Here is a 230,686-nt window from a genome sequence, read left to right as displayed (position 1 = left end):
TTCTTCTTTCCATTGATACAGATAGAGACCGTGCTGGACATTGTTCAGTTTTGGCCGACGGGCAAGTCCTAGCGTAAAAGCATGTTCCAGTCGCTGATCACCCTCGCCATCTTTCGGGTTTTCCAGCCGGAACTGTTCACGGATCAGGCCAGCCCAGTCACGATTTAACCGTCGCGCAATGGCACCATCCAGTCCGTAATAATCCTGCAGCTGTCCGTAGCGATACTCTATTCGCCCCGTAGCCCGCTGATTACCATGGCGCTTGTCGTCAATACCCACAGAGATGGCCAGGCCGTCATTGCTGCTGTCGCCACTGAGGGTGTTAATCCACTCGACACTGGGGGAGAGTGACAAGCCTTCGGTCACTTCCAACCGGGTATCCGCACCGTTGACCCACTCCAGCTGGTTACCATCGGTAGCCCCCTGCATACGGTATTCGGAATAGGTGTCGGTATTGGGCAACCAGTCACTTTTGACCCCGAAGGAGAACTCATTGCGATCGCTGTCACCAGACACCGGACCCAGGTGGTGATCCCGTTCAAACCGACCATACACGGAGACTTTTTCAGCAACCTGCCAGTCACTTTCCACCGCAGCCCGCCAACGACTGTCGGTAAATGCCTGTTCATATTCTGCAGAGAGGGAGGCGTCCTTATCCAGCAGGGTGAAACGTTTTTCAACACCCGCCTGAACGGTCAGGTATTCATTATGGTCCTCATCACTGCGCTGACGAATGTACCGGCTACCGGCGGTTAACTGCCAGCCGTTGCCTACTCGTTTATCCAGATAAACACCGGCGTTGTCGCCGGAACCGTTGCTATTGTCTTCCGAGCGGCTGACTTCCGCTTCGGCTCTCAGGTCGAGGCTGTCAGTCAGTGACTGTTTGTGCTTAACACTGCTCTCTTCCCGGCCGACAGATACTCCGCCGCTGCTGTTGGTAAAGTGTTGATCCGCTTTCGCCCAGGTGATCTCGGTTTCTCCTTTACCTGACCATTGTAGTTTAATCTTGATACGGGTGGCGTTGCCGGTCTGCTCATTAATCAGCGAGGGGTTGTTATCGTCCACCGTTTTACCGGTCATCCTGGCACTGGAAATGGCGACTGTGGTTTTCTCCGTTGGCTGGTATTCAACCCAGACACCGGCAATCTCACTGCCTTCGGTACTGTGCTGATCCAGGGTGTAACTGATGCCTGCGGTGACCTGATCCCCCAGTTTCTGCTGCACACGACCACCGGCCACGGTATAGGCTTCGCCATCGTCCTCCACCTCGTAGCTCACCCGGATTTTCTGTGGGTTGCCCTCGTCATCCCGACGGTTGACCGGAGCAGTGAATTTCAGATAGCCACTGAATTCATCCAGGGTGTAGTCGCTGCCCCGGCCCAGGGTGGTGGAGCTGAGCATCAGGCCCGGATTATCCCTGCTCCACACTTCCAGAGTGATGGTTTCGCTGTGGCGGACAATGGGTGCACCTGCCAGCCGGTAGTTCATCGCTGTACCATTGGGTTCGATGATCTCGCTGCGCAAGCTGTTTTCCGGCCGGGCGGCAAAGGTCTGAATACGGGTGCTGCCATTGTCATAGATGGCGTTGATGCCAGTGAGATTGCGCTGGGTTTTGGCCAGATCGTATTCCGCACTTTGGCTGTTGGTCTGGTAATCCCCCCACATAATGCTATTCAGGCCGCGCTCAATTTTTGCATAGAGCTTGCTGCGGCTCTGGGCTTCGTATCCTTTCTCGCTGGCATCGCCGGTGATGGGGTAGTAATCATCCGGATCCACATCACGGAACAGTTCGGCATCGTCGTTTTTATCACTGTCGTAGGAGAGGGTCAGTTGGGTGTCTTTGGCGATATCCCCTTTGACAAACATCGCTGCACGGGTGCGGGTCACCTTTTCATCTTCCGTGGCCGAGAGCAGGTCAGGCATGGTGCCGCTGTTGATATCTACCAGGCCCACCGCCATTAACGGCCGGGAAGGGGCTACCTGGGTGATGGTCGCCTCACCGGACAGCTGCCCTGTGGTTGCCCTGAGGGTAACCGGGCCAGTCTCGTTTCCGGAGCGCAGGTTTACCGTGGCTGCACCGTGATCAATACGAATCTGATGCCCGGGTTCCTGATCCTGAATATCGGTTTCATGCCAGCGACCAGCGGTGCTTTCCAGGGTGATAAAGTAGATACCCCGGGCAGGCAGGCCGTGGTTATCCAGCAATTTGACCGTTACTGGCAGCAGGGTTTGACCATCGTCCGCTGGCAATACATTGGCAGAAGGCACCAGTTGTATAGAAGCAGCCGAACCGGCGTAGCTAAAGGTGTTACCCGCCAACAGTCGTTCATTGCCGAACATATCGGTGGCTTTTATCTCCACCCGGTTCTCACCTTCTTGCAGGGAGACACCGTACCAGGCCAGCAGCTGGGCCTGCTCACGGTTATTGAGCAGCTGCTCACCCAGGCGGTCATTCGCTACGGCTGCACCGTTGATATACAACGTTGGTTGTACTCCGGCACGCACTACCGCCATAAAGCGACCATCGGCCGTTTGTTGCAGCGGCCAGAGGAAGGTACCTTTTTCGGCCTGCTGGCGGGTGACGGTTTTTATGGCTTCTTTGGGTAGAGGAATTTTTGCGCTTGCTGTTTCCTTTTTTTTGCTGTCCGCAGGCAGTGCTTCGGTTGTCTGCTTTTGTTCAGCCTGCTGGTTGGCTTCGGGGGCGCGAATCACACCATTGGACAGGTCGCCACTGGCGTCGGCGGTTTCTGACGGTTTGCTGCGGTTATATTTTGCCGCATCGTCCAGCAGCCAGTCGCCGCTGATGCTTTCGTTGCGGGCTTTGATCTGTTCAACAATTGCGTCGGTGGCAGGGCATTGTGCGGCAAAGTCAGCCCGGTGCATTTCGCCGGGTGTCAGATCGACAAAACGACTGTTGCCGTCGGTACCGTGGCGGTTATCCAGCGGTTTCAGGGTCAGCCCGTCAGGCAGGGTGACCGGGTCTACCTTAAGTACATGGTTGCCGGGCTTCAGGCCCATCAGGCTGTACTGGCCGTATTCATCGGTAATGACCCAGGTGCCGTCTTCCATATAAAGGCGTACACCACCCACAGGCCAATCGTTACTGTCTTGCACCCCGTAGCCGGATTCTCCTGCACACTGGCTATCAAGAAACACTTTACCGAACAGAATGGCTTTATCGGAGAGCACGCCGGTCATGCGAACCGTCACCTCCGCTTTCCCTTCGTTGGAACTGATCCGCTGTCCGGTCACACCCTTGCTGGCGGTGGCCGTGGCACGGTTGATGCCATCGCTGTCGATGGCCCCGGCACCGGCCTGGAGAATATAGGTAATAAGCAGTTCATCATCGCTGGCGAGTGCCGCCTGAGGGCTAAAGCGCAATTGAGGCCCTGGTGCTCCCACCGGGTCTGATGCCGTAATACCATCGATCTTTGTGGTGCCAGCCACGTACTTAAAACCGTGGGGAAGGGTATCCACAACTGACAGGTTAAACAGATCATTGTTACCGGGGTTGTGCAACTTCAGCTCATAGCGGATCCGCTCTCCGGGGGCGATCTCATCCCGATCGGCATTTTTTTGCAGGGTCAGACTGCCGCCCGGGGCGACCATGGCATCCACGGGTACATCAAATACCTCAACACCGGCACTGCTCACCTCAAAAGTGCCCTGTGTATTGATGCCCCCCCGTGCTAAAGCAAAAGGCTGTGGTGCATTATCATCCTCAGGTATGCCACTGCGCCCATAAGAGGCATCATGAATCTTTTTCCCGGGCATCATGGCGGGTGCCATTTTCGACGGAAAAGCATAATTAACCGGAGGAGTGACCTGAATAAAGTAGCGCCCCTCGGGTAACCGGGGATAGATAAAATGACCATTGTACCGAAGCCACCAGCTGGTCATTGATCTGCGAGGCCAGATAACAGTTGCTGCCCGGCTGGCTGTAATCCGGTTGGGCCGCCAGGGCGATTTTGCTATTGGCTTTGGCAGAAAGGCACAGCCCATTATTGTCCTGCTGGTCGGTGGCTAATCGCAGTGGCGATACACTGCGAAACACACCGCTGTTGATGGCCGTTTCCTGCAACTTTACCCGAAGCGAATCACCACGGTTGGAGCGAACTATGACCGACTCAATGACATCTATAGTTTCTCTGGATTGGGCAAAGTTTCCCCCTTCCAGCTCCAGATAAACGTCACTGTTTGTTGTCGGGTTGTTGTTCAGGTAGTAAACAAAAGAAGAAGCAAATTCACCATAAAAGTCCGGAGCCCTGTTGGCACCGGAGGGCTCAATAAAACGGAGGATTGGTTCCGGGTTAATGGTTTCTGCGGCCTCTGTAACCAGGGTGTACGTCGGGTTACTGACAACCAGAGCCTTACGACCCTCAACGGTTTCGTAATCCAGTTTGTTATATAGGTGTGCCCGGTTTTCAATCAGCGTATCGTTGCTGATATTCGGGTTGATGCGTACGGCAAAACTTAACCGACCCGTCTGGCCGGGCTGCAGCTGGGCAGCGGGCACCATAAGGCCAATACGGGTGGGTTTCAGGCGGTGATTCCAGTTTTCGAATCTCTGCCAGTTGCCGTCTTCCATCCGCACCACCACCATGGCCTGGTAGGGGGCAAATTCCGGAAAGGTGTAATCCAGAGAGGTTTGTGGCGGCAGAATATCTTCCAGCAGAACACCATGGAACGGTTTGCTATCGATGGTGGTGGTGCCGTAGGGCAATGGCTTGTTGCCCAGGTTCTGATACCGGATCTCATAGTGCAGAGTATCTTTCGGCTCCGCCGTGTCTTTGCTGACGGTTTTATTCAGCCGAACCGCCACGTCGCTGATGGTTACCTGATCCGTGGCTTGTTGCTTAACTGTGTTGTCCTGTTCTGAGCGGGCTTCCAGAGTGATAAAAAGACGTTCGTCGTTGGCCGCGTCGGCTGGAATGGTGGCGAGGATGACCAGCTGCATGCTCTCACCGGGTTGCAGGGTACGGGTACGGGCCAGCGGTGGCGTGCCCGGTGCCGGTAAGGCACCCCGATATTCAAATACCTGCAGATTGGTCAGGCCGCTCGCCCTGGCTGAAATAAACGACAACTGATAACGGTCGGCGGTATTACCCAGATTGGTCAGCCTGTGCACAAAATAGACTTGCTGCCCGGCAATACCAGACCGGTTCTGGTCGTGTTTCAGTTCAAAGGCATGCACTGCCCCGACCATGACCCAGGACTGATTGGAAATAGCGATGGCCGGTGTGCCGTTCTGGGTATCAAAATAGCTGGCATTGGCCTGGGTAAGAATCATAGTGTCCGCCGGGGTAATCGCCCACGCCCCAAAGCCTGCCAGCAGGCAGAGCAGGGTGAGCAGGGCGATGGTCAGAAGGCGCTTCAACATGAATAACTGCGTAATATCCGGGTTGTTGTTTTTCTTGGGCTTTCGCTGGGCTCTGTTGGCAAAGCGCAGGGAGAGCCCTTCTGCGCGTGGGGAGCGCAGAAGAGAGTTAGAGCGGTTATGGATTTGATTGATCCAGAGTCACTTCAAAGGTCACGGTAACGTGTTGACCAGGACTCAGAGTACCGCCGGAAGTCGCTGTTGCTCCTTTACCCACGTAGAAGGTGATGCTGTTGTTTTCGTTAACAACTGCAACCCCTTCGCCCTCAGTAATTGTTGGGTTACCTGCTTTAGCTGATTTGCTGGTAGCTGAAGTCAGTTGGGTAAATGGAGGGGCAGCATCAGTGATCACCACATTGTGAGCATCTGCAGAACCTTGGACGACAGCGTTTACTTGCCAGATAACGGTTTCGCCAGGTTTAACATCTTTCAGTTGGGTCTGAAAGTCTGAGGAACCCTTTTTGGCTACCTTTTTGGTCAGTACAACCTGGCCCTTGATAACGGTGGTGGAGTTGGTCAGGAATACCTTTTCCATAACAGTTTCCCCTGATTTGCCCTCAGCACCCAAGGTCAGGTTGAAGACATAACCAGCCGGGGCGTTGGCAGGAGCAAACACTTTTACGGCAATGTTTTTTGTTTCACCAGGTGTCAATGTCATGGGTCCTGACACAGGTGCAGCGCTGAGTTCGTTGGTAGCATCCCGCGTGTAGATCAGGTAGATCCAGCCAGAGGGTGGAGTGACAGCAGGGAATCTGACCTCCAGATTGGTGTTACTCAGGTTTTTCAGCACATGGTCATAGAACGTAATACCGCCCGCTTCGACCTGATTGGCACCGCCAGGGCCGAATTCCAGCAACAGATCTTTTTTGATGGTGATCTTGTTGGTGGTGCTGTTGCTCAGACTGTGAATGTTGGAGTTTATGGTGAAAGTGATGTTGTAATCACCTGCTTTCGCGTTACTCACATCCGCCGGAATCTCAACCTGGGCAATGACCTTCATGAATGAATTGCCGGGCAGGCTGGGTGTTGAGGTGATTGGCCGATCAGTGGCGCGAATCAGTTCCTTGCCATCATCGGTGTTATTGTTCTCAAAAATACCTTTATGGATATAGGTCACTTTCCAGCCAGGATTCTTGTCAATCTCTGAGGAGAGACTGAAGCTGCTGGCCGTTGCCGACTCATTGGCAATATAGAGACCAAATTTGGCGACTTTGCCTGGCTTCAGGGAGATTGTGGATATAGCACCAGCAGTCGTAGGGTGTGCGTCGTCTATACCAAATAGTTTCTCAATCGTAATTTCAGATCCAGCAGGGAAATTAATCTCTACATCGCTCCCGTCCTGTTCGACTTTATAGTTAGCCAGATCGATCCTTTCTTTTGTGATTTTTTCCAGCGTATTGATCACAGAGTCAGAAAAAGTAGCATCACCGGCAGAGGTCACAGTGAGTGTGACAGTTGATGGTGTGTCTTTGCCACCCACAGGCAGCTGGGCCTTGACCATAATCGTGATTTTGCCGTCCTTACCCAGTGTGCCCGTATCTACAGTGCCATCACCATTGGTGTCGTTCAGAGGGGTTTTACCGGTTGAGTCCCAGAGGCTGAGTACTGTGCCCTCTGGGAACGAGTGGTTACTGAAAGTCAGGTTGAATGTATCTGCACCATTACCCAGGTTTACGATAGTGTTGGTAAACTCGGCAATGCCACCGGCCGGTTCTTCAGGCAAAGTCTTATTTTCACCAGCCTCGACGCCGTAGAACTGGGGCAGTGTTGTGGAGACAAGATTGGTTTCTGACACTTTGTCACCGAAAGTGACAAACGCTTTGTTCTGCAGTAAAGCGTTGGCATAAAACGTTAAGCTATTACCGTCTACATCCTTGTCTGGGTAAGTAGCAGTAAACTCAAAGGCAACTGTAGCCCCGGTATCCAGGTTTTTCAGATCCATGTATAAGGCTTTTGCATGGTGAGGAAAATAGGGAATTTCAATGTTGGCAGGCTTGTCTATGTTTGTGACAAAACCACTCAGACGCGCATCCTGGCCCTCTGGGTTTTCAATACTGCTCAAATCAAGCAGGTGGGGCAGGAAGTCATAAATGCCACCTTCATCCAACAGAGAACCATTATTGGTAATCTTAATGCGGTAGGTGACAGAACCTGTATTTGCTTTTGGGTTTCCGTCCGAGCCAAACTCAGCAGGAATATGTTTAACCACCTGCTTGCTTGCAACAATTACCGGGCCTGTGGTTACGGTGATGGTATTAGTGTTTGTTGCCTGATTTGCACCACCAAAAGAAGAGTTGTTTGGTGCTGCAACGTTCATAAGCAATGTATATTTATCATTGGTCTGAGCAGTGCCAGGCACCCGAGCAGACACCACCAGATTGGCTGTGGTACCAGCAGCGACTTTAAGATATTCATCCAGTTTGATCTCGGGTTCATTGTCATCGGGCTGACCGTTGCCGTTGGTATCCAGATAGACTTTTACTTCACTTAGGTCATGGCTGTTTGTTGCCTCCAGCTGGAAACGGTCTTGAGTATTACCATCGTTGATCAGCTGGTGCGGGAAGTAAACGATTTGCCCGGGAGCACCATCTTTAGTTTGCCCGTCTTTTTCCAGCCTGGCTGAAAAAACTTCCGCCACGGTAACAGAAGATTCGTTGGATTGCGCCGTATAACTGTTACCCAGACTATCTTGATAGGTCACCGTCGCCAGGTTCTTAATCACCGTCCCTGCCGGAGTAAAAGCATAAGCCGATGCCCCCCAAAGCATCGAAATGGCTAACAGGGCAAGGGTCCAGAACGCCATAATGGGCTGTCGATTACTGCTGTACATTGTCTTTATTTTGACCCCTCGACCAAGCATTGCTCTGTGCATCATTGTTGAATTGAAATTATTTTTGCTTTACCACTCTCTGTACGTTTGTTGATGACTTGCCTTTTTCTGTGGACAAAGCCGTCATCTCCCGGCACCAGGCCAAGGTGTCAAACAAGCGTTTCAAGAATTCCCCGGTGGGTGCACCCCGTGGAGAGGCTGCGCTGTTCTTCTTCTGATGGCAGTGGGCTGGTTGCGTAGAATCAGATCACTTGAATCCGATATGTAAACTGCTGAACCTCGCCCCCTTTCAATGGACGCTGAACCAGCCAGCGCAGGTTGGTGTATTCCGTGGCCGGAATCACCACCTCTTTCAGCTGGCCATTATTATCTTTACGCAGTCGTTTAACCGGTTCACCTTCCCAGGTTTTTCCGCCATCAATGCTTACTTCAAAGCGGCTGGGCACTACGGTAATGGCGGTTTTGTCCAGATAACGGGTGTTGGCCGGTACCGGCACCGCCACATTCAGGCCCGACATGGCCTCGGCTGAGGTGTTGGTATAGGCCAGCTGATACTCCAGTACGTTGCCCGGCTCGGCAGTGGCGGCTTTCTTCAGGGTCTCTTTACCATTCTCACTGGTGACCACATAGGCCAGCATCTGGGAGCGGACTTTTTCTGCAGCCTGTGCAGTAGACATCATAAACGAGGCCGCAAGCACAACGGCCATGAATACACTTATCATTCGGTTCACAAAAAATACCCTCACGGTATTCATTGATACTGCTTTAAACCGCTTAACTGTCGTTATGGGCAGCGGGCTCAAAACGTCTCAAGTTAAAGAAATTTTTCAAAAAAGAGCCGCAAGATATTAGTTGATGCAACAAGGTGCTTGTGGAATTCACTCTTGTTGAGGCTTTGCACTGCTTGTTTGAAGTGTAAATGCTCGGTATGCCGATGGCGGCTTGCGTAAAATACATACAGAGTCACATGTGTGGTAATTGACTTATATCAATGAAGTAACCTCTTTTCTTATTGTGTTTTTGAATCACATTTTGACACAGTTCTGAAATCAACGAATTTCATGAATTGGTCCATGTATATCTTTCCGGGCAATAGCAGACACCTGAAAAGTGATGTTAATGGATAAGGTGACATGAGAGTTTAATGGCGGTGTTGAATTTGCGGAGAGGTTTGGTATGTATTCCTACAGGGAAGAAGTTGTCGTAAAAGACAGATCAAAAAGCGTTTTCAGGAACCGCAAAGAGCACTAAGCCTATATAAATATACTTGGTGGTCTTTGTGGTTTCAGTGCTTGTGCAACTTTCGTGACAGCCCCGGAACACCGGGAACGACTCCGAAAGAGTATCACTCGGCATTAATTGCCCGAAGAAGGTGACCAAAGTAGCCGCCGGTATCACCGCCTGCCCAGCATTCAGTGTTCTCATCTTGGCAGGAGGGTATGTACTCCTGGCATATAGTGCTGGGTGTTGTATATACAGGGCTGATATCCATATCTAAATACCCTTCGGGATGAAAAATGCGTCCTTTGTACTGCCCCCCTTCCATAGAGACAAAGCCTTTTACGTAAATGTCTTCTTCTACGGGGTAAGATGGCATTTCCATGTCATGTGAATAACAGGCAATAAAGCCATTGATGTCTCCTTCTTCTGCCTGGATTACTGGTATTAGCAAGCCATACAACTTTATGTTCCCCGTTTTCCATGGTTGAGCAGGTTCCGCAAAGCTGAAAAAGCTAATACAGAGCAGTGTTGCAAAGAATATGCTTAAGTGTGTTTTTCCTGTCATGGGTATGATCCTCAATAGTTTGTTCAAAGAATTTGATAGGAAGATCGTACCTTTAGTTCCCTGCAAAGGTGATAACAGGCCGGTCAGTGGTGCTGACACAATCATGTCGGTTTGCAGTGATTTCCATGGTTATTTCAAATATGCTGCATTCACATAATTTTGTGATGGACAGGCAGTACATTGATGATAAGAACCGCCAAACCAGATGATTGTGCCCAGATAGCGGATATCTACAACACCTATGTTTTGCACAGTACGGTTACTTTTGAAGTTAATCCTGTGACCCCTGAAGAGATCGGGAAAAGGCTGGAGAAAGCACACTGTTTTCTGGTCTATGAACAAGAGGGTGAGGTGCTCGGCTATGCCTATGCTGCCCATTATCATGCTCGGGCCGCCTATCGGTATACGGCGGAAGGTTCCATATATTTGCGCGATGGTGCTGGTGGACGTGGCATCGGTACCTTGTTGTATCAGGCGTTATTCAGTGCGGCAAAAGCGTTGGGGATTCGGGAAATGATTGGTGTGATTGCCCTGCCCAATCAGCGCAGCGAGGCATTGCATCAGAAACTGGGGTATAGAAAGGTGGGAGTGATGGAGCGCTGTGGTGTTAAGTTTGATCAGGTTATTGATACATCCATCTGGCAGCGTTCATTAATAGAAGAGCATGGATAGGTGGTTGTGCAGCAGATAAATACCTGTTGCACCGTGTTATTCTCAGGCTGCTTCAATCCGTGGAAATGGTCAAGTGTGACAGAGAATTATCGTCCCCTCCCTGATGACCATGCATCTTTATGAGCAGGCGCATGTTATTGGAGGAGTCAGCATGCTGGATAGCTTGCTGGGCGGTGATTTTTCCAGCCTCAAACAGCTTGAAAATGGATTGGTCAATGGTTTGCATACCCGAGTCTTTGGAGCGCTCCATCAGGTCATGGATTTCATCCACTTTGCCTTTTTTGATGAGATCGGCCAGCGCCGGTGTATTTAACAGGATTTCATGGGAAGGATAGGCGGCCGTACCATCTTCAGAGCTGAGCAGCTGTTGCCCGAGGATTCCCTGCAAGCTCAGTGATAAATCCAGAAGAACCTCTTCATGTTGCTCCCGGGGGAAGAAGTGAATGATGCGTTCCAGCGCCTGATAGGCCGTGTTGGCATGCAGGGTTGCAATACAGAGGTGACCCGTTTGCACAAACTCAATGGTATGCCTCATCACCTCGGGGGTGCGGATCTCACCAATAACCACCAGGTCGGGTGCCTGACGCAGGGCGTTCGACAGACCTTCTTCATAAGATTGGGTGTCCAGTCCAACTTCTCGCTGGGTGACGATGCATTGCCTATGGCTGTGGATAAATTCAACAGGGTCTTCAATGGTGATGATATGCCCTTTACCCGTAGTGTTGCGATGGTTCACCAGGGATGCCATCGCGGTTGTTTTACCGGCACCTGCTGGCCCGGTAATCAGGATCAAACCTCTTTCCTGAAGAATCAGGTCGCAGAAAATCTCCGGCAGGTCAAGCTCCCGGGGGGACGGAATATGGTGGTGAATGCGCCGGATCACCATTCCGGGTTCCCCTCTTTGGAAGAACGCACTGATACGAAAACGACCGGACTCCGGGTTCTGTATCGCGTAATTGCTTTCACGGGTCTCACAGAATTCTTTAAAGCGCTCTTCGCCCATCATGTTGGCAAAAATATGGTGGGCCTGCTCGCTGGTCAGCGAGGTGTTGGCTATTGGTACCAATTGGTCATTGATTTTCAAACAGGGGGGGTAGCCGACCGTCAGAAACAGTTCTGAACCGTTGCGATCAGCCAGCAGGGAGAGTGCTTTGTTAATATCCACGGTATAAGAGTGTCAGGTTGTTGAGACTCTTAGTTTGTCGGCTCGCTCAGCTCTCTCTTAATGCTTTGCAGATGTCTTCTTCGATATCTTCCGGCTTGGTGGTGGGGGCATAGCGGTCAATGATCTCGCCCTTACGACCGACCAGGAACTTGGTAAAGTTCCATTTTATCTTCTGAGTACCCAGCAGTCCGGGCGCTTCGGATTTTAAATCTTTATAGAGTGGCGCGGCATGATCACCATTCACCTCAATTTTCTCAAACATCGGGAAGGTAACCCCGTAGTTCTTCTGACAGAAAGCACCAATCTCTTCACTGCCCCCGGGTTCCTGACGACCAAATTGATTACAGGGGAAGCCCAGGATGACCAGCCCCTGGTCCTTGTATTTGTTGTATAGCTCTTCAAGGGTTTGGTACTGGGGAGTGAAGCCACATTTACTGGCAGTATTGACGATTAAAATGACCTTGTTCTCATAGTCAGCGAGTTCTTTCATTTCCCCGCCAAGCAAGGGCATTTTGTACTTCTGTAGTTCCATCGGTAGCGGCTCTTTTTCTGATTAGACCAATGCAGCAGGGTTACCATCCGAAAGGTGCTTGATAGCCAATATCTTGCTGCACACGTAACATGCAATTTTTCAGCTTATCAATAATGGACAGGATCGGATCAGGAAACAACAAAAAAAAGGCCTGAAATTCAGGCCCTAAAGATGAGGATTTGCGAATCACTGGCATTTGCCAGTTAGTCAGGTCTGAAATTTCGTTCGATGGCAGTCCCTCCATAAGTCAACAGGTTAAGTGCTTGGGTGGCTCAACAAAGGCTTGGGGAGAGTCAGGTTGAGCCTGATATGAAACATCTTTAATCTTAATGATAACGATTCTCATTATAATGTTGGGTGTGTGGATAACGCAAGTTCTGGATGAAAAAAAATTTAATTATTTGTTCAAGCTTGTTATGGCCTCGGCGTGGGGGCAACTGATATCAGCTTTGTGATGTTGTAGAGGCAACCATGGTTTGTATAGCAGGCTCTGGGAGGTATGTTTGCTTTGTGTCCGCAATGGGCTTCTTGTCGATATAGACTGTACTAATGCAGAAGACAGGTTTCGGGGAAGCTGGCATTGAACAGACGACTGGGTATTTTATTGTGCGATGAACATCATCCAGACTCTATTAAGCGTTTTGGCACCTTTGATAATGATTACAAAATGATGGTTGACCGGGTGATGCCAGGTCAGTGGCAGTATTCTGTCTGGCGCTGTTATCAAGGCCGCTTTCCATCCTCCGTTGACCAATGTGACGCTTGGATTATCAGTGGCAGCAAGTCTTCTGCTTATGATTCAGAGCCGTGGATCCTGAAACTCAGGCTGTTGATTATCGACCTTGTCAGGTGTGATGCATTGCTGGTGGGCATCTGTTTTGGTCATCAGATTATTCATCAGTCCCTGGGAGGCAGTGTTCGTAAGTTTCCCGGAGGATGGGGGTTAGGTGCTTATCCGGTGAAAGCGCTGTGTGATTTCGGGTGTTTTAAGTCCGGTAGCATGATTCGCGTTCTGGCGGTACATCAGGATCAGGTGGATCAAGTGGCTCCGGGCTTTGCCGTGCTGGCAACCTCGGATTTCTGCGAGAACGCCATTACTCGACGGGGGTCTTCCATCCTGACCTGGCAGGCGCATCCTGAATTTGTCGACGGATTTTTTATGGATGTGTGCGATAGGCTGCGCACCATGGTGGGTGATCGATTAATTGATAAGGCGTTGGGAGCGGTTGGATTGCCTGATGACCGGGCTCAAGCAGGCGAGGCTATCGTTCATTTTCTTGCGGGAAATGGGCTTAACAATTCAAGCAGAGTCAGTTTACCGTAAGGGTCTTGGTAAAGTTCCGCTTGCCACTGTGTACCACTGCTCATTTGAAAAGCAAGCAGATAACAGGTGCCAAGGATATTCTGGCGTTTTGCTTCTGTTACTTTCAGTACCGAGTCGTTTTGTAAGTCCCTGGCCGCAAATTTTGCCATGTTCAGCATCTCAGGGTTTGGTGGTATTTCCAGCCAGCCGCTGACGCTCTTTTTGTCAGCATATTTATTGCCATGTACCGGACTTTCTGTGATGCAGGCAGATAATAAGGTAACCAATAACAGAGTAATAACGGGGAGCTTGCACATCGCTATTCAAACCGTGCAGTGCTGTTTACCTGACAAAATTTTAGTTTATCTTTATTGCCTCAGCTGGAACTTTTTATTTTTTTCCCGGCTCTCTGGCAGAGCGTATCCAGCAATAATCCACAGTTGCCTTCTGTAACCTGATCCCGGGGGATCATCTCCAGCCAGCCGCTTTTTCCTGCGATGACAATAATATTGTCTTCTACCGTGATCATCTTTACCTGCTTGTAGGGTCGAAAAGCCGGTTTCAGTAATGATGAATGGATGCTGATGCCATGTTCCTCAAGGCACAGAGTGCGGGTTTCCAGGTCAAGGTCCGGCTGGTAATGAAGACCAAAGCGTTTATGCACGGCATACCTGAGGCCAAGGTTCAGTATCAGGAAAGTAATTAAGGCAGAGCCAAAGAGTCCGGAAAGCAGAATGTTGCTCAGGCTGTTCCGAAAGACCAGCATCGGCATCAGTAAACAGGCCAGTGAGGCAACCCAGATGACCAGCGTATGCTTCGGACTGTATTTAATCATCAACGGATTGATGCGGTTCTGGGTTTGCCCGGTTATGTGATAAGTGACGTGCATCAGAGCGCTTCGGCCTTGCGGTATTTGCCATCGTAGTCGAACAGCTTATCAATGATTTTCCAGTAATGCTTTTCCTTCTGCGCTATCACAAAGTCAGGTTTGCGAAATTTCTTGCGGCTGTGGATAACATTATCCACCGTTGACGCCCGGAATGGCTCAGCACGATTAATCAGGGCATGCTTGCCAAAATGATGATAGAACGCACCTTGCTGTGAAGGGGTATCCAGCCTGAAGAACTCATTGACTTCGGCACCGTCTTCATCGTGGTAGGTGATCCGGATGCGCTGTTTGCCCTGAGTGTCTTTATCCGCATTCATTTCCATGCCAGAGCAGCGGATCACCAGGCAGTTTTTCAGGTTGAGAGCCTCTCGAAGTTTTTTATCCGGGTCAACCAGTCCGTGCTGGCAACTGTGACACTTTCTGGCGGCTATATCGTTTTCAGCACCGCACTGGTCACATTCCTTAAAGCGGTAGCGGAACTCACATTGTTCTTTCACTTCGCTGCCGTTGTCCGCCAAAAACGTTGCAAAGCCCTGACAGCGTCGACCGTAGTGTTCCACCAGATCGCCATCGCCATCGACCACTCCCCAGAAATGGTTCTCATGGCCACAGGCAGGACAGGGCACCGTGACGGGCACCGCTTTGGAATCCGGTTTGGGTTCGCCCACTTCCGGACTGTATAAATTGAAGCGGTTGCCCGCGTAATCAATAATCAGGCACTCTTTTTTGTCCGGTGCCAGGCGCAGCCCCCGGCCAGCGATCTGCTGATAAAGGCTGACGGACTCTGTTGGCCGCAGTATGGCGATCAGGTCTACATGGGGGGCATCAAAACCGGTGGTGAGCACTGACACATTCACCAGGAATTTAAGCTGCTGCTGTTTGAACGCGGCAATCAGACGGTCCCGCTCTTTTGCGGGCGTATCGCCAATAATCAGGGCGCTCTCATCGTCTGGCAGGTAACCCATAATCTCACGGGCATGGTCTACTGTTGAGGCAAACACCATGACACCTTTACGGGTAGCGGCTTCTTTTTTCACCTGATTGATGATTTCCCGGGTGGCCCGGGTTTTCCCTTTCAATAGCTGATTCAGTTCCTGCTCGCCATAACGTCCAAAGCTATCCCGGGATAGTTGGCTGAAGTCGTAGAACACAATGGGGGCATCAACCACCTCGGGTGTCGTGAGATAACCATTATCAACCATGTAAGACAGTGGCAGCTCAAACAGGCACTCTTGGAAAAAGCGAGGCTCTTCAGTTCTGACCGTCCCCTTATTTTCAGCGCTTTGATAATACTGGTACAGCCAGCCCATCCCCAGGCGATAGGGGGTTGCTGTCAGACCGAGAACCTTAAGGTTTGGATTCAGGCGTTTAAAGTGGTCAATGGCCTTGTGGTAACTGGAGGTTTTCTCCATGGATACCCGGTGACACTCATCAATAACCAGCAGGGTAAATGCTTTCTGGTCCGGTGCGTTCTGGAACTGTTCAAGATTTCTGATAACACTTTGCACACTGCCAAATATCACCTGTTCAGAGGCTTCTTTCTGCCCAAGTCCGGCACTGAAGATGGAGGCTTGCAATCCATAGCTTTGGTATTTGCCGTGGTTCTGTTCCACCAATTCTTTCACATGGGCCAGAACCAGAACGCGGCCACGGGCAATGCGGGCCAGCTCGGAGATAACCAGACTCTTGCCAGCACCTGTGGGCAGCACCAGCAGGGCCGGGTCATTGGATTTGCGGAAATGCCGTATCACACTGTGAACGGCATCTTTTTGATAGGGGCGGAGCTGGTAGACCATTTCGGGATTAGCCAAAGCTCTTTTGCAGATATTGGATAATATCGCCGGACTCATACATCCAGATATCGTCTTTGCCCGTTTCCTGAATACGTAAGCAAGGCACCTGAACCTTGCCGCCCATCTGTTGCAGCGCATTACGGGCCTGAGTATCGTTCATGGCATCCAGGGTCTGGATATTCAGGCCCAGTATGTGAATGGCCCTGCGGGTTTTGATACAGAAAGGGCAGGCCGTGAACTGGTAGAGCGTCATATCGGCTGTTTGTGCATCCACCCGGGCCTGCTGCTCCGGTGAACGTGCCATCGCTTTCGGGCGGGTCAGCTTATCCGCTGCCGCAATACCGTAGCCTAATACATTACGAATAATTTTTAATAACATAGGTTTGAGTACCAGTGAAAAGTCCCATTGTATCAGTTAAGCCAAAGCCTTTGACTGATGGCCATGGATTTATACGAAATCAAGTGCCCGATGTATGATGTGCCATGGATAAGAAATGACAATTATATTTTGCATGGTTTCAATGAGTGGTTATCGTGCCTCCGCACTCCGTTCGTCCTGAAGCCTGTCGAAGGACCCATAGGGCTTAAAGGCGGAAACTCCGGACTCTGATAGATCGTGCCAAGCACCCTTCGACTCCGCTCAGTGTGAACGGAGACTGTACACGTCAAACTCATTGAAACCATGAACTAGTTATAAACCTTATCCGGCAACCAGGTTGCCAGTTCTGGCCATATTGCTAACGCACACAATACCATCAGTTGAATGATGATGAAGGGAATCACCCCTTTGTAGATATCGGCTGTCGCCAATTCTGGCGGTGCAACCCCCCGTAAATAGAAAAGGGCAAAACCAAAAGGTGGGGTCAGGAATGAGGTTTGCAGATTGACTGCAATCATAATCCCCAACCAAACCGGATCCAGCCCCATTGCCAGCAGCACCGGGGCAACCATGGGCACGACGACAAAGGTAATCTCGATAAAATCGAGAATAAAGCCCAGCAGAAACATCACCAGCATGACAATCAGTACGGCAGTAAACACCCCGCCGGGCATGGCTTCAAAATAGCTGTGAATCAACTCTTCACCATTGAAGCCACGAAATACCAGGGAAAAAATGGAAGCTCCAATCAGAATCATGAACACCATGCAGGTGACCTGTGTCGTTGAGCGAACCACTTCTCTCAGCGTTTTGATACTGAGTTGTCGGCGCAGAATCGCCAGCAGGATCGCACCAACCGCACCGACACTGGCCGCTTCGGTTGGTGTTGCGGCACCCGCCAGGATCGAGCCCAGAACCGCGACAATTAACACCAGCGGTGGCAACAGGCAGGATAACAGGGAACGGTTGCTGCCCATGGACGCCAGATCGTCGTCGGTCAGTGCCGGTGCAGCATCCGGTTTAACGCGGGCAACCACCACCAGATAGACGACATAACAGAAAACCAGCAGCAAGCCGGGAATGATGGCACCCACAAACAGATCGCCAACCGACACCGTATCCGGTGAGAAGACACCCATCTTTATCTGTGACTGCTGGTAGGCACTGGATAACACATCGCCCAGCAGCACCAGGGCAATGGAGGGGGGAATAATCTGCCCAAGGCTCCCCGTGGCACAGATCGTACCGGTTGCCAGTGCCGGGGAATAGCCCCGACGCAGCATGGTGGGCAGGGATAACAAACCCATAGTGACCACCGTGGCACCGACAATGCCAGTGCTGGCGGCCAGCAGCATGCCAACCACAATCACCGAGAGACCAAGGCCGCCCCGGGTTTTGCCAAACAGTCGGGCCATACTTTCCAGCAGGCTTTCTGCCACTTTGGATTTTTCCAGCATCACGCCCATAAAGACAAACAGCGGCACAGCAATCAGGGTCTGGTTGGTGATAACACCAAACAGTCGGCTGGGCAGGGCGTTCATCAGCGAGAAATCAAATACGCCAAACAGTGATCCGGCTCCGGCAAACAGCAAGGCGGTACCTGCCAGGGAAAACGCTACGGGATAACCAGCCAGCAGCACCAGGCAGACGGTGGCAAACATCAGAAAAGGAATGGCGTCCATCATGATCTGCCCTCCTGGCGGCTTGCACCGGTAAGGATCATCAGAGAACGCATCAGTTCGGCAACGCCCTGAAGCAGAAGGGTAACCACCATCACCAGGAGCAGGCTTTTCAGCAGATAGATAAAAGGCAGCCCTCCGGGATCCTGGGACTGTTCCAGAATGTGCCAGGAACGTGCGATGTAATCCCAGCTCATCACACCAATAAACAGACAGACCGGTAGCAACAGGAACACGGTGCCCAGACTGTTGACCAGTGCCTGCTTCCGTGGGCTCATGGTTCGATAGAAGACATCCACCCGGACATGGCCATTGTGCTTGAGTGTGTAGGCGCTGGCACCCAGGAAGACCATGGCGTGCAGATACATGGCCGATTCCTGCATGGCGATGGAGCCGATATTGAGCAAGTAGCGCAAAACCACCACGGTACAGACGACGAATACCAGCAGTAATGTCAGCCAGCTGATCAATCTTCCGGTGTGTTCTGTGAATTGGTCGATGGCGGCCACCACCGACCTGGCAAGTTTCCAGGTGGGATTCATACTGTCTTTCCCCCGACAGCCAACGCATTCAATGCTTGGCTGCTTGTTATTATCATTATTTTTCAGTGTTCCATTACCAGACCCTGAAAGGGGCATTTTTGATGCTTGATTAAAAAAGTGCAGTAAACAGAACACGTTAAGCGAGGCCATTATAGGCTTTCCCATGAGGGTTGAGCAATTTCACTATCTCACGACCGCTCATGAGCTTTGTGAAGGTTGATGTTTTCCATGCCGCGAAAGGTGTCCGGTGATGATTACCGGTATTGTGTTGGCAGAGGGGGGAGGGGGCGTCCTTTGGGGGCAGTCTATACTTGGTTGTTTATTGGATGACAGGTCAAGAAATTATGTCGGAATTTGGATTTTTGGGAGAACGTATAGAGTTTTATCTTGGGGCTGAATGGGACGAGGAACCAGTCACAGAAGAAGAAATGAAAACCGAGTTTGAATATATTAATGAACTTGAAGACTGGATAGAAGAAGCAATCAAATATGGCCGCACAAATGGATATGGCTATGATTTTACAGAAACGGAATACATGGTAAGAAAGGATAGATATGAGAAACTTTTCCCTGTAACAAAGAAGGCATGGAGAGACAGAGTTATAAAAGGTAAGGAGGAAGGTGTGGATATACTTGATTTTCCCAAATGGCATGAAAACATGATTAAAAAAGTCCGTCAGCGACAACACAGAGATACAAGAACAAACACAATGATCGCTATAAAAAAAAGGCTCGAAGGCCGGTGATAGGGCGTGGTTTCTGGGCGATGGTTATGTTGCTTATGCGAAATGAGTTTGCATAAGCAGAGTGTTATGTTCACCCGCGCAGGCCGCATTGTGCAACTGGTTCTTTGATACTGTTCTTTAATCTTGTTTGTATCAACTGGTTGATATTGAAATTCGCTCAATTTCGGTGGGGCTATCGACGGGTTGATAGGCTGGCACTCACTGCCCGATTGGGTGATGCTTTACGCAGATTTGCGTATAAGATAAAAAATTTATAAAAAAATCAATATTTTTTGTCTTTTATTGAGGCTCAACTATATTTGCTGCGCATAAGAAAAAACCCGGTCACAGGAGTTGGTCCTCCTACCGGGTTTTCCTCTCAAAATATGAGCTGTTGCTCGCGGAGCAGTATAGCATGGTTTCCTTTGCTTACGGGATTGGTTTGTTAAAAATGATTCGGGTCAAACTTAAAAATAAAGGGATGGAGGCGCTGACACCGACGCAAAGATACTTGCTGGTCGTACTGGTAACGTTTGCCAATACTGAAGGCGAATGCTGGCCAAGCCAGAAACTGTTGGCAGATATGGTCGGCACCAGTCAACCCACCATCAGCGCCGGATTAAAAAAGCTGGAAGAAGAAGGCTTTATAGAAAGTTGTTACCGTACTAACCAGAAAGGGGGCAACATCTCCAAGCTGTATCGAATGTTGTTCGAGCCGTTCGTGTTCAAGCAGATAAAAGAGGATCATTACAACTGCTTCGGCCAGCGAATCGACGATCCGAGAATAACCGATACGTCATGGGCAGAAAACCTGGAGTAAAGCAAACATAACAACAGCACCCAGCGGACGGCGCTAGACGCGCCGCCCCTTACGCAAGAGGTTATGAGCTTTTTCCGAGCCACCTTGATGGAACCGGGCGCAGTGGCCCGAAATATCGCTATGGACTGAATTCAACGTGCATAGTGTCGTCCAGAGACATGCCAGCAGCGACAAGACGCCAGATTTCCACGGTGTACTTGCCACTTAAGGTCACCACCTGCCTGCTATCAGCACTGAAGTCGGCGCACTGAACCGGGTCGGCATGCTTCAGAACAGTCTTCTTCTCCCAGTCGCCTTCGGGATTCCGGCCCAGGATGATTGCAGTGCCATCCGCGCTTGCGGTCACTAAAAGGCTGGCATTGGCGTTGAAGCGTGCGGAGTTGATCGGGCCGTTATGGGTGACAGTGGCTCTTGGTCGCCAATTGCCATGCTCATCGCGACCGTAGATTTCTGCCTCATATTCGGTATTCAAGTTCTCTTCGTAGCAACAGAAAGAGACAATATGACAGCTATCAGCACTGAAACTGGCCTCAATTTTTGGCAATTCCGAGTCATGGACATGTTTAGGGCTAATGGTGGCTTTTTTTATCCAGCTCGCGGCTCCGTCATAACCGTATATGCAGCAGCAGGCACCATAATCCGGCATGGTGACTGCCACATGGCTGCTGTCGGGACTGAAAAAAGCTTTTTTCATTTTTTGCTGCAAGAGAATAGATTTCTTTATCCAGTTGCCGTGTTCGTCATAGCTGAGGATGTCCAGGCTACGAAGATCTTCGGTAGCCATCACATGGCAGCTATCGGGGCTGAATTGGGGGGATAGGTCAGGATGATTGTCTTCAAAAATGGGAATATGGTCAGTTTTCCCAGTCCAGTTGTCGATGCCGTCATGACTGAAGATGGTTAGGGTTTTGCTCCTGGTTCCGGGTTTTTGGTTGACGGTAAAGACATGGCGACCATCGGGGCTGGCTGTAGCATGCATGATACTGTAGTCATTGTTATTGAGTCTGATGCTCTCCATCGTGTTGCCATCTTTTTTGTTCAGGCGAAGGATTTTTGCCATCTCCCTGGACCCAAACATCAGTAACGGGTTGCCATTGGGGTTAAACCTGACGCGTTTGGCACTGGGGTCGCCAATGGTTTCTGATGTCCAGCCACCCTCATCATTCTGACTGAGGATTTTGGCGCTCGGGCCGGGGGTCCAGGGGGACAATGGACGGGCCAGTACCTGGCTGCCATCGGAGTTGAAGCAGGCCTTCCAGCACATGCCATCGGCCATGTCCGCTGTTAACGTCCAGTGACCCGCGCCGTCCCAGCTGTGGATTTTGATACTGCCATCATCACAGGTAATGACTGCCTGATGACCATCGTAACTCAGGTCAGCTGATATGATCCTGTCTTCATAGACTGTAGTGAGTTGCTCTGTGCAGCTGTGATCGGGGTTGTAGGCAAAGATTTTCGCAGTATGGCCGTCATCCCAGGTCAATACATGACGGCCACGGGCGATGAAGCTGGTCATGAGGGTGGTTGAAGCCGGTTCTTCGGGGTTGCGCCAGGAGTGATAGCTGAAGCCAGCTTGTTCATGCCATTGGCCGTTACCTGTGCAGCCAAGGATTGTTGCGGTATTGCTGCTTCTGAAGATCACTAAATGGTTGCCATGGGTGCTAAAGCTGACGTCATTGACTTCCGGTTTTTCAAAAATGCGCTTTTCCAGCACCGGTTCGAATTGTTGACAGCCAGCCATGAGTTGACCCACCTTGTAAAACAGGGCATGGGGGAAGTATTTCTTTTTTTGTGGTTCACTGGTTTTAAGACCATCGTCTTTTATTTGCTCTGGAAGGAATTGGCTGAGGAGTTCATCGGCGACTGTTGTATTCGTGGTAAATTGTTCCAGCCAGTTCAGCAGGTCATGATCACTGATGCCCCGGGCGATCTCTTTGAACTGGTTTTGCTGGTGTTCTGCCAATGTTGCAAACCACCTTATGGCCAGCACATGTTCCCTGGTGATTACCTGATGAAAAAACTTACACGTTTTTGCGATGGCGATTATATCCCGGGAAGGCAAGCAGCGCAGCAGCGTGCACATGGGAATCTGTGGCAATTTCAGCAATGCACTCTGGTCTTCGTCGGGAACAATCGAGATACCGCTGCTGCTCCACACACAGCGGGACGCCTCAGGTGTTACTCCGGCACATTCCGGACTGCTGCCATAACGGCCGTTGTTGTTCTCGGTAATGGAAAGTGCCATGGTGAGTTGCCCTCGTCTGGTGATTGCCGGTCCGTTACCTTGGATGGAAAAGTTGGTCAAAAGTTCAAAAATTCAAGGTATTTGGAATGATCGTTTAGACAAGATCTGTTTGCTATCGTCACTGAAGAAGGCGGGATGGAGTTTCGGCTGGATTGTCCAGAACCATGCCAGCAGCAAAAAGGCACCAGATTTTCACATTGTTCGAGCCAGTTACGATCGCCACCTGTCTGCTATCGACACTGAAGAAGGCAGAATTGATCGGGTAGCCATGTCTCAGAATGACCTTATTCACCCAGCTGCCGTTGGCACAGCGGCCAGAGACTACTGCAGTACCATCCTGGCTTGCGGTTACCAGATGGGTGCTATCGGCGTTGAAACGTGCGGAATAGATCGGGCCGGCATGTCTTATAAGAGCTTTTGGCAGCCACTTGCCGTGCCCATCGTAACTGTAGATTTTTACCTTGAATTTGCCAGGAATGTTGTCGTTCCAAAGGCAAACCGGGTGCCAACAGAAAGTGGCAATATGTCTGCTATCAGGGCTGAAGCTGGCGTTATTGTCTGGCCCTTGAAAGTCATGGGGAATGGTGCCGCTTTCTGTCCAGCCTCTGGCTTCATCATAACTGTATATTCTGGTAGTGAGATAATCAGTGCTAATGATCGCCGCATGTCTGCTATCGGGACTGAAGAAGCCTCTTTTTCTCTCTTCCAGACAGGAAATAGAGGTTGGTATCCAGTTGCCGCGTTTGTCACAACTGAGGATTTCAAGGTTAGATGTATTTTTGCTAACCATCACATGACGGCTATCGGGGCTGAATTTGGGCCAATACCGGGCACCATTGTGGATAATAATCGGGATATTGCCGGTTTTCTCTGTCCAGTCGCTGTTGCTGTCACGACTGAGGATTTTCATGGTTATGCTGTCAGTTTCACCGTCTTTCCGGTTGAAGGTAATGACATGGCGACCATCGGGGCTGGCGATAACCCGTATGACCGAGCCTCCGTTGTCAGTGAGGGGTGCACTCTCCAGCCAGCCGCCATCTTTGTTCAGGCTGAGGATTTTTGCGATCTTTGCGTTGATCCCCTCATAATCACTGTACATCAGCACATGGCTGCCATCGGGACTGAAGGTGACTGATTCGGCATAGAAGTCACTGGTGGCCTCTAATGTCCAGCCACCCTCCTCGTTCCGCCTGTGGATTTTTGTGCACGAGTTTGAGTGGGTCAGTACCCGGCTGCCATCCGGGCTGAAGCGAGCCTTCAAGGGCCGCCTGAAATCGGTAATATCCGCTGCCAGCGTCCAGTGACCAGTGTCGTTCCAGCTGTGAATTCTGGCGCTGCCATCATCACAGATAATGACGGCATGATGACCATCGTAACTTAAATCAGCTGAGCAGATCCTGCCTCCATGGCAAATGTTGAGTTGCTCAGTACAGCTCTTGTCGGCGTTATATGCGAAGATTTTTGCGGTATGTTTTCTACAGGCGAGCACATGACGGCTGTTGCTCTCAAAGTTGTAGAGAGGACGATGTGTTTTGCGCTCGTAATCGAAGCTAAATCTGGCTTGTTTATGCCATGAGCTGTTCGCTGTGTAGCCAAAAATTAGCCCGGTACGGAAGTTTTTCAAGATCACTAACTGGTCGCCATGGGTGTTCAAGCTGAGGGTATTACCATCAACACCAAGAATTTTCGTTGCCAGAACCGGTTCGAATTGTCGACAGTCAGCCATCAGTTTGCTCACCGTGTAAAACAGGACCTGGGGGAAGTATTTCCTTCTTTGTGCTTTACATGTTTTAAGACCATCGTTTGTTGTCTGCTCTTCAGGGCATTGGCTGTAAAGTTTACCGACTACCGCTGTATCGGTGGTAAATTGCCTCAGCCAGTGCTGCAGGTCACGATCACTGATGGCACGGGCAATCTCCTTGAACTGGTTCTGCTGGTGTGTTGCCAATTTTGCAAACCACGATCTGGCCAGCAGATGTTCATCGGTGATTACCTGGTTTAAATACGTACACGTTTTTGCGGTGGCGAGTATCTCCCGGAAAGATAAATAGCCCAACAACCTGAGCAAGGGAGGCTCAGGCAAATGCAGTAATGAACATTGGTCCTGGCAGGGCACAACCGACATACCGTTGCTGTTCCACACATAACGGGATATCTCAGGTGTTACTCCGGCGCAGTCCGGGTTATCGCCATAATTGCCGCTGGTGTTCACGGTAACGGGAGGTTCCATTGTGAATTGTGATCTTCAGGTGGTTGCAAGTCAGGCATCTTGGATAGCATTGTCGGGCAAAAGTTCACAGCAATCGGAATGATCGTCTAGAGCTCAAGCTGGAAGCTTTGTCTGCAAAAACGACACAGGAAGCGCAGTATGTCTGAAGGTACTTTCCCGTTTTTCACAACTCCATCTATGGTACCAGCGAAGCCCTGATAGGGTTTCCCATGAGGGTTGGGCAATTTCACTATCTCTCACAACCGCTCATGATCTTTCTTGATGGAACCGGGCGCAGATTCCGGCCCGAAATATCGCTATGGACTGAATTCGGTTTGCATAGTTTCGTTCAAAGACCTGCCCGCATTGACAAGACGCCAGATATTCACAATGTGTTTGCCACTTACGGTGACCACATGCCTGCTATCAACACTGAAGATGGCAGATCGGACCGCAAAGCTATGCTTCAGAATGGACTTATTCACCCAGCTGCCGTCGGCATACCGGCCCAGGATTACTGCAGTACCATCCGCGCTTGCGGTTACTATATGGCTACCATCGGCGTTGAAGCGTGCTGAACGGATCGGGCCAGTATGGGTGATAATGGCTCTTTCTCGCCAATTACCGTTCCCAGTACGACCATAGATTTTTGCGTGATATTTGGCACTGCCATGGGCTCGGCAAGAACAGCCACAACAGAAAGTGACAATATGACGCCCATCAGCACTGAAGCTGGCGTCAATTTGTGGCCTGTTGTGGTCATGGAGAATGATGTTTTTTTCAATCCAGCCTCTGGCTGCGTTAAAGCCGTATATGCTGGCGGAGCGATGACCTGGGACGATTACCACCGCATGGCTGCTGTCGGGACTGAAGAAGGCTCTTTTAATTTTTCCCCTCAAGGGAATAGAGTTCTGCATCCAGTTGCCGTGTTTGTCACAGCTGAGGATTTCAAGGTTAGAAAGATCTTTGGCTGCCATCACATGGCAGCCATCGGGGCTGAACTTGGGGGGCAGGTCAGGGTCAAGGGGGTTAATAATGGGGATATTGCCGGTTTTCTCTGTCCAGTTGCGGTTGCTGTCACGACTGAAGATTTTTAGGGTTATGCTGTCAGTTTTAGCGTTTTGGTGGTTAACGGTAATGACATGGCAACCATCGGGGCTGATTGTAGCCCGTATGATCCAGTTTTTGTTGTTACCGAGGGTAGAGCTATCGAGCCTGCAGCCATTTTTGTTCAGGCTGAGGATTTTTGCCATCCCCCTGACACCGAACATCAGAACCTGGTTACCATCTGGGCTGAAGGTGACAGATTTGGCATCGAAGTTACTAGTGGCCTCCAATGTCCAGCCACCTTCCCCGTTCCGCCTGTGGATTTTTGTGCATGAGTCTGAGTGGGTCAGTACCCGACTGCCATCGGGACTGAAGCAAGCCTTCAAGCCCCGCCCGCCATCAGCGATGTCCGCAGCTAACGTCCAGCGACCAGCGACGTTCCAGCTGTGGATTTTGGCACTGCCATCATAACAGGCAATAACTACCTGATGACCATCGTCACTTAAGTCAGCTGATATGATCCTGTCTTTATGGACAATGGAGAGTTGTTCTGTGCAGCTGTTATCGGCGTTATAGCCGAAGATTTTTGCGACATGGTATCCATCCCAGGCCAAGACATGATGGCCGCTGGTCATGAAGCTGGTCTCGACGGTGGGGGAAGGAGGGTTGACCCAGGAATGATAGCTGAAACCCGCTTGTTCATTCCATTGGCAGTACGCTGTGAAGCCAAATATTGTCCAGGTATGATTGTTTCTGAAGATCACTAAATGGTCGCCATGGGTGCTAAAGCTGACGGTATTGACATCAGGGTTATTAAGAATGCTCTTTGTCAGAATCGGTTTGAATTGTCGACAGTTAGCCATCAGTTGACCCACCGTGTAAAACAGGACCTGGGGGAAGTATTTCCTTTTTTGTGCTTCACAGGTTTTAAGATCGTCGTCTGTTGTTTGCTTTCCAGGGCATTGGCTACAAAGCTTATCGGCTATCGTTGTATCCATGGTAAATTGTCCCAGCCAGTACTGCAGGTCAGGATCACTGATGTCCCGGGCAATCTCTTTGAACTGGTTTTGCTGGTGTGCTGCCAATGTTGCAAACCACCTTCTGGCCAGCAGATTTGCATTGGTGATTACCTGGTTTAAATACGTACACGTTTTTGCGGTGGCGAGTATCTCCCGGAAAGATAAGTAGCCCAGCAGCTTGAGTATGGGAAGCTGTGGCAAGTTCAGTAATGAGCATTGGTCTTTGGGCACAACCGACATACCGTTACTGCTCCGCGCACTCCCCACACAATGGGGTGCCTCAGGTGTAACTCCCACGCAGTCCTGGCTGCTGACATAACTGCCGCTGGTGTTCACGGTAACGGGAGGTTTCATTGTTAATTGTCATTGTCAGGTGACTGCCAATCAGATGTCTTGGATGGGGTTGCCGGGTAAAAGTTCAAGGCATTCGAATAAACCTGATTAATCTTCCCGTGGGTTCTGTGAATGGGTCGATAGAACGACCTGGCATGTTTCTCAATTCTGACTGTTTGCTTCCGGCTTTTGGTTGCCAGCATGCAGAACAACACCCTGGCCAGTTGCAGCCTGTGGAGTTCCGGGCGGATTGTCCAGAACCATGCCAGCAGCGACAAGACGCCAGATTTTTACGTTTTGCGAGGCACTTACGGTCACCACCTGTCTGCTATCGACACTGAAGAAGGCAGAATTGACCCGGTAGTTATGTTCCAGAATGACCTTAGTCACCCAGCTGCCGTCGGCACAGCGACCAAGGATTACTGCAGTACCATCCTCGCTTGCGGTTACCAGATGGGTACCATCGGCGTTGAAGCGTGCGGTATAGATCGGGCCGTTATGGCTGATAACGGCCTTTGGCAGCCACTTGCCGTTCCCATCGTGACCGTAGATTTTTGCCTGAAATTCGTTACTGGCGTTGCCTGGGGGCCAACAGTAAGCTGCGTGCCAACAGAAAGTGACAATATGGCTGCTATCAGCACTGAAGCTGGCGTCAATGTATGGCCCCTCACGGTTATGGGGAATGATGCCGCTTTTTATCCAGCCTCTGGCGGCGTTATAACTGTATATACTGGCGATGCTATAACCAGCGCCGATGATCGCCGCATGGTTGCTATTGGGACTGAAGACGGCTCTTTTGCCTTTTCTAAATAAGGGAATAGGGCTCTGCATCCAGTTGCCGCGTTTGTCACAGCTGAGGATTTCAAGGTTAGAATCACTCTTGCTAATCATTACATGACAGCCATCGGGGCTGAATTTGGGCCATAGTCGGGTATCATTGGGGAGAATAATTGGGATATTGTCAGTTGTCTCTGTCCAGTCGCTGTTGCTGTCACGACTGAGGATTTTCATGGTTATGCTGTTAGTTTCACGGTCTTTCTGGTTGATGGTAATGACATGGCGACCATCGGGGCTGGCGATAACCCGTATGACCGAGCCTTCCTTGTGAGTGAGGGGTGCACTCTCCAGCCAGCCGCCATCTTTGTTCAGGCTGAGGATTTTTGCGATCTTTGCGTTGATCCCCCGATAACAACTGTACATCAACACATGGCTGCCATCGGGACTGAAGGTGACTGATCGGGCATAGAAGTCACTGGTGACCTCTAATGTCCAGCCACCCTCCTCGTTCCGTCTGTGGATTTTTGTGCACGAGTTTGAGTGGGTCAGTACCCGGCTGCCATCCGGGCTGAAGCGAGCCTTCAAGTGCCGCCTGAAATCGGTAATATCCGCTGCCAGCGTCCAGTGACCAGTGTCGTTCCAGCTGTGGATTCTGGCGCTGCCATCATCACAGATAATGACTGCATGATGACCATCGTAACTTAAATCAGCTGAGCTGATCCTGCCTCCATGGAAAATGTCGAGCTGCTCCGTACAGCTCTTGTCGGCGTTATATGCGAAGATTTTTGCGGTACGTCCTCTACAGGCCAGCACATGATGGCCGTGGGTCTCAAAGTTGGCGAGAGGAAGACCTGTGCAGAGCTCGTCATCGAAGCTAAAACTGGCTTGTTTATGCCATGGGCGGTTCGCTGTGTAGCCAAAGATTGTCCCTCTATGATGGTTTCCCAAGATCATTAAATGGTCGCCATGGGTGTTCAGGCTGATAGTAGCGTCAGGAGCATCATTAATTTTCTTTGCCAGAACCGGTTTGAATTGTCGACAGTCAGCCATCAGTTTACTCACCGTGTAAAACAGTACCTGGGGGAAGTATTTCCTTTTTTGTGTTTCACCGGTTTTACGACCTTCGTCTGTTGTTTGTTCTGCAAGGTATTGGCCGCAAAGTTTACCGACTACCGTTGTATCCGTGGTAAATTGCCCCAGCCAGTGCTGCAGGTCACGATCACTGATGTCACGGGCAATCTCTTTGAACTGGTTCTGTTGGTGCGTTGCCAATTTTGCAAACCACGATCTGGCCAGCAGATGTTCATCGGTGATTATCTGGTTTAAATAAGTACACGTTTTTGCGGTGGCGAGTATCTCCCGGAAAGATAAATAGCCCAACAGCCTGAGCATGGGAGGCTCAGGCAAATACAGTAATGAACATTGGTCTTGGCAGGGCACAACCGACATACCGTTGCTGTTCCACACATAACGGGATACCTCAGGTGTTACTCCGGCGCAGTCCGGGTCATCGCCATAATTGCCGCTGGTGTTTACAGTAACGGGAGGTTCCATTGTGAATTGTGATCTTCAGATGGTTGCCATTCAGATATCTTGGATGGGGTTGCCGGGCAAAAGTTCACAGCAATCGGAATGTTCGTCTGGGAGGCTGACCGAAAACCGCTTTGGCAGTCTAGGAGCCTGTCCGAGAATAGACTGCCCTACTGCGGTTGCGATAAATTGGTCTAAAAATTCCTGCTTCTTCGTCAAATAGCCCCGCTATTCTCCTCAGAATCAGAAATTTTTATCCTCAATTTCTCGCAATCCTCGCTACGGGCGCTATTCTCGGACAGGCTCCTAGCCACAACCTTTCTTGCCCTGTGTACAACCTTTGCCTACGATAGTATTACTATTTCAATATAGTAATACAGAAAGAGGTGTGACGTGCATAAATTAACGACCAAAAGACAAGTGACTATTCCTCAAAGTATCTGCCAAAAGCTCGGGCTAAAACCAGGCGACTTTATACAGGTTTTCGAGCGCGATGGTGTGGCACATTTGGTAAAGATGACCTCCGACGACCTTTCTGGCACCATCAAATTACCTGGTGATACCCATCAACACATAACGCGAGAGGACACCAGGAAGGCCATCAAAAACAAAACCGCCAGAAAATTCGCGGGCGAATCATGATTGCTGTTGATACAAATGTGCTGTTGCGTTATCTGATAGCGCCAGTCGATGCCCGTAACCCGCCCTGGCAAGCGAGAGTGGCGGCTGAAACCATTAATTCTGCTGACTCCGTTTACCTCTCAGACATTGTCCTGGCCGAAACCGAGTGGGTGCTGGAAACCGTCTTTGAATTAACCAAAGCAGAAATACACTCCGTTCTCAAACAGCTCGCCAGTAACACCCGGTTCATTTTTGAAGACTGGAGTGCCCTGCAGAGCGCGCTTATGGATTACAGCGAAACTCCAAAAGTGGATTTCTCTGATTGTCTGATTGCCCGACGTGCCACCAGCAAAGGCTCCCAAACGCTCTACAGCTTTGAAAGCCGCAAAAAGCTGGGGGCTTTATCCATCGTCACCACGCTGGTAAAGGAGCAAGTTGGGAGTGACTGATGAACGCCTCCTGCTCCCCGTAAAGCCACCCTTTAAAAATGAAAGACCCGGCCACGGTTTGCTTCCTTTTTCTTTTCACAGAATTGTCATATTCAAGCTCTATATTTGATTCCCGGAAGTCAAGCAAGGAGGCTCACGCCTCAGATCAACCTTTGATAGCCCTTAAAGATGAGAAGGCGCTGTTATTCGAACAGGGCGCGTAAATCCTGGAGAGCAAATGATGAAAATAACAACACACGTAACGGCATTTAAGCGAGTCCTGGCTGTGTCTGCTACCGCAGCGCTGGCGTTGGCCAGTGGTGCTGCCATGGCCAGCCAGCTGGATCCATCCCTGCCAAAGTACAGTAAGTCCAGTGGCGTGTCCGGTAACCTGTCCTCCGTGGGTTCAGACACGCTGGCAAATCTGATGACGCTCTGGGCCGAAGATTTCAAGCGCATTTATCCCAATGTGAATGTTCAGATTCAGGCGGCGGGTTCTTCTACTGCACCTCCCGCTCTGACCGAAAGTACCTCAAACTTCGGCCCCATGAGCCGGAAAATGAAGGACAAGGAGCTGGAAGCATTTGAGAAAAGGCATGGTTACAAGCCAACGGCGATTCCTGTGGCGATTGATGCGCTGGCGGTCTTTGTTAACAAAGATAATCCCATCAAAGGCCTGACCATGGCCGAAGTGGATGCGATTTTCTCGTCAACCCGCAAGTGTGGCGCAGACAGTGAAGTGAAGACCTGGGGTGATATTGGCCTGAGTGGATCCTGGCAGAACCGCTCTGTGCAGCTGTATGGACGTAACTCGGTATCCGGCACTTATGGCTACTTCAAGAAGAAGGCCCTGTGTAAGGGGGATTTTAAAAACAGTGTGAATGAGCAGCCAGGTTCCGCCTCGGTGGTTCAGTCGGTTTCTGCATCGCTGAACGGTATTGGCTATTCTGGTATTGGTTACAAAACCTCCAGTGTGAGAACCGTTGCACTGGCGAAGAAAGAAGGCCAGTCCTTTGTCGAGGCGACGCCGCTGAATGCGGTTGATGGCAGCTATCCTCTGTCACGTTTTCTGTACGTGTATGTGAACAAGCAGCCTAACAAGCCACTGTCTCCCCTTGAGCGCGAATTTGTTAAGTTGCTGCTCTCGAAACAGGGGCAGGAAGTGGTTGTGAAGGATGGCTATATCCCACTGCCAGGCAAGGTGGTTGATAAATACCTGGCTAAGCTCGGACTGGATAATACGACGATTGCCAGCAAGTAATGTGATTGCTGAGTGGAGATAAAGCCACTGTCTTCAGTGGCTTTATTTTTTGGTTAGCCCTTCAAAGGATACGCATTAATTACAGAATCATTGCCGCGATCCAGGCAAACAGGATCATGGGAATGTTGTAGTGCATAAACGTTGGAATAACGGTGTCACGGATATGGTCGTGCTGGCCATCCACATCCAGCCCGGCGGTTGGGCCAATGGTGGAGTCGGAGGCTGGAGAGCCTGCATCACCCAGCGCGCCGGATGCACCAACAAGCGCTGCGGTTGCCAGAGGTGAAAAGCCGAGGGCCAGCGCCAGTGGGACATAGAGCGTGGCAATAATGGGAATGGTTGAGAAGGAAGAACCAATGCCCATGGTGATCATCAATCCAACAAGCAGCATCAGCAATGCGGCCAGTGCCTTGCTGCCATAAACCAGCTCTTCAACCATGGCCACCAGGGCAGGAATATCCCCGGTTGTCCTGAGTACTTCGGCAAAGCCAGAGGCAGAGATCATGATAAATCCACACAGGGCCATCATTCTTACACCCCGGGCAAAGACATCATCCGCTTCCCGCCAGTGCACAATGCCGCCGAGGATCATCATCATAAAGCCTGTGGCTGCACCCATGGCCATGGAGTCGGTGAACAGTTGCACGCCGAGTGCCGCCGCAATGGATACCAGGGTAATCAGCACGGCCTTTGGCTCCATGGATGGCTGCTCTTCCTTAGCGGTTTTCAGGGCGCTCTCTGCAATGTGGTAGTGGCGGGGTTTACGGTAAGTCCAGAACACAGCCACAAGCAGACCAATAAACATGCCGAGTACCGGTAGAGCCATGGCCGATGGCATCAGGTCAGGGTCAATGTTCAAGCCATTATCGTTGAGGTTGCCCGCCAGGATCTGGGTCAGGTAGATATTGCCGAAACCAATGGGAACCAGCATATAGGTGGCGATCAGACCAAACGACAGGGTGCTTGCTACCGCCCTGCGGTCCAGCTGTAAGGAGCTGAAAACACCCAGTAGCGGTGGGATCAGAATAGGAATAAAGGCGATATGCACAGGGACCACATTCTGGGAGGCAAAGGCCATCAGCAGAATGCTTCCCAGGATTGAGATCCTCAGGCCAGCTGTTTTGTGGGTCTTGGCTACCCTCTGAATAATTCGATCGGCCAGCCACTGGGGAATCCCGGATGCGGATATAGCCATGGCGAAGGCACCCAGCATACCGTAGCTGATGGCGATACTGGCACCACCCCCCAACCCTTCGGCAAAAGCGGACAGTGTGGCATCAAACCCCAGTCCACCGGCAAGACCTCCACCAATAGCCCCGAAAAAAAGGGCAAGTACAACGTTTACACGCAAGACACTCAAGGTCAGCATGATGGCAACAGCCAAAATGACAGCGTTCATAGTAATCCAGTTTTGTGTTCTTTTGAGTTATAAGCGGTTTGCGATACTTCAATCCACAGCATTATCCACAGCACGATCTATAACAGATCAGTCTATAGCAGATCAGTGCAGAGCTCGTCAGGAGCTGTCGCATTCCTTGATTGGTTGTGCCTTGAGCTCTTTTTTCTAGTTGTAAATTAATATATTACACATTGAGGCTAGAAGCTCAGGCGATAAAAGTAAATGTATTCGATCAGGGTCGAATCAGCCGTTCAATGGTGATGATGGTGTCGGTGGGCATGCAGGGAAGGGATCATGGAAAGGGCAGAGCTACACTGTTCTGATTGGGTGTCAATACCGGGTATTGTTAGCAGATTTCTGGGTAACATCGTTATTTTCTCTGATCATGATGCACTTTCAACAGGTCTGTAGGCTCGGTAATTCAGGCTTACAGCCGTTATTGGCAGCCACTAAATTACATTGATCTGTTGGCCCGGGCAATGATTTTTTCCCGGTGTCACATTACTGTCATATTGATTCTGTAAGTTACGGGCATGATTTAATCAGACTTGCGCCATGTATCAAAATTCGATGGATAACAGCCCGGGTATTGATTTCAATACACCGGCACTAAAAAAATATCGTTCCCTGCGCTTCTTGAAAGACCGTCTTGCCCGCTGGGGGGTTGCCTCCGGTGGTCTTGGCGTGATTGTGGCGATTCTCCTGATTTTCTTTTACCTCCTCTATGAGGTCCTGCCGCTATTTAACCGCGCTGAGATTACCCGGGTTGCTTCATACCCATCGGCCCTGACTTTTGTTGATGAGCCAGTTGCTACAAAAAAAGCGCCGATATTTCTCGCTGTTGAAGAGCAGGCCGAAGTGGCCATGCAAGCAGAGGCTTCCGGTAATCTGCGTTTTTTCTCCTCCCAGACCGGTGAATGGCTACAGAATGAGTTGCTGCCAATACCTGCGGGCAGTGAGGTGGTCAGGGTGGTCAGGGATGCTGCTGGTTCCAATCTGATGGCGGCCGGTCTTACCAAAGGTGAGGTCATACTGTTTGATCAGGGCTACAGGATTACCTGGCCAGATGACCGCCGGAAGATCACACCGGAAGTCAGCTACCCTTATGAGCGGCAGCCTTTTGCCATCAAGGACTTTTCGGCTCCGGTTGCACAACTGGCCATCAGTGACGGTGAGGAAAAGCTGTTGATGGCCGCCAGCAGCAATAACCAGCTGGTGATGGAGGTTGTCCATAAGGAAGCGGATTTTTTAACCGAGTCCATCACTGTTGAGCAGCAGTCCGTCGCCCTGCCGGTGATCAGCGGACTTTCTGCGCAGGGTGGCCTGGATATCCGCCAGTTGCTGATTGATCCGGAACAAACCTGGCTTTATGTCCTCAGCGGCAGCAATCAACTGACGGTGATCAATATCAGCGATATTGACCGTCCCTATATCCATGAGACGCTCAACCTGACCGCTAAGGGAGTGGAAGTTACCGCGATGACGTTTCTGTTGGGCGGGGTGTCCCTGCTGGTGGGTGACTCAGAAGGCAATATCGCCCAGTGGTTTATGGTTCGTGAAGATGGCCGTCTGAATTTGCACAATATTCGTTCTTTCAGCCTCGGCAGTGACCCCATCGACAAGATTGTTCCGGAGCATCGGCGCAAGGGCTTTCTGGCGTCGGATGTGAAGGGTCAGGTTGGTCTGTATTACACCACGGCAAACCGTTCTCTGCTGGTGGAGCCATTGGCTGCGGGTCGAATAGATCAAATGGCCGTAGCGCCAAGAGGCAATTATCTCATTCTGGCCAGCCAGGGTGAGACGCAATTCCTGAAAATCGACAATGAGCACCCGGAAATATCCTGGTCTGCCCTGTGGGGTAAAGTCTGGTATGAGTCTTACAATCAGCCGGATTACATCTGGCAGTCCTCGGCATCAAACAATGATTTCGAGCCCAAGCTGAGCCTGATGCCACTGTCGTTCGGGACGCTCAAGGCGGCGTTTTATGCCATGTTGCTGGCAGCGCCACTGGCCATTTGTGCGGCTATTTACACCGCCTACTTTATGGCTCCGGGCATGCGCAGAAAGGTAAAGCCGGTGATCGAGCTGATGGAGGCCCTGCCTACGGTCATTCTTGGTTTTCTTGCCGGGCTCTGGCTGGCCCCGCTGATTGAAAATCAGCTGGTGGGTATTTTTGCCCTGTTGCTCTTTGTGCCAGCGGGCATCCTGATGTTTGCTTTTGCCTGGGATGGCTTGCCTGCAACGATACGTCACCGGATTCCTGACGGTATGCAGGCCGGATTGCTGGTGCCCGTGGTATTACTCAGTGGTGCCCTGGCCATGTCGCTCAGTTCCAGTCTGGAACTCTGGCTGTTTGACGGTGATATGCGTACCTGGCTGACCACCGAGCTGGGCATTCCCTACGACCAGCGTAATGCCCTGGTGGTAGGACTGGCCATGGGTTTTGCCGTTATTCCAACCATATTTTCCATTGCGGAGGATGCGATATTCAGCGTACCCAGGCACCTGACCTATGGTTCCCTGGCGTTGGGAGCCACACCCTGGCAGACCCTGACCCGGGTGGTTCTTCTGACCGCCAGTCCGGGTATTTTCTCTGCGCTGATGATCGGTATGGGAAGGGCTGTGGGTGAAACCATGATCGTGCTGATGGCCACAGGGAATACGCCCATTATGGATGCCAATATCTTTGAGGGCATGCGGACGCTGGCGGCCAATATTGCGGTTGAGATGCCAGAGTCTGAAGTGGGCAGTAGCCATTACCGAATTCTCTTTCTGGCCGCACTGGTGCTGTTCCTGTTTACCTTTGTGGTGAACACGGCGGCGGAGATGGTGCGTCATCGACTTCGTAAGAAATACAGCTCGCTCTAAGAAGGGAAAGAGGATAAGAAATGACTATGAATAATTCCCTTCAAAGCCCCGGAAAACGCTCTGTTGGTGCATGGATTAACAGCGGTGCTCCCTGGGTCTGGCTAAATGCCGGTGCGGTTGCCATCAGTCTGGTTCTGGTGATCGGGCTGCTGGGGTTGATCGCTGTGCGCGGGCTGGGGCACTTCTGGCCGGGCCAGATTATGGTGGCTGATTACCAGCCTCCGGGGCAGGCCGTCCGAATGGTTGCCGGAGAGATTACTGACAGTGAAGAAGTCCCCGCAGCCCGTTTGGAGTCGTCCGGCCTTGAGGTGGTCAACGGCCAGGAGCTATATACCCGTGTTCTGTTGAAGCAGGGCAATCGGGACCTGAGTGGTGCTGACTTTGTCTGGATCGTCGATGAGTGGCTGAGTAATCGCCAGTACCCTGAAGACATCATGGTGCTTGAACGTCGTGAATGGGGCAATTTCTACGGCTTTCTGGAGTCTGTTCAGGAAGATGGTGTCACCGTTGCCAGTGGTGAATCGGCCTGGACCGTTTTCAATAAGCGTTTGGATCGGGCGCTCACGATTTATCAGGCAATCTACCAGATTGAAAAGCACGACATTGGCTCAATAAACGCCGCAATAGAACAGCTGCGTCTGGCCGAGCGTCGTCTGGAGCTGAGCGGTGATAGGGACCCTGTCCGTCAGGCAGAGATTCAGGCTGAGCGAAAACAGCTGAATCAGGAATATCAGCAACTGGAAAACCAGCTGGGCGATCTTTACCGGGCGTTCAACCGTGACAGCTTTGTGGCCAGAACCGTTGCTGGTCAAACCCTGGAACAGCCAATCAGTAAGGTGGTGCGTGCCTATCAGCCCAATGCCCTGTCACTGACCGATAAAATAGGTTTTTATTTTGACAAGGTCAGTGAGTTCATTCTTGATGATCCCAGGGAGGCCAATACCGAAGGCGGTGTCTTCCCCGCCATCTTTGGCACAGTGATGATGGTGATTCTGATGTCCATTATGGTGACCCCTTTCGGTGTTATCGCTGCCGTCTATCTGCGAGAGTACGCCAGTCAGGGCTGGATGACCCGGGCCATCCGGGTGGCAGTTAATAACCTGGCGGGGGTTCCCTCCATCGTTTACGGTGTGTTTGGTCTTGGTTTTTTCATCTACTTTGCCGGGGCAAAAATCGATAATCTGTTTTTTGCTGAGGCCCTGCCATCCCCCACCTTTGGTACTCCGGGGCTGCTGTGGGCATCCATCACTCTGGCTCTGTTGACCCTGCCGGTGGTGATTGTCGCCACGGAAGAGGGGCTGTCCCGTATTCCCCGCTCCGTTCGGGAAGGGAGTCTGGCCCTCGGTGCCACCAAGGCAGAAACGTTGTGGCGGGTTGTGCTGCCCATGGCCAGCCCGGCCATGATGACCGGTTTGATTCTGGCGGTTGCCCGTGCGGCAGGGGAAGTAGCACCACTGATGCTGGTGGGGGTTGTTAAGCTGGCTCCCAGCTTGCCGCTGGATGGCAACTACCCCTATCTGCATCTTGATCAGAAGTTCATGCATCTGGGCTTTCATATTTTTGATGTGGGTTTCCAGAGCCCGAACGTGGAAGCCGCCAGGCCGCTGGTGTATGCCACTGCGTTGCTGCTGGTGATGGTTATTGCCGTGCTGAATCTGTCCGCCGTTGCGATTCGCAACCGGTTACGTGAAAAATACAAGAGCCTTGAGGACTGAACACGATGTCTGCGGAAGAGCTTTATAACGTCATCGATAGAAAGCCGGAAGGGGATGAAAAAAAGGATGAAAGCCTGAACAAGACTTTGAGTGAGGCTCTTACTGTGAAAACCGCCATAACGTATCCTGAAAACAGCCCTGAGAAGTACGCCAGTGTTACCGCTGATGGTCGTGCTGAACCACCTTCCGCACTTCCCGGAGCTGTTAATCCTGAGTCTCTTGGGCGTGGTCGTTCTGTACTGAACCTTGAGCTTGAACCGACCAGTATGGAGGTGTCTGGCCTGAACTTGTTCTATGGCGAGAAACAGGCGCTGTTTGATGTCTCCATGAAGATACCGCAAAAGCGTGTAACGGCGTTTATCGGACCTTCGGGCTGTGGTAAGTCCACGCTGCTGCGCAGTATGAACCGGATGAATGATCTGGTGGATGGCTGTCGTGTGGATGGGCAGATACGGCTCACCAATGCTTCCGGTGGGCAGCAAAATATCTACGAGAAATCCGTCAATGTGGCTGATCTTCGTCGTCGGGTGGGGATGGTGTTCCAAAAGCCCAACCCATTCCCAAAAAGTATTTATGAAAATGTTGCCTATGGCCTGAGAATTCAGGGCATCAATAAAAAGCGGGTACTGGATGACGTTGTGGAGTGGGCGCTGAAAGGGGCTGCGCTCTGGAATGAAGTGAAGGATCGCCTCCATGAAAGCGCACTGGGCCTATCCGGTGGGCAGCAGCAGCGTCTGGTTATTGCCCGGACCATTGCGGTGGAACCCGAAGTATTGCTTCTGGATGAGCCTGCATCTGCACTCGACCCTATCTCCACTTTGAAGATTGAAGAGTTGATCAATGAGTTGAAGTCCAGATTTACCATTGTGATTGTCACCCATAACATGCAGCAGGCGGCCCGGGTGTCGGATTACACCGCATTTATGTATATGGGGCGGATGATTGAGTATGGCGACACCGACAGGCTGTTCACCAACCCCCGCAAGAAACAGACTGAAGACTACATTACTGGCCGTTATGGCTGAAGAGCTTTCCTGAATCTCAACAGTTTCTGGCAGCCTCCAAGGATTATCCATGCCTAACCAAAGCGATTTGCTGACCCACCACATTTCCCAGCAGTTCAACCATGAACTGGAAGAGCTGCGCAATAACCTGTTGTCCATGGGCGGCACGGTTGAGAAGCAGGTCAGTGATGCCATTGAGTCACTGATCAATGCCGACAGTGACCTGGCCATCGTTGTTTGTGAAAAAGACACCGACATCAACTTTATGGAAACGTCCATTGATCAGGAGTGTTCCAGAATTCTGGCCCGCCGCCAGCCTGCAGCCAGCGACTTACGCCTGGTTCTGGCATGCACCAAAGTGGCCACGGACCTGGAGCGCATTGGTGATGAAGCGGCCAAAATTGCCCGATTTGCCATAAAATTGTCAGAACAGGGGGAAGCACCCAAAGGCTATATTGAAACCCGTCATATTGGCAGTCATGTCCGCCAGATGACTCAGGATGCCCTGAATGCCTTTGCCCGGTTTGATGCAGAGCAGGCCCTTGCGGTGGCTAAAGAGGATAAAGCGGTGGATCGGGAATACAAAAGTGCCACCCGTGAACTGGTGACTTATATGATGGAAGATCCCCGCTCCATTACCCGGGTGTTGAATATTATGTGGGTATTACGCTCTCTGGAGCGGATTGGGGATCATGCCAGAAATATTGCCGAGCACGTTATTTACCTGGTCAAGGGTAAGGATGTCAGACACATTGGTCTTAAACGGATGCAGGAAGAGGTGTTTGATCAGCAGCTGGATGATTGAAGCAGTACTGTCTTTTAATTTAATTGAAATGGTTTTAGGGGAATTAAATTCCCCGGTTTTTTATTTCTGATATGAACACCATTTAAAAATGTGTTTTTCAATTTTTTATTTTTCAATTTTTTATTTTTCAATTAGCTGTTTGGTATTTTGCGCTAATCTTTAGTTATTAATACCTTTCAGGCAATCATGCTGTTTGTTTCTGAATCAATCTTTTGTAAAAAAACACGGATGAAACAATCAGCAGGTAGCTATGAATTACTCCAGTACCCTTCATGACGGCTGGGATATCCCTGATGAACACCCCGTCAGCAGCGATGACCTTCTTGAATGCCTCGCCTTGTTAACCCGCCATTATGGTAATCCGTATTCACGGGAATCTTTAAAAGCTGGAATGCCCCTTGAGAAAGGCAAATTTACTGCAGAAGTATTTATTCGATCGTCTGAAAGAGCGGGTCTGGCCTGTAAAGTTCATAAGCGGGAGATTGCCGAAATATCTTCACTGGTTGTTCCTGCCGTGTTGTTACTGAATAAACGCAAAGCCTGCATTTTGTCGGATATTGATCATGCAAAAGGCACTGCCCGGATTATTATGCCGGAAACCGGTGAGGGCACGACAACAATCAGTATTGAAGAATTAAATGAATTTTACAGTGGCTATGTTATCTATGTCCGTGAAAAGCATCGTTATGATCGTCGGACCCCGCAGAAATTAACGGTTAAATCCAGACATTGGTTCTGGGGAACTATTCTCGGTTCATGGAGAATTTACCGTGATGTTTTACTGGCATCACTGTTGATCAATATTTTTGTGGTTGCCAGCCCGCTGTTTGTGATGAATGTGTATGACCGGGTGGTTCCCAACCAGGCATTTGATACACTCTGGGTTCTGGCCGTTGGTGCGTTAATTGTTTTCAGTTTTGATTTTATTCTGAAAATGGTGCGCAGCTATTTTATTGATCTGGCCGGTAAAAAGTCCGATATTCTGCTCTCTTCTGCCATCATGGAGCAGGTTCTGGGGTTGAGCATGAAGGCCAGGCCCGCTTCAGTGGGTTCCTTCGCGAAAAACCTTCAGGACTTCGAAAGTATTCGGGAATTTATTACCTCTTCAACGGTCACTGCGCTGGTTGACCTGCCGTTCACCTGTATCATTCTTTTCGTGATATTTATGCTCGGTGGGCCTACGGCAGTTGTACCTCTGGTCGCCATGCTCATCATTGGCCTCTACAGTTTCTTTATTCAGGAGCCTCTCAAAAATTCCGTTGAAAAAACACTCCGTTCCAGTCAGCAGAAAAATGCCACATTGATTGAAAGCCTCTCAGGCATGGAAGCCCTGAAAATTGCCCAGGCCGAGAGTGATATTCAGTACCGTTGGGAAAAAGCCGTTAGCCATATTGCCACCTGGAGCATTAAAACCAAACTGCTCACTTCTTCTGCCACCAGTTTCAGTGCCTATGTTCAACAAATGGCCAATATAGGCATGGTTATTCTTGGGGTTTATCTGATCTCTGAAGGTGAGTTGAGCATGGGGGGACTGATTGCCTCGGTCATGCTGTCTGGCCGTTGTCTGGCACCCATGGCTCAGATTGCCGGGCTGGCAACCCGCTATAACCAGGCCAAATCGGCTCTGGATGGCCTGAATCAGATCATGGACATGCCAACCGAACGTCATGAAGACAGGGATTACGTTAATCGTCCGGACCTGAAAGGCAGTATTGACTTTGATGGGGTTAACTTTTCCTATCCCGAGCAGGAAATTCAGGCCTTAAGAGATGTCAGCCTGAGCATTAAAGCCGGTGAAAAGGTTGGGATTATCGGGCGAATTGGTTCCGGCAAGACAACCATCGAAAAGCTGATACTGGGACTTTATGAACCGGGAGAAGGCGCAGTTCGGGTTGACGGTGTTGATTTACGACAGATCAATCCCACTGACCTGCGCTCCAGTATTGGCTGCGTTAGCCAGGATATCACACTGTTTTACGGCTCCATTAAAGACAATATCACCCTGGGGGCAAACCATGTTGACGACAGCCAGTTGCTTGAGGCTGCTGAGATTGCCGGAGTAACGGAGTTTGCCAATAAGCACCCTAACGGGCTGGATATGATCGTGGGTGAGCGCGGGCAAAACCTGTCCGGAGGGCAGCGACAAAGTATTGCCCTGGCCCGTGCCCTGCTGATGAATCCACCGATTCTGGTGATGGATGAGCCATCCAGTTCTATGGACAACACCACAGAGCTGCGAATGAAGGAACAGCTAAAGACCCGGTGCAGCGGCAAGACGTTGATATTGGTTACCCATAAGGCCTCAATGCTGGATCTGGTGGACCGACTGATCGTAATGGACAGTGGACGTATTGTTGCGGATGGACCCAAGGATCAGGTACATGCGGCGTTAAGGCAGGGCAAACTCAAAATAGGATAGGCTGGAATGAGTAGCAGCGATGATAAGGACGTAATAAAGGGCTCGACAGAGGCACCTGTGAATCAGACTGAACCGTCAGAAGGCCACATTACCAAGTCGGCTGAGTCAGAACAGTTGATGCCAAGCCTGGCATTTAGTGTTGCTGATGGCCAAGAGCAGAGTGCTTCTGAGGATGGCAAAGGAGAGGGTTCTTCGGAGAACTCTTTAGAGACTTCTTCAGAGAACGCTTCAGAGTCGGCTGAGTCAGAACAGGAAGTATCAGGCCAGGCAATTAATGTTGCTGATGGCCAGGAGCAGAGTACTTCTGAGGAGGGCAAAGGAGAGGATTCTTCGGAGAACTCCTTAGAGACTTCTTCAGAGAACTCTTTAGAAAAGATAGAAGACACAGTGCTACCAGATGATATGGAATATATCTCTGATACCAATGTCGCCATGCTGATAAGAACGCCAAAAGGTGGCCGTTTACTGATATACACTATGCTGCTGGCGCTGTTCTCCTCCATCGTCTGGGCCAGTGTTGCCCGGCTGGATGAAATTACCAGGGGCCTGGGGATCGTCATTCCATCCTCGCGGTTGCAGGTGGTGCAAAATCTGGAAGGTGGGATTCTGGAGCAGATTTTTGTTGCAGAAGGGCAACAGGTGCACTCAGGGCAACCGTTGATGCAGCTGGATGACACCCGTTTCTCTTCCACCTTTCGGGAAAGTGCCATTGAGTATTACAGCGAGCTTGCCAAAGCGGCCAGACTGAGAGCCGAGTTGTCGGGTGAAACATTGAACTTCCCGGCTGAGTTGGACGACTATCCGGCTTATATGGAGCGAGAGCGGGAAATTTTTTATCAGCGTGCCGACCGCTTCATTGCAGAGCTCAATGTTGCCCGGGAGCAGGCGGTCCAGGCTGAGCATGAGTTAGCCACCACAGAGGATCAGCTGATATTTTTGACCACCAGCTTTGAACTGGGACAGGATGAACTTGAATTGACCGTTCCTCTGGCAGAGCAGGGTGTTGTCTCCAGGGTTGAGCTGATTCAGTTAAGACAGCGGGTGAATGACCTTGAGTCACAAATGCGAAGAACTGAGCTGAGTATTCCAAAGTTACAGGCGGCCTATCAGGAGGCGCTGTCCCGTAAAGAAGAGGTTTTTCAGGACTACCGTGCTGATATTGTTCAGGAACTCAAGGAAACGGAAGTTCATCTGGATCAGTTAGGTGAGTCTAATCATGCCCTTGAAGACCAGGTAGACCGGACTCTGATCAAATCACCCATGGATGGCATTGTTAAGAAAATCCATGTCACTACGCTGGGTGGGGTCGTTCAGCCCGGCATGAGTCTGCTGGAGATTGTGCCACTGGAAGATAACCTGATGATTGAGGCACAAATTCAGCCCAAAGACATCGGTTTTCTGCGCCTGGGGATGAAAGCAGTGGTTAAGCTGACGGCCTATGACTTTGCGATTTATGGTGGGCTTGAAGGCGAGGTTGAGCACATCAGTGCTGATACCATCAAGGATGAGAAAGGCGAGAGCTTTTATATTGTCCGAATCCGGACCAAAAATAACTTCGTCGGCTCAGAAGATAAACCGCTTATGATTATTCCCGGTATGAGAACCAATGTGGACATTATCACCGGAGATAAGACATTGATGGCCTACCTGCTTAAGCCTATTCTCAGGGCCAAACAGAATGCGTTGACAGAAAGATAAACAGGATGAGGCTGGTTTCCGGTGTGATCATAGCCACTGAAGCAGCAGTATTTCCAGCCTTACTCAATCATTGTATCCGGTGCGATTCGGGTATTGTGCAGTTGCCACTGATCAATATCTGAGTCTTTGATAATGGTTCCGACAAAACAACTCTGGCTGAAGTGTGCATCGGTCAGGTCGGTATGCTCGATCAATAAATGATTCAGATGGCAGTGGGTAAAGGATGGCGCTTTTTCCACACTGAAGCAGTCGGTGAACACGCCTTCATTGAAGCTGACCTTGTTGAATACGGCATTATCCAATTGGGCGCTGGTTAAGCTGACACGTTCCCAGACACACTGAGATATTTCGGTATTGGCCAGACTGACAGACTGCAGTTCACAGTCAGCCATGGTCACTTCACTCATTGTTGCCCCGGAAAAAGAGGGGCCTTCATCAAAACTTTCACACCCTTTGAATGATGCGTTTTGGATCGCCGCATTGTTGAATGACGTTTTGGTCAGGGTACAGTGACGAAACTCCATATCCTGAATCTCTGCCTGTGAAAAATCGGTATTATCAAAGAATCCGTGGATGATATGACTGTTGTATAAACGTATTTTCCGGCAGGAGCTGTTGTGGAAGGTTTGTGCGGTCATATCACAGTTTTCAATCACCGCCTTATCCAGCACGGCATGATCAAAATTCGCTGCTGAGAGGTCGGAATCAATAACCCTGGCATTGGCCAGGTTGGCGTGACGAAGGTCGGCTCCATTCAAATTACAGCCATCCAGAATGCAGTCCCGCAGATCGGTATGGCGAAAATCGGCACCACGCAGGTCACAGTTTTTCCAATAAACGCCTCGCAGTTTGCCGGACCGGAATTTACAGCGCTGCATCAGGCTGTTTTTAAAACGCATGCGCTCCAGATCCCGATGGTTCAGAGATAGCCCGGTAAAGTCGGATTGATCCGGGGCGGTCCATCCGGGGTGGAGACTTTCCAGCAATGCCCGTTGCCGCGCAGCTTTCTCTTTTTCCTGCTCAAATTGAGAAGCCAGCCCTGATGTCTGTTGGACCTGATACTTGCCAACCTCTTTGTTGACCAGAATGCTGTTATTGGCTCTTAAGCCAGAGGTTTTGAGCCCATCGGTATCCAGAATGTTGTGGTTACCCGACGTTGTTGAAACTTTCTTTTTTGGTGAAGACTTCTGTTCTGAAGACTTCGATGATGGGCGTTGTTTCTGTGGCACAGGTGGAAATCTCCGGACAAACTCGTTTCATTCTGAGTCGCCCGGATAGGTTAAAGGTTTAGCCCGGATATTTCATATTAACAGGAGGTATAAATTACCTCCTTTATTTTCAATAAGTTATATATTTATCAAGTGGTTATAAATGCACTTTCGTTCAACCATTGATGGTTATTAATGGTTGTAGGCAGTTTTTTTCGACACCTGTCCACGCTAAAAGCGTCAGGAGTCATGCTCTTTCAAAGAATTTCTTGGCATTCCTTGAAGCAGAGGATAGTTTGTGTACCCACGCAAATTGGCAGCTATCCACTGCTTCTCAGAAATACCGTTTCTTCGGCTTGGATTCTTGCTTTACCTGAAGGTTCTGCCTGCAACGTCGAAAGTTACTACAGCCCCAAAACTGCGAACCGATTTTAGCGCCTTTCTTACTGGTACGCAGAACCATTTTTATATCGCAGGATGGACAGGTGGGTGTTTTATAATCACCGGCAATAGCGATTCTGGTTAACGATTCCTGCTGTTCTTTTGGGAGTTTAGAAATCGCGTAGATCAATTGTGCTCCAGAAATAAGCTTCAGCTTTTTTCCAGAAGCGAAGCTCTCAGCTTCTGTGGTAAAACTACTGGAAGGTAAGCGTTCAAGCAGGGAGCAGACTCCCCCTACTTGTCGAGATCGGCTTTTAATGGATTGGCCCCGAATTTCTCTTTCCAGAGTCGCGGTATCAGTTCCCTGATATCACGGGCCGGGTGGAGGCTGATGCGTTGGAGAACATCAACCAGGTATTTGTAGGGATCGATGCCCGCCAGCTGGCAGCTGGTGATCAGCGTCTGGAACACGGCAACATTGTCTGCGCCTTCTTCCGTCCAGCAGAACATCCAGTTCTTTCTTCCCATCGGGATGCAACGAAGGCCACGTTCAAGATGATTGGTGTCTATCGCTACCGTTGGATCGTTCAGGTAAACCTGAAGCTCTTTTTCCCGCTTGTGAACATAGCCCAGTGCCTTGCTCAGAGGGTTGCTGGGAACCAGGTCAAGCCGTCTCAGCTGCTCCCGGTTCCATTCAAAGAACTGGTCAACCAGGGGTTTGGCTTTTTGTTGGCGATAATCACGCAGTACGTCGCCTTCCAACCCCTGACGACGGATGTCATCTTCAACCTTGTACAGTGCGCCGATCTGTTTCAGGGCTTCTTTGGTCGCTTCGGGTTCCGCTTTTTCTGACTTGACGAAATAACGTCGGCTGTGTGTCCAGCACTCGGCATGAGTGATCTTTGGGTATTTCGAGCAAAGGCTAGCGTAGCCGGGGTAGCCATCTGTGAGTAATACCCCTTCAAATTCTTTCAGGTAAGGCTCAACCACATCACAGGAGCGGCTGTCGGAGTAGATAAAGGCTATTTCTTCGTGGTCGCCATAAAAGCACCAGAAGTAGCCTTTTTTCATTTTACCCTTACATTTCAGCCCAGCTTTTGAGGGTGTTTCATCCAGTGCCAGGGTGTGACTTTCAAGGCAGCTGTTCAGTACTTCATGGGCGACAGGTTGTAACAACTGGCCAGCACGCTGCTCCAGATTGGTCAGCGTGCCACGACTGACGGTGATACCGCTGGCTTCCAGTCTCTGATGTTGACGGTAAAGCGGCAGGTGGTAGCGGTATTTCTCAACCAGCAGGCCAGCTATAAAGCTCACATCGGCAAAGCTGCGGTCAAACAGGCCGGAGGGGGCTGCCGCCGTGCTCAGGGTTTGGTCTGCCTTATGGCGAACGACGTCCCTCTGGTATTTCAGAATAACGTAACTGCCCGGTCGCTGCGCCAGACGATGGGTATATTTATGATCAATGATTTCATACTGGTCGGCGTCTTCACCCTGCATTTCAGGAGCCGGAATATGAATCAGCTCAACAGGTACACCTTCCGTGAAGCGCAATCCCTGATCGGTAACACAGTCATCCGGCCTGTGCTTCTTTCTGCGCTCATAGGTGATGGTTTCTGTTTCCGGAACTTCTGGAGACTCAATGTTCTTGAGGATCTCCCCGAGAGCCAGCTGGTCCGGGTTTTCTATCAGTCTCTTTTCCGATTTTTCACCAAACAGCTGTTGTTTAAACCAGGCCAGCTGATGTTTGTAGTGGTCAAGTAAAAATGGACACCTGATTAAGCCGCTTTCCTGAATTCCTGTTGCTCAAAGTCCACAGGGCTCACGTAATCAAGATAGGAGTGAAGTCTGTGGTTGTTGTAGAACAAAATGTAATCAACAACCGCTGCTTCAACATCTGCTCTTGTTTCGAAAATATAATGGTCAGTCCTTTCCCTTTTCAGACTTCCAAAGAAACGTTCGGTCACCGCATTATCCCAGCAGTTTCCCTTACGGCTCATACTGCAGATCATGCCGTACTCTCTGAGCTGAGCCTGATAGTCCAGAGAAGCATACTGACTCCCCTGATCTGAATGGTGGAGTACTCCCGAGCCAGGCTTACGACTCCACCACGCCATTCTCAATGCCTCTAACGGCAGTTCTGTAGACATGCGACTGTTCATTGACCAGCCCACGATTTTCCTTGAATAGAGGTCCATAACCACTGCCAGATACAACCATCCCTCGCGAGTCCATAAATAAGTAATATCTGTCGTATAGACCTTATTCGCCTCCGTTACTGCAAACTCCCTGTTCAGGAGGTTTTCTGCAACTGGAAACTTGTGCCTGCTATTCGTCGTCACCTTGAATTTTTTCGCATACTTCACGACCAGCCCCAACCGCTTCATCAGTGTTGTTGCCTGATGACGACCTATGCTGTAACCCTTACTACGCAGTGCTTTTGCCATTCTTCGGCTGCCATATGAGCGATCAGAGTCGACAAAAATCTGCTGTGCATCAGCCTCCAGGCGGAACTGTTCAGCCCTGGAGTTCTCCTGCTGAGTCTGTTGTTTCTGCCAGCGGTAAAATCCGCTGCGCCCAACTTGCATTATTTTGCAGAGTACCTGCACCGGATAGGCCACCTTCTCCTGTTGTATGAATGCAAACCTTACAACAGTTCTTTCGCGAAGAAGGCCGTCGCTTTTTTTAGGATTTCCTGCTCCATTTTTAACTGGCGATTTTCAGCTTCCAGTTCTTTTATTCGCTGTTGATCAGGCGTCAGAGCTTGCTGCCCTTTGCCAGGAAAAGACCTTTCCTTTTTTTCATTCTGCTCCCGTATCCAGCGTCTCAGGTTGCCATCATGGATACCAAGACTTCTGGCCACTTCTGAAGCAGCCTGCCCCTGTTCAACTACCATAGCAATGGCTTTACGCTTAAATTCTGGAGAATAATTCTTACGCTGCTTTGTCACTTTCTACCTCGTCATCAACTGCACTATTGTGCTTAACGAGGTGTCCTAAGTCATTAAACCACTTCAATGTAGTCATGGCAGTTGTTTGTAACAAAGTTATAACCCTCTTTCCAATCGTTGGCTTTATTCGCCTCAGCCTGCCACATTATCTTGTCGTCATATCTTGTGTTACCACATTGATATTTATTGATGTTTTTTCGGTCATCAAATAACCCGGTTTTAGTAAAGCCGGTATTATCTCCCGTACCGTCCTCATAGAACGCATGCTCATGGAAAATGCCAAGATTTGTTCCAGTTGCCCCTGAACTCATATAATCACCAGCAAAAGACAGCGGGCGGCGACACACTTTTAGCAACCCCAACGGGTCAGTATCTATTATCGGGTTATCTCTTCTTCCAAATGCCATAAATAAGCATACAGCCATACATCAATATTCCTAACTCTATAACTATTAATACAGGATCCATTCTTTTCATCTTCTATTCATTTGGCAAGAGGCAACAACTCAGCAGGGAATGATACAAAGCGAAAATATAGAAGTAATGACCCTGCACCAATATATACAACAATAGATTGATAATAGTCGCTTTTTTCTTCTTTGACATTCCTTGTATACCAACGCCCAAACAAATATATTCGTCCTTTGATGATCCCGTAGCCGATCATAGTAAAATAAAGCACTATCCCCATATCCACTACAAAGACAACAAAATTAATTAATTCAGCTTTGCTCATAGCAACTATTTAACCCTGCAAAATTTACTTTCTGCAACACTCATTGCAGCCTTAGAAGAAAGCATAGCTGCATACATTATTACTATCGCTATTAAGGGGCCAGAAAAGAAAGCTAAAAGGCCTAACACTGTTACTAGAATAGACAAAGCTATCAAATAATTTAAACCCTCACACTTATGGTCAATTTTTGCGTAATCCATGATCATTTTCACATTCAGACCTAAAGCAATTATCGCAGAGAGACCTGTAAGAAGCGTTATTTTTAAAAATGGTAATGCAAAACCAATAAATCCAAGAATATCATCATAACCTTTTTTTTCGGGGTCAATAAAACCACCGTTACTACCACCACTTATTTTATAAGCTCCAGCTCCAGTTTCTGGATCTATGATCAAATACCCTGCACCAACCCAACCATTTAAGACAATATTTTCCTCATGTGCTGTCACCACTTTACCAGCTTCTACACTCTGACGAATTTCTTGCCTGATTCCTAAATCCAACTTTATGTTAGAGATTACTTCATCCAAATTACTGTTTGTGATGGTAAATATTTTCTGCCCTGCACCAGCAGCTACAGCTAGAGCTTTGACTGCACTGATTCCTTCAACAGGGGAATCACTTGAAGAAACAAGCTGTTCTGGCACAAGATGCTCCATTGCAGAAGTGCGTGAACCACTTGTTTGATTATTTTGCACCCAAGCTGCTAGGTCATTTCTTTTATGAATACTCATGGATGAATAATTATCCACATCCATAACTAAACCATTAGTTTGGACATCTCGTGCTATACCATACCAATACATAGGTATAACATTAGTCATAAACAAACCAAAACTTGGAGCCCGGTATTGCACAACATCATTACTTTCTGCGGCAATTTGATCCTGCAGATCATTTAATCCAAAGTAGCTAAAGATAGTGGAATACACGATATCTCCAAGCAAATCATGCTTGGACATGTCAGATATATCTGAAGACTCAATCTTGGATTTTGTATTTTCCATTCTTTGCTGCATTTGTTCTGCCTGTTTCGCAGATACCCCCTGCAAATCCAACCCAATAGCACGGTATTCACCCGCTACTGGTTTATTATTTGCCTGAGTCCAGCCATGGGTTGGAGAGTACAGACCAATAGTACTATACAGTTCCGTTCCCATAGTGCCTGCATCCTGAGCCAGCTGTACTTCGCCATCTACTGTAAACTCCGCGGTCATATTAATAAGGTAACCGGGTAATGTATCGGGCAGTTGGGACGGATCAATTGGGCTGCCATCTTCATTGGGTTGTGGCAAATAGCTTGCGATGATCTGTTCATCATCTTCAGTACTGGGCCGGAAGGACAGTGCGAGTTTCTTGCCAGCCACTTCAACGGTGGGCTGCTCAAAGGTAAAGAGGGTTGTACCTGGCTGACCATAAAGCTGGGCTTGCAGCTGGTATTTAAACTTATGACGCAATTTCTCAGGCACTTCTGCAAACCGTTCACTGGTAGCCAATACCCGGTAAGGCAGTCCTGCTGCCAGTGGCGCTGCAGGCTTGACCTTGACTTCCTGCAGTCCCAGCACTTCACCTACTGTGGCATCAGGGTTCTGATTAGCAATGTAGTCTTCCAGTTGCTGTTGGTATGCCTGTAATTGCTGTTCGATAGACTGCTGTGGCAGATTCTGTACCCAGCCCTGCTCTTCATTAATAGTTGCATTGGCCTGGATATCATCTACCAGAGCCTGGGCATCAAAAGGCACTTGTTCCTGCAGTGCCATACCATCGGTGAATTCATACTGTTTAAAGCTGGCATCCATTGGAATCCAGTTATCACCTGTACGGTTTTTGACACCCCGACTAGGCTCAAAATCTACCCAGGCTTCAGCCCAGGTGTGTTCCATTCGTATCTGAGTTACTTTACCGCCATAAAGTAAACCAGTATTGGGTATACCTCCTTGCCCCATTAAGTTCTGAGCGGCTGCAGGCACTTCCACACCACCTACCCAGTTCATCACTTTCTCTACGGGCACTTCTACCGTGCCATAAGCATAACGGGCAGGAATATTGGAGGCTCGTAACAAGCCAATCAACAAACTGGCTGTGTCGGTGGCATTACCCCGGCGAGTATCCAGGGTCATGGCAGCCCCCTGAATGGAGCCATAGCTGGGAATAAAACGGATGTTATTGTGTACCCAAGAATAGATTTCGGTTGGGTTATAGTTCAACTCAGCAGCCAGTGTTCGCATCTCATCTGTGATCACTATATCAGGTGTTTCCTGCAAAAAAGTATCGGCAGGCTGCCCTGAGTTTTTGGCGCTAAATAGTGCTGCAGTCACTGATGATGGCAAAGGCCCATTGCTGGCAACCTGTACACCTTTATAGGAATCAAGACCCAGAGCACTCTGCAAGTCAAAGTTTGTCACCTTGGGTTCCCGAACTTTGCTATTCGGATTACTAAAGGGGAGTTTATTGGGATCAAAGGGGCTGTGGGAACGTTTGAACTGCTGATTTTCCAGAACAGCCTTCAATTGTTGCCAGAGCTCATTGGCACGATCCAGGTCCTTCGTAGTTAACAGTTCTTTCAAAACGGCTTTAGTTTCAGAAAACTGTTGTTTGAAAGTGGCCATTGCTGCAGCCTGCCGTTTGGCAGCTACGGCTGGAAGCTTTTTATCAGAAATATGAGTCTGTATCTGATAAAAACCACCCATAGCATCAGCTTCTATTGCCAGAAGGTCTGTCAACAACCCTTGCAGTTGTTCTCGCTTATCAGAACTGAGTGGATCATCATCTTGCCAGAAAGCCAGGGTGGAAAATAAGCCCGGCTTTTCTCCACCCATAGACTGATTTACTACAGCATCCTGTAAGGATTGCAGGCGACGGGAAAGCTTCTGCTCAGGGGTCTTCTCACGAGCCACTGTAATCTGCGCCTGTCGTTGCTGTTCTTTTTCAATATTATCTGCAACAGCCTTACCACTGGGGGAAATATAAAACACAAAGGTAAACAGGCTCATACTGATTATCGATGTCAACTTACCTACGCAACCGCTTCTGAGCGATTCCATCCCTAGCCCTGTCATACCTAATTCCAACCACTTGTATTTATCTGTCTTGTGAAGGTTGACCCGCCATCAGGTCGGGTCAGTCCAGCGATTTCATTATTGTTTTTTCAACCTGCTCTTCAGGAACTTCCCTCAGAGACACTGCAGGGGAGGTTCAACTTTCAGAGTAAAGTACTGAATCGCAGTATCTCCACAACCGTCTGAAACTCGCACAATTACAGGGTATTCTCCGGGTATTGGGTAATCCCAGCTGAGCACGCCCTCATCACTGATACTCATCCCTTCGGGATATTGATCCAACTCAAAAACAGGCACTGCCTTTTTATCGTGGATCACATCGATCTTGTACTGGTAAGGTTCAATTTCCAGCACGCTGGTAACAGGATTAGAAGTAATCGTTAACTTAACGGGGTTCCTGACAAGACTGACTTCAATCAAGCCAATCGATCTGCCTGACTGATCGACAGCCTTAAAACCAAGTTCGGTACTATCACTGGAAGCAGTCACCTGATAGCGTTTGGTGACCCAGCCTTTGTCAGAGCCGTCCAGCGTAGCCAGTCGTTTTCCATCCCACCATACTTCAACCTGGTTCGTATCAGCCGTTTCACATTGCCCCCACATACATTTCTCCTTGTGATAAGGAGCCACCTTTGGTGTGTAGCTGAACTCAAGGGTATAACTGTCTCCTGCGTCCGTCTTAACAACATGTGTTAACTCAGAGTTCTCACGAGCGTCCAGAACCAGTCTTGCCCAGCCTTCTCTGGTGTACGTTCCTGCCTCTTTGTCAGACTGGGTTTCAAAGGGATTCTTACCATAACTCTTCCAGTCAGGCGTTTTATCAAAGAAATCAAAAAAGCCGTTTCGACTGGATGAATGATCCTCAAACGGTTCACTCGTAATCAGGTTTTCATTAGCACTGTCATCAAATGAACAGCTCAGGCTCACATTATCAATGAGTCCGCCCATAGCATCTGATGTACCTGCGGCTTTTAGGGTCAGTGCTGTTTTCGCATCGCTGGCTGTAACCTCATAATGTTTGCCCGTCCAGTGGTGATGCTCACCTGAAATCGTATCGATGTGTTCATTACCCCACCAAACTTCAATATCATTGGTATCATCTGGCCAGTGAACACTGGGTACGTAGCCAAGAGTCAGATTGTACTTCTGCCCAACCCGGGTCGTGATATCCTGGCTAATTGAACTGTTTTCATAACCATCCAGCTTCAGCGCCGCATCACCATGAACAGCCCAGCTCTTGTCAAAGAAGGTTTTGAGATCGTAGTCCTTATCCCAAATATAATTTTCAAAATATCTGTCTGTGTGCTTACGACCCCAAGCCTCATAGTCTATATGGTGGCTCTTTTCATTGATCCAATCTCTATGCTTCCATAGTTTATAATCACTCTCCGCAGACCATCCTTTACGTTTCCATGCGTTATATCTCCAGCCTGTCCGGGTTTCGAGGATCTTGAACTGCTCATGTCCGGTCGCTCTCCAACCGGGTATGCTTGAAAAGAGCCCCCAGTAAAACTGTTCGAGTACGCCGTGTTGCTCAAAGGAGCCATTTTTCACGAGGTTATTAAAACGGAATGAAGTGCATTTTAATTGAACATTATCAATCAACCCGCCTACACTGTCGCTTTCACCAACGGCATGGAAAGCCAATTTCGACAGATTATATTTCGCTGACAGTTCGAATTGCAGTGTTTTCCAGCCTACCTTATCGCCCTCAAGGGTCGTGATTTTTTCATGACCCCAATAAACGTCAATATTGTTAGTTGTTGGCTTACTATCGACTTCCACACGAGGAGAGTAATCAAGAATCAACAAGTACTGATCACCGGGTACTGTTTCAACCCATTGAGCAATCAACGCCTTACGATGAGCATCAAGCTCCAGTACAGCCTTACCATCCGTGGCCGCCTGGGAAACTCCGGAGGTTTGAATTTCAAATTTGTTCTTCAGAGCTACCCAGCCAGGTATGTGTCTGAAGACACCCCAGTCGCCATACTTGAGATATCCGTGGCGTTCAAATGAACCATTGACCAGTAAATTAGTACTGTATTGAGATGTTTTTACTTCTGCTACGGGCACCTTGGCAGGACAAGCAAGCGTATAACCTGCACTAGCCAAGGCAACTTGCTCACCATCAATCTCTGTTTGTAGTACGCAGGCATGTCCACCAGGGTTGAGGTTGCCGGTATCTATCAGATGAGTATATTCAGTTGCAGCCCCAGGGTTTAGAGTCACTGAAGATTCACCTAGTATGCCAGAACTTTGCCCTCCAACATCGACCATTGAACGACTCATCAGCAGATCATCAGAGGTTTTAGTACCACTGTTTTCAACAGTGAAATGGCAGATTTGAGGCTCACCTATCACCAGTTTACTTTCATCAGCCGTCACTTTTCCCTTAAGCGCAGCAAGTGCATTTTCCTGAACCAGGAATTCGGCCTGGGAAATGACAATTTCACCCCCCTCCTTGTTCACCAGCCTTGCTACAATTTGATAGTTGCCTTCCAAAGCCCCCTTGAGATCAATAGCACTGAATCTTTGCTGCAGACCACCAGACGCCAGTTCAAGTATATCCATTACTTCACTGAAAATGATGGTTCCATCCGGCGAAATGAATGTGACGTAAAGTTCAGAAGCTTCAGCTACAGCATTGACGGACAAGTTTTGAACCAGGTTTTCAGCCTTGACGTTATCGGTCGTGTGGTAGACCTGTCTGTCGGTTGTCGTTCGAATATTGATAACCGTGACATCTTCTCCACCTGAACCAGAAGCACTGATGGTAAATTTCTTGTTGGCAGTGGCTATTTGGCCAGTGAGATCGTCTTTAACATTTATACGGGCAATATATTGGCCATTCGCCGTATCTGAAGTGTTCCATAGACTTTGAAAGCTGACCGAGTCACCCGGCCCCATTCCGGATAACTTTTCACCTGAAACCTTCGCAACCTTACTTCCTTCAGAATCGAATATTGAAACATCCGCTACAGCTGTGCCAATGGTTGTACCCGTATTTTGAACGACTGCGGTGAGCATTACATCGGTATCCGCAGGATACTGGTTACTGTTCGTACCGATCGATGGCACATAACGTGATGACAGTACATCAATGACCTGTTGCCCCAGTGACTGATAAACATCATTACCGTTGATATCCCGGTAATATAAATCGAGCGCTTGTGTCACCACTCTTTTTTCGCCTGGCACAGGGTTCTTGAAAGTAATGTCGTAGCTCAGGTCCTCAATCTGATCAATCGTGATATCGTCAAATCGCCATTCAATAAGTGTACTTCCATCTTTTTGGCTGACGTTATCGGGTTGAATTGAAAAAGAACTACTGGCCAGATCGATATCTGCATTAGACAATTGACTGATGACCTGAACATTGGTCAGTCTTTTCTTGTTATCAAGACTGATCGCCCTCTTTACCTTGTTCCCAGCCCCATCGCTGATAACCAGCACACCTTTGCCCGGTAAGTCTTTATTAATGACATCAATATTGAACTGCACCTTTAACGCGCCAGGAACAAAGCTTTTAGTCTTGAGTGTCAGGTTTTCAGCGCCTTCTTCAAGCTCGACCCTGAAAATACCGGTATCGCGATCAATCACGCCATCGTCATTCAGGTCTTCGCCTTCATCGAGCTGGTTGTTTTCATTGATGTCTTCTGTACGTCTATCGAGTCTATTGTTTTTATTCAGATCTTCGCCTTCATCAATCAATGAGTTCAGGTTCAGATCTTCAAAATCACCTGCGATACCTTCGATGCTTCCATCAAGCTCAATGAGTTTAACGAATGGCGCAAAACTGTCACCTGTGGAGTTAATCAAATCAAAGTTCATCCCGCCCGGGTATCCGTATGAGTCATAACTGCCAAAACCATATACATAGATACCAAAGGGATTAGGGCTGGAAATGGTATGAGAGCCTTCAGACACCTTGATCTGTGCCCCACTGAATCCGCTATTACCAATGTCTTCAAACTGATCTGACGAGATGATCTCTCCATCAAGCACAATGGAATTTATATTATCTTTTGGAACGACAACATTGACATAGTTATTAACAAAACCAAGGCTCTCTTCGAGCGACGCAAATGTATAACTCTTTAAAAATTGCTCAGCAGGGGGTACCAACATCATAAAGGGGTCGGATATAATCCCGTCACTATTTTGCCCTTGAGAGTATTGAGCGACAAGAACAGGCTCGTTACTTTCTATTACAGAACGGGTCTTTAATATTTTTTCAACATACTTCCCTTTACTCAAGGTCTCAACAACTTCTCCGTTAATTTTAACCTCAGTATCATCAGAAAAAGCTAATATACGAAATACATCCCCACTTCGCCGAGTAGCCAGAGGAACCGTCACAAATGATCGACCCCACGTTGAAACAGGGGGCAGCATTTCGCTCAGGTGATCACACGCTCTTACTCCAACGGGTACGTTCGCACACTCAACACCACTGAAAACAGAAACAGGAGCAGAAGAGTTGATTAACGTACCTGTTAGATCACCACTACTGCAGTAATTCCCGATGAATCCTGAAGCACTACAGCCACGAGAGATACAGAAGAGGTAAAAAAATCATGCCCGCACAATTCTTCGACTAAAATTGCATATTACTCAATCATTGTCGTCGAGTCAGTCATGGGTACGGCTATTCAGAAAAATGTCAGGCAATTCAGTGCTTCTTACTTGATAAAAAAGGTATCAGAATGCTTCGACAGCATTCCAGATCATCGTCCAAATAAATGCGTGATACCCTTTCCTAACTTTCTGAAATCTGCTTTTGCGATGATGCATCAAAAGTTCGATTCACTATTAGGGTTTGATGAAGAGCGGCTTGATGAAATCTGCTGTCATAATCTTGAAAAGCTCTATCACGTAAAAGATGGCAAAGTTCCCTCCGATACCAGAATGAGAGAGGTTGTTGACCCGGTTAATCCACTCGGGTTGAAGACGCCGTTTAAAGAATTGTTTTCTGTCGTTCAGCGCAATGGTGCTCTGCAAGCTTATGCATTCGAATGTGGCAAGTTGAAAGATCTTTATCTGCTTCCTATTGATGGTACGGGTCTCTTTTATTCGGGAACCTGCCGCTGTGATGACTGCTGCATTAAAAACGAGGGCAAAAAAAGTGAAACCTTTTACCACAATATTATGGGGGGCTGTATTGTCCACCCTTCCAGAAAAACCGTCATTCCTTTAGCGCCGGAAGCAATTTGCCGACAGGATGGTTCCACAAAAAATGATTGTGAAAAAGCGGCAATAAGACGTTTTCTGGCGCAGACAAAACATGACCATCCACGCCTGAAACTGGTGATTCTTCTGGATGGTCTATATGCGGACAACCCTACCATTGCTCTGATCAGAGAGCATGGCTGGCACTATATTATCGTGGCCAAAGATGGTAACCATGTGTCGCTTATTGAGGCCATGAATGCCCTTTATGACGAAGGCCAGGTTCATCACCACAAAATCGTTGATGAGAAAAATAACACGACTCATAAATTCCGCTACGCCAATAACGTCCCCCTCAATCTTCAGGATGAAACAGAGCGGGTTAATGTTCTGGATTACATTGAAATCGACAAAAAAGGGATCCAGCATGTCTGGTGCTGGGTAACTGATCTTGAATTAACCGATGATACCGTTGAATCCGTGATGCGAGGAGGCCGTTGTAGATGGCGCATTGAAAATGAAACGTTTAATACCCTGAAAAATCAAGGCTATCAACTTGAACACAATTACGGTCATGGCGAAAAACATCTGGCTACGAATTTCGCCTACCTTACTTTTCTCGCATTCCTGGTTGATCAGATTCAGGAATTTTCTTGTCCAAAATTTCAGCAGGCTTTAAATAAACCAAAGAAGCCTACACGAAAGCGATTATGGAGGAAAATCACCAGCTTCTTTCTCACGTTAATGATTGATAGCTGGGACAGTTTGTTTAAAGCCATTGCCCATGGTGCTAAAGCACAAAAGATAGCTTTTGACACATCATGATTTGGCAAGATAGCCAGAATTTTTCAGGGTGATGATAGTTATTTTTCTTAGCAGCGAAAGTTGAGGGTTCTCTTGTGTTTTCAGAAATTATGAGTATGTCAGTTTTCTGGTTGTGGCAGCTGACGTGTATTCATCGGGAGTAGCTGCCACTACTGGGATCATTGAACAAAAAAACTTCATTAGCGTCCAACGTAACCGTAAACGGCTCTCCTTCTTGCCTGCCATGTGCGCTTAAAATAGGTGTAATGGTAACATCGGTACCATCGTAAACCCCGGTTACTGAAAACTCAGAGGGCAAGCTTCCTGAGAGCCCCTTGTAACCAAGTATCGAATATTCAGTCCCCAAAGTATCAACGGACAATCCATAAAAAGCATCTGTTGTATGTTGTTCTTGGCTTAAACCATACACAGCCACTTTAACGTCGCTTGTTACACGTATCCCAAGATTTGAAATACTATTTACGCTTGGCTCATCTGTTTTGGATGGAATTTCTATACGAGCAATAGAGTTTGGTTCAATCGAAAAATCTTTTACAAAATTAAGTCCTGGTATGAGTACAGTGCCACTTGCGCTCTGTTCACTGGATATAATGACAGATAAGCGAGCACTACCACTATGATTTGGCATAAATGACAGCACATAATTTTTACCACTATTGCCATTTGCATAAGCATTAGCAGCGACCAATGCAGTTATTAATATAAGGGCGAGAGCCATCACCAATGTAGAGGTGTCATTTTCCTTGATTCTCATTGCTCAACTCCCTTGATCTTTACTTCAATGGTGATTTTTCTATCCCCATCAGGAGTAATAACCTTCTCAGATATGCTTTGCTCAGCTTCAACTCGAACAGTAGGGGCAACCTCTACAGAGATTTCCTGAATTTCGGGCGATAACTGCGAATCACTCAATTCAACAGTAAACGGGTAGCGCCCGCTTTCTTTGAAGGAGTATTCCATATCCAGCAAATCGATTGATTTTTCTGTATCACTGCCAAGCAAGCTCAGCACTGTATCTGACTCTTTTATAATGTCAGTGCCAGCATCACGCCAAATCGTTTTAAAGGTGAAATCAGATGGCTGGTTTGAGCGATTAATTACATCAGCCATTAACAACACTCGCTCTGTTGCGCCAACATGAGTAAATGCTTTGTTTAACCTGAGATTGACCTGAGCCAATGCGCTAGTCTCAACAATCGTAATAGTGGAGTATTTCTCAGAAAGTAGTTGCTTTGTAAATTTGTCATAAGCAGACAGCTTAATGCGATATCTACCCGCCGGTTTATTCGCGGTAAACCAGTTAGCGTCTACAGAAACAGATTTTTCAGGTAGAATCACAATCGGATCGCCGGGTCCAATCCCCCCCGCCATACTACCAACAGGTGTTGCAAAGAGAACCCTGTCAGCACTATCCAGAACTTCTATATACAGTTGCGCAGTCTTCGGAACATCGCCTGCATTCTTAATAGTCGCTGTAATTGAAATGGGCTCATATGCTGAAAAGTCAGAACTTCCTGCCCCTAGCTCAGTAACGCTAAGACCACCCAAATCTGAGGGAGACAAAGAGACGTTGAACTGTAATCTTCCATGCGCATCCATATCGACTTCTGGCAGTTGACTCCAATACCCTGACGCACTTACCAACAATTTGAATTTCAGATCTTTTACTTCATCAAGAGTGTATGTTCCGTCAGACAGTGTTTTTGTTGATTGATCCGAACCATCAACTGCTATCGTAGCATTTTGAATCGGAAGTCCGCTGACAGCATCAATCACTTTACCAAACAAGGAACTATTGTCGTCTACCCCTTCAGACTTTTTAACAAGCAGCACATTCCCTACATTAACCTTATTTCCTGCACTTGCTATAAACTCAAGCGACCTTTCCTGATACCCCCCTTTTGACACAACCAGAGTGATCTTTCCAGCTTCCAGATCATCAAGAGCAAAACGGCCATCGCCATCAGTTAACACCGAGGCAGTAGAACTCTGTACTTCAACTCTGACACCCTCAATGACTTGACCTGAGTCTGAATCAACAACCACTCCTGCAACTGAAAGTTTTATGTCCTCAGGCTCCCCTTGTTTAACAAGAGATGGGGAAAAGAGCATTTTCTTTCCTGCTTCCAAATCTGCATCCACAAAAACTTCTCTATACCCAGGCACTGTCACTTTGATCTTGTATTTTCCCGGTTCTAATTCAGCTTGATACTGCCCTGAACTGTCGCTAATTATTGTGTATTTAACTTCACCTTTCTCGTCTACAAGCGATAGCGTAGCGCCACTTATGGGCACTTCAGAATTTGTTATGAGTATTTCACCGGTGATTACTACTACATTGGGGGCAGCTTGAAGCCTGACGAAGCCAAGGTTTACAACCTGGCTTTTTGTTACTTCAGCTGTCTGCTTAACTGCTTGGTAACCTGCAGTTGAATAGACTATTTCATGTTTTCCGGGCTCAACATTTTTAACAACAAAATAACCTTTGTCATCGGTTCTGGAGGCTCTATCCTCTTGACCCTTAACGCTAACAACAACATCACTCAACGGGAGGTTTTGGTTGACAGAGAACACCCTGCCACTGAATGTCCCAGCCGTTGGCTCTTCAGGGAAGGTGATATTACTCGCAAGATGAAGAGCCCGGAGAGATAAGGCTGTTACAAAAACATCTCCACCCCAAGATCCATCAGACAGCTGACTAGCTTTCAACTCATTTACCTGGGTGCTATACAGGCGGGAATCCCGAATCTCAGGAATGATTGCAAGCAAAGCAATGGATTTTTTCCAAACCCCATCCAAACCAGAATCAACCGGTGGATTTTCTAACAGGTAGTACCCTATTTCACGTAAAGCATCGGGAATATCTTTATATTTAAACCTGTAGGGTTGAAGCGCTGTATAGACAAGAGAAGTTACGGGAATGGAAGACTCATTAGAATCATAGACAGAATAAGCTCCGCTTTTATCCTGCCTGTCTAACAAGTACTGAATAGCGGCTGCTTCAGCCATTTGATCTTGTGAAACTTGTGATATCGCATAAAGCGCTACAGCCGTATCGAATACACTACTATCATATCCCTCATGGCTACCAAACCCGCCATCCTGATTTTGACGACTCAGGATCTCATCAAGTTCAGTAGCAACAGGAACGCCTTGTCTGATTTTATGAAATGTAATGGCTGACAGAGATTCAGTTTCAAGACTCTCCAGCTTAAAACTCTCCAAATATTTTAGCGCATTAGCCTGAATAGAGGGATCTACATTTCCCAGAAGCCTCAAAGTAAAGACAGCCTCAACCGTAGATCTTGAAACGCTGGTTAGATCAGAGTCACTAAAAATACTTCCATTGTCTGCTACATTTTTCTCAAGAAATTTCGTATTAAGAGCCCACAGACTTCCAATTTTTAGAAGACAAAACAGATTGATAGCAAAAATCAAACAACATGAATACTTGCTTTTCTTATGCACTCTACTATCCCTTGCATATTTTTATTATGTTGAATGAGCCGAGCTTCGCTTCAACTACATCTAGCCAACTATTACTACAAGTCGTGTAACCCATAATCACAACAAAGAATATTGACGCAATAGTATACGACATATGTTGTATAAATTATCCTGAGCAATACTACAGCACTTGTTTTAAAGCCTCAAGTAACACGGCAAAAACAGGCCCTTTCGCAGGTTGGCTGATCATTTTACTCGACTCTCAAGTTTCTAATGCACGAGTGTTTGATATTCAGGCAAACGATACTTGAGTGAAGCAGTTGGCATCATTCTCCCCAGCTCCCTGCCCGCCATATGCTTGCTGGATATTCTCACTGGCCGGTAGTCTTCCAGAGACTCCGTCAGCTTCTTGAACTGCTCCTGAGGATTTTCTGACTCCACAACTGTCCGGATGATATCCAGCAACGCATCGATTCTGAGCTTCTCGACCAGACAGCCAACGGTAAGCGCAGGCTGCTTGTGTTCCAGGCGGGCAGATTGTTCAGGATGAAGGAGCAACATATGGTCACACAGCACGCTCAGGATCACGCCACGCTCAGACCCTTCAATGCCTTGCTGCAAGGCTCTGTTGCACCAGCCTTCATGAAGTTTCCAGTCCTCAAAGAACACCTCGATCAACCACCTCAGCGTGTGAAGCCGGGCAATATCATCATGACGCCAGGAAACATCCGTGGCGGCCAGATAGCGATAGTCGTCCTCTCCCTCGTATTTCAAAGCAATAATAAATCGCTTCTGCCCATGGGCTTTGACCTTGAGACGGGCAGACAATACCGTCACCTTTTGCTCCTTTCCTCCTCGTATGACCAGCGTTTTTTTAACGCCAGGCCCGAGATAACTGTCAAAATAGGTCTTCAAATTAACTTCTTTGTTTTTGTAGATCACCGTCTGGTTCCAACGGAGCTGGCTAACCACCTGTGTTCCCGAGAAGACTGAGGAAGCTCCATCCATAAAATGGGCATCACCATAGAGAGCATCCGCCAGGATGCCGGTGACGTTTATATCAGGAAAGTGCCGTTGGAAAGCCTGAATCATATCCAGTGCCAGTAGCTGTTTTGTTGGGTACTCACTGTTGGGCTTTGGCTTGGGAGGCCGATCCTTTGGAGGAACTCCCTGTTTTTTCAACAAGTCTCTTTTCTTCCGCCATTCGGTCATCTTCGGGTCGGGCATGTAGAACCGGAAGTCAATGGGAATGGTCACCAGCGGAGTTTGTAAAACCAGAAAGACCAGCTCCTGACCGTTGACATAACCACTGGTCTTCTTCTCCCTGATCTTGTGGGTCTTGCCTATCTTTTTGGTTCGTTTGCATCGTGAGCGCCCGGTGTCGTCAATGAGAAGATTTCCCTCTGATAAACCATAGCGGTCAATAATGACGAGAACACTAATGCGTAGCAGTAGATGCCAGACAATTTCGGATCGGTAAAACATCCACCATAAGGCGGCTGATGTGTATTGGCCAAGGCTTCGACGTTCCATGGTTGCCCAACAGAGCTTCTGCGTCAGAATCATTGCCGAAATGACAAATGCTAGAAAATAGCGTTGCTTGATAGTCAGTCGCTGAGCTTGCGGATCACGACGTAAAGCTTGATCGAGATGATCAATAAATTGGGTAGCGCAGGGAAGAATACGTATGAGCATGGTTACATGAATGTTGCCAATACATTACTTTGCAACCAAGCTTGGTACAGTAGGCCTCCTGTTGCCACGATGAAGACTCTGCGCAGCTAAAGTCCGAGTAGCAGCAGTGAGACCTGCTCAAATTTGACCCAATAATCAGACTAAAACTTTAGAGTCGAGTGAAAGACATCGAATATGACTTGCCGCTCCTGCCAGAACCTGTCGAAAGCATTGCCATAGGTCTGGATGGAACCTGCATGTTGCTCTGTGAAAACGGCTGGAGAGAAGCGATGTGTGGAACCCTGAGTCTTTAATCGGCCAATGGTGATGATCGATTGCACACTATTTATACCGCCAGCTCACCTGAATATGGCAAGCATAGCTTTATGGGCAAACTGGACGAGGAGATTGCAAAACTAAAACGCCTTTACCCGCAAGCGACTTATGTGGGGGTCGCTGATGGTGCTAAAGAAAACTGGCGCTATCTGACGGAGCACACCTCGGCTCAGATACTCAATTTTTATCATGCCTCGGAATACTTGGCCGGGGCAGCAGAAGCATTATTTCCAGACAGTAAAGCCAGGAGAAAGCTCTGGTTAGAAGATAGGCTCCATAACCTGAAACACACGTTCGGTGCGGCCAGGAAAATACTTACTGATTTCCAACCATTATAGGTAACACTGCCTGCAAGCATATCTGGTGTCATGCAACCTGAAAAAACCTTTCACCACTTCAGGCATTTTTTGTAGTGCTCGCATCTTGCTACGAACAAAACTTGTGAACTCATCTTTGGTCTTCAAAGCGACTTTTCCCAGCTTTTCTTTGAGCTGATTCCAGACCTGTTCATCAGGATTTAACTCCGGAGAATAGCTTGGCAGTATGTGCAGCCCAAGCAGCTTCGGCTCTTGTTCTACATAAGCTTTCGTATATTTTGCCCGGTGTGCAGGATGACCATCTGTGATTATGATCACTGGCTTGTCAACACTTCGGACCAATGACTTCAGATAGTCAACAAACATAAAGCGATCCATTTTCCCGGTAAATGTCCGGTATCTCAGGATACCTTCTGAACTCACTACAGAAACAATGTTCAACCTGTGTCTGGAGCCTGTTGTTTTTACAACTGGAGTTAGTCCTTTTACGCCCCATGTCCTGCCACGATGGCACTCAGATTTTGCTGTAGATTCATCCAGAAAGAAGATGATTGCATCTTGTTCTTCTGCTTGCCGAAGTATCGCGGGATAACGCTCATCAAGCCATTCTTCTATTTTTTTTTATCCTGTTCCCAAGCCCCCCAGCGAGGCTTTTGGGGCGAGAAACCCAAGCGTTTTAACAGTTTGCGAACACCGCCAGGTACATACTTGACCTGAAAAGTCTTTTCAATGAGTGCTGCTATGATCTGGCATGTCCACAATGTAGTTTGGTAGCCATAATCAATAGGTGTTCGGGTTCTCAGAAGTAGCTTTAGCTGTTGCTCCTGAACGGCTGACAGTCTTGGCTTGGGGCCAGTTTTACCTGTACGGGTTTTCAGGCCGTCCCAGCCACGCTGTTTGTATCGGTCTATCCATTGATAGACTATTTTTCTTGAGGTTCCATACTTGTGAGCAAGATTTGTAGGACTCATACCTGCATTCCAGTCCTTTATTGCTTTGAATCGAATTTCTTCCCTGATGGAGTCTGAAAGCCTGCGACCGTCAATATTATTCATTACTGCCTCATTTATGGAGGTATGAAGGTATGAAGGCGAGAATAATATCATACGACGGTCGTTACCTATAATAGGTACAAATCAATAAGGAAATTGAATCAGCAGAACTCCCAAAAAAGACGACGGCACTGATAGAAAAGCGTTACAAAGCAGTGACCTACTTTACCAACAATCATCACTTAATGAAGTATCAAGAGGCTCTGGAGCAAAACTGGCCGATCGGTTCCGGAGTCACAGAAGCAGCATGTAAGACATTGGTCAAACAACGGCTATGCGGTTCACGAATGAGGTGGAAATTAGCCGGGGCAGAAGTACTTCTGGAAACAAGATCTCTTATCCATAGCAAGGGGCGCGGGGAACAACTGTGGTCTAACGTTATGTCAGGCAAAGTTCTATTTGATTGCTGAGTCAGCTATTAACCCGAGAGAGCACCCTTTCATTGTGCATGGGCTTAAATGAGTTCCTGAGCTAAGAGTACTGATGATAAAAAGTGTTTTAGTGGTTTTCAACAAAATGCAATCTATTTCCTTGAAGTTTAAAGTCATGGCCGTTCTTTTATTTATTAGCTTTAATAGCTGGTCAGTGAATATCAATAAACATGATGTTTACTATCAGGTTCGTTAATAGCTATGAAAATAACAAGATTGACTACAATGCAGTTTGCTCTAATTACAAGAGAGGTTCCGTAGAGAATCGTGGATGTCGCCGCCAGGCACAGCATTATTTCAGGGATCAATGTCATAAATATGGTTCATTTGACATAGAGAAGACTCGACATAATCTCACTAAAAAGAAAATGTACTGTTTAGCCAATAGCCAGTTTAATCCTATCAGATAGTGAAAAATCAGTGTCATGTGGTGCCTCGCTTCAGTTGGGCACCAATACCAAATTTGAACGAAGGTTCTGTGTAGCCAGAATGATGGTGATCTCTCACTCTCTCCCCCACCTATAAACTCTCCCTATAATATCACTCACTTATGAACTAACCATTCATCCAGACCGACAGAGTTTTGTCGTATATTTTATTCTCAGGTGTCGAAAAAAGCTGTCTGTAACCACTAACAACCATTAATGGTTGTACTAAAGTGCATTCTTAACCTATTGATATACATATAACTCATTGAAAGCAAAGGGGGTATCCTTACCCCGTTGTTAATATGAAATATCCGGGCTCGCTTTTTTATTTCGCAATAGCCTGAGGGCATTGGTGGTGACCAGGGCTGTGGCACCGGTGTCGGCAAGGACAGCAACCCAGAGTCCGGTTATGCCCAGCAGGGTGGTGACCAGGAAGAAGGCTTTACTGCCCACGGCCAGAAAAATGTTCTGGCGGATAATGGACATGGTGGCGCGGGAAAGGCCAATAAGGTCCGCAAGTTCTGCCACACGGTTATGGGTCAGCGCACAGTCTGCGGTTTCAAGAGCAACGTCGGCACCCGATCCCATGGCAATGCCGATATCTGCCGTCTTCAGTGCAGGGGCATCGTTGATGCCGTCACCGATCATGGCAACCCGGCCTTGTTTGCGTAGCGACTCTATTTCAGCAGATTTATCTCCGGGCAGGAGATCCGCACGATAGGCCATTCCCAATTGGCTGGCGACGGCTTTCGCAGCCCGTGGGTTGTCACCAGTGAGCATGATACTGTTGATACCCATGGCTTTAAGGGCTGCGATGGCATTCGGAGCCTCGGCTTTTGGTTCATCCCGCAGGGCAATAAAGCCCACCAAATGCCCTTCAACCGTCACCACCGCAATGGTATTACCCTGCTCTTCTAGCTGTTGGAGCTTCTGTTGAGCACCTGTGATCAGATCAATACTGTCCTGTAAGTGTCGTGGTGAGCCAACGACCACTGCTTTGCCTTCCACCTGACCCTGCACACCCAGTCCGGCTTTGGCCACAATGTCCGTGGCCGCAGGGATCCTCATATTCATCTCATCAGCTTTGACGACGATGGCTTTGGCCAGTGGATGTGTTGAACCTGACTCGACGGCTGCAGCCAGTCGCAGGATTTCCTGCTCTGGGTTGGGTTCTTGGTTGAATGTTGAGCGGTCAAACGATGCTATGTGAGTAACGGCAGGCTTTCCTTCCGTCAGTGTGCCGGTTTTATCAAAGGCGACCGTTGTGACCGAACCCAATAGTTCAAGGGCTGCACCACCCTTGACCAGTGCACCGTTGCGAGACGCTCTGGCCAGGGCCGAGGTAACAGCAGCAGGCGTTGAAATCACCAGAGCACATGGGCAGGCGATCAGTAACAGTGCCAGTGCCTTGTAGATCCATTCGACCCAGGACCCGGCAAACACCAGCGGAGGAACAACAGCCACCAGTGCCGCCAGAAACATCATTAATGGTGTGTACCAGCGGCTAAATGCATCAATAAAACGTTCCACTGGCGCTTTTCGCTCTTCTGCTTCTTCGATCAGACGGATGATACGGTCAACCGCACTCTCTCCGGGCTTTGAAATTACCCTGAGTCGGGCAACCCGATCCACAGATAACGAGCCAGCCATCACACTCTCACCGGGGTTATGTTCAACAGGGACGGATTCGCCGGTCAGTGCGCTTTCATCAAAGCTAACGTTAGGCGTTAAGAGTTCACCATCAACGGGCAGACGGCTGCCCGGTAATATTTCGATGATGTCTCCGGGCGTCAGCGTATGGGCAGAAACCTCTGTTTTATGCCCATCGCGGTCAATACGGTAAGCCGTTTCTGGTGTCAGCGCCATCAGTTTCTGGACACCCTGTCGAGCCCGCCCTGCCGCAAATGCCTCCAGATGCTCACCGATCATAAACAGCAGAAGCACCATGGCGGCTTCAACGGTTTCACCCAGAAACAGGGCACCAATGGCCGCGATGCTCATCAGGGTTTCGATGGAAAAGGGAGAGCCACTTCTGGCTAATTGCCATGCTTTGGTCGCAACAGGGTAGAGCCCCCAGAGTGTCGCCAGGTAAAAAAACACGTTGCCAGCAACGGGAAAGGTGCCCTGAATCAATACCGCGAACAGCATAAACGTAGCCAGTGACATAATGCGCCAGTATTTTTTCAGGACACTGCCAGCTGCCGTTTCTGAAGCGGCGTCGTCCTTAACTGAAAAGCCCAGTTCTTTGAGAGTTCTAAGGATGTCGTCATTGATGCCTGCTCGATTTTCAACCTCTACCAGCAGGCGCTCTGTTGCAAAGGTGACCCGAGCCTGAGTCACACCGTTCAGCCCCTTTACGGCATTCTCAATTTTGGCGGCACAGCCCGGGCAGTCCATGCCAGTGATGATCCAGCTTAGCTGCATACTGCCGGATACCGAAGAAGTCTGACTTTCTATTGAAGAAGCTTCTGATTGAGTGTTATTGCCGCAGCATGAAGATGCAGCACAGCTACTTTTCATTGTGTCACTCTGTGGGCTGTCACTGTCGGTTGCGGAGCAGGATGACATAGCTTCACTCGTCATAATATAAAAATATGTTTATATAAAAATAATTTTATATTTGTGGTGCGTCAAGCCATCAAAATGAATATTGTTAAGTGCATTGTGCAATTATCAAGCGTCTGTTCGATTAATACTTTCTTATTATGGACCGGAGCCTGCACCCGTGATCGATTTGCCAAGAGTATTGCTGTAACCACTCTGCGGAGAAATCCACTGCTAAGCTGAATGTCAGAAATAATGGATTTTTGAATCAGGCTGAATGGTTATCAGGAGAAAGAATAATGAGCGCTATCCCCGCAAGTCCTTCATCATCGCAACCAACTATTCCAAATAATGACATTGTGTCCGATTCCCCGGGTAAAACCGCTGACAATAAACAGGTGACTACCACTGAGGCCATCAAGCAGATACCTGAAGCCCCGGGGGATAACTCCAAACCATCAATCTCACTGGCGGAGCGAAAGATAGAGCATAGTGCAGACATTGCCACAGCGGATGATTTTCAGGCCAGAATTGACGAAATGATCCACTTAAAAACGATTGGCAAATTGATAGAGGATTCTGAGGCTTTCAGTTTGCATGGCGTACAAAACGGCGCGTCTAAAAAAAACCCTGCCACTGCTGCCAGCAGCTCGGTAACATCTGCCTTCAACTCATTACACCATGCCAGTGGTGAAAGAATGGTGGCATACGAATTTTATGGCTTACATTCCAGGGATACGACTCCTGCCGAGGGTGCAACTACCCATGGGGCAAAAGTCCACCTTGAAAATGCATTCGACCACATCAAAGAGATGCAAAATCAGGAAAACAAGCTCAGTGAGTTTTCCAAAGTGGATATTGCCTTATCTATGGCTTTACATGAAAACAGACCCATCCTTCGACCTCATATCGAAGCGGTTTTCAGCATCCAGGAAAATAAACTCAAGCAATAACCCGTACTATTTTATCAACGCTCCTTAACATGATTGGCCATATCGAGAATGACATGACGGATATGGTGGTCATCCAACTCATAGAGTACCTGCTTTCCTTTGCGGGTTGATCGCAGGATTCGGGCTTCCCGCAAACTGCGCAGATGATGGCTGGTTAAAGGTTGCGACATGCCCGAAATTTCCGATAGACAGCATACCGGCTGTGGCTCTTCAAGACAGGCAATGACCAGCTGCAGTCTTTTGGTGTCTCCCAGCAGCTGGAAAATTTTTGCCAGTCGACCCATGTCCTGTTCAGACAGCTCAGGCAGCAGAGAACAACAGGTTTGATGCATATCGACCATAGGCTTGTCCGAACCTTAAGAAAATAATTATTGGTAATGGTATTGCGCCATGAGGGCTTAGTCTATTTTCCCGGGTTTGCATCATCCGTCGATAAACACTTTTCGAGCCTTGCTGCTGGTGGCAAAATGCTCTCAGCAAAAAAGCAGGCGACAATGATAAGCCGCTGATAGCGGTATAAGCCTTCATCAATAATAATCGGGCCAGCCTGGCAAAAGGATGGCCACAACAAGCCGGGTTATGCACTGTGAAAACCAAAGCGCTTCGAGCAGATGTTTTACTACTGGGGGTGTCTGCAATATGGGGGTTTGCCTTTGTTGCCCAGATCAAAGGCATGGAGCATCTTGGACCATTTATGTTTAATGCCTGCCGTTTTGCTCTGGGCTTTATCTCGTTATTACCGGTTTATTTTCTATTGGAAAACATCTCCGGAAAGAACGTCTCCGGCCATAAAACGCAATACGACAGTCAATTGCTGCTGAAATGGGGGCCATTGACCGGTGTAGTACTTTTTCTTGCTTCATCCTTTCAACAGGTTGGTCTGTTGTATACCACAGCGGGTAACTCTGGCTTTATCACCGGTTTCTATATCATTTTGGTGCCAATACTGGGGATCTGGTTTGGGCACAGTACCCGCCCTGCAACCTGGCTGGGTGGAGCCATTGCGCTGGCGGGCCTGTATTTCCTGACCGTACAGGATGGCCTGAATTTCAATAAAGGTGACGTGCTGACGTTAGGCTCTGCCCTGATGTATGCCATTCAAATACTGCTTATTGGCTGGCTTTCCCGGCATGTTCATCCGCTGAGGCTGTCATTAATACAGTTTTTTATGACCGCTTTATGCAGCATGATGGTTGCTCTTTATCTGGAACCCATCAGCCTTGATGCCATTCTAAAAAGTGCAGGGCCTCTGCTGTTCGCCGGCGTTCTTTCTACCGGTGTCGCTTTTACGATTCAAATCATTGCCCAGAGAGATGCAGCTTCTTCTCATGCGGCTATCATTATGAGCCTGGAAGCTGTTTTTGCGGTGCTGGGAGGCTGGTTATTGCTGGACGAACAGCTTGGTCTGAGAGGTTTTCTAGGGTGCGGCTTGATGATGACCGGGATGCTACTGTCGCAGCTTAGGCGCTCCAAGGCTTAAAAGGAAAACAAACAGATGGGTTTGCAAGCTGTGTGGAAAATAGCTTTATTTAACTTCCATATTTCCAGTTTTGCCCGGCCGCCTTTCCGATATTACTCCGGATTTAGCTGATCTTCTAAGCGCTCTGGTATCCCTGTTGGTGCTGCGTCCGCAAAAAAGCACCTTGTAAACCCATCTGCTTGTTACTGCCGACTCTTTATTGTTCTTGTTATAAAACGCTCTGATGAGTCGGCACCAAACCCTGATATTGTTTTTATGGTGGGTGTTTTGTTCTTTTTGCTTTAACTAATACAACTGCTGTGCCAAAAATAGAGATAATTCCCTTATGCCTTGCTGTACGTGGTTTCCGAATGATGGCGTGTTTTTTTATGATTAAATATGTACAGTTCATCGGTTGTGATTTGTTACCTGGCCCCCACAAAATGTGACAATGCTCCCGCAAGGTAACAAATACCAGTTCCTGGCCTCAGGGCAAAATCCATCAAATTGTTGAGACAGTCTGTTTTTCAGACAGTTGCTGCCGACGTTATACATGTTTGATTATTTCGGTTATTCCGTTTGTTCTACTCCTGCACTAAGGATTATCCTTTGTGCCCCTGCTGACACTGACTGTTATATCAGCAGTTCCGGTTACACTTTTGTTGAAAAAACGGCTGACACATCGGCTGAAAAAACGTAGGAAAACAATGAGCGAACACGACCATAGCATCCATACTGGCCTCACAGGCCGTTTGTTGCTGGAAAACTCCCTTTTGAACAAAGGGACCGCTTTTTCTATGGAGGAGCGGAGTGAGCTGGACCTTCATGGTCTTCTGCCGCCAAGGGTAGAGTCGATGGAGGAACAATGTCGTCGAGCTTATAAGTCTTTCTCCGTCAAGCCTACGCCGATGCTGAAGCACATCTACCTGCGTGCATTGCAGGATACCAACGAAACACTGTTTTATGCTCTCCTGCAACGTCATCTTCAGGAAATGCTGCCTATCATCTACACGCCGGTTGTAGGGCAGGCCTGTCAGCGCTTCAGTGACCTCTACCGTCGACCAAGAGGCATCTACATTTCCTATCCCCAGCGTGAACATATCTCAGCCATGCTGGCCAACTTCAAGCGCAATATTGAAGTGATTGTTGTCACGGATGGTGAGCGTATTCTGGGCCTGGGTGACCAGGGTATTGGCGGTATGGGGATCTGCATTGGCAAGCTGTCTCTCTATAGTGCGGTGGGTGGCATCGCACCGAACAAAACACTGCCTATCGTCCTGGATTGCGGCACCAATAACCGACAGTTGCTGAATGACCCGAATTACCTGGGCTGGCGTCATGAGCGCATTGCAGACGATGAATACTATGCGTTCGTGGACGACTTTATTCGTGCACTGAAACGTCGCTGGCCAAAAGCACTGTTACAGTTTGAAGACTTTGCCATCGACCATGCAACACCACTGCTGGAAAAATACCGGGATGAACTCTGCTCTTTCAATGATGATATTCAGGGCACAGCCGGTGTGACTGCCGCATCACTGCTGGCAGCGGCCAAAGCCGCAGGCAAGTCCATTGAGGAGATGACCATTGCCTTCCTTGGTGCCGGCTCCGCCGGTTGCGGTATTGCCGAGCAGCTGATCCGCCTGATGGTTGGCCGGGGACTCAGTGAAGAAGAAGCCCGTCAGCGAATCTTCATGGTTGACCGCCATGGCGTGCTGAATGACCAGATGGCAGACCTGCGGCCATTCCAGCAGCGGCTGGTAAAACGTTGTGAAGAGCTCCGTCAATGGGGGTGTGATGAGAATCCCGGATTGTCAGACGTCGTCACCCATGCCAGACCAGACGCTATCATCGGGGTATCAGGTCAGCCTGGTCTGTTCACCCGGGAAGTCATTGAAAAAATGGCTGAGAACCATGAGCGCCCCATTGTCTTCCCACTGTCCAACCCCATCAGCCAGGTTGAAGCCACGCCAGAAGATATTATTCAGTGGAGTAAGGGGCGGGCGTTGATTGCTACTGGTAGCCCATTCGATCCGGTTGAGTACAATGGTAACCGTTACCCTGTCGCCCAATGTAACAATATCTATATCTTCCCGGGGCTGGGTCTTGGTGTCTTGGCCAGTGACGCTGAAAGAGTATCCGACGGCATGCTGGATGCAGCGGTGGAAACACTGGCCATGGCCTCGCCAACGGTTATGAATCCGGACGCTGCTCTTCTGCCCGAATTGAACCGTATTCATCAGGTGACTTGTGATATAGCGATTGCCGTAGCCAGAAAAGCGCAGGAAGAGGGGCTGGCACCTAAATGTGAACAAACTACTCTGGAAGCCAGAGTCAGAGGCAAGCGCTGGAGCCCTGAATATTGCAGAGTCCATCTGTCTGATTCTTGAAAGTAGTACCCGGATTTACGTTACAGCGTAGAAAAGGATAAGCAGATAAGTTTACAAACTACCAGGCATCTTTATTGTTGTTATTGACTGACAGGTGTCTGGTATGTCCCGTTGCCTTCCTGGCGGTGCAGTCTTTAAAAAAGCTGCGGCAATCTTATTAACATTCCAGCAATTTGCCAGTTGATGTCCTTCAGTATCCTGCAAACTTATCTGCTTTAATCACTGACCTGTTGTTTTTGTTATTGGTGGTCAGGATTTGCCATGTAGTTGTTATTATTTGGCATTTTTTGGTTTGCGACTGGTCATATACAAAGGGTGTGCCAATAACCTCTGTCATTAATTAACGTATTGATATTTAAGAAGATAATTTTTTCTGCACCGTTCAGTCCATGCCATGGGAAAAGGGTAAACTGTTACTTGTTGAGTACTGGGTTGTGAAGAGTGTAACCCGGGTAACAGACGAACATGGTTCAGGGTTTATGCACTTCTATACGACTGATCAAACCTTCTTTGGAGAAAAAAATCCTTTCTACCCCTGGTACGTTCACAGATTCATCTGACGCAATATCAGTACCCGATCTGACAAACTCAAGTTCTACACAACAGCCATCCAGGCTGCGGTAGCTGTTAACATGCCAGTTCACATCAGGGATTTTTGAAAAAAAAGCCGTCATCATATCAAGAATGGCGGCCTTTCCCTGGAAGTCACCAAGAAAGGCAGAGTAGTAGCTGGCGCTTTCATCAAACATTTGAGATACCCAGTCCAGCCTGTGCGCATTGGACAGAGCAATATAGGCTCTGGCGGCTTCGATTTGTTCATCGTTGGTCATAATTTGAGATGCCAATGGTTTGTGAGTAGATACCCAAACCCACAACATAGCACTAACTCGACATATTGACCTGCTTCAAGTTGTCACAGGCTGGATTCCGGGGAGTAAAGAAGAGATTTAAATAAGAAAGGGGAGGGGGAGAAGTTTATAGAATGAAAAAATAAACAAACAGACAGGTTTACAGATACTCAGAAGCTCTTTATTTCTTCCCTGTCGAATGCCGGCGCTGCCTTTTGCCGCCTGTTACCAGACTCAGTCAGTCTTCTCGGCTTTCTTATCCCTGCTTGTCGGCTACCTTAAGGTACCGTGCAAACCTGTCTGCTTGAGTGGCCCGGCCTGATATTATTATTTTTGTAGGCTGGGAGTCGTCGTTGTTATTGTTGTTATGTTCTGACGATTTTTGTTCTCTCCTGACATAATACAAGTGGCGTGCCAGCTTTTATAAATGTCTCTGCAGGCCTTGGTAAATAAGGGGTAAACAGGCCATTCATATTGTATCGCCAGATGTCTGGCGCAGTTTTTCTGTTACTGCGTTTACCCCCTGGATGTAACCTTCGGAATAGATGTAACAAATATGATTTCATTTGGTCAGCTATCAAATGCACATTGATACTTTAAATCGGGCAGTTTGACCTTATAGTAATCAGAGACTTTCTCAGGGCAGGCTTATGTCGGCTCTGCAATGATCAGGACAATAAAATGACGACATCAAACCACTTTGATTATCTGGTAATCGGCGGCGGAAGCGGTGGTATCGCTTCCGCAAATCGTGCAGCTATGTACGGTAAAAAAGTGGCGCTGGTAGAGGCTAAGCATCTGGGAGGAACCTGCGTAAACGTAGGGTGTGTTCCCAAGAAAGCCATGTGGTTTGCCGGGCAAATTGCTGATGCCTGTCGTTATGGACCTGACTACGGCTTTGATATCAACATTGACCAGCAGTTGAAGTCATTTAGCTGGAGCAAGCTCGTCGACAGCCGGGAGGCTTACATCCGTCGTATACATGCTTCTTATGAACGGGTTCTGGGCAATAATAAAATTACCGTAATAAACGGCTATGGACGATTTGTTGACGCCAGAACAGTAGAAGTAAATGGTGAGCATTACACAGCGGACCATATCACCATTGCAACCGGTGGTGAGCCCCTGATCCCAGATGTTCCCGGAGCCGAATACGGTATCGACTCGGATGGCTTCTTTGAGTTGACTGAGCGTCCTGGCCGGGTGGCTGTATTGGGTGCGGGTTACATAGCTGTTGAACTGGCCGGTGTGCTACATGCCCTGGGCAGTGAAACGCATTTGCTGGTTCGTAAACACAAGCCATTGCGTAATTTTGAAGCGATGCTGTCTGATACGCTGGTAGAAGTAATGGCGTCTGAAGGTCCTCAGCTTCATACCCATTCAGTACCAAAAGAAGTGGTAAAAGAAGACGATGGAAGTCTGACCGTTCATTTGGAAAACGGTAACTTATTAAATGTTGATACGGTGATCTGGGCCGTAGGCCGTAAGCCACATACTGCAGGTATTAATCTTGATGCAGCAGGTGTTACGGTGGACGCCCGGGGTTACATTCCGGTTGATAAATACCAGAATACTAATGTCGCTGGCATTTATGCCGTGGGTGACAACATCGGCAAGGTTGAATTGACCCCGGTTGCTGTTGCTGCGGGTCGTCGCCTGTCAGAGCGCCTGTTCAATAATAAACCGGATGAGCATTTGAACTACGACAATGTGGCCACGGTTGTCTTTAGCCACCCGCCGATCGGTACAGTGGGTTTAACGGAATTGGCTGCTCGTGAAGCTTATGGTGATGATAATGTCAAAGTGTATACCAGCCAGTTTACGGCCATGTACAGCGCATTGACCAGTCATCGCCAGCCATCACGAATGAAGCTGATAACTGTCGGAGCAGAAGAAAAAATCGTCGGTATCCATGCGATTGGACACGGTGCGGATGAAATGCTTCAGGGTTTTGCCGTGGCTTTAAAGATGGGAGCTACCAAGGCTCAGTTTGATGACACCGTTGCTATTCACCCAACCTCTGCTGAGGAGTTTGTTACTATGCGGTGAGCCAAATTGGTGGAGGAGGATAATTGTTTTGACAACTCATAAATGTTTTGGCAACTCATAATTATTCTGGCAACTTCCTGAAACTCAACCATACTCTGACCCACAACACGATGCGGAGAGGAGTATGGTTTTTTTATGTCTTTGAGACCACGCTGGAGTTGTGACGATTGGCTAGCCCGCATATTGCATGACAGATAAAAAAGGCGAGATAGTTTTCTGTTATCATTCAGACGCTTACCCTGATAGTAACAACCAAATCGTCCATGACCCAAGAGATAGCTCCCGCTGCCAGCATCAGACAACAACAATCTTTCGTCAGCGAATTTATGGATTGGCACTGGGTTATGAAGACCTGAACGATCATCAACAACTGAGATACGACCTTGCCTTGCAAACGGCGACTGACGTCGATAAACCACTGGCAAGTCAATCAACGCTTTGCCGTTTTGAACAGCAGGCGAATCGCCAACAGGTCGTCCGAATGCACGAAGTAATCATTGAGAGCTTTATTGCTTCGTTCATGAACCACCGAAACGTCTAAAGCTCGACTTCGACACAACAGACGACCCGGTTCATGGCAACCAGATTGGACGACACTTTTCAGGCTATTATGATCATTACTGCTTCCTGCCACTTTATTTCTTCTGCGAGCAGAAGTTACTATCAGCTATTTGAGACCTGCCAGTGTGGATGCAGCAAAACATGCTTGGGCGATTTTATCGCTGCTGGTCAAACGCCTTAGACAAGAATGGCCGCAGGTAAAGATACTGTTTCGGGGAGACAGCGGCTTTTGTCCCCCACGGCTGACTTTACATGAGTCTTGCCAGAAAGCTTTCTCCTGGATAATGAAATAGTGCTGTCCCGGCACGTTATAAATAATGGGGTTAGGGGAAGTTGTGCCTGAAAAAGCCCAATCGGTCACAATCGCTTTAGAATCAGCTGTTCCAGCCCTGTCAAATTTCGCATAGCTCTTTTTAGCTTGCTAATAATTGGGGTTATGCAATATGCGGGTTGGAAGGGCAAATAAATAAACCAAAAAAGAGAAAAAAAGCCAGTAAAAACTAATGCCTGTTGGTGCCGTAGATTAGTCTACATTTTATATTTCCCATGAATTAATGAAATATAATTATGGACAGAGGCGGTGCTGGTATAAGTTGGACATGCACAACATCAGGTAATGATTATAATCAACCGGATGATCGTACCGGTGCCTCAGGGAGTGTGCGATACAGGTATGGCACAGTGAGGCGGACGAATACACCACTTTCCTATATCCCAGAGCGTCATGAATTTTATCCTGCTTCTGACGCCCGCTCTGCTAACCATCCACCAGGACATTCAATAAAACCTGTTCAGGATTTTAATGCTCTCATCACACAAGCAAAAATGGATGACCTGGTGAGGACATCCACTCAATATGGTGATCGCTGTAATGGGAGAAAACACAGTCAATTTGCCTGTTCAATCAAACAATACACATCAAGGTCAAAAAGACCATTAAATCGTAGTGAACAATGCCAACTGATACCATTGTTGCACGCTTTTAAAGCGACACCCGGATGGCTCTGGAGAAGCCTGATGACAACGGTTCATTCATTTACGTCAGCGGGTGTTTTTACCCCTCATAAATACATGAATGAGAAAAGTAAGGAAGCTCAGGCAGCTTTATTGTCAACGTTACTTGATGCAGTAATCGTTAAGTGCAAGCAAAAACCTGAAGCCAGGGATATTGATGCCCAAGGTACCGCCAACCTGCTGTGGGCCCTGGCAAAAATGGTTGGTAACGGGCTGGAGCTGGAGAAAACACCGAAGCTCAAAGAGGCCGTGGCCGCGCTGTTGCCCTGGGTGAGAATCAAAGCCGAATCAAAAGAGGGGAAAGACCGCTTTATTCCTCGGCATATCGCCAACCTGCTGTGGGCAGTGGCAAAACTGGTAGACAACGGGCTGGAGCTGGAGAAGACACCGAAGCTCAAAGAAGTTGTGGCCGCGCTGTTGCTCCATGTGAAAACGAAAGCCGAATCAAAAGAAGAAAAAGACCACTTCTGCTCTCAAGGTACCGCCAACCTGCTGTGGGCTCTGGCGAAACTGGTCGAAAACGGGCTGGATCTGGAGAAGACAGCGCAGCTAAAAGAGGCCATAGCCGCGCTGTTGCCCCATGTGAAAATCAAAGCTGAATCAAAAGAAGAGAAAGACCACTGCAAGCCACAGGAAGTCGCCAACCTGCTTTGGGCCATGGCGAAATTGTTGGACAATGGTCTGAAGAAGACTCCGAAGTTCAGAGAGGCCATGGCCGCGCTGCTGGCCAATGTGACAACCAAAGCCAAATCAAAAGAAGAGAAAGACCACTTTATTCCTCAGCATATCAGCAACCTGCTGTGGGCCATGGCAAGATTGGTGGACAACGGGCTGGAACTGGAGAAAACACCAAAGCTCAAAGAGGTTGTAGTCGCACTGTTGCCCCATGTGAAGGCCAAAGCCGAATCAAAAGAAGAGAAAGACCGCTTCAACACTCAAGCTACCATCAACCTGCTGTGGGCTCTGGCAAAACTGGTGGACAAGGGGCTGGAGCTTGAGAAGACAGGGCCGCTAAACGAGGCCTTGGCCACGCTGTTGCCCCATGTGAAAACCAAAGCCGAATCAAAAGAAAAGAAAGACTACTTCAACACTCAAGGGATTGCCAACCTGCTGTGGGCTGTGGCGAAACTGGTGGACAATGGGCTGGAGTCAGAGCAGGTACCAAAGCTCACCGAGGTGGTAGACGCGCTGTTACCCCATGTGAAAACCAAAGCCCAAGAACAGAAAAACCACCTTATTCTTCAGCATATCGTCAATCTGCTGTGGGCCTTGGCAAAACTGGTGGACAGTGGTCTGGAGCTGGAGCAGACAGCGATCCTCAAAGAGGCTCTGGCCGCGCTTTTGTACCATGTGAAAACCAAAGCCGAATCAAAAGACGAGAGAGACCACTTCAATGCTCAAGGTCTCGCCAACCTGGTGTGGGCCCTGGCGAAACTGGGGGACATCGGGCTGGAGCTGGAGAAGACAGCGAAGCTCAAAGAGACCCTGACCGCGCTGTTGTACCGTGTAAAAACCAAAGCCGAATCAAAAGAAGAGAGAGACCGCTTCATTCCTCAAGGTATCGGCAACCTGCTGTGGGCCTTGGCAAAACTGGGTGAGGCCATTGAGCTGAACCTGATTAAATCTACGTTCGATGCTCTGGTCGCCAGAATCAGTGAAACCCCTCAGCTTTCCCAGCAAAATATATGGATGCCTCTCTGGGGAGTCATGGTATTCTGTGCCAGGTTTTATCTGTGCTTTGGTAGAAATAATAAAAACCCGCTTGAAAAGCACATAGGTGAACTATTTTCTCGCCTGGAAAGTACATTCCCGGACAATTTAGAGGCGCAAACCGTCATGGTCATGGCCGCCAGTTGGCTTGGGAGACCGTGTGCGATGGCCCCCTATTACCAGAGAAACATTTCACAATCTCAAACCACCTTGCGCGAACAACTCCAATCAAGCCTTCCGTCGTTGCAGATTGAAGAAGAGAAGAGTCTGAACTCATTACCTCCGGTTGACTTGCTACTGCCAGATTACAACATGGTGATTGATGTTCAGGGACCTTATCATTATGTGAGCGGTGATTTCAAAACCAGGAACGGTGCAACGTTGCTGAAAATCGCGCTGCTGCAAAAATTAGGATTCGAAGTCATTGAAATCCCGGTGCACAAGCTTTGGAATAAGGATTCAATGAAAAGAGTTATTGAGCAAATAACGACAAAATTAGCCGTTCAGCCGGAGGCTCATGGTTCTGTATTAGACAGTAGCGAGGGAGTGGCCGATGAGGCTTATGTTACTGCTGACGAAGGAGGGCTATTTTCAGATGGCGGTTATGCTACCGCCGAAGAATATTCAGGAGAGCAAATAAAGAAACCCAAAAAGAGAAAAAGGAAGAGAAAAAGAGCCAATAAACGGCTCTCTTCCAGCATGACTTAAGAACCAGTTTGACATTCTGGTGAAGGTGTACTTTCTTTATCTGCCGTATTAATACATGGCAGCTGTTTAGTACGTTTTTGTTAAAGAGGGATTTAAAATGGATAAGGCAATAAGCATTGTGCTCAGGGGGATAACTGCCCCCTCAAAGGAGCGAATGCCTGCGGAAGTTCAAAAACGAGACCCGCTGCATTTCGGAGATCGCCAGGTTAAAGCGTTGAATGCCTATATTAATGGTATGCATGCCCCAAAATTTACTACTTATGTCGGACGTGGTGTTGAAAATTTCAATTCACGTCGAGAAGCATTAGATTCCGGCAAACAGTTAACCTCCGGACAAATCCGCTCTATCACGAAGACAATGAAGAATGCTATCAGGCATTTAGAGCATTATCTTTCCAAGGATTACATTGAACCCAACTATGATCTTAATGAAACAACTAATGAAGAAGTGAAAGAATTTGTAGCATCTGCGATGGAGGAGGTTGCTGCTGATATTAACAGACTTAAAGCTCTTAAAAAGAGATAAGTAGCTAACCATATGAAATCATATATTTCTGACTCCTTGTTCAGGCACTCCCGGCAACTGCTCCTGCGTTGCTCTAGCTCCTGCATCCATGCAGTCGTGCTTCGTTACAACTCCGGTCACATAGCTACGGCTATGCTCCCTCCGTTGTGCCTCACATAGCACCTGCCCAAGTAGCCAGAAATATATGATTCCATATGGTCAGCTACTTAAGTTTAGTATTATTTCGAAATATCCAATCCAGTCATTTTTTGATTCATTAATAGAATATATAATTCTTCTCCCCGGCTCTGTCTGCCGTGGGTTTCTATTCTGTGAGCAACAATGAGCAACAATCTTTCAGCTTTTGCCCGCTATCGCGGCGAACTTGGTGAATTAATGTATTTGGCCGGGCCTATCATGGGGGCCCAACTGGCAACCACCGGTATGACATTTGTCGACACCAGTATGGCCGGGCAATATTCAGCCCTGGATCTGGCCTCTATTGCCATTGGCTCCAGTACCTGGGTGCCGGTCTACCTGTTAATCCGTGGCATATTAATGGCCATTACGCCCACGGTTGCCCATCTGTACGGTGCAGGTCAAACCGGAGAGATTGCTGGTCAGGTGCGTCAGGGGTTATGGATTGCCCTGCTGATGAGCCTGTTGGCCCTGGGTTTTATTTACCAATCCGATGTCGTATTGCAATGGTTGCAGGTTGGGCCTGCGATGGCGGGTAAAACGCTGGAGTATCTGAAAGCGCTGGCCTGGGGTATTCCGGCGATTTGTTTGTTCCAGGCGCTTAACTGCTACTGCGAAGGAATGGGTAAAACCAAGCCCGGCATGGTGTTCAGTTTTATTGCCCTGGCTCTGAATATTCCGCTGAACTATGTACTGATTTATGGCAAGTTCGGGTTCCCGGAGCTGGGCGGCGTTGGCTGTGGTTATGCAACAGCCGTTTGCTTCTGGGCCATGTTCCTGATGATGGCGGCATACACGATGCTGGCTCAGCAACATCGTAAAATTGGCCTGTTTGACCAGTGGGACTGGCCTGGTCTGAGCATTATTTCCGGCCTGCTAACGCTGGGTGTGCCTATCGGTCTGGCCATTTTCTTTGAAGCCAGTATCTTTTCGGTGGTGGCTCTGCTGATCGGGAAATTAGGTGCCATCGTGGTAGCAGGGCATCAGATTGCCCTTAATTTTACTTCACTGACCTTTATGGTGCCGTTGAGTCTTTCCATGGGGCTGACCATTCGTGTCGGGCAGGCACTGGGTGCCGGTAAAACTGCGCAGGCCGCCTACTCCAGCTATGCGGGTATTGTCACGACGCTGGTCAGTGCCACCCTCAGTGCTGCCGTGATGTTGTTTCTGCCAGGGGTGGTGACCTCAATCTATACACAGAACACAGAGGTGGCCATTCTGGCTGCTCAGCTGCTGGTTTATGCGGCACTGTTCCAATACGCTGATGGTATTCAGATTGCGGCTATTGGTGCGCTTCGTGGCTATAAAGATACCCGGGTTCCCATGGCGATGATTCTGTTTGCCTGTTGGGGCGTAGCGTTACCTGTGGGCTATATTCTCGGGCTGACCGACTGGATTGTGGCACCAATGGGGCCTCATGGCTTATGGATTGGTCTGGTGAGTGCATTGACCATGAGTGCCATCCTTTTGACCTTGCGTCTGCGTGCCATTATTGGTCGGCATCGGGTGTCTGCTGCTAAAAACATGTCTATGTCACCATGAGAATCAGGTGTCTATTGTGAGAGAGGGCGGCGCTCTTTTATAATGCTGCCCTTTTCTAACCTTCTTTCTGGTCTGCGCGTCAGGCCAGGTTAAATCGTCGCTGTGCGAGTGAACTCATGAGTAAAACGAAAGTACTGACAGGTATTACAACTACTGGAACACCACACCTGGGTAACTACGTAGGGGCTATCAAGCCTGCCATTGAGGAAAGCTGGCGTGACGATATTGCTTCATACTACTTTCTGGCGGACTATCATGCCCTGATCAAAGGCCGTGACCCCAGGCGAATCCACCAGTCTACCCTGGAGATTGCCGCTACCTGGCTGGCACTGGGTCTGGATACGGACCGTGTCACCTTCTACCGTCAGTCAGACATCCCGGAAATTGCCGAGCTGAACTGGATTCTGGGCTGCATGACCGGCAAAGGCCTGATGAACCGCGCCCATGCTTATAAGGCAGCGGTTCAGGCTAATGAAGAAGCCGGAGAGCAGGACCCGGACAAGGGCGTGACCATGGGGCTGTTCTGCTATCCGGTGCTGATGGCGGCGGATATTCTTATGTTCAATGCCCATAAGGTGCCGGTGGGGCGTGATCAGGTCCAGCATATTGAGATGGCCCGGGATATTGCCGGTCGTATGAATCATCATTACCAGACCCGGTTCGTTTTGCCGGAAGCGGTGGTGGGTGAAACCACGGCTGTGCTGAATGGTCTTGATGGTCGTAAAATGAGCAAAAGCTACGATAATACCATCCCGCTTTTTGTCCCTGAAAAGAAGCTGCTGAAGCTGGTTCGCAAGATCAAAACCAACTCACTGGAGCCGGGTGAGCCGAAAGACCCGGATACCTGCACACTTTTCCAGATCTACTCGGCATTTGCCGATGCCACTCAGATTGAGGTAAAACGTCAGCAATACGCCGATGGTGCTGGCTGGGGCGATCTGAAAAATGAGTTGTTTGAATTTCTGAATGCTCACTTGCAAGCTCCCCGGGAACGTTACAATGCGCTGATTGAAGATCCTGCATTTATCGAAAAAGAGCTGCTGAAAGGGGCTGAAAAGGCCCGGGCCGAAGCTGCTTCTGTGCTGACGCCTATTCGTCAAGCCGTAGGCCTCAAGCCGCTGGCATAATATTCTGCAGTCGTGTTAACGTTTGGCTTTCCTTTGGGAAAGCCATTCTTAATAATAAAAGTAATAATGACAGGCACCATCGCTCGACTGGAAATCCCATGAACATATCAAAGCTATTTGCCATTGTGCTGAGTGCGCTTTTACTATCGGCCTGTAGTTATGTGGACGGTGTTCTCAGAGAAAAGATTCAGCCCAAGATAGAGTTTGACTTGACCCGCCTGGATGCCGATGGCCTTTATGGCCCAGCGGGTGGCAAGCGATCCCTGAGCTATGAGTTCTGTATTCCAGCCAATGTGAATACCGCACGGCAGGTGATGTACATTGACCCAACCGCAATTGTCTACGAAGAATCCCCCGGACGTTTACAATGTGATCAGCAGCAGTATCTGGTGGTGGGTGATACTCATCAGCCCAATTTTCTGGTGACTCTGGAAAACCTGGCTGAACTGCCCTATGTCACCAAAATTCAAGAGGCATTTTTTGAGTAAAGCGTACCCGCAGAATCGACTTTCGATAACCATGAACTCAAGAGATAAAACCTCGCCCCTCCAATCCCCCGGTATTCTAATCCGCAACCCGGTACTCTGGTACGCCTTTAAAGCCTGCGCCCTGCTCTGTGTTGCACTGGGTTGTATCGGCATTTTCCTGCCACTACTACCCACCACCCCCTTTCTATTATTAGCCGTTTTTTTCAGCCTGCGTTCATCTCCAACCATTCACGCCCGGCTCTTGAACCACCCAACACTGGACCCCCCACTACGCCAATATCTTAATCAACGCAGCATTTCCACCAGAGTATATATCCGCGCAGTCATTTTCCTCTGGCTAACCATAAGCCTCTCCATTTGGCTACTCACCCTGCCATGGCTCAAATACCTGCTACTGACCATAGCCATCACCGTAACGCTATACCTGACAAAATTAAAAAGAAGGGAAAAACGCCCCTGAAGACCTACCCTAAAACCAACTACCAACTGCCCACTGCCCACTACCAATTCGATTCCAACAAAACCCCTAACCCAAAACAACATTTGCATTACACTTGATTAAGTTGTCAGCCTGATTTTCACCGGTGGTGATATGAGTAAGCAGATTCTCGTGCTAGGCAGTATTAATGTTGACCATGTTCTGAGGGTTGATTGTTTTCCCAAACCAGGCCAGACCATCACCGCTTCATCTTACGACATTATGGCAGGGGGCAAAGGTGCTAATCAGGCGGTAGCCTGTGCCCGCCTTGGCGGCAATACACTTATGATGGCAGCGATCGGGCAGGATGATCCGGGGCGGGAAATAGTACAGCAACTGAGTGCTGAAGGTATTGATACATCCGCAATTACTGAAATAGTGGATGCCCAAACAGGGGTGGCCCTGATGTTCGTGAATGCCAAAGGCGAAAATATGGTTGGCATCTCTGCTGGCGCTAATGGCTGCCTGAGTGAAGAGTATATTGAGCAGAAACATAGTTTGATCGCTGGTGCAGATTATCTGCTCTTGCAGCAGGGGATTCCTGAATCTGTCATGCGACAGGCTGCTCATATTGCCGGGGGAAGCCATACTAAAGTTGTCTTGAGCCCCGCATCTGTCAAACCGTGTTCCGGGGATGACTTACCGACTGTGGATTTGATTACGCCTGATCAGACGGAGGCAGACCTTCTTACCGGTATTAAAGTGCTGGATGAAACGTCGGCAACCCAGGCTGCTACCCTATTGCATGAGAAAGGTATTACTGACGTAGTGATCACCATGGGGCAGTATGGGGCCTATGCATCATCAATGACTTCAGGCCATCCTGAAGGGCTGATGGTTCCCGGGTTTCCGGTTAAGGCGGTTGATACAACGGCGGCTGACGATACATTTAACGGTGCACTGCTGGTGGCCCTGGCGGAAGGAAAATCGCTTGGGGAAGCAGCCTTCTTTGCCAATGCCAGTGCTGGCCTTTCGGTCATGAGTGCTGGTTCTCAGTCGTCTATTCCCTATCGGTTTGAGGTTGAGGAATTTATTCAGTGCGATCAGGAAATTGCCGATGCTGCGGCAACCCCGGATACCTCATGATGCTGGTATTTCTTTGATATAAAAGGTGAATACGGATACCCTCGTTGATTAAAGACGAAAACATTGATGGTAAACTTTTAAAGCGCTTATCAGGCTCCATGCACCCAGCTGTTTGCTTGGCTGGAAGAAGGTACAGTATGCAAAATCAGCTCGACCAATTAAAAAAAATGACCAAGGTTGTGGCCGATACCGGTGATATCGAAGCCATTCGTCGCTACCAGCCGGTTGATGCGACGACCAATCCTTCACTGATTTTAAAAGCCGCGCAGCTACCGGCGTATAAAAAGCTGGTTGATGAAGCCATTGCCTTTGGGCGCAACCATTCTACAGAAAAAGCGGTCAGTGCCCGTTATGCCTGTGACTGGTTGACGGTCGGTATTGGCAAAGAGATTCAGCAGGTAGTGCCGGGCTTTGTGTCAACGGAAGTGGATGCACGACTGTCGTTTAATACGGACGCGACGATTCAAAAGGCCAGACAGCTGATTGATCTCTATAAAGAGCAGGGCGCTGACAGTGAGCGGGTGCTGATCAAAATAGCGTCTACCTGGGAAGGTATCAAAGCGGCGGAGGTTCTGGAAAAAGAAGGTTTTCGTTGTAATCTGACCTTGCTGTTCAGTTTTGCCCAGGCTCAAGCCTGTGCCGAAGCCGGTGCTTATTTGATCTCCCCGTTTGTTGGCCGGATTCTCGACTGGTACAAAAAAGCAGAAGGCCGGAATTTTACTGCTTCACAAGACCCTGGCGTTCAGTCGGTCACCCGTATCTACAACTACTTCAAACAACATGGCTACAACACCGTGGTGATGGGAGCCAGCTTCCGAAATACCGGTGAGATTACTGAGTTAGCCGGTTGTGACTGCCTGACGATTGGTCCGGACCTTCTCGATCAGCTGGAATCATCCGAGCAACTGCTTGAACAAAAGTTGTTTGCCGACTCGCCAGTGTGTAGTGATGAAAAAGTGGTTCTGGATGAGGCTGCATTTCGCTGGGCGATGAACGACGATGCCATGGCAACGGAAAAGCTGGCTGAGGGTATCAGAAAGTTTGCTGAAGATCAGATTAAGCTGGAAAAGCAATTGCTTGATGCACTTCGGGAGGATGTTGTAAAAGCCAAATGAATTTTGCACCACAGAGACACAATGGCACAAAGAAGTCTTTTGCTGACTATGCGCAGCTCCCAGAAAAACTTTGTGTCTCTGTGCCTTTATGGTTCCTTCTTATTGATTATATTTTCTTGGTTGCCATGGTAATACGGGATATACAGGTGGGCCTGCCCTGGTCATCCTCAATCTTGATTTCCCACACCTGGGTACTGCGGCCGATATGAATGGGGCGGGTTGTGCCGGTCACTTTTCCGGACGTGGCTGACCGAAGATGATTGGCGTTGATTTCCAAGCCTACACAGTAGGCTCCGTCTTCACAGCACAGGTTGGCGGCAATACTGCCCAGTGTTTCAGCGAGAACCACCGAGGCACCACCATGCAGCAGTCCCATGGGCTGAATGGTTCTGCGGTCAACTGGCATGGTGCCCCGGAGAAAGTCGTCTCCTACTTCGGTAATCTCAATACCCAAATGGTCACACATGTTTTCCTTGAATGCTGCGGTTTCAGTACTGTAAGGCCTTTTCCAGATGGACATCTTTTTTCCTTTTTCTTTTATTGGCACTGCTCATCAGATCCGGTTGCGCAAGCCCAGCTGATCCGGGTGAGGTGTCAGGTAGGTTTGTCGTTGAATATATACACTACCATGATTGTCTATGAAATGCCGTAGCATGGTCATCGGGGCAATAAGGGGGATCATTTCCTGACGGTACTCTTCAATCAGCGTCAGCAGCTGCTTTCTCTCTTTGCCATCGACGCTCTTTTTCACATATCCGAGGATATGCATCATGGCATTGGTGTGAGATTTTCGATTGGCCCGTCGTTTCAGGGCGCTCATAAAGCTGCGCAGGTACTCCTCCAGCAGTTCATGCAGATTCGCTTTGCTGCCTTTGGCCACGATTTGGCCAAGTAACTCATACCCCTGGGGATAATGGGCCATGATCATGTACTTGTGAGTAGAATGAAAGTCGACCAGGGCGGCATAAGATGGCTCTGCCATCACGGTTTTCTGCCAACGGTCATAGGCGTAAACCCGGGTGAAAAAATTTTCACAGAGTATCGGGTCGTGCAGCCTGCCTTCTTCTTCTATTGGCAGCAGCGGGTTGCTCTCCATAAATGCCCTGGCATAGGCTCCGGGTGAACTTTCGCCCAGCGGGTGGCCATTTTCATGGTACACCTTGACCCTTGCCATGCCACAGCTGGGGGACTTCTGCATCAGAATATAGCCGCAAATGTGTGATAGCTGATCAGACATATCATGACCATACTGCGTCAGAGCATCCGTTACATCCAGACTGGAATTTTCAGTGCCGACTACCCGGATTTGCAACTGTTTATCGGGTGCAGACGATGAACTTTGGCCGGTAGTTTGTGATGCTTCAGCCAGTTGGCCGACCAGCCGGATGGGCTCTCTGGGGGTTCCCAGCCCGATAGCCATCTCAGGACAGACCGGCTCAAAGTGGAAGAATTTATCCAGCGTGTTGACACAAAAAGACGAGCGTTTGTGCCCACCGTTATAGCGCACTTTATGGCCCAAAAGGCAGGAGCTGATGCCCAGTGTGATCTGTTTTTCAGGCTCAGGTATGGAAACGATAGCCACTTGTTATTCTCCACTTTACATTCGAAATACACGCCCTGGTTAATATCGCCAGTTACTGGCAGTTCCTTTGCCTGTCAGCGGTTGAAAACAGGTATAACTCTACATTGCTGTTAAGGCAAGAGTGATGTGCCTATAACTCTTTCTATCATCTAACTGCCTGTGCAGTAAGGCTTTTTTAATGGATTGCAGTGTCTCATTGGCGAGTCGGTTTTGCCGGTATACAGCACAGATTTTTCCTGCATAAGACGACATTATTATCACAGTCGTACAGGAATTAACCCGACCCGGATCATTCCGAAAGGCCCTGCCCCGAAATTGCAAAACATCACCAGCAGGATATTAACGGTATTGGAATGCCTGATTTGAGGTGGGCATAGGCTGCTTTCGATAGCGGAGGCATGGAGCCCGGATTTAGCCATCCGTTTCCGGTTTATAGAATCAGGGAACTTTTGACAATCTGCGCACACTAATATAGGGAAAGAAGTTGCACAGCCTGTGAAATCAACATCTGCTCGTAAAAGGTTGCAGTTTCAGGCTCTCTTCGCTTTTGCCTGATCATCAGGTGGTCTGGGTTCAGGTTTTGCCTGATGATCTATTGGCATTCTCTGGTCTGACGAAGGCAGTTGTTTTTCTTGATATTAGTATCAATAAATCAGTCAGTTGTATTCATCGGGTCATCTGATTAATGAGAACTTTCAGATCATCTAACTGTCCAAATGGCGGAGTAATTATTTTGTTGGAGCAAAGTTTCTGGAGACTATTTTACCGTGCTGATTGTTACTGATACGCCCCGTCTGATACTTCGTACCTGGCAGTTACAGGATATCGATGCGTACTCCGCCTTACTGGGCGAAACACCTCCCGGTGCCTCAGATGCCATGGCCACAGAGCCCGCAAGCCTTGCAGAAACCGAGTTGTGGCGCTACCAGGCGGAACTGGATAAATGGGGGTGGTCGCGCTGGGCGGTGGTATTCAAAGAGAATAACCAGCTAATTGGCTATTGTGGCTTTTCTCCCTATGGCAAGCATATTGAGATGAGCTGGCGCTTTTTACCCGCTTACCGCGGACAGGGGCTGGTGCTGGAAGCTGTTGAGGCAGTGACTCAATTCGGCTTTAACCAGCTGGGTATGGAAGAGATTATTTCTTATACAACCCCCACTAATGAGTTTGCCCAGGGCGTTATGCAACAACTGGGGATGACACTTGATCGCTTTGAGGGGTGGAGTACCTGTACGGTTGCCCGTTACCGCATACAGTCACCGATATAAATCATGCGCTGAAAATATTCCGCAGCCACAGTACAATCACTTTAAATAATTTCATTCATTTAAATTTATCCCTCCACTTACAGTCTTTTTGAACTCATGAGCAATAGCAGCAGCGACACCCTGAGTACCTGGGAGCAGAAAATTATCGTCTGGCTACAATCCATGCACCACGACCATGATGACCACTCCCATGACTTTTCCCATTTTCAGCGGGTCTGGAAAACGGCGCAGCAGATCATGGATCTGGAGCAGGTGTCTGTGAATCCACTGGTGGTTCTCGCTGCCTGCTACTTTCACGATATTGTGGTGTTGCCAAAAGATCATCCTGAGAGGTCCAGGGCCTCTTCGCTGGCTGCCATAAAGACCAGAACCTGCCTTGAGGATATGGGGTTTCCTGCTGAGTTGATTGATAACGTCTGTCACTCGGTGGCCAGTCACAGCTATTCTGCGGGCATTGCGCCCGAAACCATTGAAGCCAAAGTGGTTCAGGATGCTGATCGGATGGAGGCTCTGGGAGCTATCGGGCTGGCCCGGGTTTTTTATACATCGGGCCTGCTGCGGCGAAAAATGTTCGACCCCGAAGACCCACTGGCTGAGCACCGGGCCCTTGATGATCGTGAATACGCGCTGGATCATTTCCAGGTGAAGTTGCTGAAGCTGTCTGACACCATGCAGACGTCCGCCGGACGCAGAATGGCAGAGCGGAATTCGGATTACCTCAGGGAATATATGGGCAAGTTGCTTAAAGAGCTGGAAGGGGATTATTCCTGACCCGGTACTACTTTTTCAGTGAGGGTGCCTTTATAATCTTCCCATCTTGTCGGAGTGCGAAAGCTGAGATCGCTGCATTTTATCGGATATATGTGCAGCAAATTCGTTGAACCTGCTCAGGGTAATACCTGCGAAGGGAACAAGAGAAGAGAGTACCGGGTTGCTATCTGGTGGATGGCTGATCACGCTTTTGGCCAATCATGCCTTTAATATCTCAAAGCATTGTTTTGCTTTAAATCAAGCAGCTTCTTGCTAACCTTGACGAGTCAAGCTAGCAAAAACCGTCTATTCCTTTTCTCTGGCCTGAGACACCGGCAAGCCATACCAATAACAATAGATAAGGGATATTCATGGTCGGTAACTCTCAACTTCAGGGTATTCAGATGCGTGCTCCAATTGCTGACAGTCAGTCACTTCTGGTAGAAGCCTGTCGTTCATTTCCTGCTTCACGGAAAATTTACCTTCCCGGCAGCCGCCATGATATTCGTGTGGGCCTGCGGGAAATAACCATTGGGCAGAGACACGGAGAGTACAGTAAGTTATCCACTGAATCTGCCGTTCGGGTGTACGACACATCCGGTCCTTATACTGATCCGGAATACTGCCTGGATCTGCTTAAGGGCCTGCCGCCTATCCGTTCAGAATGGATACGGGCACGAGAAGACTCAGAAGAGTTGAGTGCCCAGTCTTCAACCTATGCATTGCGACGAAAACAGGATATTCAGGTTGAGCCGGTGCGCTTTCAGTCATCTGCCCCCGTCAGATGTGCCCTGTCTGGAAGAAATGTGACTCAGCTCCATTATGCCAGGCAGGGAATAATCACACCGGAGATGGAATATATCGCCATCAGGGAAAACATGGGAAGGCCTGAAGCAAAGATAACCCCCGAATTTGTTCGTCAGGAGGTGGCATCCGGTCGTGCGGTGATACCCGCGAATATTAACCATCCCGAAGCAGAGCCAATGATTATCGGCCGTAACTTTCTGGTGAAGGTTAATGCCAATATTGGTAATTCACCGGTGACGTCTACCATAGAGGAAGAAGTTGAAAAACTGCTCTGGGCAACCCGCTGGGGGGCCGATACGGTGATGGATCTTTCCACCGGTAAACATATCCATGAAACCCGGGAGTGGATTATCAGAAACTCACCGGTACCGATTGGCACCGTGCCTATTTATCAAACACTGGAGAAAGTAAACGGCAAGGTAGCGGATCTTAATTGGGAGGTGATGAAGGACACCTTGATTGAGCAGGCAGAGCAGGGGGTAGATTATTTCACCATTCATGCCGGAACGCTGAGAGACCATGTGAAACTGACCACTGATCGGGTGACCGGTATTGTTTCCAGGGGCGGTGGGATTCTCGGGCAGTGGTGTGAAATGCATGACAGCGAAAACTTCCTCTATGAACACTTTGATGAGATCTGCGAGATATGCAAGGCATACGACATTACGCTTTCATTAGGGGATGGGCTGCGCCCGGGATCGGTGGCTGATGCCAACGATGCGGCACAGTTTGCCGAACTGAAAACGTTGGGTGAACTGACAAAGAAAGCCTGGGCACATGATGTGCAGGTGATGATTGAAGGCCCCGGGCATATACCGATGCACCTGATTCAGGAAAATATGGATAAACAGCTGGAGTATTGCCACGAGGCACCCTTTTACACGCTGGGTCCACTGACGACGGATATCGCCCCCGGCTATGACCATATTACTTCCGGGATCGGTGCAGCGATGATTGGCTGGTTTGGTTGTGCAATGCTCTGTTATGTGACACCAAAAGAGCACCTTGGCCTGCCCAATCGTGAGGATGTGAAACAGGGATTGATCGCCTACAAAATTGCTGCCCATGCGGCAGATGTCGCCAAAGGTCATCCGGGGGCACAACTAAGGGATGATGCGCTGTCCCGTGCCCGTTTTGAGTTCCGCTGGGAGGACCAGTTTAACCTGGCCCTGGATCCGGATACCGCAAAAGCCTACCACGACGAAACCCTCCCTCAGGACAGCGCCAAGGATGCGGGTTTCTGTTCCATGTGCGGACCAAACTTCTGCCCAATGCGCATGACGCATGATGTGCGGGAGTTGGAAGAGCCTTCAGCCAATAAAGAGCCCTTAGCCAGTAAAGCGCCCTTAGCCAGTCAAGCGGCTCCGGCAATGGAAAGCCCCTCCTGAATCCTCTCGATCAGCTGCCGGGTCTGGGCAATATCACCCAGTGTTATTCTCAGACCCTTTCGCCCAGTCTGGTCAGACTTTGGGCGAACAAGGATGCCATGGCTGCGCAGGTGCAGCTCAATGACCTCAGGATTATCCGGAAATGCCCAGATGAAATTGGCCGCACTGGGCCAATAGGGAATGGCCTGTTGATCAAGGAAATGCTCAAACAAGGGCTTGGATGACTCCATAACTTCCCTGACGTACTGACGGGTATACTCCGGATGGTCCAGGGCGGCATTGATGGCCACGGCAGCAAACTGGTTAACATCATAAGGGCCACGGATATTCAGCAGCGCCCGGATGTTGTCAGGGTGGCTGATCACATAGCCCAGGCGAATGGAAGGCAGGCCCCAGGTTTTAGAGAAGGTGCGTGTGACCAGAATATTCGGGTATGCCATAACCGCATCCGCCACGGTGGCCTGAGAGTATTCAAAGTAGCATTCATCAACCAGCAGGGCGGTATTGGGTGCGGACCTGGCAATGGTCAGAATATCTTCACGCTGGATTTGCGTGCCGCTGGGGTTGTTCGGGTTGGCGATGACAATCAGCCGGGTTTTTGCGGTGATGGCGTCCAATACTGCGTTAACCGGAAAGCCGGTTTCCCGCGTATAGTCAGGCTCAATAATGTTCAGCTTTTCAATATTGGCGCACTGGTGGTACATCGCGAAGGTTGGGCCGGGGATGATGATGTCATCACCTTCTGTACAGGCCGCACGGATAATAATATCAATGCCCTGGTCAGAACCATTAGTGATCATGACCTGGGGTTCATCGACGCCTGCATAGTCAGCGATTTTCCGGGTCAGGTCGCCATAGGATGGGTACACCTGCAGACGATCATCATTGATATAGTCAATCAGTGCCTGTTTGACATGCTCACTGACGGGCAGCGTTCTCTCATTAAAGTCCAACAGCAGATTGTGATGAGGGTTTCTGCCTTCAAGTGGCGGAGAATAGGCGCTCATCCGGGTGATGTGGGACTTGAAAATGCTCATCGGCGGTTTCCCTGATCCATCTGTTTTGTTGGAGAAAGTGCAGTATAGAGCAGAGTTCCCGGGAGAAGCTATCAGGCATTGGGTCCGCTTAATGCTCTGGCCTGATATAATATTCAGTTTCCTGACAGGTATGTGGATTTCCTATAAATGGAAAAGGTATTAGAACTTCTGGCTGATGGCGGTTTCCACTCCGGTGAAGCGCTGGGCAGGGCGCTGGGGATCAGTCGCGCTGCGATCTGGAAAAAACTGAAAATGCTGGAAACGCTCGGCCTGCAAATTGATTCAGTCAAAGGCCGGGGGTACCGGCTGCACCCGGGAGTTGAGTTGCTGGATAGTGAACGTATTCTCAATGCCCTGGCCCCATCCGCCAGAGAGTCGGTGGCGGTCCACACCTGTTTGAAAACAGCATCCACCAATGATCTGGTCAGAGAGATTCCTGTTGCCAGCCCGTTAATAAAAGGGGTGTGTCTGGCAGAATATCAGACCAGCGGCCGTGGTCGGCGGGGCAGAGCCTGGGATAACCCCTTTGGTTCGACCATCAGCATGTCTGTACGTTGGTTTTACAGTGCTGGTATGGCATCCCTGGAAGGGCTGAGCCTGGCGGTCGGTCTGGCTGTACTGAAAGCGCTTGAACGCAGCGGTGGCGGTGATCTCAAACTGAAGTGGCCTAATGATCTGCTGTGGAACTCCCCCGACGGTTTTCGCAAGCTGAGTGGCATCCTGCTGGAAGTGCACGGAGACCCCACCGGAGACTGCGAGGTGATCATCGGTATTGGCGTCAATATTGCCCTGAGCCAGCAACAGATCAACAGTATCAGCCAGCCCGCAGTGGATATGCAGCGGGTGTGTGGTACCACAGTGAGCCGAAATCAGGTAGCCAGTGAGTTGATCAACGAGTTGTGCCGTACCCTGGATATTTTCAGTCATCAGGGCTTCAGCCATTTCAAAGACCAGTGGGAGCGCTATGATGCTTTTGCCGGGCAGGAGGTTGTCCTGGACGCTTCCGGTAAAACGTTGTCTGGCGTAGCTTCCGGGGTGAATGGTCATGGTGGACTGTTATTGCAGACCCGTGAAGGTATGATGACTTTCAATGGCGGTGAGGTTTCATTAAAGGCCGCGTCACCCACAAAGAGCAAGTCATCATGAGAATTCTGGAACTGGATGCAGGCAATAGCCGATTAAAATGGCGGCTACTGAATAGCGGCCACATCACTTCCCATGGCTTTCTTGCCAACAGCGAAGACTGGCAACACGAATTGCCAAAGCTGCTGGATCAAATTGGGCCGGTCGATTCGGCCAGGGCGGCCATCGTCTCCGGTGATGAGCGTTTTGCGCAGTTGAGTACTGCGGTTAATCAGCACTTTAATGTATCCCTGTTAAAGGCCGAGGTTAAAGAGCAGTGCCGGGGCGTGAAAGCTGCCTATCCTGGTCTGGGCGTTGATCGCTGGCTGGCTATGCTGGCGGCCCATCATCTGGACAGGGCAGAGAATAAAGAGCCCTGCAAAAAAATGGTGGTGAGCTGTGGTACTGCCATTACCATTGACTTGTTGAGTGACGGCGGGAACCACCTGGGCGGCTATATTGTACCGGGTGTCGGCCTGATGAAGAGCATGCTGCACACCAGGACAGCACAACTTCCCATGGTAGCAGCAGAAGCATCAACGATAATGCCCGGAACAAGCACTGCCGGGTGCATTAACAACGGTATTCTGGCCATGGCCGTAGCCATGATTAATACACAACAGGCGCAGTATAAAACGGCTTGCGGCAAAGACTGCCCGGTTTATCTCACCGGAGGTGACGCTACCTTGATTCAGCCGTATCTGGGTGAGTGTTACCATCATCCCGCGCTGGTGATGGATGGTCTGGCGCTTGCTTTCGAACAGGAGGGGAGTAACTCCGTTATATAAAATGCGTTTGACAGTAATTTTTCTTGTGTTTGCCAATATCAGTTACTTTGCCTGGGGCTCATGGCAGGAGTCCAGGGTGGGTTACTGGCTGCCTGAGAGTGATAGTGCCTATACCGAAGCCGCAGGTGAGCGACTGGTTCTGTTGACTGAGACGGAAGATTATCTTCAGTCTCTGCGAAATGAGACTGAAGTTCAGCCAACGTTGGAAACCTCGCTGTATTCCGGTGATACCGTCCAGGAATGTCTGATCGTCGGGCCTTTGGCCAATGTGATCGAGGTGGATGAGTTGCAGCAGCGCCTGTTTGCCGTAGGTGTTAGCAGCAAAGAGCGTGCAGACGAAAGCAGTCAGCAGCAGGATTACTGGGTTCATATACCGCCACTGGCCAGCAGGGATGCGGCAATACGGCTGTTAAGGGAACTTCAGGCCCAGAGAATCGACAGCTTTGTGATTACCCAGGGCGAACTGACCAATGGGATCTCGTTGGGGCTTTTTTCCCGCAGTGAATTTGCAAAAGCCGTAAGTCGTCGCTTAATGGATGCGGGCTATGAGGTCGCGATCAAGTCCCTGCCCAGAGTTCCTGAGCAATGGTGGCTTGAGATGGATGCCGCAGTAGAAGAAAAGCTGAGTACGTCATTCTGGGATGAGGCTACTGACCAGTTTCCTGAATTGAAAACCTTAAGAACGGCCTGCAAGAAGAATGATGCACTGAAAAAAGTGATGTAAAAGCATTGCAACGGACCAAGAGTTTCTCTAGTATACGCCTCGCTGCTCAGGGAGACAGTTAGCCAGGACGACAAACGGAGGTGACCAATTAACATGGTTGCTGAAGAGGAAAAGCCGGGTTGACAAAGAAAACTTCCTGAATAAAATAGCGCAGCATCTGGTGGGGTTCCCGAGTGGCCAAAGGGATCAGACTGTAAATCTGACGCGAAAGCTTCGCTGGTTCGAATCCAGCCCCCACCACCAGATTTCACTTCCTTGTGTTAAGTAAATCGAAAAACTGATTCTTGATGCTTGGAGACTGCTGGCTTCTCTTGTATTCTTTGTTGGATGTATTGAAGCTTCTGCATAAATAAGGTTTGTTTGTGCGGGTATAGTTCAATGGTAGAACCTCAGCCTTCCAAGCTGATGATGCGGGTTCGATTCCCGCTACCCGCTCCAGATTGCATCTCTTTCGTTCTTTTTTGAGATTCATGCTCTTATAGCTCAGTCGGTAGAGCGCATCCTTGGTAAGGATGAGGTCACCGGTTCAATTCCGGTTAAGAGCTCCATATAACCTATGTAATTCGCTTGCGAGCCAAGTATTACAAGTTGGCAGTTGACAGTAGCCAGTTGGCAGAAAAAGCGTTCACTGCCCACTGCCCACTGCCCACTGCCCACTGCCCACTGCCCACTGCCCACTGCCCACTGCCCACTGCCCACTGCCCACTGCCCACTGCCCACTGCCCACTGCCCACTGCCCACTGCCCACTGCCTCTTGCAGAAGCACTCCGGTTGAACTAGCTTGAGAAGTACAAAGATTTTGTACAAGGAATAAAGAGTGGAACAGGTCAATATCAGCGAACTGAGAGCTAACCTGCTTGATTACCTGAAAAAAGCCCAACAAGGCCAACCCTTTATCGTGACTTCTAATGGTCAAACACTGGCGACCATCTGCGCCCCCGATGCGTTAAAGAAGTATTCAAGAAAAACCCTGAAGGAAGTGGGTAAAAATGCCATTGCCAACGATATTATCGATCCATTGGATGAACCCTGGGAAAACCGGCAATGATTTTATTGGATACCTGTGCCTTTATCTGGGATGCCCTGCAACACGACAAACTCAGCAAACAGGCAAAGCAAATCATCCAACAGGGTGATCGCAAAGGCCAGCTGATGATTTGCGATATCACCCTCTGGGAAGTAGCCATGCTGATAAAACGTAGACGGCTGCAACTGGAATTGAGCGCCGAGAGTTTTTGCCAATTGGCATTACAGGCAAGAGCAATCGACGTTATCCCTATTAACCCAATCATTGCAGAGCTCTCCGTGAACCTGGACAGCAGTATTAATAATGATCCGGCGGACCGTTTGATTGCCGCCACCGCGATTCATCTCGGTGCAACACTTGTTACTGCAGATCGTAATTTGAGAGAGAGCCCGTTGGTGACAAGCGTTTGGTAAGACCTACTACCGTCAATAGTTTTAACCCGAATTGAGGAAAAACTATTTTTAATGGTCTAACCTCCTGATCTAAACGCATAGGGTGGTTATTTATGGGCGTTATATCGTCAAATTTATCGCCTTTTATATCTTCATTGGCACCAGCGGTAAATTCATCCATTAAAGCTTTTGCTGGCAATCGATCCATAGAAGTATTACAAGATCAAGTTAAAAAAATTTTCTTGGGGACGGGTATGAGGCTAACATACACCCCTGTGCAGTTATTATTAGCAAGGCCTTTATTAATGGTGGAGAAAAAGTTAACAGGACGAACAGATTTTAACCCCTATGAAGAAGGTTTTATAGAAAAATTGTCTACAAAGGAAATATTCAAAAATGCCTTCATTGAAGAGGCATTATTCAGGGTTATTTGCCCACAACTTATAAAATCAAACCTACCTTTTGGTGTAGGGTATATCCCGGAGATCATTAGTGCTTTTCTATTTGGAATTGCACATCTTTGCACTGCAAAACCATCTTTCACCCATATATTTATTGAAGCTATAGCAGGTTTTAAATATAACAATATATATAAAAACCATGGATTATTATCAGCAGCTATTGCCCATACAGCTCACAATCTCAGTGTGATTAAACTTCACTGTTTTACAGAAAACGAAGATAGATTAGAACAAATGAAACTAACCTTGAATAGAAACGAAACAAGATTAAAACAAATGAAGGTAAAATTAAATAATCGTAAGCATGCTGTAAAACAAACCAAAAACAATAGCAATTCAATTAAATCTGAAAACTGTCTAAAACTAAGAAGTGGCAGAGTGATCAAGCGATCCAATCTGGCAGGTGTCAACTCCATGAAAGCCCCAGCGTCGTATATTGGAAAATAATAAATCATGCAATGAGATGGTTTCGCCATGGAGTGTTAATATTTCTTCAGCTTGACGACAGAAGTTCGGAGGGGGTAATTCGGTCAAAGTAGCATAGGAGGGCTCAACTACGGGCTGTATGTTATCCTTGTTTTTTGTTTGTTTGCGCGTGATGGGTAAATGCGTGCCATTACCGGACGACTCATGAGCAATAAAATCAACAGTTTCATCGACAACCTGCTGTTGAGTGTCTTTATGCAACCGATTAATAAAAGCAACTGAAGTGATGATGGCTGAAAAAAATTAAAAGCGGATCAGTGGTCTTTATCTGCCCACTGATGACTATCACTTAAAGAACCCCCACCACATCCTCATAAAGCTCCCGAAGCGTAACTGAAAACCCGATGGAATGAAGCTGCAAGGTATCGGTCTCCTGCTTCAGGCGGATGATCTCCCAGCCGCTGTCGGTACTCTGGTAGAGATCCACGGCAATCTTATCCTGATGGATCAGTACATACTCCTTCAACCCCTTGATGGCGGTGTAGGCTGCAAGCTTTTCCATCCGGTCTCTTGCCTCGGTGGTGGGGGATAGCACTTCGGCAATCACGGTTGGCTGATCTTCAACATAGGCGTTCTGGTCAGAATCGTTACAGGCCACCATCACATCCGGATAATAAAAAACATCATTCCCTTTATGGCTGGCATTCACTTTCATATCACTGGAGTAAGCTCTGCAGGGGCTGCCCTGCAGGTGAGCACGCAGCAGGGAGGCAAACGCCAGGGTAAGCAGATTGTGCCTGCGGCTGGCACCCGCCATGGCGATGATCAGCCCGTTAACGTACTCATGCCGCTGGTCTGCCTGCTGTTCAAACGCCAGATAGGCTTCCGGTGTCATAAATTGTAACTGCTCGGCCTGAGCCATTCGCTTCTTCCCGTTCTGTTTATGATCCTTACAGAATAATACACATCAGGGAGTAGTTGGCAGTTTTCAGAAAAAGAAAGTGGGCAGAAAAGGAGGTAGAGTTGAGTTTCGGCGGCCCATGACCTGAAGCCAGAGCACGAATAGTTGGTAATTGCCGACGACTTATTGCTCACGACAAACATCAGGATGCCGAGCAATCGTCGGATAAGTGATTAAACTAGTCTTGTTAGCGCTGTAGATTTTAGCGCCATTGGAGTAAATAAAGATGGAATCTTCTCAGTGGTGGAAGGAGACCTCAATAGCGAACTGATAAAAAATACTTGCCTTGCGGATGTTATTAACATTAACAGAATCAGGAGTAGCAAAATGTTCAACTCAGTCGGCTTACCCCCAATACCAACTGTTCCTACACGTGCATCGATTGAAACAACAACCTGTAATCAGCAAGAACATCAGGATCGAGCTAAAAAGATAGTTAGCGCATGTATTCGTGATCTGGCATTTGAAATATTAAAACCTGCAGGTCAGTCCAGCACTGCTTTGTCCGATTCAAGCCTGGCCGCGTCACTGGGTATGTTACTGGCAACCATGGATAACAACGATAAGGAAATGATCCTCGACATACCTCAAGGAGAACTGACACCACAGCTTGATTCGGCGATCCATAATGAACTGGGGCGTTTCAGCAGAAAGCATCCTTTCCGAAAGGACCAGATGCTTTCTATATTGAACTTCATGGCATCCGTATATAATCCGGGCCACGAAAAGGGTTTTGTTGATAACCTCTCTGAGCACTATAAAGCAGAGCTGCTAACCTCTGATGGCAATAAAAACATAGCTGATGTGACGGATCAATACGTCGAACAAGTTACCGGGGGTGAAATTCCTGGATTGCTGGCAAATCATCCCCTTCGGGATTCGATTGACACCACCATAAACAATGTCGTGTCACTCAAGGCAAAATGGGCTCATGCGTTTAATGCAAGTAACACTAAGTCTCGTCCATTCAGGTGTGCAGGCGGGTCCACAATTAACGTCAAAATGATGAGTATAAAGGATCAGATAGGTTACTCTGATGAGCGTAGCCGAAAATTTGAAGCCATTGCCAAACCATTCAGGCAAGGAGAGAATGAGCTTTACCTGGTGGCGATAGCACCGCGTCAAGATTCACCTGATGCCATTGGCAGTATTACTAAAGAGACCATTGATTATCTGATTGACAAATCAATTAACCGCACACCCAGAGAAGTTAAACTGACGTTCCCCGTAATGAAAATAAACAGTACGAACAGCGATCTGTTGGATCAGATTGGTTCTTTCCGGGGTATAAAAATAACGCCGGACAAATTAAAGAAATTAGGCGGACCGACACCTGACTCTCTCAGTACAAAACAAACAATCGTGGCCAAAATAGATGAGGAAGGTGCCCGTGTTTCAGTTGCTACTACGACAGCAATAACCACCAGGTCCGTGGGCTCCGAGAGCAATGCTATTGAATTTGATTTTGATAGCCCCGGGCTGGTTTTTATTGTCGATAAGCAAGGCAATCGTGTGCTTGCAGCAGCGGTTAAAAATGGTGATTTTCTGGTTGCTTCGGGTGAAGCAGAAATTTCTGATGGTGCCAGCTCGAATAGCTTTTCTCATAAAAAGAAAAGAAAGAAATTTACCGATTACTGCATTAGGTGTGGAGAGGAATTTCATGGTATGTGCTTCAAAGGATCTGAAGCGTTGAAACCAAAGTTGATAAAACATTTAAAAGACCTGGCAGTGGCGAAAAATAAAAACCCAGTTAAGAAAGATCCTTCCCCATCCACGCAGTCTTTTGTAACTGTCCCAAATTTGGTTGGAAATATTACAGAGACATCTCTACAGCCTGTTAAAACCAATAAAGAGCTTCCAAAAAATTACTTTTTACCACCAAAGGTTGAGCAGTCACAGTATTTTGACAAGCTGAGAAAAGAAGAAAAAGAGAGTCAATTACTAATGGCCTTACAAGAAAAACTCAACGATATTCCTATCAAAGAAGTCATATGGAATGATATCGGTATCGATATTATGGTTAACGACCTGGAAGAAGCAGAAAAAATTAAAGAAAAATTAATTGAAATTATTGGAAAAGAATATCAATATTGTGGAGGTGTTCATGACTTTTCCAATTCTGGTTACAAACCCAGAATCTATGTAGACGCAATGTTTAAGTCAAGAGATATCCTGCTAAATAAGCTATTCCCTGACTACCCAAAAACACCGGAATAGTTCAACCCGTTTGGCAATAACTGAATAGACTGATGACACGGATATTGTCTATACCGGTCGATCACTTATATGAGTTAGTGGAGAGATTTAATGTATAATTCCGGTTTATCTACAAACTTACCCCCAGCTAAAGAACAGTACATAGTTTCAGATGATATGGGAGAAAAATATATTTTAAAGTATGAAGAGGTTAGTTCAGGGGATGGTGGTTCCAGGCAATCAATTTGGTCCAAGTGCTCTTTTCCTGATGGTCATTTGATTACTAAGTTTGGAGATGATTCTGAATTTTATTTACATTATTTAAAGTTCAAGGGAACACCTGTTGGAGAAAGGGATAGTGTTACACTTACCATAATAAAAAATATATTTAACGATGTACTTATTTGAAAATTGTTTCGATTGCTACCGTGTTTATTTTATTCATGATGCAAGATGAAGCCGAGTAATAAATCAAGCCGTCCTTTGCGCCATCAAAAAAACCTTTTGTAATATATGAAGTATCACAATCAGGGGATAGATATACGGTTATACCTGCACCAAGCAGTGACATTATACCGGGCACTATGCATACAAGCCTCTTATCAAGAGTTCTAAGCCATTGCTCCTCATTTGGAAGGAGGCCTAAAAGTAACAGGCTAGTCCCTAACTTGACCTCTTCATAAACGGCTTGATTTTCATTAGAAATATTTTCATTAATCAGCTTGGTAAGTCCGGAAATAGCATGCTGACCCCCATAATAAACTTGAATATCCATTGTCATAGCAAAAAAATCGACTAACAGTAGTAATAATTTTTCAGGCCAAATGTAACACTCTGGATGACCCTATCTGGACCATCAGTTTTTAGTCGGACAACTTGACCTATAGAGGCTTTCATTTTTTACCATCCGCAGGGAAATACAGAATTGGTAATCTTTGGACAACTGAATGTTACTGTAGTTCCGATATAAAAAATCACTTAAATTGAAACTTTAGTACTTAAATACTCTTTGTGACGTCCCCACCCTGCCGGACGAGGGTTCCTGATCGCTCAAGAATGTTTATAATTCCTTGCGATAGCCGGAGTATTTTAGGGAAAATGTCGGTAATAAATAATAAAAGCGAAGCTGGAAAAAATTGCTCCCTGATGTCGGCTTTTTAATTTATTTAAACATGACCGGGTTTTCGTGTCATACAAAGTCTTAAGTCGAGCTGGTTATTACTGCCATCATCTATTACAAGTGAGCTTTGAGCAGATTGCCAGAAAATCAGGGGCACTTACTAATCATCAACAAGAGGATTCATCCCACGGGTAAACAGCTCAGCCTGACTCTGTCGCATATCATCGACATTACGGGCAATCACGGTGCAATTATGGACTAAACCCGTCACTGCATTAATCCATCAATAGCCGGTATTGGGGGGGGTGCCTGTTCGGCTTCGGTTTGAATTGAGCCCCATTTAAGGGCCGAACTTATGTCCACTGGCAGGATTCGATGCCTGAATCTGTCTTTCAGGTCAAATTCCAGCCAGTTGCGTAATTTCTCTACGCCGGGCAGGATCTTGATTTTTTTTGACCCCTTTTCAATCTCTCCCAGTATCAATACACTCAGGTAAAGACTCTGTTCATCTACATTTCCCAACCAATCTATCAACGTCAAGACGCAATAAAAGTTGGCGGTGGGCAGAAAATAAAGTTGCTTTCGCTTTTTCTTTATCTGTCCACTGCCAACTTTTCTTTCCTCTATTCTTGCTTTTTTCTTTCGATTGCTGTTTTATATGCGGCGGTTCGAGGCCCTTGAGCTTGTCACTGGTGATTTGTCGTTTATTTTGTGGTTGCATGGTTTGTGTGTGTCCACAGGCGGCATGAGTGGGAAGGTTGAAGGGGCTTGAAAAGACCGGCTGATGTGATAAGATACTGAAACGAAAGGGGTTTTTATCTTTTCTTCCCTTTCGGGTGTTTGTTGAAATGTTTTGTTTTTGAGAGATGCGTGTCTCTTTTCTCGGGTACTGATTGGTTTTTGTGCTCGATAAGTCGAAAGGCTTTTCAGGTCGGTTAATCATGATTATAATTCACCGGCACTGCAATCCAGAGTGATAGCGATTTAGGCCAGTAGTTCAATTGGTAGAGCACCGGTCTCCAAAACCGGGGGTTGGGGGTTCGATTCCCTCCTGGCCTGCCATTTCCAATGATCAAGCTCCTGGGGTGCTTGTTCTCAGAGGTCTTTTTAAAGATCTTTTCAAGAAAGCCTGGATAGAGAAAATCAAGCTGATGAGTGGAAATTCTGAAATTGCGACTTCGGGTCGTCTGGATGGTCTCAAATGGGGCCTTGTGGCGGTTCTGGTCGCTGTTGGTGTTTACGGTAATTATTACTTCTCTGCTGAGTCGCTCCTTCTCAGGGTTGTCGGTTTGCTGGTGATTGCGGCGGTTGCCGGGTTTGTTGCTCTGCAGACGATAAAGGGTGGTGCCTTCTGGACGTTGCTGAAGGATGCCAAAACCGAGATTCGCAAGGTTGTCTGGCCTACTCGTCAGGAGACGGTGCAAACTACTCTGGTGGTGGTTGCCGTCGTGTTAGTGATGGGCCTTATTTTGTGGGGGCTCGATTCTCTGCTAGGCTGGATGATCAGCAGCCTGATTTGATAGGGGCAGGACATGGCGAAACGATGGTATGTGGTTCATGCCTACTCTGGATACGAGAAGCAGGTGTTGCGCTCTTTGAATGAGCGTATCAAGCGTCTTGCTATGGAAGAGTATTTTGGCGAAATTCTGGTGCCTACCGAGGAAGTGGTAGAGATTAAAAACGGCCAGAAGCGCAAGAGCGAAAGAAAATTCTTTCCGGGCTATGTGTTAGTCCAGATGGAAATGAACGAAGACTCGTGGCATCTGATTAAAGATACGCCACGGGTGATGGGCTTTATCGGTGGTACGGCCGACAAGCCTGCGCCGATCACTGAAAAAGAAGCGGATGCGATTCTTCGTCGTGTGCACGAAGGTGCTGAGGCTCCAAGGCCCAAGACTCTGTTTGAGCCGGGTGAGATGGTTCGTGTTATTGAAGGTCCTTTTGCCGACTTTAACGGTGTGGTGGAAGGTGTTAACTACGAGAAGAGTCGTCTCCAGGTGGCGGTAATGATCTTTGGTCGCTCAACGCCGGTCGAGCTTGAGTTTGGCCAGGTTGAAAAAGTGTAAGCTGATCAAATTGATCCCATAACCCCGTTTGCCAGTTCAGGCCGCGGGGTTTTGTGTTTTTGGGGGTTGGGCTTGCATCCTCCCTTATTATTCGGGCTGAAAACGATAATTGTGTAAATTGCAATTATCTTACGTGTTTTTGCGCTGGTGCTTTCGGGATGATTTCTGTAAACTACCGCGCTTTGTAGACGGGTAGCCGTGGAATTTGATGTTTTTTCGGGATTTCTTGTTAAGGAGCCCGGGATAGAGCGTCAAATGAGGCAGTGACCCACGTAGAGGTTAACAATGGCCAAGAAAGTACAAGCTTATATTAAGCTTCAAGTGCCTGCTGGACAGGCGAACCCATCCCCACCTGTTGGTCCTGCCCTGGGTCAGCACGGTGTTAACATCATGGAATTCTGTAAGGCGTTCAACGCAAGCACCCAGAAAATGGATGCTGGCATGCCGATTCCTGTTGTTATTACTGTATACAGCGATCGCAGTTTCACTTTCGAAACCAAGACTCCGCCTGCTTCTGTTCTGCTGATGAAAACTCTGAAGCTGAAGAAGGGTTCTGGCCGTCCAAATACCGAGAAAGTCGGTACTGTGACTCGCGAGCAACTGCTTGAAGTTGCCAAGATCAAAGAGCCTGATCTGACTGCTGCTGACGAAGACGCAGCGGTACGTACCATTGCTGGTTCAGCTCGTTCCATGGGTCTGATCGTGGAGGGTGTTGAGTAATGGCTAAGATGTCAAAGCGTGCCAAGCTGATTGCTGAAAAGATCGACTCTACCAAGTCTTACGGCTTTGAAGAAGCCGCCAGTCTGCTGAAAGAGATCTCCAGCGTCAAGTTCAAGGAAACGATCGAAGTTTCTGTCAACCTGGGTGTGGATCCTCGTAAATCTGACCAGGTAGTTCGTGGTTCTACCGTACTGCCTAACGGTACCGGTAAAGACGTCCGTGTTGCTGTGTTCACCCAGGGTGCTAACGCTGAAGCCGCTAAAGAAGCAGGTGCTGAAGTGGTTGGTATGGAAGACCTGGCTGAGCAGGTTAAAGCGGGTCAGATGGACTTCGACGTAGTGATCGCCTCTCCTGATGCGATGCGCGTTGTTGGTCAGCTGGGTCAGATTCTCGGTCCACGCGGCCTGATGCCTAACCCTAAGGTTGGTACTGTAACACCTAACGTTGCTGAAGCGGTTAAGAACGCTAAGGCTGGTCAGGTTCGTTTCCGTACTGACAAGAACGGTATCATCCACGCTGGCGTTGGTAAGATCGACTTCGAAGCGGCTGCCCTGAAGCAGAACGTTGAAGCTCTGCTGGTTGATCTGAAGAAGCTGAAGCCTTCTTCCAGCAAAGGCGTTTACATGAAGAAAGTTACCCTGTCCTCTACCATGGGTCCGGGTCTGACTATCGACATGTCTTCTCTGTCTGCGTAAGCGATAGAAAGAATGACTGAAATCTGGATTGTCAGATTTCTGGCTGGTGCAAGCCAGCCGCAACCCTCTTTGGGGTCCCTGCTTTCGTGGCGGGGGTCGTCAAAGATCGCAGGTGTCCAATGCCGTGCCTGTTCAGTCAGGGGCCTTTCTTCGGAAAGGGTTATAGGTGGAGGGCTTAATGTCCTGCGTAGACGGTGAGTATGCGTTTTATCCAAAACGATATACACCCATCACCGTATTGTAAGCGCTTAATGATTTATCTTGGATAAATCATAAGTGAAACTTCATAAATTTGGAGTAAAGCCCATGGCGTTAGGACTCGAAGACAAGAAGGCTATTGTGGCCGAAGTCAGCGAGGCTGCACAAAGCGCTCTGTCGGCTGTAATCGCGGACTACCGTGGTCTTACTGTTAGTCAAATGACTGCTCTGCGTAAGCAGGCTCGTGAAGGTGGCGTCTACCTGAAGGTAGTTCGTAACACCCTGGCCAAGCGCGCTGTAGAAGGTACTGAGCTTCAGTGCCTGCAGGAAGTTCTGGTAGGCCCTACTGTGCTTGCTTTCTCTATGGAAGATCCGGGTGCCGCTGCGCGTCTGATGAAGGATTTTGCCAAAGAGAACAAAGAGCTGGACATCAAAGCCCTGTCTATTTCCGGACAGTTGCTGGGTGCAGAACAGATCGATGTTCTGGCCAAGATGCCTACTCTGGATCAGGCTCGCGCAATGCTGATGAGCGTAATGATCGCACCGGTAACCAAGCTGGCAAGAACTCTGAACGAGATTCCTGCAAGCATTACCCGTGTTGTGGCAGCTGTTGCCGACGAGAAGAAGAAAGCCGCTTAATCCTTGCCGGATTGGTTTTCTTGCTTTTTTGCTTAAACAAATTCCGGGGTTGACTGTTTGTTTGCCCCAACCAAGATTTTTGGAGATATAGAGATGGCTCTGTCCAAAGAAGATATCCTGAATGCAATCGCTGAAATGTCTGTAATGGACGTTGTTGAACTGGTTTCCGCTATGGAAGAAAAGTTCGGCGTTTCTGCTGCTGCTGCTGTTGCTGTTGCTGCTGCTCCTGCTGAAGCTGCTGCCGCTGCTGAAGAAAAAACTGAGTTCGACGTAATCCTGGCTGACGCTGGCGAGAAGAAAGTTAACGTCATCAAGGTAGTACGTGCTGCTACTGGTCTGGGTCTGAAAGAAGCCAAGGCTGTTGTAGACGGCGCTCCAGCTCCTCTGAAAGAAGGCGCTTCTAAAGAAGAAGCTGAAGAGCTGAAGAAGCAGCTGGAAGAAGCTGGTGCTAAAGTAGAAATCAAGTAATTTCTACAAAAGCATTGCATAATCCCGGGTCTGTTGCATAATAGATTCAGGTGGCTGGTGCCTGCGAGGGTGCCGGCCTTTTTTCCGTTGTATGAGCTATATCGTCTGAGTAACTGTATTTGCACGTAGATCCTGTTCTATATCATGAAACTTCCCATTCTTTTCAGTCTTTGTGGCTGAACGGGAATCTTCGTGATGTTGATCGGGGTATTGCTGTTTTGGCAGATCGTTGTGGCAGAGATATGGACCTGGAAAAGTCGTCACAGAAACTGATCAATCTGGAGAAGGCTTTTTGTGATGGTGTAAAACGTTTAAATACAGGGGTTTTCCAGTAATTGCAGTACCACTTCAGATCAAGCTGTGAGATGATGGTAGATTGCTGTAGAGAATTCATGACCTGACCGTTTTGCCCAGCCTGACATTATATAAGCTGCCCAATAATCCATTGGGCAGATTTGAATACCGCTTCCGTTGCCTTGCGCGATGTAAGCGGTATTGCCGTGAAAGCAGGGTAGTAAATCTGAATAATAGTATCAGGTTGCTTTCTGTTCAGGCGCTAAAGCTCATACAACGGTTGATGTCTATCACGACATGAAGCGTCTACAACGATGCACAGTGTCTGTAACGGCATTAAGAGTATCTGCAACACCTCAGGGGTGTCTGTGATACAGGTCAGTAGATGACCATAAAAGTTGAAAATTTATTGGTTTTGACAGGGAGCCACCCGCTCTCGAAATAACCTACTATGGCCAGGCGACGCCGCCTGAAGTCAAAAACAGGTAACCAAGCTGGGGAACGCTGATGGCATACTCGTATACAGAGAAAAAACGCATCCGCAAGGACTTCGGCAAGCTGCCGAGTGTCATGAATGTGCCGTATCTGCTGGCGATTCAGCTTGATTCATATCACAAGCTGTTGCAGTCAGATAAAGAACCGGCAGCCAGAGAAGATATCGGGCTGCACGCAGCCTTCAAATCCGTCTTTCCAATCGTAAGCTATTCCGGCAATGCCGCCCTTGAATATGTTAGCTACAGACTGGGTGCTCCTGCGTTTGATGTCAAGGAATGCCAGCTCAGGGGTGTCACTTACGCAGTACCTCTACGGGTCAAGGTGCGCCTGATTATCTACGATAAAGACTCCGCTAACAAGGCAATCAAGGATATCAAAGAGCAGGAAGTGTACATGGGCGAAATTCCGCTCATGACCGATAACGGTACCTTTGTTATCAATGGTACAGAGCGTGTTATCGTATCCCAGCTGCATCGCTCTCCGGGCGTATTCTTTGATAATGACCGGGGTAAGACACACTCCTCCGGTAAGCTGCTGTATTCTGCCCGTGTTATTCCTTACCGTGGTTCATGGCTGGACTTTGAGTTTGATCCAAAGGATCTGCTGTATGTCCGTATCGACCGTCGTCGTAAGCTGCCTGCCACCATTCTGCTGAGAGCCATCGGGCTTTCCAATGAAGAAATTCTTGATAATTTCTTTGATTTTGTTGAATTCAACATTGGCGCTGAAAATGTCAGCACCGAGTTTGTTGCCGATCGTCTGAGAGGCGAGGCAGCCAGCTTTGATATCTACGATAACGACGGTAACGTTGTTGTAGAGCAGGGCCGTCGTGTCACTGCACGACACCTCCGTGACCTGCAAAAAGCCAACATCAAGAACCTGGAAGCGCCGGTAGATTATATCTATGGCCGTGTTCTGGCGAAGACTGTTATTCACAAATCTACTGGTGAAATCATTGTTGAGTGCAACACTGAGATCACCCCTGACGTTTATGAAAAACTGCTGTCTGCCGGTATCAAAACCGTAGAAACGCTGTACATCAATGAGCTGGAGTGTGGTCCGTTCATGTCTGACACCCTGCGTGCAGATACCACCACCAACCGTCTGGAAGCGCTCGTTGAAATCTACCGCATGATGCGTCCTGGCGAGCCGCCAACGCAGGATGCTGCTGAAGCCCTGTTCCAGAACCTGTTCTTCTCCACCGAGCGTTATGATCTGTCTGCCGTCGGTCGAATGAAGTTCAACCGTCGTCTGGGACGTGATGAAGATACCGGTTCCGGTGTTCTGGATAACTCCGACATTATTGATGTCCTGCGCATCCTCGTTGATATCCGCAACGGTAAAGGGATCTGTGACGATATCGATCACCTGGGTAACCGTCGTGTACGTTCCGTGGGCGAAATGGCTGAGAACCAGTTCCGTGTCGGTCTGGTACGTGTTGAGCGTGCCGTTAAGGAACGTCTGAGCCTGGCGGAGTCCGAAGGCCTGATGCCTCAGGATCTGATCAACGCCAAACCGGTAGCGGCGGCAATCAAGGAATTCTTCGGTTCCAGCCAGCTGTCCCAGTTTATGGACCAGAACAACCCGCTGTCCGAGATTACTCACAAGCGTCGTGTATCTGCGTTGGGCCCGGGCGGTCTGACCCGTGAGCGTGCCGGCTTCGAGGTGCGTGACGTACACGCGACTCACTACGGTCGTGTATGCCCCATCGAGACGCCTGAAGGTCCAAACATCGGTCTGATCAACTCGCTGGCTACCTATGCCCGTACCAACGACTATGGCTTCCTGGAAGCGCCATATCGTCGCGTTGTTGATGGCCAGGTCACTGATGACGTGGATTACCTGTCTGCTATCGAAGAAGGTGAATACGTTATCGCCCAGGCTTCTGCGGCCATGGACAAAAAACGACAACTGACGGAAGAGCTGGTTGTTGTCCGTTACCGTGGTGAAGCCACCCTGATGAGCCCGGATAAAGTCCAGTACATGGACGTATCCACCAAGCAGATGGTGTCGGTTGCAGCCTCTCTGATTCCATTCCTTGAGCACGACGACGCTAACCGTGCCTTGATGGGATCGAACATGCAACGTCAGGCCGTACCAACCCTGAGAGCAGAGAAGCCTCTGGTGGGTACCGGTATGGAGCGTAACGTGGCTTCCGACTCCGGTGTCTGTGTGGTTGCCCGTCGTGGCGGTGTGATCGATACCGTTGACGCAGCCCGTATCGTGGTGCGTGTGAACGATGATGAAGTGCAGCCAGGTGAGGCCGGTGTTGATATCTACAACCTGACCAAATACACCCGTTCTAACCAGAATACCTGTATTAACCAGCGTTCCCTGGTGAAGGCGGGCGATCAGATTGCCCGTGGCGACATCATGGCGGACGGTCCGTCGGTGGACATGGGTGAACTGGCGCTGGGTCAGAACATGCGCGTCGCGTTCATGCCCTGGAACGGTTACAACTTTGAGGACTCCATCCTCATCTCTGAGCGTGTTGTTCAGGAAGACCGCTTTACCACCATCCACATCCAGGAACTGACCTGTGTGGCCCGTGACACCAAGCTGGGTGCCGAAGAGATCACTGGCGATATTCCCAACGTTGGTGAGTCTGCCCTGAACAAGCTGGATGAAGCCGGTATCGTTTATGTGGGTGCAGAAGTAGGCGCGGGTGACATTCTGGTGGGTAAGGTGACGCCAAAAGGTGAAACCCAGCTGACGCCGGAAGAAAAACTGCTGCGTGCCATCTTCGGTGAGAAGGCATCCGATGTTAAGGATACCTCTCTGCGTGTACCGACCAGTGTCAAGGGTACCGTTATTGACGTTCAGGTCTTTACCCGTGATGGCGTAGAGAAGGACTCCCGTGCACTTTCTATTGAAAAGGCGCAACTGGATGAATACCGCAAGGACCTGAATGAAGAGTTCCGTGTGGTTGAGCATGACACCTTCGCCCGTCTGCGTGGTGCCCTGCGTGATCAGCCTGCGGTTCGCGCACCGGGTCTTGGCAAGGGTGACCGGATCAGCGACGGCTATCTGGATGGCCTGGAACACGAGCAGTGGTTCAAACTGTCCATGGAAGACGAAGCACTCAATGAGATGCTGGATCTGTCCAGAGAACAGCTGAAAGAGCGTCGTGCCCAGCTGGATGAGCGCTTCGAAGACAAGAAGAAGAAGCTCCAGACTGGCGATGACATGGCCCCTGGCGTACTGAAGATTGTCAAGGTCTACCTGGCCATCAAGCGTCGTATCCAGCCTGGTGACAAGATGGCGGGTCGTCACGGTAACAAGGGTGTTATCTCCGTCATCATGCCGGTAGAAGACATGCCGCACGATGAAGAGGGTAATCCGGTTGATATCGTACTGAACCCTCTGGGTGTACCATCGCGAATGAACGTTGGTCAGGTGCTGGAGACTCACCTGGGTGCTGCGGCCAAGGGCCTTGGCGTCAAGATCAACCGCATGCTGGAAGCTCAGCAGAGCATGGCGGAACTGCGCAAGTTCCTGGACGAGGTTTACAACGGTATTCCTGGTTCCAGCCCGGTGGAAGTTGACTCCTTCAGCGATACCGAAGTGCTGGAACTGGCCCGCAACCTGCGTGGCGGTGTCCCGATGGCAACGGCGGTATTTGACGGTGCCAAAGAGACCGAGATCAAGCGCCTGCTGCGCCTGGCGGACATGAACGACAGTGGCCAGGTCAAGCTGTTTGACGGTCGTACCGGCGAATCCTTTGAGCGTCCGGTCACCGTTGGCTACATGTACATGCTCAAGCTGAACCACTTGGTAGACGACAAGATGCACGCTCGTTCTACTGGTTCTTACTCTCTGGTTACCCAGCAGCCTCTGGGTGGTAAGGCACAATTCGGTGGCCAGCGTTTCGGGGAGATGGAGGTCTGGGCACTGGAAGCTTACGGTGCTGCCTACACTCTGCAGGAAATGCTGACTGTGAAGTCCGATGACGTCACCGGCCGTACCAAGATGTACAAAAACATCGTGGATGGCGACCACAGAATGGAAGCCGGTATGCCGGAATCCTTCAACGTACTGTTGAAGGAAATCCGCTCACTGGGCATCGACATCGAACTGGAAACCGAATAACGAACGTGTGGCCAGGGTGCCTGCTCTCTGATAGAACAGCAGGCACCTTGCACCGCGAGGAGATACGATCTTGAAAGACTTATTGAATCTGCTCAAGACACAGGGCCAGACGGACGAATTCGACGCTATTCGGATTGCGCTGGCTTCACCGGACATGATCCGGTCCTGGTCATACGGCGAAGTGAAAAAGCCGGAAACCATCAATTACCGTACGTTCAAGCCTGAGCGTGACGGTCTGTTCTGTGCCAAGATTTTTGGCCCGGTCAAAGACTACGAGTGCCTCTGTGGCAAGTACAAGCGACTGAAGCACCGTGGTGTTATCTGTGAGAAGTGTGGTGTTGAGGTTGCCCTGGCCAAGGTGCGTCGTGAGCGCATGGGTCATATTGAGCTGGCCAGCCCGGTGGCCCACATCTGGTTCCTGAAATCCCTGCCATCCCGTATCGGTCTGTTGCTGGACATGACCCTGCGTGATATCGAGCGGGTACTGTACTTTGAATCTTACGTTGTTGTTGATCCGGGCATGACCACGCTGGAGAAAAACCAGCTGCTGTCGGATGAGCAATACTACGAAGCCCTGGAAGAGTTCGGTGATGACTTTGATGCCCGCATGGGGGCCGAAGCCATCAAAGGTCTGCTGGCGGATATCGACATCGAAGACGAAGTCAACACGCTGCGTGAAGAGATTCCACAGACCAACTCTGAAACCAAGCTGAAGAAGCTGAGCAAGCGTCTGAAGCTGCTGGAAGCGTTCCATAACTCAGGCAACAACCCTGAGTGGATGATCCTGACCGTTCTGCCGGTTCTGCCGCCAGATCTGCGCCCTCTGGTGCCGCTGGACGGTGGCCGTTTTGCCACGTCTGACCTGAACGATCTGTATCGCCGGGTGATCAACCGTAACAACCGTCTGAAGCGTCTGCTGGACCTGAACGCGCCGGACATCATCGTCCGTAACGAAAAGCGGATGCTGCAGGAGTCCGTTGACGCGCTGCTGGACAACGGCCGTCGTGGTCGTGCCATCACCGGTTCCAACAAGCGTCCCCTGAAGTCCCTGGCCGACATGATCAAGGGTAAGCAGGGTCGTTTCCGTCAGAACCTGCTGGGTAAGCGTGTAGACTACTCTGGTCGTTCGGTTATTACCGTAGGTCCTACCCTGCGTCTGCATCAGTGCGGTCTGCCCAAGAAGATGGCGCTGGAACTGTTCAAGCCATTTATCTTCGGTAAGCTGGAAGCCAAAGGTCTGGCTACCACCATTAAAGCCGCCAAGAAGATGGTTGAGCGGGAAACCCCTGAGGTGTGGGACGTTCTGGCGGATGTCATCCGCGAACACCCGGTCATGCTGAACCGTGCGCCAACCCTGCACCGTCTGGGTATTCAGGCGTTCGAACCGGTACTGATCGAAGGTAAGGCGATTCAGTTGCACCCACTGGTGTGTGCCGCCTATAACGCCGACTTCGACGGTGACCAGATGGCGGTGCACGTACCGCTGACGCTGGAAGCCCAGCTGGAAGCCCGTGCCCTGATGATGTCCACCAACAACATCCTGGCACCCGCTAATGGTGAGCCGATCATCGTACCTTCCCAGGACGTGGTACTGGGTCTGTACTACATCACCCGTGAGCGCATCAATGCCAAGGGTGAAGGCATGGCCTTCGTTGATATCGACGAAGTCATGCGAGCCTACCGCACCAAGGCGGTTGATCTGCATGCCCGCATCAAGGTTCGTGTCCATGAGAAATACCGGGACGGTGAAGGTGTCGAGCACGACAACAAGTTCCTGGCGGATACCACCGTTGGTCGAATGATCCTGTGGGATATCGTGCCTAAAGGTCTGCCTTTTGCCCTGGTTAACCAGGCCATGAAGAAGAAGGCGATCTCCGGCCTGTTGAATGCCTGTTACCGTAACGTTGGTCTGAAAGAAACCGTTATCTTCGCTGACCAGATGATGTATCTGGGCTTCCAGTATGCAACCATTTCCGGAACCTCCATCGGTGTTAACGATTTCGTTATTCCTCCTGAGAAGGCGCGCATCATTGATGACGCCAACGAAGAGGTTAAGGAGATCGAAAACCAGTTTGCTTCTGGTCTGGTCACTGCCGGCGAGAAGTACAACAAGGTTATCGACATCTGGTCCCGTGCCAACGAAATGCTGGCCAAGCGGATGATGGATAACCTGAAGTCCGACACGGTGATCAACAAGCAGGGCGAGGAAGAAGAGCAGGAATCCTTCAACAGCGTCTACATGATGGCGGACTCCGGAGCCCGGGGTAGTGCGGCACAGATTCGTCAGCTGGCCGGTATGCGTGGTCTGATGGCCAAGCCAGACGGCTCTATCATCGAAACGCCGATTACCGCCAACTTCCGTGAAGGTCTGAACGTACTCCAGTACTTCATCTCCACCCACGGTGCTCGTAAGGGTCTGGCGGATACCGCGCTGAAAACAGCGAACTCCGGTTACCTGACCCGTCGTCTGGTTGATGTTGCCCAGGATCTGGTGGTCACTGAAGACGACTGTGGTACCAGCGACGGCCTGCTGATGACGCCGCACATTGAAGGCGGTGATATCGTTGAGCCATTGGGTGAGCGTATTCTGGGCCGTGTGGTGGCAGAAGACGTACTCAAGCCAGGCAGCGACAGTGAAATTGCTGTACCCGCCGGCACCCTGATTGATGAAATGTGGGTGAAGCGTCTCGAAACCATGAATGTTGACGAGATGCGCGTACGGTCCCCAATTACCTGTGAAACCCGTCACGGTATCTGTTCCAAGTGTTATGGCCGTGACCTGGGTCGTGGTCACCTGGTGAACAAGGGTGAGGCAGTGGGTGTTATCGCTGCCCAGTCCATCGGTGAGCCGGGCACACAGCTGACGATGCGTACCTTCCACATCGGTGGTGCGGCATCGAGAAACGCAGCGGCAGACAGCGTAACGGTGAAGAACAAAGGTTCTATCCGTCTGCTGAACCTGAAGTCGGTTGAACGTAAGGACGGCACTCTGGTAGCGGTCAGCCGTTCCGGACAGCTGGCCATTGCTGACGAATTTGGCCGTGAGCGTGAGCGTTACAAGCTGCCTTACGGTGCAATGATTTCAGTGAAGGACGGCGACCTGGTGGAAGCGGGTCAGACGGTGGCCAAGTGGGATCCACACACTCACCCGATCATCACGGAAACCGCCGGTATTGTTGAATTCCAGGGTATGGATGAAAACATCACCGTGAAGACTCAGACTGACGAACTGACCGGTCTGTCCAATATGGAAGTGATGGATCCGAAGGATCGTCCGTCCGCCGGTAAGGATATTCGTCCAGCCATTCAGCTGAAAGACGCCAATGGTAATGAACTGAAGCTGCCAGGTACTGACGTTCCTGCCCAGTACTTCCTGCCAGCGAACGCCCTGGTGAACCTGGTGGATGGTGCCACGGTGGAAGTGGGTGCGGTACTTGCCCGTATTCCTCAGCAGTCTTCCGGTAACCGGGACATCACCGGTGGTCTGCCAAGGGTTGCTGACCTCTTTGAGGCCCGTAAGCCAAAAGAGCACTCGATCCTGGCGGAAATCTCCGGAACCATCGGCTTCGGTAAGGAGACCAAAGGTAAGAAGCGTCTGGTGATTACACCGACTGACGGTACTGATCCTTATGAAGAACTGATTCCGAAATGGCGTCACCTCAACGTGTTTGAGGGTGAGCAGGTAACCCGCGGTGAAGTTATCTCCGACGGCCCGACCAATCCACACGACGTGCTGCGTCTGCTGGGTGTTGGTGAACTGGCTCGCTACATCGTTAACGAAATCCAGGACGTATACCGTCTGCAGGGTGTAAAGATTAACGATAAGCACATTGAGACCATTCTGCGTCAGATGCTGCGTAAGGTAGAAATCACCGATACCGGTGACTCGACCTTTATCCGTGGTGACCAGCTGGAGTACACACGCCTGCTGGAAGAGAATGACCGTGTTAACCGTGAAAACGGCTTCCCGGCCAAGTTCGAGCGCGTGCTGCTGGGTATTACCAAGGCATCTCTGGCAACAGAATCCTTCATCTCTGCGGCTTCCTTCCAGGAGACCACCCGTGTCCTGACCGAAGCGGCAGTAACCGGCAAGCGCGATTACCTGCGCGGCCTGAAGGAGAACGTGGTCGTTGGTCGTCTGATCCCGGCAGGTACCGGTCTGACTTACCACGCTGAGCGTCGTAAGGGACGTGAAGAAGTTGAGTTTGAGACTCCGGCCAAGGTATCGGCTTCTGAAGTCGAGCAGGCACTGTCTGATGCTTTGAACTTCGGTGAAGTTTAATTGCTGATCCGTTAAAGGCCTGCCTTTAACATCCAAAAAAAGCCACCTGACCGGTGGCTTTTTTTTGTCTGTTGAAAAAAAACAATAAATGTTTTGGGACTAGTACATGGTTTCAATGAGTTTGAGGGGTTATTGTGACTCCGCACTCCGTTCGTCCTGAGCCTGTCGAAGGGCGGAAACTCCGGACTCTGATAGATCGTGCCAAGCACCCTTCGACTCCGCTCAGGGTGAACGGAGATTGTACACGTTAAACTCATTGAAACCATGTACTGGTACAGAAAAGCGTTAATACCCGTACACCCCGTTCATCCTGAGCTTGCCGAAGGATGGTGCCACCGCACTTCAACAAGCTTTCACGAATGGTATGGGTATCAGCGCTTAACTGCACTAGACGGACGCTTAAGTCCGACAGGCTCCTGGTGACTTTATTGCTGATCAGCTTCCTGAGTTAGCCAACGAATATTTTACGCATACTTGACGGTGTGTGTAGTTATACAGGGGAACTGGTGTTTCTTCCTAGCACTCTAAATACCCGGTTTGTGTCTGTTATTCCAATAATGGTTGGACTCATCCAGCCACTATGGTTTTCAGGGGATTGAGGTGTGGAAGCGTTAGCTGTCAAAACAGCTGGTTCACGGAATCTGACTCAGCCCGGTCCTGCAGGGGAGGGCGGCCGTTTACAGAGGGCAAGAGCCTGGGTGTGGGATGTCTGTGTTCCTGTGACCAAAAAGCTGTTGCCTGTTGTTGGAAACACTTACCGGGAGAACAAAACCTGGTGTGAACGATTGGGAGGGGTGGGGGTGGTCGCCGGTATTGGTCTCTACACCGGTATGATTTCCCTTCCTACGATTTTTTACCTTGGGGGTGGGTTTGCGGCGGGGGCGCTTTACTATCGTGGCCCAATGAAAGAAGAAAGTCATCATAATGTGACGTCTAATGATCCTCCGCCCACTTTGCCCGGGCCATCAGGAGATGGCCGATGCTCAAAACACGACATTGTCGCATTAATGAAAGTCCTTGATGATCTGCTGATGAACTTTTCAGATTTGAATGCCAGGGTGGATGCCTTGACAGCAGAGAGGACAATGGCTGCGGTTAATCGATTGAATCAAGAGGCATCCAGAAAGAAGGGAGCAATAGAGAAAGGCCTGCCGGATGATGTCAGCCTGAAAGAAGCCTTACAGATCGCCTGTGTAATAAGACCTCGCATCTTTCTTACCTTGCTGCATGAGTTATCAGGAGTGAGTTCAGCTGGAGATGATGTGGGTAAAATTGTCAATAAGATTCTGGGGGAGACTTTTCACAACCCATGCCCTGAAATACGTCGGACGCGTCGAGCGGATTATGAACAATTGGCAGACGCTTTTCTTGAGTCAGGCAAAGCGGGTTCCCAGGGTAAAAGAGGGCGGCCTGTGTCTCAAAAAGTGCAGGTTGATATTCTTCACGGGATAACTGCTCCGTGGACCATAGCGGATGAAGGCAGGGCGCAGGAAGTGATGCATAAAATAGATAAAGTCGCCAGTTTGGCACTTTATCAGTGGAAAGCGGCCCGTAAAGATGCCGATGAAGCGCGCTTTCGTTAATTCTTCCAGTATCCGTGCCTGTGATTATTTCCCTGACAGGCTTCAGTTAAATCACCCTCGGTGAGTATGGCCATTGCAATACCTGAAGTGATTTGCGACTGGTGTATAATGCTGGATCAGTTGTCGTTTCTATTTAAAGTTTATTTATGCGCAGACTCGATCTTATTCTTGTGGATCAGGGTAAAGTGTCTTCCCGAAGTCGGGCCCAGCGATTAATCAGTGAAGGCAGGGTGAAAGTCCGGCAGTCAGGAGGCTGGGAAACGCCGGGCAAAGCGGGTCAGAAATACCCTGACTGGGTTGAGATTGATATCTGTCAGGATGAAGCCGATCAATTTGTCTCCCGGGGTGGAATGAAACTGGCCGGAGCACTGGCGGTGTCTGGTATATCCCTGACCGGTGCGACCGTGATTGATGTTGGCCAGTCTACCGGTGGGTTTACAGATTGTGCATTGCAGGCCGGGGCGTCCAGAGTCATAGGGGTTGAGGTGGGTCATGGCCAGCTGGTCGAGTCGCTGCGTCAGGATCCCAGGGTGATCTGTCTTGAAGGGATGAATGCCCGTGCATTGCCTGCTGCACTCCTTGACCATACGGATCAGCAACAGGGATTTGATCTTGCGGTTATGGATGTGTCGTTTATTTCCCAAACCAGAATTTTGCCATCGCTGGTGCCTCTGCTAAAGCAGGGAGGGCAGCTGCTGAGCCTGGTGAAACCCCAGTTTGAGGTGGGGCCTGGCGGTCTGGGTAAGGGAGGAATTGTCAAGGATTCCCGGTTGTATCCAGAGGTTGAGCAATCAATCAAAGCCTGCTGCATTGAGCTTGATTTACAGGTTCGTGGTTATTTTGACAGCCCGATTACCGGTGGTGATGGCAATCGTGAGTTTTTTATCTGGGCTCAGCGCCAATGATCATGGACCCAGTTTCCATACTTTGATGGGCAGTGTGTAGTGTTTGATAACGGTCTTCAGTCGCTGCCAGTGGGAATGCTCCTCTGCCGTTTTGAGAATCAGAACAATCCCCGCTTTTTTCCCGGTCAGCATGCTGTAGTTTAATGACTGACCGATTGCCTCCGGCCACTTTCGGGCAAATTCAATCTCAATGGCGTATTGATCCGTAAGGCAGTCAATACGTCGGCCGTCTTTTAGCCGGTGTTCCACTTTACCATCCATCCCTTCACACCAGACTTGCTGATACCAGGACTCTGATGGCTGTGCCCTGCTCACTGCGGCTGATGCCGAAATGGTCAACGCTAAAATGGAGCCGGTCATTCTGTTGAGTGCTGTGGTCATCGAGTTTTCTGAGGCCTTTTCAGACTGTTTGCATCGGCAGGACCGGGAAAAAAAGGAGATGGCTTTGTGGTTGGAAGGATTTGGTTTTCAGGCAATCAGCCAATTAGAAAAAAAACAACGTTGTGCTAGTTTTAACCACACCCTGTCAAGTAATGATTGAGGTTAGTGCAATGTACTTTGTCAAACTTTGCCGGTTCTGGGTCCCTTCCTTGTTTTTCGTGGCTCTCAATATGTTTTCACCTGGTGCCCTTGCCGACCATGAGGAAGCTTGTGACTGGGGACAGAACAGAGTCACGGCCTATGAATCCGGTTTTCGTGGAGTCCTGCCGCCAACAGCTGATGAATGGAACCATCAGAGTTATGAGGTGCTTGGCAAGAGAGATGGCCTGAAAACCTGGCTGATTCGTTATGACGATCACTTCTACCGGGGAGGTGAGCTGGAAAGTGCTGAAGGTGCCCACAGTCTTGCCAACCTTGGCATAAAAACCGTTTTTGCCATCACCTCGGCTGATAAAGAGCGTGAATGGCTGGAAAGTGAGGGTATTAAAGTTGTTGATTTATCCTTTGACAAGAATGCCAGCCTTGACCAGAGCCAAATCCGGCATATTGCGGAACAATTGAGTGCTCATCCTGCTCCGGTGTATGTGCACTGCGTGGGAGGCACCCAGCGTGGCGGTGTGGTGGGTATTATCTATCGTCTTTCCCACGGCTGGAAACCTGACCAGTCGCTGCTGGAATTTGCCTACCTGGGTGGCTCTTTGAAAGCTAATGATAATACCCTCAAGGCTGTTCTGAAGACATTGTCTTCAGGTGTGCAGCACTGACCTCTCAATAGTCGGCGCGTTCCCTGGTCATTTACAGCCACGGGCCTTGAGAAGCGCTTCCTTAAAATCGACCTCAACATCTTTGGCGAGGCCCGGAATCATCGCATCCGGAGCCTCGCCTTTCATTTTCAGATGATACATCAGCAGGTCATCCGTTACTTCGTGAAGAGGCCCTTTATGGCCAGCTTCTGTGGCCAGGGCCTCAATAATCTGTACCAGATTCAGGTGATCCTGTTTTTGCCACTGTGGGGAGAGGAGCTCGATCAATTCGTTAATTCTGTGACTGCTCATATTTCAGTACTCAAGGTGAAGGTTTGGAGGTGCTTCGCCGGTGTGGCAAGAGCACGAATCATCTGGAACTTTTCACTAGTTCCAAGTGTCTGACAGCAGTCTATCGAACAATTTTTTTTAAGCAAAACGGAATTATTATCTATGAATATTGGGGATGCAGCAGCACATCTTGCCATGTTTGGCCTTAAAACAATGACCACCAATGAAAGCTCGCTTTTCGGCTTCTCTCAGCCAAAATGGCAGAGTTATTCAGTGACGTTCGTTACCGGGACTTTTGGTAGTATCCTGGGCCTGTCGCAATGCGCTCTGGAGGGCTGGAGCCCATCAAGGCGCACAAAGCTTATGCTGGCAGTGAATGTGGCCACTGTGGCCTACAGCTTTAGGGCTATCCAACAAGAGATTGCTTTTCGTGCTGCCTGTTTGGGAGAGTTCAGGGAAACGGGTGTTATTAACCCGAATTGTGACTCCCCTTGTGAGTTGCTTGGTATGTCCAAAGATCACTGTGTAGTGGATTCATAGATGTGTAGTGGTCAAGTACAAATGGATACCTGATTAAGCCGCTTTCCTGAATTCCTGTTGTTCAAAGTCCTCAGGGCTCACGTAATCAAGATAGGAGTGAAGTCTGTGGTTGTTGTAGAACAAAATGTAATCAATAACCGCTGCTTCAACATCTGCTCTTGTTTCGAAAATATAATGATCAGTCCTTTCCCTTTTCAGGCTTCCAAAGAAGCGTTCGGTCACTGCATTATCCCAGCAATTTCCCTTACGGCTCATACTGCAGATCATGCCGTACTCCATGAGCTGAGCCTGATAGTCCAGAGAAGCATACTGACTCCCCTGATCCGAATGGTGGAGTACTGCCGGGCCAGGCCTACGGCGGCTCCCCCACGCCATTCTCAACGCCTATAAAGGTAATTCTGTCGTCATGCGACATTGACCAGCCCACGATTTTCCTTGAAGTTCTTTTATTCGCTGTTGATCAGGCGTCAGAGCTTGCTGCCCTTTGCCAGGAAAAGACATTTCCTTTTTTTCATTCTGCTCCCGTACCCAGCGTCTCAGGTTGCCATCATGGATACCAAGACTTCTGGCCACTTCTGTAGCAGCCTGCCCCTGTTCAACTACCATAGCAATGGCTTTACGCTTAAATTCCGGAGAATAATTCTTACGCTGCTTTGTCACTTTCTACCTCGTCATCAACTGCACTATTGTGATTAACGAGGTGTCCTAAGTCATTAAACCACTTCAGTTGTGGGACTCTGTCCTATCCCGATTAAGCACTCTGCACCTCATGCATCGTGCAAGCATACAATCACACCTCTATGTTTCATGTTGTATTTCATTAAATATCATTGATTTACAGCAGTGCAGAAATATAAAATCGATAGCAATTAATAAGTTAGCGCGCTTCATTTTTTTTCTTGAGATACAGGGCAAAATACTTATATGATTCCCTTGCGACAAAAAAAGGATTAAAAAATGCAAGCTTCAACAACTACAAAAAACAAATTCGCACCAAGCAACTCAGCCAGTCCTGTTCTAGCCCGCCTTATGGAGGAAGTTAGAAATAGTAAGACTACCATGTCTAGATACGATAGAACTCATAATCGCCATAACAGAGGTCAGTAACCGTAGTGGAAGTACCTTTAGCTGCCTTTCACCACCCCGATTGATATTTTCCTGAAATCTGTTGTCAAAGGATTGATCAGATATTCAGGAACGTCGACATGTTGCCAGTTCAATACCAGTTTAAGAACCTGAACCACCTTGGCTTGGTTGCCGCTATGTGTCGGGAGCTAAGGATAGCCGAATACATCGATGCGCGTATAACTAATGACTCCGATGTGCGTCATGTCACTATAGGACAAGCGGTGGTCGCAATGATCATCAATGGGTTGGGGTTTACAGGGCAAACTCTGTATATGTTCCCTGAGTTTTTTGAGGACAAGCCGATTGATCGCCTCATCGGGGAAGGCATACAGCCCGAACACTTGAACGACAAGGTACTTGGTCGGGCCCTTGATAGCCTGTACGACGCTGGCGTCAGTGACTTGTACCTGAACCTTGCCGTTAAGGTTGTCAATCATCTGAAGCTGCCCTGCAAGGCATTGAATCTGGATGGCACCAGCTTTCATGTGGATGGAATCTATAACAGTCATGAAAATCCTGATGACTTGAATTGTATCCATATCTGCCGCGGTTACAGCCGTGACCACCGACCTGACCTGAATCAGGTGGTCTTGCAGTTAATGACCGAAAATGAGGCAGGTATTCCAGTGTTTATGGCACCTGCGAGCGGTAATGTAAACGACAAAACTTGTTTTCAGGAAATTATCAAAAATCATCTGTCGTGTTTCAAGGAGACTTTGAATAGCCGCTATCTGGTCGCTGATGCCGCCATGTACGTTGCTGAAACCCTTCAGTTGCTTGACGAGCAAAAGCAGCTGTTTATCTCCCGTGTGCCCCTGAATATCAAGGGTGCAAAGGAGCTGGTCGGCAAAGCGCCAGCCATGTCATTGGAGCCGGTTGAAGGCTATGAAGATTATTACTCTGCTGAAGTGCCTTCCTGCTATGGAGATGTTAAACAACGATGGTTCTTGTTTCTCAACAAAAAGCGCAGGCTGGTTGAACAGAAAACACTGACCCGAAAGATGCAGAAGCAGTCACTGAAAGAAGCCCGTGATCTGGAAAAGCTGGGAAAAAAGGCCTTTCTGTGTCGGGACGATGCATTGAAGGCTTTTGCCTTATGGCAGAAACAATCGAAACTCTGCCAGAGTGCAACGGAGCCTGAGGTTACCGGTAAACCCTGTTATTCGGGCAGGGGACGGCCATCGCCGGATAGCAAGCCTGATCACTTCGAGTACTTTGTGCAGGCTGAATGCTTTGTTCCCTGTCAGAAAAGGGAGAATGCACAGGCCTCACTGGGTTGCTTTATCCTGGGCACCAATGAATTGGATCAGAATTGCATGAGTGCGACGGAGCTATTGTCTACCTACAAGTCACAACAACAGGTTGAGGGCGGCTTTCGATTCCTGAAAAGCCCGGACTTTCTGGTCTCTTCACTCTATCTGAAGAAAGCTGAGCGCATTGAAGCTCTGTTAATGGTGATGACACTGTGCCTGATGGTCTATGCTGCTATCCAGCACAAAATAAGGCACGAGCTGAAGAAACAGAGCCGAGTATTTCCAAACCAGAAAAAGAAGCCCTGCCAGAACCCAACGGCGAGATGGGTGTTTTTCTGTTTCCAGGGAATAAATGTCTTAACGGTCAATAATCAGGAGGAACATGTGATCGGTTTGAAGGAAAGACAATGGACGATCATGCAGATTTTGGGCAATTTTTACGAGTCGGTGTATTCCTGATAGGGGTGGTGAAAGGCAGCTTTAGACACAGTATTAATTAAAGCTGCAAGCCGGTGTAATTTAGACTGCTCTTATTGCTATGTTTACCAAGGCAAAGACACTAGTTGGGAGCAACAACCTAAACGAATGTCAGTTGAGACTATAAAGGTACTTTCCAACCGCTTAATAGAGCAGTCTTTAAAACAAAAGCAAGGTTTTGCTATAGTCTTGCATGGTGGCGAGCCATTATTATTAGGATATGATCGTCTGAAATTGTTGCTAACATTGCTGCGTGAAAAATTAGATGAACATCTTTACCCTATAAGCTTACAAACCAATGGTGGCCTTCTTACCAATAAGCTGCTTGATTTATTCTCCTCCAAAAGAGTTAGTGTATCTGTTAGTATTGACGGTAACAAATACGCGAATGATATTGCAAGAGTTGGACACAACGGAAAAAGTACATTTGCAAGTACGATCCAAGGAATTAAAAAATTAAGTAGTCACAAGGATAGCAGCTTCCTTTTTGCTGGAACTTTATCAGTAATCCAGCCATCAGTATCACCATCTGTTACATACAAATTCCTTAAAAGTCTAAATACACCAAGCATGGACTTCTTATTTCAAGATGGTAATCATGATTATCTCCCGAAAGGAAAGCTTTCTTTCGACTCCCTAGAATACGGAACATGGATGACGGAGCTTTTGGGAACGTACTTATCAGACCCAGAACCACCTAAAATTCCTAGCATTGATGACATTATAAAGTTGTCACTTGGTGGAGAGTCTTCAAAAGAAGGTCGAGGTGAGGAATCCTTTGGAATCCTTATTGTCGAAACTGATGGTGAGATAAGAAAAAATGATACTTTACGATTATCATTTGATGGTGCAGACTTCTTTTCTACCAGAAAAAATATTTCTAACACCCCATTGTCGGTGATACTAGATTCTCCCGAATTCATTGAGGCTTCAAAGCTACAACAACCTACAGCTAAAGAATGTGCTGAATGCCCTGTCTTGAAAGTATGTGGAGGAGGGATGCCCCTGTATAGATGGAGCGCAGCAAATGGTTATAATAACCCATCAGTATTTTGCAAAGATCATCGATTTTTCATTGAAAATATTAGCTCGCGTTTAGAAAGCTTGAATATAGAAAATGTAGAGTAATGGTATGTTTCCACAAATTGACAGCTATGAGCTAAAAACAAAACCATTTAAGTATTTTTTTGGAACTTCAAGTTCTCGTAAAGAAAATATTTTATCATGGATAGAATGGTTTGAAGATAGTGCACCATGGGAGCTTGTAGAGACAGATTTTTATGAACAGTATGAATTTAGCCTTTTACATACAGACTTACCTGAAAAAATATCCCATCTTTCAAGTGATGAAACACTTGCCCAACTGACCAATACTATCGAAAGCATATTTAAAGTGAAGCTTTCAGATAAAGTCGATGTTATCGCTCACAAGCTAGTAGCCGGGCAAACAATCCGCGTCCATAATGATTTTATTGACAAAGAAGGAAGAGAAACTCATAGAATTCTTTTTCAATTAAACAGAAACTACACTAAACACAGTGGTGGTCTTTTGATATTTTTTGAAGACCCAGAAAATGATAAATGGTCTGATATAATAGAACCAATATCCGCCTCGGTTCAGGGCTTTGAGATTTCGAAAAATTCACATCATGCTGTTAGCACTGTTCATGATGGTGAAAGATATACAATTGTCTATTCCTTTAGAGAAACATCTCCAAAAGAAATCATTTAATCCTCTCTTCACGGATTTGATACCTAATAAAAGGCGCATAAACGAATAAGGATAGATTGCGCCCGGCCGCAATCTTATCCTGTTGTAAGCGTTTAAACAGGGGGCAGACTCCAATGGCATTGACTTAAGGCCTCAGCCCTTGATAATTCAAGGCTTACTCGGAAAGAAGCGACTATAAAAAGTCACAAGCCTAAATATTTCCCTTCCGAGCAAGCCATGAACAAGTGTAGCCAAGAGTTTCTGTCCCTTGCAGATGAATGCCTTCACCAATTTGCACAGACTGAAAGTGATGAATTTTCATCAATCCTTACCTCTGATGGCCTTAACTCTTTTCAGAATTGTTACCCCGGCTGCAGGGAAAGCGATTTTCCACCCATCAAAACATTAACCTTGTTCATGCGGCAGGTGGCCAGTGACACCAAATCATGTCGCCACACCCTCATTGATGAAGCGAGAGAGCAGGTCGTCAGGGGCAACAAGAAGAAAGTGCCCAACACTGACACCAGCGCATATTGCAAAGCGAGGCAACGGTTGAGTGAAGCATCCCTAGGAGGTTTGTTGCGCATATCTGGCAATAGTCTTGATCACGCCTCACCAGAATCATGGCTATGGCATCAACGTCGTGTACTGCTTACTGATGGTTCAACATTGTTGATGCCTGACACCGAGAAAAATCAGAAAGAATATCCTCAGCCTGGCACACAAAAAAAGGGCTTGGTTTCCCGAACATAGGACAGCATATTGTTGGAAATCGGCCCGGTCGGTCGGAGCCAAGGGCCGTTAAGAAGCGGCCAAAACCCCATAAAAGGCTCCAGCATTAAAGGTCGCAGGCACGCAGACTCAAGAAATACCAAGGGAAGTGAGCTTAAGTCAGTGCCATTGGTACCCGGGCCTCTTTCCACTCAGCGTATTGATAACGCTCTGCAGGTAAAGGCTTGAGTGCCGGTTTGTCCAGCTCCTCAAACAGTGAACGACGACTACCTTGTATTTTCTGGAACGGTTTGTTATTCAGCTCATCCAGCAGGCTGCGAATCGCTTTGTTCAGTGCCGACAGGGTAAAGAATGTCTGGTTACGCAGGCTGGCCAGTATCCAGCGTTCGACCACCTGTACGGCAGATTCAACCTTGGCCTTATCCTGAGGTTTCCTGACCCGGGCGGGAACAACGGCTACCTGATAATGCTCAGCCAGATCCTGATAGGTGGGGTTGATCACCGGTTCATACCGATGGGGCTGTTTTACGCCTGATTTCAAATTATCAGGGACCAGTATGCAGGGAGTGCCTCCAAAATAGTCAAAGGCACGTACATGAGAGCCGACCCAGTCCGGAAGCGATTGGCTCCAGGTGGCTTCAGCATAGGTGTAGTTGGAAGCTCCCAGTGTGGCGACAAAAATCTGTGTTTGTCGTACTTCACCAGTGTACTGGTCAACGACAGGCATCGTTTGACCTGCATAGTCAATAAAGAGTTTATCTCCGGCTATATGGTTTTGCCGCATGACCACATCCACCTGGTTCTTCCATGAGCGATATTGGTCACTGAACCAGCTGTACTGATAACCATCCGGATGACAGGCTTTGTACTCCTGCCAAAGTCGATCAGGGTCATACCGGGATGCCGCAGTTCCTGATGAATTTGGCTTCAGTCAGGCTGAGCCTGCTTGTTCCTGCCTGATGATGGTTTGACGGGGAACAATTGCTGCTCCAGCGTATGCTCATCAATGGAGTCAGGCAGTGGCCAGGTCAGAAACCGAAAGCCGGGCCAGATAATCTTTAACGGTTGAGCGGGAGATATTGCAGCTTTGGGCGATCTTTCGCTCACTGAGGTTGTGCTCAAATTTGAGCCTGAAAACTTCACGAATTTTGCGCATGGGCAGTCTCTTCATGATGCAATCCCGTCATCCTTGAAAGGGTCTCAAGAACGAGGGTAACGGTTATTGAAAAAGACTGCGTCGCTGGCTGGAAAAGGGTGGCCGGATGTTACCGGAATAGGTGGCCGAATGTTTCCGGAATCAGTGGCCGGATGTTACCGGAATGGGTGGCCGAATGCCTCCGGAATACCCACAACGGAGCAATCCGCTGTGATCGCAGTGCAGAAGACCGAAAATTGCTCCTGCATTTTCGGCATACGGGCTATCCATAGCCCTATCAGCAGACGGCATAGTAGGTGGTCTCCGGCCACTGAAGGCCAGAACAAATCTTGGAAAGTAATCATCGGGGAAGTGATTTCGGATGGCATCTGTTAAACAACTGTCGTTGTCTCGGGATAAAACAGAGGGTGAACCGGAAACGGGAGACCCGATTAAACCGCTCTTCACTGTAAAAAAGCATCTTTTGTTCATCTTTGATGGTGCGGGTACTGGACAGGAATAATCTGGTACGTGCACTGAAACAGGTTCAACGTAATAAACGAGCCACAGGTATTGATGGCATGACCGTTGATGAACTTCCAGACTTCCTGAAACAACACTGGCCAAAGATTCGGCAGTAACTGGCAGAAGGAGCCTGCCAATCCAGGCCCGTGCTGCGGGTGGAAATCCCAAAACCGGATGGCCGCAAACGCAAGCTGGGTATTCCTACCGTACTTGACCGACTGATACAGCAGGCTGTTGCCCATATTATGCAGGAAGAGTGGGACAGCAAATTCCATAACAACAGTTACGGTTTTCGCCCTCACCGGAATGCACATCGAGCCATACGTCACGCACAATCAGTCATACGAGACGGAAACAGCTGGGTGGTGGGCGGCGACCTTGAGGCATTCTTTGATAATGTCAATCATGATTTATTGATGACACAACTCAAAGCTCACCATAAGGATGCCACTCTGCTTCGGTTAATCAACCGTTATCTGAAAACGGGTGTTTGCATTAATGGAACAAAGCAAGCCAGTGTGAAAGGTGTACCACAAGGTGGCCCTTTGTTGCCTGTTCTTTCAAACATAGTGCTGAATAATCTGGACTGGGAACTGGAAAAGCGGAACCTTCGGTTTGCTCGTTATGCCGATGACAGCGTAATTTTCGTCAGAAGCAAAACAGTGGGTGAGCGCGTGATGAAAAGCCTGCAACGTTATCTTGGAGAATCACTGCGACTCACAGTGAATACCCAGGAAAGCGCAGCAGGCCGACCTTGGGAGCGCAGATTCCTTGGATTTACGTTCAGTCGACGGGTGTTAAAAGTAAAAGTCAGTGATAAAGCGTTGACCACACTGAAAACGACCGTTAAACAACTGAGCCGTCGAACGAGAGGCCATTCAATCATCCGGATTATTGCAGAGCTTAGAAAATCCCTGCTTGGTTGGGCTGGTTTTTGCTCCTGCAAAACCAGGCTTCCCATCGTCCGTGGTGGTCAAAGCGTATTTCGACATTGCCGAAATACTGAGTCCTCTGCGAGATTTGGACAAATGGATTCGACGACGATTACGGTGTTATATCCTGAAGCAATGGGGCAGCAAAGGCTACCGAATGTTGAGGCTTCTGGGAGTAAGTCGTTTCCTTGCGTGGAATACGGCAAAATCAGCTCATGGACCTATGCGGTTGAGTGGTAGTCGGCACTAACTCAAGCATTGCCGAATAGATATTTCAAGAACCTCGGGCTGCCAGAATTGGCGGCAAGATGAATACAGAGTAGATTTGAAACGCCGTGCTACGTGATCCGTATGGCCGGTGTTGTGGGAGGAGCAGAGTTGTGAGACTCTGCACTATCCCGATTGCTCTTGTACATGGTTTCAATTAGTTTGACAGGTTGTGGTGCCTTCGCACTCCGTTCGTCCTGAGCCTGTCGAAGGGCGGAAACTTAGATCGTGCCAAGCACCCTTCGACTCCGCTCAGGGTGAACGGAGATTGTACGCCTCAAACCCATTGAAATGGTTTACCAGACGGGAGCTATTCCCAGACATCCTCCTGGTGGATTAAAGAATGATGTTCTTAATATCATCATCCTTGCGATCCAGATAGTGTGTGGACTGGATGCGGCGGATGGTTCGGGATTTACCGCGAACCACCAGGGTTTCGGTAGTGGCGATATTGCCGGTGCGCATAATGCCCTGGAGCAAATCACCCTTGGTAATGCCGGTGGCTGAAAAGACGACGTTATCGGAACTGGCCATATCATCCAGGCGCAGTACTTTACCCGGCTCTACTCCCATTTCCCGGCAGCGTTCCGCTTCCAGTCGGCCTGCTTCAATGTTTTCCGGCGTTTCCCCCTTGGCTTTGTCACGGGTTACCAGACGGCCGTGCATATCACCACCCAGTGCCCGGATAACGGCTGCAGAAACTACGCCTTCCGGTGCTCCGCCCACGCAGTACATCAGGTCAACTTCGCTGTCGGGAATGCAGGTAAGAATGGAAGCAGCAACATCCCCGTCGGGAATGGCAAAGACGCGAACACCCATGCTCTGCATCATGGCAATGGCGGCATCATGGCGTGGTTTGGCGAGGGTGATGACCACCAGACTCTCGACGGGTTTGTGCAGGGCGCGGGCGACATTACGGATATTCTCACGCAGCCCCAGATTCAGGTCGATCACGCCTTTGGCGCCCGGTCCACAGACCAGCTTCTCCATATACATGTCCGGCGCTTTCAAAAAGGAGCCTTTTTCACCGGCAGCCAGAACGGCGATGGCGTTATTCTGGCCCATGGCCGTCATGCGTGTGCCTTCAATCGGGTCGACAGCAATATCAATGCTTTCACCATTGCCGGTGCCGACTTTTTCACCAATATACAGCATGGGTGCTTCGTCGATTTCTCCTTCACCGATCACAATCTCACCGTGCATATCGACTTTATTCAGCATGGTGCGCATGGCTTCGACGGCAGCACCGTCAGCGGCATTTTTATCGCCTCGTCCCAGCCATTTATAACCTGCCAGGGCGGCGGCTTCGGTGACCCGTGAAAATTCGATTGCCAGTTCGCGTTTCATTGAGTTTTAAACTTTGAAGGTGTGTGGGGTGGCGACTTTAGCATATCTGGTAATGCTCTGGCAGCGCTTATCACTTGTTCGGGGAAGTGATTGCCGGATAAGGGGTATTTATTAAAGAATATATAAATCATTAGGTTATCTGTTTTTTCTGGCTTTCCTGCGTTAACTTTTTTGCCCGTAAATTATCTTCCCTGTCTTTGGTTAGCCCTCCTTAAAACAGTAAGAATCCCCTGTTAAACACGCTTCTGTGCCAGAGTATGGGATATTTCTCGCTTTATATGGCTGAATCCCCTACTTGACGTTGCTTTTGTCGATCCGTAGAATTTCTGCGCTTTATTTTGCCCGTGGTTCGCTTCTTGTGAGTTAGTCGTGGACCGGGTCGTATAAGCCGGTTTCTGCCGGCTTTTGCTGTTTAAAGCAGGAGTCTGGACTGCTCTTTCCTCTGACGGTTCAGACTCAACACTTAGAAACGGTTCTCGAATAGAGATTGGAGTTTGCTGAATGGCAACAATTAACCAGCTGGTGCGCAAGCCCCGGAAGCGTAAGGTTAGAAAGACGGACGTGCCTGCGCTGCAGGCCTGTCCTCAGCGTCGCGGGGTTTGTACCCGTGTTTATACTACTACCCCTAAAAAGCCTAACTCTGCGCTGCGTAAAGTATGTCGTGTGCGTTTGACCAACGGCTTTGAAGTGACTTCCTACATCGGTGGTGAAGGTCACAACCTGCAAGAGCACAGTGTTGTTCTGATCCGTGGCGGTCGTGTAAAGGACTTGCCAGGTGTTCGTTACCACACCGTTCGCGGTAGCCTGGATACCCAGGGTGTTAACGACCGTAAGAAGGGCCGTTCCAAGTACGGTACCAAGAGACCTAAGGGCTAGAAACTAGTTGCAAGAGACTAGTGTCAAGCCGGGTAAAAATTTTTTTAATATCAGGTTGATGAGAGTAAGGCCAGGTCACTGCTTTTTTGTATCGAAAAAGTCATTGATTGATCCTGGATTACCTGAAGACCGACGTAGAGGGCTTATCAATGCCAAGAAGACGCGTAGTCGCTAAGCGCGACGTGCTGCCAGATCCTAAGTTTGGCAACAAAACACTCACTAAATTCATCAACCACGTGATGGTCAGCGGTAAGAAATCTGTCGCTGAAAAGATCGTATATGGTGCCCTGGACATCGTTCTGGAGCGTACCAATAAGGAGCCTCTGGAGCTGTTCGAAAAAGCTCTGGAAACCATCGCTCCTATGGTAGAGGTTAAGTCTCGCCGTGTTGGTGGTGCCACTTACCAGGTACCCGTTGAAGTTCGCCCTGCCCGTCGTACTGCCCTGGCCATGCGCTGGCTGGTAGACGCTGCGCGCAAGCGTGGTGAAAAGTCCATGAAACTCCGCCTGGCTGGAGAGCTGCTGGACGCTGCCGAAAGCAAGGGTGCTGCCGTTAAGAAGCGTGAAGACGTGCATCGTATGGCTGAAGCCAACAAGGCATTCTCCCACTACCGTTTCTAAGTATCAGAGGATTGAGTCGTGGCCCGTAAAACCCCGATCAACCGCTATCGCAACATTGGTATCTGTGCCCATGTTGACGCGGGTAAGACAACGACCACAGAACGTGTTTTGTTTTACACCGGTCTGAGCCATAAAATCGGTGAAGTTCATGATGGCGCTGCCACCATGGACTGGATGGAGCAGGAGCAGGAGCGTGGTATCACCATTACCTCTGCTGCTACTACCTGTTTCTGGCGTGGTATGGATGCTCAATTTGACGAGCACCGTATCAATATCATCGACACTCCAGGACACGTTGACTTTACCATCGAGGTAGAGCGTTCCCTGCGTGTACTCGACGGTGCTGTCGTCGTACTGTGTGGTTCTTCCGGTGTTCAGCCTCAGACTGAAACCGTCTGGCGTCAGGCTGACAAGTACGAAGTTCCCCGTATGGTCTTCGTCAACAAGATGGACCGCACCGGTGCTGATTTCGAAATGGTGATCAGCCAGCTGCGTGACCGTCTGAATGCCAACGCTGTACCCATGCAGATGACCATCGGTGCCGAAGACGAGTTCAAGGGCGTGGTTGACCTCGTTAAGATGAAATCCATCATCTGGAGCGAAGAAGACCAGGGTATGAGCTTCACTTACGAAGACATTCCTGCCGACATGGAAGCGCTGTGCGCAGAAATGCGTGAGTACATGGTCGAAGCTGCTGCTGAAGCCACTGAAGAACTGATGGAAAAATACCTGGAAGAGGGTGATCTGTCAGAAGAAGAGATCAAGGCCGGTATCCGTGCCCGTACTCTGGCCAATGAAATCATCCCGGTGTTTGGCGGCTCTGCCTTCAAGAACAAGGGTGTACAGGCTGTTCTGGACGCCGTTATCGAGCTGATGCCTTCGCCAAAAGAAGTGAAGGCAATCGAAGGTATCCTGGACGACGCAGAAGGTACGGTTGCTACCCGTGAAGCGGATGACAACGCGCCTTTTTCCGCTCTGGCGTTCAAGATTGCCACCGACCCGTTCGTGGGTACTCTGACCTTCGTTCGTAACTACTCCGGCGTTCTGAACTCTGGTGACACGGTATACAACCCGGTTAAGCACAAGAAAGAGCGTGTTGGCCGAATGGTACAGATGCACGCTAACAACCGTGAAGAGCTGAAAGAGTGCGTCGCTGGTGACATTGTAGCGCTGATCGGCATGAAAGATGTCACTACTGGTGACACTCTGTGTGCCATGGACAGCATTATCACTCTGGAACGTATGGAGTTCCCGGAGCCGGTAATCTCTGTTGCGGTTGAGCCCAAAACCAAGGCTGACCAGGAAAAAATGGGTATCGCTCTGGGCAAACTGGCCCAGGAAGATCCATCTTTCCGCGTACACACTGACGAAGAGAGTGGCCAGACCATTATCTCCGGTATGGGTGAGCTGCACCTGGACATCATCGTTGACCGTATGCGTCGCGAGTTCAAGGTAGAAGCGAACATTGGTAAGCCACAGGTTGCCTACCGTGAGAAGCTGAAAGGCTCTGTTGACGCTAACCACAAGTTTGCCAAGCAGTCTGGTGGTCGCGGTCAGTACGGTCACGTTGTTGTTGAGTTCTCGCCTGCTTCCGACGGTGAAGAAGGTCTGGAATTCATCAACGAAATCGTGGGTGGTGTGATTCCGAAGGAATACATCCCGGCTATCCAGAAAGGTATCGAAGAACAGATGAAGAACGGCGTTATCGCCGGCTACCCGCTGCTGGGTCTGAAAGCTCGTCTGTACGATGGTTCATTCCACGATGTTGACTCTAACGAAATGGCGTTTAAAATCGCTGCTTCGCAGGCTCTGAAGAAATACGCGCCTCAGGCCAAGCCTGTCCTGATGGAGCCTATGATGAAGGTCGAGGTGGTAACACCAGAAGACTACATGGGTGACGTTATGGGCGACCTGAACCGTCGTCGCGGTATTGTTCAGGGGATGGAAGATACACCTTCTGGCAAGGTGATTAATGCTCAGGTGCCGCTGGGTGAAATGTTCGGCTACGCTACCGATCTGCGTTCAGCAACTCAGGGGCGTGCAACATACTCCATGGAATTCCATGAGTATGCCGAAGCGCCCGCCAGCATTGCTGAAGCGGTCATCAAAAACCAGGGTTGATATTAACTAAGGGGTTCTGACCGTCGGCTTCCCGGGAATAACCGTTTTTTTTATGTTTTTTTAACATGAGAAATTCTTTCCGGTGACAATGGCTGTTAGAATGCCCTGCTTGATATTGCTACCCTCGAACTATCTATAGCTAAAGGTTAAGAGACATGGCTAAGGAAAAATTTGAACGCTCGAAGCCGCACGTAAACGTCGGCACCATCGGTCACGTTGACCACGGTAAAACCACTCTGACTGCAGCGCTGACTCGTGTATGTGCTGAAATCTGGGGCGGCACCATGCGTGCATTCGACCAGATCGACAACGCTCCAGAAGAGCGTGAGCGTGGTATCACCATCTCTACTGCACACGTAGAGTACGACTCTCCAAACCGTCACTACGCGCACGTAGACTGCCCAGGACACGCTGACTATGTTAAGAACATGATCACCGGTGCTGCCCAGATGGACGGCGCTATTCTGGTATGTTCCGCTGCCGATGGCCCCATGCCACAGACTCGTGAGCACATCCTGCTGTCTCGTCAGGTAGGTGTACCCTACATCGTGGTATTCCTGAACAAAGCCGACATGGTTGACGACGAAGAGCTGCTGGAACTGGTCGAGATGGAAGTTCGTGAACTTCTGGACACCTACGACTTCCCGGGTGACGACACGCCAATCATCATCGGTTCTGCCCTGATGGCCCTGAACGGCGAAGACACCAACGAAATGGGTACTTCTGCTGTACGTAAGCTGGTAGAAACTCTGGACGAGTACATCCCAGAGCCAGAGCGTGCGATCGATCAGCCATTCCTGATGCCGATCGAAGACGTATTCTCCATTGCTGGCCGTGGTACCGTAGTAACTGGCCGTGTTGAGCGTGGTATCATCAACGTTGGTAACGAAGTAGAAATCATTGGTATCAAAGAGACGACCAAGACTACCGTTACTGGTGTTGAAATGTTCCGTAAGCTGCTGGACGAAGGTCGTGCAGGCGAGAACATCGGTGCCCTGCTGCGTGGTACCAAGCGTGAAGACGTTGAGCGTGGTCAGTGTCTGATTAAGCCAGGAACCGTTACTCCGCACACCAAGTTCGAAGCTGAAGTGTACATCCTGTCCAAAGAAGAAGGCGGTCGTCACACGCCATTCTTCAAGGGCTACCGTCCACAGTTCTACTTCCGTACTACTGACGTAACCGGTGCTGTAGAACTGAACGAAGGCGTTGAAATGGTCATGCCTGGTGACAACATCAACTTCGTTGCTACCCTGATCAACCCGGTAGCGATGGAAGAAGGTCTGCGCTTCGCGATCCGTGAAGGTGGCCGTACTGTTGGTGCTGGCGTTGTTGCCAAAATCATGGAGTAATACATTTTCTAACGAAAATGTATTCCCAAACCCCATAGAAACCCCGGCTTAGGCCGGGGTTTCTCGTTTTGGGTAGGGAAAAATATGTGTTGCCAGAAGTTCAAAGGGCAGGAAAGAAGCTGCTCGCCCAGGACTTAACCGGGAATTAAACACGAATCAATTTAAGCGGTTCCAGCTTCAATTTGCCGACAATCGGTGGAGCAACGTCATCATACAGTTCTTCCAGTTCCCGCTGTTCATTAGCGAGCAGTGCTTTCTGTTTTGCGGCCCGGCCAAGCCAATCTTTGGTTTTACTGATTTCTTGCTCCAGTTCCTCAATTTTGAACGCGTAAAACTCATACCAATCTCTCAGGTGTTCGCGCTGTTTAGATTCAAACCATGTCTCTTTTTTAGCGCCAGGATTCAACTTTGCAATCTCCTTTCTGGCACGCTCTTCGGCCTTAATCTCTGCGTTTCCTCTGTCACAATTTCTTAACGTTCTGGCCAGCTTTGCATCAATAAGCTTGGTTTGCAGTACGCACAGAGACTCCTCCATTCGTTGATATTTTTTTAAAAACCTCTCTTCTGGTGACGTAAAGGCGGTCATTTCGGCTAATTTTTCACGGGTATCCACCGATGCTGCCACGGTTGACGTCAACAGGCGAGAAATTCCCTGGGAGAGCAGCCAGCCAATACCAAAAGCCCCAAAAATTACGATTGTGGCGATAAGATCAATAATAATCAGTCCGAGAAAATTGACTGAAGATCTAAGACTCTCATGGGAACCTAAATAATCTATAAACCCTTTCAGGATTATTGCCCCGGTTAGTATGTCCAACAATTTAGTGGACACGGTGAAAACCCGACTACGTATGGTTTCCACCCGGGCACTCCGATCAGTCTCTGGATTATTGAAATCAGACATTGTTTTAAAGCTTTTCGAAAAGATTTTAATCGCCAGGGCAAGCTTTTTTATTTTGCCGGGTGGTTGCCTGAACTCCGGATCATTAATGGTAATATCAGCCTTAAATGGTGAATGCATCTGGTCAATGGCTGTTTGTTTTGGTGACGAAGTTGCCGTTAGCTTAAGTTTTTCGGATGCTTTAAGTCCTGGTGATTGCTCGGTTAAAGAGACTGCCCTGTGAGAGAGTGACTGATCTGGCCTTGTATGGCTGTTGGACTCGACAGCTTTATCGTCCCTTGGCTGCTCTGTCGCTTTTTTTGCTTGAGTTGAGGGGTTCGCAGATGCCGATAATGTCGCCGGACCAGTTGTGTTAATCATGGGACACTCCTTGTCTTAATTGCTGGTATTTAGAGATCGCCTGCAAATTCTGGCAGGGAATTGATAAAACATTTCCGTCTGTTTCTCATCAATTGAAAATATTAAATGATTTTTTATTCAATAAAGCACTAACCAGCTGGTAAGCATAGCTAACCCCTGGCTGTAGAATGAAATGTTTAAGGTTCTTCTGAAAGGTGCTATGCCCATCCTGTCCAGAGAAGCGGTCTTCACAGCGATTTTTAAAAGGCTAACGTCTACAACCGTACACGCTGCCCATTACCTTCGAATTACATAGGAGCCCGGTGAGCCGGGTTTTCGTCAGCAACCACAGCATTCAGTTTTTGTAGTTCCTGTTCATTACAGAGCCGTTCTTTCTGTTTTGCTGCCCTGTTAAGCCAATCTTCGGTTTTACGGATTTCCTCCTTTAGTTCCTCACTACTGAACTGATAGAACTCAGCCCACTCTCTCAGGTAATAACGCTGTAAAGAATCATACCATTTATCCTTGGCAGCGCCTGGATTCAAAGCTTGAGTATCAAGTTTGGCCTGCTCTCTGGCTTCACGCTCTGCTTCACTGGATTGACAATGTCTTAAAGTACTGGACAGCTCAGCATCAATAAGCTTGGTTTTCAATACGGTGAGAGACTCCTGCGTTCTTTGATATTTGTTTAAAAATCTCTCTTCTGGTGATGTAAAGCCGGTCATCTCGGCTAATTTTTCACGGGTATCCACCGACGCTGCCACGGTTGAGGTCACCAGGCGAGAGATTCCCTGAGAGAGCAGCCAGCCAATACCAAAAGTCCCAAACATTACGGTTATGGCGATAGCCGCAACAAGAAAATCCAGGAGTATAGTGTCTGACTCTCCACGTTGACGACAAGAACCCATAAAGTCTATAAACCCTTTTAAGATGATTGCCCCGGTCAGTATGTCTAACACTGCAGCGGTTCCGGTGAAAACCCGGTTACGTATTTTTTCTACCCGTGCACTCCTGTCAGTCTCTGGATTATTGAAACAAGACATTGTTTTAAAGCTTTTAGAAAAGATTTTAATCGCCAGGGCCAGCTTTTTTATTTTTCCGGGTGGCCGCTTAAATTCCGGATTATCAATGGTAATCTCATCAGCTATAAGCGGCTGCATCTGGTGAAATGCAGTTGTTTGCCCGGGCAGAGGTTCCATCAATAACCTGAGGTTCTCGGGCTCCCGGGGCTCAGGATGATTGATCGGCGATATGGCCCTGTGGTGGATTGGTTGCCCCTGGTTTTCGGAACTTTTTGTAACAGGTTTATCGTTACCATGCGGATCGGTCAAATCCACAGTTAGGGGTATCGCAAATTCAGATGCGGCTATGCAAGTCATTGGACAATCCTTGTGTTAATTATTTGTATTAAAATGGCTCGTGCAAGTTTTGCTACGAACTCAATAGAGCTTTACCAACGGGGTCATTGTTAAAAAACGTTGCAATTTAACCATTTTGTTTTCCACAAATAACTAACCAGTCGGTTAGTAATGCTAATGCCTGGCTTTTTGCGGTTGGCTTTATAATTAAGGTCACTCAATTATTAAGATGCTTTTTTAATTTTCTTATGAAAAATGCGAAACGAGAGCACCCTGCACGGGGTGGTTGTTCAGGGCGTACAAGATTAAGCCTTTTCGGGGTGGTTGGGACTTAATGTCTACCCTGAGAAGGTGCTATTGGTAAATACCAAAAATTACTGGATTGATTAGTTGTTGTCAGTATGGGAACTAAATTCTGAAATTTTACTCTAAAGGGGAAGCTTTTATAACAGTGTGTTAAGGGATGTCCTTAATTAATAATGTGATAAGGAATTTTAATGGAAACTACAAGTCGACCTTTTAGCATCCTATGTTGCTGCACTGATTTTAAAGAATGCCCAAATCCCCCCGGCAGTTCCGAGCGAAATGAATGCAGAAGCGCAGGATACCGGAAAATACAGATTACAGAATACGTCAATAATCTTAGTATCGGTGAACGTTACAGTGAACGGTACGATAAACGTTACGGTGAACTTTACGGTGAACGTATCAGTAAACGTTACGTTGAACGTAACAGTAAACGTTTCGGTAAACGTATCAGTAAACATAGCCTCGACATGAACCCAGAGGAAAATAATCATCATCATGTTCCTCATATTCGGGTACCCAGCGATTTACATGATGAATTTATTTTAAGACAAAGCACCAGAGAAGTTAAGAATCTGCAACGTTTTCATGAGGCTGTCAATTTGAATACAGGGTTTTGGGGTGTTGAACCAAAAAGAAAACAAAAAATAATAGAAGAACTGTTGAAAGAATATCGTAGTTCTTACTGGGTGAATATGGCAATCATGTATGGCTACCTTGATGTACTTAAGTATTTTATCAACAAAGGAGAAGAAATTGATAAAGTTGGCTCCTCCTCCCATATTTGGAAAGCCGTTTCTTATGGACAATTAGAAATCGTGGCATATCTGATTGATCTCGGACTCAAAGACAAAGACAAGTCTTTCTTCATCTTTGGTGAAGGAACTGAAAATGAGGGACTTATCCACGATGCAGTTCTATCATCAAATATGGATGAGGATACAGCCTGCAGAATGATCGAGTTTCTTCTGAGTAAGGGAGAAGATCCTGATGGTTGTGATGTGGTTACTCCTCTCAATAGGGCAGTGGAGTTAAATAAATTACGCATAGCCAGACTTTTGAGGAATAGAAGTAACCTTAAGAGATATGGCTTATTGTCCGTGAGTGAGAAAAAAGAGTTTGACTGTTTAATTGAATTGCAAAACGCAATTGAAACCAAAAAGGAATCAGGCATCAAATCACTATGTAAGAAATTAAGTTTAGACTCTGCTACAGCGATGCAAATGGCATCCAGGCACGGATTCCTTGAAGTTCTCAATTATTTTGTTGGTCAAGGAATAAAAGTTTGCATAAAATCTTTCGAGGCTCCTATCTGGTCAGCGGTTTCTCATGGACACTTTGATATTGTGAAATATCTGACTGACCCAAAGCTCAACGAAAAGAAAAAAAAATATTACAAACCTGTTCAGAAAAGCGGTATCGATGCACTTATTAATGCTGCAGTTCAATCAAGATGGATGGATGAGCAGGCAGCCTGTAGGATAATCCTTCTTCTCTTGCATAGAGGGCAGCCTATCAATGGCCATGGCAAATGCACCCCTCTGGACCAGGCAGAGGAGCTTAATAAAACAGTGATTGTTGATTTTTTAAAGAAAGAAGGCGGTCTTAATATACAGCAGCCTGAAGGAAAAATTTGTGACGATATGCCTGCACCGCCTCATGATGATCCTGCTGAGCCTGAGGGAGCTTGTGGCTATTCTCCAATACCGTCAGCCCCTCCTGCTGATCCTGAGAGAGAATATGGCTATTTCCCAACACCATCATCTCCTCCTGCTGATCCTGAGGGAGATGGCTATTTTTCAATGCCGTCAGCTCCTCCTGCGTATGGTTCTTTAGAGTATTGGTTAAGCCCTCCGGGTACACAGACTTTTGATGAACCACCTCCAAGTTATGAGGAGTCAATGAAAACGGAAAAGAACCCCAATTAAAAATTGTCTCGTTCCCAGGCTGGAGAGGTTGTCGCAAAAGACAGATTAAAAAGACTTTCGCGACAGCCTCTGCGGTGTGGGAACGAGTAACTCTCTGTGCTCATTATTCTTAAGTAGCTGGCCATATGGAATCATATATTTCTGGCTACTTGGGCAGGTGCTATGCGAGGCACAACGGAGGGAGCATAGCCGTAGCTATGTGACCGGAGTTGTAACGAAGCAGAGTGCCTGAACAAGGAGTCAGAAATATATGATTTCATATGGTTAGCTACTTAACGCTTGATGGCAATGGTAAGCCCATCGGAAACAGGCAATATCATCATATCCACACGATCATCGTCGTGAATTTTCCGGTTTAATGCTTTCAGGGCAGCAGTGTCATCATCACTTGCTTCTGCATCTGCTACTCTCCCGCTCCACAGCACGTTATCGATAAGAATCAGCCCACCAGGGCGAATAAGCTGCAGGCATTGTTCGTAATAAACGTCATACCCCGTTTTATCCGCATCAATAAAAGCCATATCAAACTGATTCAGTTCACCATTTCTGATCAGTTGATTCAGGGTTTCAGACGCCGGAGCCAGGTGAAGTTTGATCCGCTCAGAGACACCGGCTTTTTCCCAGAAGGGTTTGGCTATGTCGGTATACTCACTGCTGATATCACAGGCAATCAGCTCCCCATCATCGGGCAGTGCCAGGGCAACAGAGAGCGCACTGTAACCGGTGAAAACACCAATTTCGATGGTTCTGCGGGCATTGGATAGTTTGGCCAGCATGGCCATAAGCTGCCCTTGCTCGGCAGAGATTTGCATCATTCGGTAGGGATGGTGGCTGGTCAATTCTCTGAGCTCTTTTAATGCCGGGTGCTCACGCAGACCAACGTTATAAATATATTGATAGAGCGTATCATTGAGTTGCAGGGTTTCAGTGGACATTGGTGGGGACTCCGTTTAATTCCTGAGAAAAAATAAATCAAAGATATGGTTGTTATTACTGACTATTAAGTCAGGAATGAAGCCTGAAAATGAGTGGTTTTTATTCATTGTCATCATTCTTCTGCAGCAATCGCTTACTCTTCACAATCATATAACATTTTATTCGTTGATACCTTTAATGTGCTATGTAAAAATTTTAAGCTCAGGTCAGCTTAAAAATGTCAAAATAACTATTTTTAGAAGTGGTTTTATATCCAGACAAAACAAGAGAGGCGGCCCCTGATTATGGCAACATTACTGTTTTACAATGAGCCGACATTTCTCAACCGGGAAGTGCATAAGACCCTTAAGTTCAAGGCATCTGACGACTACTCTTTCACCGAAGAGGTAAACTCTGTACCACTGACCGGTATCGAGTTTTTTGAAGCCAGCCGTGATATGCCAGTGCTCTTCAGTAAGGATGAGCAGGGCAACTTTTTCCCCCTTGCCCTGCTTTCGCTGATGGATGCAGGGCATAAGCACCTGGGTGAGGCGGGCAGCTGGAGTGACAGCTATATTCCTGCTTTTATCCGCCGTTATCCTTTCGCCCTGACCGATGAAGGCTCTGTTTGCTTTGATCAGAAAGCCAGTCAGTTTGCTGGTGAAGAAGGTGAAGCACTTTTCAGTGATGACGGTGAAAATACAGAAACCCTGAATAACATTATTCAATTTCTTAATAACTATGATCAGCAGTATAAGAATACCCTTGATTATTGTCATGAATTAAAAGCGCTTGATCTGTTATCTCCGTTCAATCTCCAAATTCTCTTGGAGAAGGATAAGCCCCTAAGGCTCGAAGGGTTATTAGTTATTGATGAGAAAAAACTGAATTCCATTCCCGAAGAAAAAGTGAAAAGCTGGTTTGATTCCGGTTGGCTGGCGTGGACCTATGCACACTTACACTCTCTGGGTGCATTAAACCGTCTTGTTAAACGACAGAAAACACAACTGTAATATCCATGACCTCTTTGTGATTTTAACATTGAAAGGGACTTCAATAGTGAAAAAACTCCTGCAGATGGCCGTGTTGGCATTAAGTCAATTAGTTTTAGTATTTGCTGTAAGCGTCAGTGCGCATCCTGAAAAGACGAGTAACTATTCAGGAATAAAAATTGTTGGTGGTGATGAGCTTTCTCCATTTTCCCGTCCTTATATGGCGTCATTAAGAGTATTGAGAGAGGTGCATTTTTGTGGCGGGGCCTACATTGGTGGCAAGTATGTCCTGACGGCTGCCCATTGCGTCGAAGACATTCAGGATTATGCCGAATTTATTTCCGTCTGGTTGGGGGGGCATAAACTCAGTGAGCCGGGTGCTGGCCGTTTCTACCGGGTGGCAAGGCTTTATATACATCCAGACTATAACGAAGAAACCATCGATAGCGATATTGCCATTATTGAATTAGAGCAGGACGTTGAGGGTATTGAACCTGTTCGTCTGATTTCTGAAGAACACTTTGCAGACATTAATAAAGGTTCAGTATTTGAGGTGATGGGCTGGGGAACCCTGGGGTATGAGAAGGGACAACCAGACACGCTACATGTGGTTCAGGTGCCCTATGTGGAGAGAGAGCTTTGCAACTCCGGGCAACATTATGACGGAGCGATTACCAAAAATATGCTGTGTGCTGGTTTTGATGAAGGAGGCAAAGACTCCTGTCAGGGCGATAGTGGTGGTCCCATGGTTTATAACCACCAGGGTACCTGGTACCAGCTGGGTGTCGTAAGTTGGGGCTACGGCTGCGCTGAGCCGGGTTACCCGGGAGTCTATACCAACATCGTTGAACTGTTGGGTTGGGTAAGGCAGACAGTGCCTGATATTTGATTCAGTACTCCTCACGTTGAAGCACAGAAAGTCAGTGGTTTAGGAACAGATTAACAAGAATAATTAGCGGCAGCTCACGCTCAGTAAGCTGCCAAAACCACCTGATTATTTACTATTCCAAACCTTCTCAGCATAGTCAGCAATAGACCGGTCCGAAGAGAATCGACCCAGTCGTGCGGTATTCAGCACTGCTTTGCGCCACCAGAGCCTTGGCTTACGGAAAGTGTCGGACACTTTCTGCTGAGCTTCACGATAGCTGTCAAAGTCAGCCAGAGCCATAAACTGGTCACGATGCATCAGATCTTCCGCAACGGGTTTCAGCAGGTCGGGCTTGTGCTGGCAGAAGGAACCATTCATCAGGGCGTCAATGGCCCGCTTCAGTACCGGATTACTCTCATAATAAGGGTATGGGTTGTAACCCTGCTGCTGCAGTTCGGCAATCTCATCGACGGTTTTTCCGAAGATAAAGATGTTCTCATCGCCCACCGCTTCGGCAATTTCCACGTTGGCTCCGTCCAGTGTCCCAATGGTCAGTGCACCATTCAGGCCCAGCTTCATATTGCCGGTACCGGAGGCTTCAAAACCGGCAGTGGAGATCTGCTCGGAAAGATCGGCGGCAGGAATGATCTGTTCCGCCAGGGTGACGCGATAATCCGGCAGGAATACCACTTTCAGGCGGTCATCCAAACGACGATCGTTGTTAATAACCTGGGCGACCTTGTTGATGGCCAGAATAATCTGTTTGGCCATTACATAACCTGGTGCAGCTTTAGCGCCAAAAATAAATACCCGTGGGGTATGTTCGGCATCCGGGTTATCGAGCATTTCGTGGTACAGGCTGATGATGTGCAACAGGTTTAACTGCTGACGCTTGTACTCGTGCAGTCGCTTAATCTGAACATCGAACAACGCATTGGGGTTAACATTGACCTTGCACTCTTTTTCAATCAACCGCGCCAGTCGCTCCTTGTTTTTGAAACGGACATTGGCAAAGGCATCGAGAAAATCGGGAGATTCCGACAGTGGTGTCAGTTTTTCCAGCTGGTCCAGGTCAGTACGCCACTCTTTGCCGATATTTCGATCCAGCAGTCGTGCCAGGCCCGGGTTACAGTGAGCCAGCCAGCGTCTTGGGGTAACACCGTTGGTGACGTTGACCAGCTTGCCGGGATACAGGGCGTCAAACTCGGGGAACAGATTGGCTTTAACCAGACCACTGTGCAGCGCGGCAACACCATTGACCCGGTGACTGCCAATCACCGACAGGTTAGCCATGCGGATCATGCGATCACCGTTGTCCAGCTCTTCGAAGATGCTGACTTTCTTGATGATCTCTACATTGTCGCCCCATTGTTCTTTAGCCTCTCCGTTCAGGAAGACGTAGTTGATCATTTCAATGATCTGCAAGTGTCTTGGAAGCACACGGTCCAGCAGGGAGGCAGACCATTTCTCCAGGGCTTCTGGCAACAGGGTGTGATTGGTGTAGTGGCACATTTCCTGAGTGATGGCCCAGGCCTGATTCCAGACCATGCCTTCTTCATCCATCAGCAGGCGCATCAATTCCGGAATGGCAATAGCCGGGTGGGTGTCGTTCAATTGCAGTGCGTAGTGTTTTGCCAGACTGCTTAATGGCAGGCCACGCTGCTTATGCTGGCGGATAATGTCTTTGAGGGAGCAGGCCGTGAAGAAGTACTGCTGGATCAGTCGCAGATCTTTACCCTGAGGCGTTGAGTCTTCAGGGTACAAGACACCGGAAATGGTATCACCATCCACCAGGTTACGGCAGGCTTCCAGATATTCACCCTGGTTGTATTTATCCAGATCAATAGGATAGGCACCCACCAGGCTTTCCCAGAGACGGAGGCGGTTTACATAGTTTCCGCCAAAGGATGGAATGGTGATGTCCCAGGGCACACCGAAAAGCTTCTTGCCAGGCACCCAGTGGTTATTGCCATCGTTGTCCATTTCCATATGACCGAACAGGCCAATCTCCACGGTCTCGGATGGACGACAGGTTTCCCACGGGCTGCCAAATTCACGCCAGACATCCGGCTTCTCTTTCTGGTAACCATCCACAAAAATCTGACGAAACAGACCATAGCGGTAGTTGATGCCGTACCCGGTGGCTGGAATATGCTGGTTGGCCAGAGAATCCATAAAACAGGCGGCCAGACGACCCAGACCACCGTTGCCCAGGGACATGTCCCGCTCCTGATCCAGAACATCAGAAATGCGTACGCCGTGGGATTGCAGCAGGGTGGCTGCGGTTTCGTAAAGTCCAAGGTTCATCAGGGCGTCACCCAGCAGGCGTCCCATCAGAAATTCCATGGAGAGGTAGCAGACATGTCGTTGCGGCTTTGTCTCTTTGGTGACGCCCAGGCTACTTTCCTGAAGCTGGTCCAGATTAATGTCACGGAGTACCAGAGAGAGGGCCTGCCACCAGTCGCGATGTGTGGCTTGCTTCGGGGTAGTGCCCAGTTCACGACGCAGGTTTTTTTCAAGCTCTGTGGTAAATGCTTTCTGATCCATGTGATGCGTATCACTCTTGTTGTGCTATCAGGTTGGCTTTTTCGCTGATGATCTGTTTCAGCGGCTTTGCAAAAGAATCCTAGTGTAATGGAAAAAGATGGTTTGTTGTTTTGTAAACGCTTTCAGTCTTTGTGCTGATTGAAATGTTTTAAAAGATAGGATTGCACACCACCAACCATGTGTTGTTATTTAATAAGTAAACATCAATGTGTCAAAGTGAAAAACAGGCGTCAAGTAAATTAATTTCACCTTTTGCGCATTGTTGTAAACCTCTGAAAACGATTACAACTATTTTGAATAGAAAATAAAAATGCTTTAAATCAATGCATTGAAGCTACTCAAAGCGATAATGGCGGGCGGCGCATGACCTGTGTCGTTATACAACTTTGGGGAAACAGCCACTAATATTTTGCATCTCTTTCCCATCCTCTTTTCAGCAATGTAATGTGACCAATCGGAGGACCCAATGACGAAGCCAAAAGCATTGGCTGTGGCCATCTCTGCGCTTTCTGCCTTGCTGGTGACTGGCTGTGCCAGTCAGTCACCTGATACAGCGTCTAAGGCCAGCACCAGCCTGACACCGGCTTATGACTGCAGCGCCAGCACCCGGGCAAAAGCCAACGATCTGAGAATTTATCAGATTATGGTCGAAAGCTTTGTGGATGGAGAAAAGGGAACCGGTCACGGCACCGGCTACGGTACCAGTCATCACCAGGGGGATTTGCAGGGTATAATTGATTCGCTGGACTACATCCAGTCACTGGGTATGAATGCCATCTGGATGACACCAGTCTTCAACTCGGAACCCGTTGCAGGCCAATCACACTGGGATGACCGGCTGGATGCCACTGGCTATTTTGCGACGGATTATTTTGCCATTGACCCACGCTTCGGGACCCTGGAGCAGGCAAAAGAACTGGTGGAAAGAGCCCATGCCAAAGGGCTGTATGTATTTTTTGATGGTGTATTCGGCCATCATAAGCAGTCCGGTGTCGTGCCATCGCCATCTGGTTTGCTGCCATCTGGCAGTCACAATCCTGTTGACTATCCCGAGAGCCTGCCATTTTACCGGGAGGTAGCAACCTGGTGGGTGAGGGAACTGAAAATAGACGGCTGGCGTCTGGATCAGGCCTATCAGGTGCCCACCGAAGCCTGGACAGAAATTCGCAAAGCCGTGGATGAAGCTTCTCAGTCAGTGACTTACCAGAACCACAAGGGTGAAACTGTCAATCCATTGGGCTATATGGTGGCGGAGATCTGGAAAGAAGAAAACACCATTCAGAGGGTCGGCTACGGTACCGGGGAGAATCCGGCGTTGTGTTCTGCATTTGACTTCCCCATGCGTTATCGCCTGGTGGAAACCTTTGCAGTGAATGAAAACGGTATGGGTGGTAAAGGCGGAGACTGGTTGGACGAAGGCATGAGCCTGCACTCACTCTATCCGAACCATGCGCAACCTAACCTGATGCTGGGTAATCACGATGTAGTGCGCTTTGGTGACCTTCTGCAGCGTGGCGGCATTGCCAATCCGGACGATGCACAATACTGGTTGCGGCATAAAGCGGCCCTGTCATTTATGGCTGCCTACACGGGCCCCATCACCTTGTATTACGGCGATGAAATTGGTGATGAAACGCCAGACTTTGCTGAAAAGCAGCCGGATAATAACTGCGCCATTCGTGGTATGTGTGATGACCACTCGGGACGTACCAGTGCCAAAATTGATGGGATAACCGCTGTGTTGAATGCACAGCAGCGTGATCTTAAAGCCTATGTATCGTCATTGATGACGTTGCGGGATAAACACCCGGCGTTGTCTGAAGGTGAACGCATTAACATCCGTGCAGAGAAAGAGGTCTACGTCGATCACAAGCAAAGTGGCGATGATGCCCTGCTTTATATGGTCAGCACCGACAGCGCTTTCCAAATGGTCACTTTGACAACGGCAGAAGCCGGTTCCGAAGGGAGGCTGGTGGATCTGCTCACGGGAGAGGTGTTTTTCCCGAAAAACAATGAATATTCCATTCGCATGAAAGGCTTTGAATCACGATTCCTGCGCATTGCCAGGCCTGTTGCAGCCGGACCAAAGGTCAACAAACGAGATGCCAGCTCGATGACCGGCGAAGGATTCCTGGCCCAGTGCAATAACCCAACAGTGAATGAAGCAGGCCCGGCACAAGATACTCTGTTTGTAGTGGGCAGCTTTCCGGACTCTAACTGGATGCACAAGCCAGCCCGGGCTTTTCAGTATAAAGGCAACGGCGTGTATCAAACCGTCACCAATGAGCGCAAAGGCAGCTATCGCTTCCAGTACGCCACAGCCAGCTGGAGCCCGCAATACACGGCTGCTGATCTGTCACAAAAGCCGGGGCAGGCAACTGCCGGGAAAAACGGTGGGTATGGTACCGATACCTCGGTGATGATACCGGAGGCGGGACGCTATGTATGGAGCTTAACGTTCAAAGACAGTGGTGAGATTGATCAGGTGATGGTTTCCCGCTGTGCGGAGTAATTGTGTAGATTAACCGGTCGGCAACCCATCTTCGGAGTTGCCGGCCTGCCTGTTAATTCATCTCTTTAAGCATGATCAGGCTGTGCGGCTGAACTTCATAGCTGCACTGATCAACAGACGGTTCGTGAATAAAAGAAGACTCTTTGTCAGTATTCACCACAACCGTCCGGTGTTTGAATTGACCGGTTTCAGGAATCAATACTCTGCCTACATGTTTGCCAGCGTTCAGGATGACCCAGATAGCACCTTTTTCAGCATCATTCGGGTCATGAATTTTAACCGTCAGGGTGTAACAGTGGCGCTCACTGAAATAAAGAGGGTCAACGACGTCACCCTTCGGGGAATGTAACTGGTATTCTATGTGGCCCAGACCATCGGTCAACAGTGGTTCATTGCGACGAAAATGCATCATTTGTCGGGTAAAATCGTGCATTTGTGCACCGTCAGAGTCGGTGTTGTGCAGCCAGTCCCAGTGTAGCCAGGCGATGGGGGAGTCCTGACAATAGGCATTATTATTACCATCCTGAGAGTTGCTGAACTCATCGCCAGCTAACAGCATGGGTGAGCCTTTGGCCAGCATTAACATGCCCACCAGATTCTTCCGGCTGCGCAGGCGGGCTTTATTGATGTCCGGGTTGTCAGTGACGCCTTCTTCACCGTGATTCCAGGAGTAATTGTGCTCGTCACCATCCCGCCCGTCTTCACCATTGGCCAGATTGTGGCGCTGATTGTAAGAAACCAGATCCATCAAGTTAAAGCCATCGTGACTGCAGATATAGTTGACGGTGGCAAGATAACTTTGTTCGCTGAACAGGTCTTCTGAACCAGAAAAACGCCAGGCCATTTCAGTTTGTACCCCTTTGCTGCCTTTCCAGAACTTCCGGCAAGTATCGCGGTAACGGTCATTCCAGGACTGCCAGTCAGAGGGGAAGTCGGTCATATGATAACCATCCGGCCCAATATCCCAGGGCTCGGCAATCATTTTTACCTGGCTCAGAATCGGGTCCTGGCTCACGGCATAAAAGAAAGGCGCATCTTTACTGTAATTACGGTGCTGACGAGCCATGGTGGGGGCCAGGTCAAAACGGAAACCGTCGATCTGATACTCCACTACCCAGTGACGCAGTGCGTCCATAGTCAGGCGCAGAGTCTGGTGGCTGTCGAAGTTGATGGTGTTGCCGCAACCACTGTAATTCTCCGAGGAAATTCCACCGTCGTGTTTGTTCATATGGTAGTAGTCGGTTTCAGCCAGACCGCGCATGCTCAGGAATGGACCACCATGGCCACCTTCGCAGGTATGGTTGAACACCACATCCATAATCACTTCAATGCCGGTGCGGTGCAGCTCCCGTACCATGGTTTTCATTTCAATCACCGGGTCGGAAATGGCATAAGGTGTGTGCGGTGCCATCATGCACAGCGGGTTGTAACCCCAGTAATTGGATAACCCAAGGTGAGTTAGTCGCTCTTCACTGGTACTGTAGGTAACCGGCAGCAGTTCAACGGCAGTAATGCCAAGGTTTTTCAGATATTCAATGGTAATGGGGTGGCACATGCCCAGATAGGTACCACGAATATTCTCCGGAATATCCGGGTGGGTTTTGGTGAATCCCTTGAGGTGGGTTTCGTAATAAATGCTCTGCTGGTCCGGAGTGTGTGGATGGGTTACGCCTTGCCAGTCAAAGGTGGCATCACGCACAACACTGCGGGGCATTTTGGTGGCGCTGTCCTGCTCGTTGAATAGCCATTGATCATTGTCGTCTGAAATATAGTCAAAAATGTCCTGGCACCATTGCACATCGCCACTGATTTCCCGGGCATAGGGATCCATCAGCAGTTTGTTCTTGTTAAAGCGGGGCGTGGTATTGGGTGACCAGTAACCGTCTGCCCGGAATCCATAGTGCTGACCTTCGATAATACCTTCAATATAAAGGTGCCAGACGCCCTCAGCGGAAGGAAACATTTTCAGTTGTTCTTCATTTCCCCGTGCATCAAATAACGATAAAAACAGTTGTTCTGCTTTAGGGGCGTACACAGAAAAGTTAACCCCTGTCGCCTGATTACCCGGTACTGCCACAAGATCGGCATTAACCAAAGTGGCACCCTGTGGGAAGGTTTTTCCGGGAGAGGGGCAATAGGTCTGGGTGGCAGACGGTGTATCCATAGCGTGTGAAGCTCTATATAGCGTGATCAGAAAAAACGGCGTGTATTATTAGTTTTCAGGAACAAACAGAAAAGCACGCCGGTTATGTAAACGATTACAGACTTTTATAAAGAATTGACTTAATTAAAAACATGTTGAACAGAAAATCTGTATAAAGGACTCTCCTCAGGGATCGGCTCCTGAAGGAGTCAACACCCCAACCGGCCGCCATGCACCATGATATCAGGGTTTCATAGTGCATAGCGGTTGGGGTAAGAAGTATGATTCGGCTTTTGTGCACTATGGGTACGCATGCGAACCGACCACATCAGACTTTCTAACGGATTCCATTCGATGGTCACATCACATCATGGTGGTGGCCGCAAGCAGCGCAACTGGCTAATTCAGGAATTTAACATCTGAGAAGTCTGCAAATACTTCAGATGTACCCTCTGGATTGACGCCAAAAAGACAGCAAAACGCACCTGTGTAGTATCTGGATAACATCGAATCAATCGGGATGCTGTTTATCACTGGTACTTTTTGTCCATTGGTTATATAACCACAGTCGTACCCGTTTTCAGCACAATGAACGAATAATTCCAACGCTGTTGTTTTGTCAGCAATGGTCGCTGATGCAAGCACCACATCATTGAGTTTGACGATTAAATCAAGACCATTATCATTTTGCGAGACACCCAGTAACAGATGATGGTTGTCTTTTTGCAATATCCCTATACCAATCTCACTACTGCCCATGGTATCCGATATATGCAGGGTGGCCTGATAATTGAAATAGCTGTGTGATTGTCGAAAGCCAATAACGGTGGATTGGCTACGCTCCCGGACAGGTTGCCCCGGCCAGATTCTCAAGCGCTGTTGTTCTGGCAGAATCTGAAAGTGACTGGCTTCTGGCAGTCGCCGAAAACTCCACTCTTTTTTCAGAGTCTGGCCAGAAAAATCATCATAAAAGTTACCATTACCAGGCTGACTTGATCCCGGAAACGGTAACGGCAGGTGTTTTTCCACTTTGCCGGTATCAGGAGCACACACTGGCCAGAGCATATCCAGGTTGTCCGGGTTTTCTGCTTCCCAAACCACAGGAAGCAGATGGGTTTCTCTGCCCATGTTGGAACGGCTGGCAATGTCATTACGAATCCCCAGGCAGACCATATACCAACGGCCATCAGCCAGCTCAACCAGGTCACCGTGGCCGGTGCTGTTTACCCAGTAATTGTGGGTCAGGTGACGTGAGGTTAATATCGGGTTTCTTGGATTACTGCTATACGGTCCGGTAATAGCGTCACTGCAGGCAACCGTCACGGCATGGTAAAACCCCGTTCCCCCTTCTGCTGTCATTAAATAGTAGCGACCATTGTATTTATACATATGAGGGCCTTCCACCCAGTCTCCGCCGGTGCCCCGCCATAGAAAGTAACGCTCACCAATCAGGGCGGTATTGTCCAGGTCAAGCTCCTGCAACCAGATTTCACCTTCACTGGGGTAGGCTGGATCACTCGGGCTATGGGTTCCCACGTACCACACCTTGCCGTCATCGTCGAAAAAAATATCGGGGTCGATGCCCGGTGCGCCGCTGATCACCTTAGGCTCAGACCAGGGACCAGCAGGATTTGTCGCTGTCAGAATAAAATTCACACAGGGATTGAAATCTGCTGGTGCCTCCAGTGGTATATAGACATTAGTGGTTATCAGATAAAAGACACCGTCTTTATATCGAATAGTCGGCGCATGAATACCGCCATCGGACTGTACATCGGTCAGAAACACCGGCCCCTGACACTGTTCCGGTCGATCCAGGGCGTGACCAATCAGTTCCCAGTTGACCAGGTCACGGCTGTGGTGAATGGGCAGCCCCGGAAAATACTCGAACGAGGAGTTAACCATATAGAAATCATCACCGACGCGACAAATGGACGGATCAGGAAAGCTGCCGGGTAAAACAGGATTGGTCATTTCAGTCATGGGGGTTGGGTTCGTGATTAAATTGCAGATAACAGGGAGTGGCAAAGGAGCTTATAGTGCCTGTCGTTCATGGTTGGTATTGATGGCGATGTTCACCAGGTCAAGGGGCTTATCCCCTAATAATCCCGATAGATAGATATCGCTGTGAACATGCTCGGAGATGATTCTTACCAGAGTTTTCTCATTGGTGTAGATGCCCTGAGCCTCAGTCAAATTGGAAAATACCAGTGTTTCCAGTGTGTCGCGGACCAGCATGAACCGGGTAGAGGGGAAGTCATGCTCTGGAATATGGGAACGTGAAAAGAACTCAATGCCTTCAACCGGAGAGTGCATCTGGTTAAATGAAAAGCAAATCACCCGGACTCCTCGAGTAATAGCCTCTTGCAGCTCACGCTGGAACAGAGTGATATCAAAGTCAGTATTAATATAAAGCTCGTTTTTACTGTCGTTTATAAGTTCTTTAATTTTCAGTATCAGGCTCTCATACCCTGACAGATTGAAAAAAAAGGGTTTTTCCTCTGAACGGGATAAAACGGCCAGCTCTTTTTTCAGGACTGTAATATCGTCAATGGTTTTTTCCCGGATTTGCGCCAGAATCACGTCAGGTGATTTAGCTTCGTACTCCTTTACACTGCCGGAAATCATGTAGAGATAGCCTTGCAGGTACAGGTTGTCTATGGATGAATAAATGGTTGAGCGGGTCATGCCTAACGATTTGGCAATCTGATAACCGTTGGTCCTGCCATTTTTCAGCACATCAAGATAAACCAGTGCATCCGTTTTACTGAAACCAAAAGTCGTCAAACGTTGAACAATATCATTATATTTTTGTAAATCTGTTGTAGTGCTCATCGTGCAAAACCATACATCAAAAATGTTATATTCCTGACCCAGCTGCGCCCCAGTTAAGGGGCGCAGGCTTTGGTCTGTTTATTGACTCTTGCTCATCCTGTAGCCATAGGGGGCTAGCTGGACAGTCTCACCTTGCAGGTTGACCGATTGGGCAACAGCAGAGTTATTCATCACGATTTGCCACTGGCCACGTTGATAGGCAATACAATGATCACTGTCAACATCAAGCCAATGCACGGTCGGAATATTGAAATCAGGCTCACTTTTGCGCAGGACAATCAACTCCTGGATAAATTGTCTGAACTCAAGGTCCTGCTTTTCTTCCTCCCAAACCATACAACGGCGATTGGCTTCGCTGCCCATTCCCCGCCCGCCACTGAGGGCAACTTCACCGCCATAATAAATGCAGGGCGTACCTACCTGGGTAAACATAAACAGGTAGGCCAGCCTGGCTCTTGCTTTATTCTCTCCACACAAACTTAAAATACGAGAAGTGTCGTGGCTATCCAGCAGGTTGAACATCGCCTGGTTGGCGGTGTGAGAGTAAGCACAGTAGGAACGGTTCACATCCCAGATGAAGTCCTGCTTGTTACTCAGATCCAGGGCAAAAAAGTCCAGCACTGCCTGGGTCATCGGATAGTTCATTACCGAATCATACTGGTCGCCACCAAGCCAGGCTGAGGCATCGTGCCAGATTTCCCCGAGAATATAGCAGTCAGGTTTGATTGATTTGACCACCCGGCGGAAATCACGCCAGAAGTCGTGGTCAATTTCATTACCCACATCCAGGCGCCAGCCATCAATATCAAAATCCTCAACCCAGCGTCTGGCAACGTCCAGCAGATACGCACGACACTGCTCGTTCTCGGTGTTCAGTTTGGGCATGGATGCCACATTGCCAAAGGTTTCATAACGCAGGTTCTGGTAGTCCCACTGTTCACGGGGCTTGTCTTCATACACCGGGAACTCGCGAATCCAGAACCAGTCATGGTAGGGCGACGCCTTGCCATTGGCGACAACATCCAGCCACAACGGATGTTGATCACCCACATGGTTAAACACAGCATCGAGCATCACTCTCATCCCACGACGGTGGGCTTCTTTTACCAATACGGTAAAAGCTTCATTGCCACCCAGGGAAGGGTCAACATTGAAGTAGTCCACTGTGTCATAACGATGACTGGCGTTGGCGGTGAACACCGGGCAGAAATATAAGCCATTGATGCCCAGGTCCTGAAGGTAATCCAGTTTATCGATTACCCCCCAGAGATCCCCGCCCATAAAGTTATCCTGCGTTGGTTCTGTGCCCCAGGGCATCGTACCAGCGGGGGATATGTCCGGTCGGCCATTGGCAAAACGGTCCGGAAAAATATGATACCAGATGGTTTTCTGTACCCATTCCGGCGTTGCCAGGACATCACGGGGGTTGATATAGGGGAAGCAGAAGAAATTACTGAGATTACTCAGTTCCACTTCTGCCACTTTGGTATCGGTAATATCAACACTTTTTCGCTCGCCAAACAGTATCTTCTGGCCAGTGCTTTTCGAATGCAGAATAAAACCGTAGCGTGCCCGACGCCTGGGTGGGGTGAACTCAGCCAGCCAGCAGGTTTGATGTTGCGTTTCGGCCTCGACGGTCATGGGGATTTCACGTCCGCCGGTCCAGCCGTGGGCATCGCTGCCTCCAAGGTTACCGCCGTCCAGGCCTCCGACTGCCCACTCATAGGGGTCACCGATCCAGAGGGTCACTTTTTCGATTTCATCCTTGGCTGAACGCAGGCGAACATGCAGGGTGCTATTATCGCGGGCGTAGCACATGGCGCTTTTCGGGTTATGGACCAGAGCACTCAAGGTAATCATTTTCAGGGGTTACTCCTTAACCGCGCCACTGACCAGGCCAACAGTAATGTGCTTCTGGGTGGCGACAAACAACAGGGTGATAGGAATGGCCACTAACAGTGCACCGGCCGAAAACAGGGTATAATTTTCTGCGGAGTTAGAGGCGATCCATTGGAAAATGCCCACGGCCAGCGTCATTTTTTCTTCGCTGCGCAGAATCAGTGTGGGCAGAATAAAGTCCATCCAGGGGGCTGTGAATGAGGTCAGCCCGACAAAGACCAGTATCGGTTTGGCCAATGGCAAAATGATTTCAAAGAAAATGGTCAAATGACCGGCGCCGTCTATTTTGGCCGCCTCATCCAGCGACGTTGGGATCGCGTCAAAATAGCCCTTCACCAGCCAGGTCATAAAGGGTAATGAGCCGGTGACGTAGACAAACAGCAGCCCGGTAAAGGTGTCGATCAGGTTCAGCTTGGACAGCAATACATAAATCGCGGTGATAGAGAGGAACGCCGGGAACATCTGGATAACCAGAATCCCCATCATGACATTGCGTTTACCTTTGAACCGGTATCGGGAGAAGATAAATGCCGTCATCGTCACCACAATGATGGAGATGGCCATATTGCTGAAGGCCAGGACAAAAGTGTTGGCATACCATTGCAGATATGGGGTATCGGTAAACAGGGCCCGATAGTGATCCAGGGTAAAGGAAAAGTCGGTAAACGAACTGCTAAACAGGTTTACCCCCGGCTTGAACGACGCCATCACGGTCCAGGTAATGGGGCCAAGCACCAGGATAGCGTTGATGGCCAGCAACAGGTATACGGCGAAAACACCGGCTTTATGCGTCAGTTTGTTCATTACCGCATACTCACATCGGTCTTGAAGGAGTTCATCCTTCTAAACTGCCAAATGGCAATCAGTGACAAGAACAGGAAGATGATGATGGAAACCACGGCAGCGATATTGTACTGCTGGAAGTCCAGGGTCAGCTTGTAAATCCAGGTAATGAGAATATCGGTGTGGCCGGCAAAGCGATATTCCGGATTAATGGGTCCACCCTCCGTCAACAGATAAACCGCACCGAAATTGTTGAAGTTGAACGCAAAGGTCATGACCAGAGAAGGGGCTACCTGATGCAGGATCATGGGCAGGGTAATCTCTTTGAACTGCTGGAACCGGCTGGCACCATCAACTTCACTGGCTTCATAGAGTTCTTTGGGGATATTGGTCAGGGCACCGGCAATCAGGAGCATGAAGTAAGGGGCTCCAGTCCAGACACCGATGGCAATGACCGTCACTTTCGCCAACACGGGGTCCGATAAAAAAGGAATGGACTCAATGCCAAAACCATTAATGATTGAATTTACCGGACCAATGCCGTTTAACAGCAGGCGGAAGATCAACAGGCTGACAAATGCCGGAATGGCGTAAGGCAGCATGAATATAACGCGCCATACCTTTTTACCGGCGATGTCCCGATTCGCCAGGGCAAGCGCCAGAACAAAGCCAAAGCCAAAGGTGAATATTGTTGAGCAAACCGCCCATATCGCCGTCCAGCTGCCGACACCGAGCAAAGTGCTTGACCAGATTTTCAGCTCAAACAGGGACAGAAAATTTCTAAACCCAACCCAGTCCACCAGGTTTTTTGGTGGAATATGTGCTGGTGCTGCGTAGTTGGTGAGAGAAACCAGTACGGTAATCAGTATTGGCAAAATAATGAATGCCAGTGCAGCAATCCCCGCCGGGGTTAACATGATGAGGGCAAAATGCTCATCATAAAAGGCCCGCAACTGCTGTTTGAAGCTGATGGTGCAAGAGGTAATGTTAACGGCATCTTTAATGTTCAGCAGGTACGCAGCAAGAAACGCCACGGTCAGAAAGATGGCAAGTACCCCTTCAACCAGCATATGAATAGAGTGGTCGCCGTGGATGATTTTGAAACCCACGCGATGTTGTGCGGTATCACCAAGGGTGATAAAGCCTTCCAGGGCTGTTAGTAAATCAGCAGCAAAAAGTACCAACACTATCTGCACTGAAAGATAGAAACACCCTTTTATATAATGTCGGTTTAACAGCTGGGTCCCCCCCATCAGAAAAACCGACAGAGGTGGTAGCTTGTTAGCCACCCTGGGCTGATCCATGGCTGTATCCATAGCCCCTCCTAAACAGTATTAATCAGTTGCCGTCAATAATGATGTCGTCAATCCCACCATGCCCGGGAGTTATTCCGAAATAATGTCCCTGATCAGGGTGGGGTGTTTGTTATTCCTGGAAAGCAATCTGCTCTTTGATCACCATTAAGGCGTTATCCAATGATTTTTCCGGTGTTTCGCCATTGACCCAGCTTGCGGTAATGGCGTTAGCCATGGGAGACCAGACATAACCCATTTCCGGAATGGAGGGCATGGCATCGGCATAAAAACCCTGGGCAATAAAGGCTTTGGTTGCTTCATCAGCCGTTGCACTGTTGGCGATTTCTGCCATCAGATGATTCAGTGGCGGGATGGATCTGGTCATCTCGAACCGTTTTTTCAACATGGCTTCTGACGCCAGAAAGTCAGCAAACAGCTGTGCGGCAACGGGATACTCTGTGTAAGAGGAGACCACTGCCAGCCTTACTGTGGAGAATGTGCGCGGATGCTTTCCTTCCAGTGTTGGCATCGCCACGACGCCAACATTAACTCCCGATTCCAGGTGGCTTTTTGTTGCCCATGGACCGTCAACAATGGCGGCAACTTTACCTTCAGTGAACAGGCCTCGACGCACCTGGGTGTTGCGCATATCCACAGGGTTTGAGTCATTGGCTGTTTTCAATTTAAGCATGGCGGCAAGGCCGCGTTTGGTCGCTTCGGAATTCACCCCGATATCATCTGCATCGGATCCTGCCTTGCCAAATTCATAGCCGCCGTACATGGACATAAACATTCGGGATTCATAGTAATTTTGTACGTCCCACAGCAGGGCATAACGGTTTTCAGTTCGATTGTTAAATGTGGTGGAGAACGCAATCAAATCTTCAAAGGTCTCTGGTGCCTCGGCCAGGATGTCTTTGTTATAAAACAGGGCAGTTGTCGCATAGCTGACGGGAAAACCATAGCCTTTGCCATCGGCTTTGGCTGCTGAGGCAGCGCTGGTAATAAACTCTTTATCAACACGATCGGCACTGACCAGGTTTTCCATAACCGCGCCACTGACGACTAATTTGCCCAGCATATCGTGTTCAATCTCGGCAACATCAGCAACCCGGGCGGTGCCACCGTCCTGAATCAGGCGTCCGGCACTGTTCATTGGCGCCAGTTGCCGGAACCGGAACTGAACATCGTAGCCAAAGGTTTCGTTAAACGCCTCAGTGGCATAGTCCATATAATCCATGGCCAGCTCATCGGTCCAGATGAGCAGTTGTGCATTCTTTTCAGGTATCAACTGTTCAGCGGACCCAATGCTGGCAGACAGTAACGAAAGCGTGAACGCCAGATTTTTATAAAGAGGTTTCATACTGTTGGCTACTCAATCACAATTCACAGGGTAGTACATGGTGGAATACCACATTTTTAATCAAAAGAAAAAATGGCGCAATGGTTAATCATTCATTTTGTTGCTGATTTTGTTTATAAATAAATTTTATTTGAGAAAAAATGATTAAATTGATTCAGATCAATATTTTCATATTGTAAAAGCTGAACTAAAGGCGTTTAATCACACCACAAAAACACATTGTTGAACATACTGCAGGTTATATGTTTTCAGACTCAAATTGTTGAATTACAGGGTTGTCATTCTATGACTTCCGATTGTTTTCGATCTCTGACCTTGTTGCAGTTGTTCGTATTTTTTCACTGAAGAGTTGTAAGTAACTAAAGGTTACATTATTAGCTGTCCGTTATTTTTGGATTGCATTACTTCAATTGAATAATTGCCAGATTATTTGCCACTTGGGGATTCCTGATGAGAAAAAAGTTACTATCAGTTGTTATTGCTAATGTTATCGGTTTATCGGGTGCTGCATCAGCCGATGAATTTACTGATTTCCTGCGTCAGGCAAATAATGGAGATAATTTATCTGCCAGCAATGAAGGCATAAACCTGTCTGGTCACTTTGGTTCATCAATCGAGTATGAGACAAAAACAACCACAAACTGGGGCTACGGTGAAATCAAGGAAAAAATCATTACCAATGAAATTGGTAATGTGTTTTTAAATATTCAGGATCTGGGCCTGCGCGCTAACTACTCATTAAAAACCATGAGCCGGGAGCAGAAAAATTACGATACTTCCGGTGCCAAAGGTTACTATGAGAATGAAGATTCTCTAAAGCACCTGATCTTACTTGATCGGCCCTTTGCCCTGAGTGGTGGCTGGGGAACGGGTTTGGGCTATGAAGCGGAATACATTACCAGTGAAGTTGTATCAAGCTCTGCTAATCACCACGAAAAAAACTCTCTTGAGCAAATCATTCGACCATACCTGACTTATTGGAATAATAACTACAACGCTGGTTTCTATGCATCGGCTGAATACCTGGACCTGAGTTTTGACAATGGTAGTTGGGGGACAACCGATGAGGGGGGCTACAGCTTAATGTTCAAGCCCTATAAGAATTACGGCAACTTTCAGTTCGAGCTGGAGCTGTTCTACCAGGTCAAAGATGATAATGAGACCGTTCATGCCGGCGGGGTCAAGAAGTATGAGTTTACTGAGAAATACATCCAACCGACTATTCGTTACAGCATAGATAATGCTGGTCTGGTTTACCTGACAACCCGGTTCACAAAAAACGAAACCACCGACAAAGGCGCTGGTCCGGATTACTTTAAGGACGTCGTCAAAACCTCTATTGGTTACGAGACCGATCTGGGTGAGAACTGGATGGTTAAGGCCGAGTATGAATATACCTATGAAAAAGAGACCACTAATGACCCCAGGGAAGCAGGCTTGAGCAAGAAAGTGGATAACCACAAATTTTACGCCCATGCTCTTTACAGGTTTTAATCTGGTGTAAATCCCATGCTTAACGCCCTTGATATTGCTCAACAACTCCACGGTCGTCTGTTTGGTGATGGCAACATCACAGTAGACAGTATCTGCCCGGTATCGGCCAGCAGGCCAGATGCCCTGGCTATTGTGCTCTCCAGGCATGACCTCAAGTTTATTGATCATTGCCAGGCAGCCATTGTGGTTGGACCTGCAGCCATAGGCAATATCAAGGCACCGGCAAAAATAGTGATTGATGCATTGGATGTTACTTTGCTTAACCATCTATTGCGTTACTACAAAGCTGAAAAATACCACCTGTTGGATCAGGAGAATGTGTCCACTATTCCGGGTGTATTCATTGGCAAACATGCCCGCATCGGCAAAGGTTGCCATTTTATGCCGGGAGTTCGCATACATAATGGCGCAGTGATTGGCGATAATGTTGCCATACATGCCAATACCGTCATTAAGGAAGGGACGGTGATTGGCAATAATGTGACCATTGATTCCAATAATTCCATCGGTAATTTCAGCTTTGAATACATGCTCAATAGTTCTGGCGAATATGAACGGCTGGAAAGTATTGGTCGGGTCATTATTGAAGATAATGTGGACATTGGCTGCAACAACACCATTGATCGGGGTACTCTCGGAGACACGGTTATTGGCCGGGGCAGCAAAATTGATAACCTTTGCCAGATTGGCCACGACTGTCGTATAGGCCAGCACTGCCTGATCATTTCACAATCCGGTGTTGCCGGTCATACCATCCTTGGTAATCGGGTTACGGTGCATGGGCAGAGTGCCATTGCCGGTCATCTGCATATTGGCGATGGTACGGTGATTCAGGGCAAGTCAGGCGTCAGCCGTTCCTGCCCACCACGAAGCAAGCTGTTTGGTTATCCTGCCAGAGATGCACAACAATATATGAAATCAATGGCTACGCTTAATGCCCTGTCAAAGGGTAAAGCCCCAATGATTTCAACCCGGAACGTTAAATCGCAAAAACCGGAGCGTGAAGCCCACGGCGAAGCGAGCTGGTTCGGAAAAATACGGCAGAAACTTTATTTTAAATAAAAAACACACGTCTTTATTATTTATCTACGTTGGCGACTGGTCATTGTCGCTATGGAGTTAATATGAAAATCAAAGTCCTGGCAACCCTTACCCTTGCTGCCACTCTGGCTGGTTGTGCCGGAAATCCTGCTAATGATACGGCTGCTGCATCAGCGGTCAGCACCAGCCCCGTTGCCAGCTGTAATTTGCCTGATGTTGCCGGTAGTGGCCCTGTTCGTCCGCCCATGTACGTTACTGGCACTTTCTCCGATGGGCAGTGGATGCACCAGGAGCATCGTCGTATGTCTTACAAGGGGGATGGCATTTATCAGGTCATCATGGAGAATGAGGCGGGCCCGGTGAACTTCCAGTTTGCCAGTATGGGTTGGAAACCACAATTCACCGTGAGTGGTCGGGCATTGACCGTCGGACAGGAAGGTAAGTTAATTCGTGGTGGGTTTATGAAAGATACCCGCATCAACTTCACCGAATCCGGCCTTTATGTCTGGGGCTTCCAGGTTGATGCTGAAGGCAAGCCGAAACTGGCTGCGATTGCCCAGTGTGCTGAATAACCCTGTTACCTGAAAGATTATCTGTGGAATGACCGGATGGCTAACGTAAGCTTAAAAAGCGTTGAAAAAAAATATGACAATGAATTTCAGGCGGTTCATGGTATTGACCTTGATATCCATGACGGCGAGTTTATGGTGTTCGTTGGTCCGTCCGGCTGTGCAAAATCCACCACGCTACGCATGATTGCAGGGCTGGAAAGCATCACCGACGGCGAAATCCGGATCGGTGAACGCGTGGTGAATGACTTGCCTCCCAAGGACCGGGGTATTGCCATGGTCTTTCAGAACTATGCGCTTTACCCCCATAAAACCGTTTTTGACAATATGGCCTTTGGCCTGAAAATGCAGAAAAAGTCGAAAGAGGAGATTCGCCAGGCGGTTGAAGAGGCAGCAGAAAAACTGGAAATTACCGATCTTCTGGACCGCAAGCCAAAAGAGATGTCCGGAGGTCAGCGACAGCGGGTTGCTGTTGGCCGTGCCATTGTGCGCAAGCCTGATGTGTTTTTGTTCGATGAACCGTTATCAAACCTGGACGCCAAGCTTCGTGTTTCCATGCGGGTAAAAATTGCCCAGCTGCACCAGCGTCTGAAGGAGGAAGGTAACCCTGCCACCATGATTTATGTTACTCATGATCAGACAGAAGCACTGACACTGGGTGACCGAATCTGCGTACTTAATAAGGGTGAAATCATGCAAGTGGATACCCCTGCCAACTTGTACAATTTCCCGGCTAACAAATTTGTCGCTGGTTTCATTGGTTCTCCCTCCATGAACCTGGTAAAAACGGTTATTCATAAATCGGATGCGGGACTTTTTGTAGAACTTGCACCGGGGGTGAAGTGCTTTATCCCAAGAGCCAAACAGGTATTGCTGCAGGAGCAGATTGATCAGGCGGTTTACTTTGGTATTCGCCCTGAGCATATCTCCCTGGCAAATGACAGTGATGCTGTTAATACGGTTGAAGGCATGTTGACGGTTGTCGAGAATATGGGTAATGAGAAATATCTGTATTTCAAAGTAGGCGATAATGAGCTGATTGCTCGAGTGAACGACCATACCATTACCACAGCTGATATTGGTCGCACAATGCGCTTCAATTTGAATACCGAAGCTTGTCATATTTTTGATGTGGAAAATGAAAAAAACCTGACGATCATTAAAGGGTAAGCGGCAAAGTAAACCACGTACAACCACTCTATTGCAGACAAGCTCTATTATACAGCCACCTTGTTCCCACGGCCCCCGTGGGAATGCATATCGAACCGCTGCGCAAGTTACTGGGAAGATACACTTTTCAGCGTTCATCACAATCAGTCTGACGTTTGTTGGCAGGCTGCCGGTTCCGATTTTACTGTCAGACATCAGACGGCTGCAAAGAAACCAGTTCCAGGCTATCCGCTTTTGGGTGACAGCAAATCGCATCTCTGATCCGGGTCATGGGCCGCAGGGCTAACGCTTTGCCCGTTAACCCTTGCTGATAGCCCTGGTACCACTGGTAGCAGGCATACAGCAAAATGCCACCCGTGAGAATCCCCGCTGCTACCCATCCGGCCAGGGCAGGAACCGGAATACCTGCATCCACTTCGTCGTTGTTCAGGGGTGAAATAGTGTGGTCGTTGGTTCCATTAACCAATGAAGAAGACACAGTGGCAGATGGTAGTGGCTGACGTGGTGCAGCCGTTACTGTTTTGAGCGACAGATGTCGATCAACAGTGGTTGGCTGATCTCTGCCTGAGAACAGAGCTGTTGGTGAAGTTGCTGAACTGGCCAGTTGTGATGTTGTTGATGTTGAGAAAATCGAGGGCGCAACAGTTGAGCTCGACAATTCTGAAGTTGTAGTGCTGCTGGCCGGTGTTTCAAGAGGTGAGGATAAGGCGTCAGTTGTTGCTTGATAACTGCCAGCGGTGGTGGTCGTGTTGAGTTGTGTGGGAGGAGCGTCAGTACTTTCCTTCGGACAGTTTGCCTCAGCGCAACCAGAATTTTCCAGCCGGGTGTTGAGTGTGGTTTTACAGGCAAGGGTGCGAGTAAATGGATGGTTAGTGTCGCCAGCGGCTATGCCTGCGTGAGTACCCTTGATGTTACTGTTGCAGACAGTGGTATCGCTGATGGTTACATAACCCCTGCCTCGATAGGCAGCTCCCACTGCGGCATAACCATTTGTTCCTTGAGCTGATATCTGACAATCGATAGCGGTTGTCTGGCTAATCTTATTGTTGTAGAACGCTTTTGTTCCAAAGCTGGCCGCAGCAATCGCCGCAGCAGATTGATCGTTGTCACCTTGTCTGGCTTCAATCTTGATATTTCTGGCAGTGGTATTACGGATCTCGCATTTATCTTCAATATAGGCGGTGGCAACGGCTACCTTGCCTACGGAGAACAATTCATTATGTTCGGCCAGAGTATTTTTGATCGTACTTTGATCACAACTTGCTGTTACGATTCCCGTAGCGGGTGCACTTTCCCATGAAGTTTCCCCATAACCTTCTTTTAATTCAAGGCGGTTATTGATAGCGGTGGTATCGCTAATACGGCATTTAACTGCATTGGCAACCACTACCGCAATCTTTGGGTCTGGTGCGAACCATATCTGCGAAAGCATGCTGTTATTGATGGCATGGGTACCCTCTATAGTTGTGCCGGACGCCCACCCTGCGACACCTCCGGCGTTGACCAATCGCGTATTATCTACCAGCCGGTTATTGGTGAGTCTCGAGTTACTGACAGTGACGTTATCGTCCATGCTCCCAGCTATCAGGCCAGTGAACGTTTCACTCTCACTCCAGAAAATGCTCTCTTTGTGGCTTGCTGTGATATTGCAATGGTCAATCGAGTTGCTGTCCAGGGAAGCAGATCCTCTGGCCCTTCCGGTTAATATTCCTGCAGAGGCAGAACGTAGCCCTATTGTATTTACATTCATCGCCGAGTTCTTGACCTGGTTACTTTCCAGTTTTGAGTTGTTCCTGATCTCTCCCGCCAGCATCCCCATCATCATACCCTGGCCGCCTCTCACTAACTTGAAATCAGAATGTTCCACTGTGTTATTTTTCAACAGTGAGTGTCCGCTGGCTTCGCAGGCGATAATGCCCTTATTACCGTAAGATCGCCGGTCATTTATGCTTATACTGGCATTTTTGACCACCACATCACGTACTACTCCCCCATCTTTCACCAGCAAGAACAGGCAGTTGTTCAGGTTGCTAATGCTCTTGCCGTTACCGTTGTACTCACCAGTGAAGCCCGGGATGGGCGAGTGGTTTTCGACATCAATATCAGCAATCTGTTCGTACTTGCCATTGGGGGGATAGCATGGCTTATTCCCGATTTTGGCCAGGTCAGCATTGCTCTGGACAGGAATCTGCTCGTCTCTGCAGCCCGGCGGGACGGTTGAGGCAGCAGTGCCAGGTGGTTCTTTACTGGTTCCAGGATTGCTGTCTTCTGGCGTCTGGCCCCCACAAACCGGCAGGCTGGCCAGCGCCAGACAGGCCATGGCCACCTGGTTAATGGTGTTCAGGTAGCTATCGACGGGGATGGCTTTCTGGACCAGACGCAGGGCCAGCTCTTTAGGTTGAATCTTCAGTTGTATCCATGGGCTACCGGGCTGATCAGTCCGTTGCCCGGGATCAAAGTCAGGATGAAGGGATTGAGCCACTGACTTGCTGACACTCCAGAAGCCCGGCCAGGACGAACCCCGTTCCGGGCCATGGCCGCTATCAGTAGCAGCCAAATCAGACGGTGGCGTCATGGTTACGCATGAGGTGAGCACGGGGGTCATTTCAGAGCTTCCGAGTTTACAAAATTCAGAATACAAATGTAGATGTAAATAAGGATGATTATTTTATTTTTGTCAGTACCGGAATTACTGTGAGTTCTTGCTACAAATGTTCCAGGCTGCCAGCCAGGTGGGAAGGGAATGTATACCGAACTTCTCCGAAAATGTAGAACCCCCATTAAACTCTGGTGATTCCGGGCAGAAACAGGTTGTTCCATACTGCAGGCTCCGGTATGCATTCCCACGCAGGACCCAAAGGGCCTAAAAGCATGGGAAAGATACTTACGGAGGATTGAGCGATTTCTGTAATACACACGGGATCGAAGGAATCAGTATGTGTCGGGAGCTTTTTCTCGCTATGGGCTTTATTCCCGGTCAACGGTCAGCATAATAGTCGCCAGTGGCGGCAAAGTCAGTCTGATGCTTTGGGGTTGGTTATGCCACTCTCCTGGCCGGGTTGAGACGGTACCGTTGACAATATGACTGCCACCAAAGCGCTGGTCATCGCTGTTAAAGATTTCCTGCCATTGTCCACTTGCCGGAACGCCAATGGTGTAATCATGCCTTACAAATGGTGTCATATTGCTGATAACGACAATGGTTTTACCTGCGCTGTCTGTTCGGTAAAAGGCAAAAACACTTTGACCATGGTCGTCCAGTATCAGCCAGCGAAAACCGTTGCGATCAAAATCAAGCTCATGCAGTGCCGGGTAACGCTGATACAGGGTATTCAGCTCACTGATCATCGTCAGCATGCCCTGGTGGTAAGGGCCCTGCTCCAACAGGTTCCAGTTCAGGCTTTCTGCCGGGTTCCACTCGTTGGTGGCACCAAACTCGGAGCCCATAAACATCAGCTTTTTACCGGGGTGCCCGAACATAAATCCGTAATAGGCCCGAAGGTTGGCAAAGCGCTGCCAGTCATCCCCGGGCATACGGGTGAGGATCGTGCCTTTACCATGAACCACTTCATCGTGGGAGAGGGAGAGCACAAAGTTCTCGTTATAGGCGTACACCATACTGAAGGTCATTTCATGGTGGTGATGCTGACGATAAATCGGGTCCCGCTTCATATAGGCCAGAGTGTCGTGCATCCAGCCCATATTCCATTTGTAATCAAAGCCGAGGCTCTGTGGGTGTCCGGGGCGTGATACACAGGGCCAGCTGGTGGACTCCTCGGCGATCATCATGCAGTGTGGATGCAGCCGGTGAACTTCAGTGTTCAGGCGCTGCAAAAAGGCGACGGCCTCAAGGTGTTCATTGCCGCCCAGATGGTTGGGTGTCCACTCGCCCTGTTTTCTGGAGTAGTCCAGGTAGAGCATGGAGGCCACGGCATCCACCCTCAGGCCATCAATATGAAACTCATCCAGCCAGTACAGGGCATTACTGATCAGAAAATCCTGTACCCATGGCGAACCGTAATTGTAGATACAGGACTTCCAGTCCGGATGCCAGCCCCGTTGCGGGTCTTCATATTCATAAATAGCGGTCCCGTCAAAACGGAACAGGCCGTGTTCATCCTGTGGAAAGTGGGCGGGAACCCAATCCAGAATCACACCAATATTGTGCTGGTGGCACTGGTCAACCAGGTAGCGGAAGTCGTCCGGTGTGCCATAGCGGCTGGTGGGGGCAAACAGCCCAACCGGCTGATAGCCCCAGGATTCGTAGAGAGGATGTTCGGAAATGGGCAGTAATTCGATATGGGTAAAGCCCGTTTTCCGGATATAGGGGATCAGTTCGTCGGCCAGCTCCCGGTAATTTTTAAAACCATCGTCGTTCGATTTTTTCCATGAGCCCAGGTGGACCTCATAAACCGACATGGGTTTGTTATGGTTCAGCTGACGTTTGTTCAGCCATTGGCTGTCGGACCAGGTAAAGGTACTTTCCGTTTGTACAATGGAGGCGAGGCCCGGCCACTGTTCCACTTTATGGCCAAAGGGGTCGGTTTTTTCCGGCAGCAGCTGACCATTCTGATCGTGCAGCTCATATTTATACAGGGCACCGACCATCCCACCGGTTGAAATCACCGATCACGCTGACGGAACGGGCATGGGGGGCATAGACCTTGAACAACACGCCTGAAACACTGCGCTGACGGGTAATGGCGTGTTCCACTTTCAGAGCACCCAGATGTCGGTACAGATGGAGCGGGTCGATATCCTGCTGGCAAAGGGTGTACTCGCCAAACTGGTAAGGGTCAAAGCGGAGTTCTTCTGTCCCGTCCTTCAGGGTGATGTTGAGCAGATAGTAAAAGACTTTTTTCCGTTGGGGAAAACTCAGCTCAAAAAGACCATTGGCCAGTCGGTTCATTCTGCCCAGTGATTTACCCGTACTTTCCTGCACAACCTCGATGCACTCGGCATCGGGGTGCCAGGCGCGGATGGTGAGACCACTACCGGACTGCCCGGGGTGAATTCCCAGGATGGAAAAAGGTGAGGCATGCATCACCTGGCTCAGGCTTTGGGTTACCGGTGGCAGGTCCGCATCCATTAACTTTTTTTTGGGCATTTCAAATCACTGCGAAAGAGGTAGTTTATTTTTGCGCGGGCATTATTGTCATGAAATGAGATGGTGGGAAGTTGTAAACGTTTTACAGGGTAAAAGCTCTAAAAGAGTCGAACTCCCATGGCAGGCATGGGAGAGCGGAGTTATTGCATCTTTTGCATCGAGGCTTTTTTCGTAGTGCTGCCCTGGTATTCACCGTCGCAAAAAACATCACAGTTCACTGCGATTGTTTAATCATGGTCTGAAAAATTTCGCCAAAGCGTTTTGCCCAGGCGGTTTCGTCATGGACGCCATCGGTAATCACCCGGTGTTGCAGCGGTATACCGGCATTGTTTAATGCGGCCACCATGGCATGGTGACCTTGCAGCCATTCATCAGGCCCCCAGGGACCAACTGTCTCCTGGCCGCCCATATCGAGATAGAGGCTGGCATTGCGGGCAAAACCGTTTTTCCGGAAGTACTGCCGTAACTGTTTGCCACCATAGTGATCGCTGGTGGCGTGGGACAGGGCCAGGCCGGTGCCAAACACACCGGGGCGATGGCTCATGGCGTAGAGGGTAATATAGCCGCCCATGGAGGAACCCATTAACGTGCGATCGGCTGGGTTGTTGCTGATATTGTATTCCCTTTCCAGCCTCGGGATCAGTGTGTCCACGACAAAATCCACTGTTTCACGGCCCCGGGCCTTTACCTTGCCGACGGTTGGATGGGTCCAGTCAAGGCCGCTGTATTCAACATAGCGGGGCAGGGCCTCACGGGGGCTGTCAAAGCCGATGACCACATACTCCTCCTCCAACGCTGTCAGGGTTTCATCGAGTTGCCACTCCATGCCGAAGCCGGCGGTCTGTTTATCAAACAGGTTCTGGCCATCCCAGGCGTAGATGACCGGGTAGGGTTTTGGTCGGTTTTTGTCGTAGGTTTCCGGTAGCCATATACGAATAGTTCGATTACCGTCGTTTATTGGAAAGTACGTTATGGCGGTATGGAGTGAACCAATCAGTGTTGAATATTGATTTTGAAAGGGTGTTGTCTGATCGGCTTGAAACTTTAGAGCTGGCATAAGCTGCAACAGAGATGGTTTTTGGGGGTAAAAAAAGCGGAGTAAACTCCGCCAAAATAAAAACACAATCACAGGAGCGAGAAATTCTTCCCGCCATCAGCACAGAACACTGATATTCACGGCACCAACCGCATTGCACCGCTTTGCGGTTGGTCAGATTAAGCGCCCCATGCTGTGCATGGGGATTCAACAACAGATAGCTGGCGGAATTAGAACCAGATTTCTGCTTCTACACCGAACTGGAAGGTTTTGTCATCGTTGTCGAACTCATCACCCCAGCCTTTTTGATCTTCATACTTATTGTCCGCATCCCGAACCATGTAGGTGATGAAAGGCTTGATTTGTGGACGACCAAAGTAGTCTGAGTTAACGGTGAATACGGCTGCAATTTCAGCAGCGTAGAAGGTTGTTTCAGCTTTTGCACCACCTTCTACAAGATTCCCGTCTACCTCACGATGACCCCAATAATCTTTCTCGTAGCCGTATGAACCGGTGAATTCCCAGCGGAAATTTTCGTTAACTTTGTAAGTTGGACGTGCAGCTATGAGAAGGCGATCGACAGTGTCACCCTCTGATTTGTAATAAATTTCGTCATTGGCTATTTCCTTATCTGGATCGAATTTGGTATCAGAACCTAACCCCCAGATTTTTTCGCCACGAAGATACGTAATTTCAGTAGCTAACTGCCAATGATCATTAATGTTCATGACACCGTAGGATGTGAAGAAGATACTGTTGCCCTTATCACTATCAACCGTTGATGTGCCACCACTCCATTGGCCAAAGTTTACACCTCGGTTGGCGGCCAAACCGTTCCCATAGGCCAGAGCAGTCGCAGTCCAGCCATCCAGTCCGTAGTAGTCGCGCTTATAGGTGAGAGCAAGGCCGATACCGTCAGTGGCTTCGTTATCTGCGTATTTGTCTTTATCTCCAGCCATCATGAATTTGGCATCAAAGTTAAAGCTGCCGCCCAGCGCTTCGTGGTTGTAGCTATACAGATCTAAAGAGTGGATGGTTTTGCCTTCTGGTTTTTCAGACTTTTCACCCGGATCTACAGATACAACAGCGATACCGTTGCCGCTCTGCTCATAACCAAACCCAACACCGGAAGACTGCTTCCAGAATTCACCAGAGAGCAAACCCTGTTCACGATTCAGGAAGCGACGACCAGCCCAGATTTCTGCGTTTTCTGGCAAATAGCTAAAGCCGCCCAAGCGCATAAAGGCTTCTTTGATTTCAAAGCTACCTTCGCCATCGTTGTTGCTGTCTTCGCTGCCTGTGGAAGAATAGAAGCTGGAGTCACCATTACCGTACTCAGCACGCACACCCAGCTGCGACCACACACCATTCTGGAAAGTGGTGTTTTTGCTGACGTTGAATTCAACCTGGTTAGCATTCTTGCCAGTTGTACCTGCTACATTGTAGTCAGGTTTGCCATATTCATTACCGGTAGATGTACCGTTTTCATTCACCCGCCAGCCAGCACGGATATAACCGTTTACCTGCCAGCCATCGGTCAGGATATCAGTCGGCTTCAGATTCAGAGTTTCAGTGGTGGTTTCACTGGCCATTGCCGTACCGGAAAGCAGTACGGCAGCGATAGCACCAGCCAGTGGCAGAAGTCTTGCTTTGGTCACAACCAAATTCCTTCAAATGTGTTGTCGTGTGTTCGCCATCTTGCATGCTGCAGTCCCCCCTGAAACGAAATAAATCGTCCAGACTCTGTCAGCAGGCATTACAACGTGTTGACGTTTTTTTGGCTGTGAAATTCTTTGGCATTTGTGGGGTGAAGAGCAATATGAAAAGGTTTTTAGAAGAACTTGGCTAAATATTGATCTGTGTCTTTTTGTGAACACTGTAAACAAAATATATTACCAAGGTTGGTGATATTTCGAATCAATGTCAGTTATTTGATATAGGGATAAATCCCTTGGGGAAGGAATCAAGTGTCTGGGCAATCAACCATTCTCCAGGTGGCGGCGCTGGCAGGATTATCCATTGCAACCGTCAGTCGGGTGCTCAATGGCGGAAAATACGTTTCAGACAGTACCCGCAAGAAGGTATTGGACGCGGCCCATGAGCTTAACTATCAACCCAATTATATGGCCCGGCAGTTGCACGGGCAGAATGCCTTTGTAGTGGGGGTTGTGCTGGGGCTGGATCTGGGAACCATATCGCCGTTTGCATTAAAAGTGTATGAAGCGCTGAAGATTGAGCTGGAGCGGCAGGGGTACCGGGTCAAGCGGGTGAAGTTTTCTCCGGAGGGTGAGCTGATGACGTCGGCCAAGGCCTATGTTGGCATTGGGTTGCACCATGAAGATCCCCGCTATCAGAAGGTTCAGGAGCAGGAAGCCCCCTATGTGAGTATTGGTGATGTGCGGGAGGGGCATTTCTGGGTCGCTTCCAATGATGAACAGGGTGGTTTTCTGGCAACCACACACCTGCTCGGGAATGGCTGTCGTACTATTTATTACGTCTGCCTGCACAGTGATCATGCGGTTTCGTGCATGCGTTACCAGGGCTATCGCAGGGCGATGCTGGAAGCAGGGCTTATTCCCTCGGAAGCCATAGAAATTTCAGTGGATACCGGTCTGCCTGCATTAGACAGTTATCGCCGTATACGTGGCTTGCTGGAATCGGGGATTAAGCCCGATGCATTTGTCGCCTTTTCTGACATTGTCGCCACAGGTATTTCCATGGCACTGGCGGATACCGGTAAGCGGGTACCGGATGATGTGCAGGTGGTGGGTTACGATGGCATTGATGATGATCGTTATCATTCACTGACCACTGTACGACAGGATATAGACAGTATTGCCGTTCAGGGGGCTGAGCTGGCGATAGAGGCAATCAAATCCTGTGAGCCTCGTGGGTGCTGGCTGGATGTGTTTGTCCGTAAAGGGCAGACCTCCTGTGTTATGACTTGAGGCTAGTCCATGGTTTCAATGAGTTTGACGGGTTGCCGTTATCATAAGCCTCTGCACTGCGTTCGTCCTGACCCTGTCGAAGGGCGCAAACTCCGGCCCATGATAGATCGTGCCAAACACCCTTCGACTCCGCTCAGGATGAACGGAGATGGTGTACGGTTTCAATGCGATTGATGGGTTCCTTTATTGACTTCCAGACTCCGTTCGTCTTGAGCGGAGTCGAAAGGCGTAAACTCCATACCCTGCATATTGTGCCAATCACCCTTCGACTCCGCTCAGGGTGAACGGAGATTGTACACATCAAACTCATCGAAATAATGTACTAAAGCAGCTAAGCGTTGTTACCCATATCGTTCGTCCTGAACGGAGATTGCACACATCAAACATATTGAAATGGTGTGCTAGCCCGTCATTTTCCTGAAAATGCACAAAATAGGTTGATTTGTATCAAATACTCACGGATTACCCCAGAAAGTAGGCATTCTGTAAACGTTTTACGATTTCTTTCAGATACCAATTCATTGATGATAACGCCCGCTTTTCAGGTCTCTTGTCTCGACAGTGCGAATTTGAATGCTAGTGTTCACTCCGATCTAAACGACAACAGGCTGAAAATTTCAATGATCACCCTGAGGGCTTCAGGGAAATACAGAAGTAGGTAGAGAGATGATGAAAAAAACGGTTGCCGCAGCGATTGCTTCTGCGCTGGCTATCTCCATGGGGGCCAACACAGCCATGGCATTCTCTGACGACGAGCTGGTTGTGTGGATTGGTGGTGACAAAGCCTATAACGGTATGGAAGTTGTAGGTAAGCGTTTTGAAGAAGAGCTGGGCGTTAAGGTAAAGGTTGAGATTCCCGAGAATCTGACCGACCGTTTCCAGCAGGCTGCTGCTACCGGCAAAGGTCCGGATATTGTGATGTGGGCACACGATCGTTTCGGTGAGTGGGCTGAATCCGGTCTGCTGGCACCTGTTAAGCCTTCTGACAGTGTAAAGGCGGATATCGAAGCCAAAGGCTGGCAGGCCACGTCTCACAATGGCAACGTTTACGGCTATCCGGTAGCCATGGAAGCCATCGGCTTGATTTACAACAAGGACATCATCAAAACGGCACCTGCCTCTTATGAAGAGATGTTCGCACTGAAAAAAGAGCTGGATAAGAAAGATATCACCACCATTATGTGGGACCAGGTTCAGCCTTACTTCACTACGCCGATGCTGGCCTCCAACGGTGGTTATGTCTTCAGGGAAGTACCTGCTGGCTATGACGTTTCTGATATCGGTGTAAACAGCGCCGGTGCCATCAAAGGTGGCAAGATGCTGGCGAAAATCATCGACGAGGGCGTGATGCCACGGGGTGTTGACTACGGTGTGATGGAAGCCAGCTTCAACAAGGGTGAAGTGGCGATGATGATCTCCGGTCCATGGGCCTGGGCCAACCTGGAAAAGAGCAAGATCAACTACGGTGTTGCGCCACTGCCTTCTATCGACGGTAGTCCATCCCGTGCGTTTGTTGGCGTCTGGGCCGCTGCTCTGAACAACGCTTCGCCAAACCAGGGTTTGGCTAAAGAGTTTATCGAGAACTATGTCCTCACCGAAGAAGGCCTGACCACGCTGAACAACGACAAGCCACTGGGTGCCGTTGCTCACAAGGCGTACATGAAGAAGCTGGCGGCGGACCCACGCATCGAAGCCACTTACCAGAACGTCATGAATGGTCTGCTGATGCCTAACGTTCCGGAAATGGGCAAGTTCTGGTCGGCTACCCAGACTGCCCTGACCAATATCACCACCGGTCAGGAAACCGTTGAAGTGGCACTGAACAACGCTGCCAAGCTGATTGCCAACTAAACACTGCGCAACGGGGTGTAGCGCAGGCTTACATTGACGTGACCCGTTACATCTGCCGATCGTCGTTTTGACGATCGGCTCAAAACCCTCCCGGAGAGACAAACACCATGACCATTCCCGCCAATGTCAGATCATTGTTGTCTGGCAACGGGCCAAAGTGGGCGCTCGTTGCCCTGATTGATCTAGCCCTGCTTTACGTCATTGCCCTGCTCTATTTCCAGGGTGAAGTGCTTTTCCCATTAACCCTGCTGGTTCTGGGCAGCCTGGGCACATGGATTTTTACCAGCAAGCGTGGTTACAGCTATCGCTACGTGTACCCATGTTTGCTGGGCATTATGATGTTTATCGTTTTTCCGCTGGTGTACACCTTTAGTATTTCGTTCACCAATTACGGCTCTGCCAATATTCTGAGTCTTGAGCGGGTCAAAGAGATTCACCTGAACAAGCAGGTAAAGAACGGCGAACACACCTACACACTGGCGCTTTTTCAGCAAAACGATCAGTTTCAGTTACAGCTGACTGATAAAAACGACAAAGATAGTATTTATACCTCCGACGCTTTCGTACTGAATGGTGATCCGGTAGAGGTTAATGCTCGCTCTGGAGCTGATGCAGAGGGTGACAAACTGTCCATGCGGGAGGTGGTCCGGCAGCGCTCGGCGCTGGGATCAGTGGCTGTTACTCTGGCAGACGATACTCGTCTGGTGATGTCGTCCCTGCGTGAGTTTTCTGCCATGGCACCACAGTATCGGGAAGAGAAAAACGACAGTCTGGTTGAGATTAAGACCGGTAAAGTCATACGCCCGGATATGACCACGGGGTTCTATGTGACCGACAGTGGTGAGCGGGTTGCCCCCGGTTTCTCTGTGTATGTGGGTGGAGAAAACTACGAACGTCTGGTTAATGACAAAGGTATTCGTGAGCCGTTTTTCAAGATTTTTGTCTGGACCGTTGTCTTTTCTGCGGGCAGTGTTCTGTTCTGTCTGGTGATTGGTCTGTTGCTGGCTAACCTGATGCAGTGGGAACCACTGAAAGAGCGGGCGATTTACCGGGTGCTGCTGATCCTTCCTTATGCGGTGCCAGCGTTTATTTCCATTCTGATTTTCAAGGGCTTGTTTAACCAGAACTTCGGTGAGATCAATATGATCCTGGAAGGGCTGTTTGGCATCAGTCCTGAGTGGATGACCGATCCGACTTTTGCCAGAACCATGATTCTGATCGTCAACACCTGGCTGGGTTACCCCTATATGATGATCGTCTGTATGGGTCTGCTGAAAGCGATTCCGGACGATCTCTATGAAGCGTCTGCCATTGATGGTGCCAACCCGATCCATAACCTGTTGTATATAACACTGCCCAATATTGCCAAACCGCTGGCACCGATTCTGATTGCCAGCTTTGCCTTTAACTTCAATAACTTCGTGCTGATTGACCTGTTGACAGCGGGCGGCCCGATGATGGCCGGAACGACAACGGAAGCAGGCTTCACGGATTTGCTGGTGAACTTCACCTTCCGTACGGCATTTGTCGCGGGTCAGGACTTTGGTCTGGCGTCTGCTATTGCCACGATGATCTTCCTGATCGTCGGATTTATCTCCTGGGTTAACCTCAGGGCCACCCGCAGTTCACAGGAGTATTGATCATGGCGATGGTACAACCACGAAACCTGCACTATCGGGTATGGGCAGCCCGGATCGTGATGATTCTGCTGCTTTGTCTGGTGATGTTTCCATTTTTGATGATTATTTCGGTGTCATTCCGGACCGGTAACTTCGCGACCGGCAGTTTGATTCCGGATAATCCCAGCCTGGAACACTGGGCAATGGTGTTGGGTTTTGAGTACACCACTGCCGATGGCACGGTGATTAAGCCCACTTTCCCGGTACTGACCTGGCTGTGGAACTCCCTGAAAGTGAGCTTTACCACCTCGGCGCTGATCCTGATGCTGTCCACCACCGGTGCTTATGCGTTTGCCCGGCTGCGTTTCCGTTTCAAGAACCACTTGCTCACCAGCATGATGATTCTGCAGATGTTCCCGGCGGTGCTGGCCCTGGTGGCTTTCCATGCCTTCTTTAATAAGTTGGGCGGTGTGGTGCCATGGCTGGGGTTGAATACTCACAGTGCCCTGGTGATGTCCTATCTGGGCGGTATCACCATGCACATCTGGCTGATTAAAGGTTATTTCGAAAGCATTGATGTGGCTCTGGAAGAGTCTGCCTATATCGACGGAGCCACCCCCTGGCAGGCATTCAGGCATATTCTGCTGCCACTGTCTGTACCTATTCTCGCGGTTGTATTTGTACTGTCGTTTATTGGGGTGATTGGTGAGTACCCGATTGCGTCTGTCCTGCTCCAGGGCGTTGAACAGCTGACTCTGGCCGTGGGTATGAAACAGTTCCTCTATGCCCAGAACTACCTCTGGGGTGATTTTGCCGCTGCCGCAATTTTGACCGGCATGCCCATTACTGTCGTCTTCCTGATGGCCCAGCGTTATCTGGTCAATGGTCTGACGGCCGGTGGTGTGAAAGGTTAACGGATTTACCGTTTATAAAGGTTTAGACAAGAGAAAGACAATGGCTGAAGTAAAGCTGACCCAACTGGACAAAAGCTACGACGGTGGCAAGACATTTGTTCTGAAGAACATCAATCTGCACATTGAAGATGGTGAATTTGTCGCCTTCGTTGGCCCTTCCGGTTGCGGTAAGTCCACGTTGTTGCGGATGATCTGTGGCCTGGAAGACATTTCCGGCGGTTTGTTAGAGCTGGACGGTGAGCGATCCAACGATATGCCGCCCAACGAGCGTCGTGTTGGTATGGTGTTCCAGTCTTATGCCCTCTATCCCCATATGACGGTGCGGGAAAATATGGAGTTTGGCCTGAAGCTGGCAAAAGCGGACAAGGCCGAGATCAATCGTCGTGTGGATGAAGCAGCCAGAATTTTGCAGCTGGAAAAGCTGTTGGATCGTAAGCCAAAAGCGATGTCAGGTGGTCAGCGCCAGCGGGTGGCGATTGGTCGCTCCATTGTGCAGGAACCGAGGCTGTTTCTGTTTGATGAGCCGCTGTCCAACCTGGATGTTTCCCTGCGGGTACAGATGCGTCAGGAGTTGTCCCGTCTGCATAATAAACTGAAGACAACGGCCATCTATGTAACCCACGACCAGGTAGAGGCCATGACGCTGGCCGATCGTATCGTGGTACTCAGCCCATTGGCAGACGGTGCCGAAAGCAATCTGGAGCAGGTGGGGGCACCGCTGGAACTTTATCACAACCCGTGCAACCTGTTTGTGGCCAGCTTTATCGGTTCACCGAAGATGAATTTCTTCCGTGCCACGATAGTGGAGCCCGGTCAGAAAGAGACTAGAGTTAAGCTGGAGTGTGGTACTGAGTTGCGTGTTTGCAACGACACCCGCAATGCCAAATCTGGTGATAAGGTAACGCTGGGGATTCGGCCACAGGATGTGCTGAATCATGAAGAGGCGGATGGCGCAGAAAACTGCATTACCGGCACTATCGAAACCATTGAGCGCCTGGGTAATGAGTCATTTATCTACCTGAACCATCCGGATATTCACGAAGCGTTTATTGCCCGGGTGGAAGACTCCCTGCGTCGTCAGCCTGGTGCTGAATTCCATGTGGGTGTTCCGGCGGAAAACTGTCATCTGTTTGATGCCAGCGGTGTCGCGTTTTCACGAACCAGGTCACCAGTATTTGACTGATATTGCTGACAGCTGATTGCTCCCGTGGAAGACCGTTGGAACAACCCGTATTCCATACGACAAATTTTGTGCAATCTCCGGCAGCCTCCCTGGTTGCCGGTCTACTTATGAAGAAACTCAATGCTTGACCACCAATTAATCGACAGTCTGGGTGACCTGTGTGGCATGGCCAGCGGCTATAAGGACTGGGATGGTACTCCGGTAGCTATTAACACTGAGAACAAAATTCCCCTGCTGGCTGCCATGGGTTTTGACGCTAGCAGTAATGTGGCGCTGAAACAGGCGATAGCCACTGAACAGTTAAAGCTGTGGCAATCTCCTTTATCACCAGTGACGGTTGTGCATCAGGGGCAAAGCTTCTCTTTCGTACTGCGTTGCTCCAGGAGTAAACGTCCATCGTCTGTTGCAGTGCAGATAACTCTGGAAAACGGTGACCAGGTTACCCATCATGCCGATCTGACCACGGCTGTTGTGTCCGAAACCGTGAAGCTGGAGCGCAAAGAGTATATTGCCCTTGAGGTTTCAGTACCTGAATACCTGCCACTGGGTTATCACACGATGGCGGTTCAGGAGAAAGCGTTCACGGCAGAAGCCGGATTGATTGTGGTGCCGGACGTTTGTTATGAGCCGGAAGCCATGAAACAGGGCGCTAAAATCTGGGGTTCCGGTATTCAGCTGTATACCGTTCGCTCTGAGCGTAACTGGGGGATGGGTGATCTCACCGACCTGGGTGCGCTGGCTGCAGGTATGGGTGAGCAGGGGGCTGATTTTGTTGGCCTGAATCCGGTGCATGCCCTGTACCCGTCCAATCCACTGCACTGTTCGCCTTACAGCCCATCGACCCGTCTGTTTGATAATGTGCTGTACATTGATCCTGAACAAGTGGCGGAGTACGCAGACAGTGCATCAGCCCGGGAGATTGTTGCACACCACCAGGGATTGATTGATCAATTACGCAGCACCGACCTTGTGGAATACGACAAGGTTGCACCATTGAAAATGTCGGTATTGGAACTGTTGTTTAATGAGTTTGCCGAACAGCATCTGGGCAAGGGAACAGACCGGGATCAGGCGTTCACGGCTTTCTGTCAGTCAAGGGGCGCGCGGTTAGATCAGTTTGCCCTGTATGAAGCACTGTATGAGCATTTCCGGAAAACCGATATTAATAGCTGGGGATGGCGCTGCTGGCCAGAAGCGTACCAGACGCCAGACAGTAAAGAGGTCAGGGCTTTTGCCAGGACAAATCAGGCACGGATTACGTTCTTTAAATACCTGCAGTGGCAGATGGATGAACAGCTGCACGCAGCCCAGGAAAAAGCCAAAAACGCCGGTATGATGGTTGGCCTTTACCGTGACCTGGCGGTGGGTGTAGACAGCAACGGTGCCGATGTCTGGACGGATCGTAATTTATTCGTTCTCGAAGCCAGCACCGGTGCGCCGCCCGATGGTTTGGGGCCGATGGGTCAGGACTGGGGTCTGCCACCGTTCAACCCGGTGGTCTTGAAAGAGGAACGTTACCAGCCTTTCGTTGAGCTGATCCGGAACAATATGCGTAACTGCGGTGCGTTGCGTATTGATCATGCCATGGGGCTGTTCCGTCTGTGGTGGTGCCCGAACGGCAACACAGACAACAAAGGTGCCCGTTATGGCTGTTACGTCCATTATCCGCTGCAGGATTTGCTGGGTATTATCAAACTGGAAAGTCATCGCCAACAGTGTCTGGTGTTTGGTGAAGACCTGGGTGTGGTTCCTCAGGAAATCACCGACAGTCTGCCTCCGGCAAGAATGTACGGCAGTGTGATGGGGATCTTCCAGCAGGATAAGGATCGTTATACGGCACCCGACAAGTACCGTGAAAAAGCCCTGGCGATGCTGGTATGCCATGACACTCCCACCATGAAAGGCTGGTGGGATTGCAAAGACATCGACCTGATGGAATCCCTGGGCTTTTTCTCCGAAGAGCGTGCCGCCGCTGACCACGATGCCCGTGAACAGACCCGTAAGGCAGTACTGAATACCCTGGCTGACCTCGGTGAATTACCAGAAGGCGTTGACCTTCAGGCAAGCACGGCACCGGCATTCAGTCGTACCATCATGGAGAGATTCAGCTATTACCTGGCTTTGTCGGCTTCGCAAATAGCTGGCTTCCAGCTGGAAGATGTCATGATGATTGACTCTCCGGTGAATGTACCTGGCACCTGTAGTGAATATCCAAACTGGCGTCGTCGTCTGCCTCAGAGTATTTCTGCAATGCTGGCCAGCAAAGAGAATCAGCAGTTCTTTGCCAACCTGAGTGGCTGTCGTAAGGCGAAATAGCGTCTGACCATCGGTAACCTGTTGCCGGTCAGCCTCCTGGTGCAAAAAAGTGTTAATACCCATGCACCCCGTTCATCCTGAGGCTTGTCGAAGGATGGTGCCACCGTACTTCGACAAGCTCAGCACGAACGGTATTGGTATCAACGCTTAGTTGCACTAGTACATGGTTTCAATGAGTTTGACGTGTACAATCTCCGTTCACCCTGAGCGTCCTTCGGCTCCGCTCAGGATGCACGGACGAAGGGTGCTTGGCACGATCTATCAGAGTCCGTAGTTTCCGCCTTTAGGCCCTATGGGTCCTTCGATGCTTCGTCAAGCTCAGCACTCAGGACGAACGGAGTGCGGAGACACGACAACCCGTCAAACCCACTGAAACCATGTACTATGCCTGAGTCTGTAATCGTTTACAGACTCGCGCTCTGATGAATACCGCTAGAATTGCAGACAATTGATTTATCCCGTTGAGTAGTCCGATGAAAAAAACAGCGCTCTGCCTGGCACTTGGCTTACTGGCTGGCTGTGCAACCCATGATTCTGCGATAGCCCCGACGACTAAAGAGCCTGTGGCTGTTTACCACTCTTTACCGACCCTGAAATATCAACCACTGCGGATATACGACGAAGCCATTCAGCAGACCATTGGGCTGACGCAACAGTCTGCAACGCTGAAAACGACTAACAGCGATTCTGCAGTGATAGGCTGGCAGCTACCCGGATATGGTGCCTACCGGTTCAAAATCAGCAGTCAGATAAAACGTGGGAAATTTGGCCGGGAAGCTTCGGCGTTTATGCCGGAAGTACAACTGCTCGATAAGCATTACCAGGTGGTTAAAACCGTGCCAGTGACGGCTTTGCATTACCAGAAGCCGGGCCTGCTTGGTCAGGAGTATTTTTATCACAGCTTTGTGGTAGACAATCGTGACCCGCTGCTGACGCCAGTCGAATACATTGTCGTTTATATGAGTGACGATGGTCGCAACCATAAGCTTCAGGTTGTCGATATGGAGAAGGAGTATGCAAAGGCCCGGGGCTTTATGCCACCGGCTACCAAGGATGTGCTGGCGACGGCCAGTGATCTTGGGGTGATTACCCTGGAAGCCATGTCACTGACCGAAGCGTATAGCGCCAGTTCTGCGCAAGGGCCTGCTTATACACCGCCGGTTCCTACAGGAAGAGAGGCTGAGGCAGCTGTTGGTTTCGACACTATTGCTTTAAGTAAAGAGTTTCGAGAGACCGTTCTTCAGTTGCTGGCCGATGGCAAGGTTCAGGAGGCTTTGGCGCTGCGGGAGAGTGCGGGTCAGATGCATGCTGATCTGCAGGAGGCATTTTCTGTGCTTTATAGACGTGAATCCGCAGGTAATGCCATTGAAAGCACCGCTTCAGATTCGCAGGCAATCGATAAACGCTTGTCCCATGCTTATCAGCAGCAGTTAATAATGCATTTGCAACAAGGTGAAACCCGGGCTGCCCTGGGGGTGATTGATCAGTCCAGAATGCTGCTCAGCCATATAGATGCGCTGTTCTGAAAGTGATTCGAGCTACCAACTCGTTTTCTTGTTCCCGGGGAGGACTCTGGGAACGAGTTCAAAACAGCAGGCCATTGTCTTCAATCTGGCGTATCAGCATTTCTTATTTCCCAAACTTGTAGAGTGTAATTGGTCATATCGCCTTCCCCGGTACGGCTCAAGACCACCACTTCATGCTCTGACATGGGATTGAAGCATGCTTTTATGATACCGTCTTGCTCGATCTTTCCCTTGAGTGACCAGTGCTTTTGATCGTTGAGCCCCAGGATTCCTACCATGTGAGAGTTGCGAGTCAGTGCATGAAGGCCTGACAAGCTAAAGCCGGTGGTGGCTGGGGTGTGCTCCCTGATGAGGGTTTGAATTGACCATGTCCCTGCCTGGCTCTTCTCCCAGATACAAATTGTACCGGTCCCTCTACAGCTGCTATAGCTGGTGGTCAGCAAGTGACTGTCAGACGGGCTGAATCGCGCCTGATACACTGCGCCATCGTGTTTGAGCCTTATTGCTGATTCAAGCCTTGACGCGGAACTCGACTCCGGCGAGAGACGCGGGTTCAGCGACCAGTCAGACCAATTTGCCGGTCTGTGCCATAGCAGCAAATCCTCGCAAGGCATCGGACCACTAATTGCATCAGATATAGCGAACAGGTATTGACCGCTAGAGCTGAATTGCAGCGGAAAGAATGTCGGGAAGATCACCGTCTCTTGCCATTTCCCCGATGGATCCGGGCTGTGAATTGAGACCCGTCCGGGACTGTAGGGTTTGCGATCAATACCCACCAGAAGCTGATCTGCCACTGGGCTGAAGCAGGCATAACTCCAATCCTCTGCTATTAATATTGAATGCTGTGCTGACCAGACTCCACAATCATCCAGAGATAAAATGGTTCTTTTATCCAGCGTGTGCAGTGACAGATACCGCTCCGATGGACTGAACTGAACTGTACCAATAAACCCTTCGGGGGAGAGGCCGGAAACCTTCATTTTCAGCCAATTATTATTATTTTCGTCCATGCACCAGAGGAGTACCTGATCGTCCTCATTACAGGTCACCATATATTTCCCGGAAGGGCTGAATTGGACCTTCTGGATCGGCAAAGTTTCCTTGCCGACTTCCTCCCAACAGCTGTTAGCAGACCGTAAGGTATTCACATAACCCTCACTGCTGCGGGTTAACAGGCGGTTCGTGCAAGCACTGAAATTTGCCGCGGTAATCACCCGGCTGCCGCTGTTATCGGGCCAATTGACGTGCTCTTCTGCCCATTGTCCCCGGTCATCCCTGGTTAGAATTCGGTGGTCATTCAAATAACGGCCATAAAACAACAGATGACGACTGGACTGGCTGAGGCAAAAATCAAGAATAGCTTCGGTCTGATTATATGGTTCATCTGGATCACGCTGGGGGAGAGTGACTTTGTGTCGCGGAACCAGGCGGTAAGCCGGGCATGATTCCATCCTCCTCAGGGTGCCAAGGCATAGTAGTGCGGACATCTGCGGGAGGTCCTTTATTATCCTGTCCCTGAACGATGTCCCTCTGTTGTTGCGTGATGCAGGAATGGCAAATGGATGAGAGTGCCGGGATTTTTTCTGCCACGGGGCTATTTTCCGGTACTGTTCCCGGAAGCGTTGCGGAAGTCGGGCAAAATAAGACAGTTCCTGAATATATTTGTGTTCCTTCACCACTTCCCGGAAAGTCTGGCAGGTTGCATTCACTTGCGGGATGTCATCGAATTCAAGGTGGTCAAAAATCATGACCAAAAGTTCAGGGGGGAGTTCAGTAATCCTTCTTTGCCACAACGGCCGTTTTTGCGGAAATTGTTGCGGGAACTGTGTCTGCGGGCTTGCCTCCGGGAGCGCAATAGCGGAGCTGGGGGGTGTCGTTTTAGCTGGCTCATTTACAGGCCAGTCCGGTGCAATCGAAGTGCCGACAGTCCCTGGAAACAGAGGGTCGCTCATTGACTTACTCCATTCTTAACGATTTATTACCGGCACTGCGCGAACCTTCACTACCGATTCATGATGTTAATGGACAGCCCTGAGGGCAGGAAGTTCCAGGGCAGAAACTGGTTGTTTCACATTGTGCAGGCTCCGGTATCTCATCGTTCCCACGTTCTGCGATACCGGATTTGCCAACTGTGAAACAAACTCTTATTGCGCGGAATCGTGGTGGTTTAATCAGGATTTTGTCTTTATGGTGAGGTTTGGTATGCATTCCCACGGAGGACCGTGGGAACGAGTTCAAAACAGCAGGCCATTGTCTTCAATCCGGCGTATCAGCGTCTCTTATTTCCCAAACTTGTAGAGTGAAATTGGTCATATCGCCTCCATCGGTACGGCTCAAGACCACCACTTCATGCTCTGACATGGGATTGAAGCATGCTTTTATGATAGCGTCTTGCTCGATCTTCCCCTTGAGTGACCAGTGCTTTTGATCGTTGAGCCCCAGGATTACTAACATGTGAGAGTTGCGAGTCAGTGCATGAAGGCCTGACAGGCTAAAGCCGGTGATGACTGGGGTGTACTCTCTGATGATGGTTTGAATTGACCATGTCTCTGCCTGACTCTTCTCCCAGATACAGATTGTGCCGCACCCACTATAGCTGGTGGTCAGCAAGTGACTGTCAGACGGGCTGAATCGCGCCTTATACAATCCGCCATCGTGTTTGAGCCTTATTGCTGATTCAAGCCTTGACGCGGAACTCAACTCCGGCGAGAGACGCGGGTTCAGCGACCAGTCAGACCAATTTTCCGGTCTGTGCCATAGCAGCAAATCCTCACAAGGCATCGGACCACGAATTGCATCAGATATAGCGAACAGGTATTTACCGCTAGGGCTGAATTGAAGCGGAAAGAATGTCGGGAAGATCACCGTCTCTTGCCATTTCCCCGATGGATCCGGGCTGTGAATGGCAACCCGTCCGGGACTGTAGGGATTGCGATCAATACCCACCAGAAGCTGATCTGCCACTGGGCTGAAGCGGGCATAACCCCAACCCTCTGCTATCAATATTGAATGCTGTGCTGACCAGACTCCACAATCATCCAGAGATAAAATGGTTCTTTTATCCAGCGTGTGCAGTGACAGATACCGCTCCGATGGACTGAACTGAACTTTACCAATAAACCCTTCGTGGGAGAGGCCGGAAACCTTCATTTTCAGCCAATCATTATTATTTTCGTCCATGCACCAGAGGAGTACCTGATTGTCCTCATTGCAGGTCACCATATATTTCCCGGAAGGGCTGAACTGGACCTTCTGGTTCGGCAAAATTTTCTTGCCGACTTCTTCCCAACCGCTGTTAGCAGACCGTAAGGTATTCACATAACCTTCACGGCTGCGGGTTAACAGGCGGTTCGTGCAAGCACTGAAATTTGCCGCGGTAATCACCCGGCTGCCGCTGTTATCGGGCCAATTGACGTGCTCTTCTGCCCATTGTCCCCGGTCATCCCTGGTCAGAATTCGGTGGTCATTCAAACAGTGGCCATAAAACAACAGATGACGGCTGGACTGGCTGAGGCAAAAATCAAGAATGGCTTCGGTCTGATTATATGGATCACCTGGATCACGCTGGGGGAGAGTGACTTTGTGTCGCGGAACCAGGCGGTAAGCCGGGCATGATTCCATCCTCCCCAGGGTGCCAAGGCATAGTAGTGCGGACATCTGCGGGAGGTTCTTTATTATCCTGTCCCTGAACGATGTCCCTCTGTTGTTGCGTGATGCAGGAATGGTAAATGGATGAGAGTGCCGGGATTTTTTCTGCCACGGGGCTATTTTCCGGTACTGTTCCCGGAAGCGTTGCGGAAGTCGGGCAAAATAAGACAGTTCCTGAATATATTTGTACTCTTTCACCACTTCCCGGAAAGTCTGGCAGGTTGCATTAACTTGCGGGATGTCATCGAATTCAAGGTGGTCAAAAATCATGACCAAAAGTTCGGGGGGGAGTTCAGTAATCCTTCTTTGCCACAACGGCTGTTGTTGCGGAAATTGTTGCGGGAACTGTGTCTGCGGGCTTGCCTCCAGGAGCGCAATAGCGGAGCTGGGGGGTGTCGTTTTAGCTGGCTCATTTACAGGCCAATCCGGTGCAATCGAAGCGCCGACAGTCCCTGGAAACAGAGGGTCGCTCATTGACTTACTCCATTCTTAATGAGTTATTACCGGCACTGCGCGAACCTTCACTACCGATTCATGATGTTAATGGACAGCCCTGAGGGCAGGAAGTTCCAGTGCAGAAACAGGTTGTTCCACATTGTGCAGGCTCCGGTATCTCATCGTTCCCACGTTCTGCGATACCGGATTTGCCAACTGTGAAACAAACTCTTATTGCGCGGAATCGTGGTGGTTTAATCGGGATTTTGTCTTTATGGTGAGGTTTGGTATGCATTCCCACGGAGGACCGTGGGAACGAGTTCGAAACAGCAGACCATTGTCTTCAATCCGGCGCATCAGCATCTCTTATTTCCCAAACTTGTAGAGTGAAATTGGTCATATCGCCTTCCCCGGTATAGCTCAAGACCACCACTTCATGCTCTGACATGGGATTGAAGCGTGCATTGATGATACCGTCTTGCTCGATCTTCCCCTTGAGTGACCAGTACTTTTGATCGTTGAGCTCCAGGATTCCTACCATGTGAGAGGTGTGAATCAGCGCATGAAGGCCCGACAGGCTAAAGCCGGTGATGATTGGGGAGTTCTTCCTGGTGATGGTTTGAATTGACCATGTCCCTGCCTGGTTCTTCTCCCAGATACAGATTGTGCCGACCCCACCAATATAGCTGGTGGTCAGCAAGTGACTGTCAGACGGGCTGAATACTGCCTGATGCACTGCGCCATCATGTTTGAGCCTTATGGCTGATTCAAGCCTTGACGCGGAACTCAACTCCGGTGAAAGACACTGGTTCAGCGACCAGTCAGACCAATTTTCCGGTCTGTGCCATAGCAGCAAATCCTCGCAAGGCGTCGGACCACCAATTTTATCAGATATAGCGAACAGGTATTTACCGGTAGAGCTGAATTGCAGCGGAAAGTATGTCGGGAAGATCACCGTCTCTTGCCATTTCCCCGATGGATCCGGGCTGTGAATGGCAACCCGTCCGGGATTGTAGGGTTTGTAGGGTTTGCGATCAATACACACCAGAAGCTGATCTGCCACTGGGCTGAAGCGGTCATAACTCCAACCGAAACCCTCTGCTATAAATAATATTGAATGCTGTGCTGACCAGACTCCACAATCATCCAGAGATAAAATGGTTCTTTTATCCTGCGTGTGCAGTGACAGATACCGCTCCGATGGACTGAACTGAACTTCACCAATCAACCTTTCGGGGGAGAGGCCGGAAACCTTCATTTTCAGCCAATTATTATTATTTTTGTTCATGCGCCAGAGGCGTACCTTATGGTCCTCATTACAGGTCACCATATATTTCCCGGAAGGGCTGAATTGGACCTTCTGGTTCGGCAAAATTTTCTTGCCGACTTCTTCCCAACCGCTGTTAGCAGACCGTAAGGTATTCACATAACCCTCACGGCTGCGGGTTAACAAGCGATTCGTGCAAGCACTGAAATTTGCCGCGGTAATCACCCGGCTGCCGCTGTTACCGGACCAATTGACGTGCTCTTCTGCCCATTGTCCCCGGTCATCCCTGGTCAGAATTCGGGAGTCATGCAAAAAACGGCCATAAAACAACAGATGACGACTGGACTGGCTGAGGCAAAAATCAATCCTGGCTTCGATCCGGCTATATCGTTCACTTGGATTACGCTGCGGGAGAGTGACTTTGTGTCGCGGCACCAGGCGGTAAGCCGGGCATGATTCCATCCTCCGCAAGGTGTCAAGGCATAGTAGTGCGGACATCTGCGGGAGGTTCTTTATTATCCTGTCCCTGAACGATATCCCTCTGTTGTTGCGTGATGCTGGAGTGGCAAATGGATGAAAGCACCAGGATTTTTTCTGCTCAAGGGCATGTTGCTGGAACTGTTCCCGGAAACATCGGGGAAGCCGGGCAAAATAAGACAGTTCCTGAATATATTTGTATTGTGTGACCACATCCCGAAATGCAAGACAGGTTGCGTTTACCTGCCGGATATCATCGAATTCAAGGTGGTCAAAAATCGTGGCCAACAGTTCGCGAGGGAGTTCAGTAATCTTTCTTTGCCACAGCGGCTTTTGCGGAAACTGTGTCTGCGGGCTTGCCTCCGGGAGCGCGATAGCGGAGCTGGGGGGTGTCGTTTTAGCAGGCTCATTTGCAGGCCAATCCGCTGCAATCGAAGCGCCAACAGGCCCTGGAGCCAGAGGGTCGCTCATTGACTTACTCCATTCTTAATGAGTTATTACCGGCACTGCGCGAACCTTCACTACCGATCCATGATGTGAATGGACAGCCCTGCGGGCAGGAAGTTCCAGGGCAGAAACTGGTTGTTTCACATTGTGCAGGCTCCGGTATCTCATCGTTCCCACGTTCTGCGATACCGGATTTGCCAACTGTGAAACAAACTCTTATTGCGCGAAATCGTGGTGGTTTAATCGGGATTTTGTATTTAAGGTGAGGTTTGGTATGCATTCCCACGGAGGACCGTGGGAACGGTGTGCCGCAGCACACCAATGGAGTCTGAAGGATAATTCTCCTGACGTGTCGAAGCTGTAGGAAAGATGGCGGTAGGCCCGCCGAAGTCGGCTGTCGGAAGCAGGCTTCAAACCACCTCAAGCGGCTGTCATTAAGAGTGGTGGTCGTGAGCGTTGGGGAAAAGGCGAACAATGAGTCGTCAGGTATGGTACAGAGAGATGCGTAAACCCGAATCTTCGTTGAAGCGTTCGAAAGGTCCATTGTTGACATCAAAAGCTGGGGCTCGTTCCTCTCCAGTGATCAGCTTGCAGGTTAATTCCGAATGCTGTGCAGGCGGTGTCCGGCGTATAGATTGAACTTTTTATTTTCCTAACTGTCTAATTAGAAATTAAGTGCAAAAAAATTCTCATTTACAGGAGTAAATTATGCTTACCGGAAGTATTAATAACAATGGCCATCAATACAATTACCAACAAGTAAACCCTGAAGACCCATTTCAAGCCATAAGAATTACATGCTTTTTCAATATAAAAGGAGTAGGCAAAGTAGAACTGAAAGCACAAGATATAAAAATGAACGAACCAGGAGAATATTATCGTCTTTGCTTTCATGCTGCCCATGGCATTTACTCTGATTTGAAAAATAAAGGTAAACAGCTTAACAAAAATCCCTTTGGTAGATTGGATCAATTTCAATTTTTTAGTGAACACGCTGATTTCATTTATAACAAGGTTGTCAAAAAAGCATATCTCCACGAAGCGTTATTATTGCCAGGCTTATCTCCAAAAATGTCTCCCAATGGTGATCATTAGGCTGAACCAGGTTTAGCCTCAACTCCGGACTTGAAAGACGATCAACTGGAATTGTAAAACCTGGCCACTATCCAGCTATCACTGCGACTCTGTCTGTAACCGAAACTGGATTAAGGCTCCAAAATCATTGTTGCTCATTCTATAAGCCTGTCTGGCTGTATCCAGGGCGTCCAAGGCATGACTCTGTACTGGGCTTTCCTATGGAACTGTGGGAACCAGTCGTGCGGATGTTAAGGGAGACTCCCAAGTGGGGGACCTGCAAGGGCTTGAGTACCGATGCTGCGCACTGGGGCGGAGCCGTTCGTACGATTACATGGACGTAATCGGTAGACAATGCAGGAGCATATTGTCGAGTAGTGTTGAAGCTTCTGTAATGGGAGTGGAGCGAAGGGGCGGCGTCAGAGAGGTTCACGTACCGTTTTACGAGGGGCTGGCGGGGAAGTTCCGTCGGTCTACTCACCAGTTCGAAACAGCAGGCCATTGTCTTCAATCCGGCGTATCAGCATCTCTTATTTCCCAAACTTGTAGAGTGAAATTTGTTATATTGCCTTCCCTGGAATGGCTCAAGACCGCCACTTCATGCTCTGACATGGGATTGAAGCATGCTGTCATGATATCGTCTTGCTCGATCTTCCCCTTGAGTGACCAGTGTTTTTGATCGTTGCGCCCCAGGATTCCTACCATGTGACGGTTACAAGTCAGCGCATGAATGCCTGACAGGCTAAAGAGGGTGATGGCTGGGGTATACTCCCTGGTGATGATTTGTTTTGACCATGTCCCTGCCTGGCTCTCCTCCCAGATACAGATTGTGCTGTCCGCATCATAGCTGGTGGTCAGCACGTGACTGTCAGACGGGCTGAATAGTGTCTGATACACTGCGAAATCATGCTTGAGCCTTATGGCTGATTCAAGCCTTGACGCGGAATTCAACTCCGGCGAGAGACACGGGTTCAGCGACCAGTCAGACCAATTTTCCGGTCTGTGCCATAGCAGCAAATCCTGGCAAGGCGTCGGACCACCAATGGTATTAGATTTAGCGAACAGGTATTTACCGGTAGAGCTGAATTGAAGCGGAAAGAATGTCGGGAATATCACCGTCTCTTGCCATTTCCCCGATGGATCCGGGCTGTGAATTGCGACCCGTCCGGGACTCAAGGGGTTGTGTTCAATACATACCAGAAGCTGATCTTCCACTGGGCTGAAGCAGGCATAACCGCTATATTCACTTATTAATATTGAATGCTGGGCTGACCAGACTCCACAATCATCCAGAGATAAAATGGTCCTTTTATCCAGCGTGTGCAGTAACAGATACCGCTCCGATGGACTGAACTGAACTTGACCAATCAACGCTCTGGGGGAGAGGCCGGAAACCTCCATTTTCAGCCAATCATTATTATTTTCGTCCATGCACCAGACGAGTACCTGATTGTCCTCATCACAGGTCACCATATATTTCCCGGAAGGGCTGAATTGGACAGTCTGATTCGGCAAAGTTTCCTTGCCGACTTCCTCCCAACAGCTGTTAGCAGACCGTAAGGTATTAACGTAACCCTCACTGCTGCGGGTTAACAGGCGATTTGCGCAAGCACTGAAATTTGCCTTGGTAATCACCCGACTGCCGCTGTTATCGGACCAATTGACGTGCTCTTCTGCCCATTGCCCCTGGTCATCCCTGGCCAGAATTCGGGAGCCATTCAAAAAACGGCCATAGAACAACAGATGACGACTGGACTGGCTTAAGCAAAAATCAACAATAGCTTCGGTCTGTTTATATGGTTCACCCGCTTCACGCAGCGGGAGAGTGACTTTGTGTCGCGGAACCAGGCGGTAAGCCGGGCATGATTCCATCCTCCGCAAGGTGTCAAGGCTTAGTAGTGCGGACATCTGAGGGAGGCTCTTTATTATCCTGTTCCTGAACGATATCCCTCTATCAGGTGATGCTGGAGTGGCAAATGGATGAAAGCACCAGGATTTTTTCTGCCACGGGGCTGTTTGCCGGTATTGTTCCCGGAAGGATTGCGGAAGTCGGGCAAAATAAGACAGTTCCTGAATATAATTGTATTCTTTCACCACTTCCCGGAAAGCCTGGCAGGTTGCATTAACTTGCGGGATGTCATCGAATTCAAGGTGGTCAAAAATCATGACCAAAAGTTCGGGGGGGAGTTCAGTAATCCTTCTTTGCCACAACGGCTGTTTTTGCGGAAATTGTTGCGGAAACTGTGTCTGCGGGCTTGCCTCCGGGAGCGCGGTAGCGGAGCTGGAGGGTGTCGTTTCAGCAGGCTCACTGGCAGGCCAATCCGGTGCAATTGAAGCACCGACAGCCCCTGGAAACAGAGGGTCGCTCATTGACATGCTCCATTCTTAATGAGTTATGTACCAGAACCTTCATAACCATGGATTTATGGTGATATTGGACAGACCTGAGGGCAGGAAGTTTCCGGACAGAAACAGGTTGTTTGACATCTTGCAGGCTCCGCTATCTCCTCATTTCTACGCTCTGCGTGGTAATGCATACCGGATTTGCCTTCAATCCGGCGTACCAGCATCTCTTATTTCCCAGACTTGTAAACTGATATTGGTAACGTCGCCATTCTTAGTTTGGCTCAGGACCACCACCTCATACTCTGATAGCGGATTGAAGTAGGCTTGCAGAATACCGTCTTGCTTGATAACCCCTTTGAGTGACCAGTGCTGTTGACCGTTGCGCCCCAGGATTCCTACCATTGAAGAGTTACAAGTCAGCGCATGAATGCCGGACAGGCTAAAGCAGGGGGTGGTGGTCGGGGCGCACTCCCTGGTGGTGGTTTGAATTGACCATTCTCCTGCCTGGTTCTTCCCCCAGATATGGACTGTATCTGGCCTGCAGCAGACCAGTAAGTGGCTGTCAGACGGATTGAACAGCACCGTATCCACACGGGAGTCATGTTTGAGCATGATAGCTGAGTCAAGCCTCGCTCTTGATGCTTCATCCAACTGAGGAAAACGACAGTGGTCAAGAGACCAGTCAGATAATTTTTCCGGTCTGCGCCATAGCAACGCATGACGGCCACTGGTGCTGCATTCACTGAATACGTATTTACCGGCAGGGCTGAAGCGAAGCGGATACAAGTATGGGAAGATTATTGTCTCCTCCCATTTCCCCGATGGTTCCGGGCTGTAAATTGAGACCCGCCCGCATTTGACAGGAAGTTCGCTAATACCCATCAGAAGCTGATCCGCCACTTGGCTGAAGTGGGAAAAAGCAACAATACCTTTGCTTAATAAATTTAACGGCTGTACTGACCAGGCGTCGGGACCATCCAGCGATAACATAGCCATTTGCCCACCCTCTCCCTGTGGAGCCGACCAGCGCAACATCAAATGCTGCTCCGATGGACTGAACCGGACGTCATCAGCGAATACTCCGGTGGGTAGGCCACGAATCTTCATTTTCAGCCACTTGTTATTTTCACCCATGCGCCAGGTGATCACATGATTGTACCTGCCGTAGGTCACCATATATTTCCCTGAAAGGCTGAATTCGACAGTCTGATCCGGCAACGTTACCATGCTGGCATCGTTCCAGCAGCGGTGTGCAGGTAGCCAGGTATTAATGTTGCCCTCAGCGCTCCGGGTTAACAGGTGATTTGTGCAAGCACTGAAGCTTGCCCTGGTAATCACCCGACTGCCGCTGTTATCGGACCAATTGAGGTGCTCTTCTGCCCATTGCCCCTGGTCATCCCTGGCCAGAATTCGGGAGCCATTCAAACAACGGCCATAAAACAGCAGATGACGACCGGACGGGCTGAAGCAAACATCATAAACGGGATCGGGATGAAGCTCTTGACACCTTGCTTCAGACAGAGGCAGAGTGACTTTGCGTTGCGGAACCAGACGGTAAGCCGGACATCTTTCCATCCTCTCCAGGGTTTCAAGGCATAGTATTGCGGACATCTGCGGGAGGTTCTTTATTATCCTGTCCCTGAACGATATCCCTCTGTTGTTGCGTGATGCCGGAGTGGCAAATGGATGAAAGCACCGGGATTTTTTCTGCCCAAAGACTTGTTGCTGGAACTGTTCCCGGAAACATCGGGGAAGTCGGGCAAAATAAGACAGTTCCTGAATATAATTGTATTCTTTCACCACTTCCCGGAAAGCCAGGCAGGTTGCATTAACTTGCCGGATGTCATCGAATTCAAGGTGGTCAAAAATTATGGCCAAAAGTTCGGGAGGGAGTTCAGTAATCCTTCTTTGCCACAACGGCTGTTGTTGCGGAAACTGTGTCTGCGGACTTGCCTCCGGGAGTGCGATAGCGCGTGGGGAGCCGGGGAGGGGCGTTTTAGCAGGCTCATTTGCAGGCCAATCCGGTGCAATCGAAGCGCCGACAGCCCCTGGAAACAGAGGGTCGCTCATTGACTTACTACATTCTTAATGAGTTATTACCGGCATTACTGGTAGTACATGGTTTCAATGAGTTTGACGGGTTGTCATGCCTCCGCACTCCGTTCGTCCTGAGCCTGTCGAAGGGCGGAAGCTCCGGACTCTGATAGATCGTGCCAAGCACCCTTCGACTCCGCTCAGGGTGAACGGGGATTGTACACGTCAAGCTCATTGAAACCATGTACTATAAACCTTCATAACCAAGGATTTATGGTGATATTGGACAGACCTGAGGGCAGGAAGTTTCCGGACAGAAACAGGTTGTTCGACATCCAGCAGGCTCCGGTATCTCGTCATTTCCACGCTCTGCGTGGTAATGCATACCGCATTTGTCTTCAATCCGGCGTACCTGCATCTCTTATTTCCCAGACTTGTAAATGGATATTGGTAACGTCGCCATTCTGAGTTTGGCTCAGGACCATCACCTCATGCTCTGATAGTGGATTGAAGTAGGCTTCCAGAATACCGTCTTGCTTGATATCCCCTTTGAGTGACCAGTGCTGTTGACCGCTGCGCCCGAGGATTCCTACCATTGAAGGGTTCCAGGTCAGCACATGAAGGCCGGACGGGCTAAACCAGGGTACGGTGATTGGGGCACATTCTTCGGTGATGGTTTCAATTGCCCATTGTCCAGTCTGGCTCTTTCCCCAGATGTAGACTGTACCCGACTCGCAGCTGACCACTAAGTGGTTGTCAGACGGACTGAACCGCGCCACTTTCACCAGAGAATTGTGTCTGAGCGTTATTTCTGAATCAAGAATCGCTCTTGATACGGCATCCGGCTGCAGCAAGCGACCGTCGTCCAGCGACCCGGCAGACAAATTTTCCGGTATGCGCCATAGCTGCACATCACGGTCTCTGACCCTGTCTTGCAGCATATCTTGCAGCATGCCAAGGCCCACGAAGCCCGTGAATGAGGCCTTATTGAACAGATATTGACCGGTAGAACTCAAGAAAACCGGACAAAAGTATGGGAAGATCATCGTCTCTTCCCATTTCCCCGATGGTTCCAGGCTGTATATTGAGACCCGCCCGGGAATGCCATAATGATTTTCAAAACCCACCAGAAACTGATCCGCGACCGGGCTAAATTGGGCATGAGTAACATAATCATCTTTACATTTTTCCAACCTCTGTGATTTCCAGACTTTAGCACTACAATCATTCAGAGATAGCACCGTTATTTCACTCGCACAAAATGGTAGATGCGACCAGAGGAGTGCCAAATATCGCTCCGATGGACTGAACAGGGCGTGTTTAATCAACTCTCCGGAGAGGCCGTTAACCTTCACTTTCCGCCATTGATTATTGTTGTCCATGCGACAGACGATGAAAGGTTCGTGCTTGTAGGCCGCCATATATTTCCCCGAGGGGCTGAACACGACCGCATGACCTGACAACTTTAGCGTGTCGTCCTCGTTCCAGCGGTTGTCGGCAGGTTGCAACATATTCGCGCGATTCTTACCGTTCCAGGTAAACAGGCGATTTTCACAAGGACTGAAATTTGCCCCGGAAACCACCCGGGAGCGGCTGTTATCGGACCAATTCAGGTGCTCTTCTGCCCATTGCCCCTGGTCATCCCTGGCCAGAATTCGGGAGTCATTCAAGCAACGGCCATAAAACAACAGATGATGACTGGACCGGCTGAAGCAAACCTCAAGAGCGGCACCGGTCTGTGGCTGTGAATTCCATGCTGCACGCTGAGGGAGCGTAACTTTAAATAGCTTGACCATACGATAAGCCGGACATGATTCCATCCTCCCCAAGGTGTCAAGGCATAATAGTGCGGACATCTGCGGGAGGTTCTTTATTACCCTGTCCCTGAACGATATCCCTCTGTTGTAGCGTGATGCTGGAGTGGCAAATGGATGAAAGCACCGGGATTTTTTCTGCCCAAAGACATGTTGCTGGAACTGTTCCCGGAAACATTGGGGAAGCCGGGCAAAATAAGACAGTTCCTGAATGTATTTGTATTCTGTGACCACGTCCCGAAATGCAAGGCAGGTTGCATTGATACGTCGGATATCACCGAATTCAAGGTAGTCAAAAATCTTGACCAACAGTTCGGGAGGAAGTTCAGTAATCCTCCTTTGCCACAAAGTTTGCCATAAAGGTTGTTTCTGCGAGGGCTGTTTCTGAGGACTTATCTCCGCAAGCGCGATATTGGACGGGGAGTCAGAGGGTGAGGTTTTTGTCGGCAGATGTGCAGGCCAATCCGGTGCCATCGGGACACCGGCGGCACCTGAAGACAAAGGGTCACTCATTGATTTGCCCCATTATTAATGAGTTATTACCGGCACTGCGAGACACATCGCAACCATTGATTCACGGTTTTAATGGACAGGCCAAAGGTCGGGAAGTTCACGGGCAGCCTGATTGTCCTTTGATTAATTAACTCAGATAAACGGCTGGAGCCTGCAGGAGGTGGAACGGCCTGTTTCTGCCCGGAATAATAAGAGTTTTATGGGAGGCTAATTTACGGAGAGATTTGGTATGCATTCCCACGGGGGACCGTGGGAAGAAGGTATCATCAAGCGCTTCCTTTCTAGTCAGGTAGTACTCACCAAGGTTCGACGCCATAGATTTTCCTGCCTGTATCCGTCAGGTTTTCCCGGTTCACCCGTAATGATTCAATCTGAGAACCTGCCGTTTTTCGCAATCCTGCTTCATGATCGTATTGGCCTACGCCACTTTCCAGGGCGTGCACCCTTTTTTCCCTTAGCGCCTCATCGGCAGAGGCGGGGAGAAAGCTGATCATCGCCAGCATACGGTCGCGCCTGTCGTCGGTGCAGTCCGGGTCTGGATTAAATCGTGAGTGGGTCAGGCGAGAATCCCAAACCACCATCTCCCCCTCTTTCAATTGCACAGCCCGGAGTGCCTGCCAACGGTCTTGTACATCCTCGCCCTGATATTCAATCCAGCCCTGTTTTTTATCTGACCACGATTTATATTGCCCGAAGTCATGATGGGAGCCGGGGATAATACCCAGCATGCCGGTGGTTTTATCACAATCCCTGAGCGCCAGTAAGCCTTGAACCGCACTGAAACCGGGCTGGGTATGAGGGTTTTGATCCACATGAAGGGGGAGAAAGCTGTTATGGTCTGTTTCTGGCCGCATATAAATGCATCGGTCAAATACCACCCATAGTTTTTTATTATCCCAAAGGGTTTCAAACAGCTTGACCATGGTAGGGTTCTGCCTCAGCTGGGCCAGGGCATCATCATGGTACAGTTCAAAAAAACCATTGATGCTGGCTTCCGGATGATGCTTGACCTGACGCTGCAACAGGCTGGCGGCACTGTTACGATCCGCTTCAGTGGAAACATTCCCGGCAACGATGTAGCCATGCTCCACAAAGGCTTCTTTGATGACTTTCGGGTCAGCCCGCTGTCCATCGTAAACTTTATGATCGGTATAACTGATCTCTTTAAAGGTATTGTTACTGCAATTGGGGCGTGCCAGTGGGTTCATTGTTTTTCCTCCTCCTTCAGGGTGTTTTGTTTATGTAGTCTTTGCAGAATCTGATCAGCAATGACTTTCCCTCCGCCATGGGAAAATCGTCGGTCAAGTTCACTCAATGATGACTCGTCGGTATGGGACAATTGCTGGTGAGCAATAGCCATGAGATGGCTGAGTGTTGTGATTGCTCCGGGTTCCGTCGTTAACCTTTCGATAAGATGAGTGATGGATTCCATAACCTCTTCCTGACTTTTGAAGTAGTCAATGGGAGCGGTCCCGGGAAAGATGTCATGCCAGTCAATGCTGGCATCCACCATGTGATTTTGCTTGAGCAGTGTTAACTGCTGGCCCTGGCTGTCATTGGCCGGAGGCAGCCAGATAATTTTTTTCCCCAGGGCGGCCGCCTCAAATATGTTGCCAAGTCCCGGGGTCATCAGGGCCACTGTTGATTGCTGCAAAACATCCTGCACTTGATCAGGTGTCAGTGTCTGGACCTCAAACTGGTCCCCTGTGGCCTCTGCCAGGGTGCGGCTGCCCAGAAATTGGAGCTGGTCGTAGTGACTGCCAAGGGTCTGGTTGATGCAGTTCATGATGATTTTTGCGTAGTTCACCATGATGGAAGAAGTCACCAGGGGATTCATCAGCCCACCGGTATTGACCAGCAACAGACTGGCCGTATTGGTTTGGGGGTGCCTATCCTGAGGACGCTGCAGGCCGGAAACAATGGAAGGTACGACGATGGTTTCCGGCAGTTTATTCCTGTTTTCCTGTAACCGCTCCTGCACGGTGAGAAAGTTCTGTACCAGATAGAGGTCGGCATGGGTAATGGCTGGAGACACCTCTTTCCAGTACCAGGACAGTGGATCATATACGATGACCTCAAGGCCTGCTTCTTTGGCCCACCCGGCAACCTCCAGATCACAGGCGGTGATAAACAGATCGTATTCACGCAGGTGGCGGAGGTACTTTTCTTTTCGGTCGGTGGCAGAGCCCTGTCCGGTGCAGTCAATGATTCGGTTATAGGGGTACTTGGACTGAATATCGAGGGTGTGCTTTTCGCCGATATAGGCGAGGTGTCTGGCCTGTTTGCGCACGTAAGGAAATATTTCCCCGATGGCAGCAGAAGGGCCAAAACCGAAGGGTTCTGCATTAAACAGTATCTTTTTTTCTGCCCCTGAATCCGTGCTGGAAAATGTGATCTCCTGGCAGGGGGAGGGCTCCTGAACAGGGCGCTGGTTTTCCTGCAGCGTCTGCTCAACGATCTGGATAACCTGGTCTTTGCCATTGCCCCGCAAAAGCACGGTATTATCTTTGCCGATGTTGTCGGAATAAAAAGCCAGGTTGGCAATAAACGTTTTCAGTTTTTCTGCACTCAGCTCCCCCGAGTTTATCCCAAACTGGTTGTCGCCAATCACTTTGGCATTGATCTGCTGTTCATACAGATTTTTCAGGGGTATGGCATAGACGGGCTTGTTCAGGTACATGGCTTCTGACAGCAGTGTGTGTCCTGCGGTGGAGATCACCCCGGTGCAGGCCGCGAGTAATGAAACAAATTGGGCGTCGCCATGGTGATAAAACCGACAACACTCACTATCAGCAGGAAGCAGACACTGTATGGGTAAAAATATATGTACTGTGATGTCGTCTGGTACATTCTCCTGGACGGTCTGTAGCCATTGATCAATAGGCAGAGAGGTCCACGACTGGGCAGTAATGTACATCAGTAACGAGGCCGTTGTGCCATGGCCTTGTTCTTTGGCAGCAATGATTTCCGGACGAATCACCGGTGGCAGCAGGGTTACATTGGCAATATCCCTGCGCTGTTGCTCTTGAATATCAGGTTGAACGTTGAAGAAAGAGATTGCCAAACGCCTGTCGGCACGGGGAAAGAAAAGTGACAGCCGCTCCCGTTCATCCCGAAATGACGTACCCGCCAGATCAGGTATGAAGCTGCCGGTTAAAAACTTGCTTTGCTGGTCGCTGGTGATCAGCGGAGCCTGCTTGCTGTAGGCATACTGGGCGGACACCTGCTCGTAATCACTGATCACCAGATCCGGAGTACCCAGTTTTTGGTTCGCTACTGCCATGGCCCGGAAGTTGATTTGGTTGAAGTTCATGCGGTTGTTTTGTGGCAGCTTACTGGTGGCCTCAAAATCCAGCCCGGTCAGACAGCCAGCAATGTAGGGATTGTTCACCTCACATACGCGAATCCCCGGATACTCCTTCTGATGGTTGTGGAAATACTCCAGCGCCTGCCCATAAGTGAACAGGACGATCTGATGATCTCTGTCCCTGAGGTAATTGAGGCAGGGCAACTGACGGTTCAGATGGCCGTTGCCAATGCCACAGATGCCAATCACTATCTTTTTTTTTTCTCCGTTGGCAGCACCTCCATGGACAGCGTGGGCATGATGGATTGGTAAACGTCCTGCAGTGGACCGCTGATCTGTCGTGTTTGCCGCCCGTCCTCGCGAAGATAATCACTGAGCTTCTGCGCCAGGTAGTCTTTGACCTCGCGAGGAACGGTTCCATCAAGGACGGCATCATAATCACCAATCAGAATATCCTCGCGCTGCTTGTCGAGGAACAGGTTAAACAGCTGATGTCTTGCGCTTTCAGGGGTCAGGGTTTTTTCCATGAAATCGTCGGTTAACTTGACCAGCACAATGTCCCGTATCGGGACTTCCGATTCCGGGTCACTGTAGTAATCCGAAGGCAGCTGAAAATGCGTCCGGTCGCCAACACTGGTGAGGGACTGTTCAGATTTTCCTGCTTCAGCAACTCCGGCACTGACCACGGGCTCCCATTTGGGCATATCATGGTTACGCACCGAAATGGTCTTGGTGCCCGCAACGGCTTTGAGTTGCCCGTCATCGGTAAACCTGACGAGGGTTTTGTCTGCCGAGATGATTTTTCGTTCTGGCAGTTTGAGATGCCGCAGGGCATGCTTCAGTACCAGTGTGGTTTTGCCAGAGCCAGAGGCACCGGCAAGCAGGTAACAGCCCGAGGCATCGCCGATACAGGCCGCATGGACCGGGAACAGTTTTTTTCGTAACCACTCAACCCGACAGGCCCCGTAAAGAAGGTGTGGCAGGGTATCCGGCATGATGTCGTTATCGGGAGCCATAACCTGAACGGCTCCTTCACGTTGCACGATGACCGGGCGGTCGTTGGTCTGGACGTGTTCCACGGTCACCAGGCTCTGGTCACCATTCCCGGGCTGTGGCTTAAATCCGGGCAGATGGGCTGACAGGTGTTGGATATCCCGCTGGGTCAGTGAAATGTCTCCGGTTGAGGTGAAATCGAAACAGTGCTGTTGTCCGATGTGACATTTAACGGAAACCTTGCCCTGGGGCTTATTGACAGGATCCTGGCCATGGTCAGTGTTGTGTATGGCTCCTTTCCTTGCAGCTTCAGAAGAAGAGCCGGGTAAAACGGGTAGTGAGTTCATCATTTAAGGTTGTAATCATTTTTGCCTTGAGAACTCCCAAGTCAGGCAATAATGACCTGAGCAATGTGGAATTTTCATTGTGCAGGGTGACTGAAAAATCAGATCACAAATTATCAGGACCGACTATGGCGGCCATAAGAATTTGGTTTGATCAATGGCTCTTTTGTTAAGTGGACAGTCGCTGTCCAGTGATTTTTAAGACCATCTAATCAAGAGAAAGTTCATTGTCCTAGGAGCCTGTCCGAGAATAGACTGCCCTACGCGGCAACTGCTCCTGCGTTGCTCTAGCTCCTGCATCCATGCAGTCGTGCGGTGGCAGCAAATTGGTCTAAAAATTCCGTTTTGTTCGGCAAATAGCCCCGCTATTCACCTCACAAAACGAAATTTTTATCCTCAATTTTCTGCCATCCTCGCTGTGGGCGCTATTCTCGGACAGGCTCCTAGATTTGTGCTCAAGTTTGAGCAACCACGAAAACACAAAACAGCAATCTATTTCTTGCTGGCTCGGGGACTGTTGGAAAATTCCAGTACTTGAATCTTGTTTATCAAGTCAGTGCGGCAGAAATCATCAAAGACAGGGAAAGCAAAAAAAACTGAAACAAGTGAGGAAAATGTCAGGATAAAAGGGGGGAGTCGTTTTAGCAGGTTCATTTGCAAACTGATTGTTCTTAAATAATTTCCCCATGATCCCTGAAGCGGCGTCGAAAAGAAGAGGCACCGAAGTGAAAAAAGGCCCGAAGTTTCAGGCCTGCTTCAGAAGGGAAGAGTTAATCCTGCTGATGACCACGCCACATCTGGTAATTATTCATCAACAGCGATTTACCCATCAGGTGTGCTGCAACGGGGGCGGTCATCAGAATGAAGGCGATAATCCCGACGGCCCGGGAACTGATGGAAACCCCCTGAAAGTGCAGGGCCACAGCCACCATAATTAAACCAACCCCGATGGTGCCCGCTTTGGTGGATGAGTGCATGCGAATGTAAGCATCCGGCATCCGTAAAATACCCAGCGCAGAGAAAAAGCTGAACAGTACTCCGACAATTAAACAGCTGGCGACGACCCAATCCATCATGATTTTTCTCCTGAACTTAAGCCCGCATCAGCGCGAGACTGACTCAGTGGCACGCGCATAATAAAGCGGGCAAAGGCAATGGTGCTGAGAAACGCCACCAGGGCCAGGGTGATGGCAATATCCATAAACGCGGTGGCGTTGCTGTAAATGGTGAATACACCAATAAAGCCGATGGTGATAAAGGCGATGAGATCCAGGGCGATCACCCGATCCGCCAGCGAAGGGCCTTTGCACAGTCGGATAAATGCCAGGACCAGGCTGGCTAACAAACCGACAAAGGCGAAATGAGTGGCAAAAACCATCATGTCAGTCACGGGTCACCTCCAGAATACGACGCTCCAATGATGTTTTGATATCGTCGATCACCGATTGTTCGTTCTTGCTGAACATGGCATGTACGATCAAATACCGGCGATCTTCACTGACATCCAGCGTCAGTGAGCCCGGCGTTAGCGACACCATATTGGCCAGCAACATAATCTCCATGTCAGATTCAACCGCCAGCGGCACTTTGATAATGGCCGGATGGCTCAGGTGGGTGGGGGTGATGACGTCCCACACCACTTGCAGGCTACTGGTCAGCAGTTTGTACAGGAACACCGCCAGCAGCTTCAGGGCTGCCAGGAATTTGCGGCCGTAGTGGGGTTTATTACGAAAAGGTTCGGTCAGCAACAGGGCAAAAAAACCGACCACAAAACCAATGGTAAAATCGGTGCTGCCATAGTCGCCGTTCAGCAGCATCCAGCCAAACGCCAGCAGGATGTTTAACAAAAACAGGTTCATGGTTGCGTTCCTCCAGCGGGTCCTGGTATGGAGAGATGCGCTGAGTAGGCCGTGCTGTCGCTGCCAAGCACGGCATCAATATAAGGCTGTGGATTGAGCAGGTTGGTTGCAGAGGTTTCTGCCAGCTGATAAATGGGTTCGACCAGCAAACCAATCAGAATGGTCAATACGGCCAGTGCTGCAATAGGGACGATATACAGGCAGTTTTCCCGCCGGGTCAGGGGGGGCGGTGCAGCGGCATTATCCGGCAGCGGTTTCCAGAACGCTTCGGCCCAGATTTTGGTCATTGAGTAAATGGTCATCAGGCTAACAAACAGAGCGGTGGCCGCCAGCAGATAGGCGTCAGTTTGCAGGCTTGCCTTGATCACCAGAAACTTGCCCCAGAATCCGGACAGTGGTGGAAAGCCCGCCAGAGAGAACGCCGGAATCAGAAACAACAGGGCCAGCCACGGCATGCTTTGATAAGCGCCACCCAGCTCACGCAGGTTATCACTGCCCTGTCTGCGCTGCAGGAAGCCGCCGATCAGGAACAAATTGGCCTTAACAATAATGTGGTGGATGATGTAGAAAATCGCACCGGTAATGGCCAGTGGTGTATAGATGGCCAGCCCCATCAGCATATAGCCAATCTGACTGATAATATGAAACGACAGAATACGTTTAATATGGAATTGACTGGCCGCACCAAGAACGCCGGTGAGCATTGTCAGGCCGGCAATCACTATCAGCAATGGCTGGTAGCCGCTATCGACCAGGTCAAACACAATAGTGAAGACGCGGAGCAACGCATAAACCCCCACTTTGGTCAGCAGTGCGGCGTACAGGGCAACGATGGCGCTGGGCAGATGATGATAGGACGCTGGCAGCCAGGAGAAGACCGGGAACGCCGATGCCTTGATGGCGAAACCAAAGAGAAACAACCCGGAAATCAGCATCATGGTGGTGTCCGGCAGTAACGGAACTTTGGCGTGCAGGTCGGCCATATTCAAGGTGCCGGTAGCGCCATACAGCAGCCCGATGGCCAACAGGAAAACCATGGTGGAGATCAGGTTGAGCACCACGTATTTAACCGCCGCATCCACCTGCTGTTTATTGGCATTGAGCACCATCAGGCCAAATGAGGTAATGAGCATGACCTCAAAAAACACATAGAGATTGAAAATGTCGCCGGTTAAAAAGCTGCCCATCACACCGGCCAGCAGCGCATGAATCAAACTGTGATAGATCCCATAGAACGGTTTGCAGCGCAAATCGGTGGTGCTGTAGAGCACAATCGCGACACCGATTATGGCGGTAATCAGCACCATGCTGGCCGATACCAGGTCGGCGACAAAGACAATGCCGAAGGGGGCTTGCCAGTCACCAAAGGCGGTTACCTGCAGGCCCTGGGAAATGACCTGTTGAATCAGCCACAGGGCGATACACAGGTTGGCGAGGGCTCCGGACCAGCTGATCACCGATGACAGAGTGCGGGCGCGAAAGCTGAAAGCGCAGGCGGTAGCGGTCAGCAGTGGAATAAAAACAGGCATAACCAGTAGCCAATGGGTCATTGCTCTGTCTCCGCATGTTGCATTTTGTCCATATCAGCGGTGCCAAATTCTTTAATGGCGCGGTAGGCCAGTAGTAAGGTGAACAATAACAGACCGAAACCGATCACAATGGCGGTCAGAATCAGCGCCTGTGGCAGCGGGTTGGCGTAACCAGCAGCCGGGAGCAGGGCATCACTGGCAATCAGTGGCGGATTGCCCCGGGTTAAGCGGCCAGCGACAAAAATGGCCAGGTTGATGGCGTTACTGACCAGGATCATACCGAACAGAAAGCGCACGATATGACGCTCCAGCATCAGGAAAACGCCGCAGGCAGTCATCAGGCCGACGACCAGACACCAGAGAAACTCCATCAACTTAACTCCTCTTCAACATTGAGCAGGATCATCAGTACCGATCCGATGACAGCGAGGTATACGCCAACGTCGAATAACAGTGGGCTGCCGACTTTGCCCAGCCACAGGCCAGAGAGAAAAGGCTGCCCGAAAAACAGCGGCAGCAGACCGGCGAACAGCGCTATGGCCACACCAGAACCCGCAAAGGTGGCCGGTGAATAGACCAGGCGCTCTCGGACATAGGCCGGGGTTTCGGCCAGCATTAGCAGGGCAAAGGCAATGACGGCAATCAGGCCGGCAATAAACCCGCCGCCGGGATTGTTATGGCCACGCAACAGCAGGTAAACAGAAAACACCAGCATCAGCACCGTGACGATATGGGCGCTGGTACGAAAGATAATCGATGACATTAACGGTGCTCCTTGGGGGTTTCAGAGACCATCTGGTTAATCCGTTTGCCAGCCAGTACCGCGACGGTTGCCAATCCGGCAATCACCACCACAACGGCTTCGCCGAGGGTGTCAAACGCACGGAAATCCACCAGGATAACGTTGACGATATTGCGCCCTCGGCCACCGCTGACACTGGTTTGGGCATAGAACTCGGAGATTGCCTGATTCATGGGTTCGGCGGTAATAATCCACAGAGCCAGGGTGATGCTGATGCCGATGCCTGCGGCAACGCCGGCGTGTACCAGGCGGCGAACCGCTGAATGCCGGGGAGCCGTGTTGGCAGCCGATAGATGGCGTAACACGATGGCGATAAAGACCACCAACAGGGTCTCTACCAGCAACTGCGTTTTGGCCACATCCGGCGCGCTGTACACCAGGAAAACCAGTGTGGTCAGAAAGCCAATGGTGCCCAGTGCGGTCACCGCCAACAGCAGGGTGCGGGCCATGACCACCACCACCGCGGCGATGACCAGAAACAGTGCCAGCAGAATATCGTAGTACTTCAGATCCCAATCAATCGGTGGCAGGGGGTGTATTTGCCAGAGTACGGTGCCGAGAAAGGCCAGTAGTACCAAGAAAAACTGCAGGCTGTATTGGGTGAGCTGACCGTGCTGTAACAGCCGGGTTTGCCAGTTTGCCAGCTTGACCACCGCATCCAGCAGGGACTGATAAACAGCAGGGCCAGACGGTAGGCCGGACATAAGCTGGTCGAGCCGGGGTTTCAGGCGTGGATAGCCAACATAGAGCAAGATACCCAGTAACAACGTGAGTGCACTTAACAGCAGTGGCAGGTTTAACCCTTCCCAGAGCTTCACTGTTTTCGGGGTAGCCAGCATCACCGTGGCAGCGGGATCAATCACCAGGCCCTGATACCAGTTCAGCAGAGCCAGCGGCACAATGATCGACAACAGTGCCAGAACGATGGGGGGCAACCAGAGCAGCTGATTATGCTCAACGGCTTTCATCGATGCGGCCTTGGCGTGGTGGGGCCGTAAAAAGGGTTTGATGACGATCAGCAATGCCAGTGCCACCATAATGGCATTGGCCAGCAGCATGGAGCCGGAAAGTACCCAGCCAAATTCCAGTCCTGCTTTATAGAGATATTCCTTGGACAGGAAACCAAACGACGGTGGCAGACCCGCCTTGGACGCAGCAGTCACCAAAGCGGCGGTAAAGCTGATGGCCAGCACCGCACGCAGGCCCGCCAGTTCATGGTATTCCCGGGTGCCGGTGGCCTTATCGATATTGCCGACCACCATAAACAGTCCGGCCTTATAAAAGGAGTGCGCGGCAATCAACAGTAACGCGGCAGTGATGGCATAGCTGCTGCCGATGCCGATCAGCATCACCAGCTGGCCAAGAATCACATTGGTACTGAAGGCAAGCATCAGCTTTAAGTCGGTTTGACGGTAAGCCTGTAGGGCGCACCACAGGGCAGTAAAGGCACCGGCACTGCACAGCAGCGTGAACCATAACGTGCTGTCACCGTACACCGGCAGCAGTCGTGCCAGCAGGTAAACACCGGCTTTGACCATGGTGGACGAGTGCAGATAGGCACTGACGGGGGTTGGAGCGGCCATGGCACCGGGCAACCAGAAATGAAAGGGAAACTGTGCCGACTTGGTGAATGCCCCCAGCAGAACAAGCAACAGTGATGGTGTAAACCAGGCGTGCTGAGACAGCGAAGCACCCTGGGTAATGATGGCGCTGAGGCTGTAGGTGCCCGCCATTTCCCCCAGCATAATCAGGCCCGCCAACAGTGCCAGACCGCCGCTGCCGGTGACCAGCATGGCTTGCAGGGCGTTCTTGCGGGATTTTTCCTGTTCGTGGTTAAAGCCAATCAGCAGATAGGAGGTGAGGGTGGTTAATTCCCAGAATACGAACAGCAACAGCAGGTTATCGGCCAGCACCAGACCCAGCATGGCCAGCATAAACAGGGTCAGATAGAGGTGAAACGCACCGCGGCCTTTATAGGGTTTCATATAAGCGATGGCGTAGAGCTGAACCAGAAACCCGACGCCACTGATTAAACTGGCAAACAGGACGCTGAGGCCATCAAGGCGGAGTGAAAAATCGATACCCAGTGACGGAATCCAGGGCCAATGCAGCAGAGACTCCGGTGGTTGATAGCTGGCGCTGATCAGCAGAAAAATCCCCAGCGGCAGCAGTGCGCAGAACGCCAACCAGAGTTTAAGTGTTGGATTTTGCATGAAATAAGGCCGTAAATATCGTTTGGATGAGAAAGCCGTAATTAAGGTGGGACATTATAATGGCACTTTCGCTTTACTATATAGACAAAAGTTATGTCACCTATAAGGGCTGTGTGTGCGAGGTGGTATTGGAGTGATCTGTTTTTTCATTAACAGCTTTTTACTTTGATAGTAAAGATATAACGCGTGAATAATGATCAAGAATGACGGGTTCATGGGGATTACAAAATTCAGGGGGGGAGTCAAAATAAATGTGGCCATGCGAAACTCATAAATGCCCTGTAAATAATGAAATGTCGGGGCGGTGCACTAACCTGCCGTGACGACTACTCAGCCCGACTTCATATTGTCCCTATTCAGCGAACCCCCTCCGGCCATGTATCATGCCCGCCTGATAAAATGACCCTCTGCTCTTCCATATAACAAAAACTTGTTTGGAAGCTTGTGTTGACAGCAAGTTTTGTGGTTAGTAGAATTTTGCGTCCTTTTGTCTAGGTGACATAGTTCATCAGACTTTGTTCTTTATAGATGCCATGGTTAGAACAAAATGAGCCAACAATCAAAGCAGTCCTCACAGGCGCAGCAAATTCGTATTCGCCTGAAGGCTTTTGACCATCGCCTGATTGACCAGTCTACGCAGGAAATCGTTGATACTGCAAAAAGAACTGGTGCGCAGGTTCGTGGTCCAATCCCTCTGCCAACACGAAAAGAACGCTTTACCGTACTGATTTCTCCACACGTCAACAAAGACGCTCGTGACCAGTATGAAATCCGTACCCATAAGCGTCTTCTCGACATTATCGAGCCCACCGAAAAAACTGTAGACGCACTGATGAAACTGGATCTGGCAGCCGGTGTCGAAGTGCAGATCAGTCTCGGTTAATGAGGCCATGGGCTCTCCATCAAAGTGTGCACACTTTTGTGTAACAGCTCTGAAGTGAGCGGCCATAGTGGGTAATAGCCCCGTACACGAGAGAGGTTGAAATGACTATTGGATTAGTCGGCAAGAAACGCGGTATGACCCGTGTTTTCACCGAAGACGGTGTTTCCATACCGGTTACCGTAATTGAGGTAGATCCAAACCGCGTTACCCAGGTGAAAACCCTGGAAACCGACGGATATACTGCAATTCAGGTAACTTCCGGAAGCAAGAAAAGCAGCCGTCTGAGCAAGCCGGAAGCTGGCCACTTCGCCAAAGCAGGCGTTGAAGCTGGTTCTGGTCTCTGGGAATTCCGTATCGACGCTGACGCTGAATACCAAGCGGGCGACGTTATCGGTGTAGACCTGTTTGAGCAAGGTCAGAAAGTAGACGTTACCGGTCAGTCCAAGGGTAAGGGCTTCCAGGGTGCTATCAAGCGCTGGAACTTCCGTATGCAGGACGCTACCCACGGTAACTCTCTGTCTCACCGTGCACCTGGCTCTATCGGCCAGTGTCAGACTCCTGGTCGTGTCTTCAAAGGCAAGAAAATGGCTGGACATATGGGCGCTGAAAACGTGACCGTACAGTCCCTGGAACTCGTTCGCGTTGATAGCGAGCGTAACCTGCTGCTGGTCAAAGGCGCAGTACCTGGTGCAACCGGTGCTGACGTTATTGTTCGTCCAGCAGTTAAAGCACGTGCTCACGCCTGAGGGGATTAGACGATGGAACTGAAGGTAAACGGTGCAGATGCCGTTCAGGTCTCAGACGTGACTTTTGGCACTGAATTCAACGAAACCCTGGTTCACCAGGCGGTTGTTGCATTCATGGCCGGTGCGCGTCAAGGCACCAGAGCTCAGAAAAACCGCAGCGACGTAAGTGGCGGTGGTCGTAAGCCCTGGCGTCAGAAAGGTTCCGGTCGTGCACGCGCCGGTACTATCCGCAGCCCACTGTGGCGCGGGGGCGGCAAGACATTTGCTGCCAAACCACAGAATCACGCTCAAAAGCTGAACAAGAAGATGTATCGCGCAGCGCTGCGTTCCATCTTGTCCGAGCTGGTTCGTCAAGAGCGTCTTATTGTGGTTGAACAGTTCGCTGTTGAATCACCAAAGACCAAACTGGTTGTAGCCAAGCTGAATGAACTGAACGCTAACGGCGCGTTGATCGTTGCTGATGAAGTGGATCAGAACATTTATCTGGCCGCTCGCAACATTCCTCATGTGGATGTTCGTGACGTTCAGGGTATTGATCCGGTTAGCCTGGTTGCTCACGAGAAAGTCGTGATGACCGTGTCTGCCATCAAGAAGTTCGAGGAGATGCTGGGATGAACCAGGAACGTATTTTTAAAGTTCTGCTTGGTCCGCACATTTCCGAGAAGACCACTGTCGTTGCTGAAGAGCACAATCAGTACGTCTTCAAGGTAGCCAGGGACGCAACCAAGCTCGAAATCAAAAAAGCTGTTGAGCAGCTGTTTGACGTCAGCGTTAAAGCTGTCAGGACTGCCGTTGTTAAGGGCAAGACCAAGCGTACTCGTTTCGGTATGGGCCAGCGCTCAGACTGGAAAAAGGCGTACGTCAGCCTGGAGCAAGGTCAGGAAATTGACTTCGCGGACGCGGAATAAGGAGCTAGAGAATGGCAGTAATCAAATGCAAGCCGACTTCTCCAGGTCGCCGCTTCGTTGTCAAGGTAGTTAACCCTGACCTCCACAAGGGCCGCCCATACGCGCCTCTGGTGGAAAAGAAAGGCAAAACTGGTGGTCGCAACAATGCTGGTCGTATCACTACCCGTCATCGCGGGGGTGGTCACAAGCAGCACTACCGTATCGTAGACTTTCGTCGCAACAAGGACGGCATTCCAGCTGTTGTTGAGCGTCTGGAATACGATCCAAACCGTACTGCGCACATCGCCCTGTTGAAATACATGGATGGTGAGCGTCGTTACATTATCGCACCTAAAGGTGTGAAAGCCGGTGATGAGCTGTTCTCCGGTGTCGATGCCCCGATCAAAGCTGGTAATACTCTGCCTCTGCGCAATATTCCACAGGGTTCCATCGTACACTGTGTAGAAATGAAGCCTGGTAAAGGCGCTCAGATGATTCGCAGTGCTGGTGCTTCTGCCCAGCTGGTCGCTCGTGACGGTGCTTATGTTACCCTGCGTCTGCGTTCCGGTGAAATGCGTAAAGTATTGGCTGACTGTCGCGCCACTCTGGGCGAAGTCTCTAACAGTGAGCACAACCTGCGCTCTCTGGGTAAAGCGGGTGCTAAGCGCTGGCGTGGTGTGCGTCCGACCGTTCGTGGTGTTGCCATGAACCCGGTAGATCACCCACATGGTGGTGGTGAAGGTCGTACTTCCGGTGGTCGTCATCCTGTGACGCCATGGGGTATTCCGACCAAGGGTCGCAAGACTCGTTCCAACAAGCGTACGGACAAAATGATCGTACGTCGTCGCAGCGCGAAGTAAGCCTAGAGAGAGGATACGATAGTGCCACGTTCATTGAAAAAAGGCCCATTTATCGACCTTCACCTGCTGAAGAAAGTCGAAGAAGCGGCTGAAAGCGGCAACAAGCGTCCGATCAAGACCTGGTCTCGCCGCTCCATGATTATCCCAACCATGGTTGGTCTGACTCTGGCTGTGCACAACGGTCGTCAGCACGTTCCTGTCTTCGTTACCGAAGATATGGTTGGCCACAAGCTGGGTGAGTTTGCTGCAACCCGTACTTATCGCGGTCACGCAGCAGACAAGAAGGCCAAGAAGCGCTAAGAGGGTATAGAAATGAAAGAAGTTGCTGCTATGCATAAAGGCGCTCGCATTTCTGCCCAGAAAGCGCGTCTGGTCGCTGACCAGATCCGCGGCAAGGCAGTTGGCGAAGCCCTGGATCTCCTGAGCTACAGCCCGAAAAAAGCTGCAGTTCTGGTTAAGAAAGTGCTTGAGTCTGCTATTGCAAACGCTGAGCACAATGACGGCATGGACATCGATGAGCTGAAAGTCTCTACTGTCTTCGTTGACGAAGGCATGACGATGAAGCGCATTCGCCCACGTGCCAAGGGTCGTGCTGATCGCATTCTGAAGCGGTCTTGCCATATTACGGTTAAGGTTGCAGAGGTCTAAGGAGCGGTCAGATGGGTCAGAAAGTACATCCTAATGGAATTCGCCTGGGCATCGTTAAGCCCCACCGTTCAGTCTGGTTTGCAGATGGCAGCGATTACGCTGACAAACTGAATGCTGACCTGGCGGTGCGCAGTTTCATTGAAGAGAAGCTGAAAAACGCTTCTGTAAGCCATGTTGAAATCCAGCGTCCAGCGCAAAGCGCCCGCGTGACCATTCACACTGCCCGTCCGGGTATCGTGATTGGCAAGAAGGGTGAAGACGTTGAGAAGCTGCGTCAGGCGGTGTCCAAAATGATGGGCGTGCCTGTGCACATCAACATTGAAGAAATCCGCAAGCCTGAACTGAACGCCATGCTGGTGGCTCAGAGCATCGCTGGCCAGCTGGAGCGTCGTGTGATGTTCCGTCGTGCCATGAAGCGCTCTGTCCAGAACGCCATGCGTCTGGGTGCCAAGGGTATCAAGGTTCAACTGAGTGGCCGTCTTGGCGGTGCTGAAATTGCGCGTACTGAATGGTACCGCGAAGGTCGTGTGCCACTGCACACCCTGCGTGCTGACATCGATTATGCACATTATGAAGCACTGACCACTTACGGTATTCTGGGTGTCAAGGTCTGGATCTTTAAGGGTGAGGTTATCGGTGGCATGGCGCCTGCTGTTGAGCCTTCCAAAGATAAAGAACAGCCAGCTCGTCGCCCTAAGAAGCGTCAGGCTAAGAGTTAAGGAGCGCGGAAATGTTACAGCCCAAGCGTACGAAATTTCGTAAGCAGCAAAAAGGCCGCAATCGTGGTCTGGCACTCCGCGGCTCCAAGGTTAGCTTCGGCGAATACGCATTGAAAGCAATCGGTCGTGGACGTATAACAGCTCGCCAGATTGAGGCGGCTCGTCGTGCCATGACCCGTCACATTAAACGTGGCGGTAAAATCTGGATCCGCGTCTTCCCTGACAAGCCGATCACCGGTAAGCCTCTTGAGGTGCGTCAGGGTAAAGGTAAGGGTAACGTGGAATACTGGGTGTGCCAGATTCAACCAGGCCGCGTTCTCTATGAGATGGAAGGTGTGTCCGAAGAGCTGGCTCGTGAAGCCTTTGCTCTTGCAGCAGCCAAGCTGCCGCTGGAAACTGCCTTCGTTAAGCGGAGCGTAATGTGATGAAAGCTGCTGAACTGCGTGAAAAGTCTGTAGAGGAGCTCAATACTGAGCTGCTCTCTCTGCTGCGGGATCAGTTTAACTTCCGTATGCAGAAAGCTACTGGCCAGCTGGGTCAGAGCCATCTGCTGAAGCAGGTTAAGCGCGACATCGCTCGTGTGAAAACCATCCTGAACCAAAAGGCAGGAGCATAAGATGGCTGAAGAACTGGTTGGTCAAAAAAAGATCCGTACACTGTCCGGCAAGGTCGTGAGCGACAAGATGGATAAAACCATCACTGTTCTCATCGAGCGCCGGGTAAAACATCCGCTTCTGGGTAAAATCGTGAAGCGGTCCACCAAGTTGCACGCTCATGATGAAAACAACGACTGCCGTATGGGCGACGTTGTTACCATCAAAGAGACGCGTCCTCTGTCAAAGAGCAAGACGTTTACGCTTGTATCCATTGACGAGCGTGCTACTCAGATCTAAGGCTACGGTGCTTTGGGCTTGAGTGACTAATGGCCGTTCCGACAGGCTCTTAAAAGTTCTGTCGGAATGGTTGTTTTTGTGAAAGCCGGCGAGTACCCGTCTGCAGTTTGGGCTTGGAGAATAAGCAATGATCCAGACAGAAAGTCAACTCGAAGTCGCTGATAACAGCGGCGCCCGTCGAGTTCAGTGTATCAAGGTGCTGGGTGGATCCCACCGCCGCTACGCTGGCATTGGCGACATCATCAAAGTATCCGTGAAGGAAGCGATTCCCCGCGGTAAGGTCAAAAAAGGCCAGGTGATGAACGCTGTTGTCGTGCGTACCAAAAAAGGTGTTCGTCGTCCAGACGGTTCCCTGATCAAATTCGATGGCAATGCAGCCGTTCTTCTGAACGCCAACCTGCAGCCGATCGGTACCCGTATCTTTGGACCAGTGACTCGTGAGCTGCGCGGTGAGCAGTTCATGAAGATCATCTCACTGGCCCCAGAAGTACTGTAACGGGAGCAGGTAATGAAAAAGATCCGTCGTGATGACGAAGTCATCGTAATTGCCGGCAAGGACAAAGGTAAGCGCGGTAAAGTGCAAACCGTTCGTGCTGACGGCAAGCTGATTGTTTCTGGCATCAATATGATCAAGAAACATCAGAAGCCTAACCCGATGCTGGGCACTCCTGGTGGAATCGTAGAAAAAGAAGCGGCTATCGAAGCTTCTAACGTTGCGATTCTGAACCCTGAAACCAACAAGGCTGATCGTGTTGGCTTTGCTATCGAAGATGGCAAAAAGCAGCGCGTATTCAAGTCTGACGGCAAGCCTGTTGACGCGTAAGGGGAGAGTGATGGCAAATTTTAAAACCAAATATCGTGAAGAAATTCTGCCCATGCTCAAAGAAGAGCTGGGTGTGAAAAACGTTCATGAAGTGCCACGCATCACCAAAATTACCCTGAACATGGGTGTTGGTGAAGCGATTGGTGACAAGAAAGTCATCGAGCATGCGGTTGCTGACCTGGAAAAAATCGCCGGTCAGAAAGCTGTCGTGACCAAGGCCCGCAAATCCGTTGCTGGCTTTAAAGTCCGTGAAGGCTGGCCAATCGGTGTTAAGGTGACTCTGCGTCGTGAGCGCATGTATGAGTTCCTGGAGCGTCTGGTTGACATCGCTCTGCCACGTGTCCGTGACTTCCGTGGTCTGAGCCCCAAGTCTTTCGACGGCCGTGGTAACTACAGCATGGGTGTTAAAGAGCAGATCATCTTCCCTGAAGTTGATTACGACAAAATCGACACTCTGCGCGGTCTGGACATCACTCTGACCACTACCGCCAAGAATGACGAAGAAGGCCGTGCTCTGCTGAAGGCTTTCAACTTCCCATTCCGTAACTGATACAGGTACGAGTTTTATGGCAAAAGTATCCATGAAGCAGCGGGAACTGAAGCGTCAGCGCACCGTTGCCAAGTATGCTGAAAAGCGTGCACAGCTCAAAGCTGTGATTAACAATCCTAACAGCACTGAAGATGAGCGTTGGGATGCCCTGGTAGCTCTGCAGAAGCAGCCTCGCAATGCCAGCAAGGCGCGTCTGCGTAACCGCTGCCGCATCACTGGCCGTCCACACGGCGTACTGCGCAAATTCGGCCTGAGCCGTATCAAGCTGCGTGAAGCAGCGATGCGTGGTGATGTTCCAGGTCTGGTTAAAGCCAGCTGGTAAGCGCATTTCATCTTCGGGAGATATAGATAATGAGTATGCAGGACCCGTTAGCAGATATGCTAACTCGTATCCGTAATGCCCAGATGGCAGAGCACGCCTCTGTCACCATGCCGTCCTCCAAAATCAAGGTTGCTGTAGCCCGGGTTTTGAAAGACGAAGGTTTCATCGCTGACTACAAAGTCGCTGGCGAAGCCAAGGCTGAACTGGCCATCGAACTGAAGTATTTCGAAGGCAAGCCAGTTATTGAAAGCCTGAAGCGTACCAGCCGTCCTGGCCTGCGTTCTTACGCTGGCAAGGAAGCGCTGCCTAAAGTGAACGGCGGTCTGGGTATCGCTATCGTTTCCACCAACAAAGGTGTTATGACCGATCGTGCTGCCCGTGCAGCCGGTGTTGGTGGCGAAATTCTCTGCACTGTGTTCTAAGGGAGGGGTATTATGTCTCGAGTAGCCAAAAGCCCTGTTGCTGTCCCTGCTGGTGTAGAGATCAAGCGCAATGGCCAGATCCTGGTGATCAAAGGTTCCAAGGGTCAACTGGAACTTGTTGTTCACAACAATGTCGAAGTTGGACAGGAAGAAAACGTTCTGACGTTTGCTCCACGTGATGGTGCCAAGCACTCCCGTGCTCTGGCCGGCACTACCCGTGCCCTGGTTAACAACATGGTAACCGGCGTAACCGCTGGCTTCGAGAAGAAGCTGCAGCTGGTTGGTGTTGGTTATCGTGCAGCGGCCAAAGGTAATAGCCTGACTTTGAACCTGGGCTTCTCCCATCCGGTTGAATACGAACTGCCACAAGGCGTGACTTGTGAAACTCCGACCCAGACTGAAATTCTGGTTCGCGGTATCGACAAGCAGCTGGTTGGACAGGTTGCTGCGGAAATTCGTGAATTCCGTCGTCCTGAGCCTTATAAAGGCAAGGGTGTTCGCTATGCTGACGAACGCGTTCGTCGCAAAGAAGCCAAGAAAAAGTAAGGTAGGGTGAGATCATGATGGACAAGAAATCTTCTCGCCTGCGTCGTGCCCTTCGTGCAAGGGTTAAGATGCGTGAGCTGGGTGCCATTCGTCTGAGCATCCATCGTACGCCTCGCCACATCTATGCGCAGGTTATCGCCGCTGACGGCGACAAAGTGCTGGCATCTGCCTCCACTGTTGAAAAAGAACTGCGTGGCGACGCTACCGGTAACGTAGAAGCGGCCAAGAAAGTTGGTGCCCTGGTTGCTGAGCGTGCCAAGGCAGCGGGTGTGACCAAGGTGGCGTTTGACCGCTCTGGTTTCAAATATCACGGTCGTGTCAAGGCGCTTGCCGATGCAGCCCGTGAAGGCGGACTGGAATTCTAAGGGTAGAACGTCATGGCAAGAGAAAGAGATGAGCGTAAGCCTAACAACGACGAAGGCTTGATTGAGAAGCTGGTACAGGTTAACCGTGTCGCCAAAGTGGTGAAAGGTGGCCGTATCTTTGGCTTCACAGCGCTGACAGTCGTTGGTGATGGCAAGGGTAAGGTTGGTTTTGGTCGCGGTAAAGCCCGTGAAGTGCCAATCGCTATCCAGAAAGCTATGGAAGCTGCCCGTCGCAACATGATTCATGTTGACCTGAACGGTGACACCCTGCAGTACCCGGTTAAAGCCCGTCACGGTGCTTCCAAGGTTTACATGCAGCCAGCATCTGCTGGTACCGGTGTTATCGCCGGTGGTGCAATGCGTGCCGTTCTTGAAGTGGCTGGCGTACACAACGTACTGGCCAAGTGCTACGGTTCTACCAATCCGGTGAACGTGGTTCGTGCTACTTTTAACGGTCTGCGCGACATGCGTTCTCCTGAAGGCGTTGCTGCCAAGCGTGGCAAGTCTGTTGAGGATATCCTGGGGTAAGTCATGGCTGAGAAGATGATCAAAGTGACGCTCGTGAAGAGCACTAACGGTCGCCTCGAAAGCCACAAGGCTTGCGTACGGGGTCTGGGCCTGCGTCGTATCAACCACACTGTTGAAGTGGAAGACACTCCTTCAGTTCGTGGCATGATCAACAAGGTATCCTACCTTGTCCGGGTAGAAGGAGAATAACATGCGTTTGAATACTCTGAGCCCGGCTGAAGGTAGCCGCAAAGAGGGTAAGCGCGTAGGTCGTGGCATTGGCTCCGGCCTGGGCAAGACCTGTGGCCGTGGCCACAAGGGTCAGAAGTCCCGTTCCGGTGGTTCTGTCAAGCCAGGTTTCGAAGGCGGTCAGCAGCCACTGCAGCGTCGTCTGCCAAAGTTTGGCTTTACTTCACGCAAAGCGCGTTTTACTGCTGAGATTCGTCTGCACGAACTGAACAAGGTTGAAGCAGACGTGATCGATCTGGCAGCGCTGAAAGCAGCTGACCTGGTCAGCGGTAGCATCCAGCGCGCCAAAGTGGTACTGTCTGGCGAATTGGCTAAAGCAGTCACCATCAAAGGTCTGGCTGTTACCAAAGGCGCCCGTGCTGCGATTGAAGCTGCCGGTGGTAAGATCGAGGACTAAATGGCTAAGACATTACCTGTTGGGAATCAAAGCGGCTTAAACGAGCTGTGGTCTCGCGTTAAGTTCGTGTTTCTGGCGATCCTGGTTTACAGGATCGGTGCGCACATCCCTGTGCCGGGCATCAACCCTGATGCGCTGGCTCGGATGTTTCAACAAAATGAAGGCACCATTCTGGGTCTGTTCAACATGTTCTCTGGCGGTGCGCTGGAGAGAATGTCGGTACTGGCCCTGGGTATCATGCCTTATATTTCGGCGTCCATTATCGTTCAGTTGATGAGCGTGGTGAGCCCGCAGTTGGAGCAGCTCAAGAAGGAAGGTGAGTCCGGACGTCGCAAGATCAGCCAGTACACCCGCTACCTGACCGTTGCCCTGGCCCTGGTCCAGGGTACTGGCATGACTGTCGGTCTGGCCAATCAGGGTGTTGCCTTCAGCACTGACCTCAGCTTCTATATTGTCGCTGTTGTCACGTTCGTCACCGGTGCCGTCTTTATGATGTGGCTGGGCGAACAGGTGACTGAACGGGGAATCGGCAATGGTATTTCGATTCTCATTTTTGCAGGTATTGTCGCTGGTCTTCCAAGTGCGATTGTGCGGTCTTTCGAGTCCGCACGTCAGGGTGATATCAACATCCTGATGTTGCTCGCCGTTGCCCTTCTGGCAATTGCGATCATCGCATTTGTAGTCTTTATCGAACGGGGTCAGCGCCGGATAACCGTAAACTATGCCAAGCGTCAACAAGGGCGCAAGGTGTTTGCGGCCCAGAGCAGCCATCTGCCATTGAAGGTGAATATGGCCGGCGTTATTCCAGCTATTTTCGCTTCCAGCCTGCTGCTGTTCCCTGCGTCCATCGCGCAGTGGTTCGGCCAGGGTGAAGGCATGGGATGGCTGCAGGACATCGCTCTGGCGCTGGGTCCGGGTCAGCCACTGAACATCATACTGTTCTCGGCAGGCATCATCTTCTTCTGCTTCTTCTACACTGCCCTGGTCTTTAATCCAAAAGACGTGGCAGATAACCTGAAGAAGTCGGGTGCATTCATCCCCGGTATTCGTCCGGGCGAGCAGTCTGCACGTTATATTGATGGTGTCCTGACTCGCCTGACCATGTTCGGTGCTCTCTATATGACAGCAGTGTGTCTGTTGCCTCAGTTCCTGGTCGTGTCGGCTAACGTGCCGTTCTATCTGGGAGGCACCAGCCTGTTGATCGTGGTGGTCGTGGTGATGGACACCATGGCTCAGGTGCAGTCGCATCTCATGTCGCATCAGTATGAGTCGCTGCTGAAGAAATCCAATCTTAAGGGCTATGGCTCTGGCGGTCTGATCCGCTAAGCCACTCTCATTGAGAATAGTTCTGCAACGGTTGTGGAGTTAGTTATGAAAGTACGCGCGTCGGTTAAAAAAATCTGCCGCAACTGCAAGATCATCAAGCGTAAGGGTAATGTACGTGTGATCTGTCAGGAGCCGCGTCACAAACAGCGTCAGGGCTAATAATTGTCGGGAATCTACGGATTCTCGCGATAGCAGGACTCTGGTCTAATGTGACCTCAGGCAAAGCCAACCGCTCATGAAATTGTTCATGAGCGGTTGTGTTTTATCGAAAGGGGGATTACAATTTCCGCCTTTCGACCTGTTGGAAATGCCTTTTGCTGCGTGAGTGTTTTAGCCTTGCTTGATCGCTCCCAGGTGTTTTCTTCAGGATGAAAGCAGCCATTTCTGAAACAAAGGTTCTTTCCGGCGTTTCAATATGGTGACGTGTTTCAGTTTAATTTGGTTTTGCTGAGCAATCAGGAATGATCAACTGAATAGCTGTTACACGGTTAAATGTAATAACGGAGACGATTGAATGGCCCGTATTGCTGGCGTCAACATTCCAGATAACAAACATGCCGTTATCTCGTTGACCTACATTTTTGGTATCGGTAAGACTTCAGCTCAGCAGCTGTGTGCTGCCACTGGTGTTAACCCGTCTGCCAAAGTATCTGAATTGAGCGAAGATCAGCTGGAATCCCTGCGTACTGAAGTTGCAAAACTCAACGTAGAAGGTGACCTGCGTCGCGAAATCAGCATGAACATCAAGCGCCTGATGGACCTGGGTTGCTACCGTGGCCTTCGCCACCGTCGCAGTCTGCCGGTTCGTGGTCAGCGCTCAAAGACCAATGCCCGTACTCGTAAGGGTCCGCGCAAACCGATTCGTAAATAAGATCGTTTCATTTCTCTGAAGAAACGCTTTGCATAGACCTTTTCTTTTAAAGGCTTTTCTTTACAGGGAATAACGAACTTTTAAATACAGGATTTGTTCTGATATGGCAAAGCCAGGTACTCGTACACGTAAGAAAGTTAAAAAGTCGGTTGTGGATGGCATCGCCCATATTCACGCCTCTTTTAACAACACTATCGTGACAATTACCGACCGCCAGGGTAATGCACTCTCCTGGGCAACTGCAGGTGGCTCCGGCTTCCGTGGTTCCCGTAAGAGCACGCCATTTGCTGCACAGGTTGCAGCTGAGCGTGCCGGACGTGCCGCCGCTGAGTTCGGTCTGAAGAATTTGGACGTGAATGTTAAAGGGCCTGGTCCAGGCCGTGAATCCGCTGTACGCGCGCTCAACGCTTGTGGTTTCAAGATCAATAACATCACTGATGTTACCCCGATCCCACACAATGGTTGTCGTCCGCCCAAGAAGCGTCGTGTATAAGCAGGAGACCGGTAAATGGCTAGATATATAGGTCCTAAGTGCAAACTGTCTCGTCGTGAAGGCACTGATCTCTTCCTGAAGAGTGGTGTTCGTGCGCTCGAGTCAAAGTGCAAGGCAGAAAATGCTCCTGGCCAGCATGGCCAGCGTCGTGGTCGTCTTTCCGACTACGGTGTTCAGCTTCGTGAGAAGCAGAAAGTTCGTCGTATCTACGGTGTACTGGAAAAGCAGTTCCGTAACTACTACAAGGAAGCTGACCGTCTGAAGGGTGCAACCGGTTCAAACCTGTTGCAACTTCTGGAGTCTCGCCTTGATAATGTGGTTTACCGCATGGGATTCGGTTCTACCCGTGCAGAAGCACGCCAGCTGGTCAGCCACAAAGCTGTCATGGTTAATGGCAAGACTGTAAACATCCCGTCTTATCAGGTTAAGCCTGGTGACGTTGTTGCTATCCGTGAAAAGGCAAAGAACCAGCTGCGCATCAATGCAGCGCTTGAACTTGCTGCCCAGCGTGGTTTCTCCATCTGGGTAGAAGTGGACGCCAGCAAAAAAGAAGGTGTCTTCAAGACGCTGCCCGAGCGGAGTGATCTGGCGGCCGACATCAACGAGAGCTTGATCGTCGAGCTGTACTCCAAGTAAGGGATAGACAGTTAGGTGGGGTGTAACATCCATGCAGAATTCGGTTACTGAATTTCTAACTCCTCGACACATTGATGTCGAGGAAATCAGTCTGACACAGGCAAAGGTCACCCTGGAGCCGCTGGAACGTGGTTTTGGGCATACCTTAGGCAATGCCCTGCGTCGCATTCTTCTTTCCTCTATGCCCGGTTGTGCCGTGACTGAGGTAGAGATTGATGGCGTGCAGCATGAATACAGTGCTATTGAAGGTGTTCAGGAAGACGTTATTGAAATCCTGCTCAACCTCAAAGGCCTGGCTATTCGCATGACTGGCCGTGACAGCGTTACTCTGACTCTGAGCAAAAAAGGCGAGGGTGTCGTCACTGCTGCTGACATCCAGCTGGACCACGATGTTGAAATCGTGAATCCTGATCATGTTATTGCCCACATGAATAACAAGGGCAATCTCAACATGAAGCTGAAGGTTGCTCGTGGTCGTGGGTATGAATCAGCCGACAGCCGTCGTCAGGATGAAGAGGAAACTCGCGCTATCGGCCGTCTGCAGCTGGATGCCACCTATAGCCCTGTATACCGTGTTTCCTATGTCGTAGAAAGTGCTCGTGTAGAACAGCGTACTGACCTCGACAAGCTGGTTATCGATCTGGAAACCAATGGTACTCTGGATCCTGATGAAGCCATCCGTCGTGCTGCTACTATTCTGCAGCAGCAGCTGGCGGTATTCGTGGATCTGGAAGGTGAGTCCGAGCCAGAGCCTGTGAAGGAAGAAGACGAGGTTGATCCGATTCTTCTTCGTCCGGTTGATGATCTCGAACTGACCGTACGTAGTGCTAACTGCCTGAAGGCAGAGAACATCTACTACATTGGTGACCTGATCCAGCGCACTGAAGTTGAGTTGCTCAAGACCCCGAACCTGGGTAAGAAGTCCCTGACTGAAATCAAGGACGTTCTGGCCTCCCGTGGTCTGAGCTTGGGTATGCGTCTTGATAACTGGCCACCTGCCAGTTTGAAGAGCGACGATAAGGTTTCTGCTTAATTGCAGCCAGGAGCCGCCACTGTTGCAGAAACAGAAGCGGTTCCTGGTAAGAAGAGGAAGTTTGTGCCATGCGTCATCGTAAGAGTGGCCGCAAGCTTAACCGGAACAGTTCTCATCGCAAAGCGATGTTCAAGAATATGGCTGCTTCCCTGGTTGAGCACGAAGTAATCAAGACAACACTGCCAAAAGCGAAAGAGCTGCGCCGTGTTGCTGAACCGCTGATCACCCTGGCTAAGGAAGACAGCGTTGCTAACCGTCGGCTGGCGTTCGATCGTCTCCGTAACAAGGCTGCGGTAGGCAAACTGTTCACTGATCTGGGTCCGCGTTTCAAAGAGCGTCCAGGCGGTTACATCCGTATCATCAAGTGCGGATTCCGTCATGGTGACAACGCGCCTATGGCTTATGTCGAGTTGCTGGACCGTCCTGCTGTTGCAGCAGTAGAGTCCGCTGACGAAGAATAAGTCAGAAAAAAGCCGGGTTATCCCGGCTTTTTTGTTTTCACCCTGCCATGAAGTTCTTTTACTGTTTCTCTGTGTGTCCTTAGCATCTTGCCCTTCATAATCAGTTAACCAACTGTCATCGAATATTTTCTATCCATTGGCCATTCTACTTCAGAAGATGAGTCGGGATGTTATAAACGCTAACCAACTGGTTAGTGATTTATATGAAAACAAATGGAAAATAAGGAGTATCTCGAATCTCTTTATGGAGCTTTGATTTGACTTTCTGTCAGGTTAATTAACAACGATAAAGAACTAATTAAACTTTTAATGATCAAATCTTCATAATCAAATTTTTAATTGCAGGAATGAGTTATGCATTACCCTCCATCCATTGCAACCAAGCCACCACTGCATCAGATGGACTCAGTCCGTGGCAAACAACGCAATGCCCCTGAGATTAAGTTCATTCGGCAATTGTCCCCCCGGGAAGCCAGAATGGCTGAAGAATTATATGGTCAGCTTAAAGCACATCATCACAGCAGTTCAGATCGCTCCTGTCATTGTTTAGTGAAGTCCGGTTATTTTGATCGACTGGTTGGCTTTAAAAGGGCTGGGGAGAAACCTTTCATTATCCAGGTTCACGATATAACCAATCCATATATAGGCAAAGGTGCTTTTGGAGAAGTCTATGAAAGTAGTCTTTTGGTCCGAAAGTCAGAGAAATGTTGGGGAGTTCCTCAAGGGCAGCAATATAACAGAATTATGAAGATCCAGAAAAACACTGAAGTTGCCAGGAGTGAAATGGACTTTCATTCGGTTCAGCCCGGATCGTTAGGTGCTGGAAAATTTAAAGATTACCAATATCTGGATCAACTACGCATTCCCGGAGAATGTTTGCAGAAGTATTTTGAAGATAAAAAATGGCCACTGAAAGACAGGTTTGACTGTGCTGTGGCTATGTTGATTTGTGCCAAGACTTTCGTGGCTGGGGGGTTAGTTCATCCCGATCTTAAACCGTCCAACATGATGTATGATGTAGTTAATAAAGAGATTTTTTTTATTGACAATGCCCATGTATTCGATCTTGAAAATCCATCAGCGCCCAAGCCCCAGAATCTAGTGGGGACACCGTTGTTTATTGAGCCTGACCAATACCGGAAATCAGAAATTACAGATAAGTCGATGGTGTTTTCCCTTGGAATTATTTTGTTGAATCTGTTTTCTGATAAACCTGATCGATATAAAGTTGCCGAGTCTCGGGTTTCTCAGGGCAAGGACTTAAAGCTAAATCTGGCGGAATTTCTTCCAAAACTCAGGATAGACAGTAATGATTTCGTCAAGCAGCTGTCCGGTTTCTTAACTCAGATGGTTTCTACAAGCAGCGCCTCTCGTCCCGACTTAGACGAGTGCCTGGGGAAAATGACCGCTTTTTCCAGTGGATACAAAATCATTGAAGAAGCTGCTAGTGAATTGAAGTTAGCCAAAAGTAGCGTTGAAAATTTGAAATATGAACTAACGATGTTAAAACAAAGCCAAAGGTTAGCTAAAAGAAGTGGGATAACAGAAGAGGAATTTAAACAACTAAAAGAAGAGGGAGCAGCAAAAGAATATAAAATGAATATGAAGTTGCAAGTGCAGCAGATTGCAATCGAAAAGATGGAAGAAGAGCAGAAGCAAAAATTGGAAAAGTTAATGCAGGTACAACAGCTGAAGTTGGAAAAACAGAAGCAAGAAACCGAATCGCTGGAAAAACAAACTGCTTATTATAAAGCTGCGGCAGAACGTGCGCAAAGTGATGTCGAGCAGACATCTCGTATACTGGCAGCGCAGAGAGCAGAAGTAGAAGAGATGGAAGGAGCCCTTTTTAGTCAAGAAAAAGAATTGAGGAGGTTGACAGAAAAGGTTGCCAAGGCAGAGGAGCAGAATCGGGAGGCGGATACAGCGCATAACGAGGCGGTGGCAGCGCGTATAGAGGCTGAGCAGGCGCTCACAGAGGCACAAAATAGAAATTCTCAATATGAACAAAAGCTGACAATAGCGAAAAATGATCAAAAGCGTGCAACGTCTAAATTGGAAGAATTTGAAGTCAATGAGAAAAAACTACTGGCTGAGAAAGCTTCTGAAGAGACGAAAGTAAAGGAACTTTCGAGTAAGCTGTCTAAAAATCTAAAGGCACCTTTGGATAGGTTGAAAAAGGTAGCAAGTAATCGGGATGATATAGATAAAGCTGATTTTTGTAGGATATTGCCTGGTATTATAGAAGCCCTGCCATCCAAGTCTGAGCAGATCAGATTACTGGAAGAGATTGGAGTATTTATTCTTTGGAATATTGGAGCCACCTATACCCATAAGTCCAATTTAAGGCCTTTTTCCTTATTATATCCCCGTCGGCAGTCTGATTTCACGAAGACTCAACGAATGCATTTGGAGGCAGTTTCATCCCAGGCTAAAGCGCTGGCAGAAAAAATGTTAAAAGGTAATGAAGAAAGTAAGCGGCTGGCGTGCAATTTTTTAAGCAAAGGTTTTGTTACACGTGTTCAGGTCACAGATGCTTTAACAGCAGACAGTGGCTGGGCTGAATCACTGCTGGCCTCCACTCCCGGAATTTCAAAATATCAATTTACGTCAGAAGATGTGGCAAAGTTTAAGAAATCTCACCTCTGTCATTATTTTCAAGATGGCAGGGAAGGTGACCCCGGTAAAAGCAAACAACTCGCAGCTTATATGGCGGATTTGGAAAACGTGGATGAAGTCAGTGCGGCAAGAAGTTTGCTGGCTATGCTTGCAGCTAAAGAACCTGTGGAAAATTTTACTGCTTTAGAGAATGAGTTTTTGTCTATTCTCACCAGACCGGACGCATATACCAGAGGGGCGCAGGACACTGTCACCTGGTTTGCTGAATATGTGTGTGAAAGTGTCGTTGGAGAGAAACTGATTCGTCAGGATATTGATTCGCCATCGGCAACCAAAATGAAGCATATTGCTTTGCTGCGATCTTCTTATGCTGAGGTTTTAAAGCCATTAATAGGGCAGAAACTGGATTCGCTGACCGTCCAAAAATTAGCGGAGAGTCGCCTGGTGAACTTTTCTCCCGTTCAATACCAGCATGAACTTCAAGGTTTTCAAAATGATCTGAAGTATAAAGTGACAGCACTTTTGGAGTCCGAGGAAAATATTGCAGTGTACAAGGATTACTTGCATAAAAAGTTCGCGGCAGATTTTTCTGTTTCATAGTGTCAGTTACCCGGCTCTGGCTGTGCTATTGCCACGTGCGCCAGCCTTTCGGGTTGAGTTTATCTCCCTGATTGGCACATTCTGAATGGAACCTAATAATAATTTTATGGTCAAACGGCGTTATTTATGAGTGCAGGGTATTATTCTGAAAGCTGCCGCATCAACCAGCGCCCACCCAAAGTCTGCTCGCTGGGTTGATCAACAAGCCAGTTCAAGCAGGCTTCCTTACCCTTCCATAAGTGCATTTTACGGTAAAAGTGTCTCAAACCTTAGTCCCCATAGAGTCACAGGCATCGCTCTGTATAACGGCAAGTGTGTTGAGGATGCTTTTTGGGAAAAAAAACCATTACAAGGACGTCAAGTCACTTCGGCTGATGTGCTTACAGCCTATGGAAATGATACATCCTCTATCAGAAGCGGCTTTTTCCTGCAAAAACTGTGCTTACAGAACATTTTGCATGGCAATAGAGTCGTTACCCCGATTCAGGTCATTGAAGAGTTCTCCCGACAGCCAGATCAAAATCATAAGTTCAAATTAGCGATAGCACGCTTCATGGCGGAATGTTGCCTGATGGGCCTGAACTTGAATGGTCATCCGGTCACTCCGGATTCGGTGGTCATGGCTTATCACGCCATCGGGGCAACACTGGAGCTGGCGCGCTTCAAGTCGGAGTGTTGCCTTAGGTATCTGCTGTTGAATGGCCGACAGGTTACACCGGATGAGGTGGTTAGGGATTACCCGGATAGTCCGGGAGGCAAACTGGGGATAGCCCGCTTTAAAACGGAATGTTGCCTGAAGTGCCTGCCGTTGAATGGTCGGCTGATCTCACCGGAGGAAGTGGTTAAGGATTACCCGGATAGTCCGGATGGCAGACTGGGTATAGCGCGCTTTATAGAAGAATGTTGTCTGAGGGGCTGGCTGCTGAATGGTCAGCAGGTGACACCGGATGAAGTGGTTAAGTATTTCCCGGATAGTCCGGTAGGCAAACTGGGTATAGTGCGCTTTAAAGCAGAATGTTGCCTGAACAGCCTGCCATTGCACGGCCAGCAGGTCACAGCGGATGAGGTGGTTAAGGAATATCAGGTGGTCGGGGCACCACTGTCGCTGGCACGCTTCAAAGCGGAATGTTGTCTGAGGAGCTTGCTATTGCATGGTCGGCAGGTGACACCGGAAACGGTGGTCAAGGATTATCAGGCCGCCGAAGCCCCGCTGGAGCTGGCACGCTTCAAAGCAGAATGTTGCCAGCGGGGGCTGCTGTTGAATGGCCAGCGGGTTACGCCGGATGCGGTGGTTAAGGATTATCAGGCCATTAACGCGACACTGCCGCTGGCACGCTTCAAAGCACAATGTTGCCTGCGGGGGCTGCCGTTGAATGGCCAACGGGTTCTACCGGATGCGGTGGCGAGGGATTATCGGGCCGTTAAAGCGACACTTGAGCTGGCGCACTTTAAGGAACAATGTTGCTTTAGAGGGAAGCTGTTGAATGGTCAGCAGGTTACACCGGATGAGGTGGTTAAGGAGTATCGGGCTGCCAGGGCAACACTGGGGCTTGCCCGTTTCAAAGCGGAATGTTGCCTGAGGGGTATGTTGCTGAATGGCAGACAGGTTACAACGGCTGCGGTGGTTAATGATTTTCCGGCAAGCCCGGAAGGCAAACTGGGCGCAGCGCGATTCAAAATGGAGTGTTGCCTGCGGGGCCTGGCGTTGAATGACCGACAGATCGAACCGGATATGGTGGTTAAGGATTTACCGAAGTGTTCGGACAGTAAACTGGCGATAGCGCACTTCAAAGCGCAGTGTTGCCTGAGGAGCATCTCACTGAATGGTCAGCAGGTCACACCGCATGAGGTGGTTAAGGGTTTTCAGGCAATCAGGGCAAAACTGGCGCTGGCATGTTTCAAAGCGGAATGTTGCCTGAAGGGCATGTTGCTCAATGGCCAGCAGGTCACAGCGGCTGAGGTGATCAAGGATTTTCCGGTGAGTCCGGAAGGCAAACTGGGGCTAGGGCGCTTCAAAGCGGAATGTTGCCTGAGGGGCTTGCCGTTAAAGGATCGGCCGGTGACACCGGATACGGTGGTTGAGGCGTTTCCGGACAGTCCGGAAGGCAAACTGGGGATTGTGCGTTTCAAAGCAGAATGCTGCTTCAGGGGCTTGTTGTTGAATGGTCAGCAGGTCAACCCGGATGAGGTGGCTAAAGACTATGTCCGTGGTGGTTGGCTGCTGGAAAGAGCTATTTTTTATTCCCAGCTGGCATTGAATGCAAGAATAGTGCATGGCTCCGATCTGGATAACCAGAGAGTATTGGCAGCGTTTAACACAGTGCCCGGGGATCATTCTTCAAGACAAACCAGGTTTCTGATTCAACGGCTGGAACAATTTCAGCCCTATGATGAAGCCAGCGAGGTTCAGGCTATTTTTCAAGAAGCCTGTCAAACCTTAAACAACTTATCGGTCAATGACGATGAGCAGCATCGAGTGCAATGTATCCTGAAATTCATGGCTTTGCAGCATGAGCTGCCAATGAATCATCAGAGCGTATCAGCACAACAGGTATTGCAATCCATCAATACACTGAGGCGCTCATTTCAGAATTTACGCCTGCATTTCTTCTTCCTGGCTCATTGCTACAGTAAGAGACTGCCTATTGATGGACGACAAATCCATAAGGATCAGGTGCTGGAGTGCCTTAATAGTTTCCCTGAAGGAAGTAAGCAGCGCCATGCGTTGGGCTGCTGGTTTGAACAATACAGCACCAAAGCCAGGATACTTGATCAGCGGCTGTTTCAACCGGTTATCCCCGTAAGTGATATTGACAACTCTGGCCGGGTAGCAAAACCGTTAGAGGTATCCAATGGCAATCTCGGCCAGGAAGACCTTTCCCCTCCTCAGGTTAGGGAGTTCAGGAATGCACCAGATAATGCATCGGTTGCTCAGGCATTATTTTCCACCCTTGTGGCTCAAACCCGGAAGCAATGGCCAAAAACAGGGGCACCGGGTTTCCCGGACAAGCAAGCTCAGCGGTTAGATGCGCTGACACTAAAAGCACTGGAAATTATTCAGGACATCAATCGCTCTTATGCCAATCCCCCCATTCTGATTACCGGTTCATACGCCCGTTTTTTGCAGAACCTCTGCCCGGCATTTAATGATATTGACATTATCTGTACGACAGAAAAATCGGCCACCATACTCTTTGAGAAGTTGCAGGCACTGAACACCGATGAGGATTCAGAAATCACACAAAACATTACCTTCAGGCCGGTCCCGGGCTGTCAGGCGATTAAATTGCCACAGGCCTGCAATATTGATCTTAGATACGGTGATTTGGGTATCAAAACGATGGGGCTGCAAGTCAGTGTGGACTCCAGAGTCATTGATACGAATGGAGCACGACTGGCCGTTCACGTTCCTGGTGTTGAAAGGCCGGTATGGTGTTTGTCGTTTACTGAAGAAACCCGATTATTGAACGATGCGCTGGCATACCTTGTTGATAACCTTGATCCGCTGACAAGAAAATTGCAAAGAGGGGTTGTATTTGACATACCTCGAACCCTTCTTTTTAACAAGCCCCAAAATGCCCATGAGCGCATTTATGGCTTGCTGATACGCTCACTGCTTACCCTGAATAAAGGCCGGCAGTTTATCGCCCTGCACTGTGAGGAAGAACCCGAAACATCAAACTGCCGGACTGACCGGCTTCAACAGGAACAACATCGCCTTCATGTACTGACTGGGAATCTTCAAATAAAATTGGCCAGCCATGTGTGCCGTGATGATTTTGAGCGCAGGGTTAACGGCTGGCTGGCGACAGCTCAGCTCGTCAATGATTACCAGGTCAAGAGGAAGGATTTTGTCAAAGAGCTGCTGACGATGATGAATCCTGAATAATACCAATTCCACCTTCTAAATATGATAACGAGCAAGTCATTTTGGACCGCTGGGCAAGGCGGAATGACGAGTAATAGCAGGGCTATTGCGAGGAATTCCAACGAAGATCCAGCGGTTCAAAATGGCTGCGCAGTTCATATTTAGAAGGTGGAGTTGGTATCAGATCCGGTAGACTCGACGCATTGAACATGAACATCGGTAACAAGTTCAATTGCGGTATCCCCGAAAAATGATGCTTGCTGATAACCTGTGAAAAATTAAGGAGAAATGCTATGGGTCTGTTTGATGCCTTACTGGGCAATGCAGGTGAGATGAGCAATACGGAAGCAATGGAGGATCTGGCAACCATTCTTAATCCGTCGGAGTCCATAGAGCTGGCCTATAAGCTGGTGCGGGATATGGTGGTTTTGACCAATCACCGGTTGATTTTGATCGACAAGCAGGGGCTTACCGGACGCAAGGTTGAATATCGCTCAATACCTTATAAGTCGATCACTATGTTTACTGTTGAGTCTGTAGGCCATTTTGATCTGGATGCTGAACTGAAACTATGGATTTCCGGCCAGCCAGAGTCAATGCAGATGGAATTTAACAGCAAAACCAATATTTATAAGCTTCAGGCACTCCTGGCGGCAAAAGTGGCAGGGCAGTAATTGCTTGCCAGCCAGTCGTTGATAAAGGCCACCATCGTGGCCTGTTCGGTTTAGCCCTGGACTCTCAGCAGGTTTGAGAGTGCCGGATTGGGTTTGTCGGCGGCTTTGAAAATCAGTGCGATTTTGCCAATGGTTTGAATGAGATCAGAGTTTGTGGCGCTGATCAGTTCGCTGACCAGTTGCTGGCGGGTTTCCCGGTCGCCAATGGCGAATTTCACCTTGATCAGTTCATGGTCATTCAGTGCGCGTAATGTTTCTTCAACCACGCCATCTGTCAGCCCCTTGTCTGCCACAATGACGACAGGGTTCAGGTTGTGGCCGATGGTACGGAAATGCTTCTTTTTGGCTGCATTCAAGCTCATGTTTGCTATTCCTGATAATTTCTTTAATAACGAATCGTCATACACGATATCTGATGATGGGTATGACCGTATTTTTCCAGAGAAGTTTTCGTTAATGCAGGTTGGGGACAGAAAAGTACTGTTCATGGAGCGCTTAACGGTCATTGACTGGGTGTCGAAGAGAGCGAATTAATGTCCAGCGCCGTGGACTGCGGAATGGGTCTCAGGCTGGCAGCATTTAAGTCACTCGACAGCATATGCAAGCTTCTGGTGGCGCATGCTATCGCTTTCTGGCTGCTGAGGGAAGTGTGCCTGCTGTTCGAGGCTGCCCGTATAAGTGGTGACCTGTCTCTTCGGCAGTGGTTGAACAATACGTATTATGCTGATGGTGTTACAGCGGTTAGTGATTACTGACTCCACAATAATAAACATTCCAAAGCGTTTGATCAGCACAAGTGTGTGGAAAGTGTTGGCTTGTGGTGCGTAATAACCCCTAATCATCCGCTTAATCTTTTATTGTCTTCTGCTGTCACAGCCATGCTGTATAAGATATTATCACCATGACTTTTACTTTAAGTAGTTAACCAAATGAAATCGTATTTTCTGACTAAGTGGGCAGTCACTCCCGGCAACTGCTCCTGCGTTGCTCTAGCTCCTGCATCCATGCAGTCGTGCGGCGTTACAACTACGGTCACATAGCTACGGCTATGCTCCCTACGTTGTGCCTTGCATAGTAACTGCCCACTTAGCCAGAAATATACGATTCCATTTGGCCAACTACTTACCGGCTGATGGAAATCTCAGCTTTTGTCAGGTGTAAACTTTTACCCCTTTCAGTTTTCGGTTTGATGTTGCTCAAATATTTTTCAGGCAACGTCTAGGAGCCTGTCCGAGAATAGACTGCCCTACTGCGGTGGCAGCAAATTGGTCTAAAAATTCCGTTTTGTTCGGCAAATAGCCCCGCTATTCACCTCACAAAACGGAATTTTTATCCTCAATTTTCTGCCATCCTCGCTACGGGGTCGCCTAGACGGGCGCTATTCTCGGACAGGCTCCCAAGCTTAATTTACAGGCAGTTTGCAAAAAGATTATGGCGAGATCCAAAAGTAGTGGTCGCTGGTTAAAAGAGCACTTTGATGACCACTATGTAAAGCAGTCGCAAAAAGATGGCTGGCGATCCAGGGCCAGTTATAAACTTCTGGAAATTCAGGAGAAGGATAAACTCTTTCGCCCGGGTATCCGGGTGGTTGATCTGGGTGCGGCACCCGGTGGCTGGTCTCAGGTAGCGGTTGAGCTGGTGGGTGATCAGGGGCGGGTGGTTGCTTCTGATATTTTGCCAATGGATCCTATCGCCGGGGTTGACTTTGTTCAGGGTGACTTCACAGAAGACACGGTGCTGGAACAAATACTGGAAACCATCGGTTCGGACCGGGTAGACCTTGTAATTTCCGATATGGC

Annotated in this window: 190 protein-coding genes, 4 tRNA genes, 4 pseudogenes and 1 riboswitch (2 of these 199 only partly in view); of the genes and pseudogenes, 116 read left to right on the top strand and 82 right to left on the bottom strand. The window is 49.3% G+C overall.

Annotated elements, in window-relative coordinates:
* From ACO6UX_RS11825 to ACO6UX_RS11805, 5 genes are all read right to left on the bottom strand, one after another.
* Positions 1-3,900, bottom strand: the 5' portion of a protein-coding gene (locus ACO6UX_RS11825; protein WP_422447757.1) for a hypothetical protein. It extends 435 nt beyond the left edge of the window; only the first 3,900 of its 4,335 coding nucleotides appear in the window; it begins with the start codon at positions 3,898-3,900; its stop codon lies beyond the left edge, outside the window.
* On the bottom strand, positions 3,809-5,380 hold the full coding sequence (locus tag ACO6UX_RS11820) for a hypothetical protein (protein ID WP_422447755.1): 1,572 nt from the start codon (positions 5,378-5,380) through the stop codon (positions 3,809-3,811). The genes ACO6UX_RS11825 and ACO6UX_RS11820 overlap by 92 nt, the downstream gene beginning before the upstream one ends.
* A gap of 115 nt (positions 5,381-5,495) precedes the next feature.
* Positions 5,496-8,207, bottom strand: coding sequence for a hypothetical protein (locus ACO6UX_RS11815; RefSeq protein ID WP_422447753.1), 2,712 nt, complete (start codon positions 8,205-8,207; stop codon positions 5,496-5,498).
* 242 nt (positions 8,208-8,449) lie between these two features.
* Positions 8,450-8,938, bottom strand: a complete 489-nt coding sequence (locus tag ACO6UX_RS11810) for a hypothetical protein (protein ID WP_422447751.1) — start codon at positions 8,936-8,938, stop codon at positions 8,450-8,452.
* Between the two features lie 614 nt (positions 8,939-9,552).
* A complete protein-coding gene (locus ACO6UX_RS11805) occupies positions 9,553-9,993 on the bottom strand; it encodes a hypothetical protein (RefSeq protein ID WP_422447749.1) in 441 nt (146 codons plus the stop codon).
* Between the two features lie 183 nt (positions 9,994-10,176).
* Between ACO6UX_RS11805 and ACO6UX_RS11800 the strand changes: the two genes are divergently transcribed.
* Entirely contained in the window at positions 10,177-10,665 is a 489-nt protein-coding gene (locus ACO6UX_RS11800) for a GNAT family N-acetyltransferase (protein ID WP_422447747.1), read from the top strand.
* A gap of 52 nt (positions 10,666-10,717) precedes the next feature.
* Here the strand turns inward: ACO6UX_RS11800 and ACO6UX_RS11795 are convergent, their stop codons facing one another.
* Both ACO6UX_RS11795 and ACO6UX_RS11790 read right to left on the bottom strand, forming a co-directional pair.
* Positions 10,718-11,830: a PilT/PilU family type 4a pilus ATPase gene (locus ACO6UX_RS11795; RefSeq protein WP_422447745.1), complete on the bottom strand. Its 1,113-nt coding sequence runs from the start codon at positions 11,828-11,830 to the stop codon at positions 10,718-10,720.
* A gap of 46 nt (positions 11,831-11,876) precedes the next feature.
* Positions 11,877-12,362 carry a glutathione peroxidase gene (locus tag ACO6UX_RS11790; RefSeq protein WP_101747585.1) on the bottom strand — a complete coding sequence of 162 codons (486 nt, stop codon included), beginning with the start codon at positions 12,360-12,362 and terminating at the stop codon, positions 11,877-11,879.
* A 580-nt stretch (positions 12,363-12,942) separates the two neighbouring features.
* On the opposite strand from ACO6UX_RS11790, the gene ACO6UX_RS11785 reads away from it, so the two are divergent.
* A complete protein-coding gene (locus ACO6UX_RS11785; protein ID WP_422447743.1) occupies positions 12,943-13,686 on the top strand; it encodes a glutamine amidotransferase-related protein in 744 nt (247 codons plus the stop codon).
* Between the two features lie 355 nt (positions 13,687-14,041).
* Here ACO6UX_RS11785 and ACO6UX_RS11780 read toward each other — a convergent pair whose 3' ends face one another.
* From ACO6UX_RS11780 to ACO6UX_RS11760, 5 genes are all read right to left on the bottom strand, one after another.
* A complete protein-coding gene (locus tag ACO6UX_RS11780; RefSeq protein WP_422447741.1) occupies positions 14,042-14,554 on the bottom strand; it encodes a hypothetical protein in 513 nt (170 codons plus the stop codon).
* On the bottom strand, positions 14,554-16,350 hold the full coding sequence (locus ACO6UX_RS11775) for a DEAD/DEAH box helicase family protein (RefSeq protein WP_422447950.1): 1,797 nt from the start codon (positions 16,348-16,350) through the stop codon (positions 14,554-14,556). Before ACO6UX_RS11775 ends, ACO6UX_RS11780 begins: the two co-directional genes overlap by 1 nt.
* Before the next feature lie 7 nt (positions 16,351-16,357).
* A complete protein-coding gene (locus tag ACO6UX_RS11770; RefSeq protein ID WP_422447739.1) occupies positions 16,358-16,726 on the bottom strand; it encodes a glutaredoxin family protein in 369 nt (122 codons plus the stop codon).
* A gap of 308 nt (positions 16,727-17,034) precedes the next feature.
* A complete protein-coding gene (locus ACO6UX_RS11765; RefSeq protein WP_422447737.1) occupies positions 17,035-18,411 on the bottom strand; it encodes a TRAP transporter large permease in 1,377 nt (458 codons plus the stop codon).
* Complete coding sequence (locus ACO6UX_RS11760; RefSeq protein ID WP_422447735.1) at positions 18,408-18,947, bottom strand: TRAP transporter small permease subunit; 540 nt, start codon at positions 18,945-18,947, stop codon at positions 18,408-18,410. Before ACO6UX_RS11760 ends, ACO6UX_RS11765 begins: the two co-directional genes overlap by 4 nt.
* Before the next feature lie 344 nt (positions 18,948-19,291).
* Here ACO6UX_RS11760 and ACO6UX_RS11755 point away from each other — a divergent pair, with 344 nt between their 5' ends.
* Both ACO6UX_RS11755 and ACO6UX_RS11750 read left to right on the top strand, forming a co-directional pair.
* Positions 19,292-19,693: a hypothetical protein gene (locus ACO6UX_RS11755; protein ID WP_422447733.1), complete on the top strand. Its 402-nt coding sequence runs from the start codon at positions 19,292-19,294 to the stop codon at positions 19,691-19,693.
* Positions 19,694-20,087: 394 nt separating this feature from the next.
* Positions 20,088-20,492: a helix-turn-helix domain-containing protein gene (locus tag ACO6UX_RS11750; RefSeq protein WP_422447731.1), complete on the top strand. Its 405-nt coding sequence runs from the start codon at positions 20,088-20,090 to the stop codon at positions 20,490-20,492.
* A 118-nt stretch (positions 20,493-20,610) separates the two neighbouring features.
* On the opposite strand, the gene ACO6UX_RS11745 is transcribed toward ACO6UX_RS11750, so the two are convergent.
* From ACO6UX_RS11745 to ACO6UX_RS11730, 4 genes are all read right to left on the bottom strand, one after another.
* Complete coding sequence (locus ACO6UX_RS11745) at positions 20,611-22,737, bottom strand: hypothetical protein (protein WP_422447729.1); 2,127 nt, start codon at positions 22,735-22,737, stop codon at positions 20,611-20,613.
* 118 nt (positions 22,738-22,855) lie between these two features.
* Positions 22,856-24,967 (bottom strand): WD40 repeat domain-containing protein, encoded by a 2,112-nt coding sequence (locus tag ACO6UX_RS11740; RefSeq protein ID WP_422447728.1) that lies wholly within the window; start codon positions 24,965-24,967, stop codon positions 22,856-22,858.
* Positions 24,968-25,263: 296 nt separating this feature from the next.
* Positions 25,264-27,366 (bottom strand): F-box protein, encoded by a 2,103-nt coding sequence (locus ACO6UX_RS11735; RefSeq protein WP_422447727.1) that lies wholly within the window; start codon positions 27,364-27,366, stop codon positions 25,264-25,266.
* A 141-nt stretch (positions 27,367-27,507) separates the two neighbouring features.
* Positions 27,508-29,676 carry an F-box/WD repeat-containing protein gene (locus ACO6UX_RS11730; RefSeq protein ID WP_422447725.1) on the bottom strand — a complete coding sequence of 723 codons (2,169 nt, stop codon included), beginning with the start codon at positions 29,674-29,676 and terminating at the stop codon, positions 27,508-27,510.
* A 369-nt stretch (positions 29,677-30,045) separates the two neighbouring features.
* Between ACO6UX_RS11730 and ACO6UX_RS11725 the strand changes: the two genes are divergently transcribed.
* From ACO6UX_RS11725 to ACO6UX_RS11715, 3 genes are all read left to right on the top strand, one after another.
* On the top strand, positions 30,046-30,294 hold the full coding sequence (locus tag ACO6UX_RS11725; RefSeq protein ID WP_422447723.1) for an AbrB/MazE/SpoVT family DNA-binding domain-containing protein: 249 nt from the start codon (positions 30,046-30,048) through the stop codon (positions 30,292-30,294).
* Positions 30,291-30,722 carry a PIN domain-containing protein gene (locus ACO6UX_RS11720; protein ID WP_422447721.1) on the top strand — a complete coding sequence of 144 codons (432 nt, stop codon included), beginning with the start codon at positions 30,291-30,293 and terminating at the stop codon, positions 30,720-30,722. The genes ACO6UX_RS11725 and ACO6UX_RS11720 overlap by 4 nt, the downstream gene beginning before the upstream one ends.
* Before the next feature lie 220 nt (positions 30,723-30,942).
* Positions 30,943-31,962 (top strand): PstS family phosphate ABC transporter substrate-binding protein, encoded by a 1,020-nt coding sequence (locus tag ACO6UX_RS11715; RefSeq protein WP_422447948.1) that lies wholly within the window; start codon positions 30,943-30,945, stop codon positions 31,960-31,962.
* Positions 31,963-32,041: 79 nt separating this feature from the next.
* Here ACO6UX_RS11715 and ACO6UX_RS11710 read toward each other — a convergent pair whose 3' ends face one another.
* Complete coding sequence (locus ACO6UX_RS11710) at positions 32,042-33,361, bottom strand: Na+/H+ antiporter family protein (protein ID WP_422447719.1); 1,320 nt, start codon at positions 33,359-33,361, stop codon at positions 32,042-32,044.
* A 555-nt stretch (positions 33,362-33,916) separates the two neighbouring features.
* Here ACO6UX_RS11710 and ACO6UX_RS11705 point away from each other — a divergent pair.
* From ACO6UX_RS11705 to ACO6UX_RS11680, 6 genes are all read left to right on the top strand, one after another.
* Positions 33,917-36,229, top strand: a complete 2,313-nt coding sequence (locus ACO6UX_RS11705; protein ID WP_422447717.1) for an ABC transporter permease subunit — start codon at positions 33,917-33,919, stop codon at positions 36,227-36,229.
* A 26-nt stretch (positions 36,230-36,255) separates the two neighbouring features.
* Complete coding sequence (gene pstA, locus ACO6UX_RS11700) at positions 36,256-37,944, top strand: phosphate ABC transporter permease PstA (RefSeq protein ID WP_422447715.1); 1,689 nt, start codon at positions 36,256-36,258, stop codon at positions 37,942-37,944.
* A 5-nt stretch (positions 37,945-37,949) separates the two neighbouring features.
* Positions 37,950-38,969, top strand: a complete 1,020-nt coding sequence (pstB, locus tag ACO6UX_RS11695) for a phosphate ABC transporter ATP-binding protein PstB (RefSeq protein WP_422447713.1) — start codon at positions 37,950-37,952, stop codon at positions 38,967-38,969.
* A gap of 49 nt (positions 38,970-39,018) precedes the next feature.
* Positions 39,019-39,753, top strand: coding sequence for a phosphate signaling complex protein PhoU (phoU, locus tag ACO6UX_RS11690; RefSeq protein WP_422447711.1), 735 nt, complete (start codon positions 39,019-39,021; stop codon positions 39,751-39,753).
* A gap of 250 nt (positions 39,754-40,003) precedes the next feature.
* Complete coding sequence (locus tag ACO6UX_RS11685) at positions 40,004-42,172, top strand: type I secretion system permease/ATPase (protein WP_422447709.1); 2,169 nt, start codon at positions 40,004-40,006, stop codon at positions 42,170-42,172.
* Positions 42,173-42,178: 6 nt separating this feature from the next.
* Positions 42,179-43,870: an HlyD family type I secretion periplasmic adaptor subunit gene (locus ACO6UX_RS11680; RefSeq protein WP_422447707.1), complete on the top strand. Its 1,692-nt coding sequence runs from the start codon at positions 42,179-42,181 to the stop codon at positions 43,868-43,870.
* A 59-nt stretch (positions 43,871-43,929) separates the two neighbouring features.
* Here ACO6UX_RS11680 and ACO6UX_RS11675 read toward each other — a convergent pair whose 3' ends face one another.
* The 9 genes and pseudogenes from ACO6UX_RS11675 to ACO6UX_RS11635 all read right to left on the bottom strand — a co-directional run bounded on the left by ACO6UX_RS11675 (position 43,930) and on the right by ACO6UX_RS11635 (position 56,731).
* Entirely contained in the window at positions 43,930-45,099 is a 1,170-nt protein-coding gene (locus tag ACO6UX_RS11675; RefSeq protein WP_422447705.1) for a pentapeptide repeat-containing protein, read from the bottom strand.
* Between the two features lie 313 nt (positions 45,100-45,412).
* Positions 45,413-45,649: a topoisomerase DNA-binding C4 zinc finger domain-containing protein gene (locus tag ACO6UX_RS11670; protein ID WP_422447703.1), complete on the bottom strand. Its 237-nt coding sequence runs from the start codon at positions 45,647-45,649 to the stop codon at positions 45,413-45,415.
* Between the two features lie 104 nt (positions 45,650-45,753).
* Positions 45,754-46,956 carry an IS66 family transposase gene (tnpC, locus tag ACO6UX_RS11665; protein WP_422447701.1) on the bottom strand — a complete coding sequence of 401 codons (1,203 nt, stop codon included), beginning with the start codon at positions 46,954-46,956 and terminating at the stop codon, positions 45,754-45,756.
* A 141-nt stretch (positions 46,957-47,097) separates the two neighbouring features.
* Positions 47,098-47,175: pseudogene (locus ACO6UX_RS11660) on the bottom strand (hypothetical protein); the annotation flags it as partial.
* Between the two features lie 59 nt (positions 47,176-47,234).
* A protein-coding gene (locus ACO6UX_RS11655) for an IS3 family transposase (protein WP_422447946.1) occupies positions 47,235-48,352 on the bottom strand; the annotation gives its coding sequence in 2 pieces (ribosomal slippage) (positions 47,235-48,139 and positions 48,139-48,352; 1,119 coding nt in all).
* A 107-nt stretch (positions 48,353-48,459) separates the two neighbouring features.
* Positions 48,460-48,831 carry a hypothetical protein gene (locus ACO6UX_RS11650; protein WP_422447699.1) on the bottom strand — a complete coding sequence of 124 codons (372 nt, stop codon included), beginning with the start codon at positions 48,829-48,831 and terminating at the stop codon, positions 48,460-48,462.
* Between the two features lie 59 nt (positions 48,832-48,890).
* Positions 48,891-49,142, bottom strand: a complete 252-nt coding sequence (locus ACO6UX_RS11645; protein ID WP_422447697.1) for a hypothetical protein — start codon at positions 49,140-49,142, stop codon at positions 48,891-48,893.
* A 5-nt stretch (positions 49,143-49,147) separates the two neighbouring features.
* Entirely contained in the window at positions 49,148-52,135 is a 2,988-nt protein-coding gene (locus tag ACO6UX_RS11640; protein ID WP_422447695.1) for a transglutaminase-like domain-containing protein, read from the bottom strand.
* Between the two features lie 180 nt (positions 52,136-52,315).
* Positions 52,316-56,731 (bottom strand): DUF642 domain-containing protein, encoded by a 4,416-nt coding sequence (locus tag ACO6UX_RS11635; RefSeq protein WP_422447944.1) that lies wholly within the window; start codon positions 56,729-56,731, stop codon positions 52,316-52,318.
* A 111-nt stretch (positions 56,732-56,842) separates the two neighbouring features.
* Between ACO6UX_RS11635 and ACO6UX_RS11630 the strand changes: the two genes are divergently transcribed.
* Complete coding sequence (locus tag ACO6UX_RS11630) at positions 56,843-58,198, top strand: transposase (RefSeq protein ID WP_422444684.1); 1,356 nt, start codon at positions 56,843-56,845, stop codon at positions 58,196-58,198.
* Positions 58,199-58,328: 130 nt separating this feature from the next.
* Here the strand turns inward: ACO6UX_RS11630 and ACO6UX_RS11625 are convergent, their stop codons facing one another.
* From ACO6UX_RS11625 to ACO6UX_RS11615, 3 genes are all read right to left on the bottom strand, one after another.
* The gene (locus ACO6UX_RS11625) at positions 58,329-58,952 is read right to left on the bottom strand and encodes a hypothetical protein (protein WP_422447693.1); all 624 of its coding nucleotides are present in this window, start codon (positions 58,950-58,952) and stop codon (positions 58,329-58,331) included.
* A complete protein-coding gene (locus ACO6UX_RS11620) occupies positions 58,949-61,666 on the bottom strand; it encodes a carboxypeptidase regulatory-like domain-containing protein (protein ID WP_422447691.1) in 2,718 nt (905 codons plus the stop codon). The genes ACO6UX_RS11625 and ACO6UX_RS11620 overlap by 4 nt, the downstream gene beginning before the upstream one ends.
* A gap of 249 nt (positions 61,667-61,915) precedes the next feature.
* Positions 61,916-63,340 (bottom strand): transposase, encoded by a 1,425-nt coding sequence (locus ACO6UX_RS11615; protein WP_422447689.1) that lies wholly within the window; start codon positions 63,338-63,340, stop codon positions 61,916-61,918.
* A gap of 365 nt (positions 63,341-63,705) precedes the next feature.
* Between ACO6UX_RS11615 and ACO6UX_RS11610 the strand changes: the two genes are divergently transcribed.
* Positions 63,706-63,993: a hypothetical protein gene (locus tag ACO6UX_RS11610; RefSeq protein WP_422447687.1), complete on the top strand. Its 288-nt coding sequence runs from the start codon at positions 63,706-63,708 to the stop codon at positions 63,991-63,993.
* Here the strand turns inward: ACO6UX_RS11610 and ACO6UX_RS11605 are convergent.
* From ACO6UX_RS11605 to ACO6UX_RS11595, 3 genes are all read right to left on the bottom strand, one after another.
* Positions 63,988-64,587, bottom strand: a complete 600-nt coding sequence (locus ACO6UX_RS11605) for an IS630 family transposase (protein WP_269675920.1) — start codon at positions 64,585-64,587, stop codon at positions 63,988-63,990. The genes ACO6UX_RS11610 and ACO6UX_RS11605 overlap by 6 nt on opposite strands.
* Positions 64,584-65,027, bottom strand: a complete 444-nt coding sequence (locus ACO6UX_RS11600; RefSeq protein WP_269674035.1) for a helix-turn-helix domain-containing protein — start codon at positions 65,025-65,027, stop codon at positions 64,584-64,586. The genes ACO6UX_RS11605 and ACO6UX_RS11600 overlap by 4 nt, the downstream gene beginning before the upstream one ends.
* Before the next feature lie 1,153 nt (positions 65,028-66,180).
* Positions 66,181-68,451 (bottom strand): zinc/cadmium/mercury/lead-transporting ATPase, encoded by a 2,271-nt coding sequence (locus tag ACO6UX_RS11595; protein ID WP_422447685.1) that lies wholly within the window; start codon positions 68,449-68,451, stop codon positions 66,181-66,183.
* Positions 68,452-68,726: 275 nt separating this feature from the next.
* Between ACO6UX_RS11595 and ACO6UX_RS11590 the strand changes: the two genes are divergently transcribed.
* Positions 68,727-69,380: a hypothetical protein gene (locus ACO6UX_RS11590; RefSeq protein WP_422447683.1), complete on the top strand. Its 654-nt coding sequence runs from the start codon at positions 68,727-68,729 to the stop codon at positions 69,378-69,380.
* Positions 69,381-69,394: 14 nt separating this feature from the next.
* Here the strand turns inward: ACO6UX_RS11590 and ACO6UX_RS11585 are convergent, their stop codons facing one another.
* Entirely contained in the window at positions 69,395-69,721 is a 327-nt protein-coding gene (locus tag ACO6UX_RS11585) for an ArsR/SmtB family transcription factor (protein WP_101747555.1), read from the bottom strand.
* A gap of 245 nt (positions 69,722-69,966) precedes the next feature.
* Between ACO6UX_RS11585 and ACO6UX_RS11580 the strand changes: the two genes are divergently transcribed.
* Positions 69,967-70,860 carry a DMT family transporter gene (locus ACO6UX_RS11580; protein ID WP_422447681.1) on the top strand — a complete coding sequence of 298 codons (894 nt, stop codon included), beginning with the start codon at positions 69,967-69,969 and terminating at the stop codon, positions 70,858-70,860.
* Between the two features lie 686 nt (positions 70,861-71,546).
* Positions 71,547-73,229, top strand: a complete 1,683-nt coding sequence (locus ACO6UX_RS11575; RefSeq protein ID WP_422447679.1) for an NAD-dependent malic enzyme — start codon at positions 71,547-71,549, stop codon at positions 73,227-73,229.
* A gap of 470 nt (positions 73,230-73,699) precedes the next feature.
* Here the strand turns inward: ACO6UX_RS11575 and ACO6UX_RS11570 are convergent, their stop codons facing one another.
* Positions 73,700-74,059 carry a nuclear transport factor 2 family protein gene (locus tag ACO6UX_RS11570; protein WP_422447677.1) on the bottom strand — a complete coding sequence of 120 codons (360 nt, stop codon included), beginning with the start codon at positions 74,057-74,059 and terminating at the stop codon, positions 73,700-73,702.
* 699 nt (positions 74,060-74,758) lie between these two features.
* Here ACO6UX_RS11570 and gorA point away from each other — a divergent pair.
* From gorA to tal, 10 genes and pseudogenes are all read left to right on the top strand, one after another.
* Positions 74,759-76,126 carry a glutathione-disulfide reductase gene (gene gorA, locus ACO6UX_RS11565; protein ID WP_422447675.1) on the top strand — a complete coding sequence of 456 codons (1,368 nt, stop codon included), beginning with the start codon at positions 74,759-74,761 and terminating at the stop codon, positions 76,124-76,126.
* 259 nt (positions 76,127-76,385) lie between these two features.
* Positions 76,386-76,932 (top strand): annotated as a pseudogene (locus tag ACO6UX_RS11560) (transposase); the annotation flags it as partial.
* Positions 76,933-77,254: 322 nt separating this feature from the next.
* On the top strand, positions 77,255-80,119 hold the full coding sequence (locus ACO6UX_RS11555) for an RAP domain-containing protein (protein WP_422447673.1): 2,865 nt from the start codon (positions 77,255-77,257) through the stop codon (positions 80,117-80,119).
* 97 nt (positions 80,120-80,216) lie between these two features.
* Positions 80,217-80,645: a hypothetical protein gene (locus tag ACO6UX_RS11550; RefSeq protein WP_422447671.1), complete on the top strand. Its 429-nt coding sequence runs from the start codon at positions 80,217-80,219 to the stop codon at positions 80,643-80,645.
* A gap of 321 nt (positions 80,646-80,966) precedes the next feature.
* Positions 80,967-82,364, top strand: coding sequence for an MATE family efflux transporter (locus tag ACO6UX_RS11545; protein ID WP_422447669.1), 1,398 nt, complete (start codon positions 80,967-80,969; stop codon positions 82,362-82,364).
* Between the two features lie 116 nt (positions 82,365-82,480).
* The gene (locus ACO6UX_RS11540) at positions 82,481-83,491 is read left to right on the top strand and encodes a tryptophan--tRNA ligase (protein ID WP_422447667.1); all 1,011 of its coding nucleotides are present in this window, start codon (positions 82,481-82,483) and stop codon (positions 83,489-83,491) included.
* A 98-nt stretch (positions 83,492-83,589) separates the two neighbouring features.
* A complete protein-coding gene (locus tag ACO6UX_RS11535; protein ID WP_422447665.1) occupies positions 83,590-83,979 on the top strand; it encodes a hypothetical protein in 390 nt (129 codons plus the stop codon).
* Positions 83,972-84,439, top strand: a complete 468-nt coding sequence (locus ACO6UX_RS11530) for a YbaN family protein (RefSeq protein WP_422447663.1) — start codon at positions 83,972-83,974, stop codon at positions 84,437-84,439. Before ACO6UX_RS11535 ends, ACO6UX_RS11530 begins: the two co-directional genes overlap by 8 nt.
* 132 nt (positions 84,440-84,571) lie before the next feature.
* Positions 84,572-85,543, top strand: coding sequence for a ribokinase (gene rbsK / locus ACO6UX_RS11525; RefSeq protein WP_422447661.1), 972 nt, complete (start codon positions 84,572-84,574; stop codon positions 85,541-85,543).
* A gap of 137 nt (positions 85,544-85,680) precedes the next feature.
* Entirely contained in the window at positions 85,681-86,658 is a 978-nt protein-coding gene (tal, locus tag ACO6UX_RS11520) for a transaldolase (protein WP_422447659.1), read from the top strand.
* Between the two features lie 106 nt (positions 86,659-86,764).
* Here tal and ACO6UX_RS11515 read toward each other — a convergent pair whose 3' ends face one another.
* Both ACO6UX_RS11515 and ACO6UX_RS11510 read right to left on the bottom strand, forming a co-directional pair.
* The gene (locus tag ACO6UX_RS11515; RefSeq protein ID WP_101745420.1) at positions 86,765-87,178 is read right to left on the bottom strand and encodes a hotdog fold thioesterase; all 414 of its coding nucleotides are present in this window, start codon (positions 87,176-87,178) and stop codon (positions 86,765-86,767) included.
* A 33-nt stretch (positions 87,179-87,211) separates the two neighbouring features.
* Complete coding sequence (locus ACO6UX_RS11510) at positions 87,212-88,240, bottom strand: YbgA family protein (protein ID WP_422447657.1); 1,029 nt, start codon at positions 88,238-88,240, stop codon at positions 87,212-87,214.
* A gap of 767 nt (positions 88,241-89,007) precedes the next feature.
* On the opposite strand from ACO6UX_RS11510, the gene ACO6UX_RS11505 reads away from it, so the two are divergent.
* The 3 genes from ACO6UX_RS11505 (at position 89,008) to thiC (ending at position 92,453) form a co-directional block, all read left to right on the top strand.
* Positions 89,008-89,508, top strand: a complete 501-nt coding sequence (locus ACO6UX_RS11505; protein WP_422447655.1) for a GNAT family N-acetyltransferase — start codon at positions 89,008-89,010, stop codon at positions 89,506-89,508.
* Positions 89,509-89,604: 96 nt separating this feature from the next.
* The gene (locus tag ACO6UX_RS11500; RefSeq protein WP_422447653.1) at positions 89,605-90,279 is read left to right on the top strand and encodes a phosphohydrolase; all 675 of its coding nucleotides are present in this window, start codon (positions 89,605-89,607) and stop codon (positions 90,277-90,279) included.
* Between the two features lie 40 nt (positions 90,280-90,319).
* Positions 90,320-90,435: riboswitch (TPP riboswitch) on the top strand.
* Between the two features lie 194 nt (positions 90,436-90,629).
* Positions 90,630-92,453: a phosphomethylpyrimidine synthase ThiC gene (gene thiC, locus ACO6UX_RS11495; protein WP_422447651.1), complete on the top strand. Its 1,824-nt coding sequence runs from the start codon at positions 90,630-90,632 to the stop codon at positions 92,451-92,453.
* On the opposite strand, the gene ACO6UX_RS11490 is transcribed toward thiC, so the two are convergent.
* The gene (locus ACO6UX_RS11490; RefSeq protein WP_422447649.1) at positions 92,420-93,490 is read right to left on the bottom strand and encodes a pyridoxal phosphate-dependent aminotransferase; all 1,071 of its coding nucleotides are present in this window, start codon (positions 93,488-93,490) and stop codon (positions 92,420-92,422) included. The two genes, thiC and ACO6UX_RS11490, sit on opposite strands and share 34 nt — an antisense overlap.
* A 147-nt stretch (positions 93,491-93,637) precedes the next feature.
* Here ACO6UX_RS11490 and birA point away from each other — a divergent pair, with 147 nt between their 5' ends.
* The 6 genes from birA to ACO6UX_RS11460 all read left to right on the top strand — a co-directional run bounded on the left by birA (position 93,638) and on the right by ACO6UX_RS11460 (position 96,672).
* On the top strand, positions 93,638-94,636 hold the full coding sequence (birA, locus tag ACO6UX_RS11485) for a bifunctional biotin--[acetyl-CoA-carboxylase] ligase/biotin operon repressor BirA (RefSeq protein ID WP_422447647.1): 999 nt from the start codon (positions 93,638-93,640) through the stop codon (positions 94,634-94,636).
* Positions 94,633-95,400 (top strand): type III pantothenate kinase, encoded by a 768-nt coding sequence (locus ACO6UX_RS11480; RefSeq protein ID WP_422447645.1) that lies wholly within the window; start codon positions 94,633-94,635, stop codon positions 95,398-95,400. Before birA ends, ACO6UX_RS11480 begins: the two co-directional genes overlap by 4 nt.
* Position 95,401: 1 nt before the next feature.
* Positions 95,402-96,124, top strand: a complete 723-nt coding sequence (locus tag ACO6UX_RS11475; protein WP_422447643.1) for an SPOR domain-containing protein — start codon at positions 95,402-95,404, stop codon at positions 96,122-96,124.
* A 159-nt stretch (positions 96,125-96,283) separates the two neighbouring features.
* Positions 96,284-96,367 (top strand) — tRNA-Tyr (locus tag ACO6UX_RS11470).
* 121 nt (positions 96,368-96,488) lie between these two features.
* Positions 96,489-96,562: transfer RNA gene (locus ACO6UX_RS11465), tRNA-Gly, on the top strand.
* A gap of 34 nt (positions 96,563-96,596) precedes the next feature.
* Positions 96,597-96,672, top strand: a tRNA-Thr gene (locus ACO6UX_RS11460).
* Positions 96,673-96,749: 77 nt separating this feature from the next.
* On the opposite strand, the gene ACO6UX_RS11455 is transcribed toward ACO6UX_RS11460, so the two are convergent.
* Entirely contained in the window at positions 96,750-96,890 is a 141-nt protein-coding gene (locus tag ACO6UX_RS11455; protein WP_422447641.1) for a hypothetical protein, read from the bottom strand.
* Positions 96,891-96,941: 51 nt separating this feature from the next.
* On the opposite strand from ACO6UX_RS11455, the gene ACO6UX_RS11450 reads away from it, so the two are divergent.
* The 3 genes from ACO6UX_RS11450 to ACO6UX_RS11440 all read left to right on the top strand — a co-directional run bounded on the left by ACO6UX_RS11450 (position 96,942) and on the right by ACO6UX_RS11440 (position 98,451).
* The gene (locus ACO6UX_RS11450) at positions 96,942-97,172 is read left to right on the top strand and encodes a type II toxin-antitoxin system Phd/YefM family antitoxin (RefSeq protein ID WP_422447639.1); all 231 of its coding nucleotides are present in this window, start codon (positions 96,942-96,944) and stop codon (positions 97,170-97,172) included.
* Positions 97,169-97,564: a type II toxin-antitoxin system VapC family toxin gene (locus ACO6UX_RS11445; RefSeq protein ID WP_422447637.1), complete on the top strand. Its 396-nt coding sequence runs from the start codon at positions 97,169-97,171 to the stop codon at positions 97,562-97,564. The genes ACO6UX_RS11450 and ACO6UX_RS11445 overlap by 4 nt, the downstream gene beginning before the upstream one ends.
* Before the next feature lie 92 nt (positions 97,565-97,656).
* Positions 97,657-98,451: a CPBP family intramembrane glutamic endopeptidase gene (locus tag ACO6UX_RS11440; protein ID WP_422447635.1), complete on the top strand. Its 795-nt coding sequence runs from the start codon at positions 97,657-97,659 to the stop codon at positions 98,449-98,451.
* A gap of 328 nt (positions 98,452-98,779) precedes the next feature.
* Here ACO6UX_RS11440 and ACO6UX_RS11435 read toward each other — a convergent pair whose 3' ends face one another.
* A complete protein-coding gene (locus tag ACO6UX_RS11435) occupies positions 98,780-99,352 on the bottom strand; it encodes a Uma2 family endonuclease (RefSeq protein WP_422447633.1) in 573 nt (190 codons plus the stop codon).
* Positions 99,353-99,718: 366 nt separating this feature from the next.
* Between ACO6UX_RS11435 and ACO6UX_RS11430 the strand changes: the two genes are divergently transcribed.
* Together ACO6UX_RS11430 and ACO6UX_RS11425 are read left to right on the top strand one after the other, a co-directional pair.
* Entirely contained in the window at positions 99,719-101,608 is a 1,890-nt protein-coding gene (locus tag ACO6UX_RS11430; protein WP_422447631.1) for a serpin family protein, read from the top strand.
* Between the two features lie 90 nt (positions 101,609-101,698).
* Positions 101,699-101,995 (top strand): hypothetical protein, encoded by a 297-nt coding sequence (locus ACO6UX_RS11425; protein WP_422447629.1) that lies wholly within the window; start codon positions 101,699-101,701, stop codon positions 101,993-101,995.
* Here ACO6UX_RS11425 and ACO6UX_RS11420 read toward each other — a convergent pair.
* The 3 genes from ACO6UX_RS11420 to ACO6UX_RS11410 form a co-directional block, all read right to left on the bottom strand.
* Positions 101,988-102,362, bottom strand: coding sequence for a hypothetical protein (locus tag ACO6UX_RS11420; protein WP_422447627.1), 375 nt, complete (start codon positions 102,360-102,362; stop codon positions 101,988-101,990). The two genes, ACO6UX_RS11425 and ACO6UX_RS11420, sit on opposite strands and share 8 nt — an antisense overlap.
* A 612-nt stretch (positions 102,363-102,974) precedes the next feature.
* The gene (locus ACO6UX_RS11415; protein ID WP_422447625.1) at positions 102,975-103,229 is read right to left on the bottom strand and encodes a hypothetical protein; all 255 of its coding nucleotides are present in this window, start codon (positions 103,227-103,229) and stop codon (positions 102,975-102,977) included.
* A complete protein-coding gene (locus ACO6UX_RS11410) occupies positions 103,213-103,650 on the bottom strand; it encodes a hypothetical protein (RefSeq protein WP_422447623.1) in 438 nt (145 codons plus the stop codon). The genes ACO6UX_RS11415 and ACO6UX_RS11410 overlap by 17 nt, the downstream gene beginning before the upstream one ends.
* A 43-nt stretch (positions 103,651-103,693) precedes the next feature.
* Between ACO6UX_RS11410 and ACO6UX_RS11405 the strand changes: the two genes are divergently transcribed.
* The 11 genes from ACO6UX_RS11405 to ACO6UX_RS11355 all read left to right on the top strand — a co-directional run bounded on the left by ACO6UX_RS11405 (position 103,694) and on the right by ACO6UX_RS11355 (position 119,141).
* A tRNA-Trp gene (locus ACO6UX_RS11405) sits at positions 103,694-103,769 on the top strand.
* Between the two features lie 89 nt (positions 103,770-103,858).
* Positions 103,859-104,227: a preprotein translocase subunit SecE gene (gene secE / locus ACO6UX_RS11400; RefSeq protein WP_257284943.1), complete on the top strand. Its 369-nt coding sequence runs from the start codon at positions 103,859-103,861 to the stop codon at positions 104,225-104,227.
* 12 nt (positions 104,228-104,239) lie between these two features.
* Positions 104,240-104,773, top strand: coding sequence for a transcription termination/antitermination protein NusG (nusG, locus tag ACO6UX_RS11395; protein WP_422447621.1), 534 nt, complete (start codon positions 104,240-104,242; stop codon positions 104,771-104,773).
* Between the two features lie 285 nt (positions 104,774-105,058).
* On the top strand, positions 105,059-105,493 hold the full coding sequence (gene rplK, locus ACO6UX_RS11390; RefSeq protein ID WP_020581778.1) for a 50S ribosomal protein L11: 435 nt from the start codon (positions 105,059-105,061) through the stop codon (positions 105,491-105,493).
* Complete coding sequence (gene rplA / locus ACO6UX_RS11385; RefSeq protein ID WP_422447618.1) at positions 105,493-106,188, top strand: 50S ribosomal protein L1; 696 nt, start codon at positions 105,493-105,495, stop codon at positions 106,186-106,188. The genes rplK and rplA overlap by 1 nt, the downstream gene beginning before the upstream one ends.
* A gap of 306 nt (positions 106,189-106,494) precedes the next feature.
* Positions 106,495-107,025: a 50S ribosomal protein L10 gene (gene rplJ / locus ACO6UX_RS11380; protein WP_101748379.1), complete on the top strand. Its 531-nt coding sequence runs from the start codon at positions 106,495-106,497 to the stop codon at positions 107,023-107,025.
* Positions 107,026-107,118: 93 nt separating this feature from the next.
* Positions 107,119-107,493, top strand: coding sequence for a 50S ribosomal protein L7/L12 (gene rplL, locus ACO6UX_RS11375; protein WP_101748386.1), 375 nt, complete (start codon positions 107,119-107,121; stop codon positions 107,491-107,493).
* Positions 107,494-108,294: 801 nt separating this feature from the next.
* Positions 108,295-112,371 (top strand): DNA-directed RNA polymerase subunit beta, encoded by a 4,077-nt coding sequence (rpoB, locus tag ACO6UX_RS11370; protein ID WP_422447616.1) that lies wholly within the window; start codon positions 108,295-108,297, stop codon positions 112,369-112,371.
* 70 nt (positions 112,372-112,441) lie between these two features.
* Positions 112,442-116,653 (top strand): DNA-directed RNA polymerase subunit beta', encoded by a 4,212-nt coding sequence (rpoC, locus tag ACO6UX_RS11365; RefSeq protein ID WP_422447614.1) that lies wholly within the window; start codon positions 112,442-112,444, stop codon positions 116,651-116,653.
* A gap of 602 nt (positions 116,654-117,255) precedes the next feature.
* Entirely contained in the window at positions 117,256-118,236 is a 981-nt protein-coding gene (locus ACO6UX_RS11360; protein ID WP_422447612.1) for a hypothetical protein, read from the top strand.
* 146 nt (positions 118,237-118,382) lie between these two features.
* Positions 118,383-119,141 (top strand): TlyA family RNA methyltransferase, encoded by a 759-nt coding sequence (locus ACO6UX_RS11355; RefSeq protein WP_422447610.1) that lies wholly within the window; start codon positions 118,383-118,385, stop codon positions 119,139-119,141.
* Here ACO6UX_RS11355 and ACO6UX_RS11350 read toward each other — a convergent pair whose 3' ends face one another.
* Complete coding sequence (locus tag ACO6UX_RS11350; protein ID WP_422447608.1) at positions 119,142-119,501, bottom strand: hypothetical protein; 360 nt, start codon at positions 119,499-119,501, stop codon at positions 119,142-119,144.
* 4 nt (positions 119,502-119,505) lie between these two features.
* On the opposite strand from ACO6UX_RS11350, the gene ACO6UX_RS11345 reads away from it, so the two are divergent.
* Both ACO6UX_RS11345 and ACO6UX_RS11340 read left to right on the top strand, forming a co-directional pair.
* Positions 119,506-119,682 carry a hypothetical protein gene (locus tag ACO6UX_RS11345; RefSeq protein ID WP_422447606.1) on the top strand — a complete coding sequence of 59 codons (177 nt, stop codon included), beginning with the start codon at positions 119,506-119,508 and terminating at the stop codon, positions 119,680-119,682.
* Positions 119,683-119,752: 70 nt separating this feature from the next.
* Positions 119,753-120,346, top strand: coding sequence for a hypothetical protein (locus ACO6UX_RS11340; RefSeq protein WP_422447604.1), 594 nt, complete (start codon positions 119,753-119,755; stop codon positions 120,344-120,346).
* A gap of 27 nt (positions 120,347-120,373) precedes the next feature.
* Here ACO6UX_RS11340 and ACO6UX_RS11335 read toward each other — a convergent pair whose 3' ends face one another.
* Positions 120,374-120,637 (bottom strand): YihD family protein, encoded by a 264-nt coding sequence (locus tag ACO6UX_RS11335; protein WP_422447602.1) that lies wholly within the window; start codon positions 120,635-120,637, stop codon positions 120,374-120,376.
* A 141-nt stretch (positions 120,638-120,778) separates the two neighbouring features.
* Between ACO6UX_RS11335 and ACO6UX_RS11330 the strand changes: the two genes are divergently transcribed.
* Positions 120,779-121,156, top strand: a complete 378-nt coding sequence (locus tag ACO6UX_RS11330) for a hypothetical protein (RefSeq protein ID WP_422447600.1) — start codon at positions 120,779-120,781, stop codon at positions 121,154-121,156.
* Positions 121,157-121,189: 33 nt separating this feature from the next.
* Here the strand turns inward: ACO6UX_RS11330 and ACO6UX_RS11325 are convergent, their stop codons facing one another.
* The gene (locus ACO6UX_RS11325; RefSeq protein WP_422447598.1) at positions 121,190-121,423 is read right to left on the bottom strand and encodes an IS3 family transposase; all 234 of its coding nucleotides are present in this window, start codon (positions 121,421-121,423) and stop codon (positions 121,190-121,192) included.
* 117 nt (positions 121,424-121,540) lie between these two features.
* The gene (locus tag ACO6UX_RS11320) at positions 121,541-121,816 is read right to left on the bottom strand and encodes a transposase (RefSeq protein ID WP_422447596.1); all 276 of its coding nucleotides are present in this window, start codon (positions 121,814-121,816) and stop codon (positions 121,541-121,543) included.
* Positions 121,817-122,113: 297 nt separating this feature from the next.
* Between ACO6UX_RS11320 and yhhA the strand changes: the two genes are divergently transcribed.
* From yhhA to ACO6UX_RS11295, 5 genes and pseudogenes are all read left to right on the top strand, one after another.
* Positions 122,114-122,263 (top strand): YhhA family cyclophane-containing RiPP, encoded by a 150-nt coding sequence (gene yhhA / locus ACO6UX_RS11315; RefSeq protein WP_422447594.1) that lies wholly within the window; start codon positions 122,114-122,116, stop codon positions 122,261-122,263.
* 98 nt (positions 122,264-122,361) lie between these two features.
* A complete protein-coding gene (locus ACO6UX_RS11310) occupies positions 122,362-123,996 on the top strand; it encodes an IS1634 family transposase (RefSeq protein ID WP_422445567.1) in 1,635 nt (544 codons plus the stop codon).
* A gap of 33 nt (positions 123,997-124,029) precedes the next feature.
* Positions 124,030-125,142: pseudogene (yhhB, locus tag ACO6UX_RS11305) on the top strand (cyclophane-forming radical SAM/SPASM peptide maturase YhhB); the annotation flags it as partial.
* 4 nt (positions 125,143-125,146) lie between these two features.
* Positions 125,147-125,746 carry a cyclophane-containing peptide 2OG-Fe(II) oxygenase YhhC gene (gene yhhC / locus ACO6UX_RS11300; RefSeq protein WP_422447592.1) on the top strand — a complete coding sequence of 200 codons (600 nt, stop codon included), beginning with the start codon at positions 125,147-125,149 and terminating at the stop codon, positions 125,744-125,746.
* Between the two features lie 216 nt (positions 125,747-125,962).
* The gene (locus ACO6UX_RS11295; RefSeq protein ID WP_422447590.1) at positions 125,963-126,478 is read left to right on the top strand and encodes a hypothetical protein; all 516 of its coding nucleotides are present in this window, start codon (positions 125,963-125,965) and stop codon (positions 126,476-126,478) included.
* Positions 126,479-126,611: 133 nt separating this feature from the next.
* Here the strand turns inward: ACO6UX_RS11295 and istA are convergent, their stop codons facing one another.
* Positions 126,612-127,388, bottom strand: coding sequence for an IS21 family transposase (gene istA / locus ACO6UX_RS11290; RefSeq protein ID WP_422447941.1), 777 nt, complete (start codon positions 127,386-127,388; stop codon positions 126,612-126,614).
* Positions 127,389-127,469: 81 nt separating this feature from the next.
* Complete coding sequence (locus ACO6UX_RS11285; RefSeq protein WP_422447588.1) at positions 127,470-127,628, bottom strand: sigma factor-like helix-turn-helix DNA-binding protein; 159 nt, start codon at positions 127,626-127,628, stop codon at positions 127,470-127,472.
* Between the two features lie 635 nt (positions 127,629-128,263).
* Here ACO6UX_RS11285 and ACO6UX_RS11280 point away from each other — a divergent pair.
* Together ACO6UX_RS11280 and ACO6UX_RS11275 are read left to right on the top strand one after the other, a co-directional pair.
* A pseudogene (locus ACO6UX_RS11280) lies at positions 128,264-128,890 on the top strand (reverse transcriptase domain-containing protein); the annotation flags it as partial.
* 193 nt (positions 128,891-129,083) lie between these two features.
* A complete protein-coding gene (locus ACO6UX_RS11275; RefSeq protein WP_422447939.1) occupies positions 129,084-129,299 on the top strand; it encodes a group II intron maturase-specific domain-containing protein in 216 nt (71 codons plus the stop codon).
* Between the two features lie 353 nt (positions 129,300-129,652).
* On the opposite strand, the gene glpX is transcribed toward ACO6UX_RS11275, so the two are convergent.
* Positions 129,653-130,663, bottom strand: coding sequence for a class II fructose-bisphosphatase (gene glpX, locus ACO6UX_RS11270; protein ID WP_422447586.1), 1,011 nt, complete (start codon positions 130,661-130,663; stop codon positions 129,653-129,655).
* A gap of 501 nt (positions 130,664-131,164) precedes the next feature.
* Here glpX and rpsL point away from each other — a divergent pair.
* The 4 genes from rpsL to tuf all read left to right on the top strand — a co-directional run bounded on the left by rpsL (position 131,165) and on the right by tuf (position 135,629).
* On the top strand, positions 131,165-131,539 hold the full coding sequence (gene rpsL, locus ACO6UX_RS11265; protein ID WP_101748082.1) for a 30S ribosomal protein S12: 375 nt from the start codon (positions 131,165-131,167) through the stop codon (positions 131,537-131,539).
* 149 nt (positions 131,540-131,688) lie between these two features.
* The gene (gene rpsG, locus ACO6UX_RS11260) at positions 131,689-132,159 is read left to right on the top strand and encodes a 30S ribosomal protein S7 (protein WP_101748087.1); all 471 of its coding nucleotides are present in this window, start codon (positions 131,689-131,691) and stop codon (positions 132,157-132,159) included.
* Positions 132,160-132,177: 18 nt separating this feature from the next.
* Entirely contained in the window at positions 132,178-134,280 is a 2,103-nt protein-coding gene (gene fusA, locus ACO6UX_RS11255) for an elongation factor G (RefSeq protein WP_422447584.1), read from the top strand.
* A gap of 155 nt (positions 134,281-134,435) precedes the next feature.
* The gene (tuf, locus tag ACO6UX_RS11250; protein WP_257294232.1) at positions 134,436-135,629 is read left to right on the top strand and encodes an elongation factor Tu; all 1,194 of its coding nucleotides are present in this window, start codon (positions 134,436-134,438) and stop codon (positions 135,627-135,629) included.
* Between the two features lie 145 nt (positions 135,630-135,774).
* Here the strand turns inward: tuf and ACO6UX_RS11245 are convergent, their stop codons facing one another.
* Both ACO6UX_RS11245 and ACO6UX_RS11240 read right to left on the bottom strand, forming a co-directional pair.
* A complete protein-coding gene (locus tag ACO6UX_RS11245; protein WP_422447582.1) occupies positions 135,775-136,890 on the bottom strand; it encodes a hypothetical protein in 1,116 nt (371 codons plus the stop codon).
* A gap of 287 nt (positions 136,891-137,177) precedes the next feature.
* Complete coding sequence (locus tag ACO6UX_RS11240) at positions 137,178-138,029, bottom strand: hypothetical protein (RefSeq protein WP_422447580.1); 852 nt, start codon at positions 138,027-138,029, stop codon at positions 137,178-137,180.
* A 695-nt stretch (positions 138,030-138,724) separates the two neighbouring features.
* On the opposite strand from ACO6UX_RS11240, the gene ACO6UX_RS11235 reads away from it, so the two are divergent.
* Positions 138,725-140,461, top strand: a complete 1,737-nt coding sequence (locus ACO6UX_RS11235) for a hypothetical protein (protein WP_422447578.1) — start codon at positions 138,725-138,727, stop codon at positions 140,459-140,461.
* Positions 140,462-140,733: 272 nt separating this feature from the next.
* On the opposite strand, the gene ACO6UX_RS11230 is transcribed toward ACO6UX_RS11235, so the two are convergent.
* The gene (locus tag ACO6UX_RS11230; protein WP_422447576.1) at positions 140,734-141,396 is read right to left on the bottom strand and encodes a class I SAM-dependent methyltransferase; all 663 of its coding nucleotides are present in this window, start codon (positions 141,394-141,396) and stop codon (positions 140,734-140,736) included.
* Between the two features lie 285 nt (positions 141,397-141,681).
* Between ACO6UX_RS11230 and ACO6UX_RS11225 the strand changes: the two genes are divergently transcribed.
* Complete coding sequence (locus tag ACO6UX_RS11225) at positions 141,682-142,389, top strand: SapC family protein (RefSeq protein ID WP_422447574.1); 708 nt, start codon at positions 141,682-141,684, stop codon at positions 142,387-142,389.
* Positions 142,390-142,435: 46 nt separating this feature from the next.
* The gene (locus ACO6UX_RS11220) at positions 142,436-143,257 is read left to right on the top strand and encodes a serine protease (RefSeq protein ID WP_422447572.1); all 822 of its coding nucleotides are present in this window, start codon (positions 142,436-142,438) and stop codon (positions 143,255-143,257) included.
* Positions 143,258-143,362: 105 nt separating this feature from the next.
* Here ACO6UX_RS11220 and ACO6UX_RS11215 read toward each other — a convergent pair whose 3' ends face one another.
* Entirely contained in the window at positions 143,363-145,783 is a 2,421-nt protein-coding gene (locus ACO6UX_RS11215) for a glycogen/starch/alpha-glucan phosphorylase (RefSeq protein WP_422447570.1), read from the bottom strand.
* Positions 145,784-146,249: 466 nt separating this feature from the next.
* Between ACO6UX_RS11215 and ACO6UX_RS11210 the strand changes: the two genes are divergently transcribed.
* Positions 146,250-148,295, top strand: coding sequence for an alpha-amylase family glycosyl hydrolase (locus ACO6UX_RS11210; RefSeq protein WP_422447568.1), 2,046 nt, complete (start codon positions 146,250-146,252; stop codon positions 148,293-148,295).
* 52 nt (positions 148,296-148,347) lie between these two features.
* On the opposite strand, the gene glgX is transcribed toward ACO6UX_RS11210, so the two are convergent.
* The 7 genes from glgX to ACO6UX_RS11175 all read right to left on the bottom strand — a co-directional run bounded on the left by glgX (position 148,348) and on the right by ACO6UX_RS11175 (position 158,613).
* The gene (gene glgX, locus ACO6UX_RS11205) at positions 148,348-150,459 is read right to left on the bottom strand and encodes a glycogen debranching protein GlgX (protein WP_422447566.1); all 2,112 of its coding nucleotides are present in this window, start codon (positions 150,457-150,459) and stop codon (positions 148,348-148,350) included.
* Positions 150,460-150,837: 378 nt separating this feature from the next.
* Positions 150,838-152,412 carry a family 43 glycosylhydrolase gene (locus tag ACO6UX_RS11200; protein WP_422447564.1) on the bottom strand — a complete coding sequence of 525 codons (1,575 nt, stop codon included), beginning with the start codon at positions 152,410-152,412 and terminating at the stop codon, positions 150,838-150,840.
* Between the two features lie 60 nt (positions 152,413-152,472).
* Positions 152,473-153,273 carry a TrmB family transcriptional regulator gene (locus tag ACO6UX_RS11195; RefSeq protein WP_422447562.1) on the bottom strand — a complete coding sequence of 267 codons (801 nt, stop codon included), beginning with the start codon at positions 153,271-153,273 and terminating at the stop codon, positions 152,473-152,475.
* A gap of 78 nt (positions 153,274-153,351) precedes the next feature.
* A complete protein-coding gene (locus tag ACO6UX_RS11190; RefSeq protein ID WP_422447560.1) occupies positions 153,352-155,133 on the bottom strand; it encodes a glycoside hydrolase family 13 protein in 1,782 nt (593 codons plus the stop codon).
* Between the two features lie 9 nt (positions 155,134-155,142).
* Entirely contained in the window at positions 155,143-155,976 is an 834-nt protein-coding gene (locus ACO6UX_RS11185) for a sugar ABC transporter permease (RefSeq protein WP_422447558.1), read from the bottom strand.
* Entirely contained in the window at positions 155,976-157,271 is a 1,296-nt protein-coding gene (locus ACO6UX_RS11180) for a carbohydrate ABC transporter permease (protein WP_422447556.1), read from the bottom strand. The genes ACO6UX_RS11185 and ACO6UX_RS11180 overlap by 1 nt, the downstream gene beginning before the upstream one ends.
* A gap of 109 nt (positions 157,272-157,380) precedes the next feature.
* The gene (locus ACO6UX_RS11175; protein WP_422447554.1) at positions 157,381-158,613 is read right to left on the bottom strand and encodes a maltose ABC transporter substrate-binding protein; all 1,233 of its coding nucleotides are present in this window, start codon (positions 158,611-158,613) and stop codon (positions 157,381-157,383) included.
* 450 nt (positions 158,614-159,063) lie between these two features.
* Here ACO6UX_RS11175 and ACO6UX_RS11170 point away from each other — a divergent pair, with 450 nt between their 5' ends.
* The 4 genes from ACO6UX_RS11170 (at position 159,064) to ACO6UX_RS11155 (ending at position 162,887) form a co-directional block, all read left to right on the top strand.
* A complete protein-coding gene (locus ACO6UX_RS11170) occupies positions 159,064-160,107 on the top strand; it encodes an outer membrane beta-barrel protein (RefSeq protein ID WP_422447552.1) in 1,044 nt (347 codons plus the stop codon).
* A 15-nt stretch (positions 160,108-160,122) separates the two neighbouring features.
* A complete protein-coding gene (lpxD, locus tag ACO6UX_RS11165; protein WP_422447550.1) occupies positions 160,123-161,169 on the top strand; it encodes a UDP-3-O-(3-hydroxymyristoyl)glucosamine N-acyltransferase in 1,047 nt (348 codons plus the stop codon).
* 62 nt (positions 161,170-161,231) lie between these two features.
* Positions 161,232-161,720 carry a hypothetical protein gene (locus tag ACO6UX_RS11160; RefSeq protein WP_422447548.1) on the top strand — a complete coding sequence of 163 codons (489 nt, stop codon included), beginning with the start codon at positions 161,232-161,234 and terminating at the stop codon, positions 161,718-161,720.
* A 36-nt stretch (positions 161,721-161,756) separates the two neighbouring features.
* Positions 161,757-162,887, top strand: coding sequence for an ABC transporter ATP-binding protein (locus ACO6UX_RS11155; RefSeq protein ID WP_422447546.1), 1,131 nt, complete (start codon positions 161,757-161,759; stop codon positions 162,885-162,887).
* A gap of 187 nt (positions 162,888-163,074) precedes the next feature.
* Here ACO6UX_RS11155 and ACO6UX_RS11150 read toward each other — a convergent pair whose 3' ends face one another.
* The 5 genes from ACO6UX_RS11150 to ACO6UX_RS11130 all read right to left on the bottom strand — a co-directional run bounded on the left by ACO6UX_RS11150 (position 163,075) and on the right by ACO6UX_RS11130 (position 170,688).
* The gene (locus ACO6UX_RS11150) at positions 163,075-165,462 is read right to left on the bottom strand and encodes a hypothetical protein (RefSeq protein WP_422447544.1); all 2,388 of its coding nucleotides are present in this window, start codon (positions 165,460-165,462) and stop codon (positions 163,075-163,077) included.
* Between the two features lie 392 nt (positions 165,463-165,854).
* Positions 165,855-167,513: a 1,4-alpha-glucan branching protein GlgB gene (gene glgB, locus ACO6UX_RS11145; RefSeq protein WP_422447542.1), complete on the bottom strand. Its 1,659-nt coding sequence runs from the start codon at positions 167,511-167,513 to the stop codon at positions 165,855-165,857.
* On the bottom strand, positions 167,476-167,994 hold the full coding sequence (locus ACO6UX_RS11140) for a GlgB N-terminal domain-containing protein (RefSeq protein WP_422447540.1): 519 nt from the start codon (positions 167,992-167,994) through the stop codon (positions 167,476-167,478). The genes glgB and ACO6UX_RS11140 overlap by 38 nt, the downstream gene beginning before the upstream one ends.
* Before the next feature lie 214 nt (positions 167,995-168,208).
* On the bottom strand, positions 168,209-169,051 hold the full coding sequence (locus ACO6UX_RS11135) for an alpha/beta hydrolase (protein WP_422447538.1): 843 nt from the start codon (positions 169,049-169,051) through the stop codon (positions 168,209-168,211).
* 209 nt (positions 169,052-169,260) lie between these two features.
* On the bottom strand, positions 169,261-170,688 hold the full coding sequence (locus ACO6UX_RS11130; RefSeq protein ID WP_422447536.1) for a carbohydrate porin: 1,428 nt from the start codon (positions 170,686-170,688) through the stop codon (positions 169,261-169,263).
* Between the two features lie 309 nt (positions 170,689-170,997).
* Here ACO6UX_RS11130 and ACO6UX_RS11125 point away from each other — a divergent pair, with 309 nt between their 5' ends.
* The 7 genes from ACO6UX_RS11125 (at position 170,998) to ACO6UX_RS11095 (ending at position 181,387) form a co-directional block, all read left to right on the top strand.
* Complete coding sequence (locus ACO6UX_RS11125; RefSeq protein ID WP_422447534.1) at positions 170,998-171,978, top strand: LacI family DNA-binding transcriptional regulator; 981 nt, start codon at positions 170,998-171,000, stop codon at positions 171,976-171,978.
* 666 nt (positions 171,979-172,644) lie between these two features.
* Positions 172,645-173,829, top strand: coding sequence for a maltose/maltodextrin ABC transporter substrate-binding protein MalE (gene malE / locus ACO6UX_RS11120; RefSeq protein ID WP_422447532.1), 1,185 nt, complete (start codon positions 172,645-172,647; stop codon positions 173,827-173,829).
* 107 nt (positions 173,830-173,936) lie between these two features.
* Positions 173,937-175,469 carry a maltose ABC transporter permease MalF gene (malF, locus tag ACO6UX_RS11115; RefSeq protein ID WP_422447530.1) on the top strand — a complete coding sequence of 511 codons (1,533 nt, stop codon included), beginning with the start codon at positions 173,937-173,939 and terminating at the stop codon, positions 175,467-175,469.
* 2 nt (positions 175,470-175,471) lie between these two features.
* Positions 175,472-176,362: a maltose ABC transporter permease MalG gene (gene malG / locus ACO6UX_RS11110; RefSeq protein WP_422447528.1), complete on the top strand. Its 891-nt coding sequence runs from the start codon at positions 175,472-175,474 to the stop codon at positions 176,360-176,362.
* Positions 176,363-176,402: 40 nt separating this feature from the next.
* Positions 176,403-177,545, top strand: coding sequence for an ABC transporter ATP-binding protein (locus ACO6UX_RS11105; RefSeq protein ID WP_422447526.1), 1,143 nt, complete (start codon positions 176,403-176,405; stop codon positions 177,543-177,545).
* A gap of 120 nt (positions 177,546-177,665) precedes the next feature.
* On the top strand, positions 177,666-179,861 hold the full coding sequence (malQ, locus tag ACO6UX_RS11100; RefSeq protein ID WP_422447524.1) for a 4-alpha-glucanotransferase: 2,196 nt from the start codon (positions 177,666-177,668) through the stop codon (positions 179,859-179,861).
* Between the two features lie 473 nt (positions 179,862-180,334).
* On the top strand, positions 180,335-181,387 hold the full coding sequence (locus tag ACO6UX_RS11095; protein ID WP_422447522.1) for a MalM family protein: 1,053 nt from the start codon (positions 180,335-180,337) through the stop codon (positions 181,385-181,387).
* An 80-nt stretch (positions 181,388-181,467) separates the two neighbouring features.
* Here the strand turns inward: ACO6UX_RS11095 and ACO6UX_RS11090 are convergent, their stop codons facing one another.
* From ACO6UX_RS11090 to ACO6UX_RS11080, 3 genes are all read right to left on the bottom strand, one after another.
* Positions 181,468-183,342, bottom strand: a complete 1,875-nt coding sequence (locus ACO6UX_RS11090; RefSeq protein ID WP_422447520.1) for an F-box/WD repeat-containing protein — start codon at positions 183,340-183,342, stop codon at positions 181,468-181,470.
* 304 nt (positions 183,343-183,646) lie between these two features.
* Positions 183,647-185,512: an F-box/WD repeat-containing protein gene (locus ACO6UX_RS11085; RefSeq protein ID WP_422447518.1), complete on the bottom strand. Its 1,866-nt coding sequence runs from the start codon at positions 185,510-185,512 to the stop codon at positions 183,647-183,649.
* 304 nt (positions 185,513-185,816) lie between these two features.
* Complete coding sequence (locus tag ACO6UX_RS11080; RefSeq protein WP_422447516.1) at positions 185,817-187,688, bottom strand: hypothetical protein; 1,872 nt, start codon at positions 187,686-187,688, stop codon at positions 185,817-185,819.
* Between the two features lie 684 nt (positions 187,689-188,372).
* Here ACO6UX_RS11080 and ACO6UX_RS11075 point away from each other — a divergent pair.
* On the top strand, positions 188,373-188,759 hold the full coding sequence (locus ACO6UX_RS11075) for a hypothetical protein (RefSeq protein ID WP_422447514.1): 387 nt from the start codon (positions 188,373-188,375) through the stop codon (positions 188,757-188,759).
* A gap of 486 nt (positions 188,760-189,245) precedes the next feature.
* On the opposite strand, the gene ACO6UX_RS11070 is transcribed toward ACO6UX_RS11075, so the two are convergent.
* The 13 genes from ACO6UX_RS11070 to mbhE form a co-directional block, all read right to left on the bottom strand.
* A complete protein-coding gene (locus ACO6UX_RS11070; RefSeq protein ID WP_422447512.1) occupies positions 189,246-191,108 on the bottom strand; it encodes an F-box-like domain-containing protein in 1,863 nt (620 codons plus the stop codon).
* Between the two features lie 180 nt (positions 191,109-191,288).
* Positions 191,289-193,154 (bottom strand): hypothetical protein, encoded by a 1,866-nt coding sequence (locus ACO6UX_RS11065; RefSeq protein ID WP_422447510.1) that lies wholly within the window; start codon positions 193,152-193,154, stop codon positions 191,289-191,291.
* Between the two features lie 362 nt (positions 193,155-193,516).
* Entirely contained in the window at positions 193,517-195,445 is a 1,929-nt protein-coding gene (locus ACO6UX_RS11060) for an F-box-like domain-containing protein (protein ID WP_422447508.1), read from the bottom strand.
* Between the two features lie 296 nt (positions 195,446-195,741).
* Complete coding sequence (locus tag ACO6UX_RS11055; protein ID WP_422447506.1) at positions 195,742-196,653, bottom strand: phytanoyl-CoA dioxygenase family protein; 912 nt, start codon at positions 196,651-196,653, stop codon at positions 195,742-195,744.
* Positions 196,650-199,001, bottom strand: coding sequence for a glycosyltransferase family protein (locus tag ACO6UX_RS11050; RefSeq protein WP_422447504.1), 2,352 nt, complete (start codon positions 198,999-199,001; stop codon positions 196,650-196,652). The genes ACO6UX_RS11055 and ACO6UX_RS11050 overlap by 4 nt, the downstream gene beginning before the upstream one ends.
* A complete protein-coding gene (locus tag ACO6UX_RS11045) occupies positions 199,001-200,095 on the bottom strand; it encodes a hypothetical protein (RefSeq protein WP_422447502.1) in 1,095 nt (364 codons plus the stop codon). The genes ACO6UX_RS11050 and ACO6UX_RS11045 overlap by 1 nt, the downstream gene beginning before the upstream one ends.
* Before the next feature lie 764 nt (positions 200,096-200,859).
* Positions 200,860-201,165, bottom strand: coding sequence for a monovalent cation/H(+) antiporter subunit G (gene mnhG, locus ACO6UX_RS11040; RefSeq protein WP_101749109.1), 306 nt, complete (start codon positions 201,163-201,165; stop codon positions 200,860-200,862).
* Complete coding sequence (locus tag ACO6UX_RS11035) at positions 201,162-201,470, bottom strand: cation:proton antiporter (protein WP_422447937.1); 309 nt, start codon at positions 201,468-201,470, stop codon at positions 201,162-201,164. Before ACO6UX_RS11035 ends, mnhG begins: the two co-directional genes overlap by 4 nt.
* A gap of 1 nt (position 201,471) precedes the next feature.
* Positions 201,472-201,948 carry a Na+/H+ antiporter subunit E gene (locus ACO6UX_RS11030; RefSeq protein WP_269676833.1) on the bottom strand — a complete coding sequence of 159 codons (477 nt, stop codon included), beginning with the start codon at positions 201,946-201,948 and terminating at the stop codon, positions 201,472-201,474.
* Complete coding sequence (locus ACO6UX_RS11025) at positions 201,945-203,498, bottom strand: proton-conducting transporter membrane subunit (protein WP_422447500.1); 1,554 nt, start codon at positions 203,496-203,498, stop codon at positions 201,945-201,947. Before ACO6UX_RS11025 ends, ACO6UX_RS11030 begins: the two co-directional genes overlap by 4 nt.
* Positions 203,495-203,848, bottom strand: a complete 354-nt coding sequence (locus tag ACO6UX_RS11020) for a Na+/H+ antiporter subunit C (protein ID WP_209201934.1) — start codon at positions 203,846-203,848, stop codon at positions 203,495-203,497. Before ACO6UX_RS11020 ends, ACO6UX_RS11025 begins: the two co-directional genes overlap by 4 nt.
* Positions 203,848-204,240, bottom strand: a complete 393-nt coding sequence (locus tag ACO6UX_RS11015; protein WP_269672616.1) for an MnhB domain-containing protein — start codon at positions 204,238-204,240, stop codon at positions 203,848-203,850. Before ACO6UX_RS11015 ends, ACO6UX_RS11020 begins: the two co-directional genes overlap by 1 nt.
* Entirely contained in the window at positions 204,240-206,492 is a 2,253-nt protein-coding gene (gene mbhE, locus ACO6UX_RS11010) for a hydrogen gas-evolving membrane-bound hydrogenase subunit E (protein ID WP_422447497.1), read from the bottom strand. The genes ACO6UX_RS11015 and mbhE overlap by 1 nt, the downstream gene beginning before the upstream one ends.
* A gap of 547 nt (positions 206,493-207,039) precedes the next feature.
* On the opposite strand from mbhE, the gene rpsJ reads away from it, so the two are divergent.
* The 31 genes from rpsJ (at position 207,040) to ACO6UX_RS10855 (ending at position 228,887) form a co-directional block, all read left to right on the top strand.
* Positions 207,040-207,375 (top strand): 30S ribosomal protein S10, encoded by a 336-nt coding sequence (gene rpsJ / locus ACO6UX_RS11005; protein ID WP_066014867.1) that lies wholly within the window; start codon positions 207,040-207,042, stop codon positions 207,373-207,375.
* A 101-nt stretch (positions 207,376-207,476) separates the two neighbouring features.
* Positions 207,477-208,121, top strand: a complete 645-nt coding sequence (gene rplC, locus ACO6UX_RS11000) for a 50S ribosomal protein L3 (RefSeq protein WP_422447495.1) — start codon at positions 207,477-207,479, stop codon at positions 208,119-208,121.
* 12 nt (positions 208,122-208,133) lie between these two features.
* Positions 208,134-208,736 carry a 50S ribosomal protein L4 gene (gene rplD, locus ACO6UX_RS10995; RefSeq protein WP_269672620.1) on the top strand — a complete coding sequence of 201 codons (603 nt, stop codon included), beginning with the start codon at positions 208,134-208,136 and terminating at the stop codon, positions 208,734-208,736.
* Entirely contained in the window at positions 208,733-209,029 is a 297-nt protein-coding gene (gene rplW, locus ACO6UX_RS10990; protein WP_422447493.1) for a 50S ribosomal protein L23, read from the top strand. The genes rplD and rplW overlap by 4 nt, the downstream gene beginning before the upstream one ends.
* Positions 209,030-209,040: 11 nt before the next feature.
* Positions 209,041-209,868 (top strand): 50S ribosomal protein L2, encoded by an 828-nt coding sequence (gene rplB / locus ACO6UX_RS10985; protein ID WP_209276240.1) that lies wholly within the window; start codon positions 209,041-209,043, stop codon positions 209,866-209,868.
* 21 nt (positions 209,869-209,889) lie between these two features.
* A complete protein-coding gene (gene rpsS, locus ACO6UX_RS10980; protein WP_066014871.1) occupies positions 209,890-210,168 on the top strand; it encodes a 30S ribosomal protein S19 in 279 nt (92 codons plus the stop codon).
* A gap of 12 nt (positions 210,169-210,180) precedes the next feature.
* Complete coding sequence (rplV, locus tag ACO6UX_RS10975) at positions 210,181-210,516, top strand: 50S ribosomal protein L22 (RefSeq protein ID WP_066014872.1); 336 nt, start codon at positions 210,181-210,183, stop codon at positions 210,514-210,516.
* A gap of 11 nt (positions 210,517-210,527) precedes the next feature.
* Positions 210,528-211,235, top strand: coding sequence for a 30S ribosomal protein S3 (gene rpsC, locus ACO6UX_RS10970; RefSeq protein ID WP_422447490.1), 708 nt, complete (start codon positions 210,528-210,530; stop codon positions 211,233-211,235).
* Positions 211,236-211,246: 11 nt separating this feature from the next.
* Entirely contained in the window at positions 211,247-211,660 is a 414-nt protein-coding gene (gene rplP, locus ACO6UX_RS10965) for a 50S ribosomal protein L16 (protein ID WP_020582409.1), read from the top strand.
* Complete coding sequence (gene rpmC, locus ACO6UX_RS10960) at positions 211,660-211,851, top strand: 50S ribosomal protein L29 (protein ID WP_020582408.1); 192 nt, start codon at positions 211,660-211,662, stop codon at positions 211,849-211,851. Before rplP ends, rpmC begins: the two co-directional genes overlap by 1 nt.
* A 1-nt stretch (position 211,852) precedes the next feature.
* A complete protein-coding gene (gene rpsQ, locus ACO6UX_RS10955; protein ID WP_101746637.1) occupies positions 211,853-212,128 on the top strand; it encodes a 30S ribosomal protein S17 in 276 nt (91 codons plus the stop codon).
* Positions 212,129-212,255: 127 nt separating this feature from the next.
* The gene (gene rplN, locus ACO6UX_RS10950; RefSeq protein WP_066014875.1) at positions 212,256-212,624 is read left to right on the top strand and encodes a 50S ribosomal protein L14; all 369 of its coding nucleotides are present in this window, start codon (positions 212,256-212,258) and stop codon (positions 212,622-212,624) included.
* A 12-nt stretch (positions 212,625-212,636) separates the two neighbouring features.
* Complete coding sequence (rplX, locus tag ACO6UX_RS10945; protein ID WP_422447487.1) at positions 212,637-212,951, top strand: 50S ribosomal protein L24; 315 nt, start codon at positions 212,637-212,639, stop codon at positions 212,949-212,951.
* A 10-nt stretch (positions 212,952-212,961) separates the two neighbouring features.
* Positions 212,962-213,501, top strand: coding sequence for a 50S ribosomal protein L5 (rplE, locus tag ACO6UX_RS10940; RefSeq protein ID WP_101746635.1), 540 nt, complete (start codon positions 212,962-212,964; stop codon positions 213,499-213,501).
* Between the two features lie 16 nt (positions 213,502-213,517).
* Positions 213,518-213,823, top strand: a complete 306-nt coding sequence (rpsN, locus tag ACO6UX_RS10935) for a 30S ribosomal protein S14 (protein WP_101746634.1) — start codon at positions 213,518-213,520, stop codon at positions 213,821-213,823.
* Positions 213,824-213,852: 29 nt separating this feature from the next.
* Entirely contained in the window at positions 213,853-214,245 is a 393-nt protein-coding gene (gene rpsH, locus ACO6UX_RS10930) for a 30S ribosomal protein S8 (protein ID WP_101746633.1), read from the top strand.
* A gap of 12 nt (positions 214,246-214,257) precedes the next feature.
* A complete protein-coding gene (gene rplF / locus ACO6UX_RS10925) occupies positions 214,258-214,791 on the top strand; it encodes a 50S ribosomal protein L6 (RefSeq protein WP_269672624.1) in 534 nt (177 codons plus the stop codon).
* A gap of 14 nt (positions 214,792-214,805) precedes the next feature.
* The gene (rplR, locus tag ACO6UX_RS10920; protein ID WP_101746631.1) at positions 214,806-215,156 is read left to right on the top strand and encodes a 50S ribosomal protein L18; all 351 of its coding nucleotides are present in this window, start codon (positions 214,806-214,808) and stop codon (positions 215,154-215,156) included.
* Positions 215,157-215,168: 12 nt separating this feature from the next.
* The gene (rpsE, locus tag ACO6UX_RS10915) at positions 215,169-215,684 is read left to right on the top strand and encodes a 30S ribosomal protein S5 (RefSeq protein ID WP_101746630.1); all 516 of its coding nucleotides are present in this window, start codon (positions 215,169-215,171) and stop codon (positions 215,682-215,684) included.
* A 3-nt stretch (positions 215,685-215,687) separates the two neighbouring features.
* Positions 215,688-215,873 carry a 50S ribosomal protein L30 gene (rpmD, locus tag ACO6UX_RS10910; protein ID WP_209276238.1) on the top strand — a complete coding sequence of 62 codons (186 nt, stop codon included), beginning with the start codon at positions 215,688-215,690 and terminating at the stop codon, positions 215,871-215,873.
* A 1-nt stretch (position 215,874) separates the two neighbouring features.
* Positions 215,875-216,309, top strand: a complete 435-nt coding sequence (gene rplO / locus ACO6UX_RS10905) for a 50S ribosomal protein L15 (RefSeq protein WP_101746628.1) — start codon at positions 215,875-215,877, stop codon at positions 216,307-216,309.
* The gene (secY, locus tag ACO6UX_RS10900; protein ID WP_101746627.1) at positions 216,310-217,635 is read left to right on the top strand and encodes a preprotein translocase subunit SecY; all 1,326 of its coding nucleotides are present in this window, start codon (positions 216,310-216,312) and stop codon (positions 217,633-217,635) included.
* 45 nt (positions 217,636-217,680) lie between these two features.
* Complete coding sequence (rpmJ, locus tag ACO6UX_RS10895; protein WP_081622108.1) at positions 217,681-217,794, top strand: 50S ribosomal protein L36; 114 nt, start codon at positions 217,681-217,683, stop codon at positions 217,792-217,794.
* A gap of 355 nt (positions 217,795-218,149) precedes the next feature.
* Positions 218,150-218,506 carry a 30S ribosomal protein S13 gene (rpsM, locus tag ACO6UX_RS10890; RefSeq protein WP_101746626.1) on the top strand — a complete coding sequence of 119 codons (357 nt, stop codon included), beginning with the start codon at positions 218,150-218,152 and terminating at the stop codon, positions 218,504-218,506.
* Between the two features lie 103 nt (positions 218,507-218,609).
* Positions 218,610-218,999 carry a 30S ribosomal protein S11 gene (rpsK, locus tag ACO6UX_RS10885; protein WP_020582394.1) on the top strand — a complete coding sequence of 130 codons (390 nt, stop codon included), beginning with the start codon at positions 218,610-218,612 and terminating at the stop codon, positions 218,997-218,999.
* Positions 219,000-219,014: 15 nt separating this feature from the next.
* Positions 219,015-219,635, top strand: a complete 621-nt coding sequence (gene rpsD / locus ACO6UX_RS10880; protein ID WP_101746625.1) for a 30S ribosomal protein S4 — start codon at positions 219,015-219,017, stop codon at positions 219,633-219,635.
* A 31-nt stretch (positions 219,636-219,666) separates the two neighbouring features.
* Complete coding sequence (locus tag ACO6UX_RS10875) at positions 219,667-220,668, top strand: DNA-directed RNA polymerase subunit alpha (protein WP_422447480.1); 1,002 nt, start codon at positions 219,667-219,669, stop codon at positions 220,666-220,668.
* 68 nt (positions 220,669-220,736) lie between these two features.
* Positions 220,737-221,129: a 50S ribosomal protein L17 gene (gene rplQ, locus ACO6UX_RS10870; RefSeq protein ID WP_101746623.1), complete on the top strand. Its 393-nt coding sequence runs from the start codon at positions 220,737-220,739 to the stop codon at positions 221,127-221,129.
* Positions 221,130-221,483: 354 nt separating this feature from the next.
* The gene (locus ACO6UX_RS10865) at positions 221,484-224,345 is read left to right on the top strand and encodes a protein kinase domain-containing protein (RefSeq protein WP_422447478.1); all 2,862 of its coding nucleotides are present in this window, start codon (positions 221,484-221,486) and stop codon (positions 224,343-224,345) included.
* 130 nt (positions 224,346-224,475) lie between these two features.
* Positions 224,476-228,234: a hypothetical protein gene (locus tag ACO6UX_RS10860; RefSeq protein WP_422447476.1), complete on the top strand. Its 3,759-nt coding sequence runs from the start codon at positions 224,476-224,478 to the stop codon at positions 228,232-228,234.
* 272 nt (positions 228,235-228,506) lie between these two features.
* On the top strand, positions 228,507-228,887 hold the full coding sequence (locus ACO6UX_RS10855; RefSeq protein ID WP_422447474.1) for a PH domain-containing protein: 381 nt from the start codon (positions 228,507-228,509) through the stop codon (positions 228,885-228,887).
* Positions 228,888-228,937: 50 nt separating this feature from the next.
* Here ACO6UX_RS10855 and ACO6UX_RS10850 read toward each other — a convergent pair whose 3' ends face one another.
* Positions 228,938-229,249 (bottom strand): YhbY family RNA-binding protein, encoded by a 312-nt coding sequence (locus ACO6UX_RS10850; RefSeq protein WP_101746619.1) that lies wholly within the window; start codon positions 229,247-229,249, stop codon positions 228,938-228,940.
* Between the two features lie 171 nt (positions 229,250-229,420).
* On the opposite strand from ACO6UX_RS10850, the gene ACO6UX_RS10845 reads away from it, so the two are divergent.
* Complete coding sequence (locus ACO6UX_RS10845) at positions 229,421-229,642, top strand: hypothetical protein (RefSeq protein ID WP_422447471.1); 222 nt, start codon at positions 229,421-229,423, stop codon at positions 229,640-229,642.
* A 676-nt stretch (positions 229,643-230,318) separates the two neighbouring features.
* A protein-coding gene (gene rlmE, locus ACO6UX_RS10840) for a 23S rRNA (uridine(2552)-2'-O)-methyltransferase RlmE (protein WP_422447469.1) crosses the window boundary here: on the top strand, positions 230,319-230,686 show its 5' portion. 253 nt of this gene lie beyond the right edge of the window; 368 of the gene's 621 nt are visible here — the first part of the coding sequence; it begins with the start codon at positions 230,319-230,321; its stop codon lies beyond the right edge, outside the window.

The sequence above is a fragment of the Endozoicomonas sp. ALB091 genome (assembly GCF_049310265.1).
Lineage (GTDB): Bacteria > Pseudomonadota > Gammaproteobacteria > Pseudomonadales > Endozoicomonadaceae > Endozoicomonas.
This window is presented reverse-complemented; position numbering and strand designations above follow the sequence as displayed.

Excerpts from the sequence above, each read along its gene's own strand:
- ACO6UX_RS11820 (WP_422447755.1), bottom strand. The coding sequence starts at position 5,380 with ATGTTGAAGCGCCTTCTGACCATCGCCCTGCTCACCCTGCTCTGCCTG.
- ACO6UX_RS11815 (WP_422447753.1), bottom strand. The coding sequence starts at position 8,207 with ATGTACAGCAGTAATCGACAGCCCATTATGGCGTTCTGGACCCTTGCC.
- ACO6UX_RS11805 (WP_422447749.1), bottom strand. The coding sequence starts at position 9,993 with ATGACAGGAAAAACACACTTAAGCATATTCTTTGCAACACTGCTCTGT.
- ACO6UX_RS11800 (WP_422447747.1), top strand. The coding sequence starts at position 10,177 with ATGATAAGAACCGCCAAACCAGATGATTGTGCCCAGATAGCGGATATC.
- ACO6UX_RS11790 (WP_101747585.1), bottom strand. The coding sequence starts at position 12,362 with ATGGAACTACAGAAGTACAAAATGCCCTTGCTTGGCGGGGAAATGAAA.
- ACO6UX_RS11780 (WP_422447741.1), bottom strand. The coding sequence starts at position 14,554 with ATGCACGTCACTTATCACATAACCGGGCAAACCCAGAACCGCATCAAT.
- ACO6UX_RS11775 (WP_422447950.1), bottom strand. The coding sequence starts at position 16,350 with ATGGTCTACCAGCTCCGCCCCTATCAAAAAGATGCCGTTCACAGTGTG.
- ACO6UX_RS11770 (WP_422447739.1), bottom strand. The coding sequence starts at position 16,726 with ATGTTATTAAAAATTATTCGTAATGTATTAGGCTACGGTATTGCGGCA.
- ACO6UX_RS11765 (WP_422447737.1), bottom strand. The coding sequence starts at position 18,411 with ATGATGGACGCCATTCCTTTTCTGATGTTTGCCACCGTCTGCCTGGTG.
- ACO6UX_RS11760 (WP_422447735.1), bottom strand. The coding sequence starts at position 18,947 with ATGAATCCCACCTGGAAACTTGCCAGGTCGGTGGTGGCCGCCATCGAC.
- ACO6UX_RS11755 (WP_422447733.1), top strand. The coding sequence starts at position 19,292 with ATGTCGGAATTTGGATTTTTGGGAGAACGTATAGAGTTTTATCTTGGG.
- ACO6UX_RS11750 (WP_422447731.1), top strand. The coding sequence starts at position 20,088 with ATGGTTTCCTTTGCTTACGGGATTGGTTTGTTAAAAATGATTCGGGTC.
- ACO6UX_RS11745 (WP_422447729.1), bottom strand. The coding sequence starts at position 22,737 with ATGGCACTTTCCATTACCGAGAACAACAACGGCCGTTATGGCAGCAGT.
- ACO6UX_RS11740 (WP_422447728.1), bottom strand. The coding sequence starts at position 24,967 with ATGGAACCTCCCGTTACCGTGAACACCAGCGGCAATTATGGCGATAAC.
- ACO6UX_RS11735 (WP_422447727.1), bottom strand. The coding sequence starts at position 27,366 with ATGAAACCTCCCGTTACCGTGAACACCAGCGGCAGTTATGTCAGCAGC.
- ACO6UX_RS11730 (WP_422447725.1), bottom strand. The coding sequence starts at position 29,676 with ATGGAACCTCCCGTTACTGTAAACACCAGCGGCAATTATGGCGATGAC.
- ACO6UX_RS11720 (WP_422447721.1), top strand. The coding sequence starts at position 30,291 with ATGATTGCTGTTGATACAAATGTGCTGTTGCGTTATCTGATAGCGCCA.
- ACO6UX_RS11715 (WP_422447948.1), top strand. The coding sequence starts at position 30,943 with ATGAAAATAACAACACACGTAACGGCATTTAAGCGAGTCCTGGCTGTG.
- ACO6UX_RS11710 (WP_422447719.1), bottom strand. The coding sequence starts at position 33,361 with ATGAACGCTGTCATTTTGGCTGTTGCCATCATGCTGACCTTGAGTGTC.
- ACO6UX_RS11705 (WP_422447717.1), top strand. The coding sequence starts at position 33,917 with ATGTATCAAAATTCGATGGATAACAGCCCGGGTATTGATTTCAATACA.
- pstA (WP_422447715.1), top strand. The coding sequence starts at position 36,256 with ATGAATAATTCCCTTCAAAGCCCCGGAAAACGCTCTGTTGGTGCATGG.
- pstB (WP_422447713.1), top strand. The coding sequence starts at position 37,950 with ATGTCTGCGGAAGAGCTTTATAACGTCATCGATAGAAAGCCGGAAGGG.
- phoU (WP_422447711.1), top strand. The coding sequence starts at position 39,019 with ATGCCTAACCAAAGCGATTTGCTGACCCACCACATTTCCCAGCAGTTC.
- ACO6UX_RS11685 (WP_422447709.1), top strand. The coding sequence starts at position 40,004 with ATGAATTACTCCAGTACCCTTCATGACGGCTGGGATATCCCTGATGAA.
- ACO6UX_RS11680 (WP_422447707.1), top strand. The coding sequence starts at position 42,179 with ATGAGTAGCAGCGATGATAAGGACGTAATAAAGGGCTCGACAGAGGCA.
- tnpC (WP_422447701.1), bottom strand. The coding sequence starts at position 46,956 with ATGCAGGGTGAAGACGCCGACCAGTATGAAATCATTGATCATAAATAT.
- ACO6UX_RS11650 (WP_422447699.1), bottom strand. The coding sequence starts at position 48,831 with ATGGCTGTATGCTTATTTATGGCATTTGGAAGAAGAGATAACCCGATA.
- ACO6UX_RS11645 (WP_422447697.1), bottom strand. The coding sequence starts at position 49,142 with ATGAGCAAAGCTGAATTAATTAATTTTGTTGTCTTTGTAGTGGATATG.
- ACO6UX_RS11640 (WP_422447695.1), bottom strand. The coding sequence starts at position 52,135 with ATGAGCCTGTTTACCTTTGTGTTTTATATTTCCCCCAGTGGTAAGGCT.
- ACO6UX_RS11630 (WP_422444684.1), top strand. The coding sequence starts at position 56,843 with ATGGGTACGGCTATTCAGAAAAATGTCAGGCAATTCAGTGCTTCTTAC.
- ACO6UX_RS11625 (WP_422447693.1), bottom strand. The coding sequence starts at position 58,952 with ATGAGAATCAAGGAAAATGACACCTCTACATTGGTGATGGCTCTCGCC.
- ACO6UX_RS11615 (WP_422447689.1), bottom strand. The coding sequence starts at position 63,340 with ATGCTCATACGTATTCTTCCCTGCGCTACCCAATTTATTGATCATCTC.
- ACO6UX_RS11610 (WP_422447687.1), top strand. The coding sequence starts at position 63,706 with ATGGGCAAACTGGACGAGGAGATTGCAAAACTAAAACGCCTTTACCCG.
- ACO6UX_RS11600 (WP_269674035.1), bottom strand. The coding sequence starts at position 65,027 with ATGAATAATATTGACGGTCGCAGGCTTTCAGACTCCATCAGGGAAGAA.
- ACO6UX_RS11595 (WP_422447685.1), bottom strand. The coding sequence starts at position 68,451 with ATGTCATCCTGCTCCGCAACCGACAGTGACAGCCCACAGAGTGACACA.
- ACO6UX_RS11590 (WP_422447683.1), top strand. The coding sequence starts at position 68,727 with ATGAGCGCTATCCCCGCAAGTCCTTCATCATCGCAACCAACTATTCCA.
- ACO6UX_RS11585 (WP_101747555.1), bottom strand. The coding sequence starts at position 69,721 with ATGGTCGATATGCATCAAACCTGTTGTTCTCTGCTGCCTGAGCTGTCT.
- ACO6UX_RS11575 (WP_422447679.1), top strand. The coding sequence starts at position 71,547 with ATGAGCGAACACGACCATAGCATCCATACTGGCCTCACAGGCCGTTTG.
- ACO6UX_RS11570 (WP_422447677.1), bottom strand. The coding sequence starts at position 74,059 with ATGACCAACGATGAACAAATCGAAGCCGCCAGAGCCTATATTGCTCTG.
- gorA (WP_422447675.1), top strand. The coding sequence starts at position 74,759 with ATGACGACATCAAACCACTTTGATTATCTGGTAATCGGCGGCGGAAGC.
- ACO6UX_RS11555 (WP_422447673.1), top strand. The coding sequence starts at position 77,255 with ATGGACAGAGGCGGTGCTGGTATAAGTTGGACATGCACAACATCAGGT.
- ACO6UX_RS11550 (WP_422447671.1), top strand. The coding sequence starts at position 80,217 with ATGGATAAGGCAATAAGCATTGTGCTCAGGGGGATAACTGCCCCCTCA.
- ACO6UX_RS11545 (WP_422447669.1), top strand. The coding sequence starts at position 80,967 with ATGAGCAACAATCTTTCAGCTTTTGCCCGCTATCGCGGCGAACTTGGT.
- ACO6UX_RS11540 (WP_422447667.1), top strand. The coding sequence starts at position 82,481 with ATGAGTAAAACGAAAGTACTGACAGGTATTACAACTACTGGAACACCA.
- ACO6UX_RS11535 (WP_422447665.1), top strand. The coding sequence starts at position 83,590 with ATGAACATATCAAAGCTATTTGCCATTGTGCTGAGTGCGCTTTTACTA.
- rbsK (WP_422447661.1), top strand. The coding sequence starts at position 84,572 with ATGAGTAAGCAGATTCTCGTGCTAGGCAGTATTAATGTTGACCATGTT.
- tal (WP_422447659.1), top strand. The coding sequence starts at position 85,681 with ATGCAAAATCAGCTCGACCAATTAAAAAAAATGACCAAGGTTGTGGCC.
- ACO6UX_RS11515 (WP_101745420.1), bottom strand. The coding sequence starts at position 87,178 with ATGTCCATCTGGAAAAGGCCTTACAGTACTGAAACCGCAGCATTCAAG.
- ACO6UX_RS11500 (WP_422447653.1), top strand. The coding sequence starts at position 89,605 with ATGAGCAATAGCAGCAGCGACACCCTGAGTACCTGGGAGCAGAAAATT.
- thiC (WP_422447651.1), top strand. The coding sequence starts at position 90,630 with ATGGTCGGTAACTCTCAACTTCAGGGTATTCAGATGCGTGCTCCAATT.
- ACO6UX_RS11490 (WP_422447649.1), bottom strand. The coding sequence starts at position 93,490 with ATGAGCATTTTCAAGTCCCACATCACCCGGATGAGCGCCTATTCTCCG.
- birA (WP_422447647.1), top strand. The coding sequence starts at position 93,638 with ATGGAAAAGGTATTAGAACTTCTGGCTGATGGCGGTTTCCACTCCGGT.
- ACO6UX_RS11480 (WP_422447645.1), top strand. The coding sequence starts at position 94,633 with ATGAGAATTCTGGAACTGGATGCAGGCAATAGCCGATTAAAATGGCGG.
- ACO6UX_RS11475 (WP_422447643.1), top strand. The coding sequence starts at position 95,402 with ATGCGTTTGACAGTAATTTTTCTTGTGTTTGCCAATATCAGTTACTTT.
- ACO6UX_RS11445 (WP_422447637.1), top strand. The coding sequence starts at position 97,169 with ATGATTTTATTGGATACCTGTGCCTTTATCTGGGATGCCCTGCAACAC.
- ACO6UX_RS11440 (WP_422447635.1), top strand. The coding sequence starts at position 97,657 with ATGGGCGTTATATCGTCAAATTTATCGCCTTTTATATCTTCATTGGCA.
- ACO6UX_RS11435 (WP_422447633.1), bottom strand. The coding sequence starts at position 99,352 with ATGGCTCAGGCCGAGCAGTTACAATTTATGACACCGGAAGCCTATCTG.
- ACO6UX_RS11430 (WP_422447631.1), top strand. The coding sequence starts at position 99,719 with ATGTTCAACTCAGTCGGCTTACCCCCAATACCAACTGTTCCTACACGT.
- ACO6UX_RS11425 (WP_422447629.1), top strand. The coding sequence starts at position 101,699 with ATGTATAATTCCGGTTTATCTACAAACTTACCCCCAGCTAAAGAACAG.
- ACO6UX_RS11420 (WP_422447627.1), bottom strand. The coding sequence starts at position 102,362 with ATGGATATTCAAGTTTATTATGGGGGTCAGCATGCTATTTCCGGACTT.
- ACO6UX_RS11410 (WP_422447623.1), bottom strand. The coding sequence starts at position 103,650 with ATGATTAACCGACCTGAAAAGCCTTTCGACTTATCGAGCACAAAAACC.
- secE (WP_257284943.1), top strand. The coding sequence starts at position 103,859 with ATGAGTGGAAATTCTGAAATTGCGACTTCGGGTCGTCTGGATGGTCTC.
- nusG (WP_422447621.1), top strand. The coding sequence starts at position 104,240 with ATGGCGAAACGATGGTATGTGGTTCATGCCTACTCTGGATACGAGAAG.
- rplK (WP_020581778.1), top strand. The coding sequence starts at position 105,059 with ATGGCCAAGAAAGTACAAGCTTATATTAAGCTTCAAGTGCCTGCTGGA.
- rplA (WP_422447618.1), top strand. The coding sequence starts at position 105,493 with ATGGCTAAGATGTCAAAGCGTGCCAAGCTGATTGCTGAAAAGATCGAC.
- rplJ (WP_101748379.1), top strand. The coding sequence starts at position 106,495 with ATGGCGTTAGGACTCGAAGACAAGAAGGCTATTGTGGCCGAAGTCAGC.
- rplL (WP_101748386.1), top strand. The coding sequence starts at position 107,119 with ATGGCTCTGTCCAAAGAAGATATCCTGAATGCAATCGCTGAAATGTCT.
- rpoB (WP_422447616.1), top strand. The coding sequence starts at position 108,295 with ATGGCATACTCGTATACAGAGAAAAAACGCATCCGCAAGGACTTCGGC.
- ACO6UX_RS11355 (WP_422447610.1), top strand. The coding sequence starts at position 118,383 with ATGCGCAGACTCGATCTTATTCTTGTGGATCAGGGTAAAGTGTCTTCC.
- ACO6UX_RS11350 (WP_422447608.1), bottom strand. The coding sequence starts at position 119,501 with ATGACCGGCTCCATTTTAGCGTTGACCATTTCGGCATCAGCCGCAGTG.
- ACO6UX_RS11340 (WP_422447604.1), top strand. The coding sequence starts at position 119,753 with ATGTTTTCACCTGGTGCCCTTGCCGACCATGAGGAAGCTTGTGACTGG.
- ACO6UX_RS11335 (WP_422447602.1), bottom strand. The coding sequence starts at position 120,637 with ATGAGCAGTCACAGAATTAACGAATTGATCGAGCTCCTCTCCCCACAG.
- ACO6UX_RS11330 (WP_422447600.1), top strand. The coding sequence starts at position 120,779 with ATGAATATTGGGGATGCAGCAGCACATCTTGCCATGTTTGGCCTTAAA.
- ACO6UX_RS11325 (WP_422447598.1), bottom strand. The coding sequence starts at position 121,423 with ATGATCTGCAGTATGAGCCGTAAGGGAAATTGCTGGGATAATGCAGTG.
- yhhA (WP_422447594.1), top strand. The coding sequence starts at position 122,114 with ATGCAAGCTTCAACAACTACAAAAAACAAATTCGCACCAAGCAACTCA.
- ACO6UX_RS11310 (WP_422445567.1), top strand. The coding sequence starts at position 122,362 with ATGTTGCCAGTTCAATACCAGTTTAAGAACCTGAACCACCTTGGCTTG.
- yhhC (WP_422447592.1), top strand. The coding sequence starts at position 125,147 with ATGTTTCCACAAATTGACAGCTATGAGCTAAAAACAAAACCATTTAAG.
- ACO6UX_RS11295 (WP_422447590.1), top strand. The coding sequence starts at position 125,963 with ATGAACAAGTGTAGCCAAGAGTTTCTGTCCCTTGCAGATGAATGCCTT.
- ACO6UX_RS11285 (WP_422447588.1), bottom strand. The coding sequence starts at position 127,628 with ATGAAGAGACTGCCCATGCGCAAAATTCGTGAAGTTTTCAGGCTCAAA.
- glpX (WP_422447586.1), bottom strand. The coding sequence starts at position 130,663 with ATGAAACGCGAACTGGCAATCGAATTTTCACGGGTCACCGAAGCCGCC.
- rpsL (WP_101748082.1), top strand. The coding sequence starts at position 131,165 with ATGGCAACAATTAACCAGCTGGTGCGCAAGCCCCGGAAGCGTAAGGTT.
- rpsG (WP_101748087.1), top strand. The coding sequence starts at position 131,689 with ATGCCAAGAAGACGCGTAGTCGCTAAGCGCGACGTGCTGCCAGATCCT.
- tuf (WP_257294232.1), top strand. The coding sequence starts at position 134,436 with ATGGCTAAGGAAAAATTTGAACGCTCGAAGCCGCACGTAAACGTCGGC.
- ACO6UX_RS11245 (WP_422447582.1), bottom strand. The coding sequence starts at position 136,890 with ATGATTAACACAACTGGTCCGGCGACATTATCGGCATCTGCGAACCCC.
- ACO6UX_RS11240 (WP_422447580.1), bottom strand. The coding sequence starts at position 138,029 with ATGCAGCCGCTTATAGCTGATGAGATTACCATTGATAATCCGGAATTT.
- ACO6UX_RS11235 (WP_422447578.1), top strand. The coding sequence starts at position 138,725 with ATGGAAACTACAAGTCGACCTTTTAGCATCCTATGTTGCTGCACTGAT.
- ACO6UX_RS11230 (WP_422447576.1), bottom strand. The coding sequence starts at position 141,396 with ATGTCCACTGAAACCCTGCAACTCAATGATACGCTCTATCAATATATT.
- ACO6UX_RS11225 (WP_422447574.1), top strand. The coding sequence starts at position 141,682 with ATGGCAACATTACTGTTTTACAATGAGCCGACATTTCTCAACCGGGAA.
- ACO6UX_RS11215 (WP_422447570.1), bottom strand. The coding sequence starts at position 145,783 with ATGGATCAGAAAGCATTTACCACAGAGCTTGAAAAAAACCTGCGTCGT.
- ACO6UX_RS11210 (WP_422447568.1), top strand. The coding sequence starts at position 146,250 with ATGACGAAGCCAAAAGCATTGGCTGTGGCCATCTCTGCGCTTTCTGCC.
- glgX (WP_422447566.1), bottom strand. The coding sequence starts at position 150,459 with ATGGATACACCGTCTGCCACCCAGACCTATTGCCCCTCTCCCGGAAAA.
- ACO6UX_RS11200 (WP_422447564.1), bottom strand. The coding sequence starts at position 152,412 with ATGACCAATCCTGTTTTACCCGGCAGCTTTCCTGATCCGTCCATTTGT.
- ACO6UX_RS11195 (WP_422447562.1), bottom strand. The coding sequence starts at position 153,273 with ATGAGCACTACAACAGATTTACAAAAATATAATGATATTGTTCAACGT.
- ACO6UX_RS11190 (WP_422447560.1), bottom strand. The coding sequence starts at position 155,133 with ATGATTACCTTGAGTGCTCTGGTCCATAACCCGAAAAGCGCCATGTGC.
- ACO6UX_RS11185 (WP_422447558.1), bottom strand. The coding sequence starts at position 155,976 with ATGAACAAACTGACGCATAAAGCCGGTGTTTTCGCCGTATACCTGTTG.
- ACO6UX_RS11180 (WP_422447556.1), bottom strand. The coding sequence starts at position 157,271 with ATGGATACAGCCATGGATCAGCCCAGGGTGGCTAACAAGCTACCACCT.
- ACO6UX_RS11175 (WP_422447554.1), bottom strand. The coding sequence starts at position 158,613 with ATGAAACCTCTTTATAAAAATCTGGCGTTCACGCTTTCGTTACTGTCT.
- ACO6UX_RS11170 (WP_422447552.1), top strand. The coding sequence starts at position 159,064 with ATGAGAAAAAAGTTACTATCAGTTGTTATTGCTAATGTTATCGGTTTA.
- lpxD (WP_422447550.1), top strand. The coding sequence starts at position 160,123 with ATGCTTAACGCCCTTGATATTGCTCAACAACTCCACGGTCGTCTGTTT.
- ACO6UX_RS11160 (WP_422447548.1), top strand. The coding sequence starts at position 161,232 with ATGAAAATCAAAGTCCTGGCAACCCTTACCCTTGCTGCCACTCTGGCT.
- ACO6UX_RS11155 (WP_422447546.1), top strand. The coding sequence starts at position 161,757 with ATGGCTAACGTAAGCTTAAAAAGCGTTGAAAAAAAATATGACAATGAA.
- ACO6UX_RS11150 (WP_422447544.1), bottom strand. The coding sequence starts at position 165,462 with ATGACGCCACCGTCTGATTTGGCTGCTACTGATAGCGGCCATGGCCCG.
- ACO6UX_RS11140 (WP_422447540.1), bottom strand. The coding sequence starts at position 167,994 with ATGCCCAAAAAAAAGTTAATGGATGCGGACCTGCCACCGGTAACCCAA.
- ACO6UX_RS11135 (WP_422447538.1), bottom strand. The coding sequence starts at position 169,051 with ATGCCAGCTCTAAAGTTTCAAGCCGATCAGACAACACCCTTTCAAAAT.
- malE (WP_422447532.1), top strand. The coding sequence starts at position 172,645 with ATGATGAAAAAAACGGTTGCCGCAGCGATTGCTTCTGCGCTGGCTATC.
- malF (WP_422447530.1), top strand. The coding sequence starts at position 173,937 with ATGACCATTCCCGCCAATGTCAGATCATTGTTGTCTGGCAACGGGCCA.
- malG (WP_422447528.1), top strand. The coding sequence starts at position 175,472 with ATGGCGATGGTACAACCACGAAACCTGCACTATCGGGTATGGGCAGCC.
- ACO6UX_RS11105 (WP_422447526.1), top strand. The coding sequence starts at position 176,403 with ATGGCTGAAGTAAAGCTGACCCAACTGGACAAAAGCTACGACGGTGGC.
- malQ (WP_422447524.1), top strand. The coding sequence starts at position 177,666 with ATGCTTGACCACCAATTAATCGACAGTCTGGGTGACCTGTGTGGCATG.
- ACO6UX_RS11095 (WP_422447522.1), top strand. The coding sequence starts at position 180,335 with ATGAAAAAAACAGCGCTCTGCCTGGCACTTGGCTTACTGGCTGGCTGT.
- ACO6UX_RS11090 (WP_422447520.1), bottom strand. The coding sequence starts at position 183,342 with ATGAGCGACCCTCTGTTTCCAGGGACTGTCGGCACTTCGATTGCACCG.
- ACO6UX_RS11085 (WP_422447518.1), bottom strand. The coding sequence starts at position 185,512 with ATGAGCGACCCTCTGTTTCCAGGGACTGTCGGCGCTTCGATTGCACCG.
- ACO6UX_RS11080 (WP_422447516.1), bottom strand. The coding sequence starts at position 187,688 with ATGAGCGACCCTCTGGCTCCAGGGCCTGTTGGCGCTTCGATTGCAGCG.
- ACO6UX_RS11075 (WP_422447514.1), top strand. The coding sequence starts at position 188,373 with ATGCTTACCGGAAGTATTAATAACAATGGCCATCAATACAATTACCAA.
- ACO6UX_RS11070 (WP_422447512.1), bottom strand. The coding sequence starts at position 191,108 with ATGAGCGACCCTCTGTTTCCAGGGGCTGTCGGTGCTTCAATTGCACCG.
- ACO6UX_RS11065 (WP_422447510.1), bottom strand. The coding sequence starts at position 193,154 with ATGAGCGACCCTCTGTTTCCAGGGGCTGTCGGCGCTTCGATTGCACCG.
- ACO6UX_RS11060 (WP_422447508.1), bottom strand. The coding sequence starts at position 195,445 with ATGAGTGACCCTTTGTCTTCAGGTGCCGCCGGTGTCCCGATGGCACCG.
- ACO6UX_RS11055 (WP_422447506.1), bottom strand. The coding sequence starts at position 196,653 with ATGAACCCACTGGCACGCCCCAATTGCAGTAACAATACCTTTAAAGAG.
- ACO6UX_RS11045 (WP_422447502.1), bottom strand. The coding sequence starts at position 200,095 with ATGATGAACTCACTACCCGTTTTACCCGGCTCTTCTTCTGAAGCTGCA.
- mnhG (WP_101749109.1), bottom strand. The coding sequence starts at position 201,165 with ATGATGGATTGGGTCGTCGCCAGCTGTTTAATTGTCGGAGTACTGTTC.
- ACO6UX_RS11035 (WP_422447937.1), bottom strand. The coding sequence starts at position 201,470 with ATGATGGTTTTTGCCACTCATTTCGCCTTTGTCGGTTTGTTAGCCAGC.
- ACO6UX_RS11030 (WP_269676833.1), bottom strand. The coding sequence starts at position 201,948 with ATGAACCTGTTTTTGTTAAACATCCTGCTGGCGTTTGGCTGGATGCTG.
- ACO6UX_RS11025 (WP_422447500.1), bottom strand. The coding sequence starts at position 203,498 with ATGACCCATTGGCTACTGGTTATGCCTGTTTTTATTCCACTGCTGACC.
- ACO6UX_RS11020 (WP_209201934.1), bottom strand. The coding sequence starts at position 203,848 with ATGGAGTTTCTCTGGTGTCTGGTCGTCGGCCTGATGACTGCCTGCGGC.
- ACO6UX_RS11015 (WP_269672616.1), bottom strand. The coding sequence starts at position 204,240 with ATGTCATCGATTATCTTTCGTACCAGCGCCCATATCGTCACGGTGCTG.
- mbhE (WP_422447497.1), bottom strand. The coding sequence starts at position 206,492 with ATGCAAAATCCAACACTTAAACTCTGGTTGGCGTTCTGCGCACTGCTG.
- rpsJ (WP_066014867.1), top strand. The coding sequence starts at position 207,040 with ATGAGCCAACAATCAAAGCAGTCCTCACAGGCGCAGCAAATTCGTATT.
- rplC (WP_422447495.1), top strand. The coding sequence starts at position 207,477 with ATGACTATTGGATTAGTCGGCAAGAAACGCGGTATGACCCGTGTTTTC.
- rplD (WP_269672620.1), top strand. The coding sequence starts at position 208,134 with ATGGAACTGAAGGTAAACGGTGCAGATGCCGTTCAGGTCTCAGACGTG.
- rplW (WP_422447493.1), top strand. The coding sequence starts at position 208,733 with ATGAACCAGGAACGTATTTTTAAAGTTCTGCTTGGTCCGCACATTTCC.
- rplB (WP_209276240.1), top strand. The coding sequence starts at position 209,041 with ATGGCAGTAATCAAATGCAAGCCGACTTCTCCAGGTCGCCGCTTCGTT.
- rplV (WP_066014872.1), top strand. The coding sequence starts at position 210,181 with ATGAAAGAAGTTGCTGCTATGCATAAAGGCGCTCGCATTTCTGCCCAG.
- rpsC (WP_422447490.1), top strand. The coding sequence starts at position 210,528 with ATGGGTCAGAAAGTACATCCTAATGGAATTCGCCTGGGCATCGTTAAG.
- rplP (WP_020582409.1), top strand. The coding sequence starts at position 211,247 with ATGTTACAGCCCAAGCGTACGAAATTTCGTAAGCAGCAAAAAGGCCGC.
- rpmC (WP_020582408.1), top strand. The coding sequence starts at position 211,660 with ATGAAAGCTGCTGAACTGCGTGAAAAGTCTGTAGAGGAGCTCAATACT.
- rpsQ (WP_101746637.1), top strand. The coding sequence starts at position 211,853 with ATGGCTGAAGAACTGGTTGGTCAAAAAAAGATCCGTACACTGTCCGGC.
- rplN (WP_066014875.1), top strand. The coding sequence starts at position 212,256 with ATGATCCAGACAGAAAGTCAACTCGAAGTCGCTGATAACAGCGGCGCC.
- rplX (WP_422447487.1), top strand. The coding sequence starts at position 212,637 with ATGAAAAAGATCCGTCGTGATGACGAAGTCATCGTAATTGCCGGCAAG.
- rplE (WP_101746635.1), top strand. The coding sequence starts at position 212,962 with ATGGCAAATTTTAAAACCAAATATCGTGAAGAAATTCTGCCCATGCTC.
- rpsN (WP_101746634.1), top strand. The coding sequence starts at position 213,518 with ATGGCAAAAGTATCCATGAAGCAGCGGGAACTGAAGCGTCAGCGCACC.
- rpsH (WP_101746633.1), top strand. The coding sequence starts at position 213,853 with ATGAGTATGCAGGACCCGTTAGCAGATATGCTAACTCGTATCCGTAAT.
- rplF (WP_269672624.1), top strand. The coding sequence starts at position 214,258 with ATGTCTCGAGTAGCCAAAAGCCCTGTTGCTGTCCCTGCTGGTGTAGAG.
- rplR (WP_101746631.1), top strand. The coding sequence starts at position 214,806 with ATGATGGACAAGAAATCTTCTCGCCTGCGTCGTGCCCTTCGTGCAAGG.
- rpsE (WP_101746630.1), top strand. The coding sequence starts at position 215,169 with ATGGCAAGAGAAAGAGATGAGCGTAAGCCTAACAACGACGAAGGCTTG.
- rpmD (WP_209276238.1), top strand. The coding sequence starts at position 215,688 with ATGGCTGAGAAGATGATCAAAGTGACGCTCGTGAAGAGCACTAACGGT.
- rplO (WP_101746628.1), top strand. The coding sequence starts at position 215,875 with ATGCGTTTGAATACTCTGAGCCCGGCTGAAGGTAGCCGCAAAGAGGGT.
- secY (WP_101746627.1), top strand. The coding sequence starts at position 216,310 with ATGGCTAAGACATTACCTGTTGGGAATCAAAGCGGCTTAAACGAGCTG.
- rpmJ (WP_081622108.1), top strand. The coding sequence starts at position 217,681 with ATGAAAGTACGCGCGTCGGTTAAAAAAATCTGCCGCAACTGCAAGATC.
- rpsM (WP_101746626.1), top strand. The coding sequence starts at position 218,150 with ATGGCCCGTATTGCTGGCGTCAACATTCCAGATAACAAACATGCCGTT.
- rpsK (WP_020582394.1), top strand. The coding sequence starts at position 218,610 with ATGGCAAAGCCAGGTACTCGTACACGTAAGAAAGTTAAAAAGTCGGTT.
- rpsD (WP_101746625.1), top strand. The coding sequence starts at position 219,015 with ATGGCTAGATATATAGGTCCTAAGTGCAAACTGTCTCGTCGTGAAGGC.
- ACO6UX_RS10875 (WP_422447480.1), top strand. The coding sequence starts at position 219,667 with ATGCAGAATTCGGTTACTGAATTTCTAACTCCTCGACACATTGATGTC.
- rplQ (WP_101746623.1), top strand. The coding sequence starts at position 220,737 with ATGCGTCATCGTAAGAGTGGCCGCAAGCTTAACCGGAACAGTTCTCAT.
- ACO6UX_RS10865 (WP_422447478.1), top strand. The coding sequence starts at position 221,484 with ATGCATTACCCTCCATCCATTGCAACCAAGCCACCACTGCATCAGATG.
- ACO6UX_RS10855 (WP_422447474.1), top strand. The coding sequence starts at position 228,507 with ATGGGTCTGTTTGATGCCTTACTGGGCAATGCAGGTGAGATGAGCAAT.
- ACO6UX_RS10850 (WP_101746619.1), bottom strand. The coding sequence starts at position 229,249 with ATGAGCTTGAATGCAGCCAAAAAGAAGCATTTCCGTACCATCGGCCAC.
- ACO6UX_RS10845 (WP_422447471.1), top strand. The coding sequence starts at position 229,421 with ATGTCCAGCGCCGTGGACTGCGGAATGGGTCTCAGGCTGGCAGCATTT.